The sequence below is a fragment of the Pseudomonas mosselii genome (genome assembly GCF_005796105.1).
GTDB classification, from domain to species: Bacteria; Pseudomonadota; Gammaproteobacteria; order Pseudomonadales; family Pseudomonadaceae; genus Aquipseudomonas; species Aquipseudomonas mosselii_C.
The window spans coordinates 228,485-455,116 of the sequence record NZ_VAUO01000002.1 but is presented as its reverse complement, the minus strand read 5'-3'; the positions used below and the strand labels follow the sequence as shown (position 1 = coordinate 455,116).

The window sequence follows — 226,632 nt, the reverse complement described above, 5'->3', positions numbered from 1 at the left end:
GTTGCTCAACCGCCCGGCTGCTCAAGGTGACGGCCAGAGCCTGCGAGTGGTGGTGATCCGCGAGCGCGACCAGTTGTATGGCGTGGCCGTGCAGCGCTTGATCGGCGAGCGGGTACTGGTGGTGATGCCGCTCGACCCGCGCCTGGGCAAGGTTCAGGATATCTCGTCGGGCGCGTTGCTCGACGATGGCTCGGTGGTGCTGATCATCGACGTCGAAGACCTGCTGCGCTCAGTGGAAAAACTGCTCAGCACCGGCCGCCTGGAGCGTGTCGAGCGGGGCGGCAAAGGCGACCGGGGTGTTCCGCGCAAGCGCGTGCTGGTGGTCGACGACTCGCTCACCGTGCGTGAGCTGCAACGCAAACTGTTGAGCAATCGCGGCTACGAAGTGGCGGTGGCGGTGGATGGCATGGACGGTTGGAACGCCCTGCGCAGCGAGGATTTCGACCTGTTGATCACCGACATCGACATGCCGCGCATGGACGGCATCGAACTGGTGACCTTGGTGCGCGGCGACCATCGCCTGCAATCGTTGCCGGTGATGGTGGTCTCCTACAAGGACCGCGAAGAAGACCGACGACGTGGACTGGATGCCGGCGCCGACTATTATCTGGCCAAAGCCAGCTTCCATGACGATGCGTTGCTGGATGCCGTCGAGGAACTGATCGGAGGTGCCCAGGGATGAAGATTGCCATCGTCAATGACATGCCCATGGCAGTCGAGGCCTTGCGTCGCGCCTTGGCCTTCGAGCCGGCGCATCAGGTGGTATGGGTGGCCAGCAATGGTGCCGAGGCCATTGCCCGCTGCGCCGAGCAGACCCCGGACCTGATCCTCATGGACTTGATCATGCCGGTGATGGACGGTGTGGAGGCCACGCGGCGGATTATGGCCGAGACCCCGTGCGCCATCGTCATTGTCACGGTTGATCGCAAGCAGAACGTGCATCGGGTGTTCGAGGCCATGGGCTATGGCGCCCTGGATGTGGTCGATACCCCCGCGTTGGGCGCCGGTGATCCCCGCGAGGCCGCAGCCCCGCTGCTGCGCAAGATCCTCAATATCGCCTGGTTGATCGGCCAGCAACGCCCCAGCACGCCGCGCGCGGTGCCGACGGCCCTGCGCGAGGCGTCGCAGCGTCAGGGCTTGGTCGCGATTGGCTCGTCAGCCGGCGGGCCGGCAGCGCTGGAGGTCTTGCTCAAAGGGCTGCCGCGCGACTTCCCGGCCGCCATCGTGCTGGTGCAGCACGTCGATCAGGTGTTCGCCGCCGGCATGGCTGAATGGCTGTGCTCCGCCAGTGGCTTGCCGGTGCGCCTGGCGCTTGAAGGGGAGCCTCCGCAGCCTGGCCAGGTGCTGCTGGCCGGAACCAATCACCACATTCGCCTGCTCGAAGGCGGTCGGTTGGCCTACACTGCCGAACCAGTCAACGAAATCTACCGCCCCTCGATCGATGTGTTCTTCGAGAGCGTGGCGCGCTATTGGAGGGGCGATGCGGTCGGCGTGTTGCTCACCGGTATGGGCCGCGATGGGGCTCAGGGGCTCAAGCTGATGCGCGAGCAGGGCTTTTTGACCATCGCCCAGGACCAGCACAGCAGTGCGGTATACGGCATGCCCAAGGCGGCGGCCGCGATTGGCGCAGCTGTCGAGATCCGTCCGCTTGAACGCATAGCCGGACGCCTGATGGATATTTTTTCGAAATGACGACATGCAATGATTCACGCCGCCTGGCCGGCAGTGATCGGGTGACTAGGGATGAATGATCTGCCAACCGAAGTTCTGACGACCACCAACGAAAATGCGGCCATGGTTTTGCTGGTGGACGACCAGGCGATGATTGGCGAGGCGGTGCGGCGCGGGCTTGCCCATGAAGACAACATCGACTTCCACTTCTGTGCCGACCCGCACCAGGCGGTGGCCCAGGCCATGCGCATCAAGCCCACGGTGATCCTGCAGGACCTGATCATGCCGGGCCTCGATGGCCTGACCCTGGTGCGCGAGTACCGCAACAACCCCGCCACCCAGGACATTCCGATCATCGTGTTGTCGACCAAGGAAGACCCACTGGTCAAGAGCGCGGCGTTCGCTGCGGGCGCCAACGATTACCTGGTCAAGCTGCCCGATACCATCGAACTGGTGGCGCGCATTCGCTATCACTCGCGCTCCTACCTCACCCTGTTGCAGCGCGATGAGGCCTACCGCGCACTGCGCGTGAGCCAGCAGCAACTGCTCGATACCAACCTGATGCTGCAACGGTTGATGAACTCCGATGGACTCACCGGACTGTCCAACCGCCGCCACTTCGACGAGTACCTTGAACTGGAGTGGCGCCGGGCAATGCGCGAGCAGCAGCAGTTGTCACTGCTGATGATCGATGTCGACTACTTCAAGGTGTTCAACGACAGCTTTGGCCATCTGGCCGGTGACGAGGCCCTGCGCCAGGTGGCCGAGGGGATTCGCGGCTGTTGCGCACGCCCTAGCGACCTGCCTGCGCGCTATGGCGGCGAGGAGTTCGCCCTGGTGCTGCCCAATACCTCGCCGGGCGGCGCACGGCTGGTGGCCGAGAAGCTGCGCCAGGGTATAATCGCCCTGAACATCCCACACATTGCCCCGCTGCCAGGCTCGCACCTGACCGTGAGCATCGGCCTTGCGACCCAGACGCCGGCACAAGGCAGTCACTGTCGGCAGTTGATCTCGGCGGCGGACAAGGGGCTTTACCTGGCCAAGAACAACGGGCGCAACCAGGTCGGTATCGCCTGAAGCCGCTCACGGTCCCTGTAGGAGCGGCCTTGTGCCGCGCAGCGGCCCCGGTGGTTTTGCAGGATGCCGAGGTCCTGGGGCCGCTTAGCGCCCCTTTCCGGCCGGTCCGGCGCCCCGGCAAGGCCGCTCCAGGGGCCGCCTAATCCTTCAGATGGTTGTTCATGCAAAGGCCATGCAGCTCCTGCCCGGCGGGTCTGCCGCCATGCTCAAGACTCGGTTATACTCGCGGGCTTTTCACCGAATTCTTGCGAGTAGCCCGCCCCATGGAAATCCAACCGATCCTGAACACCATCAAGGACCTCACCGAACGCTCCCAGTCCATTCGGGGGTATCTTTGACTACGATCACAAGCATGATCGTCTGGTCGAAGTAAACCGCGAACTCGAAGACCCGAACGTCTGGAACAAGCCCGAGTACGCCCAGGCCCTGGGCCGCGAGCGTGCCATGCTGGCCCAGGTGGTCGAGACCCTCGACAAGCTGTCCAACGGCTTGGTCGACTGCAAGGACCTGCTCGACATGGCCGTCGAGGAAGGTGATGAAGGCGCTGTCAGCGATGTCGTGACCGAGCTGGAAGGGCTTGAGGAATCCCTCGCCCTGCTCGAGTTCCGTCGCATGTTCAGCGGCGAGATGGACATGAACAACGCCTACCTGGACATCCAGGCAGGTTCCGGCGGCACCGAGGCGCAGGACTGGGCCAACATCCTGCTGCGCATGTACCTGCGCTGGGCTGACAAGCGCGGTTTCGATGCCACCATCATCGAGTTGTCCGAAGGCGAAGTCGCCGGTATCAAGGGTGCCACCGTGCACATCAAGGGCGAATACGCCTTCGGCTGGCTGCGTACCGAGATCGGCGTGCACCGCCTAGTGCGCAAGAGCCCGTTCGACTCCGGCGCGCGTCGCCATACGTCGTTCTCGGCGGTGTTCGTCTCGCCTGAAATCGACGACAAGGTCGAGATCGAGATCAACCCTTCGGACCTGCGCATCGACACCTACCGCTCCTCGGGCGCTGGTGGCCAGCACGTCAACACCACCGACTCGGCGGTGCGTATCACTCACGTGCCGACCAACACCGTGGTGGCGTGCCAGAACGAACGCTCCCAGCACGCCAACAAGGACACCGCCATGAAAATGCTGCGGGCCAAGTTGTACGAGCTGGAAATGCAGAAGCGCAACGCTGCCTCCCAGGCCTTGGAAGACAGCAAGTCGGACATCGGCTGGGGCCACCAGATCCGCTCCTACGTGCTCGACGACTCGCGCATCAAGGACCTGCGTACCGGCGTCGAGCGCAGCGACTGCCAGAAGGTTCTGGACGGCGACCTCGACCAGTACCTGGAAGCGAGCCTCAAGCAGGGGCTGTAAGCATCCAAGCGGCGGCAGGCCCATGCTATCGGGCTTGCCCCGCGATCCCTCACCCGCGTGGGGCAACGAACACCTGATGGAAAGAATGACGACATGAGCGACCTCAAGACCGAATCGCAAGACCTGCAACAGGAAGAAAACGCCCTGATCGCCCTGCGCAAGGAAAAACTTGCTGCCGAGCGCGCCAAGGGTAATGCCTTCCCCAACGACTTCCGTCGCGACAGCTACTGCAACGACCTGCAAAAGCAGTACGCGGACAAGACCAAGGAAGAGCTGGAAGCAGCCGCGATCCCGGTCAAGGTGGCTGGCCGCATCATGCTCAATCGAGGCTCGTTCATGGTCATCCAGGACATGACCGGTCGCATCCAGGTCTACGTCAACCGCAAGACCCTGCCAGAAGAAACCCTGGCGGCGGTCAAGACCTGGGACCTGGGCGATATCATCAGCGCCGAAGGCACCCTGGCCCGCTCCGGCAAGGGCGACCTGTACGTCGAAATGACCGACGTTCGCCTGCTGACCAAGTCGCTGCGCCCACTGCCGGACAAGCACCACGGCCTGACCGACACCGAGCAGCGCTATCGCCAGCGTTACGTCGACCTGATGGTCAACGAGGACACCCGCCATACCTTCCGGGTGCGTTCGCAGGTGATCTCGCACATCCGCAAGTTCCTGATCGAGCGTGACTTCCTCGAAGTCGAGACGCCGATGCTGCAAACCATCCCCGGCGGGGCTGCGGCCAAGCCGTTTGAAACCCACCACAACGCCCTGGACATGGCCATGTTCCTGCGTATCGCGCCGGAGCTGTACCTCAAGCGCCTGGTGGTCGGTGGCTTCGAAAAGGTCTTCGAGATCAACCGCAACTTCCGTAACGAAGGCGTCTCGACCCGTCACAACCCCGAGTTCACCATGCTCGAGTTCTACCAGGCGTACGCCGATTATCGCGACAACATGGACCTCACCGAGGAACTGTTCCGCGAGCTGGCGCAACTGGTGCTGGGCACCACCGACGTGCCGTACGGCGACAAGGTGTTCCACTTCGGCGAGCCGTTCGCGCGTCTGTCGGTGTTTGACTCGATCCTCAAGTACAACCCGGAGTTGACCGCTGCCGACCTGCAGGATGTCGAGCGTGCCCGTGAAATCGCCAAGAAGGCTGGCGCCAAGGTGCTTGGCCACGAAGGCCTGGGCAAGCTGCAGGTGATGATTTTCGAAGAGTTGGTCGAGCACAAGCTGGAGCAGCCGCACTTCATCACCGAGTACCCGTTCGAAGTCTCGCCACTGGCGCGCCGCAACGACGACAACCCGGCAGTGACCGACCGCTTCGAGCTGTTCATTGGCGGGCGCGAGATCGCCAACGCCTATTCCGAGCTGAACGACGCCGAGGATCAGGCCGAGCGCTTCCTGGCCCAGGTTGCCGAGAAAGACGCCGGTGATGATGAAGCGATGCACTACGACGCCGACTTCGTGCGTGCCCTGGAGTACGGCATGCCGCCGACCGCAGGCGAGGGCATTGGCATCGACCGTCTGGTGATGCTGTTGACCAACTCGCCGTCGATCCGCGATGTGATCCTGTTCCCGCACATGCGTCCACAGGCCTGAGTCGACTGAAAAAGCCGCCTTTCGAGGCGGCTTTTTCTTGCCTGTACACGTGTAGTGGCTGTGCCGGCCCTTCGCGGTCAAGGCCGCTCCGCATGGGCAATCTGCCACTGTGGGGGCGGACTTGCCCGCGAAGGGGCCGGTACAGGTCGAAAACTGACCATGAGGTAATCAGAGTGACACCTGCAATGGCCCAACAAGGCGCCGCTGGCATCGCTACCGCCGTCGCCGAAAGCGTGCAATACCAGGGTCGCAAGACCGCCCGCCAAGGCAGCGAGCAGCGCCGCCAGCAGATCCTCGACGCTGCCATGCGCATTGTCGTGCGTGATGGGGTGCGCGGTGTGCGTCACCGTGCGGTAGCCGCCGAGGCCGGCGTGCCGCTGTCGGCGACCACCTACTATTTCAAGGATATCCAGGACCTGCTGGCCGACACCTTCGCCCAGTACGTCGAGCGTAGCGCTGCCTACATGGCCAAGTTGTGGGCCAACACCGAAGGGGTGCTGCGCCAGTTGTTGGCCCAGGGCGATGGCACCCCGCAGGCCCGCGTGCGGCTGGCGGACGAAGTGGCGCGCATGACCGCCGACTACGTTATCCGCCAGCTCAACAACCGTCGTGATTTCCTCATGGCCGAACAGGGCTTCCGTCAGGAAGCGCTGTTGTGCCCGCGCCTGGCCGAACTGGTCTGCGCCCACGAGCAGATCCTGCTGCATGGCGCACGGCAGATGCTTCAGGTGGTCGGCTCGCGCCAGCCCGAGCAGGATGCCCAGATGTTGACGGCGATCATCGAGCAGATGGAATATCAGGGCCTGCTCAAGGCTGCCGATGCGCAGGCCGATGAGCAGATGCTCGCTATTCTTGTCCGATACCTGCAGATGGTGCTGGCTTCGGCCTGACGCGAACGATTTTCAAGGAGAACCTGATGAAAGCCTGGCGTGTGGTGTTGTTGACCTTGTCATTCCTCTTGCTGGGCGGTTGTCTGGTGACCTTTAACGAGCCGCTTCCGGCCAACCAGGCGGCGCCCAAGGCCTTGCTCGGCAAATGGAGCAGCAAGGACGCCTGGGGCGAGCCACTGAAGCTTGCGATCAGCCGCAGCGGTGCCGATGCCTACAAGGCGGTGGCCACGGCCAAGGGCAAGGCGCCGCAAGAGTATGTGTTCACCGTCGCGCGCCATGGCAACCGCTGGTACTTGTCTGCCGGCGTGCCCAAGCGCCTGGGCGGCAACTTCCTGATCGGCGGTTTCGATATCGTCGATGGCAACGAGCTGGTGCTCTACAACCTCGATGTCGAGCAGGTGCAGCAGGCCGTCGAGAAGAAAGAACTGAGCGGTCGCACGACTCAGGTACCGGAAGACAACGAGGAAGGCGTGTTGATCGACAGCCCGTCGGCGCGGGTGCTGGCTTATCTGGACGACCCGGCCAACTCTGATCTGTTCGTCGAAGTGGCGCGTTTTCAGCGATCCGGTAAGTAGGTAGTCACCTGTTGTGGCCTCTTCGCGGGCAAGCCCACCCCCCCACAGGTATTGCGCTCGACTTGAAAGCATTTACGCTCCCTTTGGGAGCGGGCTTGCCTGCGAAGAGGCCGGTTCAGGCACAGCAAAGCTCGGTACTTTGCGCTAACAAGGAGTCCACCGGTGGACGAATACCAGCAGACCATACGTACCCTGTCTGATCGCATCGTCGCCGCGCAGACCCCGATCCGTGTGCTCGACGCGGTGAAGTGGGACGACAGCATTCGCCAGGGTTTTCTCCAGGCCAAGGGCAAGGAGCCACCAGCGATTGACCGGGCCTACTACCTGAACCGCCCGCTGTCGTTCGACTCCAGCGCGGTCAAGGCCGAGTTCCAGAGCATCGAGCGCGACATCACTCGCCAACTCGGCCAGTTCAACCCGGTCGGGCAGATCATGAAGCGCATGTGCAAGGAATACCGCATGGTGGTGCGTATGCTCGAAGCGCGCGGCACCGAAGATTTCGGGCTGATCTCCCAGGAGCTCTACGGCGCTGCCTCCGATGCCTTTCACGCCGGCGACCCCACCTTGGCCGACTTGGGCCTGATGCTCTCGAACTACCTCGACAACATCGATGGCCGTGGCGACCTCAAGGACGAGCCGAAGAACCTCACGGCCAAGCAAGCCGTGGAGATTCTCCAGCGTCGCCTGAACAAGGTGTTCGGCGAGGCCGAGGAAACCATCCGGGTGTTCGAGTCTGACGGTATCGTGGCGGATGCGGCCGCTGGCGCTGACTACATCAAGGTGCGCGCCGATGCCATGTTCAACAGTCGCGATGTGCGTGCGCTGGAAGTGCACGAAGGCCTAGTGCATGTCGGCACCACCCTCAACGGCCTCAATCAGCCGATCTGCACGTTCCTGGCCAAGGGCCCACCCTCTTCGACGGTGACCCAGGAAGGCCTGGCGATCCTGATGGAGGTGATCGCCTTCGCCTCCTACCCCAGCCGCCTGCGCAAGCTGGCCAACCGTACCCGGGCCATCCACATGGTCGAGGAGGGCGCGGATTTCCTGCAGGTGTTCGACTTCTTCCGAGAGCAGGGCTTCGAGATGGCCCAGAGCTACAGTAATGCCAGTCGGGTGTTCCGTGGCTCGGTCCCCAATGGGCTGCCATTCACCAAGGACTTGTCCTACCTCAAGGGCTTCATCATGGTTTACAACTACATTCAGTTGGCCGTGAAGAAGGGCAAGCTGGAGCAGATCCCGTTGCTGTTCTGCGGCAAGACCACCCTGGAAGACATGCGCACGTTGCGCCAATTGGTCGAAGAAGGGTTGGTGGAACCACCCAAGTACCTGCCGGAGCAGTTCCGCGACCTTAACGCGTTGTCGGCCTGGATGTGCTTCTCCAACTTCCTCAACCACCTGAGCCTGGACCGTATTGAAGCCGACTACGCGAACATTCTCTGAGCGCTGCCGCTTACTGGCCCTGGGCATGCTGCTGCTGGGCCTGTGCGGTTGCAGCAGCCTGCTGTTCTTCCCCGAGCCTGGCCAGCCGTTTACCCCAGCGCGGGCCAAGCTTGAGTATCGCGACCTGACTCTCACCACGGCTGACGGCGTGCGTCTGAACGGCTGGTGGTTGCCGGCCAAAGCCGGTGTGCCGGTGAAGGGCACGGTGCTGCACCTGCACGGTAACGGGGGCAACCTGCCAGGCCATCTGGGCGGCAGCTACTGGCTGCCGGAGCAGGGCTGGCAGGTGTTGATGATCGACTACCGGGGCTACGGCCTGTCCGAGGGTAAACCGAGTCTGCCAGCGGTCTATGAGGATATTGCCGCAGCGATGGCCTGGCTCGAACGCGCGCCCGAAGTGCAGGGCAAGCCGCTGGTGTTGTTGGGGCAGAGCCTGGGCGGGGCGATGGCCATTCACTACCTGGCAGCCCATCCCGAGCAGCGCCAACGCTTCAGTGCGCTGGTCTTCGACGGTGTACCGGCGAGCTATCGGGCGGTAGGGCGCTATGCCCTGAGCACCGCCTGGCTGACCTGGCCGCTGCAAGTGCCGTTGTCGTGGCTGGTGCCTGACGCTGACAGCCCGATTCACGCCATCGAGCGGCTTGCAGGCCCGCCGAAGCTGTTCTTCCATAGCATCGACGACGCTTTGGTGCCGATGAGCAATGGCATCGTGTTGTACCAGCACGCACCACCGCCACGGGTGCTGCAACTGACCCGGGGCGGCCACGTGCAGACGTTCGCCGATCCGACCTGGCGCCAGGTGATGTTGCGCTTCCTGGACGATCCAAGCCACTTCAACGGCCTGCGCCGCTTGGCCGAAGTGCCCAATTACCCTGACGAGAACAATACGCAATGAGTGAAGAACGCAACGCCATCCCGCTGATCCTGACCGGTGTCGGCAGCATCATCGTGACGGTGGGGGCCCTCTGGTATTACGGCTACCTGCATTTCGCCAAGCCCGAAGACGCCCTGTTGTTGCAGGATTTCACCATGCTCAAGACCATCCCCGGCGAGGACTACAAGGTTTCCCTTGATCCGGCACTACAGGTGGCCCAGTGCATCGATGGCGTGTTGGTGATGTTCGACACCACGCAAAAGGGCCTGACCGGGGTGCTGGTGGATAACCGCAAGCGCGCGGTGCGCTGCATGGGGCAGGAGACGCCGCAGCAGGTGCAGTGAGGGCCCATCGCGGCACAAGGCCGCTCCTCCAATGTCCGCATAAATGACGCGGTCAGTGTAGGGGCGGCCTTGTGCTGCGAATGGGCTGCAAAGCAGCCCTAAAGCGGGTTGACGCGTTACTGCGCTTGGCTAACCGAGCGCGGCATCACCGGCTGGTTGTCGTTGGAGATGGTCACCTCCACCCGACGGTTCTGCGCGCGACCGGAGTTGCTGGTGTTGTCGGCGACCGGGTACTCCTTGCCGTAGCCCTGGGCGACGATACGTGCAGGGTCGACGCCAGCGCGGACCAGTGCCATGCGCACGGCGCCGGCACGACGCTCGGACAGGCTCTGGTTATAGTTGGCCGAACCGACGCTGTCGGTGTAACCCTCGACGATCACCTTGCGCTCAGGGTTTTCCTGCAGGAACTGGGCGAGCTTGGTGATGTTGGGGTAGGCGCTGCTTTTGAGTTCGGCTTTGTTGAAGTCGAACAGCACGTCACCGAAGGTCACCAGGGTGCCGCGCTCGGTCTGCTTGGCGTTGAGGCTTTCCTGGAGCTTCTTGATCTGCGCGTCGCGGGCGTCCAGCTTTGCTTGGGCGCGCTGGGCGGCCGAGTTCTTCAGGTCGGCTTCGGCAGTGCGCAGGGCGATGGTCTGTTTGGCCACCTCTACACGCTGGTTGGTCAGGTAGGCGAGCTGATCGACTTTCTTGCTGTCCTCACGCTCCATATAGGCTTTGTCGGCCTTGTTCAGCCAGTCCTGGGCGTCCTTGGTTTCGAGCGCGGCGACCTTGCTCGATTGCGGGTCGCTTTGCAGCGCCGAGAAGTTGCTGCGGGCCGACTCCAGGTTGGCGTTCGGATCGTGGGAGCAGGCAGCCAGGCCGACGCTCAGGGCCAACAGGGCGGGGATCATGACGTAGTTGCGCATGGTATTCATCCTTTGATTGCTAACGAAGGCTCAGGGGGCGTGGCAGGCTCACTCGGCGCTGCGCATGCCTTCCTCGCGAATGTCCTGCACGCCCTGGCGGGCATCCTGCAGGGCCTTCTGGGCCTTGGCGGCCTGCGCTTTGCGTTCGGCGACGCGAGCATCCCACTCGGCCTGTTCCGCGAGCATCCGCGCCTCGTCATACTTTTTGTCGTGCATGGCGATTTCCGCCTGCTTGAACTTGTCCTGGGCGGCTTTCATTTCCACCGCGGCGAACTCGGTGCCGCCCGCGCTGACAGCCGAATTGACTGCCGATTGGGTCACGGCGTACTGCTCGCTGGGTGGCTTGCCAGCGCAACCGGCCAGTACCAGGCTGCTGCCCAGGGCCAGTGCGGCCAGCTTGAGCCCGCGCAGGTGGCTGGAGGAGGGTTTTGCGATGCGGGTCTTCATGGTAGTCAACTCCATTGGGTCACTCCTGTTAACGACGATGGCAGAGCACATTCCATCGCTGTTTCCCTGTATCAAGGCGAGCGCTTCAGCGCCCGTTTTTGCAGGGTTTTGCCGTGATGGCTATGGGCTGTGACCGAGGCATTTTTCCGATAGTTCAGAAAAATTCGCACGCTAAATGTTTTTTTTGCTGACTGATCGGTCAGCGCTTTGGCGGGGGAACTTTGGCGTACGCTGGCGGTATCGCGGGCCTTGTGTGGCAAGGCCCGCAGCCTGGGAAGGGGTCACTGGCGATCATCGTCCGGGGCACTACCGAGGGCGTGCAGGTGACGACGCGAAAGCGCCAGGAAGCGCGGGGTGGGGCCGATGTCCTCGTACAGCGGATCGCCTTCTTCGTCGGTGGCGATTACCTGCTGGCCCTTGACGTACGGGAAGCTCGCTTCCAGCTCCTCAAGGGCGGCGGCAACCAGTTCGCCGAGCAGCGCTTCGGCGCTGCGCTTGGGGTACATCTCGATCAACGCCGCCAGGCGCGCCTCGGCCTCCATGTCCAAGTGCAGCACATGGCCGGTAGGGCTCAGGCGTCCGGCGGCATTCTGTTCCCAGTGATGGGCGAGTTCGCGGATTTTCATGATGACCTCTGTCAAAGCCTCAAAGGTGGCAATGCTTCGGATAGGCACTGTTCACTTTAGTTGCTTTAGCAGCGTGTGGCTTGCCAGGCGCCATCGGCAGTGGGCACTCTTGGCGCATGCTGTTTCCTGGAGTGGAGAGGCCCGATGAGCGATATCGATCAGCGCTTGCGTGAGGATGTGCACCTTTTAGGAGAACTGCTGGGCGAGACCATCCGCCAGCAGCATGGACAGGCATTTCTCGACAAGATCGAGGCCATTCGCCACAGCGCCAAGGCCGATCGGCTGGTGGAGGGCGAGCAACTGAGTTCGACCCTCGACGGATTGGCCGAGGACGAACTGCTGCCGGTGGCGCGCGCGTTCAACCAGTTTCTCAACCTGGCCAACATCGCCGAGCAGTATCAGTTGATCCACCGTCGCGACCCTGACCAGCCCGAGCCATTCGAGGCCAGGGTGCTGCCCGAGTTGCTGGCGCGGCTCAAGGCTGCCGGGCATGGCGATGACACTTTGGCCCGACAGGTGGCGCGTCTGGATATCCAGTTGGTGCTCACCGCTCACCCTACCGAGGTGGCACGCCGCACGCTCATCCAGAAATACGATGCCATCGCGGCGCAACTGGCGGCGCAGGATCACCGTGACCTGCTGCCCGCCGAACGCCAGCAGGTGCGCGAGCGCCTGCGCAGATTGATTGCCGAGGCCTGGCACACCGAGGAGATCCGCCGCACCCGGCCCACCCCGGTGGATGAAGCCAAGTGGGGCTTCGCGGTGATCGAGCATTCGCTGTGGCAGGCCATTCCCAGCCACTTGCGCAAGGTCGATGCGGCATTGTTCGAGGCCACCGGGCTGCGCTTGCCGCTGGAGGCCGCACCTGTGCGCTTCGCCTCTTGGATGGGCGGCGATCGTGATGGCAACCCGAATGTCACTGCCGTGGTGACGCGTGAGGTGCTGCTGCTGGCGCGCTGGATGGCTGCCGACCTGTTCCTGCGCGATATCGACGACCTGGCGGCAGAGCTGTCGATGCAGGCGGCCAGCGCTGCCCTGCGCGAGCAGGTCGGCGACAGTGCCGAACCGTACCGCGCGCTGCTCAAGCAGTTGCGCGAGCGGCTGCGTGCCACCCGGGCCTGGGCGCATGCCTCGTTGGCCACCCCGCAACCGGCCAGCGCCGCCGTGCTGCACGACAACCGCGAACTGATCGCGCCGCTCGAGCTGTGCTACCAGTCGCTGCATGCCTGTGGCATGGGCGTGATCGCCGACGGTCCGTTGCTCGACTGCCTGCGCCGGGCGGTGACCTTCGGCCTGTTCTTGGTGCGTCTGGATATACGCCAGGACTCGGCGCGCCATCGCGATGCGCTGTCGGAGATCACCGATTACCTGGGCCTTGGGCGTTACGCCGACTGGGACGAGGAGCAGCGCATTGCCTTCTTGCAGGCTGAACTGAAGAACCGCCGGCCACTGCTGCCGGGGCATTTCAGGCCCCAGGCGGAAACCGCCGAGGTGCTCGCCACCTGCCGCGAGATCGCCGCCGCCCCAGCGGCCTCATTGGGCTCCTACGTGATCTCCATGGCGGGCGCCGCTTCCGACGTGCTGGCGGTGCAATTGCTGCTCAAAGAAGCCGGCCTGACCCGGCCGATGCGTGTGGTGCCGCTGTTCGAAACCCTGGCTGACCTGGACAATGCCGGCCCCGTGATGCAGCGGCTGCTGGGCCTGCCGGGTTACCGCGCAGGATTGCATGGCCCGCAGGAGGTGATGATCGGCTATTCCGACTCGGCCAAAGATGCGGGCACTACCGCAGCCGCCTGGGCCCAGTATCGGGCCCAGGAGAGTCTGGTGCGCATCTGCCGCGAGCATCAGGTCGAGCTGCTGTTGTTCCATGGTCGCGGCGGCACGGTCGGGCGTGGCGGTGGTCCGGCGCATGCGGCGATCCTGTCGCAGCCGCCAGGTTCGGTGGGCGGGCGTTTCCGCACGACTGAACAGGGCGAGATGATCCGCTTCAAGTTCGGCTTGCCAGGCATCGCCGAGCAGAACCTCAACCTGTATCTGGCCGCCGTGCTGGAAGCCACCTTGTTGCCGCCGCCGCCACCGCAGCCAGCCTGGCGTGCGCTGATGGACCAGTTGGCCGCCGATGGCGTGAAGGCCTACCGCGACGTAGTGCGCGAGAATCCCGACTTTGTCGAGTATTTCCGCCAGTCGACCCCTGAGCAGGAACTCGGTCGCCTGCCGCTGGGCAGTCGTCCGGCCAAGCGCAGGGCGGGCGGTATCGAGAGCCTACGGGCTATCCCGTGGATTTTCGGCTGGACCCAGACCCGCTTGATGCTGCCAGCCTGGCTGGGCTGGGAAACCGCGCTGAACAACGCGCTGGCGCGGGGGCAGGGCGAGTTACTGGCGCAGATGCGCGAACAGTGGCCGTTCTTCCGTACCCGCATCGACATGCTCGAAATGGTGTTGGCCAAGGCCGATGCGCAGATTGCCGAGGCCTACGACCAACGTCTAGTGCAACCGCAACTGCTGCCATTGGGGGTGCATCTGCGCGACCTATTGTCGCAGTCGTGCCAGGTCGTGCTGGGCCTGACCGGGCAGCCGGTGCTACTGGCGCACAGCCCCGAAACCCTCGAATTCATCCGTTTGCGCAACACTTACCTGGACCCGTTGCACCGCTTGCAAGCCGAGTTGCTGGCCCGCTCGCGCAGCCGCGAAGCCGCTCTGGATAGCCCATTGGAGCAGGCCTTGTTGGTGACCGTGGCGGGTATCGCGGCGGGGTTGCGCAACACCGGGTAAGTGGATGGCGCGCGGATGCCGCTAAGCCAGGCCGGTGCCAAGCCGAGGCTGTAGAAGGCATGGTTGCGCTGGGCGCAACCTGCCCACTGGCGGGCTGCACCGGACCCTTGGCTGCCCCTTTGGGACGCTTGTCGGGGGGGCGGGCGCTGTGTATCTTGAGCAGCCCTCTGACCGATTTTGCGGTCTCGTCCGATTTTCCGGAGTTGGCCTTGTGCGCCGAATCCGTTGATTTACATAAAAAAATTATGAGGAGCACAAGATGCGCGTAATTCTGCTGGGAGCTCCCGGGGCCGGTAAAGGTACTCAGGCAAAGTTCATCACCGAAAAGTTCGGTATTCCACAGATCTCCACCGGTGACATGCTGCGTGCTGCCGTCAAGGCCGGCACCCCCCTGGGCCTGGAACTCAAGAAAGTCATGGATGCCGGTCAGCTGGTCTCCGATGAGTTGATCATCAGCCTGGTGAAGGAGCGCATCGCCCAGCCTGATTGCGCCAATGGCTGCCTGTTCGACGGTTTCCCGCGCACCATCCCGCAAGCTGAAGCCATGGTCGCCGCGGGTGTCGATATCGATGCGGTGGTCGAGATCGCCGTGGACGACGAAGAGATCGTCGGCCGCATGGCCGGCCGTCGTGTGCACCTGGCATCGGGGCGTACCTACCACATCCAGTACAACCCGCCGAAAGTCGAAGGCAAGGACGACGTCACCGGCGAAGACCTGATCCAGCGCGACGATGACAAGGAAGAAACCGTACGCCATCGCCTGTCGGTCTACCACAGCCAGACCAAGCCGCTGGTGGACTTCTACCAGAAGTTGTCGGCCGCCAACGCCGGCAAGCCGAAGTACAGCCATATCGAAGGGGTAGGCTCGGTCGAGTCGATCACTGCCAAGGTGCTCGCAGCCCTGAGCTGATCTACCGGCACGCATGAAAACGGCCCGCTTGCGGGCCGTTTTCGTTTGTCCGCCACAACGCCCCCTTGTAGGCGCGGCACGAGGCCGCGCCTACACACACAGGCCACTGCTGCCCTATAATGCCGCGTCTTTACTCCTGCCCCTGGATACCCGTTCGATGACCACCTTGTTGGCCCTGGATACCGCCACCGAAGCCTGTTCCGTCGCCCTGCTGCATGACGGCAAGGTGACCAGCCACTATGAGGTGATCCCGCGTATGCACGCGCAAAAGCTGCTGCCGATGATCAAGCAGTTGCTGGCCGACTCGGGCGTGGCCTTGAGCGCAGTGGATGCCATCGCCTTCGGCCGTGGCCCGGGCGCGTTCACCGGCGTGCGTATCGCCATCGGCGTGGTCCAGGGCCTGGCGTTCGCCCTCGAACGCCCCGTGCTGCCGACATCTAACCTGGCTGCCCTGGCCCAAGGCGCCCTGCGCCGTCATGGTGTGCAGCAGGTTGCGGCGGCTATCGATGCGCGCATGGACGAGGTGTACTGGGGCTGCTATCAGGCTGAACTGGGCGAGATGCGCCTGATCGGCCAGGAGGCGGTGATCGCCCCTGAACGCGTGGCCTTGCCCGACGACTTGGGTGACGATTGGTATGGCGCCGGTACCGGCTGGAGCCTGGCTGAACGCCTGGCGGTAAAACTGACAGCGAGCGATCCGGCCGCGTTGCCCGATGCTCAGGACATCCTCAGCCTGGCCCGTTTCGCCTGGACCCGTGGCGAGGCGGTGGCCGCCGAGTTGGCGCAGCCTGTGTACCTGCGCGACAACGTGGCGACGCCAAAGGCGCGTTGACGGATACCTTCACAGGTTTGCAATGGGGCGGTTCCTGCCCCTAAGTGTTAAACCTTTTGCGCGATCTGTGGTCTAGTTATCAGTTCGGGCATTAGCGATGGATCTCTGATGCTGCTAAATTGCCATCATTGGTCTTGAGTGCAACGTTCATGCGTATCGACGGCTTCGCCTCACAGAGCTACCCCATCAAGCGCGCACCGCGTAAGGCGCCGCTGCGCGATGAGGCCGTCAGTGAAGAGGCCGAAGCGATCGATGAGGCAGACATACAGTACACCCGCAGCAACCGTCGCAAGAGCGACCTGCCGGCCCGCCAGCAGGACATGATCTTCCCGCGTGCCCGCGACCGGCGCACGTCCACCGCCCTTGCCAGCTACCTGACCACCGCAGGCTTTACCGATTGGGACATGGAAGTGCTGGGGCTGGACCTGTACATTTGACGGATGATTCGGTCCCCACTGCCTTACTTTCTCGGTTGCCCGTCCTGGAGCGAAAACGCCTGGCGCGAGTACCTCTACCCTGCTGACGCGCGCACGGGTGATTTTCTTGGGCTATACAGCCAGGTATTCAATGCCGTCGAAGGCAACACCACCTTCTATGCGCGCCCTGCGCCTGCCACCGTGGAGCGGTGGGCGCGCATCATGCCTGCGGGCTTTCGCTTCACTGCCAAGTTTCCCGGCGATGTCAGCCATGTAGATGACTTGCGTGGCCAGCTTGATTCGGCGCTTGCGTTCACCCAGTTGATGGCCCCGCTGGGCGAGCGGGTTGCGCCGTACTGGCTGCAATTGCCCGCGCAGTTCGGCCCGGCGCGATTGGCCGAGCTTGCGTATTTTCTCGACGAGTTGCGTGTGCCGGTTGCGGTAGAGGTGCGTCACGATGCCTTCTTCGCGCGCGGCGAAGAGGAGCGCCAGCTCAACCGCCTGCTGCATGAGCGTGGGATCGAACGCATCTGCCTCGACCCGCGAGCCTTGTTCAGTTGCACCTCGCGCGAGCCGGGCGTGCTGCACGCCCAGGCCAAGAAACCCAAGGTGCCGCCGCGGCCTTGCGCGTTCAGCCTGCACCCGCAGGTACGTTTCATCGGCCATCCCGAGCTTGAAGCCAACGAGCCGTTCCTGAGCCCTTGGGTAGACAAGGTCGCCGGCTGGATCGAAGAAGGCCGCAGCCCGTATGTCTTTCTGCATACCGCCGACAACCGGCTGGCCGCCGCACTCGCCCAACGCTTCCATCAGCGTCTGATGCAGCGTTTGCCAGGGCTTGAGGCATTGCCGGAATTGCCACGTGCGCCCGAGGTCGAACAATTGGGCCTACTCTGACCACGCGTCGAACACTGCCGGAGGTTGAACCATGGATGTGCAAACCCTACGAGCCGAAGCCTTCAAGGCATTACACGCGCGCGATGGCGCGTTCGTTATCCCCAATCCGTGGGACGCCGGTTCGGCGAAACTGCTGGCAAGCCTCGGTTTCGAGGCCCTGGCGACCACCAGTGCGGGGCTCGCATTCAGCCTTGGCCGGCCAGATGCCGAGGCGGCGTTGAGCCTGGATGAAACCCTGGATAACGCCAGTGCCATCGTCGATGCCACGCCGCTGCCGGTGGCAGCCGATCTGGAGAACGGTTTCGGCGAGCAGCCCGAGGTGTGTGCCCAGACCATCCTGAGCGCCGCCGAGGCGGGCCTGGTGGGCGGCTCGATCGAAGATGCGAGCGGCCGCAGCGAGGCGCCGATCTATGATTTCGCGCTGTCCGTGGCGCGTGTGCGGGCGGCGGTAGCGGCAGCGCGCAGCCTGCCATTCCCATTCATGCTCTGCGCCCGGGCGGAAAACCTGCTGCACGGGCGCCTGGACCTGGACGACACCATCAAACGCCTGCAAGCCTACGCCGAGGCCGGAGCGGACGTGCTGTATGCGCCAGGGCTGCGCACGGTCGATGAAGTCCGCGCAGTGGTGCAGGCGCTGGCGCCCAAGCCTGTGAACGTGCTGATGGGCATGCCCGGGATGGCGCTGAGCGTGAATCAACTGCAGGACCTGGGCGTGAAGCGCATCAGCGTCGGCTCTTCGCTGGCCCGCGCTGCGCTGGGTGCCTTCGAGCGTGCTGCGCTGGAAATCCGCGATCAGGGCACGTTCGGCTATGGCGAGCAGGCGCTGCCGTTCGCCCGGCTCAATGACCTGTTCCGCCGCTGAGGCCCTGTGCGCATTGGGTTGGCCGCGTTGGCGGCGCTACTGGCGTCGGTCGGCGCTGCCTGGCAACTCGGCTGGCGCCTGCCAAACGCTTGGAACCCTTGGGCTGTGCTGGACGTGCAGCAAGCGCCGAACCTGCTGACTGCCTACAAACTGTCGCGCCTGAGGGATGACCCTGAGTTGTGTCGCAGGTCCTTGCAAACCTCGACCTTGCGTGTGAAGTCGCAGGCTGATAGCCCGCCTGATGCCAACTGCCCCTTGCACAATGTCTGGCGTGTAGAGGGTGGTCAAGCGCGCGTGAGCAGCAGCTTTCTTGCCAGTTGTCCGCTAGCGGTGGCCTATGCTCTGTTCGAGGTGCATAGCCTGCAACCGGCCGCGCAGCGCGTATTCGGCCAGCCGGTGACGCAGGTCGATCACCTCGGCAGCTTTGCCTGCCGTAACGTCTACCACCGCAAGCAGGGGCGATTGAGTCAGCACGCCACGGCCAATGCGTTGGACATCAGCGGTTTTCGCCTCAAGGACGGGCAGCGCATCGTGCTGCTGAGCGACTGGCAAGGGGAGGGGGACAAGGCGCGTTTTCTACGCCAAGTGCGCGATGGCGCCTGTGACAGCTTCAGCACCGTGCTGGGGCCGGACTACAACGCCGCCCACCGCAATCACTTTCACCTGGACATGGGGTTCTGGCAGGTCTGCCGCTGACCTCAGGCGTGCATGCGCACGTTGTTCAGCACCACCGGGCGTGCCCAGTGGGTGTCGAACTCCAGCGCCTGCTGCTGTTGCTCAAGGGTGGTTTGGTCGAACGGCTCGGGCGCCGGATCCAGCAGGTTGCGCTCCAGTTCGGCGATTGGCAGGAACAGCGGGCGCGGCGATGGACCTGGACCCGGTTCGCCGGCAGGCTGGCCTTGGCTCATCACCACCGGGCGCAACCAGCTGTTGTTCAGGTCGAGCTGGCGCTGTTGGTCGATCAGCTCAGCGGCGCTGAAAGGCTCGGGGGCCGGTGGCAACAGCTTGGCTTCGAGTTCGGCCTTGGGCAGGAACAGCGGCTCGGGCGGCGCCACGATGGTGTCCTGCACCGGCAGGGCACGTTGAATTTCGATCAGTGCGAGGGCCTTGGCACCGCCGATGGGTTCGCCGCTTTGCTGGTCGTACTGCACCAGTGCCTGGCTGACACTGTCGACCTCCAGCGCTTGCTGGTCGGCCATCGCGCGGGCGAAGAAATCCTGCCACAGGTGGCTGACGCCACCCAATGCCTGGGTATTCTGCCGACCGTAGTTGCCGACAGGCGACAGGTAGGTCAAGCCGATGGGAAGAGTATCTGTCATGGCAGTCGCGCGCGTTGTGCTCTGGCAGAATAGCGGGATATTCGCTGTATCGGCCGTGGCCGGGCGTTCATTAATTTTTTCGAGTGCAGTATTGGATGGCAGAGCAAGGGCAGGGCACAGGTATCAGGGTCGAGGCGCTGGCTCCGGCGTTCCAGGCGCAGGCGCAGCAGTGGGCTGAGCGTCTGGGGTTGCCGCTGGCGGACGAAATGGCCGAATTTGCCGTGCAGGTCGGTGCCGATGGGTTGCAGATCCAGCAGTTGGGGCCGCAGGCGCCAGGCCCGGTGCGGGTCGACTTCGTCGAGGGTCAGGCGGCGCATCGGCGCCTGTACGGTGGTGGCAGCGGGCAGATGATCGCCAAAGCCGTGGGCATTGCCCAGGGCGTGCGCCCGCAGGTGCTCGATGCCACCGCAGGGCTTGGCAAGGATGCTTTCGTGCTGGCCAGCCTGGGTTGCCAGATGACCTTGATCGAGCGCCAGCCGCTGATCGCCGCGCTGCTGGAAGATGGTCTGGCTCGTGCGCGTGGGGATATGGAAGTCGGTGAGATCGTCGAACGTATGCGGCTATTGACCGGCAATGCCATTGAGCGCATGCGCGGTTGGGAAGGCGAGGCACCGCAGGTGATCTACCTCGACCCGATGTTCCCACATCGCGACAAGAGCGCGTTGGTGAAGAAGGAGATGCGCGTGTTCCGCCCGCTGGTGGGTGACGACCTGGATGCCCCGGCGCTATTGGAAGCGGCCTTGGCGCTGGCCACGCATCGTGTGGTGGTCAAGCGCCCGCGCAAGGCACCGATCATCGACGGGCCAAAGCCGAGCCATAGTCTTGAAGGCAAGTCGAGCCGGTATGACATCTACCCGAAGAAGGCGTTGAAAGCCTGAAGGGTAAACCCGCTCCCGCAGGATTGCGCCAAGCCTGAATCCTGCGCTGCACCCGTAGGCGCGGCCTCGTGCCGCGATACGTGCCATCTTGCGGCTGATTCAAGGCATTGTTTTCAAGCTTGGAAGGCGCGCAAGAATATCCCCACCACCTCGCGCACATGGGCCTCGGCCGCCTCGCCTTGCAGCGGCCCCGCACACCCCAGCAGCAAGCGATAATCCGGTGCTCCCTTGACCAGGCAGAAGAAATGCTCCGCCGCATGCAGCGGGTTGTCGATGCACAGCAGGCCGCGTTCGTGGGCCCCGCGCAGCAGCGCCTCCATGCCCGCCAACACCCGCTTGGGCCCGGCCTCGTAGAAATACTCGCCAAAGCTTGGATCGAGGCTGCCCTGGGCAATGATCAGGCGACTGAGCTTGACCGCCTCGTCACTGCTGATAAGCGCCTGAAAGCCCCGCGCGATGGTCAACAGCACGTCTTCCACCGGCGCACCTTCGGGGTACTCGAAAAGCAGATCCGGCAGTTGCATCTGGCAGGTCGCCATGACTGCTGCGCAGAACAGTGTCTGTTTGTCGGTGAAGTGACTGTAGACCGTCAGTTTCGAAACACCTGCCGCCGCAGCGACCGCATCCATGCTGGTGTTGGCATAGCCAAGGCTCAGGAACAGCGCCTTGGCGGCCTCGAGGATGGCCTCGCGTTTGGCCAGGTCCTTTGGCCGGCCTGGGCCGATGGGTGCGTCATTGGACATGGGGAACCGTATCGTGGGTGAAAGTGCGCCATCTTACCGGGTCGAGAGCGATCCGGGGCCAGCATGCGTTGCAACGTTAATCTGGTTTTTCTCTCGGCAACCGCTTCCCGGAGACGTTTGGCTGATTTAGTATACTCGCCAGTATAAATATTAGCTGCGTCCTCTGCCGAAGGTTTTCCATCATGTTGCGTCGTGCATTGTCGTTCGCCCTGCCTGCTGCCCTCTTACTGCTCACCGCCTGCGGCCAGGAGGCCGCGCCCCCGGCCGCGCCGCGTCCAGCGCTGGTGATCCAGCCTCAGCCAACGGGGGCGTCTGCCGACAGCTACCCTGGCGAAGTCCGCGCGCGCTTCGAGCCTGAGCTGGCGTTTCGCATCGCCGGCAAGGTCAGCAAGCGCCTGGTTGAAGAGGGGCAGCGGGTCAAGGCTGACCAGCCGTTGGCCGAACTCGATCCGCAAGACGTACGCCTGCAACGTGAGGCCAGCCATGCGCAAGTAGCCGCCGCCGAGGCGAACCTTGCACTGGTGCGTGCCGAGCGTGACCGCTACCAGAAGCTGCTGGAGCGTGGGATGGTCAGCCATTCGCAGTTCGACAATGCCGAAAACCTCTACCGCGCAGGTCAGGCCCGCCTCAAGCAGGCCAAGGCCGAGCTTGACGTGGCAGGTAACCAGACCGAGTACACGGTGTTACGCGCGCCACAGGCCGGTGTGATCGCCAAGCGCCAAGTGGAAGTGGGCCAGGTGGTGGCTGCGGGGCAGACGGTTTTCACCTTGGCGGCTGACGGCGAGCGTGAGGTACTGATTGGCTTGCCTGAACAGCAGTTCGCCCGTTTCTCGGTGGGGCAGGCGGTCAGCGTCGAGCTGTGGTCGCACCCCAATGAACGTTTCGAGGCGCGCATCCGCGAGTTGTCGCCAGCGGCGGATCCTCGCTCGCGCACGTTCGCTGCACGCATCGCCTTCAACGGCGTCGCACCTGCCGAGCTGGGCCAGAGTGCGCGGGTGTTCATTGCACATGCCGAGCAGGCGCCGCTGGCGGTGCCGCTTTCGGCGGTCAGTGCCGAGGCAGGGCAGACCTATGTGTGGCGGGTGGGCCAGGATAACCGTTTGCAGCGCGCGCCCGTGCGCCTGGGCGCGTATGGGGCCGACAGCGTGCCGGTGCTCGAAGGCTTGCAGGCCGGCGACTGGGTGGTCGCTGCCGGCGGCCATGTGCTGCGCGAAGGCCAGCAGGTCCGTCCAGTGGACCGCAACAACCGCAACGTGAACCTGGCGACCAAGGAGTAAGTCAGCATGGGTTTCAACCTTTCCGCCTGGGCGCTGCGCAATCGTCAGATCGTGTTGTTCCTGATGATCCTGCTGGCGGCGATTGGCGCTGTGTCCTACACCAAGCTGGGCCAGAGCGAAGATCCTCCGTTCACCTTCAAGGCCATGGTCGTGCGTACCCTGTGGCCGGGTGCCACCGCCGAAGAAGTCTCGCGCCAGGTTACCGAGCGCATTGAGAAGAAACTCATGGAGACCGGCGAGTACGAGAGGATCGTGTCGTTCTCGCGCCCCGGCGAGTCGCAGGTCACGTTCATGGCGCGCGACTCGCTGCATTCCAAGGATATTCCGCAGTTGTGGTACCAGATCCGCAAGAAGGTCGCGGACATCAAGCACACCCTGCCGCCCGAAGTGCAGGGCCCATTCTTCAACGATGAGTTCGGGACCACCTTCGGTAACATCTACGCATTGACCGGCCCTGGTTTCGACTACGCGGTTCTCAAGGACTATGCCGATCGCATCCAGGTCCAACTGCAACGGGTCAAGGATGTAGGCAAGGTCGAGTTGGTGGGGCTACAGGACGAGAAGATCTGGATCGAGCTGTCCAATACCAAGCTGGCCACCCTCGGCGTGCCGCTGGCGTCGGTGCAGCAAGCGCTGCGTGACCAGAACGCGGTGAGCACCGCAGGCTTCTTCGAAACCCCCAACGAGCGCTTGCAGTTGCGGGTGAGCGGGCGTTTCGACAGCGTCGAGCAGATCCGCCAGTTCCCGATTCGGGTGGGTGACCGCACGTTCCGTATCGGCGATGTCGCCGAGGTCCAGCGCGGCTTCAACGACCCACCCGCGCCGCGTATGCGCTTTATGGGCGAGGACGCCATCGGCCTTGCCGTGTCGATGAAGGACGGCGGTGACATCCTCGAGTTGGGCAATGCCCTGGAGGGCGAGTTCGCCCGCCTAGCGCAGGGCCTGCCGGCAGGCATGCAGTTGCGCAAGGTGTCCGATCAGCCGGCGGCGGTCAAAGCCGGGGTTGGCGAGTTCGTCCAGGTGCTGGTCGAGGCACTGGCCATCGTGTTGCTGGTGAGCTTCTTCTCGCTGGGTGTGCGCACCGGGTTGGTGGTCGCCTTGGCGATTCCGCTGGTGCTGGCCATGACCTTCGCCCTGATGCACTACTTCGGTATCGGCCTGCACAAGATCTCGCTGGGGGCCCTGGTGCTGGCTTTGGGGTTGCTGGTGGACGATGCGATCATCGCCGTGGAGATGATGGCGATCAAGATGGAACAGGGCTACGACCGGCTCAAGGCGGCCAGCTATGCCTGGTCGAGCACCGCATTCCCGATGCTCACCGGCACGTTGATCACCGCCGCGGGTTTCCTGCCAATCGCCACGGCCGCCTCCGGCACGGGCGAATACACCCGCTCGATCTTCCAGGTGGTGACCATCGCCTTGCTGACCTCGTGGGTCGCGGCGGTGTTGTTCGTGCCGTACCTGGGCGAGCGCCTGCTACCGGACCTGGCCAAGCTTCACGCGGCGCGCCATGGCCACGACGGGCAGGCCCCCGACCCATACGCCACGCCGTTCTACCAGCGCGTGCGGCGGCTGGTGGCCTGGTGCGTGCGGCGGCGCAAGACGGTGATTGTGCTGACCATCGCGGTCTTCGTTGGCAGCATCGTGCTGTTTCGTTTCGTGCCGCAGCAGTTCTTCCCGGCTTCCGGGCGCCCGGAACTTATGGTTGACCTCAAGCTGGCCGAAGGTGCCTCGTTGAGCCACACCACCGAGCGTGTTCAGCAACTCGAAGCGCTGCTCAAGCAGCAGGAAGGTATCGAAAACTACGTGGCCTATGTCGGCACGGGTTCGCCACGCTTCTACCTGCCGTTGGATCAGCAACTGCCCGCAGCGAGCTTCGCCCAGTTCGTGGTACTGGCCCAATCGTTGGAGGCGCGCGAGCGCCTGCGCAGTTGGTTGATCGCGACCCTCGACGAGCAGTTCCCTGACCTGCGTGCGCGTGTCACGCGTCTGGAAAACGGACCGCCCGTGGGCTATCCGGTGCAGTTCCGCGTCACCGGCGAGCACATCGACAACGTGCGTGCTCTGGCTCGCGAGGTGGCGGCCAAGGTGCGCGAGAACCCGCATGTGGTGAACGTGCACCTGGACTGGGAAGAGCCGAGCAAAATGGTGTACCTGAACATCGACCAGGACCGCGCCCGTGCGTTGGGGGTGAGTACAGCGCACCTGTCGAGCTTCCTGCAGAGTTCCCTGACCGGCAGCCATGTCAGCCAGTACCGCGAAGATAACGAGCTGATCGAGATCCTTCTGCGCGGCACCCCTGAGGAGCGCCGCGCGCTGGGCAACCTGGGCAGCCTGGCTTTGCCTACCGACAACGGCCAGAGTGTGGCGCTGAGTCAGGTGGCGACGTTGGAGTACGGTTTCGAAGAGGGGGTGATCTGGCACCGCAACCGCCTGCCAACGGTCACCGTGCGCGCCGATATCTATGGCAAGGAACAGCCGGCCACGCTGACTCAACAGATCCTGCCGTCCTTGCAGCAGATCAAGGCCAAGTTGCCGGATGGCTATCTGCTGGAGGTGGGCGGTACGGTCGAGGACGCCGAACGCGGCCAGCGCTCGGTGAACGCAGGTATCCCGTTGTTCATCGTGGTGGTGCTGAGCTTGCTGATGATCCAGCTGCGCAGTTTCTCGCGAATGTTCATGGTGTTCCTCACTGCACCCCTGGGGTTGATCGGCGTCACCTTGTTCCTGCTGGTGTTCCGCCAGCCGTTCGGTTTCGTCGCCATGCTTGGGACGATCGCCTTGGCGGGCATGATCATGCGTAACTCGGTGATTCTGGTGGACCAGATCGAGCAGGATATCGCCGCAGGGTTGAGCCGTTGGGAGGCAATCATCGAAGCCACCGTGCGACGTTTCCGGCCGATCGTGCTGACTGCCCTGGCGGCGGTGCTGGCGATGATTCCGCTGTCGCGCAGCGTGTTCTATGGGCCGATGGCGGTGGCGATCATGGGCGGCTTGATCGTCGCCACAGTGCTGACGCTGCTGTTCCTGCCGGCGCTGTATGCGGCGTGGTTCAGGGTCAAGAGCAGTCGCTAGCGACGAGTGTCAAGCTGCAACATAGCGGGCCAGTGACGGCCCGCTTTTTCTTGCAGCTCACCACTTGCAGCTGCGCGCTTCAAAGCGCGCCGAACACCTTCTTGGCCAGGCTGGTCGCTGCCTGTGCTGGGTTCTTGCGAATGCTTTCTTCCTGCTTGGCGATCATCTCGAACAGGCCATCCAGGGCTTTTTCGGTCACGTAGCTTTCGATGTTGGCGCTCTTGGCGTCGATCACGCCCAGGCCTGCGGCTTGGCCGGCGAAGTTGTTGTACTGCTTGGCCAGGCCCACCTGGTCGGTGGCTTGCTTGACGATCGGCAGGAACTTGGCGCGGATCTCTTCGCGACTGCTCTTGTTCAGGTATTGGGTGGCGGAGTCATTGCCGCCGCTGAGGATGCCCTTGGCATCGGTCACGGTCATCTTCTTCACCGCATCCACCAGAATGGCCTGGGCCTGCGGTACGGCCGCCTCGGCCGCCTTGTTCATGCTGGCTTCCAGTGCTTCGACCTGGTCGCCCTTGCCGAACATCTTCATGGCCTTGGCTGCCTTGCCCAGTTTACCTGGCAACTCGATGCGCACATCGGGGTTGTTGCTGAAGCCGCCTGGGGTGCTCAGTTGCTTGACGGCAACCTGCGCGCCTTGGGTGAGGGCATCTTTAAGGCCCGTGGAGGCATCGCCTTGGGACAGGTCGCTGAGCGACAGGGCCAGGGCGCTGGCCGACAGCAGCAGGCCGGCGCATAGGGTGGTGAAGCGCAGGGAGGTGCGAAGCATGGGGATTTCCTTATGGGCAAAATGGAGCGGGTTCAGCGAGCCGGATCGACTTTGATCCGCAGCGGCTGCGGGTCGTTACCGTCGAGTGCCACGCCGTGCTGCTCGGTGTTGATGAACAGTAGCTGGCCGTCCAGCGTGATGCGCGCGCTCAGCGCGTAGCGGTGGCCGGGCTTGACCTGGGCTGGATCGTACGTGAGGTGGAACGGCAGCGGCACGTTGCCTTTTACCGGGCCTGTCTGGCTGGCCAGGGTCACTGCCGGGGCATCCATCAGCGATACGTCCTGCAGGCTCACGCTCAAGGTGGCGGACGGCGGCAGGGCGATGCGCTGCAGGTAGAAGACTTCGCCATCGAGGCTGGCGTGAGGCGTAGGCGTAGGGGTGGAGCAGGCCGCGAGCAGGGTGGCGCAGCACAGGCTAAAGAGTTTTTTCATGGAATCTCCGGTGCACAAGGGGTTGGCTTGTGGCCAACCCCTCGGACTTTAGCGGATTTTCGCCGGATGTGCGGCCCTACGCGGGAAGCGGATGCCGTCTGCGTCGGCAATGCGCCGATGCGCCGTACCCCGGCGAACCGTCATTCTGCCGGCAAAGGCCCCGGTGTTTCGCCGTGATGCAGCGCCACCTGACGGATCGACAGACGCAGTTCGGCCGACAGCACGCGCTTGGCTACACCTTCGGCCAGTTCGCCGAGCTTGTCGTGATGGCCGAGCTTGCCGCTAGCATCCGGGCGCAGCACGCCTTCGCGTACCAAGGTCTGGATGAAATGGCGGAACAGGGTCTTGTCGAAGAACTCCGGGGCGTTGAGCCCATGCAGGATCGACAGGCGCTGGGCCATCATCACGCACAGCTCCTCCAGCTCTTCGGCAGTCAGCGTGTGCTGGCCGCTGTTGAGCAACAGCGAGGTGGCCATGTAGAAGCGTTGCAGGGTCTGGGTGATGGTGCGGGCCAGCAGGGTCAGCAGCACGAACTGCCGCGAGCTTGGCGCCGGGCGCAGGTACACGCCGTTCTCGAAGCGCAGCAGGCCCTGCTCGACCAGTGCGTTGAGCCATTGGTCGATCACCTCGTCCAGTTGCTCGGGTGCCCAGCGCAGGAACAGCTCGGCCTGCAAGTAGGGATACAGCGCACGTACGTATTGCCCGACCAATTCGCGGCTCATGCGCGAGCTGCTCTGGAAGAAACTCGCCAGCAGCCCCGGCAGGGCGAAGATATGCAGCACGTTGTTGCGGTAGTAGGTCATCAGGACTGCGTTGGCTTCGTCCAGGTAGAGGATGCGCCCCAACGCATCTTTCTGCTCGGCCAGCAGGTCCATACCCAGCACATGCGTGATCAGCGCCTGGCCGTCGCCTTCGGGCAGGGTGGTGTGCGGTGAGTAGGGCACTTGGCGCAGCAGGGCCAGGTACAGGTCCAGCACCCGGTTCAGGGCCCGTTCGTCGAGGGCCAGGCGGCTGGTCGACAACAGTGCCAGGGCCACCAGGTTGACCGGGTTGACCGCAGCGGCCTCGTTGAGGTGGCGGGCCACGGTTTCGCCCAGGCGTGTGGTGGTGTCGTTGAGCCAGGCCGGGCGGTACTGTGGCGCCAGGTCCTGCTCGCGCCAGCCGGGTTGCTGCTCATCGAGGAAAGCATTCAGCCGGATCGGCTCGCCGAAGTTGACCGACACCTGGCCGAAGCGCTGCTTGAGGGCGCCAATGACCTTGAAGATGTCGAAGATCGATTCTTTCTTCTTGCTCGCTCCGCGTAGTTCGCCGAGGTAGGTGCGGCCTTCGAGCACCCGCTCGTAGCCGATGTACACCGGTACGAAGACGATCGGTGTGCGTGAGGAGCGCAGGAAGCTGCGCAGGGTGATCGACAGCATGCCGGGGCGCGGCTGGAGCATGCGCCCGGTGCGCGAGCGGCCACCTTCGACGAAGTACTCCACCGGGAAACCCTTGGTGAACAGGGTGTGCAGGTACTCGTTGAACACCGCCGTATACAGCGGATTGCCCTTGAAGGTGCGGCGCATGAAGAACGCCCCACCGCGCCGCAGCAGGCCGCCGATCAGCGGCATGTTGAGGTTGATGCCGGCGGCGATGTGCGGCGGCGTCAGGCCGTTGCGAAACAGCAGGTAGGACAGCAGCAGATAGTCGATATGGCTGCGGTGGCAGGGCACGTAGATGACCTCGTGGCCCGGGGCGATGCCCTGCACCTGCTCGATGTGGTTGACCTTGATGCCGTCGTAGATCTTGTTCCAGAACCAACTGAGCACCACTTCGAGGAAGCGGATGGCGGTGTAGGTGTAGTCCGAGGCGATTTCGTTGCCGTAGTGCAGCGCCTTGGCCTCGGCCTTGGCGTAGGGGATCTTCTCGCGCTCGGCCTCGTCGCTGATCGCCTGGCGCACCAGTGGGTCGTGTACCAGGCCCTTGACCAGGTTGCGCCGATGCGAAATATCCGGGCCGATAACTGCGGTCTTGAGATTGCGAAAGTGTACCCGCATGACCCGCTGGGCCATGCGCACCGTGCGCTCATGGCCTTTGTTGTGATCGACCAGTTCGCGCAGGTGAATCGGCGCTGAGAACTGCACGCGGGTCTTGCGCCCGAGAATCAGGATGCTCAGCAGCCGGCGCAGGCGCCCGGTGACCGCCCAGCTGTCGGCGAACAGCAGTTTCCACGGGCTCGATTCGCTGGCTGGGGTCTGCCCCCAGAACACGCTGACCGGGATGATCTGGGCATCCTCTTCGGCGTGTTGGGTGATGGCGGCGACCAGGCGCTGTAGGGTCGGTGGCGCGCCACGCTTGTCGTGGCGGCCGAGCCAATCGGGGTCAGGGGTGAGGTAGAAGAACGCCGCCGGTTCCTGCAAGGGGCCAACCGCCACCGGCAATACCGGGCGCGGCAGCCCTGCTTTGGTGCACTCGCGGTCGATCACAGCCAGATCGGTGAGCGAAGGCGAGGGCAGGGCGTAGAACACCGGGCGGCTGCGATCGAGCTTGAGCGTCAGCGAGGACTGGTTGATGGTCTCGGAGCGCACCCATAGGTACAGCACGCGACGCAGGGCGCCGAAGATGAGGCGGCGCAAGGGGGAACGGGTCATGGGGTTGGTGCCCTGGATGAGATCTTTCGGGTGTTTTCCACGGTATTAGTCTGCCGTATCTGCGTAAGTTCAGCAAAAATCGGCAAAAATACCGCCCGTCATGAATTTTTTTTGTTCCCTGTCATATACTCGGCCTGCTGCTTGCTTAAGTATTGACAAGCCGCAACGGCGCGGGTGGTGAGCCCCTGCCAGCAAGGCGATCTTCAAAATAAAAATCCGGAGTAGTTCAGATGTCGTCTCGTGAGACTGGGAATGTGAAGTGGTTCAACGATGCCAAGGGTTATGGCTTCATTCAGCGCGACGGTGGTGCGGATGTGTTCGTCCACTATCGGGCAATTCGCGGTGAGGGGCATCGCACCCTGGTCGAGGGACAACAGGTGGAGTACGCCTTGGTACAGGGCCAGAAAGGCCTCCAGGCCGAAGACGTCGTCGGTCTCTGACCGCCGCCGCAAGCGGTAAGCCTCAAGCTGCAAGCTGACCGTGGAGCTTGCAGCCTGATGCGTCCGAACTTGCAGCTTGTCGCTTACAACTCGCAGCTTGTAGCTTTGAGTGCTTAGCTTCAGTGTGTACGCCAGGTGATTTCCTGTTCACCGTCGGCGCTGATGCGGATCCAGCGATCGGCATCCTCTTCCCCGTCTTCCTCGCTCCAACTGCCGGGTGCGCAGCGCACTTCGACCGCGAGTGCGGCGAACGCCGCGCGCGCGCAGGCGATGTCATCTGCCCACGGGGTCTGGTCGCTCTCCAGGTACAAGCTGTTCCATTTCCCTACAGCCTTCGGTAACCAAGTGACCGGAATGTTACCGGCCATGCACTTGAAGGTCTGGCCTTTTTGCTTCCATTCGCTGCACGGGCCAAGGGCCTCGGTGAGCCAGGTGGCGATCTGCCGGTGATCGACGTCGTCGTCCTTGAGGTAGATCTCGATATCGGGTTGACGCATAGGGGGCTCCAGTGTGCTCAGTCTTGGCGCACGAAATAGTCATAACGCATGGAAACCGTGACGTCGAACGGTTCGGGCTGCTCGATCACCTGTGCGCGTTTTTCGGCGCTGGCGCGCCAGCCGTGCGGAGTCATGGCCAACAGGTCGGCGCGGGCCTTGGCCTCGACCAGGCTCAGGCGAAATTCGAGTACCTCGCTGTGGGCGTGCTGCATGCCTTGAGGAATCAGGGCGAGGTGCTTGTCGTCAGCGTAGGGGCGAACCTCATCGTAGAGCACCTCGCGCAACTCCATCAGGTGGCCGCTGGTCGGCCCCACCCGCATCAGGCCGCCGCCGGGGGCGAGCAGGCGCTTGGCTTCTTGCCAGTCCAGCGGGCTGAAGACGCTGGCGATGAAGCCGCAGCTGGCATCGGCCAGCGGCACGCGGGCCATGCTGGCGACCATCCAGGTCACTTCGGGGGCGCGCCGGCAGGCACGCTTGACCGCCTCGCGGGAGATGTCCAGGGCGTAGCCGTCGGCGCTTGGCAGCGCCTCGGCAAGCTGGGCGGTGTAGTAGCCCTCGCCACAGCCGATATCCAGCCAGGCGGACGGGGTGCGTTCGGCAGCCAACTGCGCCAGGCGGCGGGCCACCGGCGCGTAGTGGCCTGCTTCGAGGAAGTCGCGGCGGGCCTCGACCATGGCCTGGTTGTCGCCTGGGTCGCGGCTGTTCTTGTGCTGTACCGGCAGCAGGTTCAGGTAGCCCTGGCGGGCGCGGTCGAAACGGTGGCCGGCAGGGCAGGCCACGCCGTTGTCGAGCCGCGCCAGGGGCGCCTGGCAGAGAGGACAGGCGAGCATCAGGCGAGCAACCGCACCAGGGTCTGGTAGTAGATCTCGGTCAGTAGGTCGAGGTCGCTGGCCAGGATGCGTTCGTCAACCTGGTGAATAGTGGCGTTGACCGGGCCCAGCTCGACCACCTGGGTGCCCATGGTGGCGATGAAGCGACCATCGGAGGTGCCACCGCTGGTGGACGGTTGGGTGTCGCGACCGGTGACGGCCTTGATGCTCGAAGAGACCGCATCGAGCAGCTCGCCCGGCTCGGTGAGAAACGGCAGGCCCGACAGCGCCCAGTCGATGGTCCACTCCAACTGGTGCTTGTCCAGAATCGCCGCGACCCGCTGTTGCAGACCTTCGACCGTGGATTCGGTGGAGAAACGGAAGTTGAACAGCGCAGTCAGCTCGCCAGGCACCACGTTTGTGGCACCGGTACCGGCATTGAGGTTGGAGATCTGGAAGCTGGTCGGCGGGAAGAATGCGTTGCCTTCGTCCCAGTGCTCGGCGGCCAGTTCCGCCAGGGCCGCAGCGGCCAGGTGGATCGGGTTGCGTGCCAGGTGTGGATAGGCCACGTGACCTTGCTTGCCGCGCACGGTCAGCTTGGCGCCGAGCGAGCCACGACGGCCGTTCTTGACCACGTCACCGAGCAGCTGGGTACTCGACGGTTCCCCGACGATGCACCAGTCCAGGCGCTCGTTGCGGGCCTTGAGCAACTCGACCACGGCCTTGGTGCCATAGTGGGCCGGGCCTTCCTCGTCGCTGGTGATCAGGAAGGCCACTTTGCCGCGGTGGTTCGGGTAGTCCTGCACGAAGCGCTCGCAGGCGACCACCATCGAGGCCAGGCTGCCCTTCATGTCGGCGGCGCCGCGGCCGCAGAGCATGCCGTCGGCGTCGATCAGCGCGTCGAACGGCTCGTGTTGCCACTGCTGCACGGGGCCGGTGGGGACCACGTCGGTGTGCCCGGCGAAGCACAGCACCGGACCCTCCTGGGTGCCGTGGGTGGCCCAGAAATTGTCGACGTCTTCGAAACGCAGCGGTTCGAGCTGGAAGCCGACAGCGCCCAGGCGGTTCATCATCTGAGTCTGGCAGTCAGCGTCGACCGGGGTGACCGACGGGCGACGGATCAGGTCACAGGCCAGTTGCAGGGTAGGCGAGAGCTCGGCGGGGGCCGTCATGGGGAACTCCGGGGCAAGGCAAGGCGGGAAAATCCAAGGGGCGTTATCTTATATCAAATGACTTCGTCGGGCACTCTGCGCTTTATGAGCGATCACGAACTCGCAAGCCCGCTCCCGCAGGGTACGCGGCGGGCTTGCGAACATCGGTCTCAGACGGTTTGGGCCTCGGTAGCCTTTTCCACCGGCTTGGGCAGCGATGACAGAAACGCCATCACCAATGCCGCTACATAGGGCAACGATTGCACCAGCAACATCGCCACCCAGAAACGCATGTCCGAACTCGGCAGCCCCTGCACCAGGTAGATACCGAGTGCCGCGCCCCACAGCAGCAACATGATGAACAGCTCTTCACGTGCTTCGGAAATCGCCACCAGTAAGCCATGGCTGTCGGCATTCTTAGGCGTGCGGAAGAACGGCATGCTGCTGGTGAAGAACCCATACAGCACCGCCTTGGCGATGGTATGCGACAGCGCCAGGCCCGCCAGTGCCGCCGCAAAGGCATCCTTGAGGTCGACACCGACAGCGCGCCGATACAGGAACACGATCTTGCCAACCTTGAAGAAGAACAGCGCCAGCGGCGGGATGGCGAAAATCATCAGCGGCGGGTCGACCCGGTGCGGCACGATGATCATTGCCGCCGACCACAACAGTGCCCCGACGGTGAAGAAGATGTTCATGCCATCGGCGATCCACGGCAGCCAGCCGGCCAGGAAGTGATAGCGCTGGCCACGGGTCAGCTCGCTGCCTTTGCCGCGCAGCAGGGCGCTGGTGTGGTGCTTGATGATCTGGATGGCACCGTAGGCCCAGCGGAAACGCTGCTTCTTGAAGTCGATGAAGGTGTCGGGCATCAGGCCCTTGCCATAGCTGTTGTGTGCATAGGCAGCCGACAGGCCTTTCTCGAACACCCGCAGGCCTAGCTCGGCATCCTCGCAAATGCACCATTCGGCCCATCCCAGTTCTTCGAGCACCGAACGTCGGGTCATGGTCATGGTGCCGTGCTGGATGATCGCGTCACGGTCGTTGCGGGTGACCATGCCGATGTGGAAGAAGCCTTTGTATTCGCTGTAGCACAGCTTCTTGAAGGCGCTTTCGTGCTGGTCGCGGTAATCCTGCGGCGATTGCACCACGGCGATTTTCGGGTCGGCGAAGTGCGGCACCATATGCTTGAGCCAGTTGCGGTCGACGCAGTAGTCCGAGTCGATCACCGCGATCACTTCTGCATCCTTGGCGGTGTGCGGGATCAGGTAGTTGAGCGCGCCACCCTTGAAGCCTGCGAGGGGCGCCACATGGAAGAACTTGAAGCGCGGCCCGAGCTTTTCGCAATGAGCCTTCAGCGGCTCCCAGACGGCGGGGTCCTTGGTGTTGTTGTCGATCACCAGCACTTCGTAATCGGGGTAGTTCAGCGCTGCGAGGGCGTCGAGGGTCTGTTTGACCATCTCGGGCGGCTCGTTGTAGCACGGCACATGCACCGAAACCTTCGGGCGATAGGCGCTGTCGCCGTGCACCGGCAAGAATTCGCGGCGTCGTTTGTGTATCCACACCGCCTCGGCCAGCTCATGCGCCTCGGTCAGCAATACGATGAACACGCCCAACGCGCCCAGCGCCAGCAACACGCCGACGGTCAGGCTGAACCAGGTGCTGTATTGCTGGCTGTAGTCGTAGCCGATCCACACCAGCACCGATCCGCACAGGAACGTGATGAAGGTGAGGAAGGTGCGTCCACGCTGGCGCAGCGTCGAGCCGTCGATCAGCAGCACCGCCAGGGCGATCATCGCCAGGACCACCGAGGCCACGGCCAGGGCCCGCCATTGTGGAATGGCCACGATCGGGCCTTCGAAGTTGAATTTCTGCTGGCGCTCGGCGTTGAACACGCCCCAATAGGCGCCCACCGAGCCCTCGTCGCTGGCCTTCCAGGGTTGGTCATAGGCTTCGATGACGAAGTAGTTGTAGCCGCGTCGGTTGAGGGTATTGACCAAGGTGCGCAGGTAGATGGCCTGGTCGGCTTGGGTGGCGTCGGCGCCGCCACGCATGCGGCCATTGCTCGGCCAGCCGACTTCGGAGAGCAGTAGCGGCTTACGCGGGAACTGCTTGCGCAGCTCGCGGGCGCGGTCGAGGACGAACTGCACCGAATCTTTCATCGGCACGAACTCCCAGTACGGCAGGATGTGCGCGGCGATCAGATCGACATGCTTGGCCAGTTCGGGGTGCTCCTTCCAGATGTGCCATTGCTCGCTGGTGGTCACCGGCACCTTCACGGCCTTGCGCACCCGATCGAGGTAGGCGATCAGCTCCTCGGGGGTGACCTCTTCGCGAAACAGCGCTTCGTTACCGACCACTACCCGCACCACGCTACGCGAGCTGTTGGCCAGGCCGATGGCTTTTTCGATCTCGCGCTCGTTGCGCTCCAGGTCCTTGCTGATCCAGATCCCCAGGGTGACCCGCAAGCCCAGCTCCTCGGCCAGGTGCGGCACCTCTGCCTGGGTACCCTCGACGGTGTAGATACGGATGTTGTCGGTCAGCTTGTTCAGCTGTTCCAGGTCCTGGCGAATCTCGTCCTCGCTGGGGTACTGGCCCTTTTGCGGGCTTTCACCCAGGCGAAACGGCGAATAGGAAAAGCCGGAAATCTGTTCCGGCCAGGCGGGCGCGGACACCGGGCGGTTGATCAGGGCCCAGAACCCGGTGAACAGCGCGGCGATGGCCAGGACCACCACCAGGTTGAGGCCGAACTTGCGTGATGACATAGGTGTTTCCGAAGAGGGGAGCGGGCGCATGATTTCAGCCCTGTCGCACAAGGCTGAGCGTTGGATATGCGACAGAGGATGAAGTTCTTCGCCGACTCAGTTGTCGTCCATATCGTTTGGTTCGATAAGACATTAAAGCAGGCTTGGTAGGATTCTTTCCAACGGCAGCCTGTGAAGCGGCCTCTTGCCCTATAATGCGCGCCGGTTTTTTTCGAGTTTCGAGCATGAGCACAGAAGATCCACGCTTTGCCGGTGTCGCCCGGCTGTATGGCGACCAAGGGCTGCAACGCCTGGCACAGGCCCATGTGGCGGTGGTCGGCATCGGCGGGGTCGGCTCGTGGGTGGCCGAGGCCCTGGCGCGCAGTGGCGTGGGCGAGATCAGCTTGTTCGACCTGGACGATGTCTGTGTCAGCAACACCAATCGCCAGGCGCATGCGCTGCAAGGGCAGGTCGGGCGGCCCAAGGTCGAGGTGATGGCCGAGCGCCTGCGTGCGATCAACCCGGCCATCAATGTTCATGCGGTGGCCGACTTCGTCACCCGCGAGAGCATGGCCGAGCACATCACCGAGCAGATGGACTGCGTGATCGACTGCATCGACAGCGTGATGGCCAAGGCCGCACTGATCGCCTGGTGCAAACGGCGCAAGATCGCCATCATCACCACCGGTGGGGCAGGTGGGCAGATCGATCCTACCCAGATCCAGATCGCCGACCTCAACAAGACCTTCAACGATCCGTTGGCCTCGCGGGTACGCTCGACGTTGCGCCGGGACTACAACTTCTCGCGCAACACCAGTCGCAACTATCAGGTCCCGTGCGTGTTCTCCAGCGAGCAACTGCGCTATCCGAAGGGCGATGGCAGCGTGTGCCTGCAAAAGAGCTTCGTTGGTGAGGGTGTGCGCCTGGACTGTGCAGGGGGCTTTGGTGCGGTGATGATGGTGACCGCCACCTTTGCCATGGTGGCGGCGAGCAAGGCCATCGAAAAACTCGTGGGCGGTGCGCGGCGGCCTTCGGAGCGGGTCAAGGCCGAGTAGCCGCCCTGTGCAAGCGGGTTTGCCGTAGTGCCGGACCACTGCGCAACAGGCTGCGCCGATTCAGCGCCTTGACGCCAATTCCGCCATACGCTGCAACACCGCATGCAGCCCATTGGCGCGTGACGGCGACAACTGACGCTCAAGCCCTAGCCGGGTAAACCACTGCCCCAGGTCCAGCTCAGCCAGCTCGTCGCTGGCCAACCCCTGGACCCGCACCAGCAGCAATGCCAGCAACCCGCGCAACAAACGCGCATCGCTGGTGGCCTTGAACCGCCATTGCCCATCCACCTGCGTAGCGACCAGCCACACCAGGCTTTCGCAGCCATGCACGCGGTTGGACTCGTGCTTTTCACTGTCCTGTAGCGGCTCCAGCCGCTCACCCCATTGCATCAGCAAACGAGCGCGCTGCTCCCAGCCGCGCGCCTGCTCGAAGCTCTCCAGCGCCTGGTTGGCATCGACTGAAAGGCTCATCGCAGTAGCTCCAGGCCTTGGTCGAGGGCGTCGAAGAAACGCTGTAGGTCGTCGCTGTCGTTGTAGAGTCCCAGCGACACACGGATCGCGCCCTCCAACTGCATGCCCTTGAGCAACGGCATGGCGCAGTGGTGTCCGGCGCGCACGGCGATGCCCTGCTCGGTGAGCAGGTGGGCGATATCGGCGTTGTGCACGCCGTCGACGACAAAACTGGCCAGCGCCGCCTGGGGCGAGGCCAGCACCCGGATGCCGTCACGATCGGCCAGACCGCGCAGCAGGTGCTGATGCAGGCTGGCTTCGTGGTTGGCCACGGCGTTGGCGTCGAGGCTGGCGAGGTAGTCCAGGGTCGCGCCCAGGGCGATGATGCTGGCGATAGGCGGCGTTCCCGCCTCGAACCCCAGCGGTGCCGGGCGAAAGCTTGCACTCTGGTAGTCGGCCAATTGCACCATTTCGCCGCCGTACTGCCAGTGGCGCAGCAGCGCCTGCGCCTGCACGCGACCGTACAGCACGCCCACGCCGTCCGGGCCATATAGCTTGTGGCTGGAAAATACGTAGAAATCGCAGCCCAGTTGCTGCATGTCGTGACGGCCATGCACGATCCCTTGGGCGCCATCGACCACGCTTAGCGCCCCTTGGGCACGGGCATGGCTGAGCAACGCGGCCAGCGGCTGCCAGGTGCCGAGTACGTTGGACAACTGGCTGAGCGCAACCAGTCGGGTGCGTGGGCCGATCAGTTGCAGGGCGTGGTCCAGGTCGATGCAGCCGTGCTCGTTCAGCGGCAGCACCACCAGGCGTAGGCCTCGGCGCTGAGCCAACTGCTGCCAGGGCAGCAGGTTGGCATGGTGCTCCAGGGCGCTGATTGCGATCTCGTCGCCCGCCTCGAAATGCGGCTCCAGGCCATACGCCAGCAGGTTGAGCGCCGAGGTCGCACCGTGGGTGAAGACGATCTGCTGCGCATCCGCTGCATTCAGCCAACGGGCAAGCTTGTCGCGGGTGGCTTCGAAGGCTTGGGTCGCCAGGGCGCCGGGCAAGTGCTGGGCACGGTGCACGTTGGCCGCGCCATGGCCGTAATAGTGGCTCAGGGCGTCGATCAGGGCCTGCGGCTTCTGGGTGGTCGCGGCGCTGTCCAGGTAGGTCTGGTGCTGGCGTTGCAAGGCGGCGATGGCGGGGAAATCGGCACGCCAGGGGGAGGGCTGGAACATGTTCGCGGGGCCTGGAATGAAAAATCGGGTCTGCCCGTTAGAGCAGCCCCGATCTTATCACTTCGAACCGGCAGGTTCTCAGTTGTGGGCGTGCAGCGCCTCGTTCAGCTCGATGGCCGACTTGTGGGTCTTGCACTCCACGGCGCCGTTGAGCGAATTGCGACGGAACAGCAGGTCGGTCTGGCCGGCCAGGTCACGGGCCTTGACCACTTTGACCAGTTGGTTGTGCTCGTCGAGCAGGTTCACCTTGGTGCCGGCGGTGATGTACAGGCCTGCTTCAACGGTGTTGCGGTCGCCCAGCGGAATGCCGATCCCGGCGTTGGCGCCGATCAGGCAGCCTTCGCCGACCTTGATGACGATGTTGCCGCCGCCGGACAGGGTGCCCATTGTCGAGCAGCCGCCGCCCAGGTCCGAACCCTTGCCGACGAATACGCCCGCCGAGACGCGGCCTTCGATCATGCCTGGGCCTTCGGTGCCAGCGTTAAAGTTGACGAAGCCTTCGTGCATGATGGTGGTGCCTTCGCCGATGTAGGCGCCCAGGCGCACACGGGCGGTATCGGCGATACGCACGCCAGCCGGAACTACGTAGTCGGTCATCTTCGGGAACTTGTCCACCGAGAACACTTCCAGCAGTTCGCCCTTCAGGCGTGCTTCGAGTTGCAGCTCGGCCAGCTCGCTCAGGTCAACCGCACCCTGGTTGGTCCAGGCTACGTTCGGCAGCAGCGGGAAGATACCGGCCAGCGATACACCGTGCGGCTTGACCAGGCGGTGCGACAGCAGGTGCAGCTTGAGGTAGGCCTCGGGGGTGGAGGTCAGCGCTGCGTCTTCGGCCAGCACGGTGGCGACCAGTGGCTTGTGGCTTTCGGCCAGGCGGGTCAGCAGTGCCGCTTGGGCGGCGTCGACCGGCTTGACCGCTTCGGCCAGCTGCGCTGCCTGTGTATTGCTGAAGGCGATGGCCTGGTTGCCACCTTCGTAGCCCAGCACCGGCGCGATGGCGGCGATCAGCTCAGCCGAAGGATTGAGTACCGGTTGTGCGTAGAAGACTTCGAGCCAGGCGCCCTGGCGGTTCTGGGTGCCGACGCCGAAGGCCAGGCTGAACAGGGTATTGGACATGTGATTACCTCGTGCGAAATAGGGTAGGGGCTCAGGCCAGGGCGGCGGCGTACAGGTCGGGCTTGAAACCCACCAGGGTGCGCCCGCCGAGGTCAAGCACCGGGCGCTTGATCATCGATGGCTGGGCGAGCATAAGTTCGACGGCCTTGGCCTGGTCGAGATCGGCCTTGCTGGCGTCGTCGAGCTTGCGGAAAGTGGTGCCGGCACGGTTGAGGATGGTTTCCCAGCCGTGTTCGGCGCACCAGCGGTTCAGGCTGTCACGGTCGATACCTTGAACCTTGTAGTCGTGGAAGTCGTAGCCGATGGCCTTTTCTTCAAGCCAGGTGCGGGCCTTTTTCATGGTGTCGCAGGCTTTGATGCCGTAGAGAGTGTAAGCCATTGAATGCCTGGGGCAGCCGGGCTGGGCCGGATGTCCCGATACTCCTTGAAGATTGGGTGGGGCCGATTATGCGGTATCGAGGGGGGGGATGCCACGGCTGCGGGCCTGGAGGCGCTGCGCGAAGGCCGTCACCCCGTTGTGGGTAGCATTATGTTACATATTCGCGGGTTGTTTGCGACCATCGTGCAGCGGTCCACTCTAGCGGGTCGCCGCTAACATATTGTTTCAATGGCGAAGTTTCGTCCGTTGTAGTTTTTCGAATTGCACAGGAAGCCCGTGGCCATGCAGTCAGCCTATACCGTCCTTATCCTGCTGATGCTGGTGAGTGTGTCGAAACTGGTCGGGCGGGTGATCCCGCTGCCGTTGCCGCTGGTGCAGATAGCTGCCGGCGCCTTGCTCGCCTGGCCGACCCTGGGACTGCATGTGGCGTTGGACCCTGAGCTGTTCCTGTTTCTGTTCCTGCCGCCGTTGTTGTTCGCCGATGGCTGGCGCATTCCCAAGCGTGAGCTGTGGCGCATCCGTGGGCCGGTGGTGGCGCTGGCGGTGGGGCTGGTGCTGTTCACCGTGGTGGGGGCGGGCTACTTCATTCATTGGCTGTTGCCGAGTATCCCGCTCCCGGTAGCCTTCGCCTTGGCGGCGGTGCTGTCGCCGACCGACGCGGTGGCAGTGTCGGCCATCACCCAGGACCGCTTGCCCACGCCGCTGATGCACATGCTCCAGGGTGAAGCACTGATGAATGACGCTTCGGGCCTGGTGACCTTCAAGTTCGCCCTGGCCGCCGCGATTACCGGAGTGTTCTCGTTGACCGAGGCCAGCCTGAGCTTCGTGCTGGTGGCCCTTGGTGGCCTGGCGGTCGGGGTGGTATTAAGTTGGCTGATCGGCCGTCTGCGCACCTGGATGATCGCCCGTGGCTGGGATGATCCGGCCACCCATGTGGTGTTCATGCTGCTGTTGCCGTTCGCCGCCTACGTGCTGGCTGAGCGCTTGGGCGTTTCGGGCATCCTCTCGGCGGTAGCTGCCGGCATGATGCAGAGCTGGCTCGACCTGCTGCCCCGGCAGACCAGCACGCGCCTGCTCAATCGCAGCGTCTGGTCGCTACTGGAGTTTGCCTTCAACGGCCTGATCTTCCTGCTACTGGGGCTGCAACTACCCGACATTATCAAGGCCGTGGTCAGCCACGAGACCACCGTATGGCCCACGTTGGCCTGGCGCTGCCTGGACGTGTTGGCGATATTCGCGGCGTTGATCCTGTTGCGCTTCGTCTGGGTGCAGAGCATCTGGCGGGCGATTGGCGTGGTGCGGCGCTGGCGCGGCAAGGCGCAATTGGTGCTGATGCCGACAGCGCGCTCGTGCTGGCTGCTGACCTTGGGTGGCGTGCGCGGGGCGGTGACCTTGGCGGGCGTGATGTCGGTGCCATTGGTCTTGGGGGCGGGGCAGGCTTTCCCCGAGCGCGACTTGCTGATCTTTATCGCCGCTGGCGTGATCCTGCTGTCGCTGATCAGCGCCTGCATCGCCCTGCCGATCCTGTTGCGCGGCGTAACCAAAAGCCCGGATGAGCGCCTGCATCAAGAGGTGCAGGAGGCCTGGCGAAGAACCGCAGAGGCCGCGATCCATGCCTTGGAGGCCGAAGAGGTGATCGACGCCAGCGCCCCTCAGGATGCGGCTCAGGCTACCCTGGCGGTGGAACTCAAGGCGCGCCTGATGGCTGAGTACCGCGATGAGCTGGAAAGTTACAACGACAGTGACGAAGCCCGCGCGCTGGCCGCGCAAATGGACCTGCTCGAACGCCGGCTGCGCCTGCGTGCGCTGCGCGCCCAGCGCCTGGAGCTGTACAACCTGCATCGTCAGCATCTGGTTGGCGATGAGGTGGTACGCCAGGTGTTGGGCGAGCTGGACATGAGCGAGGCGAACCTGGGCGCGGTCAGGTAACGTCGGGCGAGCCTTTGCCTGGGTAGATCATGCGCATGAACTGCTTGTCCTTGGCGCTAAGCTCAACGGCCCAGTCAGAGGCGTGATCACCTACGGTGTACGCATTATTGATGGGATAGTGCATGATCGATTTTCGATCGTAGCGCAGGGTGATCCTGGGTTGGTAGGTGATCGGATCGTAGTTCTGGCTGATCAGTCGCTCGGCGATCTCATCGTAATCGGGATGCGCGCGTTCCTCTTCGCTGAACCGCGTGCTCAGGTAACGGCGCAGCGCCGCTTTGTCCCAGGCAATGCCCGCGTCGGGGTGCTGGTGCTCGTGGTAAAGCCCCAGGGCATGCCCGAACTCATGCAGTACCATCGCGTGCAAGTTTGGGTCGGCAGGTTTGACCCCAAGAATCATGGTCGCACCGTTGGTATCGCGTCTGTACCTGCCGTAATCGCTCTGGTTGAGCGTTTCTGGGCCATCGGTGCGAATGACGATTTCTGCGTGCCGCTGGTCGTTGTCGAGCAGCTCGAAGTTCAACTGCGCATGCTCCAGCCATTGCGACCCAATGTCGACTATCTGCCGCTTGAAGCCCTCATCCGGTGCGCCCAGAAACGAGATACGCAGCGTTTGTCCGGTGTTCCAGAAGGCTTCGGGCAGGCCTATCGAGCGCTTGAAACGGCTGGGTATGGAGGGCGTCTTGCCTTGCAATGACTGGTGTAGCTGATGCACCGTCTTTTCTATCAAGTAATCAATCATGTTACGGGCCTGCGTGTTAGGAAAGGCCGTAAGGTGCGATGGAACAGCGGGCGTTGTGCGTTACATATTGCGCGCGTCGATGTCGGTAAGCGGTAGTCGAGCGTGGCGGGTGGGCCTGCACCAACGTGCAGGCCCTGGTGACGATCAGCGCGCCTGCAGGAAGGTGCGAATCCGTTCGGCGGCTTCGATGCATTCGGCCAGCGGCGCAACCAAGGCCATGCGCACGCGTCCGGCACCTGGGTTCACGCCGTCGACTTCACGGGACAGGTACGAGCCGGGTACCACGGTCACATGCTGGTCTTCGAACAGATCGCGGGTGAAGTCGGCGTCACAGCCCGGGACCTTGGCCCACAGGTAGAAGCTGCCGTCAGGGCGCTTTACGTCGAGCACCGGTTGCAGGATGTCCAGCACGGCATCGTACTTGGCCCGGTACTGGTCGCGGTTGGCGCGCACATGGGTTTCGTCGTTCCAGGCCGCGATGCTGGCCAGTTGCGTTTGCACCGGCATGGCGCAGCCATGGTAGGTGCGGTACAGCAAGAACGGTTTGATGATGCTGGCGTCACCCGCCACGAAGCCCGAGCGCAGGCCTGGCAGGTTGGAACGCTTGGACAGGCTGTGGAACACCACGCAGCGGGCGAAGTCGCTGCGGCCAAGCTCGGCGCAGGCGGTCAGCAGGCCCGGTGGCGGGGCGTCTTCATCGAAGTACAGTTCGCTGTAGCACTCGTCCGAGGCGATCACGAAGTCGTGCTCATCGGCCAGGGCGATCAGCTTCTTCAGCGTGTCCATGGGCACCAGCGCACCGGTAGGGTTGCCTGGAGAGCACAGGAACAGGATCTGGCAGCGTTTCCAGACCTCGGCTGGCACCGCGTCGAAGTCTGGGTTGAAACCATTGCTTTCGAGGCATGGCAGGTAATGCGGGGTGGCGCCGGCGAGCAAGGCTGCGCCTTCGTAGATCTGGTAGAACGGGTTGGGGCTGACCACCAGGCCGTCATCGGCACGGTTGACCACGGCCTGTGTGAAGGCGAACAGCGCTTCACGGGTGCCATTGACCGGCAGTATATGGCGCTCGGCGTCGAGCCAGCCGGCCGGGACCTTGAAGCGTCGTTCGCACCACTGGCCGATGGCCTGGCGCAAGGCCGGCAGGCCCAGGGTGCTCGGGTAGACGGCGAGCTTGTCGAGGTTGTCGGCCAGGGCCTTGGCCACGAACGCCGGCGATTCGTGCTTCGGCTCGCCGATCGAAAGGGCGATGGCTCGTTTGTCCGCCGCTGGAGTCACGCTGCCGAGCAGCGCGCGCAGTTTTTCGAACGGGTAGGGCTGAAGCTGGGTCAAGGCATGGTTCATCGGCGCAAGGTCTCGTAATCGTCAAAAGGTCATGCGGGTAGGGCTGGCGTCACTGGCCTGGCCGGCTTGCAGTTGCTCGATGATGGCCTCCTGCAAGCGGCTGCACAGCTGCGGGTCGGACAGCGGCTGGTTGTCGGCGTCGGTGATGAAGAACACGTCTTCCACCCTTTCGCCGAGGGTGGCGATCTTGGCGTTCTGCAACGACAGGTCGAACTCCAGGAAGATCCGTCCGAGACGAGCCAGCAGGCCTGGTCGGTCCGGCGCGGTAATTTCGAGGATGGTCACAGGGCGCTGTGCGTCGTTGAGAATGGTCACCTGGGGGGCGAAATTGAAGTGCTTGAGCTGACGCGGCACGCGGCGCTGGATGATGGTCGGGTAGTCCTCGGGGTTGCGCAGCGCTTCGGTGAGGCCGTCACGGATCTGCTTGACCCGCTGCGGGTTGTTGCCGATCGAACCGCCGTCATTGTCGAGCACGATGTAGGTGTCCAGGGTGAACTGGCTGCTCGAGGTGATGATACGTGCGTCGTGAATGTTCAGGTTGAGCTGGGACATCGCGGCCACAGTCACGGCGAAGAAATCGTGCTGGTCGGGCGCATAGATGAAGATCTGCGTGCCCCCCTCGAATTCGCGCTGGGTCGTTTCCTTGATCAGCACCAGCGGGCCGCCATCGGCTGGCTGCTGCAGGATGGCGTCGGTGTGCCAGGCTACATCGGCAGCGTTGTGTTTAAGGAAATAGTCGTCGCCCAACTGCGCCCACAACTGCTCGACGTCGTCCGGATCGGTGCCTTCGCGAACCAGGATATCCAGCGCGGCCGATTGCGTCTGGCGGATCTGCTCCTCACGGTCCAGCGGATTTTCCAGGCCACGGCGCAGGGCACGCTTGGTTTCGGTGTACAACTGGCGCAACAGGCTGGCGCGCCACGAGTTCCACAGGCTGGGGTTGGTAGCGTTGATATCGGCCACGGTCAGTACGTAGAGGTAATCCAGGCGCGTTTCGTCGCCCACATGCAGGGCGAAATCGTTGATCACCTGTGGGTCTGACAGGTCCTTGCGCTGGGCGGTGGTGGACATCACCAGATGGTTCTGCACCAGCCAGACAATCAGCCGGCTGTCCCAGGCTGGCAACTGATGGCGTTCGCAGAAGGCCTGGGCATCCACGGCGCCGAGTTCCGAGTGGTCGCCCTGACGGCCTTTGCCGATGTCGTGGTACAGCCCCGCCAGGTAGATCAGCTCGGGCTTGGGCAGACGGCCCATGAGCTTGCTGGCCAGTGGGAATTTCTCCGAAACCGGCGTGTACTGGAGCTTGCGCAGGTGCTTGATCAGGTTGAGGGTGTGCGCATCGACCGTATAGATGTGGAACAGGTCGTGCTGCATCTGCCCGACGATCAGGCCGAACTCCGGCAGGTAGCGGCCGAGGATGCCGTAGCGGTTCATCCGACGCAGGTTGCGGTGGATACCGATCTCGCACTTGAACAGTTCGATGAACAGGCTGGTATTGCGGATATCGTGGCGGAACTTGTCGTCGATCAGGTGCCGGTGCTCGCGCAGCAGGCGCACGGTATCGGCGCGTACCCCCTTGATATCGGGATGCTGGGCCATCAGCACGAAGATCTCGAGCATGGCGAACGGGGTGCGGCGGAACACGTTCGGGTTGGTTGCTTCTATATAGCCGTCGTGCAGGCGAAAACGCGCATTGAGCGGTTGCGTGGTGCCACTGTCGTCATCGGCGAGGATGACTTCCTCGAAGTGCTGGATGATCAAGTCGCACAGTTGGCTGATGCTCATCACCACCCGGTAGTACTGCTGCATGAACTGCTCGATGGCGCGCTTGGGGTTGTCGTCGCTGAAACCCAGCAGGCCGGCGACGCTGCGCTGGTGGTCGAATAGCAGGCGGTCTTCGGCGCGTCCGGCGAGCATGTGCAGGGCATAGCGCACCCGCCACAGGAACGCTTGCGAGGAGGCCAACAGCTCGTTCTCGCTTTCGAGCAGAAAGCCTTCGTCGGCCAGAGCGTTCAGGTTGAGGGTGCCGTACTGGCGACGGGCTACCCAGAGTACCGTCTGGATGTCGCGCAAACCGCCAGGCGAGCCCTTGACGTTGGGTTCGAGGTTGTACTCGGTGTCGTTGTACTTGTGGTGGCGGGCCTTGAGTTCGGCGCGCTTGGCCAGGAAGAACTCGCGGCTGGGCCACATGTGCGCGGTGCTGGTTACCTCCAGCATGCGCTGGCGCAGCGGCTCGGGCCCGGCGATGGTGCGGCTTTCCATCAGGTTGGTGATGACCGTGAGGTCGGCGCGGGCTTGCTCGGCGCACTCATCGACCGTACGCACGCTCTGGCCCACTTCCAGGCCAATGTCCCACAACAAGGTCAGGAAGCGTTCTATGGCGTCGCGGTACAACTCGTGCTCGGCACTGTCCAGCAGGATCAGCAGGTCGATATCCGACCAGGGGTGCAGTTCGCCGCGTCCGTAACCGCCCACCGCTATCAGGGCGATACCGTCTGGCTTGCCCCAGTCGAACTGGCGCCAGGCCTGTTGCAGGACGTTGTCGACGAACCATGCGCGGTCCTCGATCAGTCGACGGATTTCACCGCCTTCGCGAAAACGTCTGTCGAGCACTTCGCCAGCCAGGCGGATCGCCTTCTTGAACGCGGCGATGGGGCTAGCTTTGAGGGCCAGTTCCGCCTGGAACTGACCGGGGTCGAACAGATCGGGATCCACCTGGGGCATCGAGTCGCGTTCCTGTTAGATGAGAATCAGGCCGAGGTGCGCGGGATGGTGTCGTCCTTGCGCAGGGTGAAAATCTCGTAGCCGGTGGCCGTCACGACCAGCGTGTGCTCCCACTGTGCCGAGAGCTTGCGGTCCTTGGTAATGGCGGTCCAGCCGTCGCCGAGCACCTTGGTATCGGCTTTGCCTTGGTTGATCATTGGCTCGATGGTGAAAGTCATGCCTTCCTTGAGTTCCATGCCGGTGCCTGCGCGGCCGTAGTGCAGGATCTGCGGTTCTTCATGGAACACCTTGCCGATGCCGTGGCCACAGAATTCGCGTACCACCGAGAAACCGTTCTTTTCCGCGTGTTTCTGGATCACCTCGCCGATGTCGCCGAGGCGGCAGCCGGGCTTGACCAGCTCGATGGCCTTGTACAGGCATTCCTGGGTGACCTTGGACAGGCGCTCTGCCCAGGGCGCGACGCTGCCGACATGGAACATGCGGCTGGTATCGCCGTGGTAGCCGTTCTTGATCACCGTTACATCGATGTTGAGGGTGTCGCCATCCTTGAGCGGCTTCTCGTTGGGGATGCCGTGGCACACCACATGGTTGATCGAGGTGCAGATCGACTTGGGGAAGCCTTTGTAGTTGAGCGGTGCCGGGATGGCCTGCTGGACATTGACGATGTAGTCGTGGCATAGGCGATCGAGTTCTTCGGTGGTGACCCCGGGCTTGACGTGCTCCGCGATCATTTCCAGGACTTCGGCGGCCAGGCGGCCGGCGATGCGCATCTGTTCGATGTCTTCTGCGGTCTTGATGGTGACGGTCATTACAGGCTCTCTACGGCGCCGCGTGCGGCGCGAACGAACGGGAAAGACCAGATTCTACCAGAGCGTGGCCGTGGCCGTGAGCGGCAAGACATTAAGCAGCAAGCAGCAAGCAGCAAGCAGCAAGCAGCAAGCAGCAAGCAGCAAGCAGCAAGTAGCAAGTAGCAAGTAGCAAGTAGCAAGCAAAGGCAGATTTGCTTTTGCGTGATTTTCGAGTCATAAGCTGCAAGCCGCAAGAAATACTGTTTGGCTTGCAGCTTGCAGCTTGCAGCTCATGTGGGTTCCGTTCGTCTTTGGGTTGTGGTATAACATGCGCCGCTTTCAGGGGACGACCTCTGTTGGCTCAAACCCACACACGTGTCGACACGATGACCTGGGTGCCCCGCTTGTTCGCAAGTGCGGGTTGGTCATTGGGATACGTGGAGGCCCAACCCGACTTACCAAGGAACTATCATGTCCCAAGTCAACATGCGCGATATGCTGAAGGCCGGTGTGCACTTCGGCCACCAGACCCGTTACTGGAACCCGAAAATGGGCAAGTACATTTTCGGCGCGCGCAACAAGATTCACATCATCAACCTGGAAAAAACCCTGCCGATGTTCAACGACGCTCTGTCGTTCGTAGAGCGCCTGGCCCAGGGCAAGAACAAGATCATGTTCGTCGGCACCAAGCGTTCCGCCGGCAAGATCGTCGCCGAGCAAGCTGCTCGTTGCGGTTCGCCATACGTTGACCACCGCTGGTTGGGCGGCATGCTGACCAACTATAAAACCATCCGTGCTTCGATCAAGCGTCTGCGCGACCTGGAAACCCAGGCCGAAGATGGCACCTTCGCCAAACTGACCAAGAAAGAAGCCCTGATGCGTTCGCGCGATCTGGAAAAACTGGACCGCAGCCTGGGTGGTATCAAGGACATGGGCGGTCTGCCTGACGCACTGTTCGTCATCGACGTCGATCACGAGCGCATCGCGATCACCGAAGCCAACAAGCTGGGCATCCCGGTCATCGGCGTTGTCGATACCAACAGCAGCCCAGAAGGTGTTGACTTCGTCATTCCAGGTAACGACGACGCCATCCGCGCCATCGAGCTGTACATGACTTCGATGGCTGACGCTGTCATCCGCGGCCGCAACAACGTTGCTGGCGGCACCGAAGTCTACGCTGAAGAAGCGGCTGCACCTGCTGCCGAGTAATAGACGCTAGCGTCGACTTGGCACGCGAAAAGGGGGCTTTGCCCCCTTTTTGCCACCTTGAAATCCTGCTGTCAGCAATGGCCCTACATCATGGTCGTGCTGAGCTTAAAGCAGCGGATTTGCAGAATTTAACGCCCGTGACAAGCGGGTGGAATGGTTGAAAAACTTTCCAAGAGGATTTTGAAATGGCAGCAATTACTGCAGCGCTGGTCAAAGAACTGCGCGAGCGTACCGGCGAAGGCATGATGGATTGCAAAAAGGCCCTGGAAAAGGCCGGCGGCGACATCGAAAAAGCCATTGACGACATGCGTGCCTCGGGCGCCATCAAGGCCGCCAAAAAGGCAGGCAACGTTGCCGCCGAAGGCGCCATCGCTGTCAAGACCGACGGCAAGACTGCCGTTCTGCTGGAAGTGAACTCGCAGACCGACTTCCTGGCCCTGCAAGACGACTTCAAGAACTTCGTTGCCGAAAGCCTGGAAGAAGCCTTCGCCCAGAAGCTGACCGACGCCGCTCCGCTGATCGCCTCGCGTGAAGCCGCTCGTGAAGCCCTGGTCGCCAAGTGCGGCGAGAACGTCAACATTCGTCGCCTGGTGCGCGTTGAAGGTGACGTTGTCGGTGCCTACCTGCACGGCAACAAGATCGGCGCTGCCGTTGTCCTGAAAGGCGGTGACGTCGATCTGGCCAAGAACATCGCCATGCACGTCGCTGCTTCGAACCCAGAGTTCCTGGATGCGTCGGAAATTTCCGCCGAGGCTATCGAGCGCGAGAAGAACGTCTTCCTGCAGCTGAACGCCGACAAGATCGCTGGCAAGCCTGAGAACATCGTTGAGAACATGATCAACGGTCGTATCACCAAGTTCAAAGCCGAAGCCTCGCTCAAAGAGCAAGCCTTTGTCATGAACCCAGAAGTCAAGGTTGGCGAGCTGGCCAAGAAAGCCGGTGCTGAAATTGTTTCCTTCACCTACTTCAAGGTCGGCGAAGGCATCGAGAAGCCGGTTGACAACTTCGCTGAAGAAGTTGCCGCCCAGGTAGCTGCCGCCAAGCAGTAAGACGGACTCGTCTGTCGCCCCGAAGAGGCTGCCCGCTCACGCGCGCAGCCTCTTTGTCAAAACGGAGAAAGGTTTATAAGACCTGGCTCCGCTGGCACTGAAGCAGTGCCACGCTACAGTTAGCAGGCTGCAAACAGCCCGCACGGAATTTTCTAAAAGTACGCCGCAGGAGAGACTCGCAATGGCTCAGCAGGTGAGTGGTCGCCAACCTCGCTATAAACGCATTTTGCTCAAACTTAGCGGCGAGGCCCTGATGGGCTCGGAAGACTTCGGGATCGACCCGAAGGTGCTGGATCGCATGGCCCTGGAAGTGGGTCAACTGGTCGGTATCGGTGTCCAGGTCGGCCTGGTCATCGGTGGCGGTAACCTGTTCCGCGGTGCCGCGCTCAGCGCAGCCGGCATGGACCGTGTCACCGGCGACCACATGGGCATGCTGGCCACCGTGATGAACGGCCTGGCCATGCGCGACGCCCTGGAGCGTTCGAACATCCCGGCGCTGGTCATGTCGGCCATTTCGATGGTCGGCGTCACCGATCATTACGATCGTCGCAAAGCTATTCGTCACTTGAACTCCGGTGATGTGGTAATTTTCTCCGCCGGTACTGGCAACCCGTTCTTCACCACCGACTCCGCAGCCTGCCTGCGCGCCATCGAAATCGATGCCGACGTGGTATTGAAGGCGACCAAGGTCGATGGTGTGTACACTGCCGATCCATTCAAGGATCCACACGCCGAGAAGTTCGATCACCTCACCTACGACGAGGTGCTGGATCGCAAGCTCGGTGTCATGGACCTGACCGCAATCTGCCTGTGCCGCGACCACAAGATGCCATTGCGGGTATTCAACATGAACAAGCCTGGCGCCCTGCTGAACATTGTGGTGGGTGGCGCTGAAGGTACTTTGATCGAGGAAGGCCAAGCATGATCAACGACATCAAGAAAGACGCCCAGGAGCGCATGAGCAAATCCCTGGAGGCCCTGGCCCGCAACCTGGCGGCGATCCGCACCGGTCGAGCTCACCCGAGCATCCTGGACGGCGTCAAGGTGCCAGCCTGGGGCAGCGACATGCCGCTGAACCAAGTGGCTGCGATCACCGTCGAGGACGCCCGTACCCTCAAGATCGTCGCCCACGACAAGAACCTCAGCGCGGCCATCGAGAAGGCCATTCTGACCTCCGACCTGGGCCTGAACCCGTCCAGCGCCGGTACCACCATTCGTGTGCCGATGCCTGCCCTGACCGAGGAAACCCGCAAGGGCTACACCAAGCAGGCCAGTGGCGTTGCCGAAGATGCCAAGGTCGCCGTGCGCAACGTGCGCCGTGACGCTTTGGCCGACCTGAAGAAGTTGACCAAGGACAAGGAAATCAGCGAAGACGAAGAGCGTCGTGCCGCTGATGAAATCCAGAAACTGACCGACAAGTTCGTCGCCGAAGTGGATGCAGCGTTCAAAGCCAAGGAAAAGGACCTGATGGCCGTTTAAGGCCGAGGTTTTTTAATGGAAAAGACCAAGCTGGCGGCACCGGGTTCGGTGCCGCGTCACGTCGCAATCATCATGGATGGTAACAACCGCTGGGCGAAGAAGCGCCTGTTGCCCGGTGTTGCCGGGCACAAGGCCGGCGTCGATGCCGTACGTGCGGTGATCGAGGTGTGCGCAGAGGCGAAGGTCGAGGTGCTCACGCTCTTCGCCTTCTCCAGCGAGAACTGGCAGCGTCCGGCCGAAGAGGTCGGCGCGTTGATGGAGCTGTTCTTTTCGGCGCTACGTCGCGAGGCCAGGCGTTTGAACGAGAACAACATCGCCTTGCGTATCATTGGTGATCGTTCGCGCTTTCATCCTGAGTTGCAGGCGGCCATGCGCGAAGCCGAGGCCGTCACCGCTGGCAGCAACCGCTTCATCTTGCAGATCGCCGCTAACTACGGCGGTCAGTGGGATATCGCCCAGGCGGCTCAGCGCCTGGCGCGTGAAGTTCAGGCCGGGCATCTGCGCCCGGACGACATCACTCCGCAGTTGTTGCAGACGTGTCTTGCCACTGGCGACCTGCCGTTGCCCGATTTGTGCATCCGAACGGGGGGCGAGCGGCGCATCAGCAACTTCCTCCTGTGGCAGCTGGCTTATGCCGAGCTGTATTTCTCCGACCTTTACTGGCCGGACTTCAAACACGAGGCCATGCGCAATGCGCTGGCCGATTTCGCCTCGCGCCAGCGCCGCTTCGGTAAGACCAGCGAGCAGGTCGAGGCTGGAGCTCGTGCTTAATGCTTAAACAACGCATCATTACTGCGCTGATCCTGTTGCCGATCGCATTGGGAGGGTTCTTCCTGCTCAACGGCGCCGATTTCGCGCTGTTCATCGGCCTGGTGGTGACACTTGGCGCTTGGGAGTGGGCGCGCCTGGCCGGGCTGGTTGCCCAGTCGCTGCGTGTCGCCTACGCGGCTGTCGTCGCCGGTGGCTTGATGCTGCTGTACATCTTGCCGGAGCTGGCGCCCTGGGTGTTGGGGGCTGCGGTGATCTGGTGGGCCCTGGCGACCTGGCTGGTACTTACCTATCCGCGCAGCAACGACCTCTGGGCCAGCGCCGCTTGCCGGTTGTTGATCGGCCTGCTGGTGCTGCTGCCGGCCTGGCAGGGGCTGGTGCTACTCAAGCACTGGCCGCTGGGGAACTGGCTGATTCTCGCAGTCATGGTGCTGGTATGGGCGGCTGATATTGGTGCCTACTTCTCTGGCCGTGCCTTCGGCAAGCGCAAGCTGGCGCCGCAGGTCAGCCCCGGCAAGAGCTGGGAGGGCGTGTATGGCGGCCTGGTGGTCAGTTTGCTGATTACCCTGGTCGTGGGCGTGAGCCGCGATTGGAGCATCGGCGAGCTGTTGCTGGGCCTGCTGGGTGCGGTGGTGGTGGTCATGTCTTCGGTGGTCGGTGACCTGACCGAAAGCATGTTCAAGCGCCGTGAGGGCATCAAGGACAGCAGCAACCTGCTGCCTGGCCATGGCGGTGTGCTTGATCGGATCGACAGCCTGACCGCAGCCATTCCGATGTTCGCTGTGCTGCTGTGGGCTGCCGAATGGGGTGTCATGTGAGCCAGGTGCAGCGCATCACCGTGCTGGGGGCTACAGGCTCCATCGGCTTGAGCACGCTGGATGTGATCGCCCGCCACCCTGATCGCTATCAGGTGTTCGCCCTGAGTGGCTATTCGCGTATCGACGAGTTACTGGCCTTGTGCGTGCGTCATCGCCCGGCATTCGCCGTGGTGCCGAGTGCCGATGGTGCGGTGCGCCTGCGCGAAGGTCTCAACGCGGCCGGTTGTGCTACGGAGGTGCTGGAAGGCGAAGCCGGGCTGTGCCAGGTCGCTGGTGCGCCTGAGGTCGACGCGGTCATGGCGGCCATCGTCGGCGCTGCGGGTCTGCGACCGACGTTGGCGGCGGTAGAGGCGGGCAAGAAGGTGCTGCTGGCCAACAAGGAAGCTTTGGTGATGTCCGGGGCGCTGTTCATGGAGGCAGTGCGTCGCAGTGGTGCTGTGCTGCTGCCGATCGACAGCGAGCATAACGCGATCTTTCAGTGCATGCCGGGCGACTACAGTCGTGGCCTGGGCGCCGTTGGCGTGCGCCGTATCCTGTTGACCGCCTCGGGTGGGCCGTTTCGCCAGACGCCGGCGGCCGAGCTGATGGATGTCACCCCCGAGCAGGCGTGTGCCCATCCCAACTGGTCGATGGGGCGCAAGATCTCGGTGGACTCTGCCAGCATGATGAACAAGGGGTTGGAACTGATCGAAGCCTGCTGGCTGTTCGATGCCGCGCCGCAAAACGTCGAGGTGGTGGTTCATCCGCAAAGCGTGATTCATTCGCTGGTGGACTACATCGACGGCTCGGTACTTGCCCAGTTGGGCAACCCGGACATGCGCACCCCGATCGCCAATGCCCTGGCCTGGCCGGAGCGTATCGACTCGGGCGTGGCGCCGCTCGATTTGTTCAGCGTCGCCCGTCTGGATTTCCAGGCCCCCGACGAACAGCGCTTCCCTTGCCTGCGTCTGGCGCGTCAGGCTGCCGAGGCGGGTAACAGTGCCCCGGCGGTGCTCAATGCGGCCAATGAAGTGGCAGTGGAGGCGTTTCTTGAGCGGCGCATCCGCTTCCCGGAAATCGCAGGTATGATCGAGCGTGTACTCGACCAGGAGCCTGTGGTGCCGGTCGCCACGCTCGATGCGGTATTCGCTGCCGACCAGCGCGCCCGGGAGTTGTCCCGTGAGTGGCTGCGGCGCCACGGTCGCTGACCGGCAGCCGACGGCTGCGTCAACGTCATCCGGAGATTGGACATGTCTGCGCTCTACATGATTATCGGCACGCTGGTGGCGTTGGGTGTGCTGGTCACCTTCCACGAATTCGGCCATTTCTGGGTGGCGCGTCGTTGTGGAGTCAAGGTGCTGCGTTTCTCGGTGGGCTTCGGCACGCCGCTGGTGCGTTGGCATGACCGCCACGGCACCGAGTTCGTGGTGGCGGCGATTCCGCTGGGCGGTTACGTCAAGATGCTCGACGAGCGCGAAGGTGAGGTGCCGGCTGCGTTGGCTGGGCAGTCGTTCAATCGCAAGACGGTAGGGCAACGTATTGCCATCGTGGCGGCCGGGCCGGTCGCCAACTTCCTGCTGGCCATCCTGTTCTTCTGGATCATCGCAATGCTCGGCACGCAGCAGGTGCGGCCGGTGATTGGCTCAGTCGAATCGGGCAGCCTGGCGGCCAGTGCTGGGTTGAGCGCCGGTCAGGAAATCGTTTCCATCGACGGCAAGCCGACCAACGGCTGGTCGGCGGTGAACCTGCAACTGGTCCGCCGTCTCGGCGAGAGCGGCACCTTGCGCGTAGACGTGCTGGATGAAGGCGCCACGACACCGCGTCAGCATGACATTGTCCTCGATCACTGGCTCAAGGGCGCCGACGAGCCCGATCCGATCCAGTCCCTGGGCTTGCGCCCCTGGCGCCCTGCGGTGGTGCCGGTGCTTGCCGAGATTGATCCCAAGGGGCCGGCTGCCGCTGCCGGGCTCAGGAGCGGCGACAAGCTGCTGGCCCTGGACGGCGCTGCGCTGAGTGATTGGCAGCAGGTGGTCGATGCCGTACGTGCCCGTCCCGAGCGTAAGGTGACCCTGCGTATCGAGCGTGACGGTGCGCCACTCGACGTTGCCGTGACCCTGGCGCGTAAGGGCGAGGGGCAGGCCGCGGGTGGCTACCTCGGGGCAGGCGTCAAGGCTGGCGAATGGCCGGTGCAGATGCTTCGCGAAGTCAGCTATGGCCCGCTGGAGGCGGTGGGCGAGGGGCTTTCGCGAACCTGGAACATGAGCGTCCTGACCCTCGAATCACTAAAGAAAATGCTGTTCGGGGAGCTCTCGGTAAAAAACTTGAGTGGACCGATAACCATTGCTAAAGTGGCGGGCGCTTCAGCCCAGTCGGGCGTTGGGGATTTCCTGAATTTCCTGGCCTACCTGAGCATAAGCCTGGGGGTTCTGAATCTGCTGCCCATCCCGGTACTGGATGGGGGGCATTTGCTGTTCTACCTGATCGAGTGGGCGCGCGGTCGCCCGCTCTCGGATCGGGTGCAAGGTTGGGGGGTCCAGATCGGTATCAGTTTGGTCGTCGGGGTGATGTTGCTCGCCCTGATCAACGATCTGGGTCGACTATAAAAGCTTCGCTCAATCGCGAAACCTGCCGTACTTTTTGCGGCGGGTTGTTTATTGCCAGTTGGAATAAAAGGACTTCATGAAACGTCTGCTGCTAACTGCGGTCCTCTCCGCACTGATGATCGCTGAAGTTCACGCCGAGTCCTTCACCATCTCCGATATTCGCGTCAACGGCCTGCAGCGGGTTTCCGCCGGCAGCGTGTTCGGCGCCTTGCCGTTGAACGTGGGCGACCAAGCGGACGATAGCCGCCTGGTCGATTCGACCCGTTCGCTGTTCAAGACCGGCTTCTTCCAAGACATCCAGCTGAGTCGCGACGGCAATGTCCTGATCATCAACGTGGTCGAGCGCCCATCGGTCGCAAGCATCGAGATCGAAGGCAACAAGGCGATCAGCACCGAAGACCTGATGAAAGGCCTGAAGCAGTCGGGCCTGGCCGAAGGCGAGATCTTCCAGCGTGCGACCCTCGAAGGTGTGCGTAACGAGCTGCAGCGCCAGTACGTGGCCCAGGGCCGCTACTCGGCCGAGGTCGACGCCGAAGTCGTACCGCAGCCGCGCAACCGCGTTGGCCTTAAGATCAAGATCAACGAAGGCACGGTCGCTGCGATCCAGCACATCAACATCGTCGGCAACACCGTGTTCGACGATGAGGAGCTGTCGCAGCTGTTCGAGCTGAAGACCACCAACTGGCTGTCGTTCTTCAAGAACGACGACAAGTACGCCCGCGAGAAACTCTCCGGTGACCTCGAGCGCCTGCGCTCGTACTACCTGGACCGCGGCTACATCAACATGGACATCGCCTCCACCCAGGTGTCGATTACCCCGGACAAGAAGCACGTCTACATCACGGTCAACGTCAACGAAGGCGAGAAGTACACCGTGCGTGACGTGAAACTCTCGGGTGACCTCAAGGTGCCGGAAGACCAGGTCAAGTCGCTGCTGCTGGTGCAGCCTGGCCAGGTGTTCTCGCGCAAGGTCATGACCACCACCTCCGACCTGATCACCCGTCGCCTGGGTAACGAAGGCTACACCTTCGCCAACGTCAACGGCGTGCCGCAACCGCACGATGAAGACCATACCGTCGACATCATGTTCGTGGTTGATCCGGGCAAGCGTGCCTACGTCAACCGCATCAACTACCGTGGCAACACCAAGACCGAAGACGAAGTGCTGCGCCGCGAAATGCGCCAGATGGAAGGCGGCTGGGCATCGACTTACCTGATCGACCAGTCCAAGACCCGTCTTGAGCGTCTGGGCTTCTTCAAGGAAGTCAACGTCGAAACCCCACCGGTGCCGGGCACCGATGACCAAGTCGACGTGAACTACGCGGTCGAAGAACAGGCCTCGGGCTCGATCACCGCCAGCGTCGGCTTTGCCCAGAGCGCCGGTCTGATCCTGGGTGGTTCGATCAGCCAGAGCAACTTCCTGGGTACCGGTAACAAGGTGTCCATCGGCCTGACCCGTTCGGAATACCAGAGCCGCTACAACTTCGGCTTCGTGGACCCCTACTTCACTGCCGACGGCGTGAGCCTGGGCTACAACGCCTTCTACCGCAGCACCAACTACGACGACCTTGACGTTGACGTGGCGAGCTACGCGGTCGACAGCCTCGGTGCGGGTGTCAGCCTCGGCTACCCGATCAGCGAAACCTCGCGCCTGACCTACGGCCTGACCGTGCAGCAAGACAAGATCAAGACCGGGAAGTACACCGTCGACGAGATTTTCGACTTCCTGAAAGACGAAGGCGACAACTTCCTGAACTTCAAGGCTTCGATCGGCTGGTCCGAGTCGACCCTGAACAAAGGTGTGCTGGCGACCCGTGGTCACTCCCAGAGCCTGACCCTGGAAACCACCGTGCCGGGCAGCGACCTGTCGTTCTACAAGCTCGACTACCGCGGCCAGCTGTTCAAGCCAATCAACAACGACTACACCCTGCGCCTGCACACCGAGCTGGGCTATGGTGACGGCTTTGGCTCGACCTCCGGCCTGCCGTTCTACGAGAACTACTACGCCGGTGGCTTCAACTCGGTGCGTGGCTTCAAAGACAGTACGCTCGGCCCGCGCAGTACGCCGAGTACCGGCAAGAACCCGGGCACCATCACCGACCCGGACCAGGACCCGCTGCCGTTCGGCGGTAACGTCCTCGTCCAGGGTGGCGTGGAGTTGCTGTTCCCGCTGCCGTTCGTCAAGGACCAGCGTTCGCTGCGCACGTCCGTGTTCTGGGACGTGGGTAACGTGTTCGACACCAACTGCGGCTCCAAGCCTGATTGCACCAAGGTCGGCTTCAGCGACATGGCCAGCTCCGTCGGCCTGGGCGTAACCTGGATCACTGCGCTGGGCCCGCTGAGCTTCAGCCTGGCGATGCCGATCAAGAAACCGCAAGACGCCGAAACCCAGGTGTTCCAATTCTCTCTGGGCCAGACCTTCTGAGGTCGGCCCTCGTACAACGACAACGGTTTATCCAGGAGTGCATCGTGCGTAAGTTGACTCAACTGGCCATCGTGGCCGCGGCGCTGGTCGCCACCCCGGCTTTCGCCGAAATGAAGGTTGCCGTGCTGAACTATCAGATGGCCCTGCTCGAATCCGATGCGGCCAAGAAGTACGCAGTTGATGCCGAGAAGAAATTTGGCCCGCAACTGACCAAGCTCAAGACTCTCGAGAGCAGCGCCAAGGGCATCCAGGACCGTCTGATCAAGGGCGGCGACAAGATGCAGCAGCAAGAGCGCGAGCGCCTGGAACTTGAATTCAAGCAAAAAGCCCGCGACTTCCAGTTCCAGTCCAAGGAACTCAACGAAGCCAAGGCCGTAGCCGACCGTGACATGCTCAAACAGCTCAAGCCGAAACTCGACGGTGCTGTCGAGGAAGTCATCAAGAAGGGCGGCTACGACCTGGTGCTTGAGCGCGGCGCGGTCATCGATGTCAAACCTCAGTACGACATCACCCGCCAGGTCATCGAGCGTATGAACCAAGCGCGTTGATATGACCGTGACCATGACGCTCGGCCAATTGGCCGAGGCCCTCGGGGCGCAGCTAAAAGGCTCCGAGGCGCTGCCGATCACCGGGCTGGCGACCTTGCAGGACGCCGGGCCTGGGCAGTTGAGCTTCCTTGCCAACAAGCAGTACCGCAAGTTCCTTGACGATACTCAAGCCGGGGCGGTGCTGCTCAAGGCCGAGGATGCCGAGGGCTTTGCTGGCAACGCCCTGATCGTGGCAGATCCCTACCTGGCCTATGCGCGTATTTCGCACCTGTTCGACCCTAAACCAAAGGCTGTGGCGGGTATTCATCCCAGCGCCGTGGTGCATGAGGACGCTCAGGTCGATGCCAGCGCCAGCATCGGTCCGTTCGTGGTGGTCGAGGCCGGTGCGCGGATTGGCGCCCACGTGACGGTCGGCGCGCACAGCGTTATCGGCGCGCGCTGCGTGATCGGTGAAGGCGGGTGGCTCGCGCCACGGGTCACGCTGTATCACGACGTTACCATCGGTAAGCGTGTGGTGATTCAGTCCGGCGCGGTGATCGGGGGCGAAGGCTTCGGCTTTGCCAATGAAAAGGGTGTGTGGCAGAAGATCGCCCAGATCGGTGGGGTCACCCTTGGTGACGACGTCGAGATCGGTGTGAACACCGCCGTTGATCGCGGTGCGCTGTCCGACACGCGCATCGGCAATGGCGTCAAGCTCGACAACCAGATCCAGATCGCCCATAACGTGCAGGTCGGTGACCACACGGCAATGGCGGCCTGTGTCGGTATTTCCGGTAGCACCAAGATCGGCAAGCACTGCATGATTGCTGGCGGTGTCGGCATGGTCGGTCACATCGATGTTTGCGATAACGTATTTGTCTCCGGTATGACCATGGTCACCCGTTCCATTACCGAACCGGGCGGCTATTCTTCCGGAACGGCCATGCAGCCTTTGGCCGAATGGCGCAAGAGCGCCGCGCGTATCCGTCAGCTCGACGAGATGTCCAAGCGTCTCCAGCAGCTGGAAAAACGTGTCGACACCGTGACCTCAGGTGGCCAGCCGACATCAGAAGGCTGATACCATTTCCTGAGCAAGAGAACAGTCGCTGGCCGGCGCCTCTTTGACTTTGCAAGAGGAGCGCGTGGTCAGCACCTGCGCTCCCTATTCTTATTACAGGCTTCCCCCCGAAATGATGGACATCAACGAGATTCGCGAATACCTGCCTCACCGTTACCCGTTCCTGCTGGTGGATCGTGTCACGGATCTGGACTTCGAGGCCCAGAGCATTCGTGCCTACAAGAATGTCAGCATCAATGAGCCGTTCTTCAATGGCCACTTCCCGGCACATCCGATCATGCCGGGCGTGCTGATCATCGAGGCGATGGCCCAGGCAGCCGGGATTCTCGGATTCAAGATGCTCGACGCCAAGCCGGCCGACGGCACCCTCTACTATTTCGTTGGTTCCGACAAGCTGCGCTTCCGTCAGCCGGTACTGCCGGGCGACCAGTTGGTGCTGGAAGCCAAGTTCCTCAGCCGCAAGAGCATGATCTGGAAGTTCGAATGCCGTGCCTTGGTCGACGGCAAGCCAGTCTGTTCGGCTGAAATCACCTGCGCGGAACGCTCCCTATGAGTTCGATTGACCCTCGGGCAATCATCGACCCTTCGGCCAAGCTGGCCGAGGGTGTCGAGGTTGGCCCCTGGTCGATCGTCGGCCCCGATGTGGAAATCGGGGAGGGTAGCGTGATTGGCCCGCATGTGGTGCTCAAGGGGCCGACGCGCATCGGCAAGCACAACCGCATCTACCAGTTCAGCTCCATCGGTGAAGATACCCCTGACCTCAAGTACAAGGGTGAACCGACGCGTCTGGTGATCGGCGATCACAACGTTATCCGCGAAGGCGTGACCATTCACCGTGGCACGGTGCAAGATCGTTCCGAAACGACCTTAGGTGATCACAACCTGATCATGGCGTACGCCCACATCGGCCACGACAGCGTGATCGGCAACCACTGCATCCTGGTCAACAACACTGCGTTGGCGGGCCACGTACACGTCGGCGACTGGGCCATTCTGTCCGGTTATACGCTGGTGCATCAGTACTGCCACATCGGCGCTCACGCCTTCTCAGGCATGGGCACGGCGATCGGCAAGGACGTCCCGGCCTTCGTCACCGTCTTCGGCAGCCCCGCCGAAGCACGCAGCATGAACTTCGAGGGCATGCGCCGCCGTGGCTTCAGTGATGAGGTCATCCATGCTCTGCGCCGCGCCTACAAGATCGTCTATCGTCAGGGGCTGACCGTCGAAGAGGCGGTGAAGGAACTCGATGAGCTGGTTGGCCAGTACCCGGAAGTGGACCTGTTCCGTCAGTCGATCCTGAATTCCGAACGCGGCATCACCCGCTGATATGGCCCAGCTCTGTGTTGCGCTGGTCGCGGGCGAAGCCAGCGGCGACATCCTCGGTTCCGGCCTGATGCGCGCCATCAAGGCGCGTCACCCCGATGTGCGGTTCATCGGGGTAGGTGGGCCGTTGATGGAAGCCGAAGGCATGCAGTCATATTTCCCCATGGAGCGTCTGGCTGTCATGGGGCTGGTGGAAGTGCTGGGGCGCCTGCGTGAGCTGCTCAAGCGGCGCAAGCTGCTGATCGAGGCGCTTATCGATGAGAGACCCGATGTTTTCATCGGTATCGATGCCCCGGATTTCACCCTCAATATCGAACTCAAGTTGCGTCAGGCCGGGATCAAGACCGTGCACTACGTCAGCCCTTCGGTCTGGGCCTGGCGGCAGAAGCGCGTATTGAAGATCCGCGAAGGCTGTGACCTGATGCTCACCTTGCTGCCATTCGAGGCACGTTTCTACGAGGAGCAAGGGGTTCCGGTGCGTTTCGTGGGCCACCCATTGGCAGACACCATCCCGCTGGAGGCCGATCGCGCGGCGGCGCGCGTCGAGTTGGGGCTGGCAGACGGCCCGGTGGTTGCGCTGATGCCGGGCAGCCGTGGTGGCGAAGTCGGGCGTCTGGGGGCGTTGTTCCTGGATGCCGCCCAGCGCCTGCGGACGCTGGTGCCAGGGGTGCGCTTCGTGCTGCCGTGCGCCAATGCTTCGCGCCGTGCGCAGATCGAACAGATGCTCGAAGGTCGTGAGCTGACAGTGCAACTGCTCGATGGTCAGTCGCACCTGGCCTTGGCGGCATGCGATGCGGTATTGATCGCCTCCGGCACGGCGACCCTTGAGGCGATGCTGTACAAGCGCCCCATGGTGGTAGCCTACCGCCTGGCGCCGCTGACGTACTGGATCCTCAAGCGCATGGTCAAGAGTCCTTACGTCTCGCTGCCCAACCTGCTGGCCCAGCGCATGCTGGTGCCGGAACTGTTGCAGGACGCCGCTACCAGCGAGGCCTTGGCCAGTACGCTGGCGCCCTTGGTGCGCGATGGCGCGCAGCAGACCGAACGCTTCGACCAGATTCACCGTACCCTGCGCCGTGACGCCTCCAACCAGGCGGCTGATGCGGTGCTGGCCTTGCTCAAGGACCGTTGACATGCAGATGGGACTGGATTTCAACTTGGTCGAGGACCTGGTGGCCGGCGTTGACGAGGTGGGTCGCGGCCCGCTGTGCGGCGCGGTGGTCACGGCGGCGGTGATCCTCGATCCGAGCCGCCCGATCCTGGGCCTGAACGACTCGAAGAAGCTAACCGAAGCCAAGCGTGAGGCGCTGTTCGACGAGATCCGTGAAAAGGCCTTGAGCTATTGCATCGCGCGTGCCGAAGTGCACGAGATCGACCAGTTGAACATCCTCCAGGCCACCATGCTGGCCATGCAGCGTGCGGTCGAGGGTTTGCACATCACGCCGAAGCTTGCGTTGATCGACGGTAACCGCTGCCCGAAACTGGCCGTCCCATCGGCGCCGGTGGTCAAGGGCGATTCGCAGGTACCGGCCATCGCGGCGGCTTCGATCTTGGCCAAGGTCACCCGTGATCGCGAGATGAGTGCCTTCGAGCTGATCTACCCGGGTTACGGCATTGGCGGGCACAAGGGTTATCCCACACCGGTGCACCTGGAGGCGTTGGCGCGCCTGGGGCCTACGCCGATTCACCGGCGTTCGTTCGCGCCGGTAAGGGCCGCATGGGAGGCCCGCGAAGGCGCCTCTACCTCGTTGATCTGATCCATTGGGGCCGCGTAGCGGCCCCAAACGTTCCGGCTATTTACGCTACAATCGCGCCCTTGTCGTTCAGCACTGCTACAGGATTTTCCATGTCGGTTTCCTTCGTTCACCTTCGCGTGCACTCCGAATTCTCCTTGGTCGATGGCCTAGTGCGGATCAAGCCGCTGGCCAAGGCCTTGGCCGGGATGAACATGCCGGCGGTGGCGATCACCGACCAGAGCAACATGTGCTCGCTGGTGAAGTTCTACAAGACCGCGATGGGCGCGGGGATCAAGCCGATCTGTGGTGCCGACCTGTGGCTGGCCGGCGCCGACGCCGAGGCGCCACTGTCGCGCATTTGCTTTCTGGCGATGAACCCCAAGGGCTACCGCAATCTCACCGAGCTGATCTCGCGTGGCTGGACCGAGGGCCAGCGCAACGGCCTGGTGGTCATCCAGCGCGACTGGATCGCCCCGGCCAGCGAAGGTCTGATCGCACTGTCCGCAGGTCGCGAAGGTGATATCGGCATGGCCTTGCTGGCCGGCCGCCAGGGCGAGGCCGAGGCGTTGCTTGGCGACTGGATGGCGATGTTCCCGGAGCGTTTCTATGTCGAGTTGCAGCGCACCAACCGTGCCGGTGACGAAGAGTATGTTCACGCCGCCGTGGCTTTGGCCGACCAACTCGGCGCGCCGCTGGTGGCGACCAACGACGTGCGCTTCATCAAGCAGACCGACTTCGACGCCCACGAGACCCGCGTGTGCATCGGCGAGGGCTGGACCCTGGACGATCCGCGCCGCCCACGCAGCTACAGCGACCAGCAATACCTCAAGTCGCCCGAGGAGATGGCCGAGCTATTCAGCGACTTGCCCGATGCCATCGCCAACACGGTCGAGATTGCCAAGCGCTGCAACATCAGCGTGCAGTTGGGCAAGTATTTTCTCCCAGACTTCCCGACGCCCAACGGCATGGGTATCGACGACTACCTGCGGCATGTCTCCCACGAGGGCCTGGAGGAGCGCCTGGCGGTGCTCTGGCCGAAGGACACCACGCCCAACTATGAAGAGAAGCGCCAGGTCTACCTGGACCGTTTGAAGTTCGAACTGGATATCATCATCCAGATGGGCTTCCCCGGTTACTTCCTGATCGTAATGGACTTCATCAAGTGGGCCAAGAACAACGATGTGCCGGTCGGCCCTGGCCGGGGCTCGGGTGCCGGCTCGCTGGTGGCCTACGTACTGAAGATCACCGACCTCGACCCGCTGGCCTACGACCTGCTGTTCGAACGTTTCCTCAACCCTGAACGTATTTCCATGCCCGACTTCGACGTCGACTTCTGCATGGACGGTCGTGACCGGGTGATCGACTACGTGGCAGAGGCGTACGGGCGCAATGCCGTGAGCCAGATCATCACCTTCGGCACCATGGCCGCCAAGGCGGTGGTGCGTGACGTGGCGCGGGTACAGGGTAAGTCGTACGGGTTGGCGGACCGTCTGTCGAAGATGATCCCGTTCGAAGTGGGCATGACCCTGGAGAAGGCCTACGAGCAGGAAGAGATCCTGCGCGATTTCCTCAAGGGCGACGAAGACGCCCGCGAGATCTGGGACATGGCCCTCAAGCTCGAAGGGGTCACCCGTGGTACCGGCAAGCACGCCGGTGGCGTGGTGATCGCGCCGACCAAGCTCACCGACTTCTCACCGATCGCGTGTGACGAAGAGGGTGGCGGCCTGGTGACCCAGTTCGACAAGGACGACGTCGAGGCAGCGGGGCTGGTGAAGTTCGACTTCCTTGGCCTGCGTACGCTCACGATCATCAAGTGGGCGATGGAGATCATCAATCGCGAGCAGAAGAAGCGCAATCTGCCCGACGTCAATATCGACTTCATCCCGCTGGACGATCGCAAGACCTACGAGCTGTTGCAAAAAGCCGAAACCACGGCGGTGTTCCAGCTTGAATCGCGCGGCATGAAAGAGCTGATCAAGAAGCTCAAGCCCGACTGCCTGGAAGACCTGATCGCATTGGTTGCACTGTTCCGCCCGGGGCCGCTGCAGTCGGGCATGGTGGACGACTTCATCAACCGCAAGCACGGCCGCGCAGAGCTGGCCTACCCGCACTCGGACTACCAGTACGAAGGCCTCAAGCCGGTCCTGGCGCCGACCTACGGCATCATCCTGTATCAGGAACAGGTGATGCAGATCGCCCAGGTCATGGCCGGCTACACCCTCGGTGGCGCCGACATGCTGCGCCGGGCAATGGGTAAGAAAAAACCCGAGGAAATGGCCAAGCAACGCGGTGGCTTCATCGAAGGCTGCGTGGCCAACAATATCGATGCTGACCTTGCGGGTAACATCTTCGACCTGGTGGAGAAGTTCGCAGGTTACGGCTTCAACAAATCCCACTCCGCAGCTTACGGGCTGGTGTCGTACCAGACCGCCTGGCTGAAGACTCACTATCCAGCGCCATTCATGGCGGCGGTGTTGTCGGCGGATATGCACAACACCGACAAGGTGGTGGTGCTGGTGGAGGAAGTGCGCAGCATGAAGCTGCGCCTGGATGCGCCGGATGTGAACTTCTCGGACTTCAAGTTCACTGTCAACGACGACGGGCGCATCGTGTACGGCCTGGGCGCGATCAAAGGCGTCGGTGAGGGGCCGGTGGAGGCGATCGTCGAAGCCCGCGCGCAGGGAGGTCCGTTCAAGGACCTGTTCGACTTCTGTGAGCGTATCGACCTCAAGCGCGTCAACAAGCGTACCCTCGATGCGTTGATCCGCAGTGGCGCACTGGACCGGCTGGGCCCGCACTTCTATGACGAAATCAAGGCCTACCAGGCCCACATCGATATCAACCGCGCGACCTTGTTGTCGGCGCTCGGCGAGGCGATCAAGGCTGCCGAGCAAGCGGCGCATACCGCCGACAGCGGCCATGTCGACCTGTTCGGCAGCATGTTCGACGCGGCGGATGTCGACGTCTATGCCAATCATCGCAAGGTGCGTGAGCTGACGCTCAAAGAGCGCCTGAAAGGCGAAAAGGACACCCTGGGCCTGTACCTGACCGGTCACCCGATCGACGAGTACGAGGCCGAGATCCGCCGCTTCGCCCGCCAGCGCATCGTTGACCTCAAACCTGCGCGCGATACCCAGACCATCGCCGGCATGATCATTGCGTTACGCGTGATGAAGAACAAGAAGGGCGACAAAATGGGCTTCGTGACCCTCGACGACCGCTCCGGGCGCATCGAGGCGTCGCTGTTCGCTGACGCTTTCATGGGCGCCCAGGCCCTGTTGCAGACCGACGCGATGGTGGTGGTGGAAGGGGAGGTGAGTAACGACGACTTCTCCGGCGGCCTGCGCTTGCGCGTCAAGACGGTCATGACCATGGAGGATGCGCGCACCAAGCTGGCCGAAAGCCTGCGACTGAAGGTCGCCCATGACGCGCTCAAGGGCGATCGCCTGAACTGGCTGGGTGAGCTGATTACCCGTCACCGTGGCGGTTGCCCGATTACCCTGGAGTACACCGGCAGTGACGCCAAGGCGATGCTGCAGTTCGGTGAACAGTGGTGCATCGACCCGGCCGATGGACTGATCCAGGCGCTGCGTGACCAGTTCGGACGTGAGAACGTCTTCCTGCAATACCGTTGAAACGACGAATTTTAATCTCGACCTTTATGCGCCTGATCCCTTAAGGTATGGCGCCAAACGGATCAACCGGCCGGCCGCCTGGCCGTAGACCCAAGACGGAAGCCTATGAACCCGAATTTCCTCGATTTCGAACAGCCGATTGCCGACCTGCAAGCCAAGATCGAAGAGCTGCGCCTGGTGGGTAACGACAACTCGCTGAACATCAGCGACGAGATTTCCCGTCTGCAAGACAAGAGCAGCACACTGACCGAAAGCATCTTCGGCAACCTGACCAGCTGGCAGATCGCCCGCCTGGCCCGTCACCCGCGCCGCCCGTACACCCTCGACTACATCGAGCACATCTTCACTGAGTTCGAAGAGCTGCACGGTGACCGTCATTTCTCCGATGACGCTGCCATCGTCGGGGGCACCGCGCGCCTGAACGACCAGCCGGTCATGATCATCGGCCACCAGAAAGGCCGTGAAGTGCGCGAGAAGGTGCGCCGCAACTTCGGTATGCCGCGTCCTGAAGGCTACCGCAAGGCATGCCGCCTGATGGAAATGGCCGAACGCTTCAAGATGCCGATCCTGACCTTTATCGACACGCCTGGCGCCTACCCGGGCATTGACGCTGAAGAGCGCAACCAGAGCGAGGCGATCGCCTGGAACCTGCGCGTGATGGCCCGTCTGAAGACCCCGATCATCGCCACCGTCATCGGTGAAGGTGGTTCCGGCGGCGCGCTGGCCATCGGCGTGTGCGACCAGCTGAACATGCTGCAGTACTCCACCTACTCGGTGATCTCGCCGGAAGGCTGCGCCTCGATCCTGTGGAAGACCGCCGACCGTGCGGCCGATGCTGCCGAGGCCATGGGCGTGACCGCCGAGCGTCTCAAAAGCCTGAACATCGTCGACAAGGTCATCCAGGAGCCGCTGGGCGGCGCCCACCGTGACCCACAGGCAATGGCCGCCAACGTGCGTGCCGACCTGATCGAGCAACTGGACATGCTCGGCAAGCTTGACCATGACGCGCTGCTCAAGCGCCGTTACGATCGCCTGATGAGCTACGGTCTCTGATGGATTTCGGGGGCCGCGTTGCGGCCCTTTCGCGGCACAAGGCCGCTCCTACAGAGATAACGGCAGTATCAAAGACTGCGCGATCCCTGTAGGAGCGGCCTTGTGCCGCGAACGGGGCGCAAAGCGCCCCCGTCGATCTTGCCCCCTGTGAGGCCTTGATGCTCAACCTCACCCCCTGGCTAAACGCCCCCGCTTGGTATGTTGCCTTCTCCGGTGGCCTCGACTCCACCGTCCTGCTGCACCTGCTCGCCGACTACGCCCGTACCCATCGAGCACCGCCACTGCATGCCGTGCACATCCACCATGGCCTGCAAGCCGCCGCCGATGCCTGGCCCGAGCACTGCCGTTCGGTATGCGATGCCTTGGGCGTGGAGTTCGATGTCATCCGCGTACGTGTCATACCCGGTGCGAGCCTGGAGCAGGCTGCCCGAGACGCCCGCTACGCGGCGTTCGAAAAGTTGCTGGTTCCAGGTGCAGTGCTGTTCACGGGCCAGCACCGTGACGACCAGGCCGAAACCTTGTTGTTTCGCCTGCTGCGCGGTGCCGGCCTGCGTGGACTCAGTGCCATGCCGCAGACCCGCGCGCTTGGCTTGGGCAGCCTGGTGCGGCCACTGTTGAAAACCTCGCGCCAGCAGTTGCAGGCTTACGCCGATGCCCACGGACTGAGCTGGGTCGAAGATCCCAGCAACGCCGACAGCGCCTTTGCCCGCAACTACCTGCGCGGCGAAGTCTTCCCGTTGCTGCGTCAACGCTGGCCACAGGCTGAGGCCAACCTGGCGCGCAGTGCCGAGCACTTGGGCGAGGCGCTGGGGCTGCTGGAGGAGTTGGCCGAAACCGACCTGATGGCAGCCAGCGTCGATGCGCCGCTCCCTTGGCTCGGTGTGGAGTCCCTGAATCTTGATGCGCTCAAGGCGTTGTCGCCGGCCCGTCAGCGCAATGCCTTGCTGTATTGGTTCAGCCAGCGCACCCGGCTTCCTGACACTCGCCATTGGGCCGGCTGGAGCGACCTGCGCGATGCTGCCGCGGATGCCCAGCCGGTGTGGCGGCTGACCGATGGCGAGCTGCATCGCAGTCATGGCCGGATCTGGTGGGTCAGCGCTGCCTGGCTGGATGCGCCGCACGCTGTGCAGCCTTGGCATGACCCGAGCCAACCCCTGCACCTGCCCGGCAATGGCCATGTGTGGCTGGGTGGCGGCCAGGGCGGGGAGGGCTTGCGCATCGCCTATCGCCAAGGCGGTGAGGTGATGCAGTTGCCTGGGCGCGGTCGGCGTGATCTCAAGCGCTTGCTCAACGAGGCGCAGATCCCGCAGTTCGTGCGTGCGCGCCTGCCGTTGCTGTACCGCGGCGAGCAGTTGCTGGCAGTGGCCAACCTGTCCTGGTCGACTGAGCAGGATTACCAGTTGCACTGGCAACCTGCGACCCGCGTGCAAGGTTTGAGCTGAAGGGTACATTCGGGTAGACTACCCTCCCTTCTTGATACAGCTTCTGTGGGTTCCTCGAAAACACAGGAGTTGCCGATTACCAAGCAGTTTTTTGCTGGGCTGATTCTTAAAATGACGAGCGAGCTCCAAACTGGGTACACCCCGGTCTGTACAGACGCGGCAGTTGTTCGAGATGCACTGTGATTGACGCAGGTGATCGGGGGCTTCGGCCTTCCTTCGCTTTCTCCGGCGGCCCATGCCGCCTTAACGCAGACTTCTAGGGTTTTTCATGACGCGCTACATATTCGTCACGGGCGGTGTTGTTTCTTCATTGGGGAAAGGCATTGCCTCGGCTTCCCTGGCGGCCATCCTGGAAGCGCGGGGGCTCAAGGTCACCATGCTCAAGCTGGACCCGTACATCAACGTCGATCCGGGCACCATGAGCCCGTTCCAGCACGGTGAAGTGTTCGTCACCCACGACGGCGCCGAGACCGACCTCGACCTGGGCCACTACGAGCGGTTCATCCGCACCACGATGACCCAGAACAACAACTTCACCACCGGCCGCATCTACGAGCACGTGCTGCGTAAGGAGCGTCGTGGTGATTACCTGGGTGCGACCATCCAGGTCATCCCGCATATCACCGACGAGATCAAGCGCCGCATCATCAAAGGTGCAGGCGACGCCGACGTCGCGCTGGTCGAGATCGGCGGCACCGTCGGTGACATCGAGTCGCAGCCGTTCCTCGAGGCCATCCGCCAGTTGCGCGTCGAAGTGGGCTCCAAACGCGCGATGCTGATGCACCTGACCCTGGTGCCGTACATCGCCACCGCTGGCGAGACCAAGACCAAGCCGACCCAGCACTCGGTCAAGGAACTGCGCTCCATCGGTCTGCAACCGGACGTGCTGATCTGCCGCTCCGATCACCCGGTCGATGCCTCGTCGCGTCGCAAGATCGCACTGTTCACCAACGTCGAAGAGCGTGCGGTGATTTCGCTGGAAGACGTCGACACCATCTACAAGATTCCTGGTGTGCTGCACGCACAGGGCCTGGACGACTTCGTCGTCGAGCGCTTCGGCCTGCAGTGCAACAGCGCCGACCTGTCCGAGTGGGACAAGGTGGTCGATGCCAAGCTCAACCCTGAGCAGGAAGTCACCATCGCCATGGTCGGTAAGTACATGGAGCTTCTGGATGCGTACAAGTCGCTGATCGAAGCGATGAGCCACGCCGGCATTACCAACCGCACCAAGGTCAACCTGCGTTATATCGACTCCGAAGACATCGAGAACCAGGGCACCAGCCTACTCGAAGGCGCCGATGCCATTCTTGTCCCGGGCGGCTTCGGTCTGCGTGGCGTCGAAGGCAAGATCACTGCCGTGCAATATGCCCGTGAGAACAAGGTTCCCTACTTGGGCATCTGCCTCGGCATGCAGGTCGCGGTGATCGAGTTCGCGCGTAACGTGATGGGCTGGAAAGACGCCAACTCCACTGAGTTCGATCGCAACAGCGGCCACCCGGTCGTCGGCCTGATTACCGAATGGGCAGATGCCACCGGCGCGGTCGAGATCCGTACCGAAGCGTCCGACCTGGGCGGCACCATGCGCCTGGGCGCTCAGGACTGCCAGCTGACGGCCGGCTCCAAGGTTCACGACTGCTATGGCAGCGACGTGATCACCGAGCGCCACCGTCACCGCTACGAAGTGAACAATAACCTGCTGCCACAACTGGTCGAGGCTGGCCTGGTGGTTTCCGGTCGTTCCGATGACGGCGCGCTGGTCGAAGTGGTCGAGTCGAAGGATCATCCATGGTTCGTCGCCTGCCAGTTCCACCCGGAGTTCACCTCGACGCCACGTGACGGTCACCCGCTGTTCAGCGGTTTCGTCAAGGCTGCCCTGGCACAGAAGAACAAGGCCTGATCCATGACTCAGAAGATCATTCGCGTCGGTAACATCGAGATCGCCAACGACAAGCCGTTCGTCCTGTTCGGCGGCATGAACGTCCTGGAATCCCGTGACCTGGCCCTGAAGGTCTGCGAGGAGTACGTGCGGGTGACCGAAAAGCTCGGGATCCCGTACGTGTTCAAGGCCAGCTTCGACAAGGCCAACCGCTCGTCGGTGACCTCGTACCGCGGCCCGGGCATGGAAGAAGGCCTGAAGATCTTCGAGGAGATCAAGCGCACCTTCAACGTGCCGGTGATCACTGACGTGCACGAGCCCTACCAGTGCGAACCGGTGGCCAAAGTGTGCGACATCATCCAGCTCCCGGCCTTCCTGTCGCGCCAGACCGATCTGGTCGTGGCGATGGCCAAGACGGGTGCCGTGATCAACATCAAGAAGGCGCAGTTCCTTGCGCCTCACGAGATGAAGCACATCCTCGCCAAGTGCGTCGAGGCCGGCAACGACCAGTTGATCCTGTGCGAACGCGGTTCGAGCTTCGGCTACAACAACCTGGTGGTGGACATGCTCGGCTTCGGCATCATGAAGCAGTTCGAGTACCCGGTGTTCTTCGATGTCACCCATGCGTTGCAAACGCCGGGTGGTCGTGCCGATTCCGCCGGTGGCCGCCGTGCTCAGGTCACCGACCTTGCCAAGGCTGGTATGAGCCAGGGTCTGGCGGGCCTGTTCCTCGAAGCGCACCCGGACCCGGACAACGCCAAGTGCGACGGTCCGTGCGCCCTGCGCCTGGACAAGCTGGAGCCGTTCCTGAGCCAGCTCAAGCAACTGGACGACCTGGTGAAGAGTTTTCCGACGGTAGAAACCGCGTAAAGCTCGTTTCTCGGGTAAAGTACCGCCCGTTCCACCCCTGACCGTTAGGTCAGGGGCTCCCTTCGCCAGGCCTGCCCGTGCCATGTCGCCTGGTGAACGGCAAGAATTCCCAAAGCTGCGTTGTTTTCGTCAATTCTGGAGTGCTTACAACAATGGCAAAGATCGTCGACATCAAAGGTCGTGAAGTTCTCGACTCGCGTGGCAACCCGACCGTAGAAGCCGATGTACTGCTCGACAACGGTATCATCGGCAGCGCCTGCGCGCCGTCGGGTGCCTCCACTGGCTCGCGCGAAGCGCTGGAGCTGCGTGATGGCGACAAGAGCCGTTACCTGGGCAAGGGCGTACTCAAAGCCGTTGCCAACATCAACGGCCCGATCCGTGACCTGCTGCTGGGCAAGGATCCGTCCGACCAGAAAGCCCTGGACCGCGCGATGATCGAGCTGGACGGTACCGAGAACAAGGCCAAGCTGGGCGCCAACGCCATCCTGGCCGTCTCCCTGGCTGCCGCCAAGGCCGCTGCCCAGGACCAGGACCTGCCGCTGTACGCGCACATCGCCAACCTCAACGGCACCCCTGGCCAGTACTCGATGCCGGTGCCGATGATGAACATCATCAACGGCGGCGAGCACGCCGACAACAACGTCGACATCCAGGAGTTCATGGTTCAGCCGGTTGGCGCCAAGACCTTCTCCGACGGCCTGCGCATGGGCACCGAGATCTTCCACCACCTCAAGGCTGTGCTCAAGGCCCGTGGCCTGAATACCGCCGTGGGTGACGAAGGTGGCTTTGCCCCGAACCTGGCTTCCAACGAAGACGCCCTGGGCGCTATCGCCGAAGCCGTCGAGAAAGCCGGCTACAAGCTGGGTACCGACGTTACCCTGGCCCTGGACTGCGCTGCGTCGGAATTCTATGAAGACGGCAAGTACAACCTTTCCGGTGAAGGCAAGTCGTTCGATGCCGAAGGTTTCGCCGATTACCTCAAAGGTCTGACCGAGCGCTTCCCGATCATCTCCATCGAAGACGGCCTGGACGAGTCCGATTGGGCTGGCTGGAAGATCCTGACCGACAAGATCGGTGAGAAAGTTCAACTGGTAGGCGACGACCTGTTCGTCACCAACACCAAGATCCTCAAGGAAGGCATCGAGAAGGGCATCGGTAACTCGATCCTGATCAAGTTCAACCAGATCGGCTCGCTGACCGAAACCCTGGAAGCCATCCAGATGGCCAAGGCTGCCGGCTACACCGCCGTCATCTCGCACCGTTCGGGCGAAACCGAAGACTCCACCATTGCCGACCTGGCAGTCGGTACCGCTGCCGGCCAGATCAAGACCGGTTCGCTGTGCCGTTCCGATCGCGTCAGCAAGTACAACCAACTGCTGCGTATCGAAGAGCAACTGGGCGCCAAGGCCGTCTACCGTGGCCGCGCCGAGTTTCGCGGCTGAGCAAGAGATGGTAAAAAGGCAGCAGCCGGGGCAGCCCGAACGTTCTGAGTGACCGTTCAGGCATCTCCCACGGGTTTCTGTCGACGAAGCCTGGCCTCGGCCAGGCTTCGTGCTATTGGAAGCTCGCTGCGGCGGCCTTTATACCTGGATATCTTCATGCGCAGTCCCTATTGGTTGTTTCTTGTCCTGCTCCTGCTGCTCGGCGGCCTGCAATACCGCCTTTGGGTGGGTAATGGCAGCCTGGCGCAAGTGGCCGAGCTCAAGCAGCAGATTGACGAACAGCACGCCGAGAACGAGCGGCTGCTGGAGCGTAATCGTGTGCTCGATGCCGAGGTCCTGGAGTTGAAGAAAGGTATGGAGACCGTGGAAGAGCGGGCTCGTCATGAACTGGGGATGGTCAAGGACGGCGAAACCCTCTACCAGCTGCCGCAAAAATGACCCACCCATTACCGGCTTTCTGGGCCGTGATTCCTGCTGCGGGTGTCGGTGCCCGTATGGCTGCCGACCGCCCCAAGCAATACCTGCCGCTGGGCGAGCAGACCCTTCTCGAGCACAGCCTCGACTGTTTTCTCGACCACCCTGCGCTCAAGGGCGTGGTGGTCAGCATTGCCGATGACGATCCGTACTGGCCTGGCTTACGCTTGGCCAGCGATCCGCGCATACAACGAGCGCCCGGCGGGCGCGAGCGTGCCGACTCTGTGCTCAACGCGTTGCTGCTGCTGCATGCGCAAGGTGCGGCGGACGACGACTGGGTGCTGGTGCATGACGCCGCCCGGCCGAACCTGGCGCGCAGCGATCTCGACCGCTTGCTGGTCGAGTTGGCCGACGACCCGGTGGGTGGCCTGTTGGCGGTCCCGGCACGCGACACCCTCAAGCGCGCTGGCGCAGATGGCCGGGTGAGTGCCACGGTCGACCGCAGCACCATATGGCAGGCCTATACGCCGCAGATGTTCCGTCTGGGGATGCTGCACCGTGCCCTGGCCGAGTGCCTGGTGTCGGAGGTTGCGGTCACCGATGAATCGTCCGCCATCGAATGGGCCGGATACGCGCCCCGGTTGGTGGAAGGGCGCAGTGACAACCTAAAGGTGACTCGCCCGGAAGACTTGGAGTGGTTGCGTCAGCGCTGGGCTGTCCGGCGCTGACTCCCAAGGAGCGGCCTTGCCGGAGCGCAGGCCCGGCCCCGGCGATTTTGCATGAGTCCGAAATTTTAGGGCCGCTTCGCGCCCCTTTCCGGCCGGTCCGGCGCCCCGGCAAGGCCGCTCCTACACGGCGGTGGCCCGATATTCCGGTAGCCCCGCCAATCCTTCCTTCATGTAGTCCACCAGTCGCCTGACCTTGGGCGACAGGTGACGTTGTTGCGGATACAGCGCCCACACGGCGGTATTGGGTGGCTGGTGGGCTTCGAGCAGCGATACCAGTGCGCCGCTGTGCAGGTGTTCGAGCACGTAGTAATCCGGCAACTGACACAACCCCATGCCTTGCAGCGCCGCGTCCAGTACTGCTTGGCCACTGTTGCAGCGCCAGTTGCCTTGCACCCGTTGGCTGATTTCGCGGCCATCTTGTTGCAGTGCCCACAGGTCGGAGCTGCCGATCAGGCAGTTGTGCCGCGCCAGCTCCGACAGACTATGGGGCCTACCATAGCGTTCCAGATACGCCGGTGAAGCGCACAGGTACATGCGCCGTGGCGCCAGGCGCGTGGCCACCAGCCGCGAATCTTGTAGGCGCCCCAGGCGGATCGCCAGGTCCATGCCTTCGTGCAGTAAGTCCAAGGTGTGGTTGCTCAACTCCACTTCCACCCGCAGCTGTGGGTACAACCCCATGAACCGCGTCACCAGCGGCACGATGAAGCGTTCACCATAGGCCACCGCACAGGTCATGCGCAGCAGTCCCTTGGGCTCGCTGGCCAAATCGCCCATGGCCCGCAGCGCTTCCTCGCGGCCATCTTGCAAGCGTTGGCAGTGTTGCAAGAATGTCTGGCCGGCCTCGCTCAAGGTGACCCGGCGGGTGCTGCGGTACAGCAGCCGGGTTTGCAGACGTTCTTCGAGCCGGGCGATCTGCCGACTGATGTGCGAGGAGGACACTCCCAGGCGCTCGGCTGCCGCAGTGAACTGCCCGATCTCGGCAACTGCGACGAACTCGTCGATCCCTTCCCAGCCGTTGAGCATCAATTATCCCTGTGTGGCAATAATGTTTTTTAACTGGTCGGATTATTCCCCAAAAGCCTGTGAATTACACTGTTCGTCTGTATTCGACCCCCAGTCTGGAGACCGTTGATGATCAAGTCCCGCGCCGCCGTAGCCTTCGAGGCCAAGAAACCCCTGGAAATCGTCGAAGTCGACGTGGCCATGCCCAAGGCCGGTGAAGTGCTGCTGCGCGTCGTCGCCTCCGGCGTCTGCCACACCGACGCCTACACCCTATCGGGCGCCGACCCGGAAGGCATTTTCCCGTCGATCCTGGGCCATGAAGGCGGGGCCATCGTCGAGGCGGTGGGCGAGGGCGTTACGTCCGTGGCGGTGGGTGACCATGTGATCCCGCTGTACACCCCAGAATGCGGCAAGTGCAAATTCTGCCTGTCGGGCAAGACCAACCTGTGCCAGGCCATTCGTGCCACCCAGGGCAAGGGCTTGATGCCTGACGGCACCACGCGTTTCAGCTACAAGGGCCAGCAACTGTTCCATTACATGGGTACCTCGACGTTCTCCGAGTACACCGTGCTGCCGGAAATCTCCGTTGCCAAGATCCAGAAAGAAGCACCGCTGGAGAAGGTCTGCCTGCTCGGCTGTGGCGTCACCACCGGTATCGGTGCAGTCCTCAACACCGCCAAGGTCAAGGCCGGCGACACCGTGGCCATCTTCGGCCTGGGCGGCATCGGCCTCTCGGCGGTGATCGGTGCTGTCAAGGCCAAGGCCTCGCGCATCATCGCCATCGATATCAACCCGGCCAAGTTCGAGATCGCCCGTCAGTTGGGCGCCACCGACTGCATCAACCCGAAGGACTACGACCGTCCGATCCAGGAAGTCATCGTCGATCTTACCGACGGTGGCGTGGACTTCTCCTTCGAGTGCATCGGCAACGTGCAATTGATGCGTGCCGCGCTGGAGTGCTGCCACAAGGGTTGGGGTGAGTCGGTGATCATCGGCGTTGCCGGTGCTGGCCAGGAAATCGCAACCCGTCCTTTCCAGCTGGTGACCGGTCGGGTCTGGCGTGGTTCGGCGTTCGGCGGCGTGCGTGGCCGCAGCGAGCTGCCTAGCTACGTCGAAATGTCCGAGAAGGGCGAGATTCCGCTCGACACCTTCATCACCCACACCATGGGCCTGGAAGACATCAACAAGGCCTTTGATCTGATGCACGAAGGCAAGAGCATTCGCAGCGTCATCCACTTCTGAGGCCTTTGCCATGACGCTGGATAACATCTCCTGCCAGAAAAGCTTCGGCGGCTGGCACAAGCGCTATCGGCACCGCTCCACGGTGCTGGGCTGCGACATGGTGTTCGCCGTTTACCTGCCACCGCAGGCCGAGCAAGGCGAGAAACTGCCGGTGCTCTACTGGCTCAGTGGCTTGACTTGCACTGACGAGAACTTCATGCAGAAGGCCGGTGCCCAGCGCCTGGCCGCCGAGCTTGGCTTGATCATCGTCGCGCCCGACACCAGCCCGCGTGGCGATGGGGTGCCGGGCGATCCAGACGGTGCCTGGGACTTTGGCCTGGGGGCGGGTTTTTACCTCAACGCTACCCAGCAACCGTGGGCTCAGCACTACCGCATGCACGACTATGTGGTGGACGAGTTGCCGAAACTGATCGAGGCGCACTTCCCGGCCTCCGATCAGCGCGGCATCAGTGGTCATTCCATGGGCGGGCACGGTGCACTGGTGTGCGCGTTGCGTAACCCTGGGCGCTACCGTTCGGTGTCGGCGTTCTCGCCTATTAGCAATCCCATCGATTGTCCGTGGGGTGAGAAGGCGTTCTCGCGTTACTTAGGCGAAGACCGCGCACGCTGGCGCGAGTGGGATGCCAGCGTGTTGCTGGCCGAGGCGGGCGAGTGTCCACCGCTGCTGGTAGACCAGGGCGACCGTGATGATTTCCTCGACAAGCAGCTCAAGCCGCAGGCGTTGGAGCAGGCTGCGCGCAAGGGGGGACATACGCTGACCCTGCGTCTGCAGCCAGGCTATGACCACAGCTACTACTTCATCGCCAGCTTCATCGACGAGCACCTGCGCCATCACGCGCTGGCCTTGGGGCGCCTTTAAGCTACAAGTGGCAAGCTGCAAGCGACAAGTAAAAGCCGGACCGCGTGGGCTGACGTTTCGCGATCTGGCTTTTACTTGCAGCTCGAAGCTCGCTTGCGACTCGTCTGCGCCCAAGACTGCGCAAAGCAGGTAGAATCACGCCCTGACTCAATCAGGGCGTTTTTCTATGCGTATTGGCCACGGCTACGATGTGCACCGTTTTGCCGACGGTGATTTCATTACCCTGGGCGGGGTGCGTATCCCCCACAAATACGGCCTGCTGGCCCACTCCGACGGCGACGTGCTGCTGCACGCCGTCAGCGATGCCTTGCTCGGTGCTGCGGCCCTGGGCGACATCGGCAAGCATTTCCCCGATACCGACCCGCAGTTCAAAGGGGCTGACAGCCGTGTGCTGTTGCGTCATGTGGTTGGCGTGGTGCGTGGCAAAGGCTGGAAGGTTGGCAATGTCGATGCCACCATCGTGGCCCAGGCGCCCAAGATGGCCCCACACATCGAAACCATGCGTCAGCGCATCGCCGAAGACCTGCAGGTGGACCTCGACCAGGTCAACGTCAAGGCCACCACCGAAGAGAAGCTCGGCTTCACCGGTCGCGAGGAGGGCATTGCCGTGCACGCTGTCGCCCTGCTGTTGCCAGCATGACCGAACTGGAGCTGCTGGGGCCAAGGGCCTCGGGCGAGGCGTTGGGCACTGCGGTGCTCAAGGCAGTGGCCGAAGATTTCCAGGTCGATGAAGTGCTCGACATCCCGTTGTCCGGGCAGGGTGAGCACCTGTGGCTGTGGGTCGAGAAACGCGACCTCAATACAGAGGAAGCCGCCCGCCGCCTGGCCCGCGCTGCCGGTGTGCCGGTGCGCACCATCAGCTATGCCGGCCTCAAGGATCGCCAGGCCCTGACCCGCCAGTGGTTCAGCCTGCACTTGCCGGGCAAGGCCGACCCCGACCTGTCGCGCGCTGAAGACGACACGCTGCGTGTGCTCAAGCAGGTGCGCCATTCGCGCAAATTGCAGCGTGGAGCACATTCGGCCAACGGCTTCACCTTGCGTCTGACCGGTCTGACCGCTGAGCACGCGGCGATCGATGCGCGCCTCGAACAATTGAAGCAGTGCGGTGTGCCGAACTATTTCGGTGCCCAGCGTTTCGGGCATGCCGGCGGCAACGTCCACGATGCCCAGGACTGGGCCGCGCGCCAAGCGTTGCCTGAGCAGCGCAATGTGCGTTCGCGACTGCTTTCGGCCGGGCGCAGCTACCTGTTCAACCAGGTGCTGGCCGCCCGAGTGGCCGACGGCACGTGGCAGCGTGCTCAGGTCGGCGACCTGCTGGCCTTCACCGACAGCCGCAGTTTCTTTGCGGCGGGTGAGCAGGAGTGTTCCGATCCGCGCCTGGCGATTCTCGACCTGCACCCCACCGGTCCGCTGTGGGGCGAGGGCGATGCACCGGGCGCTGGCGCCCCCCAGGCTTTGGAAAGCGCCATTGCTGCCCGCCATCCGGCGCTGTGCCAATGGCTGGCGCGGGCGGGCATGGATCACGAACGACGCATTCTGCGGCTCCCTATTGGGCGGCTGACGTGGCATTATCCCGAGCCTGATATTCTGCAACTGGAATTCGTCCTTCCGGCCGGATGCTTCGCCACCGTGGTGGTGCGCGAACTCGTCGATCTGGTGCCGGTAGGGCAGACGGACAGCCCATGCGTATTCTGATTTCCAATGACGACGGTGTTACCGCTCCCGGCCTCGCCGCGCTCCATGCTGCGCTGGCCGATTATGCCGAGTGCGCGGTGATTGCCCCTGACCAAGACAAGAGCGGTGCCGGCAGTTCCCTGACGCTGGATCGCCCGCTGCACCCGCAGGTGCTCGCCAACGGCTTCATCAGCCTCAACGGCACCCCCACCGACTGCGTGCACCTGGGGCTCAACGGCTTGCTGGCCGATGCGCCGGACATGGTGGTATCGGGGATCAACCTGGGTGCCAACCTGGGCGATGACGTGCTGTATTCCGGCACCGTCGCCGCAGCGCTGGAAGGGCGCTTCCTCGGGGGGACGTCGCTTGCGTTCTCGCTGGTGTCGCGCCAGCCCGACAACCTGCCGGCCGCTGCGTACATCGCCCGTCGTCTGGTCGAGGCACAGGCGCGCCTTGAGTTGCCGCCGCGCACCGTTTTGAACATCAACATTCCCAACCTGCCGCTGGCGCATATCCGTGGCATCCAGCTGACCCGCCTGGGGCACCGCGCACGCGCCGCAGCGCCGACCAAGGTGGTCAACCCACGCGGGAAGGAAGGTTACTGGATTGCCGTGGCCGGTGACGCCGAGGACGGCGGGCCGGGTACGGACTTCCATGCGGTGATGCAAGGCTATGTTTCCATTACGCCTTTGCAGCTCGACCGCACCTTCAACGACGCCTTCGAGTGCTTCGATGGCTGGCTGGAGGGCGTGCTCTGATGCGCGAGCAGGACGATCTGATGCGCCGCGGGATCGGCATGACCTCCCAACGTACTCGCGAGCGGTTGATCCAGCGCTTGTACGAGGAGGGTGTATCGAACGCCAAGGTGCTCGAAGCCATTCGTCGTACCCCGCGCCATCTGTTCGTCGACGAAGCCCTGGCCCATCGGGCCTATGAAGATACCGCGCTGCCGATCGGGCACAACCAGACCATCTCGCAGCCGTTCATGGTCGCGCACATGAGCGAGTTGTTGCTGGAGGCCGGGCCACTGGACAAAGTGCTGGAGATCGGCACCGGCTCCGGCTATCAGACCGCGATCCTCGCCCAGTTGGTGGAGCGGGTGTTCTCGGTCGAGCGCATCAAGGTTCTGCAGGACCGGGCCAAGGAGCGTCTGCTCGAGCTTAACCTACGTAACGTGGTGTTTCGCTGGGGCGATGGCTGCGAAGGTTGGCCGGCACTGGCACCGTACAACGGCATCATCGTGACCGCTGTGGCCCCTGAGGTGCCCCAGGCCCTGCTCGACCAGCTCGCTCCCGGCGGGCGTATGGTGATTCCGGTGGGCCCTGCCGGAGAAGCTCAGCAATTGATGCTGATCGTGCGCGAAGAGCACGGTTTCTCCCGGCGTGTGCTCGGAGCGGTGCGTTTCGTGCCACTGTTGGGCGGCCCGCTGGCCTGAGGCGCCCCGGATAATATTTGCGCCCTCAACGAATTACTCGGCGTGGGCCCTGTCTATTCGGCGAGGCTGGCGCATACCGCGAGGCTGACCGAGCCCCTTAATTACGAGCGGCTCGGGTATAATTGCAACAATATTGCATTTCATATCGTCATCTTTACTGCACCATGAGGGGAGCGCGGGTGGGTCACACAGTCGTTCGGCAGCGCAGGTATCGTTCGGGTTTGAAGCTTCTGGTGCTCGCGCTTGCCATGGGAACCCTGTTGGCCGGTTGCTCGAGCACAGGCTCCAGCGGTGCGCGCGTGGTCGATCGCAGTAATGGCGCCAGCAGCGCGCCCAAGCGTCCTACGGTCACCTCGGGACAATACGTGGTCAAGCCAGGTGACACCCTGTTCTCCATCGCCTTCCGCTACGGCTGGGACTACAAGGAACTTGCTGCGCGCAACAACATTGCAGCTCCCTACACCATCCGTCCGGGGCAGGCCATTCGCTTCAACAGTACCGCCGGAGGATCCACGACGGTCGTTTCCAGCCCTTCTTCGTCAAGCAAGACAACGGTCATTCGTCGGCCAATTGCCACTACTGCGCCAGCCTCCACGGGTGGCAAAACGGCCACCGTGGCGCCTTCGACCTCGACGCAAACGGTTGCCCAGGTCCCGGCTGCAGAGCGCGCCGTAGGCGGCTGGACATGGCCTGCGAACGGTGTGCTGATTGGAAAATTTGCTTCAAACGGTAGTTTGAATAAAGGCATTGATATCGCCGGTGATTTGGGACAGCCTGTTTTTGCCGCGTCTGATGGTGCAGTGGTTTACGCCGGCAGTGGCTTGAGGGGTTACGGCGAGCTGGTCATCATCAAACACAGCGATACCTACGTCAGTGCCTACGGTCATAACCGCAGGCTTTTGGTTCGGGAGGGGCAGCAGGTCAAGGCAGGGCAGACGATTGCAGAGATGGGGTCTACGGGCACTGATCGGGTGAAGCTGCACTTTGAGATTCGCCGCCAGGGCAAACCCGTCGATCCGCTCCAGTTCTTGCCGCGCCGTTGATCCAAGTTCCGGCCTGTTCCTTGAATGTAGAGGGGACGGGCTCCAGCGCTGCCATGGAAAGGTGACGCTCGAGTCTGAGTTCGAACTCAGCAAAGGACTACAACAATGGCTCTCAGCAAAGAAGTGCCGGAGTTTGACATCGACGATGACCTGCTCTTGATGGAGACAGGGATCGTTTTGGAAACGGATGTGGTGTCAGACGAACCTGCTGTACCATCGGTTCGGACCAAGTCGAAACAGGGCGCCTCGCTCAAACAGCACAAATACATCGATTACAGCCGTGCGCTCGATGCCACCCAGCTGTATCTCAACGAGATCGGTTTCTCGCCTCTGCTTTCGCCGGAGGAAGAAGTACATTTCGCGCGGCTTTCGCAAAAAGGCGACCCGGCAGGTCGCAAGCGTATGATCGAAAGCAACCTGCGTCTGGTGGTGAAGATTGCTCGCCGTTACGTCAACCGTGGGTTATCACTGCTCGACCTGATCGAGGAGGGCAACCTGGGTCTGATCCGCGCGGTCGAGAAGTTCGACCCCGAACGAGGTTTCCGCTTCTCGACCTACGCTACTTGGTGGATCCGTCAGACCATCGAGCGCGCGATCATGAACCAGACGCGCACTATCCGGCTGCCGATCCATGTGGTCAAGGAACTCAACGTTTACCTGCGCGCCGCGCGGGAACTGACGCAGAAGCTCGACCACGAACCGTCACCTGAAGAAATCGCCAGCTTGCTGGAGAAACCAGTGTCGGAGGTCAAGCGCATGCTGGGGCTGAACGAGCGGGTTTCGTCGGTGGACGTGTCCCTTGGCCCTGACTCAGACAAGACACTGCTTGACACCCTCACCGATGACCGCCCGACTGACCCTTGCGAGTTGCTGCAAGACGATGACCTGTCGCAGAGCATCGATCAGTGGCTGGGCGAACTGACCGACAAGCAGCGTGAAGTGGTGGTGCGGCGTTTTGGCCTACGAGGCCATGAAAGCAGTACGCTGGAAGACGTTGGCCTGGAGATCGGCCTGACCCGCGAGCGGGTACGGCAGATTCAAGTGGAAGGGCTCAAGCGCCTGCGCGAGATCCTGGAGAAAAATGGCCTGTCCAGCGAGTCGCTGTTCCAGTAGCCGCCAGTACACCTGGCAAAAACGCCCCGATGACCTCGGGGCGTTTTCGTTGATGTGGCCGAAACATTGATTTATCTACCGCCATCACTTTACATGTAAGCGTTCTCTTACGCGTTATGTAAGCAAACGGCGTCGGGATAGGTAAATAAACGTCCTTCTCGGTGTATGTATTTTTCTAAGTTATTGAATTTAAAGAATTTATCAGATTTTTCTAAATATGTCAGATGAAACTCCCTGAGAAATCTACCCCTTGTTACCTGCCTGAAAATCGCTAGTATTCGAACTGTGCCAAGGGACAGGCACAGGCTTTCAAGGATGATGGCCAAGGACATCGCACGACGCGATTCATCAGGACGATGAGTTGGGATATACAGGGACTACGGAAAAAATGTGGGCGGGTCAAACCGCCCCTTTTTTTGCCCGCTGAAAAGCAAAAAAGGCCCGTTGCGGGCCTTTTTCGTGTGTGAACGTTTTAGCGCTCCAGATCGGCAACCTTGCCAGGTTTACCGTCCCACGCTTCGGCGTCCGGCAGGGCGTCCTTCTTCTCGGTGATGTTCGGCCAGATTTCAGCCAGCTCGGCGTTGAGCTCGATGAAGTTCTCCATGCCTGCCGGGATCTCGTCTTCCGAGAAAATGGCCTGGGCCGGGCACTCAGGCTCGCACAGCGCACAGTCGATGCACTCGTCCGGGTGAATCACCAGGAAGTTCGGGCCTTCGTAGAAGCAGTCCACCGGACAGACTTCCACGCAGTCGGTGTACTTGCATTTGATGCAGTTGTCGGTGACGACGAAGGTCATTTCTAATTCTCTCCTCAGGCGACGGCAGCTTGCCCTTCCTTCCAGGGCAGCGCGGTTCACGATTTTGGCTGCAGGCCAGGCTAATAACCTGCAGCACACGCAAACCGCGCCGGATTCTACCAGCTTGCGCGGGTGGTCGTTATAACAGGTTTTTCAGTTGATATAGCATTTCGATAGCTTGGCGCGGCGTCATGTCGTCCAGCTCCAGCTTGCCCAGCTTCTCGATGGCTGGGTGCGGCAGGCTGGCGAACAGATCGCTTTGGTGCGGCACGTTGGGCTCGCCCTTGCGCTGGCTGGCAGGTGGCGCTTCGTGCGGCAGGCTCGCGGTCTCCAGGCGCCCCAGGTGCTCGCGGGCACGCTGGATCACCGTTCCCGGTACGCCGGCCAGTTGAGCCACGGCCAGGCCATAGCTCTGGCTGGCAGGGCCTGGCAGTACATGGTGCAGGAAGACGATGCGCTCGTTGTGCTCGGTGGCATTCAAGTGCACGTTGGCCACCAGCGGCTCACTCTCCGGCAGCACGGTCAGCTCGAAGTAGTGGGTGGCGAACAGCGTGTAGGCGCGCAGTTGGGCCAAGCGCTCGGCGGCGGCCCAAGCCAGTGAAAGGCCGTCGAAGGTACTGGTGCCACGGCCGACTTCGTCCATCAGTACAAGGCTACGCTCGGTGGCGTTGTGCAGGATATTAGCGGTTTCGCTCATCTCGACCATGAAGGTCGAGCGCCCACCTGCCAAGTCGTCGCTTGAACCGATGCGGGTAAAGATGCGATCAACCAGCGACAGCTCGCAGCGTGCGGCTGGAACGAAGCTGCCAATATGGGCCATCAGCACGATCAGCGCGGTCTGGCGCATGTAGGTGGACTTACCGCCCATGTTCGGGCCGGTGATGATCAGCATGCGCGTGCTGTTGTCCAGCCCCAGGTCATTGGCCACGAACGGTGTGGTCAGCACTTGCTCGACCACGGGATGGCGACCTTGCTCGATACGCAGGCACGGCTCGTCGACGAAGCTTGGGCAGTTCAAGTCCAGGTTGAGCGCACGTTCTGCCAGGTTGCTCAGTACGTCCAGCTCGGCGAGGGCGGCGGCGCTGTCTTGCAGCGGCGCCAAGTGGCCGATGAGGGTTTCGAGCAGGGCGTCGTAGAGCATCTTTTCGCGTGCCAGGGCACGGCTCTTGGCCGACAACGCCTTGTCCTCGAAGGCCTTGAGTTCCGGGGTGATGAAGCGCTCTGCGCCCTTGAGGGTCTGGCGGCGGATGTAGTCCGCAGGGGCTTGTTCAGCTTGCTTGGTCGGTAGCTCGATGTAGTAGCCGTGCACACGATTGTAGCCGACCTTCAGGTTGGCCAGGCCGGTGCGGGCTTTCTCGCGGGCTTCGAGGTCGATGAGGAATTGTCCGGCGTTTTCGCTCATCGCCAGCAGTTCGTCCAGTTCGGTGTCGTAGCCGGTCTTGAGTACACCGCCGTCACGAATCACCGCAGGCGGGTTGTCGATGATCGCCCGCTCCAGTAGGCCAGCCAGCTCCGGGTAGGTACCGGTGATGGCGGCCAGGCGTGCCAGGTGCGGCGCCTCCAGCTCGGCCATGGCGTTCTGCAATTCAGGCAGTGCGCCCAGGGCATCGCGCAGGCGCGCCAAGTCGCGTGGGCGGGCATTGCGCAGGCCGATACGGGCCAGGATGCGCTCGATATCGCCGATTTCCTTGAGTTGCGGCTGGAGCTTTTCGAAGCGGTAGCCGTCCAGCAGGCAGCGGATCGAGTCCTGACGGGCCTTGAGGACTTTAAGGTCGCGCAGTGGGCGGTTTAGCCAACGGGTCAGCAGCCGGCTGGCCATGGCAGTCTGGCAGCGGTCGATGACCGACTGCAGGGTATTGTCGCGGCCCCCGGCCAGGTTGATGTCCAGCTCCAGGTTGCGCCGGCTCGCTGCATCGAGGATGACCGTGTCGTCCATGCGCTCATGGCGCAGGCTGCGCAGATGCGGCAGCGAGGTGCGCTGGGTTTCCTTCGCGTAACTCAGCAGGCAGCCGGCGGCGCCGATGGCCAGGGTCAGCTTGTCGCAACCGAAGCCCTTGAGGTCTTGCGTGGCGAACTGCTGGCACAGGCTCTTGCGGGCCGAGTCGCGGTCAAAGTCCCACGGCGCTCGACGACGGGCGCCCGGGCGCTTTTCGGCAGGCAAGCCCTGAGGCCAGTCGTCGGGGATCAGCAGTTCCACAGGGTTGATGCGTTCGAGCTCTGCCAGCAGGTTCTCCCAGCCCTTGATCTCCTGCACGGTGAAGTTGCCGCTGGTGATGTCCAGCACGGCCAGGCCGAACAAGCGCTCGTCACCCAGCAGCGCGGCGATCAGGTTGTCGCGGCGCTCGTCGAGCAGCGCCTCGTCACTGACCGTACCGGGGGTGATGATGCGCACCACCTGGCGCTCCACCGGGCCCTTGCTGGTAGCGGGATCGCCGATCTGCTCGCAGATCACCACCGACTCGCCGAGCTTGACCAGCTTGGCCAGGTAGCCTTCCAGCGAATGGAACGGAATCCCGCACATGGGAATGGACTGCCCCGCCGACTGCCCGCGGGCGGTCAGGGTGATATCCAGCAGTTTCGCGGCCTTCTTTGCATCTTCATAGAAGATCTCGTAGAAGTCGCCCATGCGGTAGAACATCAGCTGGTCTGGGTGCTGGTTCTTCAGCTTCCAGTACTGCTGCATCATCGGGGTGTGTGCGGAGAGATCAGACATTCGGGGCCTTGAAGCAGGTGGTCTGGTGGCAAATTGCGAAACCGGCAATGGTACAGGCTTTTTCCGAGCGCTGCAGGTTTGCGGGGGAGGCGCACAGGGGCATGTACGGGCTTGCATTGCGCCGTGCGCGGCTGCATTATGCACGCTATGCAAAAACGCAATGTAGCTTCTACCCTCAAAGCGCTGCTCGATCGCCACGGCCTGTCCCCGACGGAGCTGCATCGGCGCACGGGCGTACCGCAATCCACGCTCTCGCGCATTTTGAGCGAGAAGATCGTCGACCCTTCCGACAAGCACGTGTCGAAGATCGCCGACTACTTCGGCATCAGCACCGACCAGCTACGCGGCCGGGCCGAGCTGGGCGCGTCGCGTGAAAGCGCAGCCGTCACAACGGGCCATTCGGCGTTGAGCGACATCAGCCTGTGGGATGATGAAACCCCCGTCGAGGACGACGAGGTCAGCGTACCCTTTCTTCGTGAGGTCGAGTTGGCAGCAGGATCAGGACGATTCGTCATCGAAGAGAGCGAGCACGCGCGCTTGCGGTTCGGCAAGCGCAGCCTGCGTCACAACGGTGTGCAGTTCGACCACGCCAAGTGCGTGACGGTGCGCGGCAACAGCATGTTGCCGGTGCTGCGCGACGGCGCGACGGTCGGGGTCAACACCGGGCGTTGCAGCATCGGTGACATCATCGATGGCGACCTCTACGCCATCAACCACAACGGCCAACTGCGGGTCAAACAGGTGTATCGCCTGCCTACCGGTATTCGCCTGCGCAGCTTCAATCGCGACGAACACCCTGACGAAGACTACAGCTTCCAGCAAATGCAGGATGAGCAGATCAGCCTGCTGGGTCATGTGTTCTGGTGGGGCATGTACGCCCGCTGATCGACCCATTTGCACAGAAAACCCGCTTCGGCGGGTTTTTTTTCGCCTGCAGAAAATCCCTACAAACCTTGTAGCGCATAGCCTTCATGCAATTCAGGCAGTTCGAACGCATAAAAACTTGAATAAACGCATTGACTGCATATGCGTTAGTGCATAATCTGTGTCTCAAGCCGGTCAGCAACCGGTTGTTACACAGGCAGCGATGAACAGGCCTCGACTGTTCAGAGGGTTGGCAACTGGCCCGGGTGTGCAGCGTAAAGCACCACGAACAGTTATCTGGCGGGCAGGCGGCCGCGGTCGGAGTCATCAATTCGAAGCGCAATCGCACGGCGTCACCAGTCGTGGCCTGCGGTTGGACAACGCATTACTGAAGGGCCTGGCGAACCGGGCCCTTTGGAATGTCGCGTACCTCGTGACGACATCTCACACACAACACGTCCCGCTGGCATGCCGCCAGCGGGCATCACACAGGAGACAGGACAGTGACGAACGAGCAACAGACGTTGCTGGAAATGCCGCTCTGGCTGGTGATCGTCCTGGCATTGCTGGGCGGTCTATCCGGCGAGATGTGGCGCGCCGACAAGGCGGGTGCCCGAGGCTGGGGGTTGATCAGGCGGCTGGCGCTGCGTTCCGGGGCCTGCATGGTCTGCGGGGTATCCACAGTCATGCTGTTGTATGCCAGCGGCATGTCGATCTGGAGCGCCAGCGCCTTCGGCTGCCTGACCGCCATGGCCGGCGCCGATGTGGCTATCAACCTTTATGAGCGTTGGGCGGCCAAGCGCCTGGGGCTACAAGGCCCGGCCGAGGGAGATCGCACCTTGAAGGAGGAAGCATGAGCCAACTGGCGACGTTACAGGCGACTCTCACCGCCGCCATTCGTGAGGCGATGCCGGATCTTGCGTCGGTTGACGCGGATTCCACTGTAGGAAATGTCACTGCGCTACCCGCGCTGCGCCACGGCATCGTCAGCATGGTGGCCGACGCTGCGCCCCGCGATGGGCGTTCGGTGCTGGCCGTCACCTTCGAGGCCGATATCACCCCCGACAGCGCCAGCGGCGACGCTCGCCTGCAAGGCAGCGAGCTGGCGGCGCAACTGATGGACCTGCTGCGTCAGCAGCTCTGGGGCCTGGAGTTCGTTGAATCGACGCGCAACGTGCAGGCGCAGTATCAGGATGCCCAATGGAAGGTGCGTTGGGAGCAGCCGGTGCTGCTAGGGGATCCGCATTGGGACTGGCCCGACCAGCCTCCGGGTAGCCTGCTGTTGGGCTTTGCCCCGGACACGGGCGCGGGCAACGAAGACAAGTACATCAAGCCGGAGGACCTGGCATGAGCTACGCCAGCGCTATGCACGACCGCATGCTGGCCAGCGTACTGATCCCTTGCCGTGTGGTCGCGGTGGACCTGGCCGCCGCCCGCGTGCGGGTGTCCGATGGCGATGGCTGGACCAGTGCCTGGGTGCGCTGGCATTCCTTGGCCGCAGGCAAGGCCCGGCACTGGCGTGCGCCAAGCCTGGACGAGCAAGGGGTGCTGGTCAGCCCCAGCGGCGAGCCGGCCCAGGGCACGTTCGTGCCGGGGCTGTACGGTAACGCCGGTACTGCGCCGGACAACCGCGATCACATCGAAGCCTGGCATTTCGACGACGGTGGCTCGCTGAGCTACGACTGGCAGGCCGGGCGCTATGACATCCAGCTGCCTGCCGGCAATGCCACCATCACGGTAGGGGCGAGCACGCTGCTGGTGAACGACGGCGCCATCACCCTCAAGGCTACGGCCGTCACCGTGCAAGGCACGTCCATCACCCTCGACGGCCCGGTCGCCATCAACGGCGTACTCAGCGTCAGCGGCGACATCAACGGCGGGGGACGGATCCTCGACACTGCCGGCAACACCGCCAACCACAAGCACTAGGAAGGTTGCACACATGCTCAAGGACCTGCGTTGCGGCAAGTGCGCGCGATTGCTCGCCCGCACGGGCAGCTTTACCGAATTGCAGATCAAGTGCCCCCGTTGCGGGACGCTGAATCATGCCCGGGCCACGAGCCCCGAGCGATCGCCTGAGAGCGACATGACCGCGGCTGCGTCCGCGTCCCATCCCTCGCTGCAATAAACAGAAGGCGCCTGCCGGCGCTTTCTGCCATCAGGAGAACGCTATGCATATCCACGAACGGGATGCGCCTGCGTCGGGAGGTGCCCCTTGATCGGCATGGACCGCCGTACCGGGCAACCCTTGAGCGGCGTTGCCCATCTGCGCCAATCCATCGAAGACATCCTCACTACGCCCCTCGGCAGCCGGCGCATGCGCCCCGAGTACGGCAGCCAACTGCGCCGTTATGTCGACCTGCCGGTCAACCAAGGCTGGAAAAGCGCGGTACAGGCGGAAGTGGCCCGCGCCCTCGGGCGTTGGGAACCGCGCCTGAAGCTTGAACGGGTGCGGGTGGTGTCGGTGCTTGACGGCCAAGTCAGCCTGGCCCTCAGTGGCCGTTACCTGGGCGACGACATGTTGTTGGAGGTGAGCGTATGAGCCAGGTCGATCTGTCAAAATTGCCAGCCCCGCAACTGCTCGAAGACCTGGATTTCGAGGTGCTTTACCAAGAAGATCTGGAGACCTTCCGCACGCAACTGGGCGAGCGCTGGAACGCCAGCCTGGAAAGCGATCCGGTGACCAAGCTGCTGGAGGTAGGCGCCTACCGCAAGCTACTCAATCGCGCGCGTATCAACGACGCAGCCAAGTCACTGTTGTTGGCCTATGCCCAGGGTAGCGACCTTGAGCACTTGGCGGCCAATGTCGGTTTGCAGCGTCTGGTGATCCAGGCCGAAGACCTGACTGCCACGCCGCCGGTCGAAGCGTTGCTGGAACTCGACGATGCCCTGCGCGAGCGGGTGCAACTGGTCTACGAAGGTCTGACCACCGCCGGCCCGCGCAACAGCTACATCCTGCATGCCCGCAACGCCTCCGGGCAGGTGGCCGACGCTACCGCCGAGAGCCCGTCGCCGGCAGTGGTCGAGGTCAGCGTGCTGAGCCTGGAGGGCGATGGCACCGCCAGCCCCGCATTGGTTGCCGAAGTGGCGGCCTACCTCAGCGACGACGACATCCGTCCGGTGGCCGACCGGGTTCAGGTACGCAGTGCCGAGATCCTGCCGTATCGCATCAATGCGGTATTGCACATGGCCGGCGATGGCCCGGAGTACGAAGCCATCCTGGCCGAGTGTCGACGGCGCTTGCAGGCCGGGATCAATCCGCGTCGGCGCCTGGGCGTCGAAGTGGCCCGCTCGGGTATCGATGCGTTGCTGCACATCGACGGCGTCAGCCGGGTCGAGCTGATTGGTTGGTCCGATCTGCAGCCAAGCAAGGCCCAGGCGGCCTGGTGCACCGGCTTCGACCTGACCCGTGGAGGCTGACATGCAAAGCCTTCTGCCGTTTAACCGCACGCCGCTGGAGCGCGCCCTGGAAGTTGCTGCCGACGAGGACCTCAAGGCCGGCCTGCGCACCCTCTACAACCCCGATACCTGCCCTGCACACCTGTTGTACCAACTGGCCTGGGCTTGGTCGGTGGACCGTTGGGACGACAGCTGGAGCGAGGCAATCAAGCGCTCGGTGATCCGCTCGGCGTTCTACGTGCATGCCCACAAAGGCACCTTAGGCGCCCTGCGCCGCGTGGTGGAGCCATTCGGCTACCTGATCGAGGTGCGTGAATGGTGGCAGTTAGACCCACCCGGCGTGCCCGGCACCTTTGCCTTGAAAGTCGGGGTCGAGAGCGCCGGTATCGACGAAAGCACTTTTCTCGAACTCAGTCGCCTGATCGAGGACGCACGGCCGGTCAGCCGTCACCTGATTGGTCTGGACATCAGCCTGGAAAGCCTGATCCCGGCCTATCAGGCGCTGAGCGTCAGCGATGGCGAGATGCTCGAGGTGTTCCCCTGGGAAGCGGCGGACATCGACGTACACCTGGTTGCCAGCCAACAGCTGAACGACCACACCCTGGACATATTGGACATTTACCTCAATGGCTAACTCAACCACTCAATTCGGTGGGTTCCTGACCAATGTCGGCATCGCCCAGCAGGCCAATACTGCCGCGCTGGGGCTGCCTTGGAACATCACCCACATGCTGATCGGCGATGCCGGCGGCGAACCTTCGCAAACCCCCGACCCAACGCCTAAAGCGACACAGGACGCCTTGGTGCGCCAGGTCTACCGGGCGCAACTCAACGCGCTGTACCCATCGCCTGCCGACCCCAATGTGCTGGTGGCGGAGCTGGTGCTGCCACCGGAAATCGGCGGCTGGTGGATCCGTGAGCTGGCGCTGGAGGACGCCAGCGGCAACTTCATCGCCGTGGCCAAGCCTGCGCCGAGCTACAAGCCGCTGCTGGCGCAAGGCTCGGGGCGTACCCAGACCATCCGCATGCACGTGGTATTTGGCAACCAGGCCAATGTCACCTTGAAGATTGACCCGAGCGTGGTGCTGGCAACGCGAGACTACGCCGACAAGGCGCGGGAAGCGGCCGAGCTGTACACCCGCAACCAGCTCAAGGCGCATGTCGAAGCGCCAGACCCCCACCCGCAGTACCTGCGCCGTGCGGATGTGGCCAAGGACGCCGGACAACTGGCCTGGCTGGGCACCGCCACTGGCACTGCCAATGCACTGGTGCTCAAGCTCAAGAGCACCGAATCGACCCTGGCAGCTTATGCGGCGGGCCAGCGCTTCCAGTTCCAGGCCAGCGCCAGCAACACCGGGGCTGTGACGGCGCGTATCAACACCCTGGCCGCCGTGGCCGTGAAAAAGGCCGGTACTGCTGGTCTGGTGGACCTGGTGGCCGGTGATATCCGCGCTGGCGCCCTGTACGACTTGAACTACGACGGCACCTACTTCCAACTGGGTGGCGGCGTTAGCGCCGGGAAGGCATTCGAGCGCTTTTCGTTCGAGGCCTCGGTGGGGCAGACCACGTTCAACCTGCCGCATACCATCGGCAGCACCATCGTGCTGCGCAACGGGCGCGAGGTGACCGATTACCAGTCGGATGGGCAGAAGATTATCTTCCGTACGGCGTGTGCGCTGGGTGATTCGGTTGAGATCCTGGCGTTCAGTGCCTTCCAGACGGCCAACAGCTACACCAAGGCTGAAGTGCAGGAACTGGTGAAGACCGCACTGGCGCTGCCGGTCGGGACCATGTTGCCGTTCCCGCGCGGCACCGTGCCGCCTGGCTTCCTTGAGGTCGATGGTAGTGCGCAGAGTGCTTCTGTTTATCCAGACCTGGCCGCTTATCTGGGTGGGGCGTTCGACAAGGGCGATGAAGGGGCGGGATTCTTCCGACTTCCAGATACTCGCGGTGAGTTCTTGCGCGGTTGGGATCATGGGCGGGGGGTGGATGCTGGGCGAACTGTTGGTAGCAGCCAAGCGGAGGAAATGAAGGCTCACCGACACGAAAAACTCAACGTTGATATTACCGGCGTGCAGTACGGCATTAGCTCTGGAAATCTGAGTGGAGCTAAAACGGGCGGCCTCTATGTATCTGCGCCAGATACAACTTTAGACTCCGGTTATCCTGGCATCAATACCGGTATGTATGGTGGCACCGAAACCCGGCCGCGTAACATTGCAGTCATGTGGTGCATCAAGGCTTGGAATGCACCCGTGAATCAGGGGGGCGTAGATGTAGCTGCGTTGAAGCCACTCGCGGGACAAGCCACCGAAACCTCACTGGGTGTGATGCGAATCGCTACTCAAGCGAATGTGCTTAAAGGGGAGGACGATCAGTCCGCTGTTACTCCACTCAAGCTGAAGCAGCTGAGGTCTGCTCAGACATATGCGGTCGAATTTCCTATTTCGCCAGGCACGCCTAATGTAATTGCCTACCCAGACGGCATAACTTTTAATAATTTTGACATTCGCTGGAAGTGCGTATCGACTACAGGTTCTGCTGGCTACTTGATCGGGGACGAGGTTGATCGAAAATTCTGGATCTATAACTCGGAGGCAACGGTAAATAATGACGGTCCTTATCTTCATAGTTTTAGTTCCAACGGATGTGTGATGATGCAGGCGAATATCGCTCGGTCGATCTTGCCGCATAAAACTACGGGCGCTGCTACTTCTGTCACACTATCCAGTTTCAAGCTCGTCGTGAGGATGACGCCATGATGTTGCGCTATTACGTAAAACCTTCGGGTCAGTACATGGGCGCTGCCAGCGTTCCAGATGGCGAGGACCCACAGCGAACCTTCAACCCTCTGCGTGATGCGGGCTACATCGAAGTTCCGGAGCCGGCTCAAAGCGCGTCCTGGTATTGGGACTTTACGTCTAAGACATGGTTCTTGCCTGACTCGGCTTTGATGGACATCGAGCGAAGCTGGCGGGATGCCGAGCTGGTCGGATGCATCTGGCTGCGAGATCGTCATCGTGATCAGTTGGAACTAGGGGTGGACACTGTGCTGACCGCCGAGCAGTTCACCGAGCTTTTGTTGTATATGCAGGCCTTGCGTGACTGGCCACAGTCCGGAAATTTCCCAGCGTCGTCGAAACGTCCCAATGGCCCGGTTTTTCTCCCAAACCTTAAAGGTGAACTATGAGCCGTGCCGACAATTTTGCTGTTGATGACAAAGCTGTTCAGGACTTTGTTCTGAAGGGCGAAATCAGTGAACCCGAAATCAGTGCTGGTGCTGCTCAAGGCAGTAAATGGATAAGTTTACGTCGTTTGCGAATGGGCTTTGCAGTAAAGCTTGCGCAGAACGGCTACGTGACTTTCCCGACCTGGCTTGGCGGGCTGATCATTCAATGGGGGCGCGTCGCCGCCCCGACGGCTGATCGAGAGTACGAAGTCACATTTCCTATCCCTTTCCCAGTCGAGTTATTCAATCTGCAAGTGGCCTATGGCTACGAGCAGGCACGACAGAACGATGGAATCGTCGCTCAGATAAGCACCACTACTTTGCAAGGTTTCATGGCCAACCGGCAGGACATCGGCCAGGTCGCCAGCGTAGCCACTGCCTACATCAACTATCTCGCAATCGGTCGTTGAGTGTGGCTCGCTTAGTTTTTCTACCGGCCCATCGCGAATTGGTTAATTAGCGCCCTGCACTCCCGTCATGCTGTTTATTTAGAGTTGCCGTGCAGCCCATCGCGGCCCAAGCCATTTCAAATGAATAGTATGACCGTACCCCCGGGGCCTTTTCAAACGCGCCCCCCTCAAGGCCCCGCATCCGCGGGGCCTTTTCACATCTGAATCTTGGAGCAAAACCCCTATGAGTGGATTCTTCCACGGCGTTACCGTGACCAACGTCGACACTGGCGCACGCAGCATCGCGCTGCCGTCGTCCTCGATCATCGGCTTGGTCGACACCTTCACCGAAGGCCCTGACGCTACTGCCAAGGCAGGCGATCTGGTGCTGATCACCAGCGAACGCGAAGCGGTCGCGGCGTTCGGCCCTGACGCGGCGATCACCAAGGCCTGCCGCGCCATCTACACCCGCGCCAAGGCGGTCATCGTCGCCTGCGGCGTGGCCAAGCTGAGCGACCCGGCCGAGCAAACCTCGGCGATCATCGGCAGCGTGCTGGCCGATGGCAAGCGCACCGGCCTGCAAGCGTTGCTCGATGGTAAAAGCCGCTTCAACGCCCAGCCACGCCTGCTGGTCACGCCCAAGCACAGCTCGACCGATGCCGTCGGCAATGCGCTGGTGGCCCTGGCCGACAAGCTGCGTGCCATCGCCATCATCGACGGTCCCAACACCACCGACGAGGCGGCTATCGCCTACGCCGGCAACTTCGGCGCCAAGCGCGCGTTCCTGGTCGATCCGGGCGTGCGTTACTGGGACAACGATGAAGCGGCCACAGTGGATGCGCCGGGCTCGGCCTGGGTCGCCGGCTTGTTCGCCTGGACCGACAGCGAGTACGGCTTCTGGGCCTCGCCGTCGAACAAGGAGTTCGTCGGTATCACTGGCACCACCCGCGCGGTGGAGTTCCTCGATGGCGACGACACCTGCCGCGCCAACCTGCTGAACAACGCCAATATCGCCACCATCATCCGCGACGACGGTTTCCGTCTTTGGGGTAACCGTACCCTGTCGAGTGATCCGAAATGGGCCTTCGTCACCCGCGTGCGGACTATGGACATCGTCATGGACGCGATCCTCTACGGGCACAAGTGGGCGGTCGACCGCTCCATCACCGCCACCTACGTCAAGGACGTCACCGAGGGTCTGCAAGCCTTCATGCGCGACCTGAAGAACCAGGGCGCGATCATCAACTTCGAGGTCTACGCCGACCCTGAGCTGAACACCGCCAGCCAGCTGGAGCAGGGCAAGGTGTATTGGAACATCCGCTTCACTGACGTACCGCCTGCCGAAAACCCCAATTTCCGTGTCGAAGTCACCAACCAGTGGCTGACCGAAGTCCTCGATTCTGCCGCTTAAGGAGCGCATCTACATGGCAATGATTCCCGAAACACTGGCCAACCTGAACCTGTTCGTCGATGGCGTGAGCTTCCAGGGCGACGTGCCCAGCCTGACCCTGCCCAAGCTCACCCTGAAAATGGAAGAGCACCGCCCCGGCGGCATGGACATGCCGGTCGAGATGGACCAGGGCATGGAAAAGCAGGAAGCCGCCTTCACCACCACTGGCGTGCGCCGCGAAGCCCTGAAGTTCTTCGGTCTGGCCGATGGCAACGGCTTCAACGGCACCTTCCGTGGCGCCTTCAAGGGCCTCAAGGGCCAGATCAACCCGGTCGTGGTGAGCCTGCGCGGCACCCTCAAGGAAGTTGATATGGGTGACTGGAAGTCTGGCGACAAAGCCGAGATCAAGCACAGCGTCAGCGTCACCTACTACAAGCTGGAAGTCGACGGTCGGCTGATCTACGAGATCGACGCCTTGGGCATGAAGCGGGTGATCGACGGCGTCGACCAACTGGCCGCCCAGCGCGCCGCCCTGGGCTTGTAAGGAGGCTACCCAATGGCTCAAGCGAAAAAGCTTCCCCAGTGGCTCACCGTCGACGCCGAGCGCGTGACCGTGCGCCTGTCGCGCCCGAGCGAGGCCAACGGCGTGCAGGTCGACAGCCTGTCGCTGCGCGCGCCCACCGTGCGTGATATCCGCAGTGCTCAGTTGGGCGGCGCCAAGGACGATGAGCAACGCGAACTGAACCTGTTCGCCTCGCTCGCCGAAGTCGGTGTCAAGGACCTCGAAGGTCTGGCCCTGAAGGACTACAGCCGCCTGCAAAGCGGCTACTTTCGCCTGGTCCAGGACGACGAGCTTTGACCCTGCCCGGCAAAAGGCCGCCGCGCGGCGGCTGGCCACGGAGCTGAACTTTTCCGCGAGCGAGATCATGAGCATGTCGTACCCCGACATGCTCTGGTGGCTCGGGGAGTGACAAGGAGGAACGCATGGCGAACACACAGGTGTTCACCCTCGGCGTCACCAGCAACCAGTCTCTGGGCAGTGCCATCGACACGTTGCGCGAGCCGCTTGAACGGCTGCGCGGGCAGGTCGATGGCACCCGGCTCGGGCGGCTGATCGGCGAGGTCATCCGCCTGGGGCTGGAACTGGACAAGGTACGCCAGGTGGAGCGGCAACTGACCACCGAACAGGCGTGGGCGCATGAGGATCAGATTGATCGGCTGCGACGAGAGGGGGATGAGGTCGAGCGCTTGCGCAGGCGTTACCTGTCTCTGGCACGCAAGCCAATCCAGTTGCACATTGAACGGACCACCGCCGCTGCGACTCCCGATACCGACAGGTCGCCAGCGGCACCTGAGGCTTCAAGGGGCGAGGGCATGGTGCCAGCTGCCCAGCCCTCGCCGAATGATTCTCCAGAGCCAAGAAGCGCTGAGCACGGACGTGTGCCGATGGAGTCGGCCATCCCGGCGCTCAAGGTGATGTTCAGTCTATTAGGCGTCGCCGCGACGGCTCTGCTTCCGTTGGTGGCTTATAAGGGCTACAAGGCTTTACCGCCCGGCGTGCGGCAGGCTGGGCTGAGCAACGCCAAGGAAAACCTGGCGCCTGCGGTCGTATCGTTAGTGGGCGCTGGCGCTGTCGCTTACTTCAAGGACAGCGGTCGCGATCAAGCCGATGTGATGGGCGGGGGCGTGGGAACGCTGCTCGGTACCTTGGGCGGCGCGGTGCTTGGCGGGATGACGAAGACCGCCCTAGGCAAGCAATACGGCCCGCTGATCGGTGGCATCCTGGGGGGCGTTGTCGGTAGCGGGGTAGGCACCTCGATCTTCGACCTGTTTGCCGGCAAGGACAGTGCTGATGGCAAGCAGGTCGCTTCAGCGCAAGGCTCCAGCGCCGCTTCGTCTTCAGGCAGGCGAACAAGCGTAGCCCGAGGCGAAGAGGAAGAGGAGGAGGAAGAAGAGGAGGAAGAGGAAGAAGAGGAAGACCAATCTGAGGCGCAATCCGCGTCGGCAGTCAACTCCGCTGTACTCGGCGTCACTTCGCTCGTCGGCTCGATGGGCAAGACCGCAGCAGCCCCCCCTGGTGCGTCGTTGGCGCGCCGCGCGATGCGGCGTGTACCGGGTCTGTCGTTGCTCACTACAGGTATGCAGCTGGCCGAAACCTACAACAGCGACGCCACTCCAGAGCAAAAGCTGGAAGGTTACGGCACCGCCGTTGGCGGGTTGGGTGGTGGCTTGGCCGGTGCGGCTGCCGGTGCGGCGATTGGTTCGGTCGTGCCGGTCGTTGGCACGCTGATTGGCGGCCTGATCGGCGGGGCACTCGGGAGCATGGGCGGAGAAAGTCTCGGCGGCTTTCTGGGCAAGTCGTTAGGCTCAGGCCCTGACGCCACGCCTACCCCGGCAAACCCAGCGTTGCCACCCCCTCAACCGCCAGCGCCAATCAACCAGCAATTCACCTTCACCGCCAACATGCCGGTCACCTTCACCAACAGCCTGTCCGACCCAAGCGTACTCCAGCAACTGGAAGGTATCGCCCGTCGGCAACTGGAGGAACTGATGCGTCAGGCCCGTTCGGTGCAGCTGGCGGACACCCCACACATCGCACTTTAAGGAGCATCCATGACTTATCTGGAGCAGCTGCAAGCCACGCTGCGCGCCTTGGTCGAGGCGGGGGAGGCAGGGCGGCGGCGAGTCGACGCCATGCTCGACCCGATGGACGAGGCAATCGTTCACGTCAAGGGCGCAGTTACCGAGCTGGAGGGTTTGCCTGTGGTCGGCCCGATCATCGGCGCCAAGCTACAACGCGCGCTGCGCGCCATCGACCGGGCCCAGGCGCGGGTGACCAAGGTGGTTGCCAAGTACGACCAGGCATTGGGCGTGGTGCGCCAAGTGCGTGAACGTATCGACGCGTTTGCCGGCCATGTGGCCAAGGCGGGCGCGGCGATTCGCCGGGTGGTGGGCGAGGTGCGCAGCAGCGTCAGCGGCGTGTTGCAGACCCTGGGCTTCGCGCCCGAGGCCACGCCCGCCGCCGAGGCGGTCAAGCCGTTCCCCCACCTGTTGGTGTTGCAGCCCTTGCAGCCGGGCGCCGCGCCTTACTACTTCAACCTCGACACCGCAGCCTTCGACCAGTTGCGCCGACAAACGCGCTTTCGCTGGGCCGGGCAGGAACGCCTCGGCCGCGACAGTGCGCAACAGGCGGTCAGCCAGGGCGAGGAGCACATCACGCTTAGCGGGGCGATCTTTCCCGGTTTCAAGGGCGGGATTGGCCAGTTACAGGCCTTGCGCAGCATTGGCCGGCAGCTCCAGCCGTTATCGCTGACGACCGGTTACGGCGAAGTCCTGGGTAACTGGTGCCTGACCAGTGTCGAAGAAACCCAGACTCAACTGCAGGCCGGCGGCATTCCACGCAAACAAGGCTTTTCATTGGAGTTCGTAAGTTATGGCCAAGACTTGTACCACGTCTGAGGGCGACCTGTTGGACACCCTTTGCCAGCATTACTACGGGCATTTGGGCGGTGCGGTCGAGGCGGTGCTCGCGTTCAACCAAGGGCTGGCCGACGAAGCGCAGCCGTTTCGCGCCGGGGTCAACATCGTGCTGCCGGAGCTGACCGCACCGGTCAGCGAAACCGTTCAACTGTGGGACTGACAGGGAGGGCGGCGCGGCCACGCGTCGCCCCTTACACGGAGACACCACCATGAAACCTGTGTTCAGCATCCAGGCTGATGGCAACGACATCACCACGCTGATCAACGACCGCCTGCTGCTGATGCGCACCACCGACAAGCCGGGCCTTGAGTCGGACGACTTCGAGCTGCGCATCGACGCCCGCGACGGAGCCTTGGCGTTGCCCGCGCGCGGTGCGGTATTGGCCGTGCACCTGGGGTATGCCGGGCAAGCGCTGCACCTGTTGGGACGTTACACGGTCGATGAAGTGGAGTTGTCCGGGCCGCCAGATACCTTGGTGATTCGCGGCAAGGCCAGTGACCTGCGTGGCAGCGGCAAGACCATCCGCAGCGGCAGTTGGGAGGGTGTCACGTTGCAGCGCATCGTCGCAGACATCGCCACGCGCAACGGCTGGCAGGCGGTGTGCCCGGTGACCACGCAGATACCGCGCATCGACCAGTACAGCGAGTCGGACTTCAACTTCATCACCCGTGTTTCTCGCCAGCACAACTGCACCGCCAAGCTCGCCAACGGTCAGTTGCTGGTGCTACCCCGCCAGGGCGGAACCAGTGCCAGTGGCCAAGCACTGGGCGTGGTAACCCTCAACCGCACTGAGGTTAATCAATGGCAGTTTCGCCTGGCTGATCGAACCACCCACAAAGTTGTGCGCACCCGCCATCAGGATAGCGCCACGGGGCGCTTGCAGACGGTCGAGCTGGATAACGGCGAAGCGCCGGAGGGGTTGCAACCGGTTTATACCGATCGCCATCTGTATCCCAGTCGCGCTGCCGCCGAACAGGCCGCGCGTGCACGCTTGGCCAGCTTCAACCGCGACACCGCCAGCGTGCGCCTGGACATGCCCGGACGCACCGACCTGTTCGCCGAACGCAGCATCGAGGTGCGCGGCTTTCTGGCCGGGCTCGACGGGCTTTACCTGATCGAGTCGGTGGAGCAGGTGTTCACCAGCAGTGGGTGGCGCACCACTTTGCAGTGCAACGGCGGCCAGCAGGGCAAGGCCAAGGCCAAGGGCCGCGCGACGGGAAAGGCCAGCCCGCTCAAGGTGCAGCGTTGAACAGGTGAGCGGCATTTCCCCATGTAGCGGCGCGCGAGCGCTTTTTATAGTCAGCTCCCGCTCAAACGAGAGGCGCTGCGATCTCATTGAAAGCCCCGTGCTTCGAGCCATCGCCCATGAGCGAGTCCCGGCGGCATCTGCCGCCTTTCGATCAGACAGCAATGGAGCATGCCGTGATGGAACTGACTGCACGACAACTGAGTGATATCTACCCCCTCGCCGGTCAACGCGTCGAGGTATTTCTACCCGCGCTGAACGAGGCCATGGCGCGTTGGGACATTGACCATCCCAAGCGCATTGCCGCGTTCCTCGCGCAGGTTGGCCACGAGTCTGGCCAGCTGCGTCACGTCAAGGAATTGGGTAGCGACAAATACTTGGCCCGCTACGACACCGGCCGCCTGGCCAGGCTTCTGGGCAACACCCCTGAGCTCGACGGCGATGGCCAGCGCTATTGCGGGCGCGGCCTGATCCAAGTGACCGGCCACAATAACTACCAGGCTTGTAGTCGTGCGCTGTTTGGCGACGAACGCCTGCTGGCGCAGCCGCAGATGCTTGAGCAGCCGCGCTGGGCCTGCGAGTCGGCGGCGTGGTTCTGGCAATCACGTGGGCTCAACGGACTTGCCGACCAAGGCGAGTTCAACCGCATCACCCGGCTGATCAATGGTGGCCTGAATGGCCTGAGTGAGCGCTTGCAGTTATGGGCCCGGGCGCGGGAGGTGTTGTGTTGAGTCGTTGGCAATTGGGGCTGTGGGTGTTGTGCATGCTGCTGTTCGGGGCGCTGGCCTGGCAGGTCCAGGCCTGGCGCTACGGGCGTCTGCTGGCCGCGCAGGAAACCGAACTTGTGCAGCAGCGCCTGGACCAGGCCGAGGCGCTGCATGGCCTGCTGCTGGCCGAGCGCGAGCAGCGCCAGGGGCTGGAGCGGCGCCTGCACGACAGTGAATCGAAACATTTCAAGGAGCTGAACGATGTTCAGGACGCCCAGGCTCGTTTGCGTGATCGCCTTGCTACTGCCGATCTGCGGCTGTCGGTCTTGGTCGAGCGCGACGCCGGTTGCCGTGCAGTGCCTGCCACCCCCAGCGCCAGCGGCGTGGATGATGGCCCCGTACGCGCCCGACTTGACCCAGCGCATGCTCGACGAATTATCGCCATCACCGATGACGGCGACCGCGGACTGATCGCCCTGCGCGCCTGCCAGGACTATGTGCGTGCTCTGGCACCTTGAGCGCTTGCCAGGCTTTGGGAGGGTGATAGGGTAGGGCGCATTCTTGCCAGGAGACCGTCATGGACCCGATCACTGTTCTCTCCACCCGCCTGGGTGAGCATCTGCGGCGTTTCAACGCTCAGGTCAGTACCGCCGAATCCTGCACCGGTGGCGGCATTGCCGAAGCCATCACACGTGTCCCTGGCAGCTCGGCGTGGTTCGAGGCCGGTTACGTCACCTATTCCAATGCCCAGAAAACCCGCCAGTTGGGCGTGCCCACTGCGCTGTTCACGCAAGTGGGCGCGGTCAGCCAGGAGGTGGTCGAAGCCATGGTGCGCGGGGCCCAGGCGGCCAGTGGCGCGCGCTTTGCCGTGGCGGTCAGTGGTGTGGCGGGCCCGGATGGCGGCTCGGCGGCCAAGCCGGTAGGCACGGTATGGCTGGCCTGGGCCGATGGCGTGCACATCAGCAGTGAGCGGCGTCACTTCGAAGGGGACCGCGAGGCAGTCCGCAGACAGACGGTGATCGCCGCGTTAGACGGCTTGTTACAGCTTGGTGGGGAGTAAATCGCCCAACGGGGGTTTGCGGAAACGAATCCCTGTGGAATAATACTGGCTACTTATACAGTTATTCCGGCCGTCAGGGCCACGTCGAACACGTGAGGATATCAATGGACGACAACAAGAAGCGCGCCTTGGCTGCGGCCCTGGGTCAAATCGAACGCCAATTCGGCAAAGGCGCGGTCATGCGCATGGGCGACCACGAGCGTCAGGCTATCCCCGCCATCTCCACTGGCTCCCTGGGCCTGGACATCGCCCTGGGCATCGGCGGCCTGCCGAAGGGTCGTATCGTTGAGATCTACGGCCCGGAATCTTCGGGTAAAACCACGCTGACTCTGTCGGTCATCGCAGAAGCCCAGAAAAACGGTGCTACCTGCGCCTTCGTCGATGCTGAGCATGCCCTCGACCCTGAATACGCTGGCAAGCTGGGCGTCAACGTCGACGACCTGCTGGTCTCTCAGCCGGACACCGGCGAGCAAGCCCTGGAAATCACCGACATGCTGGTGCGTTCCAACGCCGTCGATGTGATCATCGTCGACTCGGTGGCGGCTTTGGTACCTAAGGCAGAGATCGAAGGCGAGATGGGCGACATGCACGTCGGCCTGCAGGCCCGTCTGATGTCCCAGGCGCTGCGTAAGATCACCGGTAACATCAAGAACGCCAACTGCCTGGTCATCTTCATCAACCAGATCCGTATGAAGATCGGCGTGATGTTCGGCAGCCCGGAAACCACCACCGGCGGTAACGCTCTGAAGTTCTACGCGTCGGTTCGCCTGGACATCCGTCGTACCGGTGCGGTCAAGGAAGGCGACGAAGTGGTCGGCAGCGAAACCCGTGTCAAGATCGTCAAGAACAAGGTCTCGCCGCCGTTCCGTCAGGCCGAGTTCCAGATTCTTTACGGCAAGGGCATCTACCGCAACGGTGAAATCATCGACCTGGGTGTTTCCCAAGGTTTGGTGGAGAAATCCGGTGCCTGGTACGCCTACCAGGGCAACAAGATCGGCCAAGGCAAGGCTAACGCTGCCAAGTACTTGCATGAAAACCCGGCCATCGGTGCTGAGATCGAGAAGCAGATCCGCGATAAGCTGCTGACCGCCGGTGCCGCTGCTGCCGCCGCCGCCAAAGCCGCTGCTGCCGAAGCCGATGCCGATGACATGGCTGACGCCGACGCTAATTACTGATCTGTCCCATGTCCGCCGTACTCGACACCCCCGTCGCCGTTCGGCGGACAGCCATGGACCTGCTTGCGCGCCGTGAGCACGGTCGCGTCGAGCTGACGCGCAAACTGCGTCAGCGCGGTGCTCCCGATGAGTTGATCGAGCCTGCGCTCGATCGGCTTGCCGAAGAAGGGTTGCTCAGCGAAGCCCGCTATCTGGAGAGCTTTATCCGCTACCGTTCCGGTGCCGGTTACGGCCCTGCGCGTATTCGGGAGGAGTTGGGCCAACGGGGCCTTTCCCGTAGCGATATTGAGCAGGCGCTGCGTGAGAGCGAAGTGGACTGGAAAGAGCGCTTGCGAGATGTCTGGCAGCGCAAGTTCGCCGGTCAGCGCCCTGTCGATCCGCGCACCCGCGCACAGCAAACGCGCTTTCTCGCTTACCGTGGTTTTCCCATGGATATGATTGGCAGGCTGCTCAACGGTCGCGACCTAGACGACTATTAATGAATGCCCCGAATAGCCGATGCCGGTAGGTATTGGCTATTCGGGGCATTTTGCGTTCAGCTTACCTTCATGGCCTCCCGTGCCCGTTGCGTGGTGTGCATCGGTTCGGGTTTGGCCCAGTTCTCCGGCAGGTTGATGAAATCCACCAGCTCGCGCAGGCGGCCCAAGGCGCGACCGTTGAAGGCGAAGGTCAATCGGGTCAGGTGGCTGAAGTTGCCTTCCTCATGTTCGACTCCGCTATCTGCTTGCTGGCGATAGCACCCACTCAGGCGCAGGTCAGCGAAGCTCTCTTCGATGTCCTGTAGTGCCGCGTCGCTCAAGCGGTGCTGCATACGAATCACGAACTGATTCTTCAGCCAGCGGCTGGAGTGGTAGTTGCGATAGAACTGCCGGATTTCCTCCACGGCCTCGTCGGCACTGTGGGCCATGCGCACCAGCTTGAGGTCGCTGGGCAAAATGTAACGGTTGGCTTCAAGTTGGCGGCTGATGAACGCCAGTGCGTCCTGCCAGAAGCTGCCGCCCGGTGAGTCCAGCAGGACCACGGGCACCAGCGGGCTTTTACCGGTCTGGATCAGGGTCAGTACTTCCAGCGCTTCGTCCAGCGTGCCAAAGCCACCGGGGCATAGCACGAGCGCATCGGCCTCTTTGACGAAGAACAGCTTGCGAATGAAGAAGAAGTGGAACGGCAATAACCGGTCAGTGCCATCGACCGTGGCGTTGGCGTGCTGCTCGAATGGCAGGGTGATATTGAAGCCCAGGCTGTGGTCGGTGCCGGCGCCTTCGTGGGCGGCGGCCATGATGCCGCCGCCGGCACCGGTGATGACCATCAGGTCGGCGCGTGCAAGCGTAGCGCCCAGTTCACGGGCCAGCGCATACATCGGATGTTCCTGCGGCGTGCGGGCCGAGCCGAATACCGTGACTTTGCGGCGCCCTTTGTAGCGTTCGAGGGTACGGAACGAATGGTCGAGCTCTCGAAGCGCCTGCAGGGTGATCTTGGCGTTCCAGCGATTACGGTCGTCATGCGCCATGCGCAGGACCGTCAGCAGCATGTCGCGATACAGCGCAAGGTTGGGGCTGTTCGGGGCAACCAGTTGCAGTTGCTCGTCGATCTTGCTCAGGTCTATACCCTGTTCCCGGAAGTGCTCGGACAGGCGCTCGTTCGATTGGTAGGGCATTCAACGTCTCCTTCTGCAGCAAAACCTCTGACCGGGCCGATGGTGTGCCCCGGCCGCGACGCCTGATGTGTCGCAGGCTGCTTTGGCTCGAGTGTGCGCGTCGAGCATTGCAGTAGGCCTTCAAGGCCGTGTTGCAGGGTAAAGTCCATCCTCTCTCGTGTGTTTTGAGCGAAACGCAATCGGTAGACGCTCGCTTTCAATCTAGACGCCAGAGCCGGTTCCTGCTGCTGCATGAGGCGGCCAGGGGCCCGCTGGTCGGATAGGATCCAATCTTTTCGAAGCTTTGATTAACTGAACGAGTGGCGGGAGGCGATGCGCGGAGGTGGCACTATGCGTCGGCTGGTGATCGAGGTGGAGACACAACTGTACGCCCAGTTGTCACGGGCGGCTCAAGACAATGGCCTGAGCATTGAGCAGGAGTGCCTGCGGCGTTTGCAGGGCCTGGACCGGCACTCGCATTATCTTCAGGCGTTGCTGGCAGACCTGCGCGCCGAAGAAGAACAGCGACGCGCCAGTGCCCGCGACGAGGTCGCCTGAATCACTTTTTCTTGTTGCCGGCCACGCAGCTGGCGCCGTCGAACGCTTGGTCCATGATCGGCTGATTGGTTTTGTAGACGGTGAAGCGGTAAACCAGCACGGCGCCTTTGGACATCAGTTGACGGTAGCCGTTGTTGCGGCACACGCTGTCACCCAGCTGGCTGCGGACTTGTTCGGGGTTGGCGAGCATGCGCTCGGCGTGACTCTGGCGCACACTCAGGTGGTTGACCAGCGCCTTGCCTTTCTCGACGGTGTACCCTTGGTCGAGGATATCCTCATTGATGGCGCGCGGGGTGCCAACGCTGCTTTCCTTGGCGACCTTCTGCAGCATCTGGGTCAGCTCGTACTCCTGCTTGGAGGCAGCCTGGGCGGCCAGCGGCAGGGCGAGCAGCAGGCTCAGGGTCGGGACGATAAAACGCAGCATGAATCTCTCCTGGTTCGATGACTGGCGCTTTGACCTGCGCCGGCGGGCGGCGTTCCATCAAACCACGTGGTCGCCAGGCCGCCAAAGCAAGGATTATAAAGGAGCGGTGCGCACCGCTGCACGGCAAAACACGAGCGCTCTGGTAGACTGGCACTTTGTTTTCGTCGAGTCGTTCCTGTGTCCGTTCCCTCTTTGTGCCTAGGCCTGCTGCCATGAGCCATGCAGTCGCGCGCTTGCGCGCCGAGCGGCTGGCACGCAGCGTCAAACCTTTCATTGCGCGCGGTTCGCGCGCCGAGCGTTGCCCTGACTGCCGCGTGATCGCCACCCATTGCCTGTGTGCCTGGAAACCTCGCGTGCAGGCCGACTCCGGCGTTTGCCTGCTGATGCATGACACTGAGCCACTGAAACCTACCAATACCGGCTGGTTGATCGCCGACCTCATCGAAGACACCGCCGCCTTTGGCTGGCTGCGTACTTCGGTGGACGAGGGCCTGCTGGCGCTCCTCGATGACCCGCAGTGGCAACCTTACATCGTCTTTCCGGGAGAGTTCGTCGCCCAGCAGCGGGTGGTCAGCGAGGTGGTGCGCGAGCCGGGCAAGCGGCCGCTGTTCATCTTGCTCGATGCGACCTGGACCGAGGCGCGCAAGATGTTTCGCAAGAGCCCGTACCTGGACCGCTTCCCGGTGCTGAGCCTGCAGGCCGAGCAGATGTCGCGCTATCGCCTGCGCCGCTCCAAGCGCGACGATCACTTCTGCACCGCCGAAGTGGCCGCCATGTGCCTGGACCTGGCCGGTGACAACCAGGCCTCGCAAGCGCTAGACGCGTACCTTGACGTGTTCAGCCTGCACTACCTCAGTGGCAAGCGGCGTCTGCCGCTTGACGAGCAGGATGAGGTGCACCGGCGTTTGCATACCTTCCTATAGTCCAAGGGGCAGCCGCGACGGATTGGTTCATACTGTCGCGGCTGACCACCAGGGTAGGCGCGACGACCGGGCATTTGGCTTGACCCCCCGCAGCGTGCTCGTCATCCTTGGCCCCGCTTCGGGCACGGCGAAGCGACTCTCCTGGTTTTCGCCGTGCCATCCCGGCCGACGGCTCTGCCGTCCTGGCCATGAGTTGCCTGCCAGGCGCCCCGTACTCTACGTCTGGCACAGAACAGGATCCCTAGATCGATGGCCACGTACGAAATCCTGATTGCCGATGACCACCCGTTGTTCCGCAGCGCCTTGCGCCAGGCCGTTACCCTCGGCCTCGGGCCCGACGTGCGTTTGGTCGAGGTGGCAAGCATCGCTGAGCTTGAAAACCGCTTGACCGAAAAAGCCGACTGGGATTTGGTCCTGCTGGATCTCAACATGCCTGGCGCCTACGGCTTCTCTGGCCTTGTGCTGCTGCGCGGCCAGTACCCGCAGATTCCAGTGGTGATGGTCTCGGCCCAGGAGGAAGCCGCGGTGGTGGTCAAGTCGCGAGAGTTCGGTGCCAGTGGCTTCATTCCCAAGTCGAGCAACCTGGAGGAGATCCAGGATGCCGTGCAGAAGGTGCTCGATGGTGAGGTCTGGTGGCCGCCCCAGGCATTCGAGAAGGTCGATGTGTCGGCCGAGGCCAAGGCTGCCAGCGAAGGCCTGGCGAGCCTGACGCCACAGCAGTTCCGGGTGCTGACCATGGTCTGCGAAGGGCTGTTGAACAAGCAGATCGCCTACGAACTGAATGTGTCGGAAGCGACCATCAAAGCCCACGTGACCGCGATCTTCCGCAAGCTGGGCGTACGTACCCGTACCCAGGCGGCCTTGCTGTTGCAACAACTGGAATCGGTTTCGGCCGGCTAAATTCGCGCCTTCACGCTTTTTTGACCCTGGTTGAACTAGCCTGCGGGCCTTTTTCTCGGTGTAGTGACGGACACACATGTCGCCATTCAAAGGCCAGACAGGCCTCAAACGTATCTTCAATGCCGCCGGCTATTCGCTGGATGGCCTGCGCGCGGCGTTCAAGGGCGAAGCGGCGTTCCGCCAACTGGTGCTGGTCAATGTGCTGCTGATTCCCACGGCCTTCTGGCTGCCGGTCAGCCGTGGCGAGCGCGCTATCCTGATCGCTGTCTGCCTGCTGGGGCTGATCGTCGAACTGCTCAACTCGGCGGTGGAGGCGGCCATCGACCGTATCTCGCTGGACCGCCACCCGCTGTCGAAGAATGCCAAGGACATGGGGAGCGCCGCACAGCTGGTCGCCATGACCATGGTGGGCCTGGTCTGGGGTGTGATTTTGCTCGGTTGACGTTCAGGCAATCGGCGGCAGCACGATCTCGTCGCTGCGCCGAACGCCTGCGGTGAAGCTGCGGCACAGTTCGAGGAACTCACGCATGGCGGAGGTCTGGTACTTCTGTTTGTGCCAGATGAAGTAGAACTGCCGCGCCAAATCCAGCGCGGGGGTTTCCACCGGCACCAAGCTACCGCGACGGAACGCATCACGCAGGGCCAGGCGTGAGATGCAGCCAATCCCCAGGCCTGATTCGACAGCGCGCTTGATTGCCTCGGTGTGTTCGAGTTCCAGGCGGATATTGAGGTTGGCGCGGTGATGACGCATGGCCTGGTCGAAGGTCAGTCGCGTGCCTGAGCCCTGTTCACGTAAAATCCACGCCTCCTGGGCCAATTGCTCGATGTCGGCGTGCCCGGTTTGGGCGAGCGGATGTTGCGGCGCGCAGAACACCACAAGCTCGTCTTCGACCCACGGTTGTACGTCCAGGTCGGGGTGATTGCAGTCACCCTCGATCAGACCCAAGTCAATTTCGTAATGCGCAACCTGCTGCACAATATGCGCAGTGTTCTGCACATGCAGCTTCACCTGGCTTTCCGGGTGTACCTGCATGAAGCTGCCGATCAGCAAGGTCGCCAGGTAGTTGCCGATGGTCAAGGTGGCGCCCACCGCCAGAGAGCCGAAGCCGGACTTGCCGTTGAGCAAATCCTCGATTTCCTTGGCTTGGTCGAGTAGCGCCACCGCCTGTGGTAACAGCTGATGGCCGAGGGCATTGAGGCTCAGGCGCTTGCCGGCGCGATCGAACAGCTGGCAACTGGACTGGCGCTCAAGTTCGGTGATCGAGGTGCTCGCGGCAGATTGCGACAACGCCAGCACGCCAGCTGCGCGAGAGACGCTCTGGTGCTGGGCGACGGCAACGAATACTTGAAGCTGACGAAGTGTGAATCGCATATCGATATAACCGATAACACATATCTTGATAATTCAGTTAACAGATATTGTCGCTGCCCCTAAACTATCGCGCAACTGCGCGTTTTGCGCGCTGCGTTTTTCTTCAGGAGCCCCTAGATGAGCAACATGAACCACGAACGTGTCCTCAGTGTGCACCACTGGAACGACACCCTGTTCAGCTTCAAGTGCACCCGCGACCCGGGCCTGCGCTTCGAGAACGGTCAGTTCGTGATGATCGGCCTGCAGCAGGAAAGCGGCCGTCCGCTCATGCGCGCCTATTCCATCGCCTCGCCGAACTGGGAAGAGCACCTGGAGTTCTTCAGCATCAAGGTGCCGGACGGTCCGCTGACCTCCCAACTGCAGCATCTGAAAGAAGGCGACGAGATCATCATCAGCAAGAAGCCTACCGGCACGCTGGTACTCGACGACCTGAACCCAGGCAAGCATCTGTACCTGCTCAGCACCGGCACTGGCCTGGCGCCGTTCATGAGCGTCATCCAGGACCCCGAAACCTATGAGCGTTTCGAGAAGGTGATCCTGGTTCATGGTGTGCGCTACGTGAACGAAGTCGCCTACCGCGAGTTCATCACCGAGCACCTGCCGCAGAACGAGTTCTTCGGTGAGGCAGTGCGCGAGAAACTGATCTACTACCCCACCGTCACTCGCGAGCCTTTCGAGAACCAAGGGCGCCTGACCGACCTGATGCGCAGCGGCAAGCTGTTTAGCGACATCGGCCTGCCACCGATCAACCCACAGGACGACCGTGCGATGATCTGCGGTAGCCCAAGCATGCTCGACGAGACCAGCGAAGTGCTCGACAGCTTCGGCCTGAAGGTTTCGGCGCGTATGCGCGAGCCAGGCGATTACCTGATCGAACGTGCTTTCGTCGAGAAGTAAGGCGAGCGCGGCAATGAAAAAACGCAGACCTGGGTCTGCGTTTTTTTATGTCTGCGATATTTCGCTTGGCAGGTCTGGCGCCAAACCTCAGGCCTCGCGCACCACTTCCAGCACCCGGATCACATCCGGCTGCGGATACTGCCACCTGACCTGCACGTCCCAGAACTTCACGCCGTACACCCGCTCCGGTGGCGGTATCTGGTAGGCCGGGCGCGGGTCCTGTGCCAGGCACTGCTCGATCAGCGCCACCAGCGGCTCGCCCAGGCGAAGGCCATGCTCATGCGCCTGGGGCAGGGCGCTCTCGTGCCATTGCACGGCGATCGACTCGGGCGCTGTACCGGCCATCTGGTTGGTCGCGCTCGGTACACTGTCGGCATAGGGTACGTAGGGTTTGATATCCAGCACCGGGGTGCCATCGAGCAGGTCGATGCCTGACAGCAGCAGGCGCTTTGGCTCGACACCATCCAGGCGTACCACCGACTGGCCGATGCCGTTTGGGCGGTGCGTGGCGCGAGTCGCGAAAACGCCCATGCTCTTGTTGCCACCCAGGCGCGGGGGGCGCACCTTCAGCCGCGGTTTGTCCTCAAGTGCCTGGTGGAAGAGAAACAGCAGCCATACATGGCTGACCTGCTCAAGGCCTTCGACCGCATCGCCTTGGTCGAACGGTGGCAGCAGCTCCAGCACGCCACGGGCAGCGGGCGCCAGATGCGGCTGGCGCGGAATGGCGAACTTCTCCTTGAAGCAGGAGCGCACGATGCCGACCGGCGAGACCGTATGCTGCATCAGGGCTAGCCGCGCACGCGAAGGGTGAGACCCTTGAGGAAATTGCGCAGCAGCTGGTCGCCGCAAGGACGGTAGTTGTCGTGGCCGACCTTGCGGAACAAGGCGCTCAGCTCAGGCTTGGAGACCGGGAAGTTGACCGACTTGAGTACCGCGTGCAGGTCATCCTCCTTGAGTTCGAAGGCGACACGCAGTTTCTTGAGCACGGTGTTGTTGGTCACCGGGACTTCGATCGGTTGTGGCGCACGGCTTTCGTCACGGCCGCGACGGTGGATCACCAAACCATCGAGAAAGTGCGCCATGACCTTCTCGGGGCAGCGCACGAAGCCGGGCTCTTCTTCTTTCTTCACATAGCCGGCGATGGCCTCGGCGGAGACTTGCAGACCACTCAGACCAATGATTTCGGCCATCTTCTGATCGTTGGCCTTGAGCATGTAGCGCAGGCTGCGCAGTACATCGTTATGGTTCATTGACGCCAATCCTGTTCAGGTGCCGCGCGATCCTACGCGGCGGTATCGCTTAGAAACGTTCGGTGGTTGCCAAGTAGCGCCATTGGCCCTGGACCAGCTTGCCCATGGACACGCCGCCCAGGCGGATACGGCGCATGCCGAGCACCTTGAGCCCAGCGGTCTCGCACAGGTGTTCGATCTGCCCTGGCAGCGGGTTCTTCAAGACCATGCGCAGGTGCTGCTCGTTCTGCCAGCTGGCCTTAGCCTTGGGCAACTCGACCCCCTTGCGCTCCACGCCACGGGCCAGGCGCTCCAGCGCGCCAGGTTTGGCTTCGCCGCTGACCTGGACGATGTACTCCTGTTCCATGCGGCGCAGGTCGGCGTCCAGCTTGCGGGTCACCCGCCAGTCCTGGGTGAATACCTGCAAGCCGCTGCTACCTGGCAGCAGCGGGGCGATGCAGGCCTGACGGACGAAGTGGCCATGCAAGGCCCGTACACCTTCGCGGTGAGCTTCGCTGAGGCTTTCCATGGTCATGCTGGCCTGGGCGCTGGCGGTGTCTTGTCCGGGCCGTTGGTGCAATAGCAGGGTGACCGGTTCGAGGGCTTCGGCGCGGGCGCCAGGCAGCAACTCGACGCGCTGTTGGTCAACCTTGAACTGCGGCTGCTCGACCACGACGCCATCGACCGTGACCCAGCCTCCTTCGATATACAGTTCTGCCTCTCGGCGCGAGCAGCCGAGCTGTTCGATGAGGCGTTTGGACAGGCGGATGGGGTCGGACATGGACAATGTATTCGCAGGGCAGGAAAAGCACTCATTGTACCTGCCCTGGCGGGGTTGCGGCTGCAAATCGGTGTCATTCACGTCAATTCGGCAGAAGACTACGCTGTCCTCGGCAGTGGTCTCAGGAAGCGGTAGGAACACGTCGCATATGCAGCAAAGGGTAAGGCTGCCCCAGCCCATCGGTTTCCGATCGGCCCACCACCTCGAAACCTTCATGCAGATAGAAGCCCAGCGCTTGCGGGTTCTGTTCGTTGACATCCAGCCGTTCGGCATTGAGTTCAGCCACGGCATGGCGCAGCAGGCGCTGGCCGACGCCACGGCCACGGTGCTCGGGCGCGACGAACAGCATGTCGATCCGGCCATTGGCAACGCCGGCAAAGCCCAGAATGCGGCGTTTGCTGTCTTTGCAGCACACCAGCATCACGGCATCCAGATAGCGACGCAGCACGTGGTCGCGCAGCAGCAGGATGTAGGTTTCGGGCAGGAAGTCATGGGTCGCACGTACCGAGGCTTCCCAGAGCGCCACCAGTTCCGGGTAGTCGCTGTAGCGGGGGGTGTGCAATGTCAGTGGCGACTTCATCGAGGCTGGCTCCTGCGCGGCTGTGGCCCAATGAAGCAAACATAGATGCAAAAAAATACCCCGCCAGTGGCGGGGTATCTTGACCTGCGGTGCGCTTCAGAGAGGCTCGGCCCACATGTCGTATTCGTCGGCATCGACCACACGGCAGCGTACCTTGTCGCCGGGCTTGAAGCCGTGATCGCCGTCGATGAACACGCTACCGTCGATTTCCGGGGCGTCGAAGAAGCTGCGGCCTACCGAGCCTTGCTCTTCGACCTCATCGATCAGCACTTCGATCTCCTTGCCGATGCGCAGTTGCAGGCGTGCGGCGCTGATGGCCTGCTGGTGCGCCATGAAACGGTCCCAGCGCTCCTGCTTGATGTCATCGGGGACTTCTTCCAGGCCCAGGTCGTTGGCCGGAGCGCCTTCGACCGGGGAGTACTGGAAGCAGCCGACGCGGTCGAGCTGGGCTTCGGTGAGCCAGTCCAGCAGGTACTGGAAGTCTTCTTCGGTCTCGCCGGGGAAGCCGACGATGAACGTGGAGCGAATTACCAGCTCAGGGCACTGCTCGCGCCAGTTCTTGATGCGCGCCAGGGTGCGGTCTTCGAAGGCCGGGCGCTTCATTGCCTTGAGTACCTTGGGGCTGGCGTGCTGGAACGGAATGTCCAGGTACGGCAGGATCTTGCCAGCGGCCATCAACGGGATCACGTCGTCGACGTTCGGGTACGGGTAGACGTAGTGCAGGCGCACCCACGCCCCCAGGCTGCTCAGCGCCTCGCACAGTTCGAGCATGCGGGTCTTGACCGGGCGGCCGTTCCAGAAGTCGGTCTTGTACTTGACGTCCACGCCATAGGCACTGGTGTCCTGGGAGATCACCAGGATCTCCTTGACGCCGGCCTTGACCAGGCGCTCGGCTTCGCTCAGCACCTCGCCCACCGGGCGGCTGACCAGCTTGCCGCGCATCGATGGGATGATGCAGAAGCTGCAACTGTGGTTGCAGCCTTCGGAAATCTTCAGGTAGGCGTAGTGGCGCGGGGTGAGCTTGACGCCCTGCGGCGGCACCAGGTCGATCAGCGGGTTGTGGTCCTGGCGTGGCGGCACTACCTCATGCACGGCGTTGACCACTTGCTCGTACTGCTGGGGGCCGGAAACCGACAGCACGCTGGGGTGCACGTCGCGGATGTTGCCTTCCTCGACACCCATGCAGCCGGTGACGATGACCTTGCCGTTTTCCTTGATCGCTTCACCGATCACTTCCAGGGACTCGGCCTTGGCGCTGTCGATGAAGCCGCAGGTGTTGACCACCACCACGTCGGCGTCCTCGTAGGTCGGCACGACTTCATAGCCTTCCATGCGCAGCTGAGTGAGGATGCGCTCGGAATCGACCAGGGCCTTGGGGCAACCCAGGGAAACGAAGCCGACCTTCGGGGTGGCGTTGGTGGTGGACATGACTAACCTCGGTATTGAATACGGGCCGCCCGACCGTTGACGGTGGCGTGCCTGACGGGCGCTTTGGGCGCCTCTGATCAAAAAGTGCGCAATTCTAGCGAGCGCACGTGCACTTGACCAGCAGAAATACGACGAACGCTGCGCTATGCTTCGCGCCGTTGTGTCAGGGCTAAAGCGTTGTCCTGCGCGAAGGTGAATTCAATGGGCCTGCAAAGGCCGTCTGCGGGAGTGGTCGATGGTTCAGGCAAGCAGTCACGCTCAAGGCGGGCAGGAGCAGCAGCACGGTGCCGCGCGTTCGCTGGGCCTGTTGGTGGCAGCTGTTGGGGTGGTTTACGGCGATATCGGTACCAGCCCGTTGTACACCCTCAAAGAGGTGTTCACCGGGGGTTATGGGGTGCCGGTGAATCACGATGGGGTACTGGGGATCCTGTCGTTGATCTTGTGGTCGCTGCTGTGGGTTGTGTCGTTCAAGTACGTCATGTTCATCCTGCGCGCCGACAACCAGGGCGAGGGCGGGACCATGGCGCTGACGGCGCTGGCACGGCGGGCCACGGCCAACTATCCGAAGCTGCGTACGTTGATGGTCATCTGTGGATTGGTCGGCGCCTCGCTGTTCTACGGCGACAGCATGATCACCCCGGCAGTATCGGTGCTGTCGGCGGTGGAGGGGATGGGCCTGGCGTTCGAGGGCATCGACCACTGGGTTGTACCGATTTCGCTGGTGGTGCTGGTGGCGCTGTTCCTGGTGCAGAAGCATGGCACCGAGAAGATCGGCAAGCTGTTCGGCCCGGTCATGGTCACCTGGTTCGTGGTACTGGGTGCGCTGGGTGTGCATGGCATCGCGCAGAGCCCCGAGGTGCTCAAGGCGGTCAATCCGGGCTGGGCGTTGCACTTCTTCATCGTCCACCCCGGCATGGGCGTCGCCATCCTGGGGGCGGTGGTACTGGCGCTGACCGGTGCCGAAGCGCTTTACGCCGACATGGGACATTTTGGCCGTAAGCCCATTGCACGTGCCTGGTTCATCCTGGTGCTGCCGGCGCTGCTGCTCAACTACTTTGGCCAGGGCGCGATGTTGTTGCAGAACCCCGAGGCTGCGCGTAACCCGTTCTACCTGTTGGCGCCGAGTTGGGCCTTGCTGCCGCTGGTAGGCCTTGCCACCCTGGCGACGGTCATCGCCTCGCAGGCGGTGATCTCGGGGGCGTTCTCCCTGACTCGCCAGGCCATCCAGTTGGGCTACATCCCGCGCATGCAGATCCAGCATACTTCCAGCGATGAGCAGGGGCAGATCTACATCGGGGCGGTGAACTGGACGTTGATGGTCGGCGTGGTGCTGCTGGTCATTGGTTTCGAATCGTCCGGTGCGCTTGCGGCAGCCTACGGTGTCGCGGTGACTGGCACGATGCTGATGACCACCATTCTGGTGTCGGCGGTGATGCTGTTGCTGTGGAAGTGGCCGCCGCTGCTGGCGGTACCGATTTTGGTGGGCTTCCTGCTGGTCGATGGGCTGTTCTTTGCCGCGAACGTACCGAAGATCGTCCAGGGCGGGGCGTTCCCGGTACTGGCCGGTGGTGTGTTGTTCCTGTTGATGAGTACGTGGAAGCGCGGCAAGCAGATTCTGGTCGAACGCATCGACGAGGGCGCCTTGCCGCTGCCGGTGTTCATCGCCAGCATTCGCGTGCAGCCGCCGCACCGTGTCGAAGGGACAGCGGTGTTCCTCACCGCACGGGCAGACGCCGTGCCCCACGCATTGCTGCATAACATGCTGCACAACCAGGTGCTGCACAGCCAGGTGGTGTTGCTGACGGTGGTCAGCGAGGACCGGCCTCGGGTGCCGGAGCATGAGCGCTTCGAGGTTGAGGCGTATGGGGACGGGTTCTTCCGCGTGTTGCTGCACTTTGGCTTCATGGACGAGCCGGATGTGCCGGCAGCGCTCAAGTTGTGCCATCTGGATGCGTTGGACTTCAGTCCGATGCGCACGACCTATTTCCTCAGCCGTGAGACGGTGATCGCTTCGCGTTTGGAAGGTATGTCGCGCTGGCGAGGAAATCTGTTCGCGTTCCTGCTCAAGAACGCCAACGGCAACCTGCGGTTCTTCAACCTGCCGTTGAATCGGGTGATCGAGCTGGGCACCCAGGTCGAGATCTGATCGGGGTGAATGGGGCTGCCTGGCAGCCCCATTCACTGTGAGAAGGGCCGCAGAGCGGCCCTTCTCAGGTTACTTCTCGGCGACGCTGGATTTGCCTTGGCGCGTCTCGATCTCATCGATCAGGCGCTTGGCCAGCGCTGGATAGTTCTCGTCGAAGTGGTGGCCGCCTGGCAGCTTCAGCCGCTCGCCCACTGCCGTCTTGTCAGTGCAGCCGCTTTCATCGGTTTCTTCCACGCCATAGATGCACACCACCTTCGCCGCCGGCAGCTTGGCCATTTCTGGGCCAGTAGGGGCTTCTTGGCCTTCCTTGCCCAGCCAGCCTTCGACCTGGATCTCGAAACTACCGCTGCGCGCGAAGGCCAGCAGCATGACCGCGTCGATACGTTTCTGGTCTTCTTCGGGCAGGCGGTTGTAGATCGCCGGAAGCACGTCGGCGCCGAACGAGTAACCGGTCAGTACGAAGCGTTTGGTGCCCCATTTCTGGCGGTAATGCTGCATCAGTTCGGACAGGTCGGCGGCGCTTTGCTCGGGGGTCTTATGCTGCCAGTAGTAGCGCAGGGTGTCGATGCCCACCACCGGGTAGCCCAGCTTGGCCATTTCACCGGCCACGTCGCGGTCCAGGTCGCGCCAGCCGCCATCCCCGGAAAGGAACAGGGTGACGGTATCGGTGGTCTGCCCGGCCGGCACCTCGACCACCGGAATGGCCAGGGCATTGCCGTTCTGGCCGACCAAGGCCTGGGTCAACTGAGCCTTGAGTACCTGAGGCAGATGGATGTCGTAGTCGGCGATGCTGGTTTCGGCATTGGCTTGGTCACGCACGAAGGCTGCGCTGGCGTCGTCCGGGTTGTCGTTCCAGGCCACGTTCCAGTGGCCGTGCGCCGCCGACTTGGGCAGGGCGAGTTGGCAGCCAGGCTGTTCGAGGTTGAAGTCCACCGAGATGGCGCGGGCTTTGTCGTCACTCTGGCTGGCCAGCCAGCGCCAAGCTTGTGCAGCACCTGGGCCGATACCGGCAACCAGGGTCGGTTTGTCGGCCAGTTGCGCGACGGCCTGGTCCATCGTCGCCTGCTGCTGGGTGCAATCGGTGGCAGGCAAGATCACCTGCACCAGTTGGGCTTCTCCGGCCTGGCTCAGGTCGAGCAGTTGCTTGTCGCTCAGCGCCTGCTCCTGAGGCACGCCGATGGCCACCCAGGCCTTGGCGCGTACGCCAGGGGTGGCACGGGTCAGGTCGCTGCCATTGCCCAGTGTCAGGTGTTCCAGGCGTGCTTCGGGAGCTGGGCGGGTCCACAGCCAGAAGGCCGTGCCGCCGGCCAGCGCGGCCAGCAGCAGGGGAATCAGTACGTACAGCCAATAGCGTCGGATCATCAGCGTTTCACCAATCCAGTCAGGCCACCCGCGATCAGGGCAGCAGTATCGGCCAGTGCCACCAGCGGGTCGAGCCCGGCCGGTACGGCCATGTAGCGAGGTTCCCAGTCCGGCTGGAACTTGTCCTTGAAGCGCCGCAGGCCCTGGAAGTTGTAAAGCTGTTCACCGCGCTGGAACACCATCGAGCCCAAGCGCTGGGTCAAAGGCGCCCCTCGGCGCGGTTGCAGCCCGGAAAGGGGGACCATTCCGAGGCTGAAGCGGCCATAGTCGTGGCTCTTGTAGTGAAGAATCAGGCCCACCATCATGAATTCCATGGTCAGCTTCGGCGCCTCGGGGTGGGCGCGCATTAGGTCCAGGCTGGCCAACTCGTTGCTGTGGGTCTCCAGCAGGTTGGCAAAGGCCACCGGCCGGCCCTGGAAGCGGATCAGGGCGATACGGAAGTGCTGCAGGTACTCGGGGCTGAAGCGACCGAGGGAGAAACCTTTCTCGCGCACGTTCTTGCCGGTCAGCCAAGCGTCGGAAATCTCCTTGAGTTCGGCCAGTGGGGCGTGGCCGGGTTCGTGGATTTCCAGGCTCAGACCGTCGCGACCACCCCGGTTCCAGGTGTAGCGCAGGTCCTTCATCTCCTTGCCTTTGGCCTCTATATCGAAGCGACGCAAGTCGACACGCGCTTCTTCACCGAGCTTGATCGCGGTCAGGCCGATGTCCATGTAGAACGGCAGGTTCTCCGCGCGCACCTGATAGAACACCGGGCGAGCATGGTGCAGGTCGCACAGGTCGCGGAACTGCCAGATCATCTCGGCGCGCTCCTGTGCCGGGCCGATCGGGTCATACAGTGCCACCAGGCTACGGCCGCGCCGGGCATACATGAGGAATGCGTTATCGTTGGGGTGGAACAGCAGCGCCTTGTCGCCGGTCAAGGCCAGGCCACCGTCGGGTTGGTCGGAGGCTAGCAGGATACGGTTGGCCCGTTGCAGCTCGTCGTCTGTGGGGAGGTGAATCACGGGGCGGGCGGTGCGCAGCAGCCAGGTCAGGGCGACGATCACCAGCAGCACGGCGCTGCCCAGTGCGGCGCGCAGGCCGCGGGGGGCGTCGGCATCAAGGGTGAATTGCCACCAGAGTTTGTGGGTGTAGGGCACGTCCTGGTAGGCGAACAGCAAAAGCCAGACCGATGCCCCGACCACACAGGCACTGGCGACCAGGTAGACCGGTGAGAACGGCAACTCCAGCAGGCGACTGGGGCGGTAGAACGAGCGGCGGAACAACGCCAGCAGGGCGGCTGTGAAGCACATCAGGGTCGCTTCTTCCCAGTCGAACCCCTTGAGCAGCGACAGCACAGCACCCACCAGCAGCAATACGGTGGTCAGCAGCCAGGCGGCTGATAGGCGTCGCCGCAGTCCTTGGGCCAGCAAAAGGCAGAGCACGCCAATCAGGCTGGCGCCAAAGTGCGAGGCATCGATCAACCGATGCGGTATCAGAAAGCCCATATGTTCCAGGCGGCTGTCGATCTCGGGTGTGGCGCCGGAGAACAGCAGTACTACACCGGACAGGAAGACCAGGATCGCCAATACCGGTGCAGCCAGCCCTGAGGCGGCGCGCAGGGCTTGTTGGGCGAATAGCAGGCGACGAGCCTCGTTGGCCAGCAGCAGGACGCAGGCCAGCAGCAGCGGTAGCACTACGTAGATCAGTCGGTACAGCAGCAGGGCTGCGGCCAAGGGGGCTGCGCCTAGCTGATTGGCGAACGCCGCCAGCAGGATCGCCTCGAATACACCGACCCCGCCGGGCACATGGCTCAACACGCCAGCGGCCAGTGCCAGCAGGTAGACCAGCACGAAGGCGCCGAACGGTGGAGCCTCGGGCAGCAGCATGTAGAGCACCGTGGCGGCAGCCGCCACGTCCAGTGCGGTGATCAGCAGTTGCAGTGCGGCCAGGCGCCCGCCAGGCAGGCGTAGGGTGCGCCGACCGAACTGCACCAGCAGACTGTCCTTGAGCGGTTGTTCCGGCAGGCGGCGACGGTGCAGGCCAATCACCAGGGCTACGCTCGCCACCAGCACCGCGACGGCGATACCACCGAGCAGGGGCGCCGGTAAGCGCAACGCAGTGGCGGCCGAGGGCAGATCGCTGAGGGTGGCCAGTGCTGCCAAGGGCGGGAGCGCGCAGCCCAGGGACAGGCTGGCGAACACGGTCATGCGTGCGACTTCGGCAGCCCCCAGCCCTTGGCGGGCGTACAGGCGATAGCGCACCGAGCCACCCGAGAGCATCGACAGGCCAATGGCATTGCCGATGGCGAAGGCGCTGAAGCCGCCCAATAGCAAGGTCCGCGTGGGCAGTTGCACCGCAGCGTAGCGGGTGGCTGACCATTCATAGCCGAGCAGGATCACGAACCCGACGACGCTGGCCAACAGCGCGCCAAGCAAGGACTTGGCCGGCACACTGAGCATGGCGTCGTGCAGGGCATAGATGTCCAGTTCGCTCAACAGGTGGCGACAGGCGATCAGACCCATGGCAAACAGCAGCAAGGTCACGGCCAAGCCCAGCGGTTGACGGTACTTGCTCAGGCGCTCCAGCCAGGGCAGGTGCTGGGCAGCCGTAGGCAATGCCGCTGTGAGCGGGGTCTGGGTTTCGGGAGTAGGGGCAGTCATGGTGTGCCTCGAGCGATCAGCGCGAGGAAGAGGCAAGGTACGGCCAAGTGAAAATCCCTTTGGAAAAACGTGTCCAGATATTACTCCGGGGCGCGTAGTTAATCTGTTTCAGGATAGTTAAACATAGTTCATTCAGCCATCGAGCCAAGGTATGGCACAGAGAAGGGAAGCGTTTTGCCGAAGCTGAATGCAACAAACCCCGCCATCTTTCGATAAGCGGGGTTCGTTCTGACGAATATGGTTGCGGGAGCCGGATTTGAACCGACGACCTTCGGGTTATGAGCCCGACGAGCTACCAGGCTGCTCCATCCCGCGTCAGTGGTGCGCATTTTACGGATTCCGAGCAGGGTGTCAAGCGTTAATGCTTGATTTCCCATAAGAATTTTTCAGCGACTATTTCTTGGTAATAAAAAAGGCCACTGTCGAAACAGTGGCCTTTTCTTTAATCTGGTTGCGGGAGCCGGATTTGAACCGACGACCTTCGGGTTATGAGCCCGACGAGCTACCAGGCTGCTCCATCCCGCGCCTGTGGAACTGAATTCTACGGATTTGCGTGCCTGTGTCAAGCATTCAGTCAAAAAAACCTTTTTTGTTCAATCTCTTAGCGCTTTCAAACGGTACGCGGCTCAGTGCTGGCGGGGCTTACAGGCCGATTCTCGTGGATGGACTGTCGTGCCCACGGGGCATGGGGTAGTATCTGTATGAATTTACAGTAGTGGCTGTCGTCCATGTCTCTGCGCAAGATCATCCACATTGATTGTGACTGTTTTTACGCCGCCATCGAGATGCGTGACGACCCGCGCCTGGTTGGCCGTCCGATGGCCGTGGGTGGGCAGCCGGGTCAGCGTGGGGTTATCGCCACCTGCAATTATGAGGCGCGCGCCTACGGTGTGCGTTCGGCGATGGCTTCGGGGCATGCGCTGAAACTGTGCCCTGACCTTGAGATCGTCAAGCCGCGTTTCGATGCTTATAAAGAGGCCTCGCGCGAGATCCACGCGATTTTTCGCGATTACACCGAACTGATCGAGCCGTTGTCGTTGGACGAGGCGTACCTGGACGTCTCAGACAGCACCTGGTTTGCCGGCAGTGCCACGCGGATCGCCGAAGATATTCGCCGGCGGGTCGCACGTCAGTTGCACATTACCGTGTCGGCCGGAGTAGCGCCGAACAAATTCCTGGCCAAGATCGCCAGTGACTGGCGCAAGCCCAATGGCCTGTTCGTGATTACCCCTGATCAGGTCGAAGCGTTCGTGGCCGCTTTGCCTGTCGCGCGCCTGCACGGGGTAGGCAAGGTGACGGCGGAGAAGCTCTCTCGGCTGGGGATCGATACATGCTTGTCACTGCGCGATTGGTCGCGCTTGGCGCTGGTGCGCGAGTTCGGCAGTTTCGGCGAGCGGTTGTGGGGGCTGGCGCGTGGGATCGATGAGCGTGCGGTGCACAACGACAGCCGGCGTCAGTCAGTGAGCGTGGAGAATACCTATGATCAGGACCTGCCGGATCTGTCCAGTTGTCTGGAGAAGCTGCCGGATCTGCTAGCCAGTCTGAACGAGCGGATTGCACGAATGGACAGCAGCTACCGCCCGGAGAAACCGTTCGTGAAGGTGAAGTTCCATGATTTCAGCCAGACCACGTTGGAACAGTCTGGCGCTGGGCGTGACCTGGAAAGTTACCGGCAGTTGCTTGGCCAGGCATTTGCCCGTGGTAACAAGCCTGTGCGGCTGTTGGGCGTTGGGGTGAGATTGCGCGACTTGCGCGGTGCGCATGAGCAGTTGGAACTGTTCGAGGGGATCTAGCGGTGATGGCCGGCAAACCCGCTCCGACAGGAGCGGGGCTGCACGGTTTACTGCGCGCCAGGGTCGGCGACCAGCCGGCCGGTCGCCCTGGTCAGGCTTTTTACGAACTCCTGCTGCAGTTCCGGGTCGTTCCGGGTCAGCTCGATCAAGCTTTGTTCCAGCTCGCTGGCTTCTTCTTCAAGACCCAGCTCCGACAAGCGCTTGACCCGATGAACCCACTGGCTGACATCGTCGTCTTCGAGGTCGTCGAAGATCAGTTCGTGAGCTTCGAGCAGCTTGCCGCGCAGGCTGCCGCTGACCAACAGGCTGGCATCGCCACGCACCCCGTTGTCCTCGTCGGCGACGTGCAGGTGCAGTGTGCCGACATGGTTGAGGTTCTGCTCGGAGAATGGGCTATCGAGCAGGTTCAGGCGCAGCACGCCGTTCTTGTCGGTGGTCAGCTCGTGGGTCATCTTGCCGGCTTTGACTTCGACCAGTCGCTCATTCCAGGGCAGGCTGATGAACTCTTCGCGCTTGCCTTTCTCGACCTCGCTGATACCCGCCAGGTTCTGTTGTGCGCGTCCGTTGGACTGTACGTTCATGAACGGATTGATCCCGGCTACGCCGTAGCTGAGCCAGTCGTGGGTGACGCTGTCGGGCAGATTGCCCAAGGCGAATACGTTGACCACGTTGGCGCCGATGCCGGCGACCACCGCCACTGCGCCCAGCGGAATCTCGTAGATTTCGCGCCAAGGTTGGTAGGGGGTGTAACGGTCATAGTGGCGGGTCACTTCGAACTCGGTGACTTCGAAGCGCTTCTGCTCGTGGATACGCACGCGTCGTTGCGGCAGCTCCATCACCTTCGGCTCGCCGACGTCGATCTGCAGGGTGTGTTCGAGCAGCTTGCGCTCGACGCGCTCCTCATGGTCACTGCGCTGGGACATCTGGTTGGCGCAGCCGCTCAGGAGCAGGGCGCCGCACAAGGCGGCCCCCCCGAGAGTGTGGGTACTTCGCTTTGACATGATCACTCGCGTAACGGGTTATCAGCGGCGGACACGGGCCTGTAGGAAGGTCAGCACGTCGTTGACCGGCAGTGCCTGGGCCTCGGACTCCGTGCGGTGCTTGTACTCGAGGTTGCCTTCGGCAAGGCCGCGGTCGCTGACGACGATGCGGTGCGGGATACCGATCAGTTCCATGTCGGCGAACTTGATGCCAGGGCTGGTCTTCTTGTCGCGATCATCCAGCAGCACCTCGAAGCCTGCGGCGGTCAGCTCGGCGTAGAGCTTGTCGGTGGCTTCGCGGACCACGTCGGTTTCGTAACGCAGTGGCACCAGGGCGATCTGGAAGGGGGCCAGGGCGTCGTTCCAGATGATGCCTTTGTCGTCGTGGTTCTGCTCGATGGCGGCGGCGACCACGCGGGATACGCCGATACCGTAGCAGCCCATCGACAGCACCACCGGCTTGCCGTTTTCGCCCAGGACCTGGCACTTGAGCGCCTCGCTGTACTTGGTGCCGAGCTGGAAGATATGCCCCACCTCGATGCCGCGCTTGATCACCAGGGTGCCCTGGCCGTCCGGGCTTGGGTCGCCTGCGACCACGTTGCGCAGGTCGGCGACCTGTGGCACTGGCAAGTCGCGTTCCCAGTTCACGCCGAAGTAGTGTTTGTCGTCGATGTTGGCGCCGACGCCGAAGTCGCTCATCAGGGCAACCGAGCGGTCGATGATGCATTCGAGCGGCAGGTTCAGCGGGCCCAGGGAGCCAGCACCGGCGCCAATCGCGTCACGCAGTTCGGCGTCGGTGGCCATGACCAGTGGGTCGGCGACCTGCTCGAGCTTGGCAGCCTTGATCTCGTTCAGTTCGTGATCGCCACGCACCACCAGTGCGATCAGCTTGCCTTCTTCGGCGCCGCGCACGATCAGGGTCTTCACGGTTTTTTCGATCGGCAGGCCGAAGTTTTCCACCAGTTGCGCGATAGTCTTGGCGTTTGGCGTGTCGACCAGACGCAGTTCCTCGGTCGGTGCCGGGCGTACGGTTTCCCGTGGGACCGCTTCGGCTTTTTCGATATTGGCCGCGTAGTCGGAGGTGTCGCTGAAGATCACGTCGTCCTCGCCGGAGGAGGCCAGCACGTGGAATTCATGGGAGTAGCTGCCACCGATGGAGCCGGTGTCTGCCTGCACTGGGCGGAAGTCCAGGCCCAGGCGGGTGAATACATTGGTGTATGCCTGGTGCATGCGGTCGTAGGTTTCCTGCAGGGAAGCCTGGTCGGCATGGAAGGAGTAGGCATCCTTCATGATGAACTCGCGGCCGCGCATCAGGCCGAAGCGCGGACGGATCTCGTCACGGAACTTGGTCTGGATCTGGTACATGTTCAGCGGCAGCTGCTTGTAGCTCGACAGCTCGTTGCGGGCGAGGTCGGTGATGACTTCTTCGTGGGTCGGGCCTACGCAGAAGTCGCGGTCATGCCGGTCCTTCAGGCGCAGCAGTTCTGGGCCGTACTGTTCCCAGCGACCGGATTCCTGCCACAGCTCGGCGGGCTGGATGCTCGGCATCAGCACTTCGAGTGCGCCAGCGGCGTTCATTTCCTCGCGTACCACGTTCTCGACCTTGCGCATGACCCGCAGGCCCATCGGCAGCCAGGTGTACAGGCCGGAGGCCAGCTTGCGGATCATGCCGGCGCGCAGCATGAGCTGGTGGCTGATGACCACTGCATCGGCCGGGGTTTCTTTCTGGGTGGCGAGCAAATATTGACTGGTGCGCATGGTGAGCCGTGTCGATTGCCTGAATGTGAGATGACCCCGCATTGTACGGGGGTGAAACGAAAGCGTACAGAATGCAGCAGATATGCTGTTGTGTCAGCCAAGAAAAAGCCCGGCATCAGCCGGGCTTTCTCAGGTGCGAAGCGCTGAAGCCAGGGGCTTACAGGATGCTCAGCGGGTACTCGACGATCAGGCGCAGTTCGTCCAGCGAGTTGGAGTAGACCGCGTCGGAGGAGCGATAGGTGGCCTGACGGACACGGAAGCTCAGGTCCTTGGCAGGGCCTTCCTGAAGGACGTACTTGATGTCGACGTCGCGTTCCCATTCCTTGCCGTTGTTGGTGCCGGCCACGTTGGCATCGGTACCGCGCACGTAGCGGGTCATGAAGGTCAGGCCCGGTACGCCGAACTCGGCGAAGTTCAGGTCGTAACGCAGCTGCCAGGATTTCTCGTCTTCGGCGTTGAAGTCGGAACGAGCGACCGAGTTCGACAGGAAGATGGAGCCGCCACCGTCGACGCCATACTGATAGTCGCCGTCGCCGGTGATTTTCTGGTAGGCCACGGTGAAGGTGTGCGCGCCAATGTTGTAGGCGCCGGACAGGCTGTACGCACGGTTGTCGAGCTTGTCGCCGTCGAAGGCGCGTGCTTCGCTACCCTCGCTCTTGGTGTCGTAGACGTTGAAGTCGAACACCAGGCCTTGTTTGTCCGAGATCGGCAGCGCCCAGTTGACGTTGGCGTAATATTTGCGCCAGTAGTCTTCTACTTTCGAGTAGTAGAGGCTGGTGCTCAGGCCGTCGGTGATGGCGTAGGTGCCGCCGACGACGTTGGCCGACTTCAGGTGCAGGGAGTCGTGGTTGGTTTCAGCTTGGGCGTCGAGGCCGGTGAAGCGGCCTGCGTGCAGGGTCAGACCCTTGATTTCGTTGCTGGTGATCAATGCGCCCTGAGCGGTCTCAGGCAGCAGACGGCTGTCGTCGGTGGCGAAGACCGGCAGCGAGGTGAACTGGTCGCCGACTTTCAGGACCGTGTTCGATACGCGGAATTTGACGGCGGCGCCGCCTTTGGAGTACTCGTCCTGCGAGCGGTTGTCGCTGCCGGTAGGGAACAAGCCGGTGCCCGAGTAGCCGCGGCCACTGTCGAGTTTCAGGCCGAGCATGCCGATGGCATCGACACCGACACCGATGGTGCCTTGAGTGAAGCCCGACTCGAAGGTGCCGATGAAGCCTTGGCCCCATTCGCGCTGGTCGTGACGCAGGCCGGCAGCTTGGTTGGCAGCCGACTCGGTGTTGCGGTAGTCACGGCTGAAGTACAGGTTACGCATTTTAACGTTCAACTTGCTGTCTTCGAGGAAGCCCTGGGCTTCATCTTGCGAAGACGCGACAGCAAACTGCGAGGTCCCTGCCGAAACGGCCAGGGCGATCATGCTCCACTTCATCACGCGCATCGTGATTTGCTCCTTTGGTTTTAGGAAGAGTACCGCTGCGCCCAAGTGTTTTAGTTATCAGGGCCAGCTCTTTCTTGTTATGTCGGCGAAAATGTATATCACGCTGACTATTCTTGGCGATACGGATAAATACAACCTTTCGGTAACTTTATGGTCGTGTCGCTTACGGTTAATTCCATGTCGCAAACCACACCCGGTTTAGTGGGTGTACAACGCCAGCGCTGCCCATGACTCATCATTAGTGTGTAAACACAAAGTAGGGTCTGTAGGGCTCCCTGGTGACTCCGATGCTGCTGTTGTTGTTTGTCGCGCTCACCTGTTCTTTGCAGGTGTCGTGCCGACTTGGTGTCGAATGAATGCAACAAGCGTGCTCAAATTCACGAACGTTTGATGAAATTTTCACAAACGCTGCTGGCATTGGCGGGAATCCCAGTAAATACGGGCTTTGCAGTGTCTGATGGTGTGCCAGGAGTGCGCGACTGTGCCGGGATCGGAGCAGCCTTGAAAGTCAAGGTGTTACCGCGATTTGTTGATCCTGACTGTTTTGTGTGAGGTCTTTGGGGTGGTGCGGTTACGGGTCGCCTCATTGTGGTGCGAAAAGTAGCGCGGTGTTACCGCAATGGGGCGCCGGGTGCTCAGGCATGACCCAGTCGGGTGCAAGTGTGTGCTTTTGCAGGGGGGGTGCCGTGTGGTGCCAGGCGAAGCAAGGTATCCTTCGCGTCCTGTTCCCGCCGTACGGGCGGGCATTGGTTTTCAGGAGGTTTGCCGTGTTCACCCTCGATTCACGCTTGCAGCAAGATACTCTGGTGCTGGGCGATCTGCCGCTGTGCCGCCTGCTGCTGAGCAAGGACGCCAACTATCCATGGTTCATTCTCGTGCCGCGCCGCGCCGGCGTCAGCGAGCTTTTCGATCTCGATGAAGCCGATCAGCGCCAATTGTGGGAAGAGACCAGTGCGCTGGCCGAAGTGCTCAAGCATCCGTTTGCGGCCGACAAGATGAACGTTGCCACGCTGGGTAATGTGGTCAGCCAGTTGCACATGCACGTGATTGTCCGTCGGCATGGCGACGCTGCTTGGCCCGCGCCGGTGTGGGGCAAGGTGCCGGCAATTGCCTACACCCCGGAGCAGGTCGAGGCCATTGGCCAACAGGTGCGTGCGCTGCTGGGCGCAAGTTTCAAGGAGGTCTGAGGTATGTCGCTGGAGTTGCGTATCGTCGAACTGGAAACCCGTCAGGCGTTCCAGGACGACACTATTCAGGCGCTCAATGATGTGGTGGTCGAGCAGAATCGGGTGATCGAGCGTTTGCAGTTGCAGATGGCCGAGCTGATCAAGCGCTACGAGGAGATGTCCGGCCAGTACGGTAGCGCCGCAGAGGAGGCTCCACCGCCTCATTATTGAGGGCGGTGGAGCGTGCGGTCAGCGGCGCGAGACCGCGACCACGTCTTCGGCTTGTAGGCCTTTGTCGCGGTGCATCACGGAAAACTCCACGCGCTGGCCCTCGACCAGAACGCGGTGGCCTTCGCCACGGATCGCGCGAAAGTGCACGAAGATATCGTCGCCGGAGTCCCTGGAGATGAAGCCGAAGCCCTTTGAGGTGTTGAACCACTTCACCGTGCCGGTATCGCGTTTGCCGCCTTCGGGCGCGGTGCCTTGGCTGGTGCGTGGCTTGCGTGCGCTGCGGGCAAGGCCTGCGGCGATGTGCAGGGCAGTGGCGAGCGCTGCGCAGGCGAGCGCGGGCAGGTTGCCCAGCTCTGGGCGAGCCAGCAGGGTGATGGTCTGCAGGATCACTGCGGCGACCAGCAGGATGCTGGCAGCGCGTTGGAGTTGCTGGCGCATACCCTTGTAGTACAGCGGCAGGGCAGGGGCGAGCAGTAGGTTCAGCAGTCCGAGCAGGGTCAGGTAGACCGCTTCGGGTTGTTGCAGCAAGGGTGTCGCGTCGGTTCTGAGGCTGGGTATGAGCGAGAGCAGCAGCGCCGCCACGCCCGTCACCAGATGGACGATCTTGAACATATTGGTTTGGCTCGCATTGATAAGGCCGATCACAGGATGAGCTGGCTGCACGGTGCGCGGAAACGGTAGGCGCGAAAACGTGACAAGCCAGCCTATGCACCCAGCATTGACAATCTGACAATCCGCACGGGTGGCACGCTGCCTATTTAACCGCAAAGACGGGGGCTTCTCAAACCATTGGCGGTGGCAGTGGTGTGCGCCTTATGGTGTGGCATGCAGGGCGGGGAAACTCTTGATACAGTCACCTGCACCCGCTTGAGTGTTCAGGCGTTATGGAAAGGGGAGTTTTATGGCAATCGATATTGGTATCAGTGAAGAAGATCGCAAGTCTATCGTCGACGGACTGTCACGCCTTTTGTCCGACACCTATGTGCTGTATCTGAAAACCCACAACTTCCACTGGAACGTTACCGGGCCTTCGTTCCGTACGCTGCACCTGATGTTCGAAGAGCAGTACACCGAGCTGGCCCTGGCTGTCGACGCCATCGCCGAGCGCATCCGTGCCTTGGGCTTCCCGGCGCCGGGTGCCTACGCGTTCTATGCTCGACACTCTTCTATTAAGGAAGAGGAGGGGGTGCCAGTTGCCGACGAGATGATCCGTCAGTTGGTTCAAGGGCAGGAGGCGGTGGTGCGCACCGCGCGTAGCATTTTCCCGGTGGTGGACAAAGTCAGCGACGAGCCGACAGCTGACCTGCTCACCCAGCGTATGCAGGTTCACGAGAAAACTGCGTGGATGTTGCGGGTATTGCTCGACGGGAAATAGATACCGCTTGAATTGCGCGCAGTGCCCTTGGAATCGGGCCCGGCACCTTGGCAGGTGCCGGGCCCGATTGTTTGCGGGGAAGGCTTTGCCACTGGGAACCGCTCGTAGGGCGGCGCTTCATGGGGTTCTGGGTCTGTTCTTGGGATGGATGGACGGAGCGTGACATGGAGCGATTCGATGGGCGAGATGATACGAGGGGTATGTGGCGTCAACCGGAAGGTGCGGCGCTCGAACAGGCCAGGGTTGGATCCGTTCAGGGTGGATTTCGACATGGCCCAGGCGGGGCCAGTGTCGCGTTCGGTGCGTTTGAACGGTTTTGCCACCTGTTTGCGCCTGGAGGTCGTGTATTGGCGCATCCTTGAACGTATAGCCAGGGCCAACGAGTGTTCGGTCAGTGCGGTGCTGTCCTACGTTGATCGCGAGGTGCAACTGCGGCATGGTGGTGTGCGCAACTTCAGCGGGCTGGTGCGGGTCATCTGCGTGGCCTGGTTGCAGGATGCGCCAGATGCGGACTGAGTGCCGGGCGGGCTGCGCTGCGTCGGTTATCCATATATAATCGCGCTTTTTGCTGCCACGGGCAGCGTGCTATGCGGTTGACGAGAGACACCCATGCCCCTTTACGACTATCAATGTACCTCTTGCGATCACCGGCTCGAGGCGTTGCAAAAAATCAGCGCCGCGCCGCTGACCGATTGCCCGGCATGCCAGGCGCCGGCATTGAAGAAACTCCTGTCGGTCCCCGGCTTTCGCCTGAGCGGCAACGGCTGGTACGAGACCGACTTCAAAACCGGGGCAAAGAAAAATCTCGCAGGCGGCGACAAGGCCGACTGAGTTGAATTGCACCGACCAGGTCTTGCAGTATTAGCCCCTTGGGCAAGCCAGACCTCCACCGAACACACGAATCACGAGAAGCGAACCACCATCATGATGCGCAGCCACTATTGCGGCCAACTGAACGAGAGCCTGGACGGCCAGGAAGTCACCCTTTGCGGCTGGGTCCATCGTCGCCGGGACCACGGCGGGGTGATCTTCCTCGACATCCGTGATCGCGAAGGCATGGCCCAGGTCGTGTTCGACCCGGATCGCGCCGAAACCTTCGCCGCTGCTGACCGCGTGCGTAGCGAATACGTCGTGCAGATCACCGGTAAAGTGCGCAAGCGCCCGGACGGTGCGGTGAACGCCAACATGGCTTCCGGTGCCATCGAGATCCTCGGCTACCAGCTGACCGTGCTCAACGAAGCTGAAACCCCGCCGTTCCCGCTGAACGAATACTCCGACGTGGGCGAAGAAACCCGCCTGCGCTACCGATTCATCGACCTGCGTCGCCCTGAAATGGCCGACAAGCTGCGCCTGCGTTCGCGCATCACCAGCAGCATTCGCCGTTTCCTCGATGAAAATGGCTTCCTGGACGTTGAAACCCCGATCCTGACCCGTGCAACCCCTGAAGGCGCACGCGACTACCTGGTGCCAAGCCGCACCCATGCCGGCAGCTTCTTCGCCCTGCCGCAGTCGCCGCAGCTGTTCAAGCAGTTGCTGATGGTTGCCGGTTTCGACCGCTACTACCAGATCGCCAAGTGCTTCCGCGACGAAGACCTGCGTGCTGACCGCCAGCCAGAATTCACCCAGATCGACATCGAAACCAGCTTCCTGGACGAAGCCGAGATCATGGGTCTGACTGAAGGCATGATCCGCAAGCTGTTCAAGGAAGTCCTGGACCTGGAGTTCGGTGATTTCCCGCACATGACCTACGCAGAGGCCATGCGCCGCTACGGCTCCGACAAGCCAGACCTGCGTATCCCGCTGGAGCTGGTAGATGTCGCCGACCAGCTCAAGGATGTCGAATTCAAGGTCTTCGCCGGCCCGGCCAATGATCCGAAATGCCGTGTCACCGCCCTGCGTCTTCCAGGCGGCGCCAGCATGCCGCGTAGCAAGATCGACGAGTACACCAAGTTCGTCGGCATCTACGGTGCCAAGGGCCTGGCCTACATCAAGGTCAACGAGCGCGCCAAGGGTGTCGAAGGTCTGCAGTCGCCGATCGTCAAGAACATCCCCGAGGCCAACCTCAACAATATCCTCGACCGCGTCGGTGCGGTTGACGGTGATATCGTGTTCTTCGGTGCCGACAAGGCCAAGATCGTCAGCGAAGCCCTGGGCGCGCTGCGTATCCGCCTGGGCCACGATTTCGAACTGCTGACCTGCCAGTGGGCGCCAATGTGGGTCGTCGACTTCCCGATGTTCGAAGAGAACGAAGACGGCAGCTTCAGCGCGCTGCATCACCCGTTCACCGCGCCCAAGTGCACCCCTGAGGAACTCGAGGCCAATCCGGCCGGCGCCCTTTCCCGTGCCTACGACATGGTCCTCAACGGCACCGAGTTGGGTGGCGGTTCGATCCGTATCCACCGCAAGGAAATGCAGCAGGCGGTCTTCCGCCTGCTGGGTATCGACGCCGACGAGCAGCAGGAGAAGTTCGGCTTCCTGCTCGATGCCCTGAAGTTCGGTGCACCGCCCCATGGCGGCCTGGCCTTCGGTCTGGACCGTCTGGTCATGCTGATGACCGGCGCCCAGTCGATCCGTGAAGTCATTGCCTTCCCGAAAACCCAGAGTGCCGCCGATGTGATGACCCAGGCCCCAGGCCAGGTCGACGCTAAGGCCCTGCGCGAGCTGCACATCCGTCTGCGTGAGCAGACCAAGGTCGAGTGATCGACCGGGGTATCCCGGTGGCGGGGTGCCCCCGCGCAACTGCGCAGGTTTTTCACGTTCCGCCCTTCGGGGCGGAACCTGTTTCTGTTTCAAGGATTTGGAGTCGTTATGGCTGGTCATTCCAAGTGGGCGAACATCAAGCACCGCAAAGAGCGCCAGGATGCCAAGAGAGGCAAGATCTTTACCAAGTGGATTCGCGAGCTGACCGTCGCTGCCAAGCAGGGTGGCCCGGACGCTGCCTCTAACCCGCGTCTGCGCCTGGCGCTGGACAAGGCCTTGGGCGCCAACATGAGCCGCGACATCATCGATCGCGCTGTGGCCCGAGGTGCCGGCACCAACGAAAGCGATAACGTCGAGGAACTCAGCTACGAGGGTTACGGCCCGGGGGGCGTGGCGATCATGGTCGAGGCCATGACTGACAACCGCAACCGTACGGCGGCGGCCGTGCGCCACGCGTTCACCAAGTGCGGTGGCAACCTGGGGACCGACGGTTCGGTGGCCTACTTGTTCGAGCGCAAGGGGCAGATCAGCTTTGCCGCTGAGCTGAACGTGAACGAAGATGCGCTGATGGAAGCCGCCATGGAGGCCGATGCCGACGACGTCGTGGCCCATGACGATGGTTCGTTCGATGTATTCACCTCGTTCAACAGCTTCTACGCCGTGCGAAACGCCCTCGAAGAGGCCGGTTTCAAAGCGTCTGACGCTGAGATCGTGATGCAGCCGACCACCAGTGCCGAGTTGGATCAGGAAGGTGCGGAGAAGGTGCTCAAGCTGATCGACATGCTCGAGGACCTGGATGACGTGCAGAACGTCTACTCCAATGCACAGATCTCCGACGAGATCATGGAAGCGTTGGGCTGATGCTCAGGCTGGCGTGTGCCGGCCTGTTCGCGGGCAAGCCCGTTCCCACAGGGCTCGCATCATATTAAGAAACGGCGCGATGTGGGTGGGCGCGGGCTCGCCTGCGCAGGGTGCCTTGGCTGCTGCAACGATAAGACAGGTGTTATGACGCTGATTCTTGGTATCGACCCCGGTTCGCGCATCACCGGTTTCGGTGTGGTTCGCCAGACCGCGCGGGGCTGCGAGTACGTGGCCTCTGGCTGTATTCGCACTGGCGGGGGGGAGCTGCACGAGCGCCTGCAGATCGTGTTTCGTGGTGTCAGTGAAATCATTCGCCAGCACGGGCCGGTTACCATGGGTATCGAGCGGGTATTCATGGCGCGTAACGCCGATTCGGCGCTCAAGCTTGGTCAGGCCCGTGGTGCGGCCATCGTTGCCGCCGCCGAGGCCGGCCTCGAGATCGCCGAGTACACCGCCAGTCAGGTCAAGCAAGCTGTGGCCGGCACGGGTGGGGCCAATAAGGAACAGGTGATGATGATGGTCATGCACCTGCTCAAACTGACGCAAAAGCCGCAGATCGATGCCTCCGACGCCCTGGCGATCGCCCTGTGTCACGCGCACACCCGCTCCAGTCTCATTCCTCACGGTTTGAGTACGGCGCGGCGGCGTGGTGGGCGCTTGCGTCTGTAGCAGCTTCATGCGCTGATACACATTTTGTCCGGGGGAACCATTCACCCGGCGCATTTGCTGATAGGGTGGACCGGTTTTCGACCGGCGCCCCATAGGAAGGATCGGAACGTGATTGGACGTTTGCGCGGCACCCTGGCGGAAAAACAGCCGCCGCACCTGATTATCGACGTGGGCGGCTTGGGCTATGAGCTTGAGGTGCCGATGACCACGCTGTATCGACTGCCCAAGGTCGGTGAGGCCGTCACCCTGCACACGCACCTGGTCGTGCGCGAGGACGCCCATCTGCTCTACGGTTTCGCCGAAAAGCGCGAGCGCGAACTGTTCCGTGAGCTGATCCGGCTCAATGGCGTGGGGCCTAAGTTGGCGCTGGCGCTGATGTCTGGTCTTGAGGTCGATGAGCTGGTGCGTTGCGTGCAGGCTCAGGACGCTTCGGCCCTGGTGCGCGTGCCCGGTGTCGGCAAGAAGACTGCTGAGCGCCTGTTGGTCGAACTCAAGGACCGTTTCAAGGCCTGGGAAACCTCGCCTGCTATGTTCACCTTGGTTTCCGACGGCCCGCTGCCGGTCGCCAGCGAGTCCACGGCCGAAGCCGATGCGGTCAGCGCGTTGGTGTCCCTGGGCTACAAGCCGCAGGAGGCGAGCAAGGCCATTTCGGCAATCAAGGACAAGGCCGGCATGAGCAGTGAAGAGCTGATCCGTCGTAGCCTCAAAGGGATGATTACCAAGTGATCGAGACCGACCGCCTGATCGCCGCCAGCGGGCGCGACCGCGAAGAGGTCCAGGACCGCGCGATCCGTCCGCTGAGCCTGGACGAGTACATCGGCCAGCCGGTGGTGCGCGAGCAGATGTCGCTGTTCATCCAGGCGGCGCGCGGGCGCAGCGAGTCCCTCGACCACACCTTGATATTCGGGCCGCCAGGCCTTGGCAAGACCACCCTGGCCAACATCATCGCGCACGAGATGGGCGTGTCGGTCAAGAGCACCTCCGGGCCGATCCTTGAGCGTCCCGGCGATCTTGCCGCGATGCTGACCAACCTCGAACCCCATGATGTGCTGTTCATCGACGAAATTCACAGGCTTTCGCCGGTGGTCGAAGAAGTGTTGTATCCGGCCATGGAAGATTTCCAGCTCGACATCATGATCGGTGAAGGCCCGGCAGCCCGGTCGATCAAGCTCGACCTGCCGCCATTTACCCTAGTGGGCGCAACGACCCGTGCCGGCATGCTGACCAATCCGTTGCGCGACCGTTTCGGTATCGTCCAGCGCCTTGAGTTCTATAGCGACCGGGACCTGGCGACCATCGTCAGTCGTTCGGCGAACATCCTCGGGCTGCCAATGGACGACAAGGGCGCTTTCGAGATCGCGCGCCGCGCGCGGGGCACGCCGCGGATCGCCAATCGCCTGCTGCGGCGGGTGCGTGACTACGCCGAGGTACGTGGCAAGGGCGAGATCACCAAGGCGGTGGCGGACATGGCGCTGAACCTGCTGGATGTCGATGAACGTGGCTTCGACCACTCCGACCGTCGTCTGCTGCTGACCATGATCGAGAAATTCGACGGCGGACCGGTGGGGCTCGACAACCTGGCGGCAGCGATCGGCGAGGAGCGTCATACGATCGAGGATGTGCTCGAACCCTACCTGATCCAGCAGGGCTACATCATGCGCACCCCGCGAGGCCGTGTGGTTACCCGCCACGCCTACCTGCACTTTGGCCTGAACATTCCCGGCCGTTTCTGCGAAGGTGGCGAATATTCGTCAGCGGACGATGAATGACAGATCGAATCGGCTTTTTCGTGGTCCTACCCCGGGCATGCCGACCAGGCAATGGCAATACGACATTGTCACTGCAAAAACAGTTGCTGGGGCGGATTGGCAAGTTCAGGAGTAAGCACTAGAGTATGCGCGCGCAAAATGGGCTGGAACCGTTCGCACACCGCTGTCGCGTCTATTACGAGGATACCGACGCGGGTGGGGTGGTGTACTACGTCAACTACCTCAAGTTCATGGAGCGTGCGCGTACCGAGCGCCTGCGTCACCTGGGGTTCTCCCAGTTGGAGCTGGCAGGTGACAATCTTCTGTTCGTGGTCCATTCCAGCGAAGCGCGTTACCACGCGCCGGCGCGGCTGGACGACGAGCTGCGGGTCACCGCCCAGGTAATCGAGTTGAACCGCGCCAGCCTGCGCTTTGTGCAGCAGGTGTGGCGTACAAAGGATGAAACGCTGCTCTGCGAAGGGCAGTTTCTGGTGGCCGCCGTGCGTGCCGACACTTTCAAACCCCGGGCCATTCCCCCAGCGCTGCGCGACGCTTTCCTGGCGGACGGCACGGGTACTCAATCCAACGCAGGAGAATAAGCGTGGAAGCAAACGTCGTCGACCATACCTCCATGTGGAGCCTGGTCGCCAATGCCAGTGTCGTGGTACAGCTGGTAATGCTGACTCTGGTGGCCGCCTCGGTTACATCGTGGATCATGATCTTCCAGCGCAGCACCATGCTGCGTGCCGGTCGTCGTGCGCTGGACGCTTTCGAAGAGCGCTTCTGGTCGGGTATCGACCTGTCCAAGTTGTACCGCCAGGCTGGCAGTAACCCGGACCCGGATTCGGGCGTCGAGCAGGTGTTCCGCGCCGGCTTCAAGGAGTTTTCGCGCCTGCGCCAGCAGCCGGGTGTCGATCCTGACGCGGTGATGGAAGGCGTCGGTCGTGCTATGCGCGTGGCCATCTCGCGCGAGGAAGAGAAGCTCGAACAGAGCCTGCCGTTCCTGGCCACCGTCGGTTCTACCAGCCCGTATATCGGCCTGTTCGGGACCGTGTGGGGCATCATGAACTCCTTCCGTGGCCTGGCCAGTGCCCAGCAGGCGACCCTTGCCACCGTGGCACCTGGCATCGCCGAGGCCCTGGTGGCCACCGCGATCGGCCTGTTCGCCGCGATTCCTGCGGTCATTGCCTACAACCGCTTCGCGGCGCGCAGTGAAGTGCTGATCGGCCGCTACTACACCTTCGCCGACGAATTCCAGGCGATCCTGCACCGCAAAGTACACACCAGCGAAGAGTGATCAGGTAGAAACCCATGGCCCGAGTTCGCCACAAACGCAAGCCGGTCGCCGAGATGAACGTGGTGCCTTACATCGACGTGATGCTGGTACTGCTGGTCATCTTCATGGTGACCGCCCCCATGCTCAATCAGGGCGTGAAGGTGGACCTGCCCAAGGTTTCCAGCGAAGCCCTGCCGCAGGATAACAACGTGCAGATCCTGACCATCTCGATCAAGGCCGACAAGACTTACTACTGGAACCTCGGTAGCGAAGTCGACACCGACAAGCAGATGGACAAAGCCATGACCTTGCCGGAAATGACGGGGGCGGTGACCAAGATCATCGCCGCCGGTCGCGACCAGGGCAAACAGACCCAGGTCTTCATTCGTGGCGACAAGGCGGTCGACTACGGTGCGGTCATGGGCGCCATGGGCGGGTTGCAGAAGGCCGGTGTCGGTAACGTTGGCCTGATTACTGAGGCGCCCTGATGCAACAGCGAGAGCCATCCGCCTCGGAAAGCTACTTCTGGCCCAGTGTCTGGGCCATTGGCCTGCACGTGCTGGTCTTCGGCCTGCTGTTCGTCAGTTTCGCCATGACCCCGGAACTGCCACCGTCCAAGCCTATCGTTCAGGCTACGCTTTATCAGCTCAAGTCCAAGAGCCAGGCGACCACCCAGACCAATCAGAAGATTGCCGGGGAAGCGAAGAAAACCGCCTCGCGCCAGACCGAGGTTGAACAGCTGGAGCAGAAGAAGGTCGAGCAGGAGGCCGTGAAGGCCGCGGAACAAAAGAAAGCTGACGCGGCTCAAAAGGCTGAAGAAGCTCGCGAGGCCGCCGAGGCGAAGAAAGCTGAAGAAGCGGCCAAGGCCGCCGAGCAGAAAAAAGCTGCTGAGGCCAAGAAAGCCGAAGAGGCGAAGAAGGCGGCTGAAAAACAGCAGGCCGACATCGCCAAGAAGAAGGCCGAGGAAGAGGCCAAGAAGCAGGCTGAGGAAGAAGCCAAGAAACAAGCTGCGGAAGAGGCGAAGAAGAAAGCCGCCGAAGACGCGAAGAAAAAAGCAGCCGAGGACGCCAAGAAGAAAGCGGCGGCCGAGGATGCGAAGAAAAAGGCAGCTGAAGAGGCCAAGAAGAAGGCCGCTGCAGACGCCCAGAAGAAAAAGGCACAGGAAGCGGCCCGTAAGGCGGCGGAAGACAAGAAAGCCCAGGCCCTGGCCGAGCTGTTGTCCGACACCACCGAGCGGCAGCAGGCGCTGGCCGACGAGCAGGGTGACCAGGTGGCCGGCGACTTCGACGACCTGATCCGCATGCGCGCGGCTGAAGGTTGGGCGCGTCCGCCATCTGCGCGCAAGGGCATGACGGTAGTTCTGCAGATCAACATGTTGCCGGACGGTACGATCACCAACGTGAGCGTGGCCAAATCCAGCGGTGACGGTCCGTTCGACAGCTCGGCCGTGGCCGCGGTGAAGAACATTGGTCGGTTGACCGAGATGCAGGGCTTGAAGCCGAACGAATTCAATCCGTATCGTTCATTCAAGATGACATTTACACCTGAGGATCTAGCGTTGTGATTAAACGTCTGAGAGGACTCCTGGTCTTGCTCTGCTGCGTGGCAGGCATGGCCATGGCGGAAGAAAAGAACATCCTGGTCACCAGCGGCAGCGACCGGGCCACGCCCATCGCGGTAGTGCCGTTCGCTGTGCAGGGTGGCAGCGTGCTGCCGGAAGACATGGCCGACATCATCGGCAATGACCTGCGCAATTCCGGTTACTACGCGCCGATCCCCCGGCAGAACATGATCAGCCTGCCGAGCCAGGCCAGCGAAGTGATCTTCCGTGACTGGAAAGCCCTGGGCGCCCAGTACGTGATGGTCGGTAGCATCGTGCCGGCTGGCGGTCGCCTGCAGGTGAGCTACGCGCTGTTCAACGTCGCCACCGAGCAGCAAGTGCTGACCGGCAGCGTGGCCGGTGGCGTCGACCAATTGCGCGACATGTCCCACTACATCGCCGACCAGTCGTTCGAGAAGCTCACCGGTATCAAGGGTGCGTTCTCCACGCGCATGCTGTACGTGACCGCTGAGCGTTTCTCGGCCACCAACACCCGCTACACCCTGCAGCGTTCGGACTACGACGGCGCCCGCGCGGTGACCCTGCTGCAATCGCGCGAGCCGATCCTCTCGCCGCGTTTCGCACCGGATGGCAAGCGCATCGCCTATGTGTCGTTCGAACAGAAGCGTCCGCGCATCTTCGTCCAGCACATCGATACCGGTCGCCGCGAGCAGATCACCAACTTCGAAGGCCTGAACGGCGCGCCAGCCTGGTCGCCAGACGGTTCTCGCCTGGCGTTCGTGCTGTCGAAGGACGGCAACCCGGACATCTACGTGATGAACGTTGCCTCGCGCCAGATCAGCCGTGTCACCGCCGGCCCCGGTATCAATACCGAGCCGTTCTGGGGCAAGGATGGCAACACGCTCTACTTCACTTCCGACCGTGGTGGCAAACCGCAGATCTATAAACAGTCGGTCAGTGGTGGCGGCGCCGAGCGCGTAACTTTCGTGGGCAACTACAACGCCAACCCGAAACTGTCGGCAGATGAAAAGACCCTGGTGATGATCCATCGCCAACAAGGGTTCACCAACTTCAAGGTGGCTGCTCAGGATTTGCAACGCGGAAGTGTAAAGATTCTCTCCGAGACCAGTCTTGATGAGTCTCCCACTGTTGCGCCAAACGGCACCATGCTAATCTACGCCACCCGCCAGCAGGGCCGGGGAGTCTTGATGCTCGTGTCGCTTAACGGCCGTGTGAGGCTCCCACTTCCTACCGCTCAAGGCGAAGTCAGAGAACCGTCCTGGTCCCCTTACCTGAACTGATTGCGGCGTAACATTTTTGCTTAACACACTGGGGTTTCATTAGGAGTTTCACGATGGAAATGCTGAAGTTTGGTAAATTCGCTGCGCTGGCTCTGGCCATGGCCGTAGCTGTAGGTTGCTCCTCGAAAGGCGGTGACAACGCTGGTGAAGGCGCTGTTGACCCGAACGCTGGCTACGGTGCCAACACTGGCGCTGTCGACGGCTCCCTGAGCGAAGAAGCCGCCCTGCGCGCAATCACCACCTTCTACTTCGAATACGACAGCTCGGATCTGAAGCCAGAAGCCATGCGCGCCCTGGACGTTCACGCCAAGGACCTGAAAGCCAACGGCAACCGTGTTGTCCTGGAAGGCAACACCGACGAGCGCGGCACCCGCGAGTACAACATGGCTCTGGGTGAGCGTCGTGCCAAGGCTGTTCAACGCTACCTGGTTCTGCAGGGCGTTTCCCCTGCTCAGCTGGAACTGGTTTCCTACGGCGAAGAGCGTCCAGTTGCTACCGGCAACGACGAGCAGTCCTGGGCTCAGAACCGTCGCGTAGAACTGCGTAAGTAAGTTCTCATGCGTATGTGCCGTCGTGCTGTAACCGTCCTCGCACTCAGCCTGCCGCTTTCAGCGTGGGCTGCGGTTCCCGTAGTAGATGACAACGCCGGTGGTTATCCACCAGCGGGTTATGGCACGAGCGGCGCCTCTGCCGGAGTAGGGGCTTCGGCCCCTGCTTCTGCAAACGGCCAGCTGTTCATGCAGCTGCAACAGATGCAGGACCAGATTTCCCGCCAGCAAGGCATCATCGAAGAGCTGCAGAACGATGTGTCGCGCATGAAGCAGGAAAACCTCGAGCGCTATCAGGACCTGGATCGCCGTATCGGTACCGGGACACCTGCACCAGCAGCGCCTGAAAATTCTTCCACCGGTGGCGCGAACAACACAGCCACGGGTGCCGCTGCCGGCGCCAACGCCGCGCAGCCACCGGCCGCCAATAGCGAGCCGGGCGATCCGGCGAAAGAAAAGTTGTATTACGACGCCGCTTTCGACCTGATCAGGCAAAAAGACTTCGACAAAGCCAGCCAGGCGTTCAATGCCTTCCTGCGCAAGTACCCCAACAGCCAGTATGCCGGCAATGCCCAGTACTGGCTTGGCGAGGTGAACTTGGCCAAGGGCGACCTGCAAGGCGCCGGCCAGGCTTTCGCCAAGGTCAGCCAGTTATACCCGCAGCACAGCAAGGTGCCGGATTCGCTGTACAAGCTGGCCGACGTCGAGCGTCGCCTTGGCCACACCGACAAGGTCAAGGGCATCTTGCAGCAAGTCGTTACCCAGTATCCCGGCACTTCCGCCGCGCAACTGGCCCAGCGCGACCTGCAAAAGCTCTGAACTGCACCTTCATGAAGAAACCCGCACTTGTCGCGGGTTTTTTCGTTAGAATCTCTGCCCTTTTTTCGTAAACACGCTGCTGCGGATAACGCCATGTCGAGTCCGCTACAGTGCCTGACGGAGGCGGACAGCCTGTTTAGCTGTCACGCCCGTGGCGACCATGCAAGACACATTACGCATCACCGAAGTCTTTTACTCGTTGCAGGGTGAAACACGAACGGCTGGGCTGCCCACGGTATTCGTGCGCCTGACCGGTTGCCCTCTGCGCTGTCAGTACTGCGACAGTGCCTACGCCTTCACCGGTGGCACCCTGCGCACCCTCGATTCGATCCTGGAGCAGGTGGCTGGTTTCAAGCCGCGCTATGTCTGCGTGACTGGCGGCGAACCCTTGGCACAGCCCAACGCCTTGCCGCTGCTCAAGCGCCTGTGCGATGCCGGTTACGAAGTATCGCTGGAAACCAGCGGTGCACTGGATATCGCCGGCACCGATACGCGGGTCAGTCGCGTGGTGGATCTCAAGACCCCAGGCTCGCAAGAGTCGCACCGCAACCGCTACGAAAATATCGAGCTGCTGACGCGCAACGACCAGGTCAAGTTCGTCATTTGTTCGCGCGAAGACTATGACTGGGCGGTTTCCAAGCTGATCCAGTACAACCTGTCCGAGCGCGCTGGCGAGGTGTTGTTCTCGCCCAGCCACCATCAGGTGAGCGCATCCGACCTGGCCGACTGGATCGTTGCCGACAATCTGCCTGTGCGGTTCCAGTTGCAGTTGCACAAGCTGCTGTGGAACGACGAACCTGGACGCTGATGAGGAAAACACATGACTGACAAACGTGCGGTAATTCTGCTGTCTGGTGGACTGGATTCGGCCACCGTAGTGGCCATGGCCAAGGCCGAGGGCTACACCTGCTACACCATGAGTTTCGACTACGGCCAGCGCCACCGCGCCGAGCTTGACGCCGCAGCCCGTGTGGCCCGGGATCTGGGTGTGGTGGAGCATAAGGTGATCGGCCTGAACCTGGACGGTATCGGTGGTTCGGCGCTGACCGACACCAGCATCGATGTGCCGGAAACCCCGGGTGAAGGTATCCCGGTCACTTATGTGCCGGCGCGCAACACCGTGTTCCTGTCCCTGGCCCTGGGTTGGGCCGAGGTGCTCCAGGCCCGCGATATCTTCATCGGCGTGAACGCGGTCGACTATTCCGGCTACCCGGACTGCCGTCCCGAGTTCGTCGAGGCCTTCGAGCGCATGGCCAACCTGGCCACCAAGGCGGGTGTGGAGGGGCAGGGCTTCCGTATCCAGGCGCCGCTGCAAAACCTGAGCAAGGCGCAGATCGTCCAGGCCGGTGTGGCCCGTGGCGTGGACTACAGCCTGACGGTCTCGTGCTACCAGGCCGACGATGACGGCCGCGCCTGCGGCAAGTGCGACAGCTGCCGCCTGCGCGCCGAAGGCTTCAAGGCGGCCGGGGTCGCGGACCCCACCCGCTACGCCTGAAAAAATTCTGATGGGGTGTTGATTTCCTCTGAGAAATCAGTAATATACGCGCCATCCAACGGGTCGTTAGCTCAGTTGGTAGAGCAGTTGGCTTTTAACCAATTGGTCGTAGGTTCGAATCCTACACGACCCACCATTTTCACAGCGGTTCGTGATGTACTAGGAAGGAGGCTTTTAGCCAGTTTCTAGTCTCGCAGCTGTATGAAGCGAATCTTAAGCTCGCTTCAACGTGATGCTTATATCGAAAAGCCCGCCTTTAATGGTGGGCTTTTTCGTGTCTGGGTCAAAAAAACTCAAAGACTTTATCCCTGCTCTTTTGGCGCGCTCGCCGAATAGATCCAAAATCCCGCACAGCCAAAGACGCCGTACTCGATGCCATGGCCCTCTATCGTGCGTAGGTGAGACCGGCCACTTCACGTAGCCAACAGGGCTGCTGTCCTGTACTCATGGCAAAATGCCATTTAGCGCTAAAGTTTTCACCCCTAGTGCCGCTAACCATCTCAATTGGAAGGATTTATTTAGCTGGGCTTTGCGCAAGTCGAGCTAATCCACGGAAAGTGCCGATGCAAAGTGACCGGAAAGGATATGCAGCTGCGGTATCGCTGCAGGCCGGGCAAGACGGACTTCTGTTCGTCGTGCGACATACGAAAATGTCAACACATGGAAAATATGCAATGCAATTGAAGAAACGGATCTTCGCGGCCCTGGCCGTCACCTCCCTGTTCGCTGCCGGTGCAGCATACGCAGGCCCGCCCGTGCAAATCACCGTCAAGAACCTGGGTACGGCCGATGCCAAGTACTCGGTAATCGGCAATAACGAAGCGCTGACCAACTCTAGCGCAACGCCTAAGCCCAAGGACTCGATCGCGCCGAATCAGGCCTTTACCTTCGTCGTGACCGGTCCCCTGAGCCCGGATTTGACCAACGCTTTTGTGCGCTACGCGATCGGCGGCAAGACCTGTGTGTTCCGTACCGCGTTCGTCAAAACCATCGCGCCGGGTGGCCTGGGCGGCACCATCACCTACATCCCGAAATGGACCAAGGACGCCACTGCCAGCGGCGGTGCCAGCTGTAATGCAACCATCACTTCGGCCAACTTGTCGAACTACTCGTGGAACGTCGAGTTCACCATCAAGTAAGTGGTTGAATAGGTTGCTCCGCCGTTAGGGCGGGGCAACTTGGTCCTAAGTAGACGCAGCGTTTCTGCTGCCAAGAGAGATACGGAGACGATCATGGATGTTGTCAACAACCTGTCGGCGTCACAGGCCAAGCCAACCAGCGTGTCGCAGAGTACTGCGATACAGGACGAAGGGCTCGTCAGCAAGAACGTTGCTGCGTCGGCAAAGACAGCTGGTACTGCCGATAGCGCCAACATCTCGCCCCTGGCACAGTTGCTCAGTGACGCGGCAGCCCGCGCCGCAAAGCGCGACGCCAGCACCGACCGCAGTGGCCTGAAAGCTATCGCCGAGCAGGTGACGCGTGCAATTCACAGCCCGGCCTTCGAGCAATCCAAAACGGCCCGAGATGCGCAGATCCCTGCTTCGGACAACCCGCAACGCCTCGAGCAGGCCCAGCAGGCGACCTCGTTCCTCAACAACAAGGGGAGCAATCCGTTCACGGGTCTGTCGATGGAACAACTGTCGTTGATTGTGTATGACGACAGTGGTGCCTTCACCACCAACGAGCGGCGAGCAGCACTCCTGGAGACCGGTGCTCAGGAAGAGGCCTGGTCAAGAGCTGTGTCGCAGAAACTGATGGACGAATACAACCGTGACGGCCACATGTCGCCCGAGACCATCCAGGGCGTGTTGGATTACTACAAAGCGCTGCCGCCGATCCTGGAAGCCCAGCTTCCTGATGAATACGAGCAGGATTTGAACAAGCTCATCGATTACGCCGAAAAACAGCAATCGAGCAGCAAGGACCAATTGCAGTCGCTGCTCGACCTGGTGTTGGCGCAACGGCTCGAGCGTAGCGATAAGACGGCGACAAAAGACGCCTGAACCTCTTCAGCCAAGCGCCCTCCGCCTTGAGGGGCGCGCTTGGACAGCCCGACAAAGGATTGTGGGCAGCGGATGCCTGATTTAACCAACTCAGCGTTGATTCGCCTGCACGGCGTGAGCCACGCCTATGACACCGACAGCGCCGGGCATCCTGTGCTGCGCGACGTTTCGCTGTCGGTGGAGGTAGGCCAGAGCTGCGCTATCGTGGGGACCTCGGGGTCAGGCAAGAGCACCTTGCTAAGCCTGATCGGCCTGCTCGATCAGCCCACCAGCGGGCAACTCTACCTTGCCGGTCGCGACATGACCCGGGCATCGGCCGAGATGCGCGCCAGGATGCGCAACCAGCACATCGGCTTCGTTTTCCAGAGTTTCAACTTACTGCCGCGCCTGGATGCTCTCGATAACGTCGCCTTGCCGCTCTTGTACCGCGGTGTGTCGCGTTCTTCGGCCCGTGTGGCAGCGCGCCAGGAATTGCTGCGGGTCGGTCTGGGCGAGCGCCTGCATCATCGCCCTTCAGAGCTTTCTGGGGGGCAACGCCAGCGGGTAGCGATTGCCCGTGCTCTGGTCGGCGAGCCGAAGCTGCTGCTTGCCGATGAGCCCACCGGAAACCTCGATAGTCAGACCGCGCAGGACATCCTCGCGCTGCTGCTGGCCCTCAACCGTGACCAGGGCGTTACGCTGGTCATCGTCACTCATGACCAAGGGATTGCCCGCCGCCTGCAACGCTGCTTGCAGGTTTGCGAAGGGGGCGTTCGGGAACTCAGGCATGCCTAGCAGACTCGTCTACGGCCCCTCCCTGACGCAGCGCCTCGCAGAACCGTTCGATAGCCTGCAACGCCTGGGGCGTCGTGCAGTGCTGGCGCTGCTTGGGATCGCCGTTGGCTGCGCAGCGGTGGTCGCGCTGTTGAACATTGGGCACAACGCCCAGCGCCAGGCGATGGCGGTGTTCAAGGGCATGGGCAGCGATCTGCTGGTTGCCGATGTGCATTTGCCTGCCGGCGTCGATCTGTCGGGACTGACCGCAGATCGTTTCGACAGCCGTGCCGTGCATGCAGCCGAGTCGGTGCTGCGCGCGGTCAGCCCGTTGAGCCTTACATCGGTGCGCATCAGTTTGCACGGACGAACAAGCGATGCGTTGCTCGCTGGAGTCGGTCCGGAACTGACAGAGGTGCTTGATCTGAGGATCGCAGAGGGGCGTTTCATCAGCCACTACGATAGCCGAAGCACACACGCTGTGTTGGGCGCGCGCCTTGCCGCCAATCTGGCTGCCGAGGGGATGCCGGTTACACCTGGCGCACAGCTCCAGGTGGCAGGCTACGTTTTTCGAGTGATCGGTGCGCTGCAAAGTGTAGGAGAGAATCCTCTGTTGCCACTCTCGATCGACGACAGCCTGCTGGTTCCGCTCGAAAGCGTACGGCGGTTGGTCAGCTCGCCGCAGATCGGTACCGTTCTGGCACGGGTCGTGGACGGTGCTGACTCACTGGTTCTCGCTCCTCGCCTGAAGGTGCAATTGCAGAGTAGCTTCCCCGGTCGCACGATCGAGGTCCAGGCTCCCTACCAACTGCTCGCGGGCATCGCCCAGCAGTCGCAGTTGTTCGCCTGGCTTTTGGCCGGTCTGGGCGGCATCGCCTTGCTAGTAGGCGGTGTGGGGGTCATGAACGTAATGCTGATGAACGTTGCCGAACGCCGCCGAGAGATCGGCGTGCGCCTTGCACTGGGCGCACGTCCTCAGGACATTGCCTGGCTATTTTTGCTTGAAGCGGTGCTGCTGGCGGGGGCTGGCGCCGCAGTCGGTGCCTTGTTGGGCGTGGCGGCGGCCTGGTTGTTCAACCTGGTGTCGGGCTGGGCCGAATTCAGCCTTGCGCCGCAGTCTTTGCCTTTGGGCATCGGCGGCGCGGTGCTTACAGGGCTGTTCTTCGGCTTGAGCCCAGCGCTGTCGGCCGCTCGTCTGCAACCGGTACAGGCGCTGCGGGATGATTAAACGCTGCTTGGCCTTGCTCCTAGTGATAGGGGGCGCTGTACCGGCACTGACGGCCGTGGCGCTTGCGTCTGTCGGTGCGCCGCGTGTTGGGGCCCTTTCCGCAGACGCATCCAGCCTTTCCTTGAGCGCGCAGCGCATCGACCTGAGCCTCAGCGACGCCATCTACCTCGGCCTGCGCGACAATCGCAGCATCCGTAGTGTTTATCTGGATCGAATTGCTCAGAAGTTCGACCTGCGCGTGGCCGAGGATCGTTTCACTCCCAAGCTGCTCATCCGCAGCAACTACCTGTCCAACCATAACCAGGCCGATCGTTATCGTCAGGGCGATATCACGCCCAGTGCAACGATGCTTACCCCCTACGGCACTCGTCTGAGCCTAGGCTGGACCTACCGCCACACCGCCGCCGACCTAGCTGGGCTGACCCGCAACGACGGAGCCAACATCACCGTCATCCAGCCTTTGCTGCGCGGCGCAGGTCGAGATGTTGCCACTGCCCCGGTGCAACTGGCGCGTCTAGGCGAGCAGGTCAACCGTCTGGTCTTGAAGGACACCGTGGCGCAGACCATCACTCAGATCATCAGTGGCTATCACGCACTCCTGCAGGCCCAGGAGAAACTGCAGATAGCCCGCGATGCATTAGAGCGTGCTCGTCAGTTGCTCGAAGTGAACCAGGCGATGATCGCGTCTGGGCGCATGGCAGCTTTCGAAATCGTCCAGACCGAGGCCGAAGTCGCCAGTCAGGAACTCGGGCTGGAAGAAGCCCGCAACCAGCAGCAAACCGCGCGTCTTGCCCTGTTGCAGATGCTGGCGCTTGACTTGGACACACCGATCGTCGCCACCGAGAGCACCCAGGCGAACGCCATCGACGTCGACATTTCCCAGGCCCTTGAACAAGCACAAGCTCTACAACCGACCTACCTCATTGAATTGATCGCTGGCCAACAAGCTGCGGTCAACCTGACTGTCGCGCGCAACGAGCGCCTGTGGGACGTTTCACTGGTTGGTGGCGGCGCGCAGGTCCGCGAGCGTAACAGCGTCAGCGGCGGGGTAAGTAGCTGGGAGAACTACGTGGGTGTGCAAGTCGAAATTCCCATTGGCGACCTGAGCACCCGGCAAGCCGAAGTGCACGCCCGCGTTGGCGTGGAAACCCAGGAAGTTCGTATACAGGAAGCGCGCCAGCAGCTACAGCGGGAAGTAACCAACGCTGTGCGCGACATCGGCGTGCGGTGGCGGCAATACCAGATTGCCCTGCGTGCGCAGGAGCTGTCGCAACGCAAGCTTACGGTTGAACGTGAAAAGCTTAGCGTCGGGCGCTCCAGCAACTTTCAGGTGCTCAGTTTCGAGAACGACTTGCGCAATGTGCAGAGCGCTCGACTGGGAGCGCTCATCAGCTACTTGAATGCCCAGGCGGATCTGGACCAGACCCTGGGAACCACATTGGACAGCTGGGACATTGTATTGAATGACTAGGTTTTCTTCGAACATCGGCCGCTGCATGCTGCTGGGATTGGCCCTTGCCAGCCTGCTCGGCTGTTCTGGTGACGCGGATGAACTGGGCAGCACTGTGCAAGGCTCGGATTGGGTGCAGGTAGCACCGCGTTTGTTGGAGCAGCGCCTGGGACTGGTGGGGCGACTGCAATCCGTTGAGCAGACCACCCTTGCCGCACCGTTCGACGGCTTGATCGCTGAAGTGCGTGTAGAGGAAGGCCAGTACGTCGAGAAAGGCCAGGTGCTGATCAGCCTCAACCCGGCACAACTACAGGTGCAACAGCGCCAGGCTCAGGTCGAACTACTCAAGGCTCGTAGAGAAGCGCAACGCTTGGAACATTGGCGCGATAGCCCTGAAGTGGCCCGCGCCCGGCGTGCTGTAGCCACGGCCAGGCAGACCCTTGCCAGTAGCGAAGGCAACCTGCGCGACACCCAGGCGCTGTTCGAGCGCGGCATTGTGGCGCGCATGGAAGTTCAGAGCCTGGCGCAGCAAGTCGATACGCAGCGCCAGGACTTGGCCGCCGCCAGTCAAGAGTTGGCCACCACGCTTGCCTACGGCCTGGGTGAAGAGCGCAGCATCGCTGCGATGGAACTGGCCAACGCCGAGGCACGTCACCAGGCACTCGAAGCGCTGTATGCCCGCCGTGAAATTTTCGCACCACTGGCTGGCCATGTCGTGCGGCCCAGGCTTCAGGACGGCGGCAAGCCCGTGCCATTGCAATCAGGTATCGCAGTCACTCAAGGGACACCGCTGATCGGAGTGATTGGCCAGGAGCGTTTCCAAGCCCTGACTCGGGTAGAAGAGACTGACTTGCACCTACTGCACGAAGGCATGGCGGTGCAAATTAGCGGTGACGGGTTCTCCGGTGAACTGAGTGGAAACATCAGCGCCCTTGGTATCCAGAGCGAAACGACTGAAACCCAAGGTGCTGGTGCGCAGTATGAGGTAAAGGTCAAGATCGACCCTCCCGCACAGCCGTTGCAGCAACCTATGCGGGCCGGTATGAGCGCACGTCTTTCTATCATTCTGCAACGCAATGAACAGGCTATCGCCTTACCGCCGCAAGCACTACGCGATGATGAGCGGGGAGGGCGTTATCTGGTGTATCGAGCAACGCCTCAAGCTGAGGTCGAGCGCATTACGGTGACGACGCTTGGTGTGGTGCCCGAAGGGGTTGTAGTGCAGGGACTTGGTGCTGGGTTTGTAGAGGTGCCGCGTTCGTAAACCATGAGGACTGTCCTCAGTCGTTGTGGGTGCGGACCGTCAGCTTCGTGAGTGCTGTTCATTCAAGATCGTCGGAGCCGCTTTGCGGCCCTTTCCGGCCGGTCCGACGCCCCGGCCGCGAAAGGGCTGAGAAGCAGCCCTAAGTGAAAGTATTACGTCTTGATGGCGGGCTTTTTCGTTTGCGCGGTTTTCCATTCCCAAGCTGTTTCACACCGGCGCAGGATGCTCTAGTCTGCTCGCTCATCGGTCTGGACCGACCCCTATTCAACGGAATGAGTGAACCGACATGGCGACCATCACCCTCTCGCGCACCTTCAGCTTTCTCGACCCCCAAGACTGGGAGTGGGATGTCACCCGGGCGACCAGCAGCTCGATGGTCATCAGCGATGGCGTTCATACCCAGTCCTTTGGCGGCCGCTTCACGTACTTCGGCGACTATGCCAGCGGTGTGGTCACCTCCAGCACGTTCCGCCTGAATGGCGCCACGGTGTATTCGGTCACCGGCATGAACAAGGACTTGGCGGCCCTGGCCGAATTCGCAATCACCGAGGGTGATACCCTGGAGACCTACGCCTACGTGCTCGACGGCAATGACACCATTCGTGGCAGTGCCAGTAACGACACGTTGATGGGCTTCGCCGGCGATGACCTGATCGACGGGCGCGGCGGTGCCGACATCATGATCGGCGGCACCGGCAATGACACCTACGTGGTGGACAACGTCGGTGACCAGATCCATGAGCTGGCCGGTGAAGGCACGGACACCGTCAATGTGGCGATCGCCCAGAAGGGCGGTTCGTACACCCTGGGGGCGAACCTTGAGAACGCACGGCTGGTGAACAAGGTCGCCTTCGACCTGGTCGGCAATGTCGATAGCAACCACTTGATCGGCAACGCGGCTGCCAACCGCCTCGACGGCGGCTTGGGTGCCGATACCATGGAGGGCGGTGCCGGTAACGACACCTACGTGGTCGACAATGCCGGGGACATCATCATCGATACCGCCGGCATCGATACTGTCGAATCGTCGATCAGCTACGTGCTGGGTGCCAGTCTCGAAAACCTGGTGCTTACCGGAAGCGCGGCGATCAGTGGCACCGGCAACGACAAAGCCAACGTGCTCGATGGCTCGCAGAACACTGCGGCCAACCAGCTCGTCGGTGGCAAAGACAACGACACCTACATCGTCGGAGCCGGCGATACCGTCGTGGAGCAACTCAATGAAGGCATCGATCTGGTCCAGGCCCATGTCAGCTACGTGCTGGGCGCTAACCTCGAGAACCTCACGTTGCTCGGTAGCGCATCCATCGATGGCACCGGTAACGCGCTCAAGAACCTCATCATTGGCAACAGCGGCGATAACCGGCTCGATGGCGGCGATGGCGTCGACTCGCTGCGTGGCGGTGCCGGTAACGATACGTACCTGGTCGACTTGACTGCCGGCAACACGCTGCAAGACCAGATCATCGAGCGCGCTGGCGAGGGTATCGACAGCGTGCTGGTGCGCGGCGGTACGGCTGGGCTCGCCAGCAAGACCATCGTCCTGGGCGCTAACCTGGAAAACCTCGATGTCAGCGATACTGCTGCCGGGGTACGGCTCAACCTTAAGGGCAATGCGCTGGACAACGTACTGGTGGGTAACAGTGCGCAGAATGTCTTTACCGGTGGTGCGGGCAAGGATGTGTTTCGCTTCGACCAAGTCGATCAACTGGGTAATACCACTGACACCCGCGACACCATCACCGACTTCAAGTCCGGCCAGGACCTTATCGACCTCAGCCGCATTGGCGACTTCCACCTGATCGAACGGGATACTGCGTTCAGTAGCGCCTTCCAGGTCAAGCTAGTGGACGGTGTGCTCCACGGCACCCTGGACAACAACGCCGAGGCGGACTTCCAGATCGTTCTGACTGGCGTCAAGAGCCTGACCCAAGCTGACTTCTTGACGCTGCCCTGATGTTAAAGCCCTGCCCTTGGGCTGAATATCAGCTTGACCTGCGATCTCAACCTGGTCGCCTCAAGGCTCCACCAGCCAGTCATTGGCCCGGCGGATGTCGTTGTCGGTCAGTTGCCCACGCCAGCGGTGCAGGGTCAGCAGGCTGGTGATGAAGCGGTACTGGGCCTGTTGCAGGTCTCGGCGGGCGCGGAATTCTTCGCGGATGTTGTACAGCACGTCGGTGCTGGTGGTGATGCCGCGTTTGAACACTTCCTTGGACGACTGCGTCGCTGCGGCGGTCGAGGCCACCGCGACCCTTGATGCCTTGATGCGCTGTAGCTCGGCGTTCATGGTCAGGTAGGCAGTAGCGGTTTCGCGCTTGACCTGCCGGCGCAGGGCTTCGAGTTCCTGCTCGGCGGCGTCGCGGTCGCCCATCGAGCTGGCCACTCGGGCACTGGTGGAGCCACCGCTGTACAACGGCATCTGCATGTCCACAGAGGCGACGTAGTTGTCCGAGCGGGGCGTGAGGGTGCCTTCATAGCCGATGTCGCTGCGCAGCGCCGTCAGGCTCACTCCGAGCCGCGGCAAGTGGCCGGCCTTGGCTTCGGCAATGGCGACCTGGGCCGCCGCCAAGCTGCGTTCGCGTGCCTTGATGCCGGGGTTTTCCTGTAATGCCGCCTGCTCCCAGTAAGCCTGCGATTGCGCCGGCAGGGTGTAGCTGGCGTGCTTGGCGATACGTTTGAGCGGCTCTTGCACGTCGCGCCCGACCAGTTCCGAAATCGCCTCGCGGGCCACGGCCACGCGGTTGGCCGCTTCGATCTCGTCGGCTACCAGGTTGTCGGCGCGGGCCTGCATTGCCTGGGCGTCCTGCATCGTGGCCATGTGGTGATCGAGCAGGGCGTACAGGCGCTTGCTGTCCCTCTGGGTGGCATCGAGTTCTGCGCGCACCAGTTCCAGTTCGTCTTCGGCGGCGAGCGCGGCGAAGTAGCGTTCGGCCAGATCGATACTCGCCTGGATACGCGTGTCCTCGGCCTCGAAGTTGCGTTGGCGGGTCAGTTGCCGGAATTTTTGGTAGCTGCGCCATACCTGCGGGTCGTAGATCGCCTGGGTGACGCTCATGGCCACGCGTTTGCCGTTGTACTCCGTACGGCTCAGGTCGTCGTCGCGGCGGCTGCGGTTGACGCTCGCGCTGGCACTGATTTGCGGCAGCAACTGGCCAAGCGCTTCACGCTCGCGGCCTTCGCCACTGCGCATGACCGCCTCGGCATGTAGGACCCTAGGGTCGGCGCTGGCGGCCTCCTGTTGCAACTGCCACAGATCGACGGCCGCGGGGCTTGCCAGAAGCATGCTGGGCACGCCCATCAGGCAGAGGGTGATCAGATACCGCATGTCAGTCCTCGATCAGCGAGCGGGCGAACGCGTTGCTGGCCGGCTGGACCAGGTATTGCAGCAGCGTGCGTGCGCCGGTGTTGATCAGCACCTCGGCAGGCATGCCGGGCAGTAGTGCCAAGTGGCCAAGGGCTTTGCGGCCGTTGTCGGTCACTGCGACACGCGCCAGGTAGTAGGGCGCGCCGTTGTCCTTGTTCACCAGGCGGTCGGCTGAGACCTGTACCAGACGGCCTTCGATCACCGGTGTGGTACTGCTCTTGAACGCGCTGAAGCGGATGTTGGCCAGGCTCCCGACGCTGATGCGGTCGATGTCCATGGGCGAGATCTGCGCTTCGACGATCAGCTCTTCGTTGGCCGGCACGATGTCCATCAGCGGCGTCCCCGGACTGATGACCCCGCCCAAGGTATGCACGGTCATGCCCATGACCATTCCGGCCTCCGGGGCCTGCACCTCGGTGCGCTGGTCGCGGTCCTGCACGGCACTTAGGCGCTCGCTCAGGTCGTAGACCTTGTTGCGGGTCTCGCCCAACTGCGCGGCCACTTCACTGGCGAAGGTCTTGTTCAGTTGCAGGATCTTCAATTGGGCCTCGGCGATCTGTTGTTCGGCGCGGGCGGCGTCCGAGCGCAGTTCGGCCAGTTGTGCCTTCATGTTGCCCAGGTCGCGTTGGCGTTCTTGCAGGCGCTGGCTGTCGACATAGCCTTGCTTGAGCAGGTCATCGAGGCTGGCGATCTCGCTGTCGTAGCCTGGGATCAGGCGTTCCTTTTCGGCGCGGATGGCCTTGTTGCCTGCGATCTGTACGCGGATTTGCTGGATGGTCTTCTCTTGCAGGCTGATTTCACCGAGCAGGGCGGCGCGCCGGGCCTGGAAGATTCGCGCCTCGCTTTCCCGGGCCTCACGCACGCGCGGGTCGTCGGCGTTCAGGCGCGCCTGCGGTGCCGGGGCGGTCAGGCCATCACGCTCGGCTACCAGGCGTTCTTCCAGCGCTTGCGCGGCAATCAGCTGGCTGCGGATCATTTCGGCGTCGGCGCGGGCCTGGGTGTTGTCCAGCACCAGCAGCACGTCGCCGGCTTTGACTTGGTCGCCGTCATGCACGCGCAGCTCGCGCACGATGCCGCCTTCCAGGTGTTGCACGGTCTTACGGTAGCTCTTGACGGTGACCACGCCGGGTGCGAGCGCTGCGCTGTCGAGGGGGGCGAGGGCGGCCCAGCCGCCGAATAGGCCGAAGGTCACCAGTACGATCAGGTAGCCGATACGCCGGGTCGGGCGGTCATCGACAGGCAGTGGCGCGTCGGCCTGGGCTGGCGTGCCTGGGGTTTGCAGAGTCAGGTTCATGTCGGAGTACCGGTAGCCTGCGCGGCGGGCGCAGACGGGTTTGCAGCGTTTTGCAGATGGGCCAGCACCTTGTCGCGGGGTCCATACAGGCTCAATTCGCCCTGGTTGAGGACCAGCAGGCGATCGACGGCGGCCAATACACCGGAACGGTGGGTGATGACGAACACGGTGGCGCCGCTCTGCTTGAGCTTGAGCAGGGCTTCGGCCAGCAGTCGCTCGCCGGTTTCGTCGAGGTTGGAGTTGGGCTCGTCAAGCACCACCAGGCGCGGTGCCCGGTAGAGCGCGCGGGCCAGTCCCACGCGCTGGCGTTGCCCGCCGGAAAGACCGCCACCATTGGCCCCGATCAGCGTGTCGTAGCCTTGCGGCAGTTGCAGGATCATCTCGTGCACCCCGGCCATGCGCGCGGCAGCCACCACGGCTGCGGCGTCCACCTGGGCAAAGCGGGCGATGTTCTCGCTGATGGTGCCTTCGAACAACTCGATGTCCTGGGGCAGGTAACCCAGGAAGGGGCCGAGTTCGTCGCGGCGCCACTGGCTGATATCGGCGCCGTCCAGGCGCACCGTACCCGCCAGGCTCGGCCAGATGCCCAGCAAGGCGCGGGCCAGGGTCGACTTGCCGGCGCCGCTGGGGCCGATGATGCCGACGGTTTCGCCCGCTGCGACCTTGAAGCTCAGGTTGCGTACCAGTGGCGTGCGGGTGCCGGGAGCGCCCACCGACAGCCCTTCGACGCTGATCGCCCCTTGTGGGGCTGGCAGCGACATGCGCGCAGGCTCTGCGGCGATTTTCTCCAGCAATTCGTGCAGGCGGGCGTACTGCCCACGGGCGCCGACGAAGCCTTTCCAGACCCCGATCAACTGGTCGATCGGCGCCAGTGCGCGGCCCAGCAGGATCGAGCCTGCGATCATCAGGCCCGAGCTGATCTCGTGCTTGATGGTCAGGTAGGCGCCCAGGCCCAGCACCAGCGACTGTACGATCTGGCGGAAGGTGCGCGACACCGAACTGATGGCGCCGGCGCGATCACTGGCCACGCTCTGCAGGCTCAGTACCTTGTGCACCCGCGCGCTCCAGCGCTGGCGCAGATCGCTCAGCATGCCCATCGACTCCACCACTTCGGCGTTGCGCAGGCTCTTGTTGGTGAAGGCGGTCGCGGCCATGTGCTCGCGGTTGGCGTTGTGCAGCGGCGCTTTGGTCATGCGTTCGTTGAGCCAGGCCAGCAGGCCCAGCAGCAGCGCGCTGATCACGCCCATCCAGCCGTACCAAGGGTGGAACATGAACATCACCGCCAGGTAGATGGGGATCCATGGGGTGTCGAAGAAGGCGAACAGGCCATTGCCGGTGAGGAACTGGCGCAGGCTGCTCAGGTCGCTCAAGGGCTGCGCCGAGGCATTCATGCCACCGCTGTCCAGGGCCTGGCGAAAGCTTGCGTCGAACAGACGCTTGCCCAGCAGGGTTTCCAGGCGCGTACTGATGCGCACCATGATGCGCGAGCGTACCCATTCCAGGGCACCGAGGGTGCTCATCAGCAGCAGCATGATCAGGGTCAGCATCAGCAGCGTCGATTCGCTGGCGCTGCCCACCGCACGGTCATAGACCTGCAGCATGTAGAAAGAGGGGACCAGCATCAGCAGGTTGACGAAGAAACTGAAGAAACCGACCGATAGGAAGCTGTCCTTGCAGGTGGCAAGCGCTTGTTCGAGTTCCGTTCGTGTAGGTGTTGCCATGTTTGCCTGCCTGAAGAACCGGGCACCACAGCCCGGTCGTCGTTAAACGTGCCAATGCCCATGGCTGCCGGTCGTATCATCGAGCGGTCGGCAGTCATGGGCATTGGCGATGCCGCCCCGGTACACCCGGGGCGTGGAGGGCAGTTTACAGCGACAACTGGTCGGCTTGCAGGTGATCGATGACACCCACGATCTTGATCGAGAAGTCCGGCGCGGTGTTGGCGTTGCTGTTGCCGTACACGGTGATGCCGTCGTCGTTGACCTCGTAGCGCAGTTGCTTGGCGCCGCTGAAATTGTCGGTGCCCACGAACGTGTAGCCCTTGAGCGCCGAGAAGTCGAGTGTGTCACCGCTGCCGAAGTCGTGGATCACGTCCTGCTTGTCGCCCAGGCCCAGTTCCTTCAGGTTGGTGAACTTGAAGGTATCCTGGCCGGCACCACCGTACATGACATCTGCCCCGAGGCCACCAATCAACACGCTGCCGCCGTCGCCGGCGTGCAGGATGTCGTTACCGGCGCCGCCATTGATTACGCCATTGCCATCGCTGCCCCAGATCTCGTTATCGGCAGCGTTGCCGGTAAGGTTAATCGACAGGTTGCCGAGCTGACGAGCGTCGAGGTTTTCCAGGTTGGCGCCCAGGGTGATCGAAGCGCTGCCCTGGAAGCCGTTGAAGGCGTCGGCATCGGCGCGCAGTTGCAGGGTGTCGGTGCCTTCGCCGGGCTTCTCGACGATCTTGTCTTCGAGAACTACGCTGGCTTTTGCCCCAGTGCCTTTGATCAGCAAATCGACGATGTAGGTGTCGTTGCCCTTGCCACCGGTGAGGGTATCGACACCCTTGCCGCCGTCGAGCACGTTGTCCGCATTGTTGCCGGTGATGCTGTTCTTCAGATCGTTGCCAGTCCCATTGACTGCGCCGTCGAGCAGCACGAGGTTTTCCAGGTTGTCGCCCAGGGTGTAGTCGACCGACGCTTTGACCGTGTCGATACCTTCGTTGGCAAACTCGACCACTACATCGTCAATGTTATCGACGATGTAGGTATCGTTGCCCTTGCCGCCGATCAGGGTGTCGGCACCTGCACCGCCATCGAGGACGTTGGCGGCGGCGTTACCGGTCAGGGTGTTGGCCTGCGTATTGCCGATCAGGGTGAAGGCGGCTTTGGAATCGACGATGGCGTTTTCGACGTTGTTGGCCAGCGTGTAGCTGTTCTTGAGGTAGGAAACCACGCGCACGGTATCAATGCCGCCTGCTTCGCCATTGAGTTCCACCACCACGTCCTTGTCGCTGTAGATGTAGTAGGTGTCGTCGCCATCGCCGCCGACCAGGCGGTCGCCGCCGTTCTTGCCGTCAAGGATGTTGTCACCGGAGTTGCCGGTCAGCGTATTGCTGGACTTGTTGCCCACCAGGGTCAGGTTCAGCGCGCCGGTGCCGCTGGCGTCGAGGTTTTCCAGATTTGCGTCGAGGGTGATCGAGGCGGTCCCGGCGAAAGCCCGAACGGCATCGTCGTCCATGCGTAGTTGCAGGGTATCGGTGCCTTGCTTGGCTTTCTCGATGATGGTGTCTTGCAGCTTCAGCGTAGCGCTGCTGCCGGTGCCTTCGACCACCAGGTCGACGACGTAGGTATCGTCGCCGAGGCCACCATCGAGGACATCGACGCCATCGCCGCCATCGAGGGTGTCGTTGCCTGCACCACCGCTGAGGATGTTGGCGGCGCTGTTGCCGATCAGTACGTTGTCACCAGCATTGCCGGTGCCGTTGATCGCGGCGCTACCGGTCAGGGTCAGGTTCTCGAGGTTCGCACCCAAGGTCCAGGTAACCGCAGAGCGCACGGTGTCGATGCCTTCATCGGCGTTCTCGATCACTTGGTCATTGGCGTTATCGACGATGTAGGTGTCGTTGCCTTTGCCGCCTACCAATACGTCCGCACCCAGGCCGCCATCGAGGATGTCGTCGCCGGCACCGCCGATCAGTGTGTCGTTGGCCGCGCCGCCGACCAGTGTGTCGTTACCTTCTTCGCCGCTCAGGATCACGCCGCCTGCACCAGTCCAGACCAGGGTGTTATCGCCGGTGTCACCGATCAGCTGATTGGCGTTGCCGTTGGCGTCGAAGCGCTGGCTGTAGATGTCGCCCGTGGCGTTCTGGCCGTTGACCTGCGGTGACAACACTTCCCAGGTGATGATGAACCCACCGTCATCGGTGGCGGCGATCACCGGGAACATGTCGTTGCTGTCATCGGAGGTGATGTGCAGTGGGGCGCCGACCTTGTTGCCGCTCTTATCGTAGATTTGGGCGTATAGGTTGTTGGTACCGTCGTAGGCAACCTCGTCGGAGGTGGCCCAACTGATCACGTAGCCGCCACCTTGCAGGGCGGTGATCGCAGGTTCGCCTTGGGGCTCACTGCTTGTCACGTTGACCTGGGTCTCGCCACCCAGGGCTTTACCAGCCGCGCTGTAGCGCTGCATGAATACGTCGGCGCTGGTGGCGTTCTCGTTAGCGTCATACTGGACGCTGGTCCAAGTCACTACATAGCTGCCGTCGCCGAGCACGGCGACTTCAGCGCCATACTGCTCGCCGGCAATGGTGCTGTTGACCCGAACGTTGCCGCCGACAGGCTTGCCTGCGGCGCTGTAGAGCTGCATGTAGACATCGACGTTGTCGGTGGCATCGGTCTCGCGTTCCCAGAGCACCACGAAGCCGCCGTTGGATAGGGTGGTGACACTTGGCTCGACAGCGTAGATCGCGTTGTCCTTGACGGTATTGTCGACTTTCACCGGCTTGCCGATCAGTGCGTGAGTAGTCGGGTTGATCAACTGCATGAACAGCTCGCCGCCCTCCGATACGTGCTGGTTACCGTTCTGGTCCATCCAGTAGTCGCGCATCTCTTCGGACCAGGTCACCACCCAAGTACCGTTTTTCAACACGGTGATCGATGCGTCCTCGATCTTCACGCTAGGGTTGTCGTTATCCTGGGTCTCGACGGTGACCGGGACGCCGCTAGCTACGCCATTCTTGTCGTATGCCTGAAGGACTTGGGTGTAAGGGGTGGCGGTCCAGCCGACCACATAGCCGCCGTCGTTGGTTGCTGCGACGACCGGATTGGCGCCGGTAACACCGGGCAGTACGGTGTCGCTAACCAGGTCCTGGCTTTGGTCGTACTGCTGCACGCGGATGTTGTCGCCTTGTTGCCAGGCAATCACGTAGCCGCCATTGCTCAGGGCGGTGGAGGCTGGCTCCATCGACACCACGCTGCCGCTTTCGTTGGCGAAGCGACCGGTCTGCAGGGTGACTATGGCATCGTCGAACTGAACCGCACCGATGTCGGCCAGGCTGGTGGTCTGCTGGCCGTTGACGGTGAGGTTGCCGGAGGAGTCGGTAGCGAAGGTGAAGTCTGCCAGGTTGCCATCGATCTGCGCGGTTTCGAGCACGCTTTCGGAGCCGCTGTCGGTCTCCGACGGGGTCCCAGGATCCACGCTACCGAACAGCTCGCCGGCGGCGCTGACCTGCTGGATGTGCAACACAGTGCTGCCACCGTCTTCGTTGCTGTTGCTGAAGTCCGAGGTGTTCCAGCTGACCACCAGGCTGCCATTGCCGAGCACGGTCACGCTTGGCGCATCCCACAGGATGACACCGCTCTCGGTGGTACCGACCAGGATCGGGGTTTGGTCGGCGGCGCTACCATCGGCATTGAAGCGCTGCACGTAGACACCGGCGCCATTCGGGTCATAGATGTTCCAGGCCAGCAGGTAGCCGCCATCAGGCAGCGCCTGGGCACTGGCACCGTTCACCGAGCCGGCAGCGGCCACTTCGCTCGCCTCGCCTAGGGCCTGGAACTGCTGATCGTACTGCTGGGTGTGGATCACCCGGCTGAGGCCGGCCTGACTGTCGTCGACCCAGGTCACCAGGAAGCCGGTGTTGGTCTGGACCACGTTGAAATACGCGGCGTTGGCATTGACGTAGTTGGAAGTGACCTGCGCAAGCTCCTGGGTGGTACCTGGAATCGCCGTACCGGTGCTGGTGATCTGGGCGATGCTCAATGTCGAGCTGCTGGACTGGACACTGCCGTCGACGTAGGTGGTCTTCTGCAGCGAATAGGTGAGCCACAGATTGCCGCTGCTGCTAAAGATCGCCACGTCATCGGCCTCACCTGCGTTGAGGTCGCCTGTCAGCAGGGTTTGTACGCTGCCTGGCTGGCCGTTGGTGTAAACCACGGCCTTGATGTCGGCGGTGGAGGGGTCGAGTTCGCCACCTGTCGAGTGGGTTTCGCCCCAGGTGACGATATAGCGGGTGTCGCTCAGCACATGGACCTTGGCGTCTTCCAACTCGTATTGAGCACTGGCGACCAGCACCGGCGAGCCGATCTTGCTGCCCGAGGCACCGAACAATTGCGTATAGACATAGCCTGTATCGGTGTCATCGTTCTCCGATGTCCATGCCAGGATGAACTGGCCGTTGGGCAGTGCAGTGACCGATGGATCGTCTACGTCATCGCTGGCGATGTCAGTGCGTTGCAGCAGTGTGCCATCGGCGTTGTAGCGGGCTACCACGACACCCTCGAAGGTGGCGCTGTCGGCGCTCCACACCAGCACGTAGCCGTTGTCGGAGAGCGCGGTCATACCAGGCCCGTCGACATTGCCTGATGCCAGGACGTCAGTGTTTTGATCCAAGGTGCTCATGTCCATTTCCTTGCAGGATGGGCCCTGGCATTCATGCCGGGGCGTAGTGGGCGTGTTCGGCAGTGGTGGCAAAGTGAGGCCATCTAAAGATGTGGCATTCTGCCAGCTTGTTAGGCGGGGTAATAGAGCGCGGAGCTTCGAAGTAGGGCCTTTGACGTTTTCTTCAGCGTGTTTAAAAAGGGGCGCAGCGGCGCAGCGGCGCTGCGGCCTTCCGGGTGCCCCTTTTCGAATCAACGTTTGGCAGGTGCCTCAGACGCGGAACTGCTCCATCAGTACCTGCTGCTGGTTGGCCAGGCGGTTGAGTGCCTGGCTGATGTGCGCCGACTCCTCGGCCTGGCCGGACAACGACTCGGTCACATCGCGAATGCCGGCCACGTTGCGGTTGACCTCCTCGGCCACGGCGGATTGCTCCTCGGCGGCGCTGGCGATTTGCAGGTTCATGTCGCTGATCACCGCTACCGCTTCGCCGATGCGCTGCAAGGCCGGCAGGGTCTGCTCCATCTGCGCGGCGCTGTCCCGGGCCTGGCGCTGGCCCTGGTGCATGGCGCCGACCACATCGACGGTGCCTTGTTGCAGGCCTTCGATCACCTGGCGGATCTCTTGCACCGACACCTGGGTGCGCTGGGCCAGGTTACGCACTTCATCGGCTACCACCGCAAAGCCGCGTCCGGCTTCACCGGCACGGGCTGCTTCGATGGCGGCGTTGAGCGCCAGCAGGTTGGTCTGCTCGGCGATCGCGCGAATCACTTCGAGCACCGAGCCGATCTGCTCGCCGCGGCTTTCCAGGGCGCGGGCTTCGTCCATGGCAGTGTCCATGCCGCCGGCCAACTGGTCGATGGCCTGGCGGGTAGCGGCCACCAGTGCCAGCCCTTCACGGGTCGCCTGGTCGGCGCCACGCGCGGCTTGCGCGGCCTGGGAGGCGTTGCGCGCGACGTCCTGGGCGGTGGCACTCATCTCGTTGGCGGCGGTGGCGACCTGCTCGATCTCGCGCTGCTGCTGCTGCATGCCGGCGCTGGTCTGGCTGGCGATCAGTGCCGACTGGTCCGCGGTGCCACGGGCCTCGCTGAGCGAGCCTTTGACCTGGGCGATCACCGGTTGCAGCTTGTCGAGAAAGCGATTGAACCAGCCGCTGAGCTGGCCCAGTTCGTCATCGCGGGCGTAGTCCAGGCGCCGGGTCAGGTCGCCTTCGCCGCTGGCGATGTCCTTGAGCCGCTCGGCCACGGCCAGTATCGGGCGGGTTACACCGCGAGCCGTCAGCCACACCAGCAACAGGCCCAGCAGCGCAGCGCCCAGACCGATCAGCAGGCTGCTCAGGTTGGCGCTACGGTTGTGCGCGTCCAGGCGCTGGTTGAGGGCCACGGCGGGGGCTTGCAACACGGCTTCGGGCAGTTCCAGCAGCACCTGCCAGGGCGCGGTGTCAGGGATCGGTGAGAATGGCCGGGCCACTTGCAGTACACCGTCGGCAACCTCCTTGCCAAGCGCTTGGCCCAGTTGGCGGGCATCGCGGCTGTGTCCGGCCAGCAGGCCGTCGGGACTGACGATGCTTACCTGGCCCTGGCCTTCGAACAGCTCCTGGCGTCCGTCCAGGCTAAGTTGCTGAAGGTTGTCCAGGCCGATGTCCAAGCCGAGCACGCCCACTACCGTGCCATTTTCCAGCAACGGCAGGGCAATACTGGTCATCAGCACCTGCTTGCCGTTGACGTCGTCGAGGTAGGGTTCAAGCACGCAGGCCCTGGCGGTTTCCTGTGGGCAGGTCAACCAGCGGTTGCGGGCAAAACCGTTGCTGCCCAGGCTGCTGTCGCCGAGCATCGACTCGGGCATGGCCTCTTGCTCCAGGGTGCCAGGGCGTGGCTGCGACCAGTACAGCGAGAAGCGCCCGGTTTCGTTGCTGCCGTTGGTATCCTGGCCAATGAACTGGCTGTCCTGGTGATCCAGGGCGTTAGGTTGAAATACCACGTACAGGCCAATCACATCTGGATTGCCGGCAAGGCTGGCGCGGGCCTGTCGGATCAGTTCGCCGCGCAGGTCGCTGCCGCCCCGGTGCCTGAGCACCTGCACCAGGCGGGCAAAACCGTTGCCGTACTGGTAGGCGTCCATGAAGTAGCGTTGGATGCGTAGCGCCTGGGTCTCGGCGTAGGCCTGCAAGCGCAGGCGTGCGCTGTGGTCGAGCATTTCGGTGTTGGCCTGGTTGACCAGCGCAGCACTGCGACGGGCTTGGCTCAGCGCGGAGGTCACCAGCACGGCGACGATGGCCAGCAGGCACAGGCCCGCCAGCAGGGTGATCTTCCACTGGATGGAGAGGCGGCGCGGTAGCATGGGCTTTTCCTTCTCGATCGGCAAAAAGACGCCCGCTATCAGGCGGGCGTCCGGTGGTTCATTCGGCGAGGCAGTTCGGTGGTGCGACCCTGAAGGCCTTGGTCAGCCACGCCAGGTACAGCACGCCCAGCACCGCCCAGACCCCGCCGAACAGCAGCGAGTGCTCGTTCAGGTCCAGCCACAGCGAGACGATGATGCAAAAGCCGACGGTCGGCAGCACCAGGTACTTCAGCTGGTTGGCCAGACCTTGGCGCAGGCCCTCGCGCACGAAGCAGTGGTTGATCACCGACAGGTTGACGAAGCTGAAGGCCACCAGCGCGCCGAAGTTGATGATCGAGGTGGCGGTGACCAGATCGAAGAAGATCGCCGACAGCGACACCAGGCCGACCACCGCGATGTTGACCACCGGGGTCTTGTAGCGAGGGTGCAGGCGCGCGAACACCCCCGCCGGTAGCACGTTGTCGCGACCCATCACGTACAGCAGGCGTGAGACGCTGGTCTGCGAGGCCAGGCCGGAGGCGATGGTGTTGATCACCGTGCAGGCGATGAACACGGACTGGAACAGCTTGCCACCCACGTACAGGGCAATCTCCGGCAGGGCCGCTTCCTGGTCGTGGAAGCGCTGCATGGTTGGGAAGTAAGCCTGGATGAAGTACGACACGCCGATGAACACCACACCGCCGATCAGCGCGGTGAGAAAGATCGCCATCGGGATGGTCTTGCCGGGGTTGCGGGTTTCCTCGGACAGGCATGTCACCGCATCGAAGCCCAGGAACGAGAAGCACAGGATGGTCGCGCCGGCGGCCAGGGCGGCGAACTGGGTCTTGTCGTCCACGAACGGTGTCAGGCTCCATGCCGTGCCCAGGCCCTCTCCCTGATCCAGGCCACGTACGCAGAGGTAGACGAACACGCTCATGATCGCCACTTGTACGAGCACGAACAGCAAGTTGAAGTGCGCCACCAGGTTGATGCTGCGCATATTGATCAGGCTGATCAGGCTGACGAAGCCAGCCACCCAGGCCCACTCCGGCACTTCGGGGAACATCGCCGACAGGTACAGCTTGGCCAGTAACGCATTGACCATCGGCAGTAGCAGGTAGTCCAGCAGCGACGACCAGCCTACCAGGAAGCCCACGTGCGGGTTGATCGCGCGCTGGGTGTAGGTGTACGCCGAGCCCGACTGCGGGAAGCGGCGGACCAGGGTGCCATAGCTCACGGCGGTGAACAGAATGCCGGCCAGGGCCAATATGTAGGCGCTCGGCACGTGCCCTGCGGTGATGCCAGAGACGATGCCGAAGGTGTCGAACACGGTCATTGGGGTCAGGTAGGCCAGGCCGATGATCACTACATGCCAGAGGCGCAGTGATTTGCGGAACTGGGCGTTGTCGGCGGCGCTGTGGTCAGGCATGCGGGCGGCACTCCTGGTTCAGGGCGGCGGACGCGGATGACGTGCACGGCAAGGTCGAGCGGGTTGGCTCCATGTTGTTCACCTTTTATGGAGGAGCTGCGAAGTGCGCGGGGAGGGCGCTGGTGTCAGGGCTGGCAGGGCCGCAACGAGGACGGCGGCGCGTGGGGGCTGGGGCGTAGGGGCATGATGGCGGCGCGTTTTCTTCTGCGTTGGAATCGGGCGCTTGCAAGGTGGGTGGAATAAAAAACGATGCCTAGGAAGGTGTCAAGTTAAACATGACAAGCTGACGATCTATTGGAAGGTTAATCGGTTAATTTGGCCGATATAAGCGGATAAAATTGGCATTGATGGCTTTTTTATCGATTGTGGTGTTCGTAAAATTTTACGAATCTTTTGGCGGTGGCGGTGCCGTTATACCTGGGAGGCTCAGGCCGGCAGCCTCCCAGTTGCACGACGGGTTCGTGCAGCGCCCATGCTCAATCGGCTATGCTTGCCCGGCCGCGCGGCACGCCTTGAGGCCTGCGCGTTCCTCCCCCTTATGGACAGCAATCGGTTTTATTCATGAAGAAATCAGTAGGCATCCTTTCTGGTCTGGCCGTCGCCATCGCCGTCGCAACCACTGCTGGCGCCTGGTACACCGGCAAGCAACTGCCCGCAGAGCTGGAGCGCTCCATCACCCAGGGTAACCAGGAGCTGAAAAAGGCCCTGGTGGGTACTGGCGGCAGCATGACCATCGAACTGGTCTCGCTGGAGCAGCATTTTTTCACCAGCACCGCGCATTACCGCCTCAAGGCCAAGGACATTCAGCTCGGTGAAGAGCAGAAGCTGAACTTCGATGTTGGTGTGGTCGATCAGATCGAGCACGGCCCGTTCCCTTGGTCGCGGGTCAAGGCATTCAAGCTGATGCCGGTGATGGCTACCAGCAACAGCGCGCTGCAAAAGGATGACTACACCGCTGACTGGTTCGCGGCTGCGGGTGACCAGTCACCGGTAACTGCGCAGGTGAGCCTGGGCTACAGCGGTCATGTCGAGAGCGATATTCGCCTGGCTCCGGTCAAGCTCGAGCAGGACGGCGACAAGGTGCTGGACTTCTCCGGCATGCAGTTGCGAGTGAGCGGCGACCGCGAAGGCAAAGCGGCCGAGGTGCACGGTAACGTCGGTAGCCTGGAACTGAACTTCGTCGATGCCCAGGAAACCCCGGTCAAGGTGCTGCTCAAGGGCTTCAAGGTCGGTGGCAAGCTCAGCCAGACCGACCACGACATGGTGTATGTCGGCAATGTCGACCTGGCCCTGGCCGATGCGCAGATCACCAGCGGGCCCAAGCAGGACGTACTGGTGCTGCGTGACCTGCAACAGAATAACCTGTACAGCGCCGATGGCGAGGCCAAGGACAAGCTGTCCGGGCGGCTTGAGTACAAGGTCGGCGACATCACCTATGCCGGGCGCAAGGTAGGCAGTGGCGAGATGGTCTTCACCATGCGCTCGATAGACATCCCGGCCATGCAGTCGCTGATGCAGTGGTATCAGGGCAAGCTGCCCGAGATGCAGCAGGCTGCTGCCGAGGGTAACGGGCTGCCAGCACTGGACATGACCCCGGAAGAAAAGCTCAAGGTGCAGGCTGACCTGCAGAAGCTGCTCGCCGGCAAGCCGCAGTTCGCCCTGGAGAAGTTGGCGTTCAAGACGGCCAATGGTGAAAGTCAGTTCAACTTGGCCATGGACTTCGCCAACCCCAGCTCGTTCGACCTGCCGCCTGATCAGCTGGGCAAGCAACTGATCAGCCGCCTGCACAGCAAACTCAGTGTGTCCAAGCCGATGATTGGCGACCTGGCCACCTTGCAGGCGCTGTTGGGCGGCGAGACCGACGCGCAGGCGATCGCCCAGCAGTCCAGTCAGGCTGGCGAGATGGTGGGCATGATGGCGCTGCAGAGCGGCATGGCCACGGTGCAGGGCAGTGACGTGGTGACCAGCCTGCAATACGCCGATGGCATGGTCGACTTCAACGGCAAGAAAATGACCGTCGAAGAGTTCGCCATGCTGATCGGCGCGCAGCTGTCGGCGTTGCAGCCGCAGGGTTGATCGAGCTTGCGTGGTACTGATCGCGGGGCAGGCCGGGCCTGGCGTCAAACGGCCCGGCTTGCCCCGCGATTGCATTGGGTCGGGCAACGCAAAAACCCCTTTTGCATCGCCCCGATTGCCTGTAGCCTTCGCCGTCCGATAATAATCCGTGCCCGCAGAGGGGCCGGGAGGGCCCGCCCAGGCTGGCCGTCCGGCGCCATTAGCCGATCTGCCAGGGCCGGGTGATACTCTCGATTGACGCGCCAAGCGCCCTGCAGGTCCAGCGATCATGACCCAGATTTCCGAACGCCTGTTGGTTCAGGCCCACCTCGACGCCAAGCAGCCTCACCCGCTGACGCCCGCGCAGGAGGCCGAGTACCGTGCGGCCATCGCAGCTGAGCTGAAGAAGCAGAACGCTGTACTGGTAGCCCACTTCTATTGCGACCCGGTGATCCAGGCCCTGGCCGAGGAGACCGGCGGTTGTGTGTCCGACTCCCTGGAGATGGCGCGCTTTGGCAAGAACCATCCCGCCGAGACCGTGGTGGTGGCTGGCGTGCGCTTCATGGGCGAGACGGCGAAGATCCTCACCCCGGAAAAGCGCGTCCTGATGCCCACGCTCGAGGCGACCTGCTCGCTTGATCTGGGTTGCCCGGTCGAGGCGTTCTCGGCCTTCTGCGACCAGCATCCCGAGCGCACCGTGGTGGTATACGCCAATACTTCGGCGGCGGTGAAGGCGCGTGCCGACTGGGTGGTGACCTCCAGCTGCGCGTTGGAAATCGTCGAAAGCCTGATGGACAACGGCGAGACCATCATCTGGGGGCCCGACCAGCACCTGGGTCGGTACATCCAGAAGAAAACCGGCGCCGACATGCTGCTGTGGGATGGTGCGTGCATCGTCCATGAGGAATTCAAGTCGCGCCAGTTGGCCGACATGAAGGCGCTGTACCCGGATGCGGCGATTCTGGTCCACCCCGAATCGCCCGAGTCGGTGATCGACCTGGCTGACGCGGTGGGTTCCACCAGCCAACTGATCAAGGCTGCGCAAACGCTGCCGAACAAGCAGTTCATCGTCGCCACCGACCGTGGCATCTTCTACAAGATGCAGCAGTTGTGCCCTGACAAGGAATTCATCGAAGCCCCCACGGCCGGCAACGGCGCGGCCTGCCGCAGCTGCGCGCACTGCCCTTGGATGGCGATGAACACCCTGGAGCGGGTGCTCGACTGCCTGCGTACGGGGAGCAACGAGATTTTCGTCGAGCCGGCGCTGATCCCCAAGGCGATCAAGCCGCTGAACCGCATGCTCGATTTCACCCAGGCCGCGCGCTTGAAATTGTCTGGTAACGCCTGAGGCGCCGCGCAGCGGCTACAGGATTGCGGTAAGCCTGAATCCAGCACTGTACCTGTAGGAGTTCACCCAGCCCTGCCGGGCTGCGCTGTCGTGCAGAGAACTGATTTCGCAAGCGCGCCGCGTACCCTGTGGGAGCGGGCTTGCCCGCGAAGCAGGCGACTCGGTGTATGGCACCGGCTTCGCCGGTGTTCGCGGGCAAGCCCGCTCCCACAGGTCCCTGCTAAATCAACAAGTTATGTGTAGTTCTATGAGAGCGGCCGGTCCGGCGCCCCGGCAAGGCCGCTCCTACAGGTACAGCGCTGGATTCAGGCCCTAGCGCCCCATCATGTCCTTGACCATGCGCTGCTGCTCCATCACCTCACGCTGGCGCTGGTCGATCTGCGCGGCAAGCGGGAAGTTGCTGCCGGCCCGGCGCTTGGCGAAGTCCAGCTGCTGGATGGCCTGGTCGAAATCCCCCACCAAGGTGAAGTATTCGGCGCGGGCGCGGTGCAGGCCGATGGTGTTGCCTGACAGGCCACGCACCTCGGCCACGTCATACCACACGTCCGGATCGTCTGGACGGTTCTTCACCAGCTCATCCAATACCTTTTCCGCCTCGGCCGGCTTGCCTTGCTTGACTAGCAGGTCCGCGCTCACTTGCTTGAGTGGGTAGTTGCCAGGGTACAGCTGCAACATGCGCTGAACCCGTTGCTGGGCATCGGCCAGGCGATTGTTGGTGATGTCCAAGTCGATCTGCGCAAGGTTATAGGTGATGTCGTTCGGCGCCTTGGCCAACAGTGGCTTGAGGTTGTCGCGCGCTTCGTTGAGTTGGCCACCCTTGATTTGCGCCAGCGCTAGGCCGTAACGCGCAGCGTCCAGGGTTGGGTCCTCGTCCAGTTGGGCGCGGAAGCGCTTGGCGGCCAGGCCTGGCGTGCCTTCGTAGGTGAGGGCAACACGGGCGCGGATCAGTTGGTAGCGCTGGCTGTCTTCCACGCCGCCCTTGGGCGCCTGCTCGGCACGGTTACGGGTGTCGGCGATACGCGACTCGGTGACCGGGTGGGTCAGCAGGAACTCAGGTGGCTTGGCGTCGTAACGGTACTGGCGGGCCAGGCGCTCGAACATCGACGGCATGTTGCGGGGGTCGTAGCCGGCCTTTTCCAGGTTCTGGATGCCGATGCGGTCGGCTTCCTGCTCGTTCTGCCGCGAGAAACGGCGTTGTTCCTGCAAGGCGGCCGCTTGCGTGCCGGCGATCACGCCGATGCCCGCATCACCGCCGCCGCCAGCGGCCAGCACGATGCCGGCCAGCAGTGCGGCCATCATCGGCAACTGCATGCGCTGCTGGGCCTCGACACCACGGGCGAAGTGGCGCTGGGACAAGTGCGCCAGTTCGTGGGCCAGCACCGAGGCGTACTCGCCTTCGGTCTGGGCGTTGAGGAACAGCCCACCGTTGACCCCGACGATCCCGCCGGGAGCTGCGAAGGCGTTAAGCTCGCGGCTGTCGATCAGGATGAATTCCAGGCGTCGGTCCTGTAGCTGGCTGGTTTCGGCGAGCTTGTACACGCTGGTCTCGACGTAGTCCTTGAGCTGTGGGTCGTTGAGCTGGTTGACTTGGCCGCGCAGCAAGCTCAGCCAGGCGCGGCCGAGCTGGTGTTCCTGTTGCGGCGAGACAATGGCGGAGCTGGCATCGCCCAATGACGGCAGGTCGTCGGCGTGGCCTGGCAGGGCCATCAGGCAGGCCAGCGCCAGCAAGGTGGGGCGCAGTCGATTCATGCAGAAGCTCGCGTCGGTCAAAAGGCTTACTGTAGCCGGGTCGCACGATGCCGACCAGTGGCGGTATCCTAGCGGCTTTTCTCAGCCTGCCCAGGAGCTGCGCCCGATGAGTGACCTCCCGAGTTGTGACGCCGAGCTCGACGCCAGCGGTCTCAATTGTCCATTGCCGTTGCTCAAGGCCAAGATGGCGCTCAATCGCCTGGCCAGTGGCGCGGTGCTCAAGGTGATCGCCACCGACGCCGGTTCCCAGCGCGACTTTCGCACGTTCGCCCAACTGGCCGGTCATACGCTGCTGCATGAAACCACCGAGGCCGGTGTATACACCTACTGGCTGCGCAAGGCATAAGCCCTCATCACTAGGATCGTCAATGTTCAAAGTGCTTCGCGACTGGATGCAGCGCTACTTCTCCGATGAAGAGGCAGTGGTGCTGGCGGTCCTGCTGTTCCTGGCCTTCACCGTGGTCCTCACCTTGGGGGGCATGCTGGCGCCTGTGCTGGCGGGCATGGTGTTGGCGTTCCTGATGCAGGGCCTGGTCAATGCCCTGGAGCGTCTGCGCGTGCCGACGCGGGTGGCGGTGTGGCTGGTGTTCGCTCTGTTCATGGGGGCGCTGGCGGTGTTCATGCTGGTGCTGGTGCCGCTGCTCTGGCATCAGTTGATCACGCTGTTCAACGAGTTACCGGGCATGCTGGGTAAGTGGCAGTCGCTGTTGCTGCTGTTGCCGGAGCGCTATCCGCATCTGGTATCCGACGAGCAGGTCCTGCGTGCCATCGAATCGGTACGCGGAGAGATTGGCAAGTTCGGTCAATGGGCGCTGACGTTCTCGTTGTCGAGCCTGCCGCTTCTGGTCAATGCGATGATCTACCTGGTGCTGGTGCCGATTTTGGTGTTCTTCTTCCTTAAAGATCGCGAACTGATCGGGCGCTGGGTCAGCGGCTACCTGCCGCGTCAGCGCACGCTGCTCAACCGTGTGGGCGATGAGATGAACCGGCAGATCGCCAACTACATCCGTGGCAAGGGCATTGAAATCCTGATTTGCGGCAGCGCCACTTATATTGCGTTCATCACCTTGGGGCTCAACTACGCTGCCTTGCTGGCGCTGCTGGTGGGGTTGTCGGTGGTGGTGCCGTATGTCGGTGCGGTGGTGGTGACCGTGCCAGTGACGCTGATCGCGTTGTTCCAGTGGGGCTGGGGCGATCAGTTCATCTACCTGATGGCGGTGTACGCGATCATCCAGGCGCTGGACGGCAATGTGCTGGTGCCGTTGCTGTTCTCGGAAGCGGTGAGCTTGCACCCGGTAGCGATCATCTGCGCGGTGCTGCTGTTTGGCGGGCTGTGGGGATTCTGGGGGATCTTCTTCGCCATCCCGCTGGCGACGCTGTTCAAGGCGGTGCTCGATGCCTGGCCTCGGCAGGAGAGCAGCGTTTCGCCGATGCTCTAAAAATGCGCTAGCTACTTCGCGGGTAAACCCGCTCCCACAGGATTTCCGCTCCCCTCAGGCTTGCGCTACTGCTGTGGGAGCGGGTTTACCCGCGAACGAGCCAGCACCTGTCTCAAGCCTTGTTCAGGGCCTGGGCCGCTGCCAGGACGGCATCCACATGCCCCGGCACCTTGACGCCGCGCCACTCCTGGCGCAGGACACCGTTGGCGTCGATCAGGAAGGTACTGCGGTCGACCCCCAGGTACTCCTTGCCGTACAGCTTCTTGAGCTTGATCACATCGAACAGCTGGCACAGGGCCTCGTCCTTGTCGCTGATCAGCTCGAACGGGAACGCCTGCTTGGCCTTGAAGTTCTCGTGGGACTTGATGCCGTCGCGCGAGACGCCGAATACCACGGTATTGGCCGCCTGGAACGCCGCATGCTGGTCGCGGAAACCCTGGCCCTCGGTGGTGCAGCCTGGGGTGCTGTCCTTGGGGTAGAAGTACAGCACCACCTGCTTGCCCTTGAGTTCGGCCAGGCTGACGCTCTGGCCGCTGGTGGCCTGGGCCTGGAAATCAGCGACGGGTTGGTCGAGTGCTACAGCCATGGATGCCTCCTTAGACAGGGTTCTGTGGGCGCCACGGTTCGATCAGCGCGTCCAGGTTGAGTGCGTCGGCAAAATCGAGGAACTGGTCGCGCAGCCAGCTGATCTGGGTGCCGGCCGGCAGGATCACGGTGAACTGGGCGTTGAGCATGCTGCTGCCGGTCTGCGGCGCCAGGTAGGTGTCGCAGGTCATGGCGTCGAGTTCGACGCGGTGGTCGAGGAAGAACTGGCACAGCTCGCTGATGATGTCCGGGCGGTAGGCGGCGCTGACATAAGCGACGTACGGCAGGGCTTGCGGGCGTACTTCTTGATCGGCGCTGCGTACCACGTTGAGCGTCAGATCGTGTTTCTTGGCAAGGCCCGGCAGGGTGGTTTCAAGGCGTGCCAGGGCATCCCAACTGCCACCGACCTGCAGCACCAGGGCGCTGGTTTCGCCGTGGCGGGTCAGGCGCGAGGTGACCACCGCGCAGCGGTTGTCGAAGGCTGCGCGGCTCAGCACGTTGGCCAGCTCCATGGGGTTAGGGCCCAGGGCACTGATGACGATGAATTGTTCGCGGACGGTGGGGGTGGACATGCAGCATTCCTAAAGCGATGAGCGGTCGGTGCAGGACGGGTTTGGCGGCTATGCAGGCAGGCCGGAAGCACTGTCGACGGCCCGACGGGCCGCGCTGCACCGATCAAAGGATCAAGGGTAGCGAAATAAGGCGCGAAGGGGAATGCTCCGCCCGCCTGCTTCGCTTGTACAAGGCCGATGCCCCCAGTACCATTACCGCTCTCTTTTTCCGGCAGGAGCAGTTACATGATTGCGGGCAGTATGGTGGCGTTGGTCACACCCATGGATGCACAAGGGCGTCTGGACTGGGACAGCCTCGACAAACTTGTAGACTTCCACCTGGAAAACGGCACCCACGCGATCGTCGCTGTCGGCACTACCGGTGAATCCGCAACGCTCGATGTCGAAGAGCACATCCTGGTCATCAAGCACGTGGTCGAGCGGGTCAAGCACAGCAAGCACCCGATCCCCGTGATCGCCGGCACTGGTGCCAACTCCACCGCCGAAGCCGTGCACCTGACGCAAAATGCCAAGAATGCCGGTGCCGACGCCTGCCTGCTGGTCGTGCCCTACTACAACAAGCCGACCCAGGAAGGCTTGTACCAGCACTTCAAACACATCGCCGAAGCCGTCGACATCCCGCAGATTCTCTACAACGTACCCGGCCGCACCTCCTGCGACATGCAGGCCGAGACTGTGATCCGCCTGTCGAGCGTCAAGAACATCATCGGCATCAAGGAAGCCACCGGCGACCTAGCGCGCGCCAAGGCGATCCTGGACGGCGTCGACAAAGACTTCATCGTCATGTCCGGTGACGATCCGACCGCGGTTGAGCTGATTCTCATGGGCGGCAAGGGCAACATCTCCGTTACCGCCAACGTCGCCCCGCGCGAAATGGCCGATATGTGCGAGGCCGCCCTTGAGGGCAATGCCGAGAAGGCCCGCGCGATCAACGAAAAACTCATGCCGCTGCACAAGGACCTGTTCTGCGAGGCCAACCCGATTCCGGTGAAATGGGCACTCGTCGAAATGGGCCTGATGCACAAGGGCATTCGCCTGCCATTGACCTGGCTGAGCGACAGCTGCCACGACAAAGTCCGTACTGCCTTGCGCCAGTCCGGCGTACTGGTTTAATCGAGGAAGTACACCGCATGAAGCGACTGGCTGGTCTTTCCACCCTTGCCCTGATCATCTCCAGCACCAGCGGTTGCGGCTGGCTGTGGGGTGAGGACGGCTATTTCCGCGACCGTGGCAGCGATTACCTGGAGGCGCGTCCGACCGCCCCCATGCAGCTGCCGCCGGACGCGACCAACGTCAAGCGCCTCGACCCGCTGCTGCCGATCCCGCGCAACGTCGCCGACGGCCAGGCGGCCGGCGAATTCGAGGTGCCGCGCCCACAGCCGCTGTCGGCCAGCGCCGATGTCAGCGATTTCACCCTGCAGCGCAGCGGCAGCAGCCGTTGGGTCTTGGCCCAGCGCGCGCCTGCCGAAGTCTGGCCGGTAACCCATCAGTTCTTTGAGGACAACGGTTTCCGTATCGCCGAGGAGCGTCCGCAGACCGGTGAGTTCACCACCACCTGGCAGCGCTTCGACGAGTTGTCGGCCTCGCTCGGCCAGCGTCTGGCCAGCGCCTCCAGCAGCCAGGACAGCGAAGTGCGCGTGCGTGTGCGCATGGAACCCGGCGTGCAGCGCAACACCTCGGAAGTCTACGTGGTTAGCGTCGAGCGCCCGGCGGGCAGCACGGCCGAGCCTGACTTCCCATCCACGTCGAGCAACGCTGGCGCCGATGCGCTGCTGGTCGACGAAATGCTTGCCAGCATGAACCGCAGCGCCGAGAAGGGCGGTTCGGTGTCGCTGCTGGCGGCGCGCGATTTCGACGCACCCAGCCAGGTCAGCCTCAGCGAAGACGGCAGCGGCAACCCGGTGCTGTACCTCGGCTCGGACCTGGACCGCGCCTGGTCTGGCGTAGGCCGCGCCCTGGAAAAGGGCGAGTGGCGGGTTGAAGACATCAACCGCAGCCTTGGCTTGTACTACATCAACCTGTCCGAGAAGCCGGAAGACAAGCAGAAGGAGCCTGGCTTCTTCAGCCGCGTGTTCGGCAGCGAACCGACCAAGGAAGAACGTGAAGCCCGTGCCGAGCGCTATCAGGTGCGCTTGAGCAAAGTGGGCGAGAACGTGCAGGTGACCGTCGAGAAGAACATCAACACCGTGGCACCGGCCGATGTGGCCCGCCGCGTGCTGAGCGCCATCCAGGACCGCCTGGGCTAAGTGCGCTTCGCGGTTCTGGGAAGCGGTAGCCAGGGAAATGGCACGCTGATCGCCAGTGGTGACACGTTCATTCTGGTCGATTGCGGATTCTCGTTACGTGAAACCGAGCGGCGCCTGGCGCTGCTCGGGGTTTCGGCGCAGCAACTGAGCGCGGTGCTGGTCACCCATGAACATGCCGACCACGTGCATGGGGTCGGGTTGCTCGCACGCCGCTACAATGTACCGGTCTACATGAGCCAGGGCACCCTGCGCGGCTTGCGCAAGCCGGTGGAGGTGGCCGAGTTCATCGGTTGTGGCGATGTACTGCGCATCGGCGCGCTGCACGTCAGCGCCGCGCGGGTCGAGCATGATGCCTACGAGCCGCTGCAGTACGTGATCAGCGACGGCCAGCGGCGCTTTGGCATGCTCACTGACCTTGGCAGCTATGATTCGCAGTTGCTCGAGCGTTATCAGGGGCTCGATGCGTTGCTGATCGAAGCCAATCACTGCCGTGACCTGCTTGCCCGTGGCCACTATCCGCGCTTTCTCAAGCTGCGGGTCGGTGGCAGCCAGGGCCATTTGAACAACCACCAGGCCGCAAGCCTGGTGAAAGAGCTGGGCTGGAACAACCTGCAGCATCTGGTGCTGGCCCACCTCAGCAGCAAGAACAACCTGCCACAACTGGCGCTCCAGTGTTTCGTCGATACCCTCGGGTGCGATCCGAACTGGCTCCAGGTGGCGAATCAGGACCATGGGCTCGACTGGCGCCATATCGCCTAGCCCACCAACTCAGCAAGCGGAGCCCATCATGGAAAAACGCGACGAACTCTACCGCGGCAAGGCCAAATCGGTTTACAAGACCGACGACGCCGACCGCCTGATCCTCTTGTTCCGCAACGACACCTCGGCGTTCGACGGCAAGCGTATCGAACAGCTCGACCGTAAAGGCATGGTGAACAACAAGTTCAACGCCTTCATCATGCAGAAACTCGAAGAAGCCGGTGTGCCGACCCAGTTCGACAAGCTGCTGGGCGACAACGAGTGCCTGGTGAAGAAGCTCGACATGATCCCGGTCGAGTGCGTGGTGCGTAACTACGCAGCTGGCAGCCTGGTCAAGCGCCTGGGCGTCGAGGAAGGCATCCAGCTTTCGCCGTCGACCTTCGAGCTGTTCCTGAAGAACGACGAGAAGGGCGACCCCTTCATCAACGAATCGCATGTCGTCGCGTTCGGCTGGGGTACCGCCGAGCAGTTGGCCGAAATGAAGAAGCTGTCGCTGAAGGTCAACGAAGTGCTGAGCAAGCTGTTCGATGACGCCGGCCTGCTGCTGGTCGACTTCAAGCTGGAGTTTGGCGTATTCCGTGGCCAGATCGTACTGGGTGACGAGTTCAGCCCGGACGGTTGCCGCCTGTGGGACAAGGAAACTCGCAAGAAGATGGACAAGGACCGCTTCCGTCAGGGCCTGGGCGATGTGATCGAAGCCTACGAAGAAGTTGCCAAGCGCCTGGGCGTACCGCTGTAAGCGGTACGTTCACGCAAGCGTCTGATACCACGCGAATTTTTTTCAAAAAAAGTTTGCTAAAAGCGTAAACGCTGGTATGATTCGCGCCACTGGAGAGATGCCGGAGTGGTCGAACGGGACGGATTCGAAATCCGTTGTACTGGCAACAGTACCTAGGGTTCAAATCCCTATCTCTCCGCCATATCGAAAAAAGCCTCGTAAGTCTTTGATTTACGGGGTTTTTTTTCGTCTGCTGTTTTTGCATTTGACCACTCGGTTTGACCACTTAAACCTGTGTAGCCACTGGCCACATTCGGCGGTGTACAATCCATACGTTCTCGCTCTGTGAGCACACTGGCCAATGACGGCCGTTAAGGCAGACACACGAGGTGCCATGGTGACGATGGATTTTTCGCAGCGCATGGGCTTGGCTCCGGCGACTAAGACTGCTCAGATTGACAGCATTGATCGTGATTTGAAAAACTCCTTATGGAACGTCATTATTTCTTACCGACTTAACAGATTCACGCACCCTGCAAAGTACGACAAAGTCGTAGGATCTAGTTTAAGTTGGTTTGCTACTCAGACATATAGAGATTTTTTCAAAGCTCCCTTAGATACCGTTCCTTACAAATGGTCAGATTTCAAAAAGACCATTCGTGAAGAATTTTTCAAAATGAGTTGGCATCGTACATATAGCTTTGTGGAGTTTGTTGTAGACTCATCGGACGAGAGCGAGCAAAAAAGATTTGCAAGCGCATTTAATTTGGTGCTGGAGCAGGAGAATTCCGCTTATCGCTTTGTTTCAGGAAAGTTGACTCCTATAACTTCCACTGATGAAATCGATGAAATCGAGTCAGCAATCGTCAACTCCGATCGCTACGCGGGCGTTAGGACTCACTTAAGCTCCGCCCTCAGTTTGCTAACTGACAGGGAAAATCCTGATTATCGCAATTCAATCAAAGAAAGCATTAGTGCTGTCGAATCGCTCGCAAAAAAGTTAATAAATGATGACAAAGCAACACTAGGCCAAGCACTCAAAACGCTTGAAGCAAAGCACGGTTTGCACTCCAGCCTAAAATCAGCGTTCATGACCTTGTACGGATATACGAGTGACGCTGGTGGGATCAGGCATGCACTTCTAGATAGCACCAGTACTTCTACAAAAGCAGATGCGCGATTCATGCTCATCACTTGCTCTGCTTTCATTAATTTCGCCATCGACAGTATCGAGGATTGAATGTGGGTACTGACATCCGGTTCTGCCGGCGATGCATCACTGAGATTATTTAATATTACATACATGGAATAGTACAGCATGAGCATAGAGCGTCGCCATCAAGTTTTTGTAAGCTCCACCTATGAAGACCTTCGCGAAGAGAGGCATGAGGTTATACAAGCCCTTCTGGAACTGGACTGCATTCCAGCAGGAATGGAGTTATTCCCAGCGACTGATGAGGATCAGTGGAGCTTGATAAAGCGGGTGATTGATGAGTGCGACTACTACATTATAATCGTTGGCGGTCGCTATGGATCAATCGGCCCACAGGGTATCAGCTATACTGAGCAGGAATACCAGTACGCGCTGGAGACTGGCAAGCCAATTATTGCATTCCTTCACAAAACGCCTGCAAACATCACGGCAGCAAAAACCGAAACCAGTGCTGAGTCAAAAGTTTTGCTGGAAAAGTTTCGAATTTTAACTCAGAAGAAGATGTGTAAATATTGGGAGACTTCAGCAGAGCTTGGCTCGGTAGTAAGTCGTAGTTTGGTAAGGTTAATAAAAACTCACCCTATGCCCGGCTGGGTTCGTGCAGACAAGGCTGCTGCATCCCTTGCTGCTGAAGAGGTGCTCCGCTTGCGTAAAATAATAGATGACCTCGAGGAGCAGCTTAATAAGTCAGCATTGGAGATACCAGACGGGGTAAGCGAATTGGCTCAGGGGGATGAGAATTTCCCTGTAGTCTTCGAGTTTAATGCCGACGATGAGAATGGCGAAATCTGGACCTTTACTCGCACCATTAGAATTTCATGGAATGATATATTTGAAGATATAGGCGCCCTTATGCTTGATGGCATAAGTGATCATGAGTATCAGGTGGGGCTCAATAAGATTATAGAATCTGACTACGTTGATAGCACCCAAATGAAAAACGATGAAGAACTAAAAGGCTATGACGATCTTAGATATTTCAGCATTGACTGGCGTGATGAGCAGACGATAAAAATTCAGTTCAAAGCTCTCGGCTTTACTGAGTATCATAGCGAGACATCAAAGTGGAGGTTGACGCCGCATGGTAGTACTATGTTGCTCAAGCTCCGAGCCATACCGAAGGGCCTGTTCGAGGTCGATGAAGAATTTGATGATATCTCGGAGACTTCCAATCGTACGGAGATTGAAGAAGCAACGAGCCAATAAAATCATATCCAACAGTCATTCAGAGCCCATTGAAAACGACCTTCCTATATTGGATGGAAGGTCAATTACTAATGTTGCTCCAATCATTCATTCCCGTAACTTCTCGATTGCTGAGCCGATGGCCCCGGCATTGGTGTCCAGTACCTGCAATGCCGGCATCACGTTGTCGTGAACGTCAGTGGAGCCGCGTTGACGTATCCATGTACTGACCTCTTCAATTGCGGTCCGGATAGCTATCTGGTTGAGATGTAGCAGTTCAAGCGCGTCGGCTGTGGTGGTGGCTGCGTCCATGGTCACGCTCTGTCAGAAGTTTCGTAAGTTTTCGAGGGCTTCGTCGTTTAGAGTTTCAAATCCGGGCAGTTTCTAGGACAGATTTGGCACCTTGGGGCCTCGTCGGATCTGTCCACTGCTGATCGCCACGCGCGTGGCATTCTTCTCCGTAATGTTTGCGAACATCTTGAGTGTTTCGGCCATTTGCAACGATCACCTTGGAAAGGGACAATTCCCGCTTTGCTGCGAAAGGACGCGTGCAATGCAGTTCGAAGGGACCTTCCAACTCATGGGCAATCACGGAATCGTGTTCAGCGTCCTGCAGGTCACCCTGACTGATAACGAGCGCGGGCGCCTACGCGAACTGCATATCGGCGAAGCCAGAAGTGCTCACTATGCAGTCAACAGCAAGGTGGTCGAGGTATACGACAAGATGCAGGCCGAAAGCTGCCTTGCCTGATGAAGGTCGCTGTCTCCAAACCGCTTAGCCGCCAACAGGGCGATAGCCTCAATACCCAACGTACAACTGTCGCCAACGCTATAGGTGCCATCTTTACCGCCGGTACCAGTGCAGTCAGCACACCCTTTGTGGGGGCAGTGGTTGGCACTGCTACTCGCGCGTACACCAACGAAGTCCTACCCACCTACCATGCAGGCGATGTGCTCGTCAGCATCGAGGCGCAGGTCAATGGTGGCATTGGTCCGCAGCGCAGCATCACCAGTCTGATCATCAAGGCTTGAGCAGAGGCGCATATGTCGGAAATTATCCATTTGGCAATTGCGCTTGGGGCCTATGTATTGCTCGATCGCTTTCTCCGGTCGTACGCAATACGCAAATGGCTCGGGGTCGCTTTGATGGTGATAGGCCCCATCGGCTGTATTTTGGCAAGCCAGACCCGCTTTCTTGGAATGGACGTGGGCTTACTGTCGGTCTATGCAGTCGGGTTGGGCGTAGGGCTGTTCCAGAGGCGGCGCCGGTTCGAATCGCTAGGCAGCAGTAGCCGTTAGCGGGCTGTTGCCACCGCAACCCTGCGCCGTTTCGACGTCCGCTGATGGCTCTACCAAACGCCACACCAGGACGCTTGGCTTGGATTCGAAAGCCGTTTTTCGTATCATTCCTGCGCCATCATTGTGTTGGCGGATCAAGGACTTAAAGGATTTTTATGAAAAAGCTGATCAAAGCAACCGTCGCTGTTGCTGTCGTTTCGGGTGTTGCCCTGCTGTCCGGTTGCACTGGCCAAGTGTACAACCAGCCGAAGAACTGCTCGTACGACTACCTGTTCCACCCAGCAGTTTCCATCTCCAAGATCATCGGTGGCTGCGGCCCGATCGATAAACTGCCTCAGCAGCAGTAATCTTGGCGATACCCCGATCAGGCCGCTAGCGGCTTGATCCAAGACCCCCGGCCATGGATGTGGCCGGGGGTTTTTGTTTTCAGGGGTGGCTTAGCAACGGCCTCGGCGCTGGTTTGCGGTGGTGCCTGAGGTAGGCGGATGAAAGGTCGAGATAGGGGGGTAATTTTAAAAGTAGACAATATGTATACATAGATTGGAGAATGGCCGGGCGTCGCACTTCAAGGCCCGCGCACGCGTTGTCCAGATCTGTTCGTGGGCCACTGAGCACGGTGTTTGCCGGGCTGCGACCGAGCACGCGGCTGACCGCACCGCGTACTGACGGCACAAGTACAAGAACCGGAGTAAACGCATGTACAAAGTCACATCGCTTCCTGGCGACGATTCCCGTCCGGGCTGGTTCCACACCAGCGCCCAGCGCCAACCACGTCCGGCCCTTGCCGGGCACAAACGGGCGCGTTGGACCGTCATCGGCGCCGGCCTTACTGGCCTTGCCGTCGCCCGGCAGTTGGCGCTGAATTTCTCTGATCAGGAAATCGTGCTGGTCGAGGCGCAGGAAGTGGGCTTTGGTTCGTCCGGGCGCAACGCAGGTTTTGCCATTGATGTGCCGCATGACATCGGCGCCAAGGACTACATCGGTGATGTCACCACGGCGATGAAGATCCTCAAGCTCAACACCTTGGGCCAGGACTACCTGCGCGAGATCGTGGCCGCGCACGGCATCGATTGCCAGATGTCCGAGTCCGGCAAGTACCAGGCCGCCGTGGGCGAGAAGGGCATCGCGATTCTTGACGCCTACCGCTCAGGCCTTGAAAAGATTGGCCGGGCGTCCACGCTGATCGAGTCCAAGGACTTGCCTGCGCACATCGGCACCGCCTACTACAAGAAGGCCCTGCACATTCCCGGCACCTTGCTGTTGCAGCCGGCGGCGCTGGTCAAGGGCCTGGCTGACAACCTGCCGGCCAACGTCAGCTTATACGAGAACACCGCCATCACCGCGCTGGAGCAGGGCGACAAGATCACCCTGGTACACGCCCACGGCAGCATCGTCACCGACAAGTTGATCCTGGCCAACAATGGCTTCGCCTCGCACTTCGGCTTTCTCAAGAGCCGCCTGTTGCCGACCTTCCTGTACGCCAGCCTGAGCCGTCAGCTGAACGAGGACGAGCAAGCGCGCCTGGGCGGTCAAGGCGTCTGGGGCGTGATCCCGGCGCACCCGTTCGGCAGCACTGTGCGGCGCACCGTCGACAATCGCATCCTCATTCGCAACAGCTTCAACTTCTACCCCGATGGTCGTCCACGGCGCCACATGCTACAGCGCCACCTGCCGACCCACCGCAAGTCGTTCGAACGGCGCTTCCCGATGCTGGGCAACGTCGATTTCGAATACACCTGGAGCGGTGCGATCTGCCTGTCCGAGAACCACGAAGGCTTTTTCGGCCAACTGGCGCCCCACGTCTATGGCGCACTGTGCTGCAACGGCCTGGGCATCACCCGCGGCACCGCCACTGGCAAGTTGCTGGCCGATTGGCTGGCAGGCCAGCGCAACGAGCACATCGACTTCCTGCTGGCCTCGCCCGGCCCCAACAAGACCCCGCCGCAACCGTTCCTGTCGATTGGCGTCAACTCGGTGTTGAAGTGGGGGCAGTTGCGCGCGGGCCTGGAAGTCTGAGTGTTTCCTCCCCCTTGACGTGCAGATCAACCGTTTCCATCAGTTGCTGACCCGGCGTACGGGCCTTGGCTGGGCCATGAGAAGTCGCGTGGCTCGCGCCGGCTACGGCAAACGGATCTTCTTCGTGGTGATGTTCTGGGCCTGCGCGGTGATTCCGTGGTTCGCGGTGTACGCCTTCGTGCCCAAGCTGTTCAGTGCGCTCAACCTCACCGGTAATCCGACGGCCTTGTAAGCCGCCAGCGCGGGGCACGGCGCTGTTGCGAGGAGCCCCGCGCTGGGTTTACCAGCGCAGCGAAACTGTGCCCAGCAGCGTGCGCTCTTCACCCCAGTAGCAACGCCCGGCGTTGTTGCAACCGGCCACGTACTCCTTGTCGAACAGGTTGCGCGCATTGATCTCCACCGACCAGTTTTCGTCGATGTCGTAGCCGACCTTGGCATCCACCAGGGTTACGTCACCGCTGTCCAAGGTGCCGTACAGGCTGATCGGGGTGTAGGCGAAGGTGCTGTCGAAGTGGCGCACGCCGGTGCCGAGCTGCAAGCCCTTGAGCAAGCCGTCACGAAAGCGATAGGTGCTCCACACCGACGCTTGGTTGCGCGGTACCCCGGTCATCTGGTGGCCTTCGAGCAGCGAACCTGCCTGATCCTTGGTGATACGCGAGTCGGTATAGGTGTAGGCCGCCGTCAGGTTGAGGTTGTCGGTCAGGTCGCTGTTTAGCTCCAATTCCACGCCCTTGGCGCGGCTGGCGCCGATCTGGCGATAGTCACCGGCATCGAACACCACGTCGTCTTTCTTGCGCAGGTCGTACACCGAGGCGGTGAAGGCGGTGTTCCAGCCCTTGGGCTCGTATTTCACGCCCACCTCGTACTGTTCGCTAGTGGTCGGGTCGAGCGCGCCGTTCTGGCTTTCGGTCTGCTGGGTCGGGGCAAAGGCGGTGGAGTAGCTGAAGTACGGCGACAGGCCGTTTTCGAACTGGTACATCACGCCGGTTTGCCAGGTGAAGTCGCTGTCCCAGTTGTCCATGTCGGCGGGCAGGTTCAGAGTGCCTGCCTTGTTGCGGAACTGGCTGTTGGCGCGGTCCAGGCGCCCGCCGAGCAACAGCACCCACTGGTCGACTTTGGTCTGCCACTGCGCGTAGAGGCCATACAGGGTCTGTTCGAGCAGGGCGTTCTGCACGTGGAACGGCGCACTCGGCGTGCCGCTCCACACCGGGTCGAACACGTTTTCGAGGCGGCCGACACCTGCGTCCCAGTCCTGGTTGAACGAGGTGCGGTCAAGGCTCGCGCCCACCAGCACGGTATGCTCCATCGCGCCTTGCTCGAAGTGGCCTTCGAACTGGTTGTCCAGCGAATAGGCGATCGAGCGGTTGTAGCGGTCGTAGTACTGGACATTCATGGAGGTGCCGAAACCACCGTCCTCCAGGCTACCCGGCCAGGTTTCCTGGCGGTCGATGCGCGACTGCATGTAGCGCGAGTTCTGGCGGAACTGCCAGGTGTCGTTGAAGCGGTGGCTGAACTCGTAGCCCAGGCTCCAGGTTTCACGCTGGAAGTTGTCCCAGTCGGGGTTGCCCGACAGCTGGTCCTTGTCGATCTTGCCGTTGGGGTTGTGCAGCAAGGTGCCGGCAGCCGGGTGGCCCAGCTCCATCAAGGTGCGGTCGCGCTGGTAGGTGGCCAGTACGGTCAGGCTGTTGAAGTCATCGAAATTCAAGGTCAGCGACGGCGCGAGGTATAGACGGTCGTCCGGTTGATGCTCGACCTGGGTGTCGGACTTGCGTCCCATCACCACCAGGCGCCCGAGGATGTTGCCTTCATCGGTCAGCGGGCCAGACACATCGACGCCCAACTGGCGGCGGTTGTGGCTGCCATAGCTGAGCTGCACCTCGCCCCGGGCTTCGGCGGTGGGTCGTTTGCTGACCAGGTTGACCACGCCGCCGGGGGCGTTTTCACCGTACAGGATCGAGGTCGGGCCGCGGAACACTTCCACTCGCTCCAGGCCGTAGGGTTCGCTGCTGGTGTCGTAGCGGTTGCCTTGCACCCGCAGGCCGTCGCGCAACAGGCCATAGCCCCAGTCGGTGGCGTTGAAGCCGCGGATGAAGAACAGGTCGCCGGCTTGCCCGTCACCTCCGGCGAACGGCGGCGAAAAGATGCCCGGCACATAGCCGAGCACTTCAGTGAGGGTCTGCGATTGCTGGTCGTCCATGCGTTTGCGCGTCACCACCGAGACCGAACGCGGGGTCTCGGCCAGGGCGGTGCTGGTCTTGCTCGCCGTGGTGCTCGCCACCGCGCGATAACCGGTGTCTTCCTGGCCACTGCCATTGAGCAAGGCGGCGCTAATGGCGGTGGCATCCAGTTGCAACGCGCTGCCTTCGGCGGCCGGTTGCAGGACATAACCGGCATTGCCCTGCGGCACAGCCAGCAGGCCGCTGCCGTGGAGCAGGCGCGTCAGGCCCTGGGCCACGCTATAGCGGCCGTGCAGGCCTGGGCTGGTCTTGCCGGCCGCCAGCTCGTTGCTGCCGGCCAGATAGATGCCGGCCTGGCCGCTGAACTGATTGAGGGCGGCGGCCAGCGTGCCGGGGGCGATGTCGAAGTTCTGCTCGGTGCTGGCGGCTTGCTCGGCATGCGCCAGGGTGGCCGGCAGCAGCAGCGGCGCGGCGGCGCAAAGGGTTAGCGGCGCGGTGAGCGCCAGGCGAAGCAAGGGGTGGAGAGGCATCGGCATGCGGGTCCCTGGAATCGATACGGCAGGTTGATGGGGGTTGCCAGGGGTAAACCGAATGAGATTGAAAAAGGGGAACTGTGCAGCCGGTTTTTTTTCAGGTGTTTGCCTCAGGGGCCGCTTTGCGGCCCTTCGCGGCCGGACGGCGCCCCGGTGAGGCCGCTCCTACAGGAGGGCGCGCGCAGGGCCGGTTCAAACCGGTTCCAGGGTTACCCACCATGGCGTCAGGCGCTGCACCCGCACCGGCAACGCCGCTTGCAGCAACGCCAGCGCGCGGTCGGTGTCGTCCAGCGGAAACGCGCCCATCACCGACAAGCCGGCCACCGAGGGATGCCAGCCCAGGTGGCCATGGCGATAGCGGCCCAAGGTCTGCAGCAACTGCGCAAGCGGCATGGCCTCGGCGTTCAGGCGCCGCTCGATCCACGACTGCCCGGCGCTCTGTGCGGGGCCGCTGGCGCCGATGGCCTGGGCGCTGAAGTCGACCTGCTGGCCGGCTTGCACGATGCGCCGCTCGCCGCCCAGTGCAGTGCACACCTCGACCGCCCCGGCGTACACGTTCAAGCGCGTGTTGTCGCCTTGCTGGCACACCGCGAAGCGCGTACCCAGGGCCTGCATGCGGCCTTGGGCGGTGTCGACGAAGAACGGACGCTGCGCGTCATGCGCGGTGTCCACGAGGATTTCGCCAAAGCGCAGGCGCAGCACCCGGGCCAGTGCCGAGAAGTCCAGGTCGACCGCGCTCTGAGCGCCCAGCCACAGCTGGCTGCCGTCGTTCAGGCGGGTCTGCCGGTTTTCGCCGATGCCGGTGGAAAGATCTGCTGTCCAGCCCGACAGCGGCGCACCGCGCCAGGCCTGCCAGCCAAGCAGCGAGCTGGCGCCGCACACCAGCAGGGCCTTGAGCCCCGCGCGGCGGCTGAAGCGGTGCGGCTCATGCTCGCGCAGGGCATGCCCGGCAGCGCCGCCTTCGGCCAGCAGCGGGGCGAAGCGTTCGCCCACGCGCTGCACGTACAGCCAGGCGGCCTGGTGCTCGCCGTGCTGGTCTAACCAGTGCTGCCACTGCTGGCGCAGCTGCGGGGCAACCGGTTCATCCTGCAATTGCACATACCAGTGCGCGGCCTGTTGCAGGCTGGCGTGGCTGAGTTTCTGCGTGGGCAGGTTCATCGGCTCACTCCACCAGCACGCCGTCGAGTTCGGCTTCGAGGATGGCGCAGTGCAAGAAGGCTTGGGCCAAGTACTTCTTGATCATCCGTTCGCTGACGCCGATGCGCGCGGCGATGTCGCGGTAGGCCAGGCCGTCGACCTGTGCCAGCAAAAAAGCCTGGCGCACCTTGGCCGGTAGGCGCAGCAGCATGGCGTCTACCTCGTGCAGGGTCTCGACGATGATCGCGCGCTGCTCGGGGGAGGGCTGCACCGCTTCGGGTTGCAACGCCAGTTGCTGCAACCAGGCGTGCTCCAAGCGCTGGCGGCGCCAGTGGTCTACGCACAGACCGCGGGCGATGGTGGCTAGGTACGAGCGCTCGCCGCTGGCGCCGTCGAAGCTGCGCGGGCGCTGGACCAGCCGCACGAAGGTGTCCTGCACCAGGTCGGCAGCTTCGCAGCGACAGCCCAGACGCCGGTGCAGTACGCCCAGTAGCCAGCGCGAGTGGCTGTGGTAAAGGGTGTGGAGCGAGGCATTCACTTCAGGTATCGAAACCACGGCGGCATCCGGCGCGAGCGCTATTTATGTGCAAATGAGAAGTGATCGCAATAGTAGGGGCGCGCGACGAATACTGCAATCGGCCTGAGACAACCTGCCGCCTTGCCTGGCCGTGCACAATTTGTTTGTGCTGGCAATTCGGTTACAATCCGCCGCGAAACGATTCAGCGTGTCGGTCAATTCGACGAAAGACTGGATCGTCTTCGGGTTCTCTAGCTGCTGAACAATGATCACAAAAAGCCTGCGCTGAAGAACATGGAACACCCGGGCCAGCCACAGGCCCTCACTCCGTTCTACAACCCTGGAATCGATCAATGTTCAAGAAAGCTGGCAAGACCTTGCTGGGTCTGGCTGTCGCGGCGAGCTTCATGCACGCCCACGCCGAAGAGACCAAAAAAGTTGACGTGCTGCTGGTCGGCGGCGGCATCATGAGTTCCACCCTGGCGGTCTGGCTCAACGAGCTGGAGCCGAGCTGGTCGATGGAAATGGTCGAGCGCCTGGACGGCGTCGCCGAAGAAAGCTCCAACGGCTGGAACAACGCCGGTACCGGCCACTCCGCGCTGGCCGAGCTGAACTACACCCCGGAAGACAAAGACGGCAACGTCAACATCACCAAGGCCATCGAGATCAACGAGTCGTTCCAGATCTCTCGTCAGTTCTGGGCCTGGCAAGTGCGCCAGGGCGTGCTGAAGAACCCGCACTCGTTCATCAACACCACCCCGCACATGAGCTTCGTCTGGGGCGATGACAACATCAAGTTCCTGAAGAAGCGTTACGACGCCCTGCAGCAGAGCCCGCTGTTCCGTCCGATGCAGTACTCCGAGGACCACGCGCAGATCGCCAAGTGGGTCCCGTTGATGATGCAAGGCCGTGACCCGAATCAGAAACTGGCGGTCACCTGGACGCCGATCGGCACCGACGTGAACTTCGGCGAGATCACCCGCCAGTTCGTCGGCCACCTGAAGGCTCAGCCGAACTTCGACCTCAAGCTGTCCAGCGAAGTGCAGGACATCACCCGCAACGAAGACGGCTCCTGGCACGTCGAGTACAAGAACCTGAAGGATGGCACCGAGCACGCCACCGACGCCAAGTTCCTGTTCATCGGTGCTGGCGGCGGTGCGCTGAAGCTGCTGCAGAAGTCGGGCATCCCTGAGGCCAAGGAGTACGCAGGTTTCCCGGTTGGCGGTTCGTTCCTGGTAACCGAGAACCCTACCGTTGCCATGCAGCACATGGCCAAGGCCTACGGCATTGCCTCCACCGGTGCGCCACCCATGTCGGTTCCGCACCTGGACACCCGCGTGCTCGACGGCAAGCGCGTGATCCTGTTCGGGCCATTCGCGACCTTCTCGACCAAGTTCCTGAAGAACGGCTCGTACCTGGACCTGCTGAGCAGCACCACGATGCACAACGTCTGGCCGATGACCAAGGTCGGTATCGAGCAGTACCCGCTGGTGGAATACCTCGCCGGTCAGCTGATGCTGTCGGATGACGACCGCTTCGAAGCCCTGCGCACCTACTTCCCAGAGGCCAAGAAAGAAGACTGGCGCCTGTGGCAGGCCGGTCAGCGCGTGCAGATCATCAAGCGTGATGCCGAGAAGGGCGGCGTGCTGAAGCTGGGCACCGAAGTGGTGGCCTCGCAAGACCGCACCATCGCAGGCCTGCTGGGTGCCTCGCCAGGTGCTTCGACCGCTGCGCCGATCATGCTCAACGTGCTGGAAACCGTGTTCAAGGAAAAGGTCGCCACCCCAGAGTGGCAAGCCAAGCTCAAGGAGATCATCCCAAGCTATGGCACCAAGTTGAACGACTCGGCCGCCGCCACTCAGAAAGAGTGGAACTACACCGCCGAAGTATTGCAACTTGAGAAGCCGCCGGTGATCGACCAGAGCGTCGGCACCAGCGTTGCGCCGATCGCGGCGCCTGTCGAAAGCAAGCCTGCCAACGACATGGCCCTCTAAGGCCTGAGCGTGTGCCGGGGTAACCCGGCAACACCCGCCCCGAGCTTCGCCACTGGCGGACTCGGGGCTTTTTTGTGGGCTTTTTGAAGTTCCTGCTGCGCCTGGTCAGCTCAACGCTGGCGCAACACGCACGCGAGCAACCCTGGAAACCGTTCATCCAGAATGTCGCTGCGCAGCGAGTTCATGTGCGTGGTGCCGACGTTGCGGGTGTACACCAGCCCGGCCTCGCGCAACACGCGAAAGTGATGGGACATGCTCGACTTCGGACGCCCGCCGTCCAGTTCTCCGCAGCTGGCTTCGGCGGTGCCGGCCAGATGGCGGACGATCTCCAGGCGCACAGGGTCGCTCAGGGCATAGAGCAGGCGCTCCAGCGTGAGGTTGTCGGGGGAGGGGTGAGTATAGGCTCGCATGGCCGACATGATAACGGGGGTTTCCAAAATTGCCATAGTTCGAATATGATCGAACAATCGTATGCAACCCATCCCCTGGAGTTCCCCCATGTCGGCATTGTTCCAGCCCTATACCCTCAAAGACGTGACCCTGCGCAACCGTATCGCCATTCCACCGATGTGCCAGTACATGGCCGAGGACGGCCTGATCAACGATTGGCACCACGTACACTTGGCCGGTCTTGCCCGTGGCGGCGCAGGCCTGGTGGTGGTCGAGGCCACCGCCGTGGCGCCAGAAGGGCGCATCACCCCCGGTTGCGCCGGGATCTGGAGCGACGCCCATGCCCAGGCCTTCGTGCCGGTGGTGCAGGCGATCAAGGCCGCAGGCTCGGTGCCGGGCATCCAGATTGCTCACGCCGGGCGCAAGGCCAGTGCCAATCGCCCTTGGGAGGGCGATGACCACATTGCCGCCGACGACGCTCGCGGCTGGCAGACCATCGCCCCGTCGGCGATCGCCTTCGGTGCCCACCTGCCGAAAGTACCGCGGGAGATGACCTTGGAGGACATCGCCCGGGTCAAGCAGGACTTCGTCGATGGCGCCCGGCGCGCTCGCGAGGCCGGTTTCGAGTGGATCGAGCTGCACTTCGCCCACGGCTACCTGGGTCAGAGCTTCTTCTCGGCGCACTCCAACCAGCGCACCGACGCCTACGGCGGCAGCTTCGACAACCGCAGCCGCTTCCTTCTGGAAACCCTGGCCGCCGTGCGTGAAGTGTGGCCTGAGCACCTGCCGCTGACTGCGCGTTTCGGCGTGCTGGAATATGACGGGCGTGACGAGCAGACCCTGGAAGAGTCCATCGAGCTGGCGCGCCGTTTCAAGGCCGGTGGCCTGGACCTGCTGAGCGTCAGCGTTGGTTTCACCATTCCTGACACCAACATCCCGTGGGGTCCTGCGTTCATGGGCCCAATCGCCGAGCGCGTGCGCCGTGAGGCGGACCTGCCGGTGACTTCGGCGTGGGGCTTTGGTACGCCGCAACTGGCCGAAGGCGCGCTCCAGGCCAATCAGCTGGACCTGGTGTCGGTTGGACGTGCGCACCTGGCCGACCCGCACTGGCCGTATTTCGCGGCCAAGGAGCTGGGCGTGGACAAGGCTTCGTGGACCTTGCCTGCACCCTATGCGCACTGGCTCGAGCGTTATCGCTGAGGTGTGAAGGGGCTGCTTTGCAGCCCATTCGCGGGTGAACCCGCTCCCACAGGGATCTGCGTTGCGATGAAGGGGCTGCCTTCAGGCTGGACGCTACCCCTGTGGGAGCGCGTTTACCCGCGAAGAGGCCTGCACAGGCTAAAACCGATCCAACCGGTAATACGAGGTTGCCAATCCGGCTGACTGCTCCACCATCTTCCCCACCCACTCCGCCGTCACCGCCGCCTGGGTCAAGCCCAGATGCTGGTGCCCGAACGCCAGCAGCACCTTGCCTTCGGCCACCCGGTCAATCACTGGCAACGAGTCCGGTAACGAGGGCCGCAAGCCCATCCAAGGCGTCGCCCCCTCGGCACTCAAGTCCCTCTTGAACAACCCCTGGCTCAGCCGGTGCAACTGCCACGCCCGCTGCATACTCGGCGGTGCGTTCAGCCCTGCGAACTCTACCGTGCCGGCCAGGCGCAAGCCGCCTTCCATCGGGGTCATGATGAAGCGGCGTTCCAGCGACGTGACGGCGAAAGGCAGGCGTTGATGCTCGTTTGGCAGCATCAGGTGATAGCCGCGCTCGGTGTCCAGTGGTACACGCTTGCCGGTCAGTGCCTTGACCAACGCGGCCGAGTGCGCGCCACAGGCCAGCAGCACCTGGCGCGCCTGCAACGCGCCCTGAGCGCTGTCCAGCCTGACCCCATCGTGCTGCACGCGTGCGTTGGTGATCTCGCGACTGGCGAACTGCACACCGGCTGCGAGCGCGGCATCGAACAGGGCGCTGACCACCCGGTACGGGTCGATGAAATGCCCGGTACGCGGAAAGAACAGGCCCCCTTGCAGTGATTCGCTCAACTGTGGCGCCGCATCGCGCACCTGCTGCGCTGGCCAGAATGTCACCGGCACCGCCTGCTCCTGCATGCGTGTGCGCAATGCTTCCAGCGCCTGGCGCGATTCGTGGCGCTCGAACACCAGCAGCGAACCCTGCTCATGGAACAGGTCACTGCGCCCAAGACTACCGAGCAGTCGTTGCCAGGCCCCAAGGCTGGCTTCGTTGAGCGCGCGCAGGCCGGCAACGCTGCGCTGGAACGGCGTCGGGCGCAGGTTGAGCAGCAGCCGGGTGAACCACGGCAGGGCACGGGGCAGGTACTTCCAGTCCAGGCGCAGCGGGCCCATGGGGTCGATCAGCATGTTCGGCAGGCGCTTGAGGATTGACAGGTCGGCAATCGGGAACACCTGCTCGCTGGCCAAATGACCAGCATTGCCCCAAGAGGCACCATGGCCTGGGGCCTGTCGATCAATCAGCAGCACCCGCTTGCCCTGGCGTGCCAGTTGCAGCGCGCAGGCCACGCCGACAATGCCGGCGCCGACCACAGCGATATCGGTGTCGAGGCTGGCCATGGCTCAGGCTTCCCGCTGGCTGTCGAGCAGCCGACGCAGGTGTAGCGGGTTGGCATGTTGCAGAGCGCTGGGCAGCAGCGCGTCGGGGAAGCCCTGGTAGCACACCGGACGCAGGAAGCGCAGGATCGCTGCCGAGCCCACCGAGGTGCTGCGGGTATTGGAGGTCGCCGGGAACGGTCCACCATGCACCATCGCGTCGCAGACCTCCACCCCGGTGGGCCAGCCGTTGACCAGGATGCGCCCAGCCTTGCGCTCAAGGATCGGCAACAGTGCGCGGGCGGCGTCCAGGTCGGCGTCGTCCATGTGCAGGGTGGCGGTCAGTTGGCCTTCCAGGTGTTCGGTCACTTCACGCATTTGATCATCGCTGGTGCAGACCACCACCAGTGAGGCTGCGCCGAACACTTCGGCGTGCAGCGCCGGGTCGGCGAGAAACGCGTTGGCCTCGGTGAGCAACAACTGCGCTTGGCACTGGTTCGGCCCTTGGGCCGGTAGGCCGCGGGCGGCCAGCTGGGCGTTGCGGTTCTCCGCCAGCGCGGCGATTCCGGCCTGGTAGGCATTGAAGATGCCGGGCGTGAGCATGGTCTGGGCCTGAGCCTGGCGCAGGTGCTCGCTGGCCGTCTCTATGAAGCGCTGCAACGCCGGCCCCTGGCGGGCGATCACCAGGCCCGGGTTGGTGCAAAATTGCCCGGCACCCTGCGTGAGCGAGGCGACGAAGCCCTGAGCCAGTGCTTCGCCACGGTTGTGCAGGGCGGCATCGAACAGCAGCACTGGGTTGATCGATGCCATCTCGGCGTACACCGGGATCGGCTCGGGGCGGGCTTGGGCTGCCTGGCACAGGGCGAGGCCGCCGCTGCGCGAGCCGGTAAAACCCACGGCCTTGATGCGCGGGTCGCTGACCAGGCCGATGCCCACTGCGCGTCCAGCGCCGTACAGCAGCGAGAACACGCCCTCGGGCAGCCCGCACAGTTGCGCAGCCTTGGCCACGGCGCGGCCGACCAATTCGCCGGTGCCGGGGTGCGCGCTGTGCGCCTTGACCACCACCGGGCAGCCCGCAGCCAGTGCCGAGGCGGTGTCGCCGCCAGCGACCGAGAAGGCCAGCGGGAAGTTGCTGGCGCCGAACACCGCCACCGGGCCCACGGCCACTTGGCGCTGGCGCAGGTCAGGACGTGGCAGGGGCTGGCGCTCGGGCAGGGCGGTGTCGACGCGCACATCCAGCCACTCCCCGGCGCGCACCACCCGTGCGAAGCTGCGCAACTGCGTGCTGGTGCGGCCACGTTCGCCCAGGATACGTGCGCTGGGCAGGCCGGTTTCGGCAACCGCGCGTTCGATCAGTTCATCGCCCAGGGCTTCGATCTGCTCGGCGATGGTTTCAAGAAAGCACGCCCGTTGTTCGAGCGAGGTGTCGCGGTAGGCATCGAACGCTGCCCAAGCCAGGGCACAGGCCTGGACTACTTGCTCGGCGCTGGCGCCGGGGTAGGCGGGTTCGAGTGGCTGGTCGGTGGCCGGGTCGATGGCGTGGATCGGCGCCTCGGTGCCGGGCACGGCGCGTTGGCCAATCAGCAGGTTGCCGGTGAGGGGCATGGAGGTGTCCTTTGCAAATGAATTCGGGATGCCGTCTTTGTAGGAGCGGCACAAGGCCGCTCCTACACGGGGCGTGCGTCGCAGTCGGGTATCAGGCGATGTTCTGCTCGGCCGACCAACTGGCGTACCACTGGCGGAACAGCGCGTATTGCTGTTCGGCATAGTTGCGCTGGGCATCGGTCAGCACGTCGGTCTCGTTGAAGTGCAGGCTGTACTCGGTGTCGCCGTTGAGCACCATCAGGTGCTTGTAGTACAGCACCAGGTCGCAGCCTTCATCGAACGATGACAGCACCGCCAGCGCCGACTCCAGCTCTCGGGCCAGGCGGCGGGCACGGGCATCGCCCTTGGCGGCCTGCTTGCTCAGGCTGACCAGTTGCAGCACTTCGCGCGGCAGTGCGTTGCCGATGCCGGTGATGGCGCCGGTGGCGTTGCAGTTGACGAAACCGTGTACCACTTGCGTGTCCACACCCACCATCAAGGTCACATCGTCATCTTGCGAGGTGATGTGCTCGGCGGCGTAGCGCAGGTCGGCAGCGCCGCCGAATTCCTTGAAGCCGATCAGGTTTGGGTACTCGCGGCGCAATGCGAAGAACAGGTCGGCGCGGGTGGCGAAGCCGTAGTAGGGGCTGTTGTAGATCACCGCCGGCAGCTTCGGTGCGGCGCCCAGGATCGCTGAGAAGTGCTGCTGCTGGGCGCCCAGCGAGGCGCCTCGGGACAGCACGCGGGGGATCACCATCAGGCCGGCAGCGCCGACCTTGGCAGCGTGCGCCGCGTGGGAGACGGCTTCACGGGTATTCACCGCGCCAGTGCCGACGATGGTCGGGATGCCAGCGGCCACCAGGCGCGCGACGCCTTCCTGGCGCTCGGCCTCGCTCAACAGCGGCCAGTCGCCCATCGAGCCGCAATACACCACCGCGCTCATACCGGCCTCGATCAGTTCGCGGCCCTTGCGTACCAGGGCATCGAAGTCTGGCTTGCGCGCGGCGGTGCACGGGGTCATCAGGGCGGGCATGGTGCCGGTGAAAATGTTGGTGTTCATGGGGTCACTCCTTGCACTGTTCAGTCAGAAAGAACGCCGGGGTCAGATGCCCCAGGCGAAAGGGTCTTGTTCGTCGATCAGCAGGGTGCTGTCGGCGGTCATGTAGGCGCGGCCGGTGATGAACGGGCGAATGCGCTCGCCGAGGCGTTCGAAGCGGCCCTGGAACTGGCTGCCGGTGATACTGGCCTGGGTCCAGACCTGGCCCTCGGCGAGCTTGCCGTCGGCGGCAAGGCACGCGAGTTTGGCGCTGGTACCAGTGCCGCAGGGCGAGCGGTCGTAGGCCTTGCCGGGGCACATCACGAAGTTGCGGCTGTCTGCGTTGGGGTCGTCTGCGAACAGTTCGACATGGTCGATTGGCGCACCGTGCTCGCCGGTGATGCCCTGGGCTGCGAGGGCCTTGAGCAGGGCCCAGGTGTAGTCGGTCAGGGCATCGCGGTTGTCCAGTTCGAGGCGCAGGCCATGCTCACTGACCAGGAAGAACCAGTTGCCGCCCCAGGCAATATCGCCGTGAACGATGCCGTGGCCCGGGACGTCCACCGCTATCTGCTGGCGATAGCGGTAGGCCGGTACGTTGCCGATGGTGATGGCGCCGTCCTCATGCAGGGTGGCACTGACCTGGCCGACCGGGGTGTCGATCTGGTGCTCGCCTGGCTCGATCAGGCCCAGATGGTGCAGCGAGGCAACCAAGCCGATGGTGCCGTGGCCGCACATGTTCAGGTAGCCGGCGTTGTTGAAGAAAATCACCCCGCAGGTGGCACCGGCCGAAACCGGCGGGCAGTAAAGCGCGCCCACCAAAACATCGTTGCCGCGCGGTTCCAGCAGGCAGGCGCGACGCCAGTGGTCGTGTAGCTCGCGCAGCTCGTCGCGTTGTTCGGCCATGCTGCGCCCGGAGAGGGCGGGGAAGCCCTTCATCACCAGGCGGGTGGGTTCGCCGCCGGTGTGGGAATCGATGACTCGGATCTGTTTCATGGGATTGTCCGTTGCAGGTTCAAGTGATCCCGAGGGAGCGGGCTTGCCTCGTGTTGAGGGCGGTGACCACTCCGATCAATGCAGTGGGAATATCAGGAAGCCAGTACCGTCGGCCGATGGCTGCTGTGCACCTGCCCGGGCAGTTCGCTCTCGTCATCCTCATCCAGCCGCACCAAATGCGCGGGTACGCCGGTGGCCGCGCCCCAGTAGTAGATGCCCAGGGCGGCGATGGCCACGACCACGGTATCGAGTGGATGGCCGATCACGCCCAGGCCGCCGAAGCTGCCCAGCCAAGACAGCAGGATGGTCACGGCATAGAAGCCGATCAGCCAGGCCGATGCGCGCACCTGTTGGGCCAGCGACAGGTGTTCGGTGGGTACGAAGCGGCGGCACAGCAGGTACAGCACGAACATCACGATCTGCAGGGCCAGCAACCAGGACACGGTATTCCAGCCCGACCAGTAGACGATCAGCGCGGCGATGATGAACGACAGCGGGCCGAGCACGCGCATGCCCTTGACGCGGAACGGCCGGGGCAGGTTGGGGGCACTGCGGCGCAGGGCGGCGACCGAGACCGGGGCCACGGCGTAGCTGAGCACCAGAGCGGCGGAAACCACGTTGATCAGCGCCTCCCAGGACGGGAACGGCAGGGTCCAGAACACCGACAGACCGAAGGTCAGCCACAGCGCAGGGCGCGGGATGCCGGACTGCTCGTCGATGCGGGTGAAGTACTTGAAGAAGGTGCCGGTCTGTGCCCAGCCATAGATCACCCGTGGGGTGGCGTTCATGTAGATGTTGCCGCAGCCGCTGGGCGAGATCACCGCGTCTGCCACCACCAGGTAGGCCAGCCAGCCCACACCCAGGGCCAGGGCGATGTCACGGTAGGGCAGGGCCAGTTCCTTGGAGATTCCGGCCCAGCCATTGGCCAGCATTTCGGTTGGCACGCTGCCGAGGAAGGCTAGCTGCAGCAAGGCATAGATGGCGGTAGACAGCAGCACTGAAAGGATCAGTGCGATGGGGATGGTGCGCTGTGGGTTCTTCACTTCGCTGGCCACCGAGATGATCGGTGTCAGGCCCAGGTAGGCGAAGATGATGCCGCCCGCCGAGACCGCCATTTCGATGCCTGACAGGCCGAATGGGGCGAAACCTTGCACCTCGAAGTTCTCGGGCTTGAAGAAGGTGAACAATACGCCGATTACCAGCAGCGGCACGATGAACTTGAACACGCTGACCAGGTTATTGGCCTTGGCGAAGGTCTTCACGCTGCGGTAGTTGAGGAAGAAGAACAATCCCAGCAGGGCGAACTGCACCAGCCAGCCCAGTACCGTTGGATCGCTTGAACCGGCCTTGGTCAGCCCAGGGAACCAGGCTGCGGCGTATTGGCGCGAGGCGACCACTTCGATGGCAATTAGGCTGGAGAAGGCGATCAGGGTGATGAAGCCCATCAGGTAGCCCAGCAGCGGGCCGTGTGAATACACCGGGTAACGTACTACGCCACCGGCCCGTGGCAGGGCGGCGCCCAGCTCGCAGTAGACGATGCCCAGCAGCAACACGGCGAAGCCGCCAAGGAACCAGGAGAAGATACCGGCGGGGCCGGCGATGGCCGAGACGTGGCTGGCGGCGAACAGCCAGCCGGAGCCGAAGATCGCGCCAAGGCCGATGAAGGTGAGATCCAGCAAGGACAACTGTTTCTTGAATTTGCCTGACATGGTGGCGCCTTTTTGTAGGTTTTTGGATAGGCAGGTCTGATGTCACGATGCGGCGTTGCGGGCCGCGTTCTTGTGGAGGATGAGCGGCTTGCGTGGGACATAGAGTGGACCGATCGCAGGCTCGGTTCTTGATGCTTTTCTGCAGGTGTGATGACGAAATCGGCACAGTTATAGAAAAGTCTGGCGTTCGGCTGTGTCTGCTGGATAGGCTGTAAGCCATATCGCGCAAGGGCTATAGAGGTGCGGTGGGTGTGCTGGCGCGTTCGCGGGCAAGCCCGCTCCTACAAGTGCCCGCACAGCCAATCGAGCACTGAAGCAATGACTGACATCGCCCTGGCAACCCTGTACCAGACCCTCGACCAGCACCGCCCCGCGTCCCTCGAGGCGTTGCTCACCGGGGTGGTCTGGCTGTTGCCCATGCTCGACGTGATCGCCAACGCGGCAATCTTCATCAAGGACGATCACGCCCGCTATGTGTTGACTAATCGCACCTTGGTGCAACGCTGCGGCCTCAAGCAGCTACAACCGCTGCTGGGCAAGACCAGCGCCGAGGTGTTCCCGGCGCGCCTGGGCCCCGGCTATACCGAACAGGACCGCCGTGTGTTGGAGCACGGGCTGGTGCTGGAGGACCAGTTGGAGTTGCACCTGTACGGCAGCCGCGAGCCGGGTTGGTGCCTGACCCACAAGCGACCGCTGTACGACCCGTCGGGCAGGATCATCGGCCTTGTGGGGATTTCGGTCGATTTGCAAACGGCTGCCGACACGCACCCTGCGTATCAGCGCCTGGCGGCGGTGGACGAGCATATCCGCGCGCATTTCCACCAGCCCATCAGCCTGGGCGAGTTGACCCGCATTGCCGGTATTTCGGTGGCGCAGCTGGAGCGCTACTGCAAGCGGGTGTTCCACCTCACCCCGCGGCAGATGATCCACAAGGCGCGGCTCGAACACGCCCACCGGCTATTGCATTCGGACCTGCCGATTACCGAAGTGGCGCTGCGTTGCGGCTACACCGACCACAGCGCGTTCAGTCGGCAGTTCCGCCAGTTGACCGGTTTCACCCCGCGCCAGTACCGCCAGGCGACCGCTCAGGAGCCCTGAAACAGCGCCCGCGCCTCGTCGAAGCACTGCTCTGCGATCGCCGAGCGCGGTTCGCTGCGGCGTAGCAACAGGCCGACCGGGCTGTGGATGCTGGCCTCGTCGATTGGCAGGATGCACATGTGCTCGCTGAGGTCTTCCAGGCCACAGTCCAGCGGCATGATCGCGCAGCACACGCCGGTGTTGATGGCCTGGATCAGCTGGAAGGTCGAGTCGCTTTCCAGTACCGCGTTAGGCTCGATGCCACGGCTGCGAAAGCTCAGGTCCAGCGATTGGCGATAGTGCATGCCCTTGCTCAGCAGGCCCAGGGGAATCTCGCCCAGGTCCTCCCACCGCAGGCTGGTGGCTTCGAAGTCGAAATGCCGGACGTCGTGCAGCAGGCCCATGGTGGTGGTGCCCAGCTCGATCACTTCGAAGAAGCTGGCGTTGACCTGGTCGAGGTAGCAGATCCCCAAATCCAGCTGGTTGCGGCTCAAGCCATCCATGATCTGTTCGGTGCTATGGGAGCTGAGCTGGAATTGCAACTCCGGGTATTTTTCGCGCAGCGGCAGCAGCAGGTGCATGGGGTTGAAGCTGGCCAGCGGCACCGTACCCAGGCGCAGGCTGCCGACCACCTGGCCACGGCAGCTGGCGGCTTCGGCTTGCAGGCCGTCGTGGGCCGCCAGCAGGGTACGGGCCCAGGCCAGGATGCGCTCGCCGGCCTCGGTGAAACCCTCGAAGCGTTGGCCACGCTTGACCAGGACCAGGTCCAGTTCGTCCTCCAGGTTGCGCAGGCGCATCGACAGCGTGGGCTGGGTGATGTGGCAGAGCGCCGCGGCCTGCCCGAAGTGGCGGGTCTGGTCGAGGGCGATAAGGAACTTGAGTTGCTTGATGTCCATGGGCGGGCCTGGGCGTGCGAGATGTGGTGACCTTAACCAAGAGTGAGGGGCATGACCACAAATGGATGCTGGCGCGGGTTGTGTAGGAGCGCCCTTTAGCGACACAAGGCTGCTCCTACAGGCGATCAAACCGGAACAGGTGATAGGGACTGTCGATCACTTGGTACGCCATATCGATTGGACGCGCGCCGGCCCTGGCCCTAGCGTTGGCCACACTGCCATTCAAGGAGCCTCACCGTGAGCGTCAAACCTGACGCGGTCTTCGTGCCGCTGAATATCGCCGTGCTGACTGTCAGCGACACCCGCACCTTTGAGACCGATACCTCCGGCGAGCTGCTGGCCAGCCGTGCGGTGGGCGTGGGCCACCGCCTGGTGGCGCGGGAACTGCTCAAGGACGACCTTTACAAGATCCGCGCCCAGGTCGCCACGTGGATTGCCGACGAGCAGGTGCAGGTGGTGCTGATCACCGGCGGTACCGGTTTTACCGGGCGCGACAGCACGCCCGAAGCGGTTGACTGCTTGCTGGACAAACGTATCGACGGTTTCGGCGAGCTGTTCCGTGCGCTGTCGATTCTCGATATTGGCACCTCCACCGTGCAGAGCCGGGCCCTGGCTGGCATGGCCAACGGCACCCTGGTGTGCTGCCTGCCGGGCTCCACGGGGGCATGCCGCACGGCGTGGGAGGGGATTCTGGTCGAGCAACTCGATGCCCGGCACCGGCCGTGCAATTTCGTGGCGCATCTCAAACCGATCGGGTTGTGCGAAAGCCGCGGTTGAGGCGCCCGTTCAGCTCAACACATGCTCCACCGGCATCAATGCCGGTGGTAGTGGCTCATGTCCCAAGGCCGACAGCACATCGCGCTCGATGGTGCGCACCAGGGCGTCGGTCGGCAGGTCATTCTCGTCACGCCCGAATGGGTCTTCCAGCTCGTTGCCGATCGCATCCAGCCCAAAGAACGTGTAGCTGACCAGGGTGGTGAACAACGGTGCCAGCCAGCCCAGCGGTTCGGCCAGGGCGAACGGCAACAGCAGGCAGAAGATGTAGATGGTGCGGTGCAGCAGCAGGGTATAGGGGAACGGTAGCGGGGTGCCTTTGATCCGCTCGCAGGTGGCCTGAACCTGGGACAGGCCGAGCAAGCGCTGCTCCAGCAAGGTGTAGCGCATGTCGCTGATCGCCAGCGCCGCGCAATCCTTGCCCACTGCCTGCAGGATGCCGTCGCAGACGTTGTGCGGCGTGACCGCCTGGCCTTCGACGAGCCACGGTTGGGCGGCACGCAGTTCATCTTCGTTGCGTAACCGGGCATTCAAGGCATGCGCGAAACCGCACAGGTTGCGTAGCAGTTGCGCGCGTAGCGCATGATCTTCGATCACCACGCTTGCACGTACAAACGAACGCACTTCGATGATCATCTGCCCCCATGCCTTGCGACCCTCCCACCAGCGGTCGTAGCAGGCATTGTTGCGAAAACTCATGAAAATCGACAGCGACAGGCCCAGCAAGGTGAAGGGGGTGGCGCTGACCGGATAGAACAGCGCCGGATAATGCCGTTCGATCAGTACGATTAGCGCGGCCAACAGGGTCACCCCCAGGCAGCGCAGGGCAATGCGTTTGACGATCGAACCCTTGAGGGTGAACAACACGCGCAGCATGTCGGGGCGTGAGTGGACGATCACAGCGGTTCCAGAGGCGGACGATCAGCCGCCGGTCATGTTCATGAAGCGCAGGATTTGCACCTCGCCGCCCACTTCGAAATGGTGGCGATAGGGCTTGAGCTGCATGGCATCACGGATGGCGGCTTCGAGGCGTGCGCTGTCGCCTGGGTGCTGGCGCAGCACCTGCTTGAGGTCCAGCGAATGCTCGTTGCCCAGGCACAACAGCAGGCGGCCTTCGACGGTCAGGCGCACACGGTTGCAGGTGGCGCAGAAGTTATGGCTATGGGGCGAGATGAAACCCACTCGGGTGTTCGGTGCCTCGGCCAGGCGCCAGTAGCGGGCTGGGCCCTGCGAAGACTCTGCGGACTCGATCAGGCTGAAGTGCGCGGCCAGGCGCGCGCGCACCTCGTCGCTGGAGCAGTACGACTCGCTGCGCTGGTGCTCGCTGATCACTCCCAGCGGCATCTCCTCGATGAACGAGATATCCAACTCGCGGTCGATGGCGAAGCGCACCAGGTCGACGATTTCGTCATCGTTGCGGCCCTTGAGCACCACGGCGTTAAGCTTGGTGCGCCGAAAGCCGGCGGCGCGGGCAGCGTCGATGCCGGCGATCACCTGGGTCAGGTCGCCGGTGCGGGTCAGGTTGCGGAAACGCTCAGGGTCCAGGCTGTCCAAGCTGATATTCAGGCGTGCGACACCCGCATCGAACAGGGGGCTTGCCAGGTGGCCGAGCTGCGAGCCATTGCTGGTCAAGCACAGCTCGCGCAGGCCAGGAAGGGCGGCAATGCGTTGGCACAGCCCGACAATTCCCTGGCGCACCAATGGCTCGCCACCGGTCAGGCGGATCTTGCGGGTGCCCAAGGCCACGAAGCGTTCGGCGACCTGGTAGAGCTCTTCGAGGCTGAGGATCTGCTGGCGCGGCAGGAACTGCATGTCTTCGGCCATGCAATAGACGCAGCGAAAGTCGCAGCGGTCGGTAACCGACATCCGCAGGTAGTCGACTTTGCGATTGAATCCGTCGATCAGGGCCGGGAGCTGTTCCACATTGGCGCTCGAAAGAAATAGGGTGGTACGGTCCAAACTATCCCGAGCGCAGGACAGCGTCAAATTGCTTTCCCTGACCGCTTGATCGACCGCCTCTATCATGCCGCAAACCAAGCTAGACAAGGGGGCGCGTGTTGCGCGATGCGCGGGTAAACCGGCTTGCACCGGCTGAACCGTCGTTTCAGGGCGACAACGAGCCGGTGGTCGCCGATTTGGCCACGAATGCCATCGCGCAGTTCAACGCCATGATCGACAGCACCTATCACAGCGTAAGACATTTCGATTGGACGCCCGTGTCGCGCACTCCATAGGCTGGAATAAGCAGCGGGTCAGTGGATCCGCCCCAGCATTATCCTGCCCCGCGAAAGGACCGACCCCATGCACGATGACCCACACATCAGGGACTACAAAGGCCCAGCTGCCGGCTGGGGCGCGCTCAAGAGCGTGACCAAGAGCTGGCTGGGCAGTCAAAACCCCTTCAAGAACCTGCGTGCCATGCTCAAGACCAACCAGAACGGTGGCTTCGACTGCCCTGGCTGCGCGTGGGGCGAGTCGCCTGAAAGCGATACGGTGAAGTTTTGCGAAAACGGCGCCAAGGCGGTCAACTGGGAAGCTACCGGGCGTTCGGTTGATCCCGCATTCTTCGCCCGCTACAGCGTCAGCCAGTTGCTTGAGCAAACCGACTATTGGCTCGAATACCAGGGGCGTCTGACCCACCCGATGCGCTATGACGCGGCGACCGATCATTACGTCGAAACCAGCTGGGATGAAGCGTTCGCGCTGATCGCCCAGCACTTGAACAGCCTCCAGTCACCGGACCAGGCAGAGTTCTACACGTCCGGTCGGGCCAGCAACGAAGCGGCGTTTCTCTACCAACTGTTCGTACGTGCCTTTGGCACCAATAATTTCCCCGACTGCTCGAACATGTGTCACGAAGCCAGCGGCGCAGGCATGTCGGAAACCCTAGGCGTGGGCAAGGGCACCGTGGTGTTCCACGACCTGGAGCTGGCCGACGCGATCTTCGTCATCGGCCAGAACCCGGGCACCAACCACCCACGTATGCTCGAACCGCTGCGTGAGGCGGTCAAGCGCGGCGCCCAGGTCATCTGCTTCAACCCGCTCAAGGAGCGCGGCCTGGAACGTTTCCAGCACCCGCAGCACCCTTTCGAGATGCTCAGCAACGGCTCCGAACCGACCAATACCGCGTATTTTCGCCCGGCCCTAGGGGGTGACATGGCGGCCATGCGCGGCATCGCCAAGTGCTTGCTGCAATGGGAGCGAGAGGCGCAGCGCAACGCTGAACCGGCGGTATTCGATCATGCCTTCATCGCCGCGCACACCAGCGGCATCGACGCCTATCTGGAGGCCGTGGACGCGACCTCCTGGGCGCACATCGTCGAGCAATCAGGGTTGAGCAAGGCTGAGATTGAACTGGCGGCACGCATGTACCGCAAGGCCGAGCGGGTGATCATGTGCTGGGCGATGGGCATCACCCAGCACCGTCATTCGGTGCCGACGGTACAGGAAATCGTCAACCTGCAACTGCTGCGCGGCAACGTCGGCAAGCCCGGCGCGGGCTTGTCGCCAGTGCGTGGGCACAGCAACGTGCAGGGCGACCGCACCATGGGGATCGATGAGAAACCCAAGGCTGCGCTGCTCGATGCGCTGGAAAAACGCTTCCAGTTTCAGGTACCGCGTGCCCACGGCCACAATGCGGTGCTGGCGATCAAAGCGATGGAGCAGGGCCGTGCGAAGGTGTTCATCGGACTGGGCGGCAACTTTGCCCAGGCCACCCCGGACACCCCGCGTACCCACGCGGCGCTGCGCAACTGCGCGCTGACCGTGCAGATCTCCACCAAGCTCAACCGCTCGCATCTGGTCACCGGGCGTGATGCGCTGATCCTGCCGTGCCTGGGGCGTACCGAGATCGATATTCAGGCTCAGGGCCCGCAGGGCGTGACGGTGGAGGACACCTTCAGCATGGTGCATATCTCCCATGGCCAGCTCAAACCGCGCTCGCCGCACCTGCGTTCGGAGCCCGCGATCATCGCCGGGATGGCCCAGGCCACCTTGGGCAAGCGCCCCATCGATTGGGCTCACGCCATCGCCGATTATTCGCGTATCCGCAGCATGATCGCCGACGTGATCCCAGGATTCGCCAATTTCAACGAGCGCCTGCAATCGCCTGGCGGCTTCCACCTGGGCAACGCCGCCGCCGAGCGCGAGTTCCGTACCCGCACCGGCAAGGCCTGTTTCAGCCCGCATGCGCTGCCTGAACAACTGGTCAACGCCCAGGTGCTGGCGCGCGGCGACAAGCCGGATCTGATCCTGCAGACCCTGCGCTCCCACGATCAGTACAACACCACCCTGTATGGCCTGGACGACCGCTACCGTGGGGTGTTCGGTCTGCGCGAGGTGGTGTTCGTCAACCCAGCTGACATCCGCCGGCTGGGCTTCGAGCCGGGCGAGCAGGTGGACCTGGTGTCGCTGTGGGAGGATGGTGTGGAGCGGCGCGTGTCAGGGTTTCGCCTGGTGGCCTATGACGTGCCCGAGGGGCAGGCGGCGGCCTACTATCCCGAGACCAACCCGCTGGTGCCGCTGGAGAGCTATGGCGATGGCACCTACACGCCGACTTCGAAGTTCGTGGCGATCAAGCTGCACAAGGCCCAGGCAGGCAACCGTATTGCGGCGGCGGCCGCAGAGTGATCGTTTGATCGCTTCCAGCCCGGATCTCGGCTACTGCACGCATCGCCGGGGCCGCTTTGCGGCCCTTCCGCGGCACAATGCCGCTCTCATAGAACTACACATAACTTGTTGATTTAGAAGGAGTCTGTGGGAGCGGAGCGCTTGCGAAATCAGTTCTCTGCGCGACAGCGCAGCCCAAAGGGCTGGGTGATCTCCTACAGATCCGGCGTTGATTCGGGCATCGCGCAGTCTTGGCACGGTCCCCTGTGTAGGAGCGGCCTTGTGCCGCGAAAGGGCTGCATAGCAGCCCAAGGATCTCAGCCACGGCACACATAAGAGAGTGATGTGGCTTCAGCGACTGACCGGATACGCCGTGGTGTACTTCATCTGCTCCATGGCAAAGCTCGAGGTGATATTGGACAACCCCTCGGTGCTGGTGATGAGCTTCTTGTAAAAACGGTCATAGGCCTTGATGTCGCCGACCACCACCCGCAGCATGTAGTCCCAGTCGCCGGACATCCGGTACACCTCCATGACTTCCTCGAACGCCGTTACGGTGGTGGCGAACTGCGCCAACCACGCGCTGTCATGGCGCTGGGTCTTGAGCTGCACGAACACCGTCAGCCCCAGGCCCAGCCGCTCGGGATCGAGCAGCGTGACGCGGCCACGAATGTAGCCTTCCTCCTCAAGGCGTTTGACGCGTTTCCAGCACGGCGTGGTCGACAGATTGACCGCTTCGGCCAAATCCTTGAGCGACAGCGAGGCGTCGCGCTGAAGCAGGGTGAGGATATGCTGGTCGAAACTGTCCATGGTGCGTTTAGGCTCAATGGGAGAAAAAGTTACCCCAGATTAGCCGCTTATAGTGATAAAGGGGAGCCATGGGGCCTTCGCATCGATAACAATATTCGCGGCAGCGCCAGTGCCCCGCGGATATGCGATAGTGGCGTCTTTTCCACTTCGCCCAAGAGCCCGAGCATGTCCGACAAGCCGCGTAATTTCGCCACCCGCACCATCCACGCCGGCGAGCAGTCCAACGTTGCCGACAACGCCATCTTCCCGGCCATCGTCACCTCCAGCTCCTTTATCAAGCGTGGGTTGGACGACCATCCCGAGTACGCCTACAGCCGCGTCAGCAATCCCACCCGCCACGCCTATGAGACGTGCGTGGCCGAACTGGAAGAAGGGGTCGGCGCGGTGGCGTGCGCCTCGGGCGTGAGCGCGACCGCCACGGTGCTCGAACTGCTCGACAAGGACGCCCATGTAGTGGTGATGAACGGGGTCTACGGTGGTACGTTCCGACTGCTTGAGGACTACCGCGCGCGCACCTCGGGCTTGACCACTACCTACGTCGATCTCAACGACCTCGACGCCGTGGCCGCAGCCATCCGGCCCGAAACGCAATTGATCTGGATCGAATCGCCGACCAACCCGCTGCTGCATCTTGTGGATATCAAGGCGGTATGCGCGCTGGCCCGCGAGCGCGGCATCCTGACCTGCATCGACAACACCTTCTGCTCGCCATGGAATCAACAGCCGATCACCCTCGGCGTGGATCTGGTGATGCATTCGGCGAGCAAGTACATCGGTGGCCACTCCGACCTGACCGGTGGCGTGGTGGTGGCGGCCAACCACGACCTGCTCAAGCGCCTGCGCCGCATCAGTATGGCGGTGGGTGCCATTCAGGGCCCGTTCGATTGCTACCTGGCGTTGCGTGGGCTCAAGACCCTCGATGTGCGCATGGACCGCCAGAGCGCCAATGCCCTGCGCGTGGCGCAATTCCTCGAAGGGCATCCGCAGGTCGAGCAGGTGTTCTATCCGGGCTTGCCGAGCCATCCGCAGCATGCACTGTGCACCCGCCAGATGCGTACCGGCGGGGCGGTGGTGGCGCTGCGTATCAAAGGCGACCGGGCAGCGGTCAACCGGCTGGTGGAGGCGTTGCAGATCTTCGTGCTGGCCGACTCGCTGGGTGGGGTGGAGAGCATGATCAACCACTCCTGGAGCATGTCGCACAACTCTTTGAGCCCGGCGCAGAAGGGCGAGATGGGGATCAGCGAGAATCTAGTGCGCTTGTCGGTGGGGATCGAGGATTACCGCGACCTGATCGAGGACCTGGAAACGGCATTGCAGGCATCGGCTTGAGGGTACGCTGAGTACGGGGCGCGTCCTGCCGGTGTAGCACCGTTGCGACGTGCCCCGCGATGGCCGTGTCAGGCCTTGGGCGGATGGATGATTCGTTCGATCTTATCCTTGAGCAGTAGTCTTTCCTTGCGCAGGCGGTTGACCGCCTCGTCGTTGGTGCCGTTGCCTTCGGCGGCGACGACCTCCTTGTCCTTGGCGTTGTACTCCTTGTGCAGCGAATGGAGTGCCTGGTCCTTGTCCATGAGCGCCTGGAATGCGTCAGCGGTAATGTGCAGGTCTGCTAGCAAATCGTGCGGAACTGGCATTTCTTCACCTCTGTCTGGGGTTGGCGAAAGGGCCTGATCTCTGAGAATAGTCGCCCTGCGCGCAGTCGTGGAGTCGATAGCGATGCGTCAGCCCTGGCTGAATGAATGCTGAATGAAAACTGTTTATTCAGTGAAATCCACTGTCGCACCAATTGTTACCAAGTTTTTCACAAAAAATTGATGCTAGGCTTTCTAGAGTTCGGCCAACTTTCCAGGGCCCGTCCGGTCGCCCTGGCCGCTCATGAACTCTAAGTGCGAATGCCAATGTTGAATGTCAAATCCCTGCGGACTGAATGGGTCACGCTGTTGGCCAGCCTTTACCTGTTGATTGGCCTCAACACCTACCTTTGGGGGCACCTGCAAAGCATTCTGCCGCCCGGCATGGTAGGGCTCTGGCTGGGCTTGGCGTTCGTTGTGCTGATGCTGTTCGCCTTCAACCTGATACTGACGTTGTTGGCCTTTCGTTATGTCTTGAAACCGGTATTGATTCTCCTGTTCATGAGTGGGGCAGGGGTGGCTTATTTCATGAATCAATACGGCGTACTGATTGATGCAGGCATGTTCCGCAATGTCGCGGAAACCAATGTTGCGGAAGTACGCGACTTGTTGTCTGTGAAGTTTGTGCTGTATATCGCGCTGCTCGGTGGGCTGCCGTCGCTGCTGGTGTGGAAGGCCAACATCGTCTATCGCCCCTGGCACCGCGATTTGCTCGGCAAGCTGGTGGTCAGCGGCGCGTGCGTGGCGGCGTTAGGTTCGGTGGCATTGATCAACTATCAGGGTTTGTCATCGCTGTTTCGCAATCACCACGAGCTGCGCTTGATGCTCACCCCAAGCAACATCGTCGGCGCTTCCATCGGCTACGTGAACGAGCAGTTCGGCACCGCTGCGCGGCCGTTCCAGACCTATGGTGAAGACGCCCGCCGCGATGCGGCCTGGCAGCACCACACACGTAAATCCCTGACCGTACTGGTGGTGGGGGAAAGTGCCCGTGCGGAGAATTTCGGGCTGCTGGGCTATGCCCGCGACACCACGCCCAAGCTGGCCCGGCAGGCAGGTCTGCTGAGCTTCACCGACGTGCACTCGTGCGGTACCGAGACCGCCGTGTCGGTGCCCTGTATGTTCTCCGGCATGGGCCGCAAGAACTATGACGCCCGGGTGGCCAAGAACCGCGAGGGGCTGCTGGATATCCTCCAGCGTGCTGGCCTTGCCGTGCAGTGGCGCGACAATCAGTCCGGCTGCAAGGGGACCTGCGACCGGGTGCAGTTCATCGACGTGAGCAACCTCAAGGACCCGACCTTGTGTGCGGGCGGTGAGTGCCACGATCAGATCCTGCTGCAGGGGCTGGGCGAGCTGATCGACAACCTCGACAAGGACACCGTGCTGGTGCTGCACCAGATGGGTAGCCATGGCCCGGAATACTTCAAGCGTTATCCGCAAGGGCAGGAGCCGTTCCAGCCGGTGTGCCGCAGCAATGCGCTGAACCAGTGCAGCCGCGAAGAGATCATGAATGGCTATGACAACACCCTGGCCTACACCGATAGCGTTCTTTCGTCGCTGATCGATACCCTGCGCAGCAAGCAGGACAAGGTCGATACCGCGATGATCTACCTCTCCGACCACGGCGAGTCGCTGGGCGAGTACAACCTGTTCCTGCATGGCACCCCGTACGCCATCGCGCCGGATCAGCAAAAGCACGTGCCATTGCTGGCGTGGTTCTCCGACAGTTACCGCCAGGACTTCGGCCTGGATACCGAGTGCATGGCCAAGCTGCGTGATGCACCGTTGTCCCAGGACAACCTGTTCCACTCCATGCTCGGCCTGCTGCAGGTGCGTACGGCGGTCTACCAGCAATCGCTGGACATGTTCGCCAGTTGCCGGCCGTGGCTGGCGGCAGGACGTTGAGCCACCTGCACACGAAGCACGGCGCTGCGCCGTGCATTGTGTGCAGGCTGATTCGATCTTGCACCGGGCAACCGCCCGGCACCACGGATGGCGCGAGGTTTCACCCGCAGGGGCCGCGCCGTATATACTGCGCGCCAATGTTAGTGGGAGAGCCTCGTGGCCATCGAAATTCACTGGATCCGTGACGACCAGCCCCTGGCCGAGCACTGTCGACGCTGGCGTGAGCAGCCCTTCGTGGCGCTCGACACCGAGTTCATGCGCGTCGATACCTTCTATCCCAAGGCCGGCCTGGTGCAGATCGGCGTCGGTCGACATGCCTACCTCATCGATCCCTTGCTGATTCGTGACTGGCAGCCCCTGGCAGGGCTTCTGGAGGACAGCGCGGTGGTCAAGGTGCTGCACGCGTGCAGCGAAGACCTCGAAGTCCTGCTGCGCCTGACCGGCAAGCTGCCGCAGCCGCTGTTCGACACGCAACTGGCGGCTGGCTACCTCAACATCGGCTTTTCCATGGGCTATTCGCGCCTGGTGCAGGACGTGCTGGGGCTTGACCTGCCCAAGGGCGAGACCCGCTCTGACTGGTTGCAGCGGCCGTTGTCCGAGACGCAGGTCAGCTACGCTGCCGAAGACGCGGTGCACCTGGCTGAGTTGTTCGACGCCCTGCGCCCGCGCCTGAGCGACGACAAGTACGCCTGGGTGCTTGAGGATGGCGCGGAGCTGGTGGCCGCCATGCGCCGCGAAGTCGACCCGCAAACGCTGTATCGCGAGGTGAAGCTGGCCTGGAAACTGTCGCGCCAGCAACTGGCCGTGTTGCGCGAGCTGTGTATCTGGCGCGAAGGCGAAGCCCGTCGGCGTGATGTGCCGCGCAGTCGCATTCTCAAAGAGCACGCGCTGTGGCCGATGGCCAAGACCCAACCGGACAACCTCTCGGCGCTGGCGAAAATCGAGGACATGCACCCGCGTACCATCCGCCAGGACGGTCAGTTCCTCCTTGACCTGATCAAGCGCGCTGCGGCCCTGCCGCCAGATCAATGGCCACCGGCGCAGCCCGAGCCACTGCCGATCGAAGCCGCCGGCATTCTCAAGCGTTTGCGCGCCATCGGTCAGGCCGAAGGCGAGCGCTTGCAGATCGCCCCGGAGTTGATGCTGCGCAAGAAGACCCTGGAAGCGCTGCTCAAGAGCGGCTACCCCAATGGCCCCTATCAATTGCCCGATTCGCTGCGCGGCTGGCGTCGCGAGCGTATGGGCCAGGCCCTGCTGGATGATCTGGCGGGTGCTGGAGACAACGCATGAAACGTATCTGCTCGATCTACAAGAGCCCGCGCAAGCACGAAATGTACCTCTACGTACTCAAGGCCGATGGCCTGGAGCGCGTACCGGAAGGTCTGTTGCCGTTTTTCGGCACCCCGATGCACGCATTCGATCTGGTGTTGAGCCCCGAGCGCAAGCTGGCCCGTGAGGACATCGCCAAGGTCCTGGAGAACCTCGACAACCAGGGCTACCACTTGCAGATGCCGCCGCCCGAAGACGACTACATCGAGCACCTGCCCGAAGAGCTGCTGCGGCGCAACGATCCGGCCTGAGTCGGACACTGCGCAGCGCATTCCAGCGGCCCGCCACGCGGGCCGTTTTCGTTGTCTGTCAAGGTTGTGTTTCACATGCGTGTTCTGATCGCTGAAAAGGATCATGCCCTCTACGCTCGCCTGCTCGGCGAAGCGGCACCGGACCTGGAAGTCCTGACCAGCGGCGATTCCGCTGCGCTGGCGCGTTTTGCCCCCGATTGCCCGGTGTGGTTGGGCCAGCCGGACCTATTGGCCAGCCTGTTGCGTCAAGGCCACACCCCGCAATGGATGCAGTCGACCTGGGCGGGCATCACCCCGCTGCTGGCTGCAGGTTTGCCCCGTGACTACCGTTTGACCCGTGCCGTGGGCATTTTCGGGCAGGTCATGGCCGAGTACATGCTCACCTACATGCTGGGGCACGAGCGCGATGTCCTGTCGCGCCTGGTCAGCCAGGTGGAGCGGCGCTGGGACGCGCGCCCTGGGCGCACGCTGGAAGGTCGGCGGGTGCTGATCGTCGGCACCGGCGATATCGGCCAGCGGGTCGCCGAGTTCCTGCTGCCGTTCGGGGTGACGCTGTACGGCGTGGCCAATAGCGCCCGTGAGCAGGCACCGTTCGTCGAAGTGGCTGGGCTTGAAGCATTGCCGCGTCTAGTCGCACAGGTGGACTACGTGCTCAACCTGCTGCCCGACACGCCAGCCACGCATGATGTGTACAACGCGGCGTTGTTCCAGCGCTTCTTGCCCACGGCATTGTTCATCAACGCCGGGCGCGGCGCGGCGGTGGTCGATGCCGACCTGGTCGAGGCGCTCAAGCAGGGGCACCTGGCGGGCGCGGTGATCGATGTGTGTCGGCAGGAGCCGCTGCCCCAGCGGCATCCGTTCTGGACGGCCTGGGGCTTGCTGCTGACTGGGCACAGCTCGGCACCCACATCGCCTGCGGCGATGGTGCGTTTGTTCGTCGAGAATGTGCAGGCGTATGCAGCAGGGCAAGGTTTGCGAGGCGAGGTGGATTTCGCCCGGGGGTACTAGGCGCAAGCTGCGAGCTACAAGCTGCGAGCTCACACGAACTCGCTTCTTCTTGCCGCTTGCAGCTTACAGCTCACCGCTTTTTAGAGACTGAAGTCACCCTCGGCCGCCAGCTCGCTCAGGGGCCGGCGCGGGCTGGGTACTTCGCGCGATTGCAGGGCTTCGGCCAGGGTCGCCTTGTCGCCCAGCTTGCCGATCGCCACCATCGCATGCAGCGCGTAGCCTTCGGGGATCTTCAGCTCGCTGCGCGCCAGTTCCTGGTCAAAGCCGGCCATGCCGTGGGTGTGCCAGCCGCTGATGCTCGCCTGCAAGGCCAGGTGGCCCCAGGCGGAGCCTGTGTCGAAGGTGTGCCACAGGGCGGGTTTTTCTTCCTCGGAGCCGGGCGCGGCGAAGGTGGTCTTGGAGATCACCAGCACCAGCGCCGAGGCGTGCTGCGCCCAGCTGCGGTTGAACTCGTTGAGAATCGCCAGGTAGCGCTCCCAGCTTGGCGTGTCACGGCGGGCATAGAGGAAACGCCATGGCTGCGAGTTGTAGGCCGACGGCGCCCAGCGCGCAGCTTCGAGGAAGCTCAGCAGGGTGTCCTGGCTGATCGGCTCGCCGGTGAAGGCCCGGGGCGACCAGCGATTGATGAACTGCTCGTTGATGGCGTAGTCGGCAATGCGAGGGTTGGCGCTCATGGGGGCTCCTGCGAAGGGATGGATAAGGACCGCACGCTACTGCGTCCGACGGGCACTGACAAGCGGTCTGGTATTGCTGCCAGACAGTCTCTAGACTGGCGCCGCCATGGCGCCAGCTACTCGTCTCAAGCTGCAAGCCACAAGAAAAAAGCCGAACTCGTCGCACTCGCTTGAAGCTTATGGCTTGAAGCGTGTAGCAGACCCTCGCAGGAAACCGTGTGATGATCGCCGACACCGCGCCGTTCTGGCGGCGCAAGACCCTCGATGAACTCGACAATAAAGAGTGGGAATCGCTGTGCGACGGCTGTGGCTTGTGCTGCTTGCAGAAGCTCGAGGACGAAGAGGACAACGCCGTCTATTACACCAGCATCGCCTGCAAGCTGCTTGACCTGCACAGCTGTCAATGCAGCGACTACCCCAACCGTTTCGCCCACGTGCCCGACTGCATTCAGCTGACGCCCGGCAAGGCGGACCAGTTCAAATGGCTGCCGCCGACCTGCGGCTACCGCCTGGTCAGCGAAGGCAAGGACTTGCCGGCCTGGCACCACTTGGTCAGCGGCGATCGCACTCAGGTGCACGAGCAGCGTATTTCCCGCGCCGGGCGCATGCTTAGCGAAAACGATGTAGACGAAGACGACTGGGAAGATCACCTGATCTTCCGTGCCGGCTGAACATTCTCGCCCCTGGGGAACAAGGAGTTGTGTAATGCGTCGCCTGCTGTTGATAGTTGCCTGCCTGCTGGCCAGTTCACAGGTGTTGGCCAAGAAAGTCGACCTGGATTATCAAGTGCGTCTGCTGCCGCAGAGCGGCCAGGCCGAGGTGCGCCTGACCCTGGCCGACGGCAGTGTGGTGCGCAGCCTGGACTTCGACCTTGGCAAGGGCGGTGCCTACAGCGACTTTCTCGCCGATGGCCAATGGCAGGCGCAAAACGGCCGTGGCGTGTGGCGTCCGGCGCCTGGCAAGACCAGCCTGAGCTATCGCGTTCTGCTCGACCAACAGCCCCGTAGCACTACCCACGAGACCCGCATCACGCCCCACTGGGCGTTGTTCCGCGGCGAGCAACTGGTTCCACCGGCCCGCCTCGATCAACAGGACGGCACCGAACTGGTGGCGCGCCTGGCCTTCGACTTGCCCAAGGGCTGGAAGAGTGTCGAGACCGCTTGGCCGCGCATCAGCCGGCAGAAGTTTCGCATCGACGATGTCTCGCGCCTGTTCGACCGCCCCACCGGCTGGATGCTCGCTGGCAACCTCGGCAGCCGTCGCGCGCGCCTGGGCGAGACCGAAGTCACCGTGGCCGCGCCGCAAGGGCAGGGCATGCGGCGCATGGACACTCTCACCCTGCTGACCTTCATCTGGCCGCAGTTGCAAGCGGTGTTCCCGCGCAATCCGAACAAGCTGCTGGTGGTCGGAGCGCGTGACGAGATGTGGCGCGGCGCGCTGCCTGGCTACAACTCGCTGTACCTGCACAGCACCAGCCCGTTGATCAGTGAAAGCGGCAACAGCCCGTTGCTGCGCGAGTTGGTGCAGCTGTTCGCGCAGATAAACGACCGCGACGCCAGCGACTGGTTGGGTGAAAGCTTCACCGATTATTACGCCACCGAACTGCTGCGTCGTGCTGGTGGCCTGAGCGATGACCGATATGCCACGTTGCAGGCCCGGTTGCACAAGCGTGCGGCCAAGGTCAGCCACCTCAACGGCGACAAGGCCGACGCCGCCCAAGTGGCTCGCGGCGTACTATTGTTGCAGGCCCTGGACCGCGAGATCCGTCTGCACAACCACGACAAGCGCTCCCTCGACGACGTGGCCCGTGCGCTGATGCGACTGTCCAGCGTCAACACCGAGGAGTTCGTGCAGATCAGCGAGAACGTGCTCGGACGCCCGTCGGAGGTGTTGCAGAGCAAGGTGCTGCGCTGAGCAAACCCCGCGAGGGTGGGCTCACGGGCCCGTCAACGGATCCTTGCCGGTCACCGTCACTGCGCGCGCCGCAGCCTCGGCACTGGCCTTGAGCGCTTGCAACTCGGCGGCCCCTCGCTTGATATCGCTGTGCAAGCGCTGATACTCGGCGCGCTGATGCAGCCACCAGGCTTTGGTCGAACAGTGTCCGCTGACGCCACGGGCCAGGGCCAGGCCGCCGACCGCGACTTGCAACATGCCAAGCAGGCCGCCGTGACGCAGGCCTTTGCTGATCATCAGTGCGCCACCGGCCAGGGAGCTGAGGCGCTCCAGGCCGTGCACGTTGTTTTCGCGGGTGTCCGGTAGGGGGTGGATATCGCGCATTGCAAGGTCTCCTGTAAGCATGGGGTATGCAGCTGACCCCGTGAGCGCGATGCCTGTTCAATCGCGCTGCTCGCTGGTGGCCGTATGCAGGCGTGTCCCACGCTTCGGTGCCTGTGCAGCCTGACTGAACGAGGCCTCTAGGCGCTCTCGCGCTTGACTGTCTTCACGCAGCCAAAGCGCTTCTCGCGCGATGGGCTGTAGCCGAAGAACGACGCATAGCACTTGCTGAAGTGGCTGGCCGAGACGAACCCGCAGGCCACCGCCACATCCAGGATCGGTAGTTCGGAATACTGCAGCAGGCGCCGGCTCTCGGTGATACGCAGCTCCAGGTAGTAGCGCACTGGGGTAGTGCCCAACTGATGCTGGAACAATCGCCCGATCTGGCGTTTCGAGCGGCCGACATAGTTGGCCAGTTGGTCCTGGCTCAGAGGTTCTTCCAAGTTGGCGTTCATCAAGTTGATCGCCTCGCGCAGCGGCTCGCTGATATTGGCTTGCGCCGCTGCCGTGGTGCGTTTGTAGCGTGACGCCTCGAAGGCCAGGATCGCCTCGATGCCTTCGGCCAGTGCCCTGCCGCGCAGGCGCCGGAGCCATTCGAGCAGCATGCTGAACGCCCCTCCAGGGCTGGCGGCGCTGAGGCGGTCGCCGTCGACCGCGTAGCTATCGGTGCAGACCTGGCTGTGCCGGGCGATTTCGGCCACCGCGCCGCGGTGCTCGGGGTGCACGGCGCAGCGGTGGCCTTCGAGCAGCCCGGCCTGGCCGAGGAACCACGCGCCATTCCATAACCCGGCCAGCGCTACGCCCTTGCGCGCCAGCGCCTGGAGCAGGCTGGTCAGCTCCGGGGTGGCGCTGAGCGCAGTGCGTAATCCACCACAGACCACGAACAGTTCCAGCGGCTGCTCCAGGCTCTGCGCCATAGCGGCGGCGGGGCAGATGACGATGCCCAGATCGCTCGCGACCGATGCGCCGTCGAGGGTGAAGGTTGTACTACTGCAAACGTTGGGCTGGATCAGGTTGGCGGTGACCAGGGTGTCCAGCGCCTGTGTGAAGGCCGGCAGGGAAAAGTGTTCCAACAGCAGAAAGCCCACGCGGGCCGGTTGGTCGGTGGACTGTGCTGGATGGCTGGTGAAGCGCGAGTTATGCCCTTGCAGGGCGTTGCTGAAATGTCGAGTCGGGCGCAACGGGTGTTTCTCTTGCTGGCAGGTTGGAAAACGGCGGGCGCGTCGGCCCGCCGCAGGTTAGGTTCAGTGACTGGGCACGGCCCCCCGGCGTTTTTCCAGCAGGCCCCGGGAGAGTCGGTCGAGCAGCAGGGCCACGGCGACGATCGCCAGGCCCGCGCGCAAGCCCAGGCCCATTTCCATGCGGGTCAGACCGCGGGTCACTTCCGCACCCAGGCCGCCAGCACCGACCAGCCCGGCCAGTACCACCATCGCCAGCGACAGCAAGATGCACTGGTTCAGGCCCACCAGCAGGGTCGGCAGGGCGCTGGGCAGTTCGATCTTGAGCAAGATGGTGGTGGGCTTGGCGCCGGTGGCTTGGCCTAACTCCAGCAAGTCCTTGGGCACCTGGCGAAAGCCCAGGCTGGTCAGGCGCAACATCGGTGGAATGCCATAGATGATGGTGGCGATGATCGCCGGCACCTTGCCCAGGCTGAAGATGATCACCGCCGGGATCAGGTAAACCCATGGCGGTACGGTCTGCATGATGTTCAGCACCGGACCGATTGCGTTGTCGAAGCGCTTGACCCGCGCCGCCAGAATCCCCAGCGGGAAGGCGATGGCCACGGCGATCAGCACCGCCACCGACACCAGCGCGATGGTCTGCATCGAGGCGTTCCAGAATCCACTGATCCAGCAGAAGCCGAGCAATGCCAGAGCCAGCGCGGCGCTGCGCAGGCTGATGAAAACGCCGGTCAGCAGGCACACTACGGCGATCAGCGCCCAGGCCGGCGGTAACAGCAGGGCCGCTTCGATGGCGCCGAGCACGGCTTCGACGAAGTGGCTGATGGCCACGAATAGGCCATGCAGGTTGGCGTTGAGCCAGTCGAACACCGGTGCCAGGTAGGCGCCGGGCGATACGTTGAGCTCAGTGAGCGTCATGGCTGTTCTCCTGGCGAGTGCCGCTCTGGGCGAGGCGATCGAGGATCAGGGTCAGCACCACGATGGCGATGGCGGCATTGATCGAACGGGCGATATCCAGGGTACGGATGGCGGTGTAGATCACCTCGCCCAGGCCGCCGGAACCGACGATGCCGGCGATCACCACCATGCCGAAGGCCATCATCAGGCTCTGGTTGATGCCGGTCATGATGCTGGGCAGGGCGAACGGCAGGCGGATCTTGACGAACTGCTGCCAGCCGGTGGTGCCACTGGCGTTGCCCAGTTCCAGGAACACCTTGGGCGTCATGCGGATGCCCAGTGCGGTCAGGCGCAGCACCGGTGGCACGGCGACGATGAAGGTGGCCACCAAGGCGGTGCCGGAGCCATAGCCGAGTAGGGCGATGGCCGGTAGCAGGTAGATGTAGGGCGGCAGGGTCTGGACCAGGTCCATCACCGGCTCGCTGATCCGGTGCAGGGTGGGCGACAGGCCTGCGGCCACGCCGCACGGGATGCCGACCACCAGCGCCAGGCTGGTGGCGGTCAGCACCAGCGCCAGGGTGCTCATGGTCTGCGGCCACAGGCCCATGACCGCGCACAACAACAAGGCGGCCAGGGTCCCGAGGGCGAAGCGCCGCCCGGCCAGGCGCCAGGCCAGCAAGGCGAACAACACTGCCACTACATAGAAGGGGGCCACGGTGAGCACCGCCAGTACCGCTTCGTAGAGCGCCTTGAGCACACCGTTGAGGGCATCGAAGATGTGCGAGGCGTTGTCCGACAGCCACATCAGACCGTTGTCGACGGTTTCGTCGAAAGCGGCAGCGAAGTCCGCGGGGTTCATGCCGAGCCCTCCCGTTGCGAGGTCACCGCGTACAACGGCGTTTCCGGCGGCACACCTTGCACGGCGCGCAGCAGGTCGCGCTGACTGATCACGCCGACCAAGACGCCGTTGTCGCGCACGCCCACGGCGTCGTGCCCGGAGCGAATCAGCAGGTTGATCAGGGTGTCCAGGTCGCTTTCTGGGCTTGCGCACTCCAGGTGCTCGTAACTTTGGCCGCGGGCTGGCGGCAGCATGATCGAGTGGGCCTTGACCAGGTGCAGGCGCGAGATGCCGGCGACGAACTCGGCCACATAATCATCGGCCGGGTTGAGCACGATGTCCTCGGCGGTGCCTTCCTGGATGATCACCCCATCTTTCATGATCGCGATGCGGTCGCCGATGCGAATGGCTTCCTCGAGGTCGTGGGTGATGAACACTGCCGACTTGCCCAGGGATTTGGTCAACTCGCGGAATTCGTCTTGCAGTTGGCGGCGAATCAGCGGATCGAGGGCGCTGAAGGGCTCGTCCATGAGGATCACTTCAGGGTCCGAGGCGATTGCCCGGGCCAGGCCCACCCGCTGCTGCATGCCACCGGACAGGTCTGACGGATAGCGGTTGGCCCAGTCGCTCAGCCCTACGGTGGCCAGTGCGCGACTGGCCACCTCATGGCGTTCTGCCTTGGCCACGCCTTGTACTTCAAGGCCGAAAGCCGCGTTTTCCAGCACTGTGCGGTGTGGCAGCAGCGCGACGCTTTGGAACACCATGCCAATGTGCTTGGCGCGCACCTCACGCAGCGCGGGTGCGTCGAGCCGGGCGATGTCCCGGCCCTTGACCAGCACTTCACCGCTGGTGGGGGTGATGAGGCGGTTGAGCAGGCGGATCAGGGTGGACTTGCCACTGCCGGACAGGCCCATGATGCAGAAGATTTCACCACGACGGACCTGCAGGCTGACGTCCGAGACGCCGACCACGCAGCCGTATTCCTGGAGGATCTGGGTCTTGCTCAGGCCGCGCTCGCGGTAGGCCTGGAGGGCGGCCGGCGCGCGGTCGCCGAAAATTTTCCAGACGCCGCGGCAATCGACCAATGTATCTACAGCATTTTCGGTATTCATAAAGTGCACCCGAACCAGGTTTTCTGGTGTGTTCTTGTGTTCAAGTTCGGCAGTGGCAAGGGCTGTTACGCCTCAATCAGTACTTCTTCATTTCCGCCCAGCGTTTGAGCAGGTCGGCATGGCTGTCGGTCCAGTCCTTGATCGCCTGGTCCATGCTCTTGCCATCGTTGACTGCGGCATTGATCGCGCTGATGTCCGGCAACGGCACGTAGACTCCGGCGATCACTTCGCGCGCCTGCGGGTTTTCTGCCGAGAAGCCCTTCTGGCCGATCCAGTAGTAGGTCTGTGGCGGGGCGAAGATGCCTTTAGGGTCGGCGAGGAACTTGGTGTCGTACTTCAGGGCCATCCAGGTGGGTTCCCACAGGGTCACGGCGACCCACTCTTTACGGTCCACGGCCGACTTGAGCGCGGCGGTCATGGCCGCGGTGCTGCCCTCGATCAGGTTGAGCTTGAGGTCGTAGTCCTTGACCGCCTTGGCGGCTTCGCCCATCAGGCCCGAGCCCGGCTCGATGCCGATGATCTTGTTGCCGAACTTGTCGGCGTTGGCGTTGAGCTGTTCGACGGAATCGATGTTCACGTACTTGGGCACTGCAATGCCTTGGTACAGCCCGTGGGACACAGGCGAGATCTTCTCCAGGCGGTTCTTGTTCTTCTTCCAGTAGTCGCTGGCCACGTAGTTGATCTGCGACGCGAGGATCTGCACGTCGCCCTTGCCCAGTGCGGCATAGGCGATGCCCCATTCGGAGAACGAGGTCACTTCGACCTTGTAGCCTGCGTTTTCGAGGGCTTTCTTGGTGATGCCGGTGATCGGCGTGAGGTCTTCCCAGGACAGGGTCCCCATCTTGATGACCTTGTCTTCGGCATGCGCCTGGCATAACCCCAGCCCGACCATTGCCAGTGCACACAACGCCTTGCGGATACGATTCATGTGGTGCTCCTTCGAGGTGTCGAAACGGGCGTTGCCGCCCTATTAGTTGTTGTCGTTGTTGAATTTCACCTGCGCGGATCCGCCGCCGGGCAAAGGCCCGCCAGGGTTCCGTACTACCAACGTCTACAGTGATCGGGCGATGCCCGCTTGCTTCAGCCCCCGGTACCGGTGGCGAAGTCGTCCACTAGCCCCTGGGGGGCGATGTACAACTGCATGTTGCCGCGCGACAGTTCCCAGTGTTCGAACACCAGATCCACCACTGCGCCTTCGTCGTGGCGGTCGAAGGCCTCGATGAAGCTGTCGTGGTGCGCCACCGCCAGTGCCAGGTCGTGGTGCATGGCGCCGTTGCGCGGGCGAAAGAACGTGTGGCCGATGCGTGCATGGTCGATCAGCAGGCGCCCCAGGCTCGGTTCGAGGTAGGGGTTGGCGGACATCTGGCCCATTATTTCGTGAAAGCGATTGTTCTCCACCACCATCGCGCGGGCGTCGTGCTCGATGCTGGCGCGGCGAAAGCGTTCTTGTGTCGCGCGCAGCTCGCGCAGTTGACCTGGCTTGTAGTTGTGCACTGCCAGGCGGCCAACCGCAGCGTAGATCATCGGGGCGACGAGGAAGAAATTGCGCAGCGTCGCGTGGTTCATCGGTGCCACCCGGGCGCCGCGGTGTTCCTGGATGTCGAGATAGCCCTCGCCGGCCAGGCGGCGGAACACGTCACGCACCGGGGTCCGCGACAAACCATAGCGCTCGCTCAGACCCAGTTCGTCGAGCGCCTGGTCGGGATCCAGTTCCATGGTCAGGATCTGGTGTTTCAGATCCTCGTACAGGTCGTTCTTGCCGCTTCTCATGAAGACCCCCCGCTGCGGTGACACCCGGAGTGATGGCTGTTTTGAAGCAGACTGGCACGGGATCGGAAGGGGGTCAATCGTGTTGTATTCTTTGTGTATACCAAAAAAATTCATCAAGAATACCCATCGAGCCAGTAGATTCATGGCTTTGCGCCCGAGATCTGCTCGACACGCAGAGTGAAAAAGGGTCGTACATGGGCACGACTCTGTCGGCAATGGATAAGCGCCTGTTTACCGATATCGATCCAGGGCCGCCGACCCGAGGCGCGTGCGGATGTGATCAAATGAGCCAAGCGTTATCCGGCTACACGCACCCTGAAACCGCTCATCGAAAAAGCTGTAGACACATTGTCTAACGCTCCCCTATAGTCATTATACAAATAGTAGACACAAGCTTATGACAACCAAAAAGGCCGCTATGAAAGCCACTGCTGATGTCCACCCACTCACAGGCGATGCGCCGCTCGACCGTAAGGGCGTCCTGGCCGACGCACTACGCCGGCGCATCCTGAGCATGGAGCTGGCACCCGGGGCCGTGGTCGATGAACTGGCGCTGTGCGACGAGTTCGGCCTTTCGCGCCCACCGGTGCGCGAGTTGCTGCGCCAGATCGCCGCCGAGGGTTACATCGAGCTGGAAACCAATCGCGCTCCCCGCGTCGCGGCCATGAACCATGACTCGCTGCACAGCTTCTTCCTGGCCGCACCGCTGATCTACGTGGCCACCACGCAGTTGGCTGCGACTTACGCCACCGCGCGTGAGATCGAGGCGCTGAAGGCGATTCAAGAGCAATTCCGCCAGGCTATCGTCGATCGGGACGTGGAAAACCGCGTGATCTACAACGACGCCTTCCACCTGGAAATCGGCAAGATGGCGCACAACGACTACCTGATGCCCAGCCTGCGTCGCGTCCTCATCGATCACACCCGCCTGGGCACTATCTTCTATCGCCACCCGACCACTGCCGACATGCAGGCCGACCTTGAACTGGCCTGTTTGCAGCACGACCAGATGATCGAGGCAATCGAGCGCCGCGACCCGGAAACCGCAGGACGCCTGGTCCGCGAACACATGGAGCTTTCCCGCCGACGCATGGCCGAGTACGCAGCGCCCCAGGGCATGGATGTGGCCCTGAACTTGTAGCACCGACACTCTCCGCCGCCCCTTGGTGCAAGGAGCGGGTGAGGAACAGACCTAACAACAATATCTGGTTCCTGAAATGACAAAGATCACCTCGTTGCCCGCCGACGACACCACTTGCGGCTGGTACCACCTGAGCAAGGGCCGCGCCGTACAACCAGCGCACAGCGGCCACAGCACCGCCCGCTGGGTCGTGGTCGGGGCCGGTTTCACCGGTCTGGCCGCCGCACGCCAGTTGGCCGAGCACTTCCCGGATGAGCAGATCGTGTTGCTCGATGCCCAGGAAGTGGGCTTCGGCTCGTCAGGTCGCAACGCAGGCTTTGCCATCGACTTGCCCCACGATATTGGTGCCGATGACTATATTGGCGACATCGGCATCGCCAAGACCGTTCTCAAGCTCAACCTCAGCGGTCAGTCGTTGCTCAAGGACCTGGTCGAGCGGCATCGCATCGATTGCCAGATGAAACACTGCGGCAAGTACCAAGCTGCCGTGGAGCCGCGGGGCATTGCCGTACTCGACGCCTACCGCCGTGGCCTGGACAAGCTTGGCCAGCCCTGGCAAATGATCGAGGCCAACGAGCTGCCCGAGCACATCGGCACGCACTTCTATCGCAAGGCCCTGTTCACCCCCGGCACCTCGCTGGTCCAGCCTGCTGCGCTGGTCAAAGGCCTTGCCGATCACCTGCCGGGCAATGTCACGCTGTACGAGAACACGCCCATCGTCGAGGTCGAGTACGGCGCCAAGACCGTATTGCGTCACGCCCACGGCTCGATCACCGCCGACAAGCTGGTGCTTACCACCAATGCCTTCGGCATGAGCTTTGGCTTCCTCAAGGGCCGTATGCTGCCGGTGTTCACTTACGCCAGCCTGACCCGCCCGATGAGTGCCGATGAGCAAGCGCGCCTGGGCGGCAAGCCGTATTGGGGCGTGATTCCGGCCGATCCGTTCGGCACGACAGTGCGCCGTACCCCGGACAATCGCCTGCTGATCCGCAACAGTTTCAGCTTCAACCCGGATGGCCGTGCCAACCGCAAGTACCTGGAGCGCTTCGCGCCGCGCCACCGCGATTCGTTCGAGCGGCGCTTCCCGATGCTCTCGGGCCTGCCGTTCGAATACACCTGGGGCGGCGCGCTGGCGATGTCGCGCAACCACCTGGGCTATTTCGGGCAGTTGGCGCCGAACGTCTATGGCGCGTTGTGCTGCAACGGCTTGGGTGTGACCCGCGGTACGGCCACCGGCAAGTTGCTGGCCGACTGGCTGGCGGGCGAAAAAAACGACTTGATCGACTTCGTATTGAACTCGCCAGGCCCGTGCGCCAACCCGCCGGCAGCCCTGACGTCACTGGGTTTGAACTTCAATCTGAAATGGGGCCAGTTGCGCGCCGGACAAGAAAGCTAATTGAACTGAGGCATGGCCAGTAAATAAGTATCGGCTGGGTATTTGATACCCGGCGTGAGGTTTCTATTGCGTGCTGTTTTTGTTCGAAGTGCAACTTCGAACTCACGGGGCTGAAAGTGTTTTTCAGCATCGCGGGTTCGTTCGCCCTGAGAACAGGCTGCGTTTGATGTGGGCTGGAGAAAATAATGACAAACACCGCTGTATCGATCGAAGATGTACCGCTTAATCGCTTTCACCAACTGTTGACTGTACGTTCGGGCGGTGGCTCGTTCGTGGACGGTTATGTGCTGAGTATCATCGGCGTGGCCATGGTGCAGATGGCCGCGGGCCTGTCGCTGAGCAGTTTCTGGCAGGGTATGATCGCCGCCTCCGCATTGATCGGGATTTTCTTCGGCGGTTTCTTCGGCGGCTGGCTGACTGACCGCTTCGGGCGCAAGCGGGTGTTCTTCGTCGGCCCGACCCTGTTCATCCTCGCCTCGCTCGCGCAATTCTGGGTGGAGTCGGCACTGGCGCTGTTCCTGCTGCGCTTGGTCATCGGCATCGCCGTGGGTATCGAATATCCAGTGGCCACTTCACTGCTGGTGGAGTTCCTGCCCAAGAAGAACCGTGGCCCCCGCCTGGCCACCCTGACCGTCCTGTGGTTCGCTGGGGCTGCCACCGCCTACGTGGTGGGTGAGGCGATCCTGCGCCATGGCGGCGACGATGCCTGGCGCCTGGTGCTGGCCAGTGCCGCCGTCATCGGTGCGCTGCTGTTCGTCATTCGCCTGGGGACGCCCGAGTCGCCACGCTGGCTGATCAGCAAGGGCCGCAGCCAAGAGGCCGAACAGGTCATCAAGCGTGTTTATGGCAGCGCCTTCTCGCTGCGCAACCTGCCCGAAGAGCCCAAGACGCGTACGCTGTCATTCATGAGCTTGCTGCAGGCCGGCTACGGTAAGCGCATGCTGTTCGTCACCATGTTCTGGACCTGTTCGGTGATCCCGGTGTTCGCCGTGTATGCCTTCGCCCCGAAGGTGCTGGGTGCGCTCAACCTCAAGGGCGACTGGGCCTCGATCGGTTCGGTGGCGATCACCTTCCTGTTCGTGGTCGGCTGCATCATCGCCACCCGCCTTCTGAACACCCTCGGCCGTCGTACCACATTGCTTCACAGCTTCTTCTGGTCTGGCCTGGCCCTGCTCGGGCTGGGGGCGTTCAGCAGTGCCACGGAAATGCTCATCCTGGTGCTCTTCGGCGCGTACGCGCTGTTCATCGGCGGTGCCCAGGTACTGCAACTGGTCTACCCGAACGAATTGTTCCCCACCGAGATCCGCGCGTGCGCGGTAGGTGTGGGCACCTCCATGTCGCGCGTTGGCGCGGCGGTGGGCACCTGGCTGGTGCCGATGGCCCTCGATAGCTATGGCATTGGCGCAACCATGTACGCGGCGGCGCTGGTGACATTCGTTGGCTTGGCGTTCTCCCTCGCCCTGGCGCCGGAAACCCGCTCGCTGAATCTGCAACAGGCCGCTTCGCTGAATTGAGCCATCCCTTGCCGGGGTGGTCCGGCAAGGTTCGAACATGAACGCACAGGAAACAACGGAGAAACCCATGAAATTCGAAGGCATCTACACCCCGGCAATCACCCCCCTGGCCGCAGACGGCTCGATCGACAAGGCGGCCTTCGCCGAGGTCCTCGAGTATCTGGTCGAGTCCAAGATTCACGGTGTAATCATCGGTGGCTCCACGGGCGAGTACTACGCCCACACCACCCAGGAGCGCATCGAGTTGGCCGCTCAGGCCAAGGACGTACTCAATGGCCGTCTGCCGCTGATCGTCGGTACGGGCGGTATCCGCACCGAAGACGCCGTTGCCTTCGGCAGCCACGCCAAGGAGATCAAGGCTGACGCGCTGCTGGTCGGTACCCCGCCGTACGCGCTGCCGACTCAGCAGGAAATCGCCCTGCACGTCAAAACCGTGGACGCTGCCGCCGATCTTCCGATCATGCTCTACAACTATCCAGGCCGCATGAGCGTGAGCATGGGCGAGGCGTTCTTCGACGCCGTCGCTGACGTGAAGAACATCGTCGCCATCAAGGAAAGCTCCGGTGACATGGCCCAGCTGCACCGCCTGGCGATCAAGCGCCCGAACATCCAGTTGTCCTGCGGCTGGGACGACCAGGCCCTGGAATTCTTCGCCTGGGGCGCGCAGAGCTGGGTCTGCGCCGGTTCCAACTTCATCCCGCGCGAGCACGTGGCCCTGTACGAAGCCTGCGTGATCGAGAAGAACTTCGACAAGGGCCGCAAGATCATGGCCGCGATGATGCCGCTGATGGACTTCCTCGAAGGCGGCAAGTTCGTCCAGTCGATCAAGCACGGGGTTGCCCTCAACGGCCTGAAAACCGGTGGCGTGCGCAAGCCGCTGTATGACCTCGACGCTGCCGAGAAAGAAGAGCTCAAGCGTGTGATCACCGAATTGAAGGCCACCATCGCCCAGATCAAATAAGGAGACCGAACATGGCTGAATTGCTGAGCAAGGCCCAATACGCGGCCATCGCCGCCAACCTGCAACTGCGCACCCAGGCGTTCATCGACGGTGAATTCCGCGATGCGATCTCGGGCCGCACCTTCGTCACCACCAACCCGGCTACCGGCGAGCAACTGGCTGAAGTCGCTGCGTGCGACGTCGACGACGTGAACCTCGCCGTGGCCGCGGCGACGCGCGTGTTCGAAGCGGGCACCTGGTCGAAGATGCAGCCGAACGACCGCAAGCACGTCTTGCAGAAGTTCGCCCAACTGCTCGAAGACAATGCCCATGAACTGGCCGTGCTCGAAGCGCTGGACAGCGGCAAGCCGGTCAGCGAGTGCCAGAACGTCGATGTGCCGGAAACCATCCACACCATCCGCTGGCACGCCGAGCTGATCGACAAGATCTACGATGCCACCGCCCCGACCGGCAATGCTGCCGTGACCATGGTGGTGCGCGAAGCCATTGGCGTGGTCGGCCTGGTGCTGCCATGGAACTTCCCGCTGCTGATGCTGGCTTGGAAGATTGCCCCGTCGCTGGCCGCTGGCTGCTCGATCGTGGTCAAGCCGGCCAAGGAAACCACCTTGAGCGCCCTGCGCGTAGCCGAGCTTGCCCATGAGGCGGGTATCCCGGCCGGTGTGTTCAACCTGGTGCCTGGCGGTGGCCGCGAAGTGGGCGAGGCCATCGGCCGCCACATGGACATCCCGATGGTCAGCTTCACCGGCTCCACCGATACCGGTCGCCTGTTCCTCAAGTACGCCGCCGAGTCCAACCTCAAGCGCATCGTGCTTGAGCTGGGTGGCAAGAACCCGGCCGTGGTCATGAACGACTGCGAAGACCTCGACGAAGTGGCGCGGTTCGTCACCGCTGGTGCGTTCTGGAACATGGGTGAGAACTGCTCGGCTTCCTCGCGCCTGATTGTGCACAAGGACGTCAAGGACGAACTGCTCGACCTGATCGGCAAGCACCTGAAAGACTGGAAGCTGGGCGATCCGCTGGACCCGGACAACCGCCTGGGTGCGATGGTCAGCAAGGCGCACTTCGAGAAGGTCAAGTCGTACCTGGACTACGCCGCCGAGCACAAGCTCAACGTGGTGCAGGGCGGCCAGACCGAAGACGGCCTGCGTGTGCAGCCGACCATCGTCGATGGCGTGACCCGCGACAACAAGCTGTTCGTCGAGGAGATCTTCGGCCCGATCCTCAGCGTGACGACCTTCGAGAGCATCGACGAAGCCATCGAGCTGGCCAACGACACCGTCTACGGCCTGGCGGCCTCGGCCTACACCGGCAGCCTGCGCAATGCGCTGCGCCTGTCCCGCGAGATCCGCGCAGGTGTGGTGACCGTGAACTGCTTCGGCGAGGGTGATGTCTCCACGCCGTTCGGCGGCTACAAGGAGTCCGGCTTCGGCGGGCGCGACAAGTCGATCTGGGCCCATGACCAGTACACCGAGCTTAAGACCATCTGGATCAACGCTTCGTAACCGAGCAGTACCGGTGCTGTTCTGACGGAGTTCGGCACCTGGCCGCCCCGGTGATACCGGGGCTGGCCCTTTCGCGGCGGTATGTCTACTTGAACTTCGGCCCCGAGCGGGTATTCAAGCCCTTGGCCATGCGGTCATACAGCACCACGTTCACCGTGGCCGCCAGGTTCATGCAGCCTTGGGTGGGAATGTAGATCGTCTCTTCGCACCAGCCACGTACGTCTTCGCTCAGCGAGCCATCCTCCGGCCCGAAGATGTAGATCGCCCGATCCGGGTGGGTGTATTCCGGCAGCGGCCTTGCACCGTCCACCAGTTCCACTGCCACCGGCGTGCAGCCCAGCGGAATGATGCGCTGCAGGTCATCGATGCCGATCAGCGGAATGTCGTAGTGCACGCGCTTGGTGTCGGTGACGAAGTCACGCGCGCGCTCATAGCGCTTGCCGGTGTAGAACACCGAATTGACCCCATAGCAGCCCGCCGCACGCATCACCGAACCTACGTTTTCGGCGGATTTGGGGTTGAACAGGCCGATGCAGCTGTACCGTTTGTTCGCCACGAGTCGGGGCCCTTCGCAAAAAAGAGCGCGATTATACGGGCTGCCCGCCCCTTAGGGCGACCGTCAGTCCTTCTGAATCGCCCCTGGTTTCGCAGGCACCCCCAAACCCCATGATGACGCCAGGAGGTGCCTGCGAAAAAACCGGGTCAGGCGAGGTGACCGCCGAGGGTTTCAGCGACCCAGTCGGCTATGAAATGTCCAGCGTTGATGCTGTTGTCGAAGCTTGAGTGCTGTACTCCCCCGGTACGCTCGTCGAAAATCTTCAGCTCTCGCTTCGGGCTGTTGACCAGTTGCTCATAGGTGCGTTCGGCCCACTTCACTGGAATCTGCGAATCCTTCGAGCCATGGGTAACCAGGAATGGAACCTTGATGCGATCCAGCACGCCGTCCAAGTGCACGTTCTCGGCAATGCGCATGAACTCCTCCATGTCCTTGGCGCCCCATACCCACTGTACGTGAGCCCAGTAGTGCGGTACGGGGAAGCTGCCTTCCTTTTCTAGACGGCGCTTTTGTACATCGCGCCAGTCGTGGTTGGCACCCCAGACCACGCCACAGGCGAAACGGGGTTCGAAAGCGACAGCGCGCGGACAGTAGTATCCGCCGAGTGACACACCCTCCATGCCGATACGTTTGGCATCGACGTCGCTGCGCGTTTCCAGCCAGTCCACCACGCGGCTAGCCCAATGTTCGCTGTCGTATCGCGCGGTTAGGTGGTGCAGGCGCAGTGCTTCCCCGGTACCCGGCTGATCTATGATCAACGAAGACACGCCACGTTTGGCCAACCAGGCTGGCAGGCCGACGCGATATTTCATTTCCTTTGTTGAGTCCAGTCCGTTGACTTGCACCAGCAGCGGAGCCGGCCCAGTGACACCTTCGGCGCGTACCAACAGGCCGGAAAGATGAGTTCCCTCGTAGGGTATCTCTACCCGCTCGCAGTTTTCCTTGGACAACTCGATGCTGCGCGCGAAGGTTTGTAAAACACGCTGATAAAGCGCTTCGCGACCAGGCGCTCCATGAGCTTGAAGGCGCTCGCAGGTCAGGTAGTACGTCGAGGCTCGGTTGTATTTCTCACCCGCTGAGAACAGGCGCCCAGCGGTTTCATCTTCCTCGGCCATACTGCAGAGTTTGTCGGCCATTTTGGCCCAGGTATCGCGGAAGGCCGCAGTACCGGTGGCATCTGGGTGCTTGGCAGCTTCGGCCAGCGGCTTGCACATCTCTTCGATTTCGCCGATGCGCGCGCCCATCTCGATAGCCAGGTTAACGGAAAGATCCCAGACGTAATTGGTAGGGAAGTAACGGAACATTCTTATTGTCCTTTAAGGTCGTCTGACACGCCCACCTCGCAGGCGTAGTGCCGAGTCACCTTAAGGACCCATTCGCTGAGTAGGCTAATCGTTACTTCGGATGCGAGGTATCGCGTTCTGCGATGCCTGGAACCGAGAGATCGACCGTCTTGATGAATTCGTGAATGCGTTCACGTAGCCATCGGTGCATGGGATCCCCGTCCGTGCTGCGGTGCCAGAGCATGAATTCACGCATGGCCGGAATTTTCACGGGCGTGGGTAAAATACGGAGTGGCAGGTATTTAGCATAGAGATGTGCCAGCCTACGATGCATGGTGGCGATACGCTGGGTGCCGACCACCAACTGCGGAACTGTATTGAAGTCGTGAGTGATCACTTCCAGGCGGCGATTGAAACCGTACTGGTTCATGAACCATTCTTCGATACTTGAGCTGCGGTTACGACCGAAGCCTACCGAGATGTGCCCCAACTCCATGTATTGCTCAAGCGACAACTGCTCACCCACCAATGTATTGCCCGCCCAGACGACGCAGACATGCTCTTCCTCAAACAGCAGATGCGAGGGGTGTCCTTCGATTACATAGCGTTCTGGGACGATCATCAGATCGATTTCACCACGTACCAGCAAGTCGCCATCGTTGGGCGCGATCATGTCGAATGTGATGTGGGGCGCCTGTTCGTGAATTTTCTGAATGACCTGTGAGAACAGCACAGTGATCAGATAGTCGGACGCCATCAACTTGAAGTGCCGTTTACTTGAGACCGGATCGAACACCTGTTTCGTGGTGATGGACGAACGAATGGTCAAGAGTACTTCGCGCACCGGTTTGGCGAGTTCCAGGGCATAGGGGGTAGGCTGCATCTTGCGGCCGACTTGCACCAGTAATTCGTCCTCGAAGAATGTCCGCAAGCGACCCAGGACACCGCTGGTGGCGGACTGAGTCATGTGTAGGCGTTCGGCCGCGCGGGTGATGTTCTGCTCTTCCAGCAGTACGTCCAATGCGACCAGCAGGTTCAGGTCGAGATGGTTGAAGCGCATGTTCAGGTGTCCGACTTGTTGTATTTATTTTTGAGATACATTTGC

The 226,632-nt window shown here is 62.4% G+C and carries 215 protein-coding genes, 4 tRNA genes and 2 pseudogenes (1 of these 221 running past the window's edge); 145 read left to right on the top strand and 76 right to left on the bottom strand.

The genetic code is table 11. The annotated features are described in order from the left end of the window. From FEM01_RS07070 to FEM01_RS07025, 10 genes are all read left to right on the top strand, one after another. Positions 1 to 682 carry the end of a hybrid sensor histidine kinase/response regulator gene (locus FEM01_RS07070; RefSeq protein ID WP_138218669.1) on the top strand. It extends 1,601 nt beyond the left edge of the window, so the window shows 682 of its 2,283 coding nt (coding positions 1,602-2,283); its start codon lies off the left edge, out of view; the stop codon is at positions 680 to 682. Next, on the top strand, positions 679 to 1,692 hold the full coding sequence (locus FEM01_RS07065) for a chemotaxis response regulator protein-glutamate methylesterase (RefSeq protein ID WP_138218667.1): 1,014 nt from the start codon (positions 679 to 681) through the stop codon (positions 1,690 to 1,692). Before FEM01_RS07070 ends, FEM01_RS07065 begins: the two co-directional genes overlap by 4 nt. Before the next feature lie 51 nt (positions 1,693 to 1,743). After that, positions 1,744 to 2,748, top strand: coding sequence for a response regulator (locus FEM01_RS07060; RefSeq protein WP_138218665.1), 1,005 nt, complete (start codon positions 1,744 to 1,746; stop codon positions 2,746 to 2,748). A gap of 263 nt (positions 2,749 to 3,011) precedes the next feature. Continuing rightward, positions 3,012 to 4,107, top strand: a protein-coding gene (gene prfB, locus FEM01_RS07055; RefSeq protein ID WP_138218663.1) for a peptide chain release factor 2 whose coding sequence is annotated in 2 segments (ribosomal slippage) — positions 3,012 to 3,083 and positions 3,085 to 4,107 — 1,095 coding nt in all. Because the reading frame shifts where the segments join, the coding sequence is not laid out codon by codon here. A gap of 93 nt (positions 4,108 to 4,200) precedes the next feature. Beyond that, the gene (gene lysS, locus FEM01_RS07050; protein WP_138218661.1) at positions 4,201 to 5,703 is read left to right on the top strand and encodes a lysine--tRNA ligase; all 1,503 of its coding nucleotides are present in this window, start codon (positions 4,201 to 4,203) and stop codon (positions 5,701 to 5,703) included. A 185-nt stretch (positions 5,704 to 5,888) separates the two neighbouring features. Further along, entirely contained in the window at positions 5,889 to 6,593 is a 705-nt protein-coding gene (locus tag FEM01_RS07045) for a TetR/AcrR family transcriptional regulator (RefSeq protein WP_138218659.1), read from the top strand. 26 nt (positions 6,594 to 6,619) lie between these two features. Then, on the top strand, positions 6,620 to 7,168 hold the full coding sequence (locus tag FEM01_RS07040; protein WP_138218657.1) for a hypothetical protein: 549 nt from the start codon (positions 6,620 to 6,622) through the stop codon (positions 7,166 to 7,168). Positions 7,169 to 7,330: 162 nt separating this feature from the next. Next, a complete protein-coding gene (locus tag FEM01_RS07035) occupies positions 7,331 to 8,608 on the top strand; it encodes a flavohemoglobin expression-modulating QEGLA motif protein (RefSeq protein ID WP_138218655.1) in 1,278 nt (425 codons plus the stop codon). Continuing rightward, on the top strand, positions 8,580 to 9,503 hold the full coding sequence (locus tag FEM01_RS07030; protein ID WP_138218653.1) for an alpha/beta hydrolase: 924 nt from the start codon (positions 8,580 to 8,582) through the stop codon (positions 9,501 to 9,503). The genes FEM01_RS07035 and FEM01_RS07030 overlap by 29 nt, the downstream gene beginning before the upstream one ends. Continuing rightward, positions 9,500 to 9,826 (top strand): hypothetical protein, encoded by a 327-nt coding sequence (locus tag FEM01_RS07025; protein WP_138218651.1) that lies wholly within the window; start codon positions 9,500 to 9,502, stop codon positions 9,824 to 9,826. The genes FEM01_RS07030 and FEM01_RS07025 overlap by 4 nt, the downstream gene beginning before the upstream one ends. Before the next feature lie 116 nt (positions 9,827 to 9,942). Here the strand turns inward: FEM01_RS07025 and FEM01_RS07020 are convergent, their stop codons facing one another. From FEM01_RS07020 to FEM01_RS07005, 4 genes are read right to left on the bottom strand one after another with little or no spacing between them, the layout of a single operon-like run. Next, positions 9,943 to 10,731 (bottom strand): OmpA family protein, encoded by a 789-nt coding sequence (locus FEM01_RS07020; protein ID WP_138218649.1) that lies wholly within the window; start codon positions 10,729 to 10,731, stop codon positions 9,943 to 9,945. 48 nt (positions 10,732 to 10,779) lie between these two features. Continuing rightward, positions 10,780 to 11,193 (bottom strand): DUF4398 domain-containing protein, encoded by a 414-nt coding sequence (locus FEM01_RS07015; protein ID WP_138218647.1) that lies wholly within the window; start codon positions 11,191 to 11,193, stop codon positions 10,780 to 10,782. Between the two features lie 56 nt (positions 11,194 to 11,249). Further along, on the bottom strand, positions 11,250 to 11,438 hold the full coding sequence (locus FEM01_RS07010; RefSeq protein ID WP_138218645.1) for a hypothetical protein: 189 nt from the start codon (positions 11,436 to 11,438) through the stop codon (positions 11,250 to 11,252). Positions 11,439 to 11,459: 21 nt separating this feature from the next. Beyond that, positions 11,460 to 11,804, bottom strand: coding sequence for a pilin assembly protein (locus tag FEM01_RS07005; protein ID WP_138218643.1), 345 nt, complete (start codon positions 11,802 to 11,804; stop codon positions 11,460 to 11,462). A gap of 144 nt (positions 11,805 to 11,948) precedes the next feature. Here FEM01_RS07005 and ppc point away from each other — a divergent pair, with 144 nt between their 5' ends. The 7 genes from ppc to FEM01_RS06970 all read left to right on the top strand — a co-directional run bounded on the left by ppc (position 11,949) and on the right by FEM01_RS06970 (position 19,186). Then, positions 11,949 to 14,576: a phosphoenolpyruvate carboxylase gene (ppc, locus tag FEM01_RS07000; protein WP_138218641.1), complete on the top strand. Its 2,628-nt coding sequence runs from the start codon at positions 11,949 to 11,951 to the stop codon at positions 14,574 to 14,576. Positions 14,577 to 14,835: 259 nt separating this feature from the next. After that, positions 14,836 to 15,486 carry an adenylate kinase gene (gene adk / locus FEM01_RS06995; RefSeq protein ID WP_028691565.1) on the top strand — a complete coding sequence of 217 codons (651 nt, stop codon included), beginning with the start codon at positions 14,836 to 14,838 and terminating at the stop codon, positions 15,484 to 15,486. 157 nt (positions 15,487 to 15,643) lie between these two features. Then, entirely contained in the window at positions 15,644 to 16,318 is a 675-nt protein-coding gene (tsaB, locus tag FEM01_RS06990) for a tRNA (adenosine(37)-N6)-threonylcarbamoyltransferase complex dimerization subunit type 1 TsaB (protein ID WP_138218639.1), read from the top strand. Positions 16,319 to 16,467: 149 nt separating this feature from the next. Next, positions 16,468 to 16,755 (top strand): hypothetical protein, encoded by a 288-nt coding sequence (locus FEM01_RS06985; protein ID WP_138218637.1) that lies wholly within the window; start codon positions 16,468 to 16,470, stop codon positions 16,753 to 16,755. 3 nt (positions 16,756 to 16,758) lie between these two features. Further along, on the top strand, positions 16,759 to 17,628 hold the full coding sequence (locus tag FEM01_RS06980; RefSeq protein ID WP_138218635.1) for a DUF72 domain-containing protein: 870 nt from the start codon (positions 16,759 to 16,761) through the stop codon (positions 17,626 to 17,628). Between the two features lie 31 nt (positions 17,629 to 17,659). Beyond that, positions 17,660 to 18,490 (top strand): isocitrate lyase/PEP mutase family protein, encoded by an 831-nt coding sequence (locus FEM01_RS06975; protein ID WP_138218633.1) that lies wholly within the window; start codon positions 17,660 to 17,662, stop codon positions 18,488 to 18,490. A gap of 6 nt (positions 18,491 to 18,496) precedes the next feature. Continuing rightward, positions 18,497 to 19,186, top strand: coding sequence for an extensin family protein (locus FEM01_RS06970; protein WP_138218631.1), 690 nt, complete (start codon positions 18,497 to 18,499; stop codon positions 19,184 to 19,186). A 2-nt stretch (positions 19,187 to 19,188) separates the two neighbouring features. Here FEM01_RS06970 and FEM01_RS06965 read toward each other — a convergent pair whose 3' ends face one another. After that, positions 19,189 to 19,809: an energy transducer TonB gene (locus FEM01_RS06965; protein ID WP_138218629.1), complete on the bottom strand. Its 621-nt coding sequence runs from the start codon at positions 19,807 to 19,809 to the stop codon at positions 19,189 to 19,191. A gap of 95 nt (positions 19,810 to 19,904) precedes the next feature. Here FEM01_RS06965 and FEM01_RS06960 point away from each other — a divergent pair, with 95 nt between their 5' ends. Beyond that, entirely contained in the window at positions 19,905 to 20,687 is a 783-nt protein-coding gene (locus tag FEM01_RS06960) for a class I SAM-dependent methyltransferase (protein ID WP_138218627.1), read from the top strand. A 113-nt stretch (positions 20,688 to 20,800) separates the two neighbouring features. Here the strand turns inward: FEM01_RS06960 and FEM01_RS06955 are convergent, their stop codons facing one another. After that, positions 20,801 to 21,430 carry a TetR/AcrR family transcriptional regulator C-terminal domain-containing protein gene (locus FEM01_RS06955; RefSeq protein WP_171030917.1) on the bottom strand — a complete coding sequence of 210 codons (630 nt, stop codon included), beginning with the start codon at positions 21,428 to 21,430 and terminating at the stop codon, positions 20,801 to 20,803. Positions 21,431 to 21,612: 182 nt separating this feature from the next. Here FEM01_RS06955 and FEM01_RS06950 point away from each other — a divergent pair, with 182 nt between their 5' ends. Further along, positions 21,613 to 22,707: an efflux RND transporter periplasmic adaptor subunit gene (locus tag FEM01_RS06950; RefSeq protein WP_138218624.1), complete on the top strand. Its 1,095-nt coding sequence runs from the start codon at positions 21,613 to 21,615 to the stop codon at positions 22,705 to 22,707. 6 nt (positions 22,708 to 22,713) lie between these two features. Continuing rightward, positions 22,714 to 25,782 (top strand): efflux RND transporter permease subunit, encoded by a 3,069-nt coding sequence (locus FEM01_RS06945; RefSeq protein WP_138218622.1) that lies wholly within the window; start codon positions 22,714 to 22,716, stop codon positions 25,780 to 25,782. A 79-nt stretch (positions 25,783 to 25,861) separates the two neighbouring features. Here the strand turns inward: FEM01_RS06945 and FEM01_RS06940 are convergent, their stop codons facing one another. The 3 genes from FEM01_RS06940 to plsB form a co-directional block, all read right to left on the bottom strand. Continuing rightward, entirely contained in the window at positions 25,862 to 26,551 is a 690-nt protein-coding gene (locus tag FEM01_RS06940; RefSeq protein ID WP_138218620.1) for a DUF4197 domain-containing protein, read from the bottom strand. Between the two features lie 32 nt (positions 26,552 to 26,583). Next, positions 26,584 to 26,982 carry a YbaY family lipoprotein gene (locus FEM01_RS06935; RefSeq protein WP_138218619.1) on the bottom strand — a complete coding sequence of 133 codons (399 nt, stop codon included), beginning with the start codon at positions 26,980 to 26,982 and terminating at the stop codon, positions 26,584 to 26,586. 140 nt (positions 26,983 to 27,122) lie between these two features. Then, entirely contained in the window at positions 27,123 to 29,612 is a 2,490-nt protein-coding gene (gene plsB, locus FEM01_RS06930) for a glycerol-3-phosphate 1-O-acyltransferase PlsB (RefSeq protein WP_138218617.1), read from the bottom strand. Positions 29,613 to 29,842: 230 nt separating this feature from the next. Here plsB and FEM01_RS06925 point away from each other — a divergent pair, with 230 nt between their 5' ends. Further along, complete coding sequence (locus FEM01_RS06925) at positions 29,843 to 30,052, top strand: cold-shock protein (RefSeq protein WP_110992443.1); 210 nt, start codon at positions 29,843 to 29,845, stop codon at positions 30,050 to 30,052. A 119-nt stretch (positions 30,053 to 30,171) separates the two neighbouring features. Here FEM01_RS06925 and FEM01_RS06920 read toward each other — a convergent pair whose 3' ends face one another. From FEM01_RS06920 to FEM01_RS06905, 4 genes are all read right to left on the bottom strand, one after another. Further along, positions 30,172 to 30,549 carry a hypothetical protein gene (locus FEM01_RS06920; protein WP_138218615.1) on the bottom strand — a complete coding sequence of 126 codons (378 nt, stop codon included), beginning with the start codon at positions 30,547 to 30,549 and terminating at the stop codon, positions 30,172 to 30,174. 17 nt (positions 30,550 to 30,566) lie between these two features. Beyond that, positions 30,567 to 31,379, bottom strand: coding sequence for a putative RNA methyltransferase (locus FEM01_RS06915; protein WP_138218613.1), 813 nt, complete (start codon positions 31,377 to 31,379; stop codon positions 30,567 to 30,569). Continuing rightward, a complete protein-coding gene (gene dapE, locus FEM01_RS06910; protein WP_138218611.1) occupies positions 31,379 to 32,530 on the bottom strand; it encodes a succinyl-diaminopimelate desuccinylase in 1,152 nt (383 codons plus the stop codon). The genes FEM01_RS06915 and dapE overlap by 1 nt, the downstream gene beginning before the upstream one ends. Positions 32,531 to 32,679: 149 nt before the next feature. Next, positions 32,680 to 35,271: a glycosyltransferase gene (locus FEM01_RS06905; RefSeq protein ID WP_138218609.1), complete on the bottom strand. Its 2,592-nt coding sequence runs from the start codon at positions 35,269 to 35,271 to the stop codon at positions 32,680 to 32,682. 224 nt (positions 35,272 to 35,495) lie between these two features. On the opposite strand from FEM01_RS06905, the gene tcdA reads away from it, so the two are divergent. Continuing rightward, a complete protein-coding gene (gene tcdA, locus FEM01_RS06900) occupies positions 35,496 to 36,305 on the top strand; it encodes a tRNA cyclic N6-threonylcarbamoyladenosine(37) synthase TcdA (protein ID WP_138218607.1) in 810 nt (269 codons plus the stop codon). 60 nt (positions 36,306 to 36,365) lie between these two features. On the opposite strand, the gene FEM01_RS06895 is transcribed toward tcdA, so the two are convergent. The 4 genes from FEM01_RS06895 to FEM01_RS06880 all read right to left on the bottom strand — a co-directional run bounded on the left by FEM01_RS06895 (position 36,366) and on the right by FEM01_RS06880 (position 39,470). After that, on the bottom strand, positions 36,366 to 36,776 hold the full coding sequence (locus FEM01_RS06895) for a SufE family protein (protein WP_138218605.1): 411 nt from the start codon (positions 36,774 to 36,776) through the stop codon (positions 36,366 to 36,368). Continuing rightward, positions 36,773 to 37,978 carry a cysteine desulfurase gene (locus FEM01_RS06890; RefSeq protein ID WP_138218603.1) on the bottom strand — a complete coding sequence of 402 codons (1,206 nt, stop codon included), beginning with the start codon at positions 37,976 to 37,978 and terminating at the stop codon, positions 36,773 to 36,775. Before FEM01_RS06890 ends, FEM01_RS06895 begins: the two co-directional genes overlap by 4 nt. A gap of 78 nt (positions 37,979 to 38,056) precedes the next feature. Next, on the bottom strand, positions 38,057 to 39,091 hold the full coding sequence (dapD, locus tag FEM01_RS06885; protein ID WP_138218601.1) for a 2,3,4,5-tetrahydropyridine-2,6-dicarboxylate N-succinyltransferase: 1,035 nt from the start codon (positions 39,089 to 39,091) through the stop codon (positions 38,057 to 38,059). Between the two features lie 31 nt (positions 39,092 to 39,122). Next, positions 39,123 to 39,470, bottom strand: coding sequence for an ArsC family reductase (locus FEM01_RS06880; RefSeq protein ID WP_138218599.1), 348 nt, complete (start codon positions 39,468 to 39,470; stop codon positions 39,123 to 39,125). A gap of 282 nt (positions 39,471 to 39,752) precedes the next feature. On the opposite strand from FEM01_RS06880, the gene FEM01_RS06875 reads away from it, so the two are divergent. Beyond that, positions 39,753 to 41,399 (top strand): Na+/H+ antiporter, encoded by a 1,647-nt coding sequence (locus FEM01_RS06875; protein ID WP_138218597.1) that lies wholly within the window; start codon positions 39,753 to 39,755, stop codon positions 41,397 to 41,399. On the opposite strand, the gene FEM01_RS06870 is transcribed toward FEM01_RS06875, so the two are convergent. The 4 genes from FEM01_RS06870 to map all read right to left on the bottom strand — a co-directional run bounded on the left by FEM01_RS06870 (position 41,392) and on the right by map (position 47,015). Then, complete coding sequence (locus FEM01_RS06870) at positions 41,392 to 42,141, bottom strand: hypothetical protein (RefSeq protein ID WP_138218595.1); 750 nt, start codon at positions 42,139 to 42,141, stop codon at positions 41,392 to 41,394. The genes FEM01_RS06875 and FEM01_RS06870 overlap by 8 nt on opposite strands. A gap of 144 nt (positions 42,142 to 42,285) precedes the next feature. After that, a complete protein-coding gene (dapC, locus tag FEM01_RS06865) occupies positions 42,286 to 43,482 on the bottom strand; it encodes a succinyldiaminopimelate transaminase (RefSeq protein WP_138218593.1) in 1,197 nt (398 codons plus the stop codon). Positions 43,483 to 43,503: 21 nt separating this feature from the next. Further along, positions 43,504 to 46,206 carry a [protein-PII] uridylyltransferase gene (locus FEM01_RS06860; protein ID WP_138218591.1) on the bottom strand — a complete coding sequence of 901 codons (2,703 nt, stop codon included), beginning with the start codon at positions 46,204 to 46,206 and terminating at the stop codon, positions 43,504 to 43,506. A 26-nt stretch (positions 46,207 to 46,232) separates the two neighbouring features. Beyond that, on the bottom strand, positions 46,233 to 47,015 hold the full coding sequence (gene map, locus FEM01_RS06855; protein WP_138218589.1) for a type I methionyl aminopeptidase: 783 nt from the start codon (positions 47,013 to 47,015) through the stop codon (positions 46,233 to 46,235). A gap of 450 nt (positions 47,016 to 47,465) precedes the next feature. Between map and rpsB the strand changes: the two genes are divergently transcribed. The 23 genes from rpsB (at position 47,466) to ispD (ending at position 73,448) form a co-directional block, all read left to right on the top strand. Then, on the top strand, positions 47,466 to 48,203 hold the full coding sequence (rpsB, locus tag FEM01_RS06845; RefSeq protein WP_138218587.1) for a 30S ribosomal protein S2: 738 nt from the start codon (positions 47,466 to 47,468) through the stop codon (positions 48,201 to 48,203). A gap of 185 nt (positions 48,204 to 48,388) precedes the next feature. Beyond that, positions 48,389 to 49,252, top strand: a complete 864-nt coding sequence (gene tsf / locus FEM01_RS06840) for a translation elongation factor Ts (protein ID WP_138218585.1) — start codon at positions 48,389 to 48,391, stop codon at positions 49,250 to 49,252. A 181-nt stretch (positions 49,253 to 49,433) separates the two neighbouring features. After that, positions 49,434 to 50,177 (top strand): UMP kinase, encoded by a 744-nt coding sequence (gene pyrH / locus FEM01_RS06835; protein WP_003252294.1) that lies wholly within the window; start codon positions 49,434 to 49,436, stop codon positions 50,175 to 50,177. Then, entirely contained in the window at positions 50,174 to 50,731 is a 558-nt protein-coding gene (gene frr, locus FEM01_RS06830) for a ribosome recycling factor (protein WP_138218583.1), read from the top strand. The genes pyrH and frr overlap by 4 nt, the downstream gene beginning before the upstream one ends. A gap of 15 nt (positions 50,732 to 50,746) precedes the next feature. Beyond that, entirely contained in the window at positions 50,747 to 51,502 is a 756-nt protein-coding gene (gene uppS / locus FEM01_RS06825) for a polyprenyl diphosphate synthase (protein ID WP_138218581.1), read from the top strand. Continuing rightward, the gene (locus FEM01_RS06820; protein ID WP_138218579.1) at positions 51,502 to 52,317 is read left to right on the top strand and encodes a phosphatidate cytidylyltransferase; all 816 of its coding nucleotides are present in this window, start codon (positions 51,502 to 51,504) and stop codon (positions 52,315 to 52,317) included. The genes uppS and FEM01_RS06820 overlap by 1 nt, the downstream gene beginning before the upstream one ends. After that, positions 52,314 to 53,504, top strand: a complete 1,191-nt coding sequence (gene ispC / locus FEM01_RS06815) for a 1-deoxy-D-xylulose-5-phosphate reductoisomerase (protein WP_138218577.1) — start codon at positions 52,314 to 52,316, stop codon at positions 53,502 to 53,504. Before FEM01_RS06820 ends, ispC begins: the two co-directional genes overlap by 4 nt. 42 nt (positions 53,505 to 53,546) lie before the next feature. Further along, positions 53,547 to 54,899, top strand: coding sequence for an RIP metalloprotease RseP (rseP, locus tag FEM01_RS06810; RefSeq protein WP_138218575.1), 1,353 nt, complete (start codon positions 53,547 to 53,549; stop codon positions 54,897 to 54,899). Between the two features lie 76 nt (positions 54,900 to 54,975). Beyond that, positions 54,976 to 57,324: an outer membrane protein assembly factor BamA gene (gene bamA, locus FEM01_RS06805; protein ID WP_138218573.1), complete on the top strand. Its 2,349-nt coding sequence runs from the start codon at positions 54,976 to 54,978 to the stop codon at positions 57,322 to 57,324. A 44-nt stretch (positions 57,325 to 57,368) separates the two neighbouring features. Further along, positions 57,369 to 57,872, top strand: coding sequence for an OmpH family outer membrane protein (locus FEM01_RS06800; RefSeq protein ID WP_138218571.1), 504 nt, complete (start codon positions 57,369 to 57,371; stop codon positions 57,870 to 57,872). Between the two features lies 1 nt (position 57,873). Beyond that, positions 57,874 to 58,929: a UDP-3-O-(3-hydroxymyristoyl)glucosamine N-acyltransferase gene (gene lpxD / locus FEM01_RS06795; RefSeq protein WP_138218569.1), complete on the top strand. Its 1,056-nt coding sequence runs from the start codon at positions 57,874 to 57,876 to the stop codon at positions 58,927 to 58,929. 112 nt (positions 58,930 to 59,041) lie between these two features. Beyond that, positions 59,042 to 59,482, top strand: a complete 441-nt coding sequence (gene fabZ / locus FEM01_RS06790) for a 3-hydroxyacyl-ACP dehydratase FabZ (RefSeq protein WP_003252314.1) — start codon at positions 59,042 to 59,044, stop codon at positions 59,480 to 59,482. Further along, positions 59,479 to 60,255 carry an acyl-ACP--UDP-N-acetylglucosamine O-acyltransferase gene (gene lpxA, locus FEM01_RS06785; RefSeq protein ID WP_138218567.1) on the top strand — a complete coding sequence of 259 codons (777 nt, stop codon included), beginning with the start codon at positions 59,479 to 59,481 and terminating at the stop codon, positions 60,253 to 60,255. Before fabZ ends, lpxA begins: the two co-directional genes overlap by 4 nt. Before the next feature lies 1 nt (position 60,256). Continuing rightward, complete coding sequence (gene lpxB, locus FEM01_RS06780) at positions 60,257 to 61,384, top strand: lipid-A-disaccharide synthase (protein ID WP_138218565.1); 1,128 nt, start codon at positions 60,257 to 60,259, stop codon at positions 61,382 to 61,384. 1 nt (position 61,385) lies between these two features. Beyond that, complete coding sequence (rnhB, locus tag FEM01_RS06775) at positions 61,386 to 62,009, top strand: ribonuclease HII (protein ID WP_138218563.1); 624 nt, start codon at positions 61,386 to 61,388, stop codon at positions 62,007 to 62,009. Between the two features lie 89 nt (positions 62,010 to 62,098). Beyond that, positions 62,099 to 65,623 carry a DNA polymerase III subunit alpha gene (dnaE, locus tag FEM01_RS06770; protein ID WP_138218561.1) on the top strand — a complete coding sequence of 1,175 codons (3,525 nt, stop codon included), beginning with the start codon at positions 62,099 to 62,101 and terminating at the stop codon, positions 65,621 to 65,623. 105 nt (positions 65,624 to 65,728) lie between these two features. Beyond that, positions 65,729 to 66,676 carry an acetyl-CoA carboxylase carboxyltransferase subunit alpha gene (locus tag FEM01_RS06765; RefSeq protein ID WP_138218559.1) on the top strand — a complete coding sequence of 316 codons (948 nt, stop codon included), beginning with the start codon at positions 65,729 to 65,731 and terminating at the stop codon, positions 66,674 to 66,676. Between the two features lie 158 nt (positions 66,677 to 66,834). Next, the gene (gene tilS / locus FEM01_RS06760; RefSeq protein WP_138218557.1) at positions 66,835 to 68,118 is read left to right on the top strand and encodes a tRNA lysidine(34) synthetase TilS; all 1,284 of its coding nucleotides are present in this window, start codon (positions 66,835 to 66,837) and stop codon (positions 68,116 to 68,118) included. Positions 68,119 to 68,386: 268 nt separating this feature from the next. Next, positions 68,387 to 70,015, top strand: a complete 1,629-nt coding sequence (locus FEM01_RS06755) for a CTP synthase (RefSeq protein ID WP_138218555.1) — start codon at positions 68,387 to 68,389, stop codon at positions 70,013 to 70,015. Between the two features lie 3 nt (positions 70,016 to 70,018). Further along, positions 70,019 to 70,864, top strand: coding sequence for a 3-deoxy-8-phosphooctulonate synthase (kdsA, locus tag FEM01_RS06750; protein WP_138218553.1), 846 nt, complete (start codon positions 70,019 to 70,021; stop codon positions 70,862 to 70,864). 152 nt (positions 70,865 to 71,016) lie between these two features. After that, positions 71,017 to 72,306, top strand: a complete 1,290-nt coding sequence (gene eno / locus FEM01_RS06745; RefSeq protein ID WP_003252333.1) for a phosphopyruvate hydratase — start codon at positions 71,017 to 71,019, stop codon at positions 72,304 to 72,306. Between the two features lie 156 nt (positions 72,307 to 72,462). Further along, positions 72,463 to 72,744: a cell division protein FtsB gene (gene ftsB, locus FEM01_RS06740; RefSeq protein WP_138218551.1), complete on the top strand. Its 282-nt coding sequence runs from the start codon at positions 72,463 to 72,465 to the stop codon at positions 72,742 to 72,744. After that, positions 72,741 to 73,448: a 2-C-methyl-D-erythritol 4-phosphate cytidylyltransferase gene (gene ispD / locus FEM01_RS06735; RefSeq protein WP_138218549.1), complete on the top strand. Its 708-nt coding sequence runs from the start codon at positions 72,741 to 72,743 to the stop codon at positions 73,446 to 73,448. The genes ftsB and ispD overlap by 4 nt, the downstream gene beginning before the upstream one ends. Before the next feature lie 120 nt (positions 73,449 to 73,568). On the opposite strand, the gene FEM01_RS06730 is transcribed toward ispD, so the two are convergent. Beyond that, a complete protein-coding gene (locus tag FEM01_RS06730) occupies positions 73,569 to 74,471 on the bottom strand; it encodes a LysR substrate-binding domain-containing protein (RefSeq protein ID WP_138218547.1) in 903 nt (300 codons plus the stop codon). 108 nt (positions 74,472 to 74,579) lie between these two features. Between FEM01_RS06730 and FEM01_RS06725 the strand changes: the two genes are divergently transcribed. The 8 genes from FEM01_RS06725 (at position 74,580) to rpoS (ending at position 81,816) form a co-directional block, all read left to right on the top strand. Next, positions 74,580 to 75,692 (top strand): S-(hydroxymethyl)glutathione dehydrogenase/class III alcohol dehydrogenase, encoded by a 1,113-nt coding sequence (locus tag FEM01_RS06725; RefSeq protein WP_013971270.1) that lies wholly within the window; start codon positions 74,580 to 74,582, stop codon positions 75,690 to 75,692. A 10-nt stretch (positions 75,693 to 75,702) separates the two neighbouring features. Beyond that, the gene (gene fghA, locus FEM01_RS06720) at positions 75,703 to 76,551 is read left to right on the top strand and encodes an S-formylglutathione hydrolase (RefSeq protein ID WP_138218545.1); all 849 of its coding nucleotides are present in this window, start codon (positions 75,703 to 75,705) and stop codon (positions 76,549 to 76,551) included. Positions 76,552 to 76,717: 166 nt separating this feature from the next. Beyond that, positions 76,718 to 77,191: a 2-C-methyl-D-erythritol 2,4-cyclodiphosphate synthase gene (gene ispF / locus FEM01_RS06715; protein ID WP_138218543.1), complete on the top strand. Its 474-nt coding sequence runs from the start codon at positions 76,718 to 76,720 to the stop codon at positions 77,189 to 77,191. Continuing rightward, positions 77,188 to 78,246, top strand: coding sequence for a tRNA pseudouridine(13) synthase TruD (gene truD, locus FEM01_RS06710; protein WP_138218541.1), 1,059 nt, complete (start codon positions 77,188 to 77,190; stop codon positions 78,244 to 78,246). The genes ispF and truD overlap by 4 nt, the downstream gene beginning before the upstream one ends. After that, a complete protein-coding gene (gene surE / locus FEM01_RS06705) occupies positions 78,234 to 78,983 on the top strand; it encodes a 5'/3'-nucleotidase SurE (protein WP_138218539.1) in 750 nt (249 codons plus the stop codon). The genes truD and surE overlap by 13 nt, the downstream gene beginning before the upstream one ends. A gap of 38 nt (positions 78,984 to 79,021) precedes the next feature. Continuing rightward, positions 79,022 to 79,660, top strand: coding sequence for a protein-L-isoaspartate(D-aspartate) O-methyltransferase (locus tag FEM01_RS06700; RefSeq protein ID WP_171030926.1), 639 nt, complete (start codon positions 79,022 to 79,024; stop codon positions 79,658 to 79,660). A gap of 179 nt (positions 79,661 to 79,839) precedes the next feature. Then, positions 79,840 to 80,703, top strand: a complete 864-nt coding sequence (locus tag FEM01_RS06695) for a peptidoglycan DD-metalloendopeptidase family protein (RefSeq protein WP_138218535.1) — start codon at positions 79,840 to 79,842, stop codon at positions 80,701 to 80,703. 105 nt (positions 80,704 to 80,808) lie between these two features. Beyond that, positions 80,809 to 81,816: an RNA polymerase sigma factor RpoS gene (gene rpoS / locus FEM01_RS06690; RefSeq protein WP_102684067.1), complete on the top strand. Its 1,008-nt coding sequence runs from the start codon at positions 80,809 to 80,811 to the stop codon at positions 81,814 to 81,816. Positions 81,817 to 82,288: 472 nt separating this feature from the next. Here rpoS and fdxA read toward each other — a convergent pair whose 3' ends face one another. Next, positions 82,289 to 82,612, bottom strand: a complete 324-nt coding sequence (fdxA, locus tag FEM01_RS06685; RefSeq protein ID WP_138218533.1) for a ferredoxin FdxA — start codon at positions 82,610 to 82,612, stop codon at positions 82,289 to 82,291. Positions 82,613 to 82,751: 139 nt separating this feature from the next. Further along, entirely contained in the window at positions 82,752 to 85,325 is a 2,574-nt protein-coding gene (gene mutS / locus FEM01_RS06680) for a DNA mismatch repair protein MutS (RefSeq protein WP_138218531.1), read from the bottom strand. 147 nt (positions 85,326 to 85,472) lie between these two features. Here mutS and FEM01_RS06675 point away from each other — a divergent pair, with 147 nt between their 5' ends. The 23 genes from FEM01_RS06675 to recX all read left to right on the top strand — a co-directional run bounded on the left by FEM01_RS06675 (position 85,473) and on the right by recX (position 102,744). After that, complete coding sequence (locus tag FEM01_RS06675) at positions 85,473 to 86,210, top strand: LexA family transcriptional regulator (protein ID WP_138218529.1); 738 nt, start codon at positions 85,473 to 85,475, stop codon at positions 86,208 to 86,210. A gap of 482 nt (positions 86,211 to 86,692) precedes the next feature. Then, entirely contained in the window at positions 86,693 to 87,046 is a 354-nt protein-coding gene (locus tag FEM01_RS06670; RefSeq protein ID WP_138218527.1) for a phage holin family protein, read from the top strand. Next, positions 87,043 to 87,540, top strand: a complete 498-nt coding sequence (locus tag FEM01_RS06665) for a hypothetical protein (RefSeq protein WP_138218525.1) — start codon at positions 87,043 to 87,045, stop codon at positions 87,538 to 87,540. Before FEM01_RS06670 ends, FEM01_RS06665 begins: the two co-directional genes overlap by 4 nt. After that, positions 87,537 to 88,118 carry a phage baseplate assembly protein V gene (locus tag FEM01_RS06660; RefSeq protein WP_138218523.1) on the top strand — a complete coding sequence of 194 codons (582 nt, stop codon included), beginning with the start codon at positions 87,537 to 87,539 and terminating at the stop codon, positions 88,116 to 88,118. The genes FEM01_RS06665 and FEM01_RS06660 overlap by 4 nt, the downstream gene beginning before the upstream one ends. Before the next feature lie 13 nt (positions 88,119 to 88,131). After that, entirely contained in the window at positions 88,132 to 88,317 is a 186-nt protein-coding gene (locus FEM01_RS06655; protein ID WP_138218521.1) for a Com family DNA-binding transcriptional regulator, read from the top strand. Positions 88,318 to 88,404: 87 nt separating this feature from the next. Next, complete coding sequence (locus FEM01_RS06650) at positions 88,405 to 88,731, top strand: GPW/gp25 family protein (protein ID WP_138218519.1); 327 nt, start codon at positions 88,405 to 88,407, stop codon at positions 88,729 to 88,731. Continuing rightward, a complete protein-coding gene (locus tag FEM01_RS06645) occupies positions 88,728 to 89,609 on the top strand; it encodes a baseplate assembly protein (RefSeq protein WP_138218517.1) in 882 nt (293 codons plus the stop codon). Before FEM01_RS06650 ends, FEM01_RS06645 begins: the two co-directional genes overlap by 4 nt. A gap of 1 nt (position 89,610) precedes the next feature. Next, the gene (locus tag FEM01_RS06640) at positions 89,611 to 90,222 is read left to right on the top strand and encodes a phage tail protein I (protein WP_138218515.1); all 612 of its coding nucleotides are present in this window, start codon (positions 89,611 to 89,613) and stop codon (positions 90,220 to 90,222) included. Beyond that, complete coding sequence (locus tag FEM01_RS24375) at positions 90,215 to 92,350, top strand: phage tail protein (protein WP_138218513.1); 2,136 nt, start codon at positions 90,215 to 90,217, stop codon at positions 92,348 to 92,350. The genes FEM01_RS06640 and FEM01_RS24375 overlap by 8 nt, the downstream gene beginning before the upstream one ends. Further along, a complete protein-coding gene (locus FEM01_RS24370; protein ID WP_240791734.1) occupies positions 92,347 to 92,778 on the top strand; it encodes a phage tail assembly chaperone in 432 nt (143 codons plus the stop codon). Before FEM01_RS24375 ends, FEM01_RS24370 begins: the two co-directional genes overlap by 4 nt. Continuing rightward, positions 92,775 to 93,227 carry a gp53-like domain-containing protein gene (locus FEM01_RS06625; protein ID WP_138218511.1) on the top strand — a complete coding sequence of 151 codons (453 nt, stop codon included), beginning with the start codon at positions 92,775 to 92,777 and terminating at the stop codon, positions 93,225 to 93,227. The genes FEM01_RS24370 and FEM01_RS06625 overlap by 4 nt, the downstream gene beginning before the upstream one ends. 223 nt (positions 93,228 to 93,450) lie before the next feature. After that, positions 93,451 to 94,617 (top strand): phage tail sheath subtilisin-like domain-containing protein, encoded by a 1,167-nt coding sequence (locus tag FEM01_RS06620; protein ID WP_138218509.1) that lies wholly within the window; start codon positions 93,451 to 93,453, stop codon positions 94,615 to 94,617. A gap of 13 nt (positions 94,618 to 94,630) precedes the next feature. Continuing rightward, positions 94,631 to 95,140 carry a phage major tail tube protein gene (locus tag FEM01_RS06615; RefSeq protein ID WP_138218507.1) on the top strand — a complete coding sequence of 170 codons (510 nt, stop codon included), beginning with the start codon at positions 94,631 to 94,633 and terminating at the stop codon, positions 95,138 to 95,140. A gap of 12 nt (positions 95,141 to 95,152) precedes the next feature. Next, entirely contained in the window at positions 95,153 to 95,455 is a 303-nt protein-coding gene (locus FEM01_RS06610) for a phage tail assembly protein (RefSeq protein WP_138218505.1), read from the top strand. A 125-nt stretch (positions 95,456 to 95,580) separates the two neighbouring features. Beyond that, positions 95,581 to 97,200, top strand: a complete 1,620-nt coding sequence (locus tag FEM01_RS06605; protein ID WP_138218503.1) for a hypothetical protein — start codon at positions 95,581 to 95,583, stop codon at positions 97,198 to 97,200. 9 nt (positions 97,201 to 97,209) lie between these two features. Further along, positions 97,210 to 98,055 (top strand): phage tail protein, encoded by an 846-nt coding sequence (locus FEM01_RS06600; RefSeq protein WP_138218501.1) that lies wholly within the window; start codon positions 97,210 to 97,212, stop codon positions 98,053 to 98,055. Continuing rightward, positions 98,030 to 98,236 carry a tail protein X gene (locus tag FEM01_RS06595; RefSeq protein WP_138218499.1) on the top strand — a complete coding sequence of 69 codons (207 nt, stop codon included), beginning with the start codon at positions 98,030 to 98,032 and terminating at the stop codon, positions 98,234 to 98,236. The genes FEM01_RS06600 and FEM01_RS06595 overlap by 26 nt, the downstream gene beginning before the upstream one ends. Positions 98,237 to 98,285: 49 nt before the next feature. Then, positions 98,286 to 99,326: a phage late control D family protein gene (locus tag FEM01_RS06590; RefSeq protein WP_138218497.1), complete on the top strand. Its 1,041-nt coding sequence runs from the start codon at positions 98,286 to 98,288 to the stop codon at positions 99,324 to 99,326. A 176-nt stretch (positions 99,327 to 99,502) separates the two neighbouring features. Continuing rightward, positions 99,503 to 100,054 carry a glycoside hydrolase family 19 protein gene (locus FEM01_RS06585; RefSeq protein WP_138218495.1) on the top strand — a complete coding sequence of 184 codons (552 nt, stop codon included), beginning with the start codon at positions 99,503 to 99,505 and terminating at the stop codon, positions 100,052 to 100,054. Then, entirely contained in the window at positions 100,051 to 100,548 is a 498-nt protein-coding gene (locus FEM01_RS06580) for a lysis system i-spanin subunit Rz (RefSeq protein WP_240791733.1), read from the top strand. The genes FEM01_RS06585 and FEM01_RS06580 overlap by 4 nt, the downstream gene beginning before the upstream one ends. A 59-nt stretch (positions 100,549 to 100,607) precedes the next feature. Continuing rightward, a complete protein-coding gene (locus FEM01_RS06575) occupies positions 100,608 to 101,090 on the top strand; it encodes a CinA family protein (RefSeq protein ID WP_138218491.1) in 483 nt (160 codons plus the stop codon). 104 nt (positions 101,091 to 101,194) lie between these two features. Then, positions 101,195 to 102,265 (top strand): recombinase RecA, encoded by a 1,071-nt coding sequence (recA, locus tag FEM01_RS06570; RefSeq protein WP_138218489.1) that lies wholly within the window; start codon positions 101,195 to 101,197, stop codon positions 102,263 to 102,265. Between the two features lie 8 nt (positions 102,266 to 102,273). Continuing rightward, positions 102,274 to 102,744, top strand: coding sequence for a recombination regulator RecX (gene recX, locus FEM01_RS06565; protein ID WP_138218487.1), 471 nt, complete (start codon positions 102,274 to 102,276; stop codon positions 102,742 to 102,744). Positions 102,745 to 102,800: 56 nt separating this feature from the next. Here the strand turns inward: recX and FEM01_RS06560 are convergent, their stop codons facing one another. After that, positions 102,801 to 103,919, bottom strand: a complete 1,119-nt coding sequence (locus FEM01_RS06560) for an LOG family protein (protein ID WP_138218485.1) — start codon at positions 103,917 to 103,919, stop codon at positions 102,801 to 102,803. A 330-nt stretch (positions 103,920 to 104,249) separates the two neighbouring features. On the opposite strand from FEM01_RS06560, the gene FEM01_RS06555 reads away from it, so the two are divergent. Beyond that, entirely contained in the window at positions 104,250 to 104,456 is a 207-nt protein-coding gene (locus FEM01_RS06555; protein WP_138218483.1) for a hypothetical protein, read from the top strand. Between the two features lies 1 nt (position 104,457). Here FEM01_RS06555 and FEM01_RS06550 read toward each other — a convergent pair whose 3' ends face one another. Further along, positions 104,458 to 104,880, bottom strand: a complete 423-nt coding sequence (locus FEM01_RS06550; RefSeq protein ID WP_138218481.1) for a quorum-sensing-regulated virulence factor family protein — start codon at positions 104,878 to 104,880, stop codon at positions 104,458 to 104,460. 212 nt (positions 104,881 to 105,092) lie between these two features. Between FEM01_RS06550 and FEM01_RS06545 the strand changes: the two genes are divergently transcribed. The 3 genes from FEM01_RS06545 (at position 105,093) to FEM01_RS06535 (ending at position 107,145) form a co-directional block, all read left to right on the top strand. Continuing rightward, positions 105,093 to 105,803 carry a tRNA-uridine aminocarboxypropyltransferase gene (locus FEM01_RS06545; RefSeq protein ID WP_138218479.1) on the top strand — a complete coding sequence of 237 codons (711 nt, stop codon included), beginning with the start codon at positions 105,093 to 105,095 and terminating at the stop codon, positions 105,801 to 105,803. Positions 105,804 to 106,052: 249 nt separating this feature from the next. Then, positions 106,053 to 106,703 (top strand): response regulator transcription factor ErdR, encoded by a 651-nt coding sequence (gene erdR, locus FEM01_RS06540; RefSeq protein ID WP_138218477.1) that lies wholly within the window; start codon positions 106,053 to 106,055, stop codon positions 106,701 to 106,703. A 76-nt stretch (positions 106,704 to 106,779) separates the two neighbouring features. Next, positions 106,780 to 107,145 carry a diacylglycerol kinase gene (locus FEM01_RS06535; RefSeq protein ID WP_138218475.1) on the top strand — a complete coding sequence of 122 codons (366 nt, stop codon included), beginning with the start codon at positions 106,780 to 106,782 and terminating at the stop codon, positions 107,143 to 107,145. A 3-nt stretch (positions 107,146 to 107,148) separates the two neighbouring features. Here FEM01_RS06535 and finR read toward each other — a convergent pair whose 3' ends face one another. Beyond that, on the bottom strand, positions 107,149 to 108,075 hold the full coding sequence (finR, locus tag FEM01_RS06530) for a LysR family transcriptional regulator FinR (protein WP_138218474.1): 927 nt from the start codon (positions 108,073 to 108,075) through the stop codon (positions 107,149 to 107,151). A 117-nt stretch (positions 108,076 to 108,192) separates the two neighbouring features. On the opposite strand from finR, the gene fpr reads away from it, so the two are divergent. After that, positions 108,193 to 108,972, top strand: coding sequence for a ferredoxin-NADP reductase (gene fpr, locus FEM01_RS06525; RefSeq protein ID WP_138218473.1), 780 nt, complete (start codon positions 108,193 to 108,195; stop codon positions 108,970 to 108,972). Positions 108,973 to 109,059: 87 nt separating this feature from the next. On the opposite strand, the gene tsaA is transcribed toward fpr, so the two are convergent. The 5 genes from tsaA to rimO all read right to left on the bottom strand — a co-directional run bounded on the left by tsaA (position 109,060) and on the right by rimO (position 112,990). Next, positions 109,060 to 109,755 carry a tRNA (N6-threonylcarbamoyladenosine(37)-N6)-methyltransferase TrmO gene (gene tsaA, locus FEM01_RS06520; RefSeq protein ID WP_138218472.1) on the bottom strand — a complete coding sequence of 232 codons (696 nt, stop codon included), beginning with the start codon at positions 109,753 to 109,755 and terminating at the stop codon, positions 109,060 to 109,062. A gap of 5 nt (positions 109,756 to 109,760) precedes the next feature. Beyond that, complete coding sequence (locus FEM01_RS06515; protein WP_138218471.1) at positions 109,761 to 110,222, bottom strand: DUF1456 family protein; 462 nt, start codon at positions 110,220 to 110,222, stop codon at positions 109,761 to 109,763. A 49-nt stretch (positions 110,223 to 110,271) separates the two neighbouring features. Continuing rightward, on the bottom strand, positions 110,272 to 110,982 hold the full coding sequence (locus FEM01_RS06510) for an rRNA pseudouridine synthase (RefSeq protein ID WP_138218470.1): 711 nt from the start codon (positions 110,980 to 110,982) through the stop codon (positions 110,272 to 110,274). 121 nt (positions 110,983 to 111,103) lie between these two features. Then, positions 111,104 to 111,562, bottom strand: a complete 459-nt coding sequence (locus FEM01_RS06505) for a GNAT family N-acetyltransferase (RefSeq protein ID WP_138218469.1) — start codon at positions 111,560 to 111,562, stop codon at positions 111,104 to 111,106. A gap of 96 nt (positions 111,563 to 111,658) precedes the next feature. Beyond that, positions 111,659 to 112,990, bottom strand: a complete 1,332-nt coding sequence (gene rimO / locus FEM01_RS06500; RefSeq protein WP_138218468.1) for a 30S ribosomal protein S12 methylthiotransferase RimO — start codon at positions 112,988 to 112,990, stop codon at positions 111,659 to 111,661. A 235-nt stretch (positions 112,991 to 113,225) separates the two neighbouring features. Between rimO and FEM01_RS06495 the strand changes: the two genes are divergently transcribed. Further along, positions 113,226 to 115,136, top strand: a complete 1,911-nt coding sequence (locus FEM01_RS06495) for a potassium transporter Kup (protein ID WP_138218467.1) — start codon at positions 113,226 to 113,228, stop codon at positions 115,134 to 115,136. 69 nt (positions 115,137 to 115,205) lie between these two features. On the opposite strand, the gene FEM01_RS06490 is transcribed toward FEM01_RS06495, so the two are convergent. The 4 genes from FEM01_RS06490 to FEM01_RS06475 form a co-directional block, all read right to left on the bottom strand. Next, on the bottom strand, positions 115,206 to 116,498 hold the full coding sequence (locus tag FEM01_RS06490; protein ID WP_138218466.1) for a virulence factor family protein: 1,293 nt from the start codon (positions 116,496 to 116,498) through the stop codon (positions 115,206 to 115,208). Beyond that, positions 116,498 to 119,140 carry a bifunctional lysylphosphatidylglycerol flippase/synthetase MprF gene (gene mprF, locus FEM01_RS06485; RefSeq protein ID WP_138218465.1) on the bottom strand — a complete coding sequence of 881 codons (2,643 nt, stop codon included), beginning with the start codon at positions 119,138 to 119,140 and terminating at the stop codon, positions 116,498 to 116,500. The genes FEM01_RS06490 and mprF overlap by 1 nt, the downstream gene beginning before the upstream one ends. Positions 119,141 to 119,378: 238 nt before the next feature. After that, positions 119,379 to 119,455 (bottom strand) — tRNA-Met (locus tag FEM01_RS06480). A 133-nt stretch (positions 119,456 to 119,588) separates the two neighbouring features. Next, positions 119,589 to 119,665: transfer RNA gene (locus tag FEM01_RS06475), tRNA-Met, on the bottom strand. A 209-nt stretch (positions 119,666 to 119,874) separates the two neighbouring features. On the opposite strand from FEM01_RS06475, the gene dinB reads away from it, so the two are divergent. Continuing rightward, the gene (dinB, locus tag FEM01_RS06470; protein ID WP_171030925.1) at positions 119,875 to 120,933 is read left to right on the top strand and encodes a DNA polymerase IV; all 1,059 of its coding nucleotides are present in this window, start codon (positions 119,875 to 119,877) and stop codon (positions 120,931 to 120,933) included. Positions 120,934 to 120,980: 47 nt separating this feature from the next. Here dinB and FEM01_RS06465 read toward each other — a convergent pair whose 3' ends face one another. The 3 genes from FEM01_RS06465 to FEM01_RS06455 all read right to left on the bottom strand — a co-directional run bounded on the left by FEM01_RS06465 (position 120,981) and on the right by FEM01_RS06455 (position 125,106). Next, positions 120,981 to 121,934 (bottom strand): hypothetical protein, encoded by a 954-nt coding sequence (locus FEM01_RS06465; protein ID WP_138218463.1) that lies wholly within the window; start codon positions 121,932 to 121,934, stop codon positions 120,981 to 120,983. A 21-nt stretch (positions 121,935 to 121,955) separates the two neighbouring features. Then, entirely contained in the window at positions 121,956 to 123,671 is a 1,716-nt protein-coding gene (locus FEM01_RS06460; protein WP_138218462.1) for a proline--tRNA ligase, read from the bottom strand. Between the two features lie 157 nt (positions 123,672 to 123,828). Continuing rightward, positions 123,829 to 125,106 carry an OprD family porin gene (locus FEM01_RS06455; RefSeq protein WP_138218461.1) on the bottom strand — a complete coding sequence of 426 codons (1,278 nt, stop codon included), beginning with the start codon at positions 125,104 to 125,106 and terminating at the stop codon, positions 123,829 to 123,831. Between the two features lie 390 nt (positions 125,107 to 125,496). Between FEM01_RS06455 and FEM01_RS24150 the strand changes: the two genes are divergently transcribed. From FEM01_RS24150 to FEM01_RS06445, 3 genes are all read left to right on the top strand, one after another. Beyond that, positions 125,497 to 125,658 (top strand): hypothetical protein, encoded by a 162-nt coding sequence (locus tag FEM01_RS24150; RefSeq protein WP_171030916.1) that lies wholly within the window; start codon positions 125,497 to 125,499, stop codon positions 125,656 to 125,658. 215 nt (positions 125,659 to 125,873) lie between these two features. Then, positions 125,874 to 126,293, top strand: coding sequence for an HIT family protein (locus FEM01_RS06450; RefSeq protein WP_138218460.1), 420 nt, complete (start codon positions 125,874 to 125,876; stop codon positions 126,291 to 126,293). Positions 126,294 to 126,296: 3 nt separating this feature from the next. Beyond that, complete coding sequence (locus FEM01_RS06445) at positions 126,297 to 126,503, top strand: SlyX family protein (protein WP_138218459.1); 207 nt, start codon at positions 126,297 to 126,299, stop codon at positions 126,501 to 126,503. An 18-nt stretch (positions 126,504 to 126,521) separates the two neighbouring features. Here the strand turns inward: FEM01_RS06445 and FEM01_RS24495 are convergent, their stop codons facing one another. Beyond that, complete coding sequence (locus tag FEM01_RS24495) at positions 126,522 to 127,115, bottom strand: cold shock domain-containing protein (RefSeq protein WP_138218458.1); 594 nt, start codon at positions 127,113 to 127,115, stop codon at positions 126,522 to 126,524. A gap of 289 nt (positions 127,116 to 127,404) precedes the next feature. On the opposite strand from FEM01_RS24495, the gene FEM01_RS06435 reads away from it, so the two are divergent. From FEM01_RS06435 to FEM01_RS06315, 25 genes are all read left to right on the top strand, one after another. Next, positions 127,405 to 127,878 carry a Dps family protein gene (locus FEM01_RS06435; RefSeq protein ID WP_138218457.1) on the top strand — a complete coding sequence of 158 codons (474 nt, stop codon included), beginning with the start codon at positions 127,405 to 127,407 and terminating at the stop codon, positions 127,876 to 127,878. A gap of 186 nt (positions 127,879 to 128,064) precedes the next feature. Further along, positions 128,065 to 128,394: a ribbon-helix-helix domain-containing protein gene (locus FEM01_RS06430; RefSeq protein ID WP_138219110.1), complete on the top strand. Its 330-nt coding sequence runs from the start codon at positions 128,065 to 128,067 to the stop codon at positions 128,392 to 128,394. A gap of 93 nt (positions 128,395 to 128,487) precedes the next feature. Further along, positions 128,488 to 128,709 carry an FmdB family zinc ribbon protein gene (locus tag FEM01_RS06425; RefSeq protein ID WP_138218456.1) on the top strand — a complete coding sequence of 74 codons (222 nt, stop codon included), beginning with the start codon at positions 128,488 to 128,490 and terminating at the stop codon, positions 128,707 to 128,709. A gap of 93 nt (positions 128,710 to 128,802) precedes the next feature. Continuing rightward, entirely contained in the window at positions 128,803 to 130,578 is a 1,776-nt protein-coding gene (gene aspS / locus FEM01_RS06420) for an aspartate--tRNA ligase (RefSeq protein WP_138218455.1), read from the top strand. A 108-nt stretch (positions 130,579 to 130,686) separates the two neighbouring features. Next, positions 130,687 to 131,439, top strand: a complete 753-nt coding sequence (locus tag FEM01_RS06415; RefSeq protein ID WP_138218454.1) for a YebC/PmpR family DNA-binding transcriptional regulator — start codon at positions 130,687 to 130,689, stop codon at positions 131,437 to 131,439. Positions 131,440 to 131,583: 144 nt separating this feature from the next. Further along, complete coding sequence (gene ruvC / locus FEM01_RS06410) at positions 131,584 to 132,108, top strand: crossover junction endodeoxyribonuclease RuvC (protein ID WP_138218453.1); 525 nt, start codon at positions 131,584 to 131,586, stop codon at positions 132,106 to 132,108. Positions 132,109 to 132,216: 108 nt separating this feature from the next. Continuing rightward, positions 132,217 to 132,834, top strand: a complete 618-nt coding sequence (gene ruvA / locus FEM01_RS06405; protein ID WP_138218452.1) for a Holliday junction branch migration protein RuvA — start codon at positions 132,217 to 132,219, stop codon at positions 132,832 to 132,834. Further along, complete coding sequence (ruvB, locus tag FEM01_RS06400; protein ID WP_138218451.1) at positions 132,831 to 133,877, top strand: Holliday junction branch migration DNA helicase RuvB; 1,047 nt, start codon at positions 132,831 to 132,833, stop codon at positions 133,875 to 133,877. The genes ruvA and ruvB overlap by 4 nt, the downstream gene beginning before the upstream one ends. A 125-nt stretch (positions 133,878 to 134,002) precedes the next feature. Beyond that, positions 134,003 to 134,455, top strand: coding sequence for a tol-pal system-associated acyl-CoA thioesterase (ybgC, locus tag FEM01_RS06395; RefSeq protein WP_138218450.1), 453 nt, complete (start codon positions 134,003 to 134,005; stop codon positions 134,453 to 134,455). Between the two features lie 2 nt (positions 134,456 to 134,457). Beyond that, positions 134,458 to 135,153 (top strand): protein TolQ, encoded by a 696-nt coding sequence (gene tolQ / locus FEM01_RS06390; protein ID WP_011535156.1) that lies wholly within the window; start codon positions 134,458 to 134,460, stop codon positions 135,151 to 135,153. A 14-nt stretch (positions 135,154 to 135,167) separates the two neighbouring features. Then, positions 135,168 to 135,620: a protein TolR gene (tolR, locus tag FEM01_RS06385; RefSeq protein WP_039603824.1), complete on the top strand. Its 453-nt coding sequence runs from the start codon at positions 135,168 to 135,170 to the stop codon at positions 135,618 to 135,620. Then, positions 135,620 to 136,696, top strand: a complete 1,077-nt coding sequence (gene tolA, locus FEM01_RS06380; protein WP_138218449.1) for a cell envelope integrity protein TolA — start codon at positions 135,620 to 135,622, stop codon at positions 136,694 to 136,696. The genes tolR and tolA overlap by 1 nt, the downstream gene beginning before the upstream one ends. A gap of 47 nt (positions 136,697 to 136,743) precedes the next feature. Further along, entirely contained in the window at positions 136,744 to 137,994 is a 1,251-nt protein-coding gene (gene tolB / locus FEM01_RS06375; RefSeq protein WP_240791739.1) for a Tol-Pal system beta propeller repeat protein TolB, read from the top strand. Between the two features lie 53 nt (positions 137,995 to 138,047). Next, entirely contained in the window at positions 138,048 to 138,545 is a 498-nt protein-coding gene (gene pal, locus FEM01_RS06370; RefSeq protein WP_023381906.1) for a peptidoglycan-associated lipoprotein Pal, read from the top strand. A 6-nt stretch (positions 138,546 to 138,551) separates the two neighbouring features. Further along, a complete protein-coding gene (gene ybgF, locus FEM01_RS06365; protein ID WP_138218447.1) occupies positions 138,552 to 139,361 on the top strand; it encodes a tol-pal system protein YbgF in 810 nt (269 codons plus the stop codon). 160 nt (positions 139,362 to 139,521) lie between these two features. Next, positions 139,522 to 140,169 carry a 7-carboxy-7-deazaguanine synthase QueE gene (queE, locus tag FEM01_RS06360; RefSeq protein ID WP_138218446.1) on the top strand — a complete coding sequence of 216 codons (648 nt, stop codon included), beginning with the start codon at positions 139,522 to 139,524 and terminating at the stop codon, positions 140,167 to 140,169. Positions 140,170 to 140,181: 12 nt separating this feature from the next. After that, positions 140,182 to 140,856, top strand: a complete 675-nt coding sequence (gene queC / locus FEM01_RS06355) for a 7-cyano-7-deazaguanine synthase QueC (protein WP_138218445.1) — start codon at positions 140,182 to 140,184, stop codon at positions 140,854 to 140,856. 60 nt (positions 140,857 to 140,916) lie between these two features. Then, positions 140,917 to 140,992 (top strand) — tRNA-Lys (locus tag FEM01_RS06350). 538 nt (positions 140,993 to 141,530) lie between these two features. Then, positions 141,531 to 141,995: a hypothetical protein gene (locus tag FEM01_RS06345; RefSeq protein ID WP_138218444.1), complete on the top strand. Its 465-nt coding sequence runs from the start codon at positions 141,531 to 141,533 to the stop codon at positions 141,993 to 141,995. 93 nt (positions 141,996 to 142,088) lie between these two features. Next, on the top strand, positions 142,089 to 142,859 hold the full coding sequence (locus tag FEM01_RS06340) for a hypothetical protein (protein WP_138218443.1): 771 nt from the start codon (positions 142,089 to 142,091) through the stop codon (positions 142,857 to 142,859). Between the two features lie 72 nt (positions 142,860 to 142,931). Continuing rightward, positions 142,932 to 143,633, top strand: coding sequence for an ABC transporter ATP-binding protein (locus FEM01_RS06335; protein ID WP_138218442.1), 702 nt, complete (start codon positions 142,932 to 142,934; stop codon positions 143,631 to 143,633). After that, positions 143,626 to 144,840, top strand: a complete 1,215-nt coding sequence (locus tag FEM01_RS06330; protein ID WP_138218441.1) for an ABC transporter permease — start codon at positions 143,626 to 143,628, stop codon at positions 144,838 to 144,840. The genes FEM01_RS06335 and FEM01_RS06330 overlap by 8 nt, the downstream gene beginning before the upstream one ends. After that, entirely contained in the window at positions 144,833 to 146,311 is a 1,479-nt protein-coding gene (locus FEM01_RS06325; protein ID WP_138218440.1) for a TolC family protein, read from the top strand. Before FEM01_RS06330 ends, FEM01_RS06325 begins: the two co-directional genes overlap by 8 nt. Further along, complete coding sequence (locus tag FEM01_RS06320) at positions 146,304 to 147,554, top strand: efflux RND transporter periplasmic adaptor subunit (RefSeq protein ID WP_138218439.1); 1,251 nt, start codon at positions 146,304 to 146,306, stop codon at positions 147,552 to 147,554. Before FEM01_RS06325 ends, FEM01_RS06320 begins: the two co-directional genes overlap by 8 nt. A gap of 286 nt (positions 147,555 to 147,840) precedes the next feature. Further along, positions 147,841 to 149,511: a calcium-binding protein gene (locus tag FEM01_RS06315; protein WP_138218438.1), complete on the top strand. Its 1,671-nt coding sequence runs from the start codon at positions 147,841 to 147,843 to the stop codon at positions 149,509 to 149,511. A gap of 60 nt (positions 149,512 to 149,571) precedes the next feature. Here FEM01_RS06315 and FEM01_RS06310 read toward each other — a convergent pair whose 3' ends face one another. The 7 genes and pseudogenes from FEM01_RS06310 to FEM01_RS06285 form a co-directional block, all read right to left on the bottom strand. Further along, on the bottom strand, positions 149,572 to 150,879 hold the full coding sequence (locus tag FEM01_RS06310) for a TolC family protein (RefSeq protein ID WP_138218437.1): 1,308 nt from the start codon (positions 150,877 to 150,879) through the stop codon (positions 149,572 to 149,574). A gap of 1 nt (position 150,880) precedes the next feature. Beyond that, complete coding sequence (locus tag FEM01_RS06305; RefSeq protein ID WP_138218436.1) at positions 150,881 to 152,212, bottom strand: HlyD family type I secretion periplasmic adaptor subunit; 1,332 nt, start codon at positions 152,210 to 152,212, stop codon at positions 150,881 to 150,883. Next, entirely contained in the window at positions 152,209 to 153,933 is a 1,725-nt protein-coding gene (locus tag FEM01_RS06300; protein ID WP_138218435.1) for a type I secretion system permease/ATPase, read from the bottom strand. Before FEM01_RS06300 ends, FEM01_RS06305 begins: the two co-directional genes overlap by 4 nt. A 145-nt stretch (positions 153,934 to 154,078) precedes the next feature. Further along, positions 154,079 to 158,602, bottom strand: coding sequence for a calcium-binding protein (locus FEM01_RS06295; RefSeq protein ID WP_171030915.1), 4,524 nt, complete (start codon positions 158,600 to 158,602; stop codon positions 154,079 to 154,081). A 249-nt stretch (positions 158,603 to 158,851) separates the two neighbouring features. Beyond that, positions 158,852 to 159,607: a methyl-accepting chemotaxis protein gene (locus FEM01_RS24685; RefSeq protein WP_431188570.1), complete on the bottom strand. Its 756-nt coding sequence runs from the start codon at positions 159,605 to 159,607 to the stop codon at positions 158,852 to 158,854. 102 nt (positions 159,608 to 159,709) lie between these two features. Then, positions 159,710 to 160,699, bottom strand: a pseudogene (locus tag FEM01_RS24680) (HAMP domain-containing protein); the annotation flags it as partial. A 277-nt stretch (positions 160,700 to 160,976) separates the two neighbouring features. Then, on the bottom strand, positions 160,977 to 162,326 hold the full coding sequence (locus tag FEM01_RS06285) for an APC family permease (RefSeq protein WP_138218432.1): 1,350 nt from the start codon (positions 162,324 to 162,326) through the stop codon (positions 160,977 to 160,979). 561 nt (positions 162,327 to 162,887) lie between these two features. On the opposite strand from FEM01_RS06285, the gene FEM01_RS06280 reads away from it, so the two are divergent. Beyond that, complete coding sequence (locus FEM01_RS06280) at positions 162,888 to 164,402, top strand: YdgA family protein (protein WP_138218431.1); 1,515 nt, start codon at positions 162,888 to 162,890, stop codon at positions 164,400 to 164,402. 268 nt (positions 164,403 to 164,670) lie between these two features. Beyond that, entirely contained in the window at positions 164,671 to 165,729 is a 1,059-nt protein-coding gene (gene nadA, locus FEM01_RS06275; protein ID WP_138218430.1) for a quinolinate synthase NadA, read from the top strand. Between the two features lie 312 nt (positions 165,730 to 166,041). Here nadA and FEM01_RS06270 read toward each other — a convergent pair whose 3' ends face one another. Continuing rightward, positions 166,042 to 167,478 carry a M48 family metalloprotease gene (locus FEM01_RS06270; RefSeq protein WP_138218429.1) on the bottom strand — a complete coding sequence of 479 codons (1,437 nt, stop codon included), beginning with the start codon at positions 167,476 to 167,478 and terminating at the stop codon, positions 166,042 to 166,044. Between the two features lie 106 nt (positions 167,479 to 167,584). Here FEM01_RS06270 and FEM01_RS06265 point away from each other — a divergent pair, with 106 nt between their 5' ends. Beyond that, positions 167,585 to 167,824, top strand: coding sequence for a sulfurtransferase TusA family protein (locus tag FEM01_RS06265; protein ID WP_138218428.1), 240 nt, complete (start codon positions 167,585 to 167,587; stop codon positions 167,822 to 167,824). 22 nt (positions 167,825 to 167,846) lie between these two features. Continuing rightward, entirely contained in the window at positions 167,847 to 168,917 is a 1,071-nt protein-coding gene (locus tag FEM01_RS06260) for an AI-2E family transporter (RefSeq protein WP_138218427.1), read from the top strand. Between the two features lie 112 nt (positions 168,918 to 169,029). Here the strand turns inward: FEM01_RS06260 and FEM01_RS06255 are convergent, their stop codons facing one another. Both FEM01_RS06255 and FEM01_RS06250 read right to left on the bottom strand, forming a co-directional pair. Beyond that, on the bottom strand, positions 169,030 to 169,503 hold the full coding sequence (locus tag FEM01_RS06255) for a peroxiredoxin (RefSeq protein WP_138218426.1): 474 nt from the start codon (positions 169,501 to 169,503) through the stop codon (positions 169,030 to 169,032). A 10-nt stretch (positions 169,504 to 169,513) separates the two neighbouring features. Continuing rightward, on the bottom strand, positions 169,514 to 170,074 hold the full coding sequence (locus FEM01_RS06250) for a glycine cleavage system protein R (RefSeq protein WP_138218425.1): 561 nt from the start codon (positions 170,072 to 170,074) through the stop codon (positions 169,514 to 169,516). 225 nt (positions 170,075 to 170,299) lie between these two features. Here FEM01_RS06250 and dapA point away from each other — a divergent pair, with 225 nt between their 5' ends. The 7 genes from dapA (at position 170,300) to FEM01_RS06215 (ending at position 176,216) form a co-directional block, all read left to right on the top strand. Next, the gene (dapA, locus tag FEM01_RS06245; RefSeq protein WP_138218424.1) at positions 170,300 to 171,187 is read left to right on the top strand and encodes a 4-hydroxy-tetrahydrodipicolinate synthase; all 888 of its coding nucleotides are present in this window, start codon (positions 170,300 to 170,302) and stop codon (positions 171,185 to 171,187) included. Positions 171,188 to 171,204: 17 nt separating this feature from the next. Further along, positions 171,205 to 172,320 (top strand): outer membrane protein assembly factor BamC, encoded by a 1,116-nt coding sequence (gene bamC, locus FEM01_RS06240; RefSeq protein ID WP_138218423.1) that lies wholly within the window; start codon positions 171,205 to 171,207, stop codon positions 172,318 to 172,320. Then, positions 172,321 to 173,079 (top strand): MBL fold metallo-hydrolase, encoded by a 759-nt coding sequence (locus tag FEM01_RS06235; protein WP_138218422.1) that lies wholly within the window; start codon positions 172,321 to 172,323, stop codon positions 173,077 to 173,079. Between the two features lie 28 nt (positions 173,080 to 173,107). After that, positions 173,108 to 173,818: a phosphoribosylaminoimidazolesuccinocarboxamide synthase gene (gene purC, locus FEM01_RS06230; protein ID WP_138218421.1), complete on the top strand. Its 711-nt coding sequence runs from the start codon at positions 173,108 to 173,110 to the stop codon at positions 173,816 to 173,818. Positions 173,819 to 173,909: 91 nt separating this feature from the next. Next, positions 173,910 to 173,999, top strand: a tRNA-Ser gene (locus FEM01_RS06225). A gap of 192 nt (positions 174,000 to 174,191) precedes the next feature. After that, positions 174,192 to 175,037 (top strand): AbiJ-NTD4 domain-containing protein, encoded by an 846-nt coding sequence (locus FEM01_RS06220; protein WP_205884544.1) that lies wholly within the window; start codon positions 174,192 to 174,194, stop codon positions 175,035 to 175,037. 78 nt (positions 175,038 to 175,115) lie between these two features. After that, entirely contained in the window at positions 175,116 to 176,216 is a 1,101-nt protein-coding gene (locus FEM01_RS06215) for a DUF4062 domain-containing protein (RefSeq protein ID WP_205884543.1), read from the top strand. Positions 176,217 to 176,303: 87 nt separating this feature from the next. Here the strand turns inward: FEM01_RS06215 and FEM01_RS06210 are convergent, their stop codons facing one another. Continuing rightward, positions 176,304 to 176,507 (bottom strand): hypothetical protein, encoded by a 204-nt coding sequence (locus FEM01_RS06210; protein ID WP_138218420.1) that lies wholly within the window; start codon positions 176,505 to 176,507, stop codon positions 176,304 to 176,306. Between the two features lie 241 nt (positions 176,508 to 176,748). Between FEM01_RS06210 and FEM01_RS24675 the strand changes: the two are divergent. The 4 genes and pseudogenes from FEM01_RS24675 (at position 176,749) to FEM01_RS06185 (ending at position 179,742) form a co-directional block, all read left to right on the top strand. Then, a pseudogene (locus tag FEM01_RS24675) lies at positions 176,749 to 177,227 on the top strand (hypothetical protein). Positions 177,228 to 177,649: 422 nt separating this feature from the next. Next, positions 177,650 to 177,841, top strand: a complete 192-nt coding sequence (locus FEM01_RS06195; RefSeq protein ID WP_138218418.1) for a DUF4223 family protein — start codon at positions 177,650 to 177,652, stop codon at positions 177,839 to 177,841. A 349-nt stretch (positions 177,842 to 178,190) separates the two neighbouring features. Next, entirely contained in the window at positions 178,191 to 179,510 is a 1,320-nt protein-coding gene (locus FEM01_RS06190) for an NAD(P)/FAD-dependent oxidoreductase (protein ID WP_138218417.1), read from the top strand. A gap of 19 nt (positions 179,511 to 179,529) precedes the next feature. Beyond that, positions 179,530 to 179,742 (top strand): hypothetical protein, encoded by a 213-nt coding sequence (locus tag FEM01_RS06185; protein ID WP_138218416.1) that lies wholly within the window; start codon positions 179,530 to 179,532, stop codon positions 179,740 to 179,742. 48 nt (positions 179,743 to 179,790) lie between these two features. Here the strand turns inward: FEM01_RS06185 and FEM01_RS06180 are convergent, their stop codons facing one another. The 3 genes from FEM01_RS06180 to FEM01_RS06170 form a co-directional block, all read right to left on the bottom strand. Then, a complete protein-coding gene (locus tag FEM01_RS06180) occupies positions 179,791 to 182,223 on the bottom strand; it encodes a TonB-dependent siderophore receptor (RefSeq protein ID WP_138218415.1) in 2,433 nt (810 codons plus the stop codon). A gap of 189 nt (positions 182,224 to 182,412) precedes the next feature. After that, positions 182,413 to 183,378 (bottom strand): FecR domain-containing protein, encoded by a 966-nt coding sequence (locus FEM01_RS06175; RefSeq protein ID WP_138218414.1) that lies wholly within the window; start codon positions 183,376 to 183,378, stop codon positions 182,413 to 182,415. A gap of 4 nt (positions 183,379 to 183,382) precedes the next feature. Continuing rightward, a complete protein-coding gene (locus tag FEM01_RS06170; protein WP_138218413.1) occupies positions 183,383 to 183,913 on the bottom strand; it encodes a sigma-70 family RNA polymerase sigma factor in 531 nt (176 codons plus the stop codon). A 314-nt stretch (positions 183,914 to 184,227) separates the two neighbouring features. Here FEM01_RS06170 and mqo point away from each other — a divergent pair, with 314 nt between their 5' ends. Continuing rightward, a complete protein-coding gene (gene mqo / locus FEM01_RS06165) occupies positions 184,228 to 185,868 on the top strand; it encodes a malate dehydrogenase (quinone) (RefSeq protein ID WP_138218412.1) in 1,641 nt (546 codons plus the stop codon). 110 nt (positions 185,869 to 185,978) lie between these two features. Here the strand turns inward: mqo and FEM01_RS06160 are convergent, their stop codons facing one another. Continuing rightward, positions 185,979 to 186,314 (bottom strand): ArsR/SmtB family transcription factor, encoded by a 336-nt coding sequence (locus tag FEM01_RS06160; protein ID WP_138218411.1) that lies wholly within the window; start codon positions 186,312 to 186,314, stop codon positions 185,979 to 185,981. Positions 186,315 to 186,366: 52 nt separating this feature from the next. Here FEM01_RS06160 and xenA point away from each other — a divergent pair, with 52 nt between their 5' ends. Next, positions 186,367 to 187,458, top strand: a complete 1,092-nt coding sequence (xenA, locus tag FEM01_RS06155) for a xenobiotic reductase XenA (protein WP_138218410.1) — start codon at positions 186,367 to 186,369, stop codon at positions 187,456 to 187,458. A 138-nt stretch (positions 187,459 to 187,596) separates the two neighbouring features. Here the strand turns inward: xenA and FEM01_RS06150 are convergent, their stop codons facing one another. From FEM01_RS06150 to FEM01_RS06130, 5 genes are all read right to left on the bottom strand, one after another. After that, complete coding sequence (locus FEM01_RS06150; RefSeq protein ID WP_138218409.1) at positions 187,597 to 188,841, bottom strand: NAD(P)/FAD-dependent oxidoreductase; 1,245 nt, start codon at positions 188,839 to 188,841, stop codon at positions 187,597 to 187,599. Between the two features lie 3 nt (positions 188,842 to 188,844). Continuing rightward, a complete protein-coding gene (locus tag FEM01_RS06145; protein WP_138218408.1) occupies positions 188,845 to 190,422 on the bottom strand; it encodes an aldehyde dehydrogenase (NADP(+)) in 1,578 nt (525 codons plus the stop codon). A 91-nt stretch (positions 190,423 to 190,513) separates the two neighbouring features. Then, positions 190,514 to 191,461, bottom strand: a complete 948-nt coding sequence (locus FEM01_RS06140; protein ID WP_138218407.1) for a dihydrodipicolinate synthase family protein — start codon at positions 191,459 to 191,461, stop codon at positions 190,514 to 190,516. A gap of 42 nt (positions 191,462 to 191,503) precedes the next feature. Beyond that, complete coding sequence (locus FEM01_RS06135) at positions 191,504 to 192,430, bottom strand: 4-hydroxyproline epimerase (protein WP_138218406.1); 927 nt, start codon at positions 192,428 to 192,430, stop codon at positions 191,504 to 191,506. A 92-nt stretch (positions 192,431 to 192,522) separates the two neighbouring features. Beyond that, positions 192,523 to 194,139, bottom strand: a complete 1,617-nt coding sequence (locus FEM01_RS06130) for an APC family permease (RefSeq protein WP_138218405.1) — start codon at positions 194,137 to 194,139, stop codon at positions 192,523 to 192,525. A gap of 318 nt (positions 194,140 to 194,457) precedes the next feature. Between FEM01_RS06130 and FEM01_RS06125 the strand changes: the two genes are divergently transcribed. Continuing rightward, positions 194,458 to 195,237, top strand: coding sequence for an AraC family transcriptional regulator (locus FEM01_RS06125; protein WP_138218404.1), 780 nt, complete (start codon positions 194,458 to 194,460; stop codon positions 195,235 to 195,237). Here FEM01_RS06125 and FEM01_RS06120 read toward each other — a convergent pair. Next, the gene (locus FEM01_RS06120; RefSeq protein WP_138218403.1) at positions 195,225 to 196,112 is read right to left on the bottom strand and encodes a LysR family transcriptional regulator; all 888 of its coding nucleotides are present in this window, start codon (positions 196,110 to 196,112) and stop codon (positions 195,225 to 195,227) included. The genes FEM01_RS06125 and FEM01_RS06120 overlap by 13 nt on opposite strands. 237 nt (positions 196,113 to 196,349) lie before the next feature. Between FEM01_RS06120 and moaB the strand changes: the two genes are divergently transcribed. Continuing rightward, positions 196,350 to 196,889: a molybdenum cofactor biosynthesis protein B gene (gene moaB, locus FEM01_RS06115; RefSeq protein WP_138218402.1), complete on the top strand. Its 540-nt coding sequence runs from the start codon at positions 196,350 to 196,352 to the stop codon at positions 196,887 to 196,889. 9 nt (positions 196,890 to 196,898) lie between these two features. On the opposite strand, the gene FEM01_RS06110 is transcribed toward moaB, so the two are convergent. Then, the gene (locus FEM01_RS06110; RefSeq protein ID WP_276610521.1) at positions 196,899 to 197,786 is read right to left on the bottom strand and encodes a bestrophin family protein; all 888 of its coding nucleotides are present in this window, start codon (positions 197,784 to 197,786) and stop codon (positions 196,899 to 196,901) included. 21 nt (positions 197,787 to 197,807) lie between these two features. Further along, positions 197,808 to 198,809, bottom strand: a complete 1,002-nt coding sequence (gene moaA / locus FEM01_RS06105) for a GTP 3',8-cyclase MoaA (RefSeq protein WP_138218401.1) — start codon at positions 198,807 to 198,809, stop codon at positions 197,808 to 197,810. A 131-nt stretch (positions 198,810 to 198,940) separates the two neighbouring features. Between moaA and FEM01_RS06100 the strand changes: the two genes are divergently transcribed. Next, the gene (locus tag FEM01_RS06100; RefSeq protein WP_138218400.1) at positions 198,941 to 199,120 is read left to right on the top strand and encodes a hypothetical protein; all 180 of its coding nucleotides are present in this window, start codon (positions 198,941 to 198,943) and stop codon (positions 199,118 to 199,120) included. A 67-nt stretch (positions 199,121 to 199,187) separates the two neighbouring features. Beyond that, positions 199,188 to 201,515: an FdhF/YdeP family oxidoreductase gene (locus FEM01_RS06095; RefSeq protein ID WP_138218399.1), complete on the top strand. Its 2,328-nt coding sequence runs from the start codon at positions 199,188 to 199,190 to the stop codon at positions 201,513 to 201,515. A gap of 330 nt (positions 201,516 to 201,845) precedes the next feature. On the opposite strand, the gene FEM01_RS06090 is transcribed toward FEM01_RS06095, so the two are convergent. After that, positions 201,846 to 202,304: an Lrp/AsnC family transcriptional regulator gene (locus FEM01_RS06090; RefSeq protein ID WP_138218398.1), complete on the bottom strand. Its 459-nt coding sequence runs from the start codon at positions 202,302 to 202,304 to the stop codon at positions 201,846 to 201,848. A gap of 165 nt (positions 202,305 to 202,469) precedes the next feature. Here FEM01_RS06090 and FEM01_RS06085 point away from each other — a divergent pair, with 165 nt between their 5' ends. Continuing rightward, positions 202,470 to 203,633 carry a trans-sulfuration enzyme family protein gene (locus FEM01_RS06085; RefSeq protein WP_138218397.1) on the top strand — a complete coding sequence of 388 codons (1,164 nt, stop codon included), beginning with the start codon at positions 202,470 to 202,472 and terminating at the stop codon, positions 203,631 to 203,633. A gap of 68 nt (positions 203,634 to 203,701) precedes the next feature. On the opposite strand, the gene FEM01_RS06080 is transcribed toward FEM01_RS06085, so the two are convergent. Continuing rightward, positions 203,702 to 203,938 carry a YdcH family protein gene (locus FEM01_RS06080; RefSeq protein ID WP_138218396.1) on the bottom strand — a complete coding sequence of 79 codons (237 nt, stop codon included), beginning with the start codon at positions 203,936 to 203,938 and terminating at the stop codon, positions 203,702 to 203,704. 264 nt (positions 203,939 to 204,202) lie between these two features. Between FEM01_RS06080 and FEM01_RS06075 the strand changes: the two genes are divergently transcribed. The 4 genes from FEM01_RS06075 to FEM01_RS06060 all read left to right on the top strand — a co-directional run bounded on the left by FEM01_RS06075 (position 204,203) and on the right by FEM01_RS06060 (position 208,428). Then, positions 204,203 to 205,840 carry a phosphoethanolamine transferase gene (locus FEM01_RS06075; RefSeq protein ID WP_138219106.1) on the top strand — a complete coding sequence of 546 codons (1,638 nt, stop codon included), beginning with the start codon at positions 204,203 to 204,205 and terminating at the stop codon, positions 205,838 to 205,840. 156 nt (positions 205,841 to 205,996) lie between these two features. Further along, complete coding sequence (gene rnd, locus FEM01_RS06070; RefSeq protein WP_138218395.1) at positions 205,997 to 207,130, top strand: ribonuclease D; 1,134 nt, start codon at positions 205,997 to 205,999, stop codon at positions 207,128 to 207,130. Then, the gene (locus tag FEM01_RS06065) at positions 207,127 to 207,420 is read left to right on the top strand and encodes a YcgL domain-containing protein (RefSeq protein ID WP_138218394.1); all 294 of its coding nucleotides are present in this window, start codon (positions 207,127 to 207,129) and stop codon (positions 207,418 to 207,420) included. Before rnd ends, FEM01_RS06065 begins: the two co-directional genes overlap by 4 nt. A gap of 75 nt (positions 207,421 to 207,495) precedes the next feature. Continuing rightward, a complete protein-coding gene (locus tag FEM01_RS06060) occupies positions 207,496 to 208,428 on the top strand; it encodes a D-2-hydroxyacid dehydrogenase (protein WP_138218393.1) in 933 nt (310 codons plus the stop codon). 80 nt (positions 208,429 to 208,508) lie between these two features. Here the strand turns inward: FEM01_RS06060 and FEM01_RS06055 are convergent, their stop codons facing one another. After that, positions 208,509 to 209,102 carry a nitroreductase family protein gene (locus FEM01_RS06055; RefSeq protein WP_138218392.1) on the bottom strand — a complete coding sequence of 198 codons (594 nt, stop codon included), beginning with the start codon at positions 209,100 to 209,102 and terminating at the stop codon, positions 208,509 to 208,511. A gap of 221 nt (positions 209,103 to 209,323) precedes the next feature. Between FEM01_RS06055 and FEM01_RS06050 the strand changes: the two genes are divergently transcribed. After that, complete coding sequence (locus FEM01_RS06050; protein WP_138218391.1) at positions 209,324 to 209,773, top strand: YcgN family cysteine cluster protein; 450 nt, start codon at positions 209,324 to 209,326, stop codon at positions 209,771 to 209,773. A 34-nt stretch (positions 209,774 to 209,807) separates the two neighbouring features. After that, positions 209,808 to 211,016, top strand: coding sequence for a hypothetical protein (locus FEM01_RS06045; protein ID WP_138218390.1), 1,209 nt, complete (start codon positions 209,808 to 209,810; stop codon positions 211,014 to 211,016). Positions 211,017 to 211,037: 21 nt separating this feature from the next. On the opposite strand, the gene FEM01_RS06040 is transcribed toward FEM01_RS06045, so the two are convergent. The 7 genes from FEM01_RS06040 to FEM01_RS06010 form a co-directional block, all read right to left on the bottom strand. Beyond that, entirely contained in the window at positions 211,038 to 211,379 is a 342-nt protein-coding gene (locus tag FEM01_RS06040) for a DUF2892 domain-containing protein (RefSeq protein WP_138218389.1), read from the bottom strand. A gap of 137 nt (positions 211,380 to 211,516) precedes the next feature. After that, entirely contained in the window at positions 211,517 to 212,557 is a 1,041-nt protein-coding gene (locus FEM01_RS06035) for a GlxA family transcriptional regulator (RefSeq protein ID WP_138218388.1), read from the bottom strand. 63 nt (positions 212,558 to 212,620) lie between these two features. Then, positions 212,621 to 213,475, bottom strand: coding sequence for an ABC transporter permease (locus FEM01_RS06030; RefSeq protein WP_138218387.1), 855 nt, complete (start codon positions 213,473 to 213,475; stop codon positions 212,621 to 212,623). Further along, positions 213,462 to 214,313: an ABC transporter permease gene (locus FEM01_RS06025; protein ID WP_138218386.1), complete on the bottom strand. Its 852-nt coding sequence runs from the start codon at positions 214,311 to 214,313 to the stop codon at positions 213,462 to 213,464. The genes FEM01_RS06030 and FEM01_RS06025 overlap by 14 nt, the downstream gene beginning before the upstream one ends. Then, positions 214,310 to 215,404 carry a quaternary amine ABC transporter ATP-binding protein gene (locus tag FEM01_RS06020; RefSeq protein ID WP_138218385.1) on the bottom strand — a complete coding sequence of 365 codons (1,095 nt, stop codon included), beginning with the start codon at positions 215,402 to 215,404 and terminating at the stop codon, positions 214,310 to 214,312. Before FEM01_RS06020 ends, FEM01_RS06025 begins: the two co-directional genes overlap by 4 nt. 76 nt (positions 215,405 to 215,480) lie before the next feature. Beyond that, positions 215,481 to 216,332, bottom strand: coding sequence for a glycine betaine ABC transporter substrate-binding protein (locus FEM01_RS06015; RefSeq protein ID WP_138218384.1), 852 nt, complete (start codon positions 216,330 to 216,332; stop codon positions 215,481 to 215,483). Positions 216,333 to 216,484: 152 nt separating this feature from the next. Beyond that, positions 216,485 to 217,174 carry a GntR family transcriptional regulator gene (locus FEM01_RS06010; protein ID WP_138218383.1) on the bottom strand — a complete coding sequence of 230 codons (690 nt, stop codon included), beginning with the start codon at positions 217,172 to 217,174 and terminating at the stop codon, positions 216,485 to 216,487. Between the two features lie 418 nt (positions 217,175 to 217,592). Here FEM01_RS06010 and FEM01_RS06005 point away from each other — a divergent pair, with 418 nt between their 5' ends. The 5 genes from FEM01_RS06005 (at position 217,593) to FEM01_RS05985 (ending at position 223,688) form a co-directional block, all read left to right on the top strand. Then, positions 217,593 to 218,315: a GntR family transcriptional regulator gene (locus FEM01_RS06005; protein WP_138218382.1), complete on the top strand. Its 723-nt coding sequence runs from the start codon at positions 217,593 to 217,595 to the stop codon at positions 218,313 to 218,315. A 76-nt stretch (positions 218,316 to 218,391) separates the two neighbouring features. Further along, the gene (locus tag FEM01_RS06000) at positions 218,392 to 219,711 is read left to right on the top strand and encodes an NAD(P)/FAD-dependent oxidoreductase (RefSeq protein ID WP_138218381.1); all 1,320 of its coding nucleotides are present in this window, start codon (positions 218,392 to 218,394) and stop codon (positions 219,709 to 219,711) included. Positions 219,712 to 219,896: 185 nt separating this feature from the next. After that, positions 219,897 to 221,225 (top strand): MFS transporter, encoded by a 1,329-nt coding sequence (locus FEM01_RS05995; protein WP_138218380.1) that lies wholly within the window; start codon positions 219,897 to 219,899, stop codon positions 221,223 to 221,225. A gap of 67 nt (positions 221,226 to 221,292) precedes the next feature. Beyond that, positions 221,293 to 222,186, top strand: a complete 894-nt coding sequence (locus tag FEM01_RS05990) for a dihydrodipicolinate synthase family protein (protein WP_138218379.1) — start codon at positions 221,293 to 221,295, stop codon at positions 222,184 to 222,186. Positions 222,187 to 222,197: 11 nt separating this feature from the next. Then, positions 222,198 to 223,688, top strand: coding sequence for an aldehyde dehydrogenase (locus FEM01_RS05985; RefSeq protein ID WP_138218378.1), 1,491 nt, complete (start codon positions 222,198 to 222,200; stop codon positions 223,686 to 223,688). 85 nt (positions 223,689 to 223,773) lie between these two features. On the opposite strand, the gene FEM01_RS05980 is transcribed toward FEM01_RS05985, so the two are convergent. The 3 genes from FEM01_RS05980 to FEM01_RS05970 form a co-directional block, all read right to left on the bottom strand. Next, entirely contained in the window at positions 223,774 to 224,244 is a 471-nt protein-coding gene (locus FEM01_RS05980) for an RNA methyltransferase (protein ID WP_046856681.1), read from the bottom strand. A 146-nt stretch (positions 224,245 to 224,390) separates the two neighbouring features. Beyond that, on the bottom strand, positions 224,391 to 225,548 hold the full coding sequence (locus FEM01_RS05975; RefSeq protein WP_138218377.1) for an alpha/beta hydrolase family protein: 1,158 nt from the start codon (positions 225,546 to 225,548) through the stop codon (positions 224,391 to 224,393). Between the two features lie 91 nt (positions 225,549 to 225,639). After that, entirely contained in the window at positions 225,640 to 226,587 is a 948-nt protein-coding gene (locus FEM01_RS05970; protein ID WP_138218376.1) for a LysR family transcriptional regulator, read from the bottom strand. Positions 226,588 to 226,632: the final 45 nt, after the last annotated feature.

Coding starts and splice junctions, on each gene's coding strand:
- FEM01_RS06945 (WP_138218622.1), top strand. CDS start 22,714: ATGGGTTTCAACCTTTCCGCCTGGGCGCTGCGCAATCGTCAGATCGTG.
- nadA (WP_138218430.1), top strand. CDS start 164,671: ATGACCCAGATTTCCGAACGCCTGTTGGTTCAGGCCCACCTCGACGCC.
- FEM01_RS06700 (WP_171030926.1), top strand. CDS start 79,022: ATGACCTCCCAACGTACTCGCGAGCGGTTGATCCAGCGCTTGTACGAG.
- FEM01_RS24370 (WP_240791734.1), top strand. CDS start 92,347: ATGATGTTGCGCTATTACGTAAAACCTTCGGGTCAGTACATGGGCGCT.
- FEM01_RS06320 (WP_138218439.1), top strand. CDS start 146,304: ATGACTAGGTTTTCTTCGAACATCGGCCGCTGCATGCTGCTGGGATTG.
- FEM01_RS06280 (WP_138218431.1), top strand. CDS start 162,888: ATGAAGAAATCAGTAGGCATCCTTTCTGGTCTGGCCGTCGCCATCGCC.
- FEM01_RS06140 (WP_138218407.1), bottom strand. CDS start 191,461: ATGAACACCAACATTTTCACCGGCACCATGCCCGCCCTGATGACCCCG.
- FEM01_RS06025 (WP_138218386.1), bottom strand. CDS start 214,313: ATGAACCCCGCGGACTTCGCTGCCGCTTTCGACGAAACCGTCGACAAC.
- FEM01_RS07020 (WP_138218649.1), bottom strand. CDS start 10,731: ATGCGCAACTACGTCATGATCCCCGCCCTGTTGGCCCTGAGCGTCGGC.
- tolB (WP_240791739.1), top strand. CDS start 136,744: ATGGCCATGGCGGAAGAAAAGAACATCCTGGTCACCAGCGGCAGCGAC.
- frr (WP_138218583.1), top strand. CDS start 50,174: ATGATCAACGACATCAAGAAAGACGCCCAGGAGCGCATGAGCAAATCC.
- bamA (WP_138218573.1), top strand. CDS start 54,976: ATGAAACGTCTGCTGCTAACTGCGGTCCTCTCCGCACTGATGATCGCT.
- FEM01_RS06010 (WP_138218383.1), bottom strand. CDS start 217,174: ATGAGAAGCGGCAAGAACGACCTGTACGAGGATCTGAAACACCAGATC.
- FEM01_RS06300 (WP_138218435.1), bottom strand. CDS start 153,933: ATGGCAACACCTACACGAACGGAACTCGAACAAGCGCTTGCCACCTGC.
- FEM01_RS06860 (WP_138218591.1), bottom strand. CDS start 46,206: ATGCCCCAGGTGGATCCCGATCTGTTCGACCCCGGTCAGTTCCAGGCG.
- lpxA (WP_138218567.1), top strand. CDS start 59,479: ATGAGTTCGATTGACCCTCGGGCAATCATCGACCCTTCGGCCAAGCTG.
- FEM01_RS06960 (WP_138218627.1), top strand. CDS start 19,905: ATGGCAGAGCAAGGGCAGGGCACAGGTATCAGGGTCGAGGCGCTGGCT.
- FEM01_RS07025 (WP_138218651.1), top strand. CDS start 9,500: ATGAGTGAAGAACGCAACGCCATCCCGCTGATCCTGACCGGTGTCGGC.
- FEM01_RS06640 (WP_138218515.1), top strand. CDS start 89,611: ATGCAAAGCCTTCTGCCGTTTAACCGCACGCCGCTGGAGCGCGCCCTG.
- FEM01_RS06730 (WP_138218547.1), bottom strand. CDS start 74,471: ATGCTCAACGGCTGGGAAGGGATCGACGAGTTCGTCGCAGTTGCCGAG.
- FEM01_RS06915 (WP_138218613.1), bottom strand. CDS start 31,379: ATGCTCGCCTGTCCTCTCTGCCAGGCGCCCCTGGCGCGGCTCGACAAC.
- FEM01_RS06295 (WP_171030915.1), bottom strand. CDS start 158,602: ATGAGCACCTTGGATCAAAACACTGACGTCCTGGCATCAGGCAATGTC.
- dapC (WP_138218593.1), bottom strand. CDS start 43,482: ATGAACCATGCCTTGACCCAGCTTCAGCCCTACCCGTTCGAAAAACTG.
- fabZ (WP_003252314.1), top strand. CDS start 59,042: ATGATGGACATCAACGAGATTCGCGAATACCTGCCTCACCGTTACCCG.
- purC (WP_138218421.1), top strand. CDS start 173,108: ATGGAAAAACGCGACGAACTCTACCGCGGCAAGGCCAAATCGGTTTAC.
- FEM01_RS06180 (WP_138218415.1), bottom strand. CDS start 182,223: ATGCCGATGCCTCTCCACCCCTTGCTTCGCCTGGCGCTCACCGCGCCG.
- ppc (WP_138218641.1), top strand. CDS start 11,949: ATGAGCGATATCGATCAGCGCTTGCGTGAGGATGTGCACCTTTTAGGA.
- lpxD (WP_138218569.1), top strand. CDS start 57,874: ATGACCGTGACCATGACGCTCGGCCAATTGGCCGAGGCCCTCGGGGCG.
- kdsA (WP_138218553.1), top strand. CDS start 70,019: ATGACTCAGAAGATCATTCGCGTCGGTAACATCGAGATCGCCAACGAC.
- FEM01_RS06345 (WP_138218444.1), top strand. CDS start 141,531: ATGCAATTGAAGAAACGGATCTTCGCGGCCCTGGCCGTCACCTCCCTG.
- FEM01_RS06975 (WP_138218633.1), top strand. CDS start 17,660: ATGGATGTGCAAACCCTACGAGCCGAAGCCTTCAAGGCATTACACGCG.
- finR (WP_138218474.1), bottom strand. CDS start 108,075: ATGCGATTCACACTTCGTCAGCTTCAAGTATTCGTTGCCGTCGCCCAG.
- truD (WP_138218541.1), top strand. CDS start 77,188: ATGACCGAACTGGAGCTGCTGGGGCCAAGGGCCTCGGGCGAGGCGTTG.
- FEM01_RS05990 (WP_138218379.1), top strand. CDS start 221,293: ATGAAATTCGAAGGCATCTACACCCCGGCAATCACCCCCCTGGCCGCA.
- FEM01_RS06000 (WP_138218381.1), top strand. CDS start 218,392: ATGACAAAGATCACCTCGTTGCCCGCCGACGACACCACTTGCGGCTGG.
- FEM01_RS06925 (WP_110992443.1), top strand. CDS start 29,843: ATGTCGTCTCGTGAGACTGGGAATGTGAAGTGGTTCAACGATGCCAAG.
- FEM01_RS06455 (WP_138218461.1), bottom strand. CDS start 125,106: ATGCGCGTGATGAAGTGGAGCATGATCGCCCTGGCCGTTTCGGCAGGG.
- FEM01_RS05985 (WP_138218378.1), top strand. CDS start 222,198: ATGGCTGAATTGCTGAGCAAGGCCCAATACGCGGCCATCGCCGCCAAC.
- FEM01_RS06150 (WP_138218409.1), bottom strand. CDS start 188,841: ATGGCCAGCCTCGACACCGATATCGCTGTGGTCGGCGCCGGCATTGTC.
- FEM01_RS06445 (WP_138218459.1), top strand. CDS start 126,297: ATGTCGCTGGAGTTGCGTATCGTCGAACTGGAAACCCGTCAGGCGTTC.
- FEM01_RS06935 (WP_138218619.1), bottom strand. CDS start 26,982: ATGAAAAAACTCTTTAGCCTGTGCTGCGCCACCCTGCTCGCGGCCTGC.
- dapA (WP_138218424.1), top strand. CDS start 170,300: ATGATTGCGGGCAGTATGGTGGCGTTGGTCACACCCATGGATGCACAA.
- FEM01_RS06655 (WP_138218521.1), top strand. CDS start 88,132: ATGCTCAAGGACCTGCGTTGCGGCAAGTGCGCGCGATTGCTCGCCCGC.
- FEM01_RS06195 (WP_138218418.1), top strand. CDS start 177,650: ATGAAAAAGCTGATCAAAGCAACCGTCGCTGTTGCTGTCGTTTCGGGT.
- dapE (WP_138218611.1), bottom strand. CDS start 32,530: ATGACGGCCCCCGCCGAGCTCTCGCCTACCCTGCAACTGGCCTGTGAC.
- adk (WP_028691565.1), top strand. CDS start 14,836: ATGCGCGTAATTCTGCTGGGAGCTCCCGGGGCCGGTAAAGGTACTCAG.
- FEM01_RS24685 (WP_431188570.1), bottom strand. CDS start 159,607: ATGCAGCAGCAGCAGCGCGAGATCGAGCAGGTCGCCACCGCCGCCAAC.
- FEM01_RS06615 (WP_138218507.1), top strand. CDS start 94,631: ATGGCAATGATTCCCGAAACACTGGCCAACCTGAACCTGTTCGTCGAT.
- FEM01_RS06050 (WP_138218391.1), top strand. CDS start 209,324: ATGATCGCCGACACCGCGCCGTTCTGGCGGCGCAAGACCCTCGATGAA.
- FEM01_RS05975 (WP_138218377.1), bottom strand. CDS start 225,548: ATGTTCCGTTACTTCCCTACCAATTACGTCTGGGATCTTTCCGTTAAC.
- FEM01_RS06645 (WP_138218517.1), top strand. CDS start 88,728: ATGAGCCAGGTCGATCTGTCAAAATTGCCAGCCCCGCAACTGCTCGAA.
- tsaB (WP_138218639.1), top strand. CDS start 15,644: ATGACCACCTTGTTGGCCCTGGATACCGCCACCGAAGCCTGTTCCGTC.
- FEM01_RS06510 (WP_138218470.1), bottom strand. CDS start 110,982: ATGTCCGACCCCATCCGCCTGTCCAAACGCCTCATCGAACAGCTCGGC.
- FEM01_RS06605 (WP_138218503.1), top strand. CDS start 95,581: ATGGCGAACACACAGGTGTTCACCCTCGGCGTCACCAGCAACCAGTCT.
- FEM01_RS06145 (WP_138218408.1), bottom strand. CDS start 190,422: ATGCCCCTCACCGGCAACCTGCTGATTGGCCAACGCGCCGTGCCCGGC.
- recX (WP_138218487.1), top strand. CDS start 102,274: ATGTCCGCCGTACTCGACACCCCCGTCGCCGTTCGGCGGACAGCCATG.
- FEM01_RS06190 (WP_138218417.1), top strand. CDS start 178,191: ATGTACAAAGTCACATCGCTTCCTGGCGACGATTCCCGTCCGGGCTGG.
- FEM01_RS06600 (WP_138218501.1), top strand. CDS start 97,210: ATGACTTATCTGGAGCAGCTGCAAGCCACGCTGCGCGCCTTGGTCGAG.
- xenA (WP_138218410.1), top strand. CDS start 186,367: ATGTCGGCATTGTTCCAGCCCTATACCCTCAAAGACGTGACCCTGCGC.
- FEM01_RS06125 (WP_138218404.1), top strand. CDS start 194,458: ATGACTGACATCGCCCTGGCAACCCTGTACCAGACCCTCGACCAGCAC.
- map (WP_138218589.1), bottom strand. CDS start 47,015: ATGACCGTCACCATCAAGACCGCAGAAGACATCGAACAGATGCGCATC.
- FEM01_RS06160 (WP_138218411.1), bottom strand. CDS start 186,314: ATGGCAATTTTGGAAACCCCCGTTATCATGTCGGCCATGCGAGCCTAT.
- FEM01_RS06665 (WP_138218525.1), top strand. CDS start 87,043: ATGAGCCAACTGGCGACGTTACAGGCGACTCTCACCGCCGCCATTCGT.
- FEM01_RS06075 (WP_138219106.1), top strand. CDS start 204,203: ATGTTGAATGTCAAATCCCTGCGGACTGAATGGGTCACGCTGTTGGCC.
- rpsB (WP_138218587.1), top strand. CDS start 47,466: ATGTCCCAAGTCAACATGCGCGATATGCTGAAGGCCGGTGTGCACTTC.
- FEM01_RS06080 (WP_138218396.1), bottom strand. CDS start 203,938: ATGCCAGTTCCGCACGATTTGCTAGCAGACCTGCACATTACCGCTGAC.
- recA (WP_138218489.1), top strand. CDS start 101,195: ATGGACGACAACAAGAAGCGCGCCTTGGCTGCGGCCCTGGGTCAAATC.
- FEM01_RS06095 (WP_138218399.1), top strand. CDS start 199,188: ATGCACGATGACCCACACATCAGGGACTACAAAGGCCCAGCTGCCGGC.
- FEM01_RS06415 (WP_138218454.1), top strand. CDS start 130,687: ATGGCTGGTCATTCCAAGTGGGCGAACATCAAGCACCGCAAAGAGCGC.
- FEM01_RS06890 (WP_138218603.1), bottom strand. CDS start 37,978: ATGTTCCAGCCCTCCCCCTGGCGTGCCGATTTCCCCGCCATCGCCGCC.
- ybgF (WP_138218447.1), top strand. CDS start 138,552: ATGCGTATGTGCCGTCGTGCTGTAACCGTCCTCGCACTCAGCCTGCCG.
- FEM01_RS06435 (WP_138218457.1), top strand. CDS start 127,405: ATGGCAATCGATATTGGTATCAGTGAAGAAGATCGCAAGTCTATCGTC.
- FEM01_RS06065 (WP_138218394.1), top strand. CDS start 207,127: ATGAAACGTATCTGCTCGATCTACAAGAGCCCGCGCAAGCACGAAATG.
- FEM01_RS06330 (WP_138218441.1), top strand. CDS start 143,626: ATGCCTAGCAGACTCGTCTACGGCCCCTCCCTGACGCAGCGCCTCGCA.
- surE (WP_138218539.1), top strand. CDS start 78,234: ATGCGTATTCTGATTTCCAATGACGACGGTGTTACCGCTCCCGGCCTC.
- dapD (WP_138218601.1), bottom strand. CDS start 39,091: ATGTCCAATACCCTGTTCAGCCTGGCCTTCGGCGTCGGCACCCAGAAC.
- FEM01_RS07005 (WP_138218643.1), bottom strand. CDS start 11,804: ATGAAAATCCGCGAACTCGCCCATCACTGGGAACAGAATGCCGCCGGA.
- fdxA (WP_138218533.1), bottom strand. CDS start 82,612: ATGACCTTCGTCGTCACCGACAACTGCATCAAATGCAAGTACACCGAC.
- fpr (WP_138218473.1), top strand. CDS start 108,193: ATGAGCAACATGAACCACGAACGTGTCCTCAGTGTGCACCACTGGAAC.
- FEM01_RS06040 (WP_138218389.1), bottom strand. CDS start 211,379: ATGCGCGATATCCACCCCCTACCGGACACCCGCGAAAACAACGTGCAC.
- FEM01_RS06120 (WP_138218403.1), bottom strand. CDS start 196,112: ATGGACATCAAGCAACTCAAGTTCCTTATCGCCCTCGACCAGACCCGC.
- FEM01_RS06130 (WP_138218405.1), bottom strand. CDS start 194,139: ATGTCAGGCAAATTCAAGAAACAGTTGTCCTTGCTGGATCTCACCTTC.
- FEM01_RS06310 (WP_138218437.1), bottom strand. CDS start 150,879: ATGCGGTATCTGATCACCCTCTGCCTGATGGGCGTGCCCAGCATGCTT.
- FEM01_RS07040 (WP_138218657.1), top strand. CDS start 6,620: ATGAAAGCCTGGCGTGTGGTGTTGTTGACCTTGTCATTCCTCTTGCTG.
- FEM01_RS06265 (WP_138218428.1), top strand. CDS start 167,585: ATGAGTGACCTCCCGAGTTGTGACGCCGAGCTCGACGCCAGCGGTCTC.
- FEM01_RS07060 (WP_138218665.1), top strand. CDS start 1,744: ATGAATGATCTGCCAACCGAAGTTCTGACGACCACCAACGAAAATGCG.
- FEM01_RS06020 (WP_138218385.1), bottom strand. CDS start 215,404: ATGAATACCGAAAATGCTGTAGATACATTGGTCGATTGCCGCGGCGTC.
- FEM01_RS06325 (WP_138218440.1), top strand. CDS start 144,833: ATGATTAAACGCTGCTTGGCCTTGCTCCTAGTGATAGGGGGCGCTGTA.
- FEM01_RS06250 (WP_138218425.1), bottom strand. CDS start 170,074: ATGTCCACCCCCACCGTCCGCGAACAATTCATCGTCATCAGTGCCCTG.
- ybgC (WP_138218450.1), top strand. CDS start 134,003: ATGCGCGCGCAAAATGGGCTGGAACCGTTCGCACACCGCTGTCGCGTC.
- FEM01_RS06030 (WP_138218387.1), bottom strand. CDS start 213,475: ATGACGCTCACTGAGCTCAACGTATCGCCCGGCGCCTACCTGGCACCG.
- queC (WP_138218445.1), top strand. CDS start 140,182: ATGACTGACAAACGTGCGGTAATTCTGCTGTCTGGTGGACTGGATTCG.
- lpxB (WP_138218565.1), top strand. CDS start 60,257: ATGGCCCAGCTCTGTGTTGCGCTGGTCGCGGGCGAAGCCAGCGGCGAC.
- tsaA (WP_138218472.1), bottom strand. CDS start 109,755: ATGCAGCATACGGTCTCGCCGGTCGGCATCGTGCGCTCCTGCTTCAAG.
- FEM01_RS06175 (WP_138218414.1), bottom strand. CDS start 183,378: ATGAACCTGCCCACGCAGAAACTCAGCCACGCCAGCCTGCAACAGGCC.
- FEM01_RS06430 (WP_138219110.1), top strand. CDS start 128,065: ATGATACGAGGGGTATGTGGCGTCAACCGGAAGGTGCGGCGCTCGAAC.
- lysS (WP_138218661.1), top strand. CDS start 4,201: ATGAGCGACCTCAAGACCGAATCGCAAGACCTGCAACAGGAAGAAAAC.
- pyrH (WP_003252294.1), top strand. CDS start 49,434: ATGGCTCAGCAGGTGAGTGGTCGCCAACCTCGCTATAAACGCATTTTG.
- mqo (WP_138218412.1), top strand. CDS start 184,228: ATGTTCAAGAAAGCTGGCAAGACCTTGCTGGGTCTGGCTGTCGCGGCG.
- FEM01_RS06515 (WP_138218471.1), bottom strand. CDS start 110,222: ATGAACCATAACGATGTACTGCGCAGCCTGCGCTACATGCTCAAGGCC.
- FEM01_RS06940 (WP_138218620.1), bottom strand. CDS start 26,551: ATGCTTCGCACCTCCCTGCGCTTCACCACCCTATGCGCCGGCCTGCTG.
- FEM01_RS06005 (WP_138218382.1), top strand. CDS start 217,593: ATGAAAGCCACTGCTGATGTCCACCCACTCACAGGCGATGCGCCGCTC.
- FEM01_RS06985 (WP_138218637.1), top strand. CDS start 16,468: ATGCGTATCGACGGCTTCGCCTCACAGAGCTACCCCATCAAGCGCGCA.
- FEM01_RS06725 (WP_013971270.1), top strand. CDS start 74,580: ATGATCAAGTCCCGCGCCGCCGTAGCCTTCGAGGCCAAGAAACCCCTG.
- FEM01_RS06210 (WP_138218420.1), bottom strand. CDS start 176,507: ATGGACGCAGCCACCACCACAGCCGACGCGCTTGAACTGCTACATCTC.
- FEM01_RS06490 (WP_138218466.1), bottom strand. CDS start 116,498: ATGATCCGACGCTATTGGCTGTACGTACTGATTCCCCTGCTGCTGGCC.
- uppS (WP_138218581.1), top strand. CDS start 50,747: ATGGAAAAGACCAAGCTGGCGGCACCGGGTTCGGTGCCGCGTCACGTC.
- FEM01_RS07065 (WP_138218667.1), top strand. CDS start 679: ATGAAGATTGCCATCGTCAATGACATGCCCATGGCAGTCGAGGCCTTG.
- FEM01_RS06905 (WP_138218609.1), bottom strand. CDS start 35,271: ATGTCATCACGCAAGTTCGGCCTCAACCTGGTGGTGGTCCTGGCCATC.
- FEM01_RS06560 (WP_138218485.1), bottom strand. CDS start 103,919: ATGCCCTACCAATCGAACGAGCGCCTGTCCGAGCACTTCCGGGAACAG.
- FEM01_RS06610 (WP_138218505.1), top strand. CDS start 95,153: ATGGCTCAAGCGAAAAAGCTTCCCCAGTGGCTCACCGTCGACGCCGAG.
- FEM01_RS06920 (WP_138218615.1), bottom strand. CDS start 30,549: ATGCGTCAACCCGATATCGAGATCTACCTCAAGGACGACGACGTCGAT.
- FEM01_RS06135 (WP_138218406.1), bottom strand. CDS start 192,430: ATGAAACAGATCCGAGTCATCGATTCCCACACCGGCGGCGAACCCACC.
- FEM01_RS06950 (WP_138218624.1), top strand. CDS start 21,613: ATGTTGCGTCGTGCATTGTCGTTCGCCCTGCCTGCTGCCCTCTTACTG.
- ispF (WP_138218543.1), top strand. CDS start 76,718: ATGCGTATTGGCCACGGCTACGATGTGCACCGTTTTGCCGACGGTGAT.
- FEM01_RS06585 (WP_138218495.1), top strand. CDS start 99,503: ATGGAACTGACTGCACGACAACTGAGTGATATCTACCCCCTCGCCGGT.
- tolA (WP_138218449.1), top strand. CDS start 135,620: ATGCAACAGCGAGAGCCATCCGCCTCGGAAAGCTACTTCTGGCCCAGT.
- FEM01_RS06620 (WP_138218509.1), top strand. CDS start 93,451: ATGAGTGGATTCTTCCACGGCGTTACCGTGACCAACGTCGACACTGGC.
- FEM01_RS06460 (WP_138218462.1), bottom strand. CDS start 123,671: ATGCGCACCAGTCAATATTTGCTCGCCACCCAGAAAGAAACCCCGGCC.
- FEM01_RS06465 (WP_138218463.1), bottom strand. CDS start 121,934: ATGTCAAAGCGAAGTACCCACACTCTCGGGGGGGCCGCCTTGTGCGGC.
- queE (WP_138218446.1), top strand. CDS start 139,522: ATGCAAGACACATTACGCATCACCGAAGTCTTTTACTCGTTGCAGGGT.
- FEM01_RS06055 (WP_138218392.1), bottom strand. CDS start 209,102: ATGAGCGCCAACCCTCGCATTGCCGACTACGCCATCAACGAGCAGTTC.
- pal (WP_023381906.1), top strand. CDS start 138,048: ATGGAAATGCTGAAGTTTGGTAAATTCGCTGCGCTGGCTCTGGCCATG.
- FEM01_RS06765 (WP_138218559.1), top strand. CDS start 65,729: ATGAACCCGAATTTCCTCGATTTCGAACAGCCGATTGCCGACCTGCAA.
- FEM01_RS06545 (WP_138218479.1), top strand. CDS start 105,093: ATGAGCCATGCAGTCGCGCGCTTGCGCGCCGAGCGGCTGGCACGCAGC.
- FEM01_RS06820 (WP_138218579.1), top strand. CDS start 51,502: ATGCTTAAACAACGCATCATTACTGCGCTGATCCTGTTGCCGATCGCA.
- rpoS (WP_102684067.1), top strand. CDS start 80,809: ATGGCTCTCAGCAAAGAAGTGCCGGAGTTTGACATCGACGATGACCTG.
- FEM01_RS06880 (WP_138218599.1), bottom strand. CDS start 39,470: ATGGCTTACACTCTCTACGGCATCAAAGCCTGCGACACCATGAAAAAG.
- FEM01_RS06535 (WP_138218475.1), top strand. CDS start 106,780: ATGTCGCCATTCAAAGGCCAGACAGGCCTCAAACGTATCTTCAATGCC.
- FEM01_RS06425 (WP_138218456.1), top strand. CDS start 128,488: ATGCCCCTTTACGACTATCAATGTACCTCTTGCGATCACCGGCTCGAG.
- FEM01_RS24150 (WP_171030916.1), top strand. CDS start 125,497: ATGAAATTTTCACAAACGCTGCTGGCATTGGCGGGAATCCCAGTAAAT.
- FEM01_RS06755 (WP_138218555.1), top strand. CDS start 68,387: ATGACGCGCTACATATTCGTCACGGGCGGTGTTGTTTCTTCATTGGGG.
- aspS (WP_138218455.1), top strand. CDS start 128,803: ATGATGCGCAGCCACTATTGCGGCCAACTGAACGAGAGCCTGGACGGC.
- FEM01_RS06660 (WP_138218523.1), top strand. CDS start 87,537: ATGAGCTACGCCAGCGCTATGCACGACCGCATGCTGGCCAGCGTACTG.
- rnhB (WP_138218563.1), top strand. CDS start 61,386: ATGCAGATGGGACTGGATTTCAACTTGGTCGAGGACCTGGTGGCCGGC.
- FEM01_RS06305 (WP_138218436.1), bottom strand. CDS start 152,212: ATGAACCTGACTCTGCAAACCCCAGGCACGCCAGCCCAGGCCGACGCG.
- tcdA (WP_138218607.1), top strand. CDS start 35,496: ATGAGCACAGAAGATCCACGCTTTGCCGGTGTCGCCCGGCTGTATGGC.
- FEM01_RS06590 (WP_138218497.1), top strand. CDS start 98,286: ATGAAACCTGTGTTCAGCATCCAGGCTGATGGCAACGACATCACCACG.
- FEM01_RS06980 (WP_138218635.1), top strand. CDS start 16,759: ATGATTCGGTCCCCACTGCCTTACTTTCTCGGTTGCCCGTCCTGGAGC.
- FEM01_RS06495 (WP_138218467.1), top strand. CDS start 113,226: ATGGTTCAGGCAAGCAGTCACGCTCAAGGCGGGCAGGAGCAGCAGCAC.
- FEM01_RS06895 (WP_138218605.1), bottom strand. CDS start 36,776: ATGAGCCTTTCAGTCGATGCCAACCAGGCGCTGGAGAGCTTCGAGCAG.
- FEM01_RS06965 (WP_138218629.1), bottom strand. CDS start 19,809: ATGACAGATACTCTTCCCATCGGCTTGACCTACCTGTCGCCTGTCGGC.
- FEM01_RS06260 (WP_138218427.1), top strand. CDS start 167,847: ATGTTCAAAGTGCTTCGCGACTGGATGCAGCGCTACTTCTCCGATGAA.
- ftsB (WP_138218551.1), top strand. CDS start 72,463: ATGCGCAGTCCCTATTGGTTGTTTCTTGTCCTGCTCCTGCTGCTCGGC.
- eno (WP_003252333.1), top strand. CDS start 71,017: ATGGCAAAGATCGTCGACATCAAAGGTCGTGAAGTTCTCGACTCGCGT.
- FEM01_RS06505 (WP_138218469.1), bottom strand. CDS start 111,562: ATGAAGTCGCCACTGACATTGCACACCCCCCGCTACAGCGACTACCCG.
- FEM01_RS06555 (WP_138218483.1), top strand. CDS start 104,250: ATGCGTCGGCTGGTGATCGAGGTGGAGACACAACTGTACGCCCAGTTG.
- FEM01_RS06595 (WP_138218499.1), top strand. CDS start 98,030: ATGGCCAAGACTTGTACCACGTCTGAGGGCGACCTGTTGGACACCCTT.
- FEM01_RS06870 (WP_138218595.1), bottom strand. CDS start 42,141: ATGATTGATTACTTGATAGAAAAGACGGTGCATCAGCTACACCAGTCA.
- FEM01_RS05995 (WP_138218380.1), top strand. CDS start 219,897: ATGACAAACACCGCTGTATCGATCGAAGATGTACCGCTTAATCGCTTT.
- ruvC (WP_138218453.1), top strand. CDS start 131,584: ATGACGCTGATTCTTGGTATCGACCCCGGTTCGCGCATCACCGGTTTC.
- ispD (WP_138218549.1), top strand. CDS start 72,741: ATGACCCACCCATTACCGGCTTTCTGGGCCGTGATTCCTGCTGCGGGT.
- FEM01_RS06255 (WP_138218426.1), bottom strand. CDS start 169,503: ATGGCTGTAGCACTCGACCAACCCGTCGCTGATTTCCAGGCCCAGGCC.
- tilS (WP_138218557.1), top strand. CDS start 66,835: ATGCTCAACCTCACCCCCTGGCTAAACGCCCCCGCTTGGTATGTTGCC.
- FEM01_RS06875 (WP_138218597.1), top strand. CDS start 39,753: ATGCAGTCAGCCTATACCGTCCTTATCCTGCTGATGCTGGTGAGTGTG.
- FEM01_RS06285 (WP_138218432.1), bottom strand. CDS start 162,326: ATGCCTGACCACAGCGCCGCCGACAACGCCCAGTTCCGCAAATCACTG.
- FEM01_RS06060 (WP_138218393.1), top strand. CDS start 207,496: ATGCGTGTTCTGATCGCTGAAAAGGATCATGCCCTCTACGCTCGCCTG.
- FEM01_RS05970 (WP_138218376.1), bottom strand. CDS start 226,587: ATGCGCTTCAACCATCTCGACCTGAACCTGCTGGTCGCATTGGACGTA.
- FEM01_RS06335 (WP_138218442.1), top strand. CDS start 142,932: ATGCCTGATTTAACCAACTCAGCGTTGATTCGCCTGCACGGCGTGAGC.
- FEM01_RS07015 (WP_138218647.1), bottom strand. CDS start 11,193: ATGGAGTTGACTACCATGAAGACCCGCATCGCAAAACCCTCCTCCAGC.
- FEM01_RS06625 (WP_138218511.1), top strand. CDS start 92,775: ATGAGCCGTGCCGACAATTTTGCTGTTGATGACAAAGCTGTTCAGGAC.
- mprF (WP_138218465.1), bottom strand. CDS start 119,140: ATGACTGCCCCTACTCCCGAAACCCAGACCCCGCTCACAGCGGCATTG.
- FEM01_RS24375 (WP_138218513.1), top strand. CDS start 90,215: ATGGCTAACTCAACCACTCAATTCGGTGGGTTCCTGACCAATGTCGGC.
- erdR (WP_138218477.1), top strand. CDS start 106,053: ATGGCCACGTACGAAATCCTGATTGCCGATGACCACCCGTTGTTCCGC.
- FEM01_RS06675 (WP_138218529.1), top strand. CDS start 85,473: ATGCAAAAACGCAATGTAGCTTCTACCCTCAAAGCGCTGCTCGATCGC.
- FEM01_RS24495 (WP_138218458.1), bottom strand. CDS start 127,115: ATGTTCAAGATCGTCCATCTGGTGACGGGCGTGGCGGCGCTGCTGCTC.
- FEM01_RS06270 (WP_138218429.1), bottom strand. CDS start 167,478: ATGAATCGACTGCGCCCCACCTTGCTGGCGCTGGCCTGCCTGATGGCC.
- FEM01_RS07045 (WP_138218659.1), top strand. CDS start 5,889: ATGGCCCAACAAGGCGCCGCTGGCATCGCTACCGCCGTCGCCGAAAGC.
- tolR (WP_039603824.1), top strand. CDS start 135,168: ATGGCCCGAGTTCGCCACAAACGCAAGCCGGTCGCCGAGATGAACGTG.
- FEM01_RS06955 (WP_171030917.1), bottom strand. CDS start 21,430: ATGTCCAATGACGCACCCATCGGCCCAGGCCGGCCAAAGGACCTGGCC.
- FEM01_RS06215 (WP_205884543.1), top strand. CDS start 175,116: ATGAGCATAGAGCGTCGCCATCAAGTTTTTGTAAGCTCCACCTATGAA.
- FEM01_RS06575 (WP_138218491.1), top strand. CDS start 100,608: ATGGACCCGATCACTGTTCTCTCCACCCGCCTGGGTGAGCATCTGCGG.
- rimO (WP_138218468.1), bottom strand. CDS start 112,990: ATGTCCACCACCAACGCCACCCCGAAGGTCGGCTTCGTTTCCCTGGGT.
- rseP (WP_138218575.1), top strand. CDS start 53,547: ATGTCTGCGCTCTACATGATTATCGGCACGCTGGTGGCGTTGGGTGTG.
- mutS (WP_138218531.1), bottom strand. CDS start 85,325: ATGTCTGATCTCTCCGCACACACCCCGATGATGCAGCAGTACTGGAAG.
- FEM01_RS06090 (WP_138218398.1), bottom strand. CDS start 202,304: ATGGACAGTTTCGACCAGCATATCCTCACCCTGCTTCAGCGCGACGCC.
- tsf (WP_138218585.1), top strand. CDS start 48,389: ATGGCAGCAATTACTGCAGCGCTGGTCAAAGAACTGCGCGAGCGTACC.
- FEM01_RS06085 (WP_138218397.1), top strand. CDS start 202,470: ATGTCCGACAAGCCGCGTAATTTCGCCACCCGCACCATCCACGCCGGC.
- plsB (WP_138218617.1), bottom strand. CDS start 29,612: ATGACCCGTTCCCCCTTGCGCCGCCTCATCTTCGGCGCCCTGCGTCGC.
- fghA (WP_138218545.1), top strand. CDS start 75,703: ATGACGCTGGATAACATCTCCTGCCAGAAAAGCTTCGGCGGCTGGCAC.
- FEM01_RS06015 (WP_138218384.1), bottom strand. CDS start 216,332: ATGAATCGTATCCGCAAGGCGTTGTGTGCACTGGCAATGGTCGGGCTG.
- FEM01_RS06315 (WP_138218438.1), top strand. CDS start 147,841: ATGGCGACCATCACCCTCTCGCGCACCTTCAGCTTTCTCGACCCCCAA.
- FEM01_RS06220 (WP_205884544.1), top strand. CDS start 174,192: ATGGTGACGATGGATTTTTCGCAGCGCATGGGCTTGGCTCCGGCGACT.
- dnaE (WP_138218561.1), top strand. CDS start 62,099: ATGTCGGTTTCCTTCGTTCACCTTCGCGTGCACTCCGAATTCTCCTTG.
- bamC (WP_138218423.1), top strand. CDS start 171,205: ATGAAGCGACTGGCTGGTCTTTCCACCCTTGCCCTGATCATCTCCAGC.
- FEM01_RS06340 (WP_138218443.1), top strand. CDS start 142,089: ATGGATGTTGTCAACAACCTGTCGGCGTCACAGGCCAAGCCAACCAGC.
- FEM01_RS06045 (WP_138218390.1), top strand. CDS start 209,808: ATGCGTCGCCTGCTGTTGATAGTTGCCTGCCTGCTGGCCAGTTCACAG.
- FEM01_RS06550 (WP_138218481.1), bottom strand. CDS start 104,880: ATGCTGCGTTTTATCGTCCCGACCCTGAGCCTGCTGCTCGCCCTGCCG.